The organism is Mycolicibacterium setense (genome assembly GCF_000805385.1).
Lineage (GTDB): Bacteria > Actinomycetota > Actinomycetes > Mycobacteriales > Mycobacteriaceae > Mycobacterium > Mycobacterium setense.
On the sequence record NZ_JTJW01000008.1, the window covers coordinates 170886 to 401571 of the forward strand.

Below are 230686 nucleotides of genomic sequence, written 5' to 3' on the forward strand. Positions count from 1 at the left end.
CCGATAACCTTAGGCGCCCAGCCCGCGAGGCTGGCAGGTCCGAGTGGCGGAATGGCAGACGCGCTAGCTTGAGGTGCTAGTGCCCTATTAACGGGCGTGGGGGTTCAAGTCCCCCCTCGGACACACAACTGAGGCGAGTGAAATGGACGCTCGCGTTCATTTCCGAGCCGATGGACACACATCGCATCTGCTCAGCCGGCCGTTGCCGCCGCGTAATGCGTGCTTTCAGTGCACAGCTCGGCTAGTTCTTCGAGGGTAGGACCGGCTGGAACCGTTGGGCGCCAGCCTCGTTGGTATACGGCCCGCGCATACGGCTCGGCGGCTGTCAGGCTGGCGGGAAGGCTATCCATCGCGGCGTACGGACCCACGATGTGCCGGATGCGGGGATCGGCATCGACGGCGGCAACGATGAGATCCGACGGCAACGGCCGGCTCAGATCGATATCGCCGCCGGACCACCGGCGTATCCGATCCGCGTCGCTGTGGCGATGATCATCGAACCAGGGCCGGAGGTGTTCGCCACACCACTGGTCGAAACCTATTGCGGCAGTGACGGGATCGTATCCGCATTCATCCAGGATGCGGATCAGCTCCCGGGCCTGTCGGAACGCCAGGGTGACACCCCGCCCGGCCAGTGGCGTGGTGGTGCACACCGCGTCTCCGACTGCGATCAGTCCCGCGAGCCGGGGCCTGCCCGTCTCGTCCAGTTGCCGACGGTAGCTGTTGTACAGCCGACCGCCTGGTAACACGGGCGTGATCGGTTCGGCGCGGGTTTCCGAGACCCAGTCAGACAGGACAGGAATCGCGCTCGACACCCGATCGAAGACTGCGGGGTATCGCAATCCACGCAGCGATCGGTCGGCTCCGGCGTGAATGAAGGTCACCGAGAATGTCTGATTGTCGTGGAGGAACACCACCGCCGAGTAGCCCTGCAGGGTCAATCCAAGCCCGCCCGGGTTGTTCACCGGTCCGTTCGTGGCGCCGGCCCGTACCCGGAACTGGCGCGTGACATATGTGGCACCACAATCGCCGCCCTCCGCGGGGCCGCGAAGGGCCTCGGTTACGCGACTGGACCGGCCCGAGGCATCGATGACGACGTCGGCGGGCAGTGTCGCACCGTCTACCCGCACACCGAAGACCCGGCCGCGGTCGTGCAGAACCGCCTCGACATGACCGGTGAGCAGGGAGAGATTGTGTTGCGCAACGGCGGTCGCACGAAGTACCCGCTCGAACATCATCCGTCGGCACAACAGCGCGAAGGGCCGGCCGTCCGGCGAATGAGCGATGACGGCACCGGCGGTGACGAGGTCGTGCACGACGTCGGGCATCTCGTCCTTCAGCGCCGCCACCGCCGGCCAACGGAAATGGTGGGCGTGGTGGAACTGCATCACCCCTTTGCGCGCCCAGGTCTGATGATCTGAGGGCCCGGGGTCACGATCGACCACGAACACTCTCCGGCCACGCCTGGCCAATGCGATCGCGGTGAACAGGCCGGCCGGGCCGGCACCGATAACGACCGTTTGCATGCACCCTCCAATTTGAGGTAACGTAAGGTGTAATGAATACACCGACGGTTACCTGAATGAAGAAGCCTGTCAAACGGGACTATCAGTCACAGCTGCGCGCCGATCAGGCGCGTGACACCCGTCGCTCGATTGTCGACGCAGCATCACAGCTGTTCATCGAAAACGGTTACGGCGCAACCACGATCGATGCGGTTGCACAGTTGGCGGGCGTGAGCCGAAAGACCGTGTTCACGGTCGGAGGCAAAGTGGAACTGCTCAAGACAGCCCTCGATTGGGCTATCGCCGGGGACGACCGACCGGTGGCGCTGGCCGACCGGCCCACCCTCCGGCAGTTGTTGGATCAAGACGATCCTCGAGTGCTGATCGCCGGATGGGCGCAAATCCAGGTCGACATCGATCAGCGAGCGGCCCGGCTGTTCCGCGCGTTGGAGGTGGCGGCGGAGACCGACGAGGAGGCTGGAAAACTCCTTGCGCAAGTGCATCACCAGCGATTGATGGGTGCGCAGGAGATCGTGCGCCGGCTGGACACGCTCAGTTCGTTGACCAAGGAGGTCAGCGAGGCGGACGCCGCCGACCTGGCCTGGCTCGCGACAGATCCCATGCTGTTCGACCGCTTGGTACTCGTCCGTGGCTGGACCCTCGACCGCTTCCACGCGTGGCTCGTCAACAACTTGCTCGGACCTCTGATCTCCGACTGAACCGAAATTCGCGCGATCTCGTATGTCAGGAGAACGCACATGGGGACAGGGCGTCCCCCGGGAAAGGGCCATACCGACATGACTTCGAATTCCCAATCGCCGGCGCCGTGGCTGACGGCGGTACAACGATGAAGATCAGCGGACCGATTCTGACCATTGCCGCCGTCGCCGCACTCGGCGTCGGCATTTTGTCTGTCAACATCTCCAAGGAGAACGAGCCGTCGGGTAGTCCGGCCGCGGAGTCCACCACCACGCTGTCTGGCACTGCGCCACCGCCAACACCGGCACCGAGCGCGGCGCCTTCCCGGGAATTCCCCGCCAGGGCCGACTACGTGGCCAAGATCCCGACCGCCAGGGGCACCATCACGCTGGGGCTCACCGTCGACGCCGAGCACGCCGTCGCCTACGCCTGCGACGGCAATACAGTCGAGACGTGGCTGCGCGGAAGCGCCACCAACGGTGTTGTCAGTCTCACCAGCAAGGACAAGACCAGCCGGATCGAGGGCCGTCTTGAGGGAACCGCGATCGTCGGTACGTTGTCGATCGGCAACGACGAGTGGCAGTTCAACGCTGCCGCGGCACAGCCACCGGCCGGGCTCTACGTCTACGAGAGTGCGGGTGTCCGGAACAGTTGGATCGTCGACCCAACCGGCACGGCAACGGGGGTTCAGCGCCGGGCGGACGGGCGTAGGTCTGCGGCACCGGGCCTCGCCGCCGACGGCGTCGCCATTGTCGACGGCGTCGAGGTCACCGCGATTCGCGTGCAGGGCAGCAGCGATGTCTGATTCCGGAGCACCAACGGTGGCATCGGCGCGTACCCAGGCAGGCGGTGTGGTGTGGACAATGATCGCGATCATCCTGGGGACACTGGTTGCCGTCGGTCTCGGTGTATTCGGCAAGGTGCACGAGCCACGGTTCTTCTCGGTCAGCGTCGCCGGATTCTCCAGCGGCACATCCGTAAAAGCGTGGCTGGCAACGCTTTCCATCACTCTTGGGCTCTTTCAGCTCGCATCCGCGTTCGCGATGTACCGCCTCATACCGTCAGACCGAGCACCTCGGTGGGTCGGCACCGCACATGTGTGGTCGGGACGGCTCGCCGTGCTGGCCAGCGTTCCCGTCGCGGTGCACTGTCTGTACGCCCTGGGCTATCAGTCCGGGGACAGCCGCGTCCTGTTCCACTCGCTGTTCGGGTGCTTCTTCTACGGCGCATTCGTCACCAAAATGGTGCTGCTCACGCGTAGGGGCATTCGGGAATGGGTCATCCCGGTCGCCGGCGGCCTCGTGTTCTTCACTCTCGTCTACGTCTGGCTGACATCAGCGTTGTGGTTCTTCCAAACCAATGGCGTGACCCTCTAACGGAAGCGGATCCGATGAACATCAACGATTTCGTCTTCAGCCGCCAGCAGGCGCTGCGGTACGCGGGCGTGGGCCTGGCGACCACCGCGGCCGGGTGTGCGACATACGGTAAGCCGCCCGAGCCGGCGAGCACCGGGCCCGCCGACGAGCCGGCAGCGGGCACCGCTGCGCCCGCGTCGAAAGTCCTTGCCAAGACGACCGACGTGCCGGTGGGTTCGGGTGCCATCATCGACGAGATCGTCGTCACCCAGCCAAGCCCGGGCGTGTTCAAGGCCTTCTCCGCTGTCTGCACGCATGCCGGGTGCAGAGTCGCCACGGTGGCCGACGGTGTGATCAACTGCCCGTGCCACGGCAGCAAATTCAACATCGACGGTTCGGTCGCGAACGGCCCAGCGCAGAAGCCCCTGACATCCACAGCCATCACAGTGCAGGACGGCTCGATCATGCTCGCATGATCAAGCCGGCAATTTCCCGGCAGTCGCGACAACCCAGGTCAGTTCTTCGTGGAAGATGTCGCTGTGTGCGCCCGAGGGGCCCTCATCCTTGGCGACCACGTCCGAAGAATTCAGATTCAGGATCTGCCCTGGCAGGAACGGGTAGACCGCGTCCGTGCCGCCCAGGCTCTGGGTCTGCGCCTGGTACGCCCCGTGTGAGCCCATGGCCCGCCAGCGGAACAACGGATCGTCGACCGCGGCCGCGTCTTCGCCCGCCGCGGCCGAGGCCAGCGGATAGAACGTCCCCAGTGCCCGGTCATGGCTGGAGAAGCAGACCGTCAGCGGCCCGTCGATGCGGGTGAGCAGGCCCGCCAGCTCACCCGCCCCTCGCCGGAACGGCAACCGCTCGGTGAAGCTGAACCGGGAGTACGCGCCCTGCAGCAAGGTCACCGCTTTAACGGGCGAGGGCTGGACATCGCTCATCCCCGCAAGCGCATAGGACACCACTCGGGCCCCGAAGCTGTGACCGACCAGGTGAATCCGCAGATCGGGGAAATCTGCGTGGAGCTGATCGATGGCGGGTCCCAGCCCGCGCCGGCCGACGACGCCGGCGCGGTTCTTCATCTTCCAATAGCTGAGCTGACGCAGAGCCTCCTTGGCACCGTGCCACACTCGGTCCACAAAATCGCCGAGCCCGGCAGCACCGCCCGCACCGTCCTCGAATTCGACACCTGCCGAAGCCAATTCATCGGCGAAGGTGGTGAACAGCTTCTCCGGGTCCTGGTCTGGCGCGAGCATCCCCGGCCCGGCGTCCGGGGCATCGCCCTCGCCGTCGTCGAACCCCGTCTGGGTGGCAGCGCTGAACGCTCGCAACGCATCGAGCAGATCGGGCACTCGTTCGGTGCTCGGCGGGGCGGCCAGCAGGCCCGCGATGGCATCCAGCTGATCCTTGCCGCCGGGAAACATGTCCTTCAGTTCGTCGAGCTGGGCCGGATCGATGGTCGCCGGCCCGGCGGGCACGGCCACCTCGTCGCCGAGTGCGGCCGCACCACCACCGCCGTGCGCCGCCGGGGCGCGGAAGTCGGGTATCGGCTCGTCCCGCCACAGCTGCGACGGCCACCGCAGCCCGACGAAGCCGACCGTGCGGGCCGGGTCGAGCTGCGGCGCCAACAGGTCGAACCACCGGTCGTACAACGACGTCGCGGCCGCCTCGTCGTTGTTCCAGCCATGAGAGAAGATGACCAAGTCGGTCAACCCCGCGGCGCCGATCCGGTTTTTGAGATCCGCCAGCACCGCCTGATCGGGATCGCCCTCGGCATCGAACACCAACCGCCAGATCCGTTCGGCCACATCGTTGGTCATGAGATTCCCTTCAGATCACACGGATTGCAACGCACGCATGAGATCGAGTAGGCCGGCGCCCTGGAATGCCGGGTCACGGTTCAGCGAGGTCGCCGATTCGACGAAGATGCGTTTGATCGCCTCCGGCTCGCTGACGAACTCGCGTTGCACCGACAGGAACGCGGCGATCGCGCCGGACACATGCGGTGCCGCCATGCTGGTACCGCTTTCCTCGACGTACACCGGCATGTCGTCGGCCAACTCGATCTGATTGGTGACCTTCTCCCGCCGGCTGCCGGCCGCTGCGGAGGTGATGCGTTCACCGGGCGCCACGAGGTCCGGTTTGCGTCGCCCGTCCCCGGTCGGGCCGCGGGACGAGAAGTACGAGACGCCGAAGGTGTGCGGTGAGCTGCGGTGTGTAGAACCGACGGTGATCGCGCTCTCGGTATTGCCCGGGTCGTTGATCGTCATGTCGGCGGTGAACTTCACCGAGTCCTTGCTGAATGCCGTGTTCAGTGACACGTAACCGGAGTTGCCTGCCGCCACGACCACCACCACACCCGAGCGCACGGTCTTGTCGACCTCGATGCACATCGGGCTCTGCCCGCAGGCATACCACTCGGCGTCGAATTCGTATCCGAGACTGAGGTTCACCCCGTGGATCCGGGGCACCCGCTCGCTGCCGGCGTTGAGCTTGCGGACGTAGGCCAGTGCCCGCATCACCCGGCTCACGCGGGACGCCTCGTCCCCGGGCCCCAGCACTTTGAGGCTCACCAGCTTGGCCTTCGGCGCCATGCCCGCCAGCCGCGACGGATCCGCGACCGTGCGCGGTGCGGTGATCGGATCACCGCCGTGCTCAGGATCGTTGAGCCGCTTCTCGACGACGACGACGTCCGTGGGGTTGCGGCCCACCAGCGCGCCGGCGATGATCCCGGCCACATGTGTGCCGTGTCCGTCTGTGTCGGTCAGCGGAGCGTCGCCTCCGGTGAAGTCGCAGTGCAGATCGGCCACCGACGGATCGTGCAGATTCTGGTATTCCGTGAAGTGCGCATGTTTCTCGTCGATACCGGAATCGACCACAGCCCAGACGATTCCCTCACCGAAGCTGTCGAACGACCGCTGCGCGGCGACGGCCTTGATGGTGGTGGAGGAGGCATCGATCTGCGGATGCACCTCGAAGTCCGGCCAGATCCGGTAGACCGCTCGTTCGGACCAGGTCTGTGGGACGGCATCCGCGGACACGAGTGACTTGATCTGATCCGAGGTGAGATCTCCGGCCATGAACTGATCGGCCAGCGGCATCGGCGTGCCGTCGCCGCCGACCAGTTTCCACAGGTCTTCGACCCGCGCCATCGCGGCGCCCACCGCCGGTTGGAAGGTGAGGTTCAGCTCGATCATGATCGGTATTCGGGTGTCATTGCCCGACTGCGCCATCGCCGTGCGCAGCGGTGGTGTGACGACACCAGCGAGAACCGGATCACGTTTGGGCGGTTCGGTAGTCCCGACCTCCAGGGCCGCCGCGCCCTCGTCCGCCGGAGCAACGGTCCGCACCGGAGCCCGGGCGGCTGCCTCGGCCCGTTCCCTGGCACCCGAGACAGCGTCGCTTCCCGCATCGGTCAACCGCACCGCGTCGCTCCTGGCCGCCTTCGGTGCGATCAGTTTGCGCCTGCGCAGTACCGCGACAGCATCGCGGACCCGGTTGTGCCAATACGGATTGTCGGTCTCGTACTGGCGGTCTCGCTCGGTGAACCGTGACGCGAAGTTGGCTGCGACGGCCTCGGTCAGCAATCGCATGTCCGCGGTCTTGCCGAAATGCTGCAACTCCCCCAGCGCGACCAGCACTCGATCTGGCCAGTTCTCTTCAGTTGAACTCACCGCGCTCCTCGGCATATCCACCCGTCCCAGGTTTTCCTGCGTCGATTGATGGTCGCTCAGCCGCGCCCCACGTACACGCGTATTCGACTACTCGAAACAGGACGGGCCGGCTGTCTCGGATCGAGTAGCCCACTACTCATGTCATTTCCGCCGCAGTGAACAACAATCGTGTACCGGTAGGCAGCTCATTCGGCCGGAGGGAACAAATGGTGACCACGGCGAGACAGGCTCCGGCGTTCATCGCCATGGCCGTGTCCCGGTGCCGATCATTGGCGGTCACACTCGCGGTCCGGATCGCTCAATACATCGATCAGTCGGTGGGCTGGGCCCGCCTTCCCAAAGTCCTCGGCCTGGCTGTGCTGATCGGACTTCGACATCAGCTGCGAACGTCGAATCTGTATGCCGCCGAACCTTCGCCGGCCCCGCTCACCGGCCCCGTCGATGCCGGCAACTATCTGGGTGCGCGCACCCGCGACGGTTCCTACAACGACCTCAGCGACCCTGGGATGGGTGCCGTCGGCTGCCGCTTCGGCCGTAACGTCCCACCCGAACACTCCTACCCGGAGTCCGCCCAGCGACTGCTCGATCCCAACCCGCGGCTGATCAGCCGCACCCTGCTGACCCGCGACAGTTTTCAACCCGCGACAACGCTGAATCTCCTGGCCGCCGCCTGGATTCAGTTCGAGGTGCACGACTGGTTCGCCCACGGCTCGGATCCCACGCAACCCTGGGTGGTGCCGCTGCGAGTCGACGATCCGTGGCCCCAGCGGTCTATGCTGGTCGAGCGCACCCCACCGGATCCGTATCCAGGCGACGGGCCGCCCACCTTCACCACACAGGAGTCGCACTGGTGGGATGCCTCCCAGATCTACGGGACGACACCGGCATTCGCCAGTGCGCTGCGTGCTCCGGAGCAGGGCAAACTACGCATCGACGACGTCGGCCTGCCCCCACCCGAGGTCGAGGCCGTGGTCGACCTGTCTGGCACCGCGGGGAACTTCTGGGTCGGTCTGGCCCTGCTGCACTCGTTGTTCATGCGCGAGCACAACGCCATCTGCGACCACCTGGCGCAGAAGTACCCACATTTGACCAGCCAGCAGCTCTACGACAAGGCACGCCTGGTCAACTCCGCGTTGATGGCCAAGATCCACACCGTGGACTGGACGCCGGCGATCATCGCGCACCCGACGACTGTGACGGCCATGCGCGTCAACTGGTTCGGGCTCCTGGGCGAGCGGCTGGGCACCCGGTTCCAGCGACGCTTCGGCCGGATCGGCACCAGTGCGCTGGTGCACGGCATCCCCGGCTCGCCTACTACACATCACGGCGTGCCGTATTCGTTGACCGAAGAGTTCGTCGCGGTGTACCGGATGCACCCGCTGATCCCCGACGAGTTCACCTTCCGCTCACTGGCCGACGACCACGTCACCGCACAGCACGAACTACCCGACCTCTCGGTGCTCAATGTGCGTGCGCGGCTGTCCGAAACTCCGATGGCCGACCTGCTCTACTCCTTCGGCCGTGCCCATCCCGGGGCGCTGTCGCTGCACAACTTCCCGCGCCACCTGCAGCACATGCACCGTGTCGACGGCACCCCGATGGATCTGGCCACGATCGACGTCATCCGCTCCAGAGAGCGGGGTGTGCCGCGCTACAACGAGTTCCGGAAGTTGTTCCGGCTCAAGCCCGTGAACTCCTTCGAGGAACTGACCGGCGAGACAGCGCTGGCGGCCGAGCTGCGTGAGGTCTACGACGACGACGTGAACCTGGTCGACCTGATGATCGGCCTCTACGCGGAACCGAAACCGCCCGGATTCGGCTTCAGCGATACGGCATTCCGGGTCTTCATCCTGATGGCCACCCGCCGGCTGGAGAGCGACCGCTTCTTCACCACCGACTTCCGCGACGAGACCTACACCGTTGCGGGCATGAACTGGGTGCGGGACAACGACATGCGCTCGGTGTTGTTGCGGCACTTCCCCGAACTGTCCCCGGCCCTGGCCGGCGTGGCCAACCCGTTCGCCCCCTGGAACCCCGTATCTGTCCGTCCGACCACCGCCCCCGCCCCGACCCGAAAGGCGTCCGCATGACCCCAGCCATGACCGCAGACGAGATGCGTCGCATCGTCGAGAGCCTCAACCCGGTTCCCTACCGCGACGATCTCGAGCAACCCAAGCCCGGCGAAGCCGAGGACATCGAGAAGATCATCAAGGCACTGCGCAAGAACAACGAACGGGCCTACAAGAAGTTCAAGCACGGATTGCGTGACGCACATGCCAAGAGCCACGCCATTCTTCGCGGCGAGCTCATCGTCAACCCGGACCTGCCCGAGGTGCTCGCCCAGGGAATGTTCGCCGAAGCCCGCAGCTACCCGGTGATCGCCCGTATCTCCACCACATCCGGGGCACTGCGCAGCGACAGGAACCGCGGCGTCCGAGGACTCGGCATCAAGGCCATCGGCGTGCACGGCGAGCGCGCGATGAAGGACCCGGAGGATGAAGCGAACGTGACACAGGACTTCGTGCTCGTCACCCACGAAGAATTCCTGTTCGCCGACGCACATGCGTACCGCACCCTGGGGATGCTGAGCGCCACCGTGCTGGCCCGGTTATCTGACGGAGCGTTGTGGGCCGGCAGCGAAGTACTCGGCGCGCTCAAGAAGATCGGTGTGCCCATACCGGAGAATCTCGCCGTGTTCGCCGCCCCCAACCGCCCCATCCTGGGCGAGACGTTCTTCTCGTCCGCCCCGATCCGCTATGGCAACTACGTGGCCCGCTTCAAATACGAGCCCACCTCACCCGAGGTCAAAGCGCTTGCCGACCAGACCCTTCCTAAGCACCCCGGCCAGGACGAGCACCGCGATCTGATCATGGCGTTCTTCGAAAAGCACTCCGCGGAGTACACATTCAGCGTGCAACTGTGTCTCGACACGAAGGAGATGCCGATCGAGGACGCCACGCACCCGTGGAAATCGCCGTACCTGCCGGTGGCCAAGGTCGTCTATCCCAAGCAGAACCCCTACAGCGCACTGCGCCGCGCGTACGGCGACGATGTGCTGTCCTTCAATTCGTGGCGCGGTCTGGAGGCGCACCGCCCACTGGGATCCATCAACCGGCTGAAGCTCAAGGTGTACGAAGCATCGAGCGACTTCCGGCACAAGATGAACCACATCGACCGGCACGAGCCGGCCGACATCTCCGAGCTTCCTGACTGACCCCAGCGAACGGGAAATACTTGCAATGGGAAGAACATTCGCCGCCATCGCCGACAAACACCGCCCCGTCGACCCCTTGTTCGGCAGCGATCCGGGCCCCTTACCCCTAGACTCGGGATTCATGCCTGGTCAGTGGCAGCTTCTGGACCGGCCCGCCGAGCACGATGCCATTCGGGCCGCCCTCAGCGGGACAGAAAGCTGCGGAGTCGTCCTCGTCGGGGCCGCCGGAGTGGGCAAGACCACGTTGGCGCGCACCGTAACCGCATCGTTGAGCCGCAAAGTGCACTGGACCGCATGCACCGAGTCGTCACGGAGCATCCCGCTCGGCGCCTTCGCCCATTGGGTGTCGTCGACGGGTTCTCGTGACCCGATCGCCCTGATCGGATCGGCGCGCGAATCGCTTGTGGCCGACGGTGACTCCATCGTCGGCATCGATGATGCCCACCTGCTCGATCAGCTGTCGGCGACGCTGCTGCACCAGATCGCCGTCGAGCGTTCCGGACACGTGGTCGCCACCGTACGCAGCGGTGAACCGGTTCCGGACGCGGTCACCTCACTGTGGAAGGACGGCTACCTCCAGCGCTTCGAACTGAGTCCCTTCACCAAGCAGCAGAGCATCGCGCTCATCGAAACCGTGCTGGGCGGAACGCTGGAGGGTCTCAGCGCCGACGTGATGTGGGAGACCTCCGGCGGCAACCCGCTGTTCCTTCGCAACATGGTCGAGGGTGCGGTCGATGCCGGCACCCTGGCGAACGTCAACGGGGTGTGGCAGTTCCGTGGCCCCACCGTCATCCCGTCCGGCCTGGTCGAACTGCTCGACGAACGGCTTGCGCACGCCGGCGAGGACGTCCTGCACGCGCTGAAACTGCTGGCGCTCTGCGAACCGCTCGACATCGACGCCCTGGCCGAACTGGCAGGCGAGGACGCGGTGGACGCGGCCGAGATGCGCGGCCTGATCCGGATCGTCGCCGACGACGGACAGATCAACGTCCGCTTCAGCCATCCCCTGTTCGGCGAGGCCGTGCGTCGCCGGGTCGGCACCGCATCGGCCCGCAAGCTGCGGGGCCGCATCGCCAAGATCCTGCACGAGCGCAACCTCGACTCGCCTGCCAGCCGAATCAAGTTGGCCGAGTTGGCGATCGAGAGCGACCACGGCACGGACATCGACCTGTTGATCGCCGCCGCCAAGGACGCGGTGTTCCTGTCCAACCTCCCGCTCGGCGAGAAGCTGGCCCGGGCTGCCTTCGCCCACGGCGGTGGGCTGAGCGCGGCCGCGCTCTTGTCGCGCGCGTTGTTGTGGCAAGGCCATCCGGTCCAGGCCGACAGCATCCTCGAGCAGTTCTCCCCTGGCGATCTCAACGAGATGGAGCTCGTGCAGTGGGGCATTCCCAGATTGTCGATCCTGTTCTGGTCCATGGGCGACGTGTCGCGGGCCGATCAGGTGCTCGCCCTTCTGCGCGAGCGGGTCACCCACCCCACGTTGAGACTCATCATCGACGCGACCGGCGCGGGTATGGCCGTGCACCGGAACAAGATCCACGAGGGGCTGGAAATCGCCGAGCAGGTGCTGGCAAACCCTGAGGCACCGCGGCAGGCCGTGGACTTCGCGGCCTTCGCCGCCGGCCTGTCGATGCCGTTGGCGGGCCGCGGCAACAGTTTTCTGCCGATCGCTTCCCGATGCCGTGCCGAGCGCAAGACCACCGACGGGATGGTCCGCATCATGGTGTTCTACGGCGAGGTGCTGGCGCTGGCCTACACCGGGCGCCTGGACCTCGCGCAGCAGCGAGCCACCGAGTACGCCGAATTCACTTCATCCGGCCAATTCGCCGGCTGGGCGATCGCCAAGATCATGGACGGTGTGGCCGCCACCCACAGTGGCCGGTTCCGTGATGCCATCCAGGCCATCGAACAAGCCCTGGCCGCGCTGAACGCCGAGAGTTCTCTGCCCTGGCAGCTTCCCGGTCGACTGCTGCTGGCCCGCGCCTACGCCGGCGTGGGGAACCCGGCCGACGCCGAACGCGTGCTCGAGGACGCCAAGGAGCACTCGGGCGAATTCATGGCACTGCACGAGCCGCTCCGGATGCTGGCCAAGGCCTGGCTGGCCGCGGCCAAGGGCGGGCACCGCTCGGCGATCGATCTGGCCCGGGCGGCCGCCGATGCGGCACATTCCTCCGGCCAGTACGCGGTCGAGGCGGAAGCTCTGCACAGCGCCGCACGTTTCGGAGACCGCAGCGTGACCCGTCGGCTGCAAGACCTGGTCGACCGTGCGGACGGTCCGCTGCCCGCCCTGTTCGCGCGCCATGCCGCAGCCGTGGCCGCCTCCGACCCCGTCGAACTGGACAAGGTGGCCGCCGCGTTCGAGGAGGCCGGCCTGCTGTTGTCGGCGGCCGACTCCGCCGCCCAGGCGGTGCCGCTGCACGACAAGGCGGGCCATCGTCGCAACAGCACCGAATCCGCCGCACACGCACTGCAATTGGCGTCCAAGTGCGGCGGCGCCGCCACCCCGGCCATTCGATCGGCCGCCCGTCCGTTACCGGTCACCGCGCGCGAACGAGAGGTGGCCGGACTGGTGGCCCAGGGCCTGTCGAACCGTGACATCGCCGAACGGCTGACCGTCTCGGTCCGCACCGTGGAGGGCCACATCTACCGGGCCTGTATCAAGCTCGACGTCGCCGACCGGGACGAGCTCGCCAAGATCGTCTGGAGTGACCTGGCTCAGTGAGCCGGATCGGTAGCCGGGGTCAGTACACGTCGCGCACATACCGCTTCTGGGCGACCAACTCCCGCTTGTAGTCCCGTGCGGCGTCCTCCGACATCCGGCCGTGGGTACGGAGGATCGCGGTCAGGGTGGCGTCCACGTCCTTGGCCATCCGGCCCGCATCACCACAGACGTAGAAGTGGGCGCCGTCATCGAGCCAACGCCATATCTCGGCGCCGCGGTCCAGCATCTTGTGCTGCACGTACACCCGGTCGGCCTGATCGCGGGAGAACGCCAGGTCCAGCCGGCTCAGGAAACCGTCATGCACCATGTCCTCAAACTGGTCGCGATAGTAGAAGTTCTCGCTGCGGTGCTGATCGCCGAAGAACAACCAGTTACGGCCTGTGTGTCCCAGCGCGCGACGCTCCTGTAGGAACCCCCGGAAGGGTGCCACCCCGGTGCCCGGACCGACCATGATCATCGGCGTGCCCGGCTCCTCCGGCGGGCGGAAATGCGGTGACCGCTGCAGGAACACCGGTGCGGCCGCAGCGCGGTCGGCCATGAACGTCGAACACACCCCGCCCCGTGGCGCGCCCCCGGCGCCGCGGTAGCGCACGACCGAAACCGTCAGCTGTACCTCGTGGGGGCTCACCAGCGGGCTCGACGAGATCGAGTAGCTGCGCGGAGTCAGCCGGACCAGTGCCTCTTGCCACTGTTCGGGTTCGGCACGGACCGCGAACTCGGCCACGACATCGAGGCCGTTCCGGTTGCGCAGCCAATTGCTGCGCCGCTCACCGGAACTGCGCAGGATCTTGGCCGCGGAACGGTCGGGGCACGAGTCCGCGACGAACCTCAGCAGGTCCGGCGTCACCCGGCAGATGTCGTACGACGAGATGAGCGCATCGCGCAACGCCTGCTCGACCCCGTCGACCTCGATCACCGAGTCCGGATCGAGTGCGGTGGCCGCCAGCCAGGAGTCCACCACGGCCGGATCGTTGCTGGCATAGACACCCAAGGAGTCACCGACCGCGTAGTTCACGTCATACTCGGAGATGTCGAAGCCGAACTGGCGCACCTCCTTTGCCGCAGTCGGCGCGGTCAACAGCTCATTGCGGGCCAGGGCGGCCAGAATCGGCTTGGCCCTGGTGAATTCGTCGGGCTCGGTGGGTATCACGGTGCGGATGCCGCCACCGATGACGGCAGGAACCGGCGCCGGACCGGTCAGCACTGTGGTGACCGTTTCGGCCCACTGTCGCAGCGGCTCGTCGTCGTAGGCCTCGCACTCGGCCCGCTCGAGCAGTTTGGTGGCACCCAGATCGGCCAGCCGCTGGTCCAATGATTTCGCGTGCCCGCAGAAATTGTCGTACGACTTGTCACCGATGCCGAGCACCGCGTACCGAAGCCCGTGCAACTGCGGGGCGTCGTGCGCCTGCAGCCGGCTCCAGAAGTCCGCCCCGTTGTCCGGAGGCCCACCGTCACCGAATGTGCTGGTGACAACCAGGATGTCACGCGCGGCCGCCAGGTCGGTCAATGCGAGTTCGTCCATGTTGACCAACGAGGCTCCGGCGATCCGGCCCGCCAGCCCGGCCGCGAACTCCTCGGCGGTGCCGGTCTGAGAGGCCCACAACACCAGTGGCCCGCCCGGCACCGGCCGCCCGCCCGCCACGATGTCGCCGGCCCGCGAATAGCGTCCGGCCAGCATTCCGTCCACCCACAGCCGCGCCCGGGCACTCAGCGGCGCTGCCGCCGGGAGCACCGGAACTCCGGCGGGATCATCTGGAAGGCCCGTGAAAAACCCGGCCAGATAGATCTTTTCGTCCTGACTGAGGCTCGGTTTGTGCGCGGCGCTCAGTCCCATCTCGACCGCGAGCGGATGCAGCGCCGGCGTGCCGTCCACCGATCGGACCGGGCGCAGGCTGACGGCACACACCTTGAACTCCGGCTGCAACGAGTCCGGATCGACGGCATCGTTGGTCACCGCGTTGACGGTCAGGTACTCGCCGTGTTCGTCGTTCCAGTGAAACGGCGCGAAGCAGTTGCCCGGCCGCACCCGGTCGGACAGCACCGCGGGGAGCACCGCGCGTCCACGCCGGGATGCCAACTCGACCGGCTGCCCCTCGACGATGTCGAGGTCCAGGGCGTCCAGCGGGTGGATTTCGACGAACGGCGCGGGGTTGAGCTTGTTGAGCTTGTCCACCTTGCCGGTCTTGGTCATGGTGTGCCATTGATGTTGCAGCCGGCCGGTGTTGAGCACCATCGGATAGTCGTCATCGGGGAGTTCCGCTGCATCCATATGCGGCCGGGCGTGAAAGACGGCCCGCCGCGATGGCGTCGGGAAGGCCAGCCGGGGCCGGTGACCGTGAGCGTCGACGAAAAGGTCCTGGCTCACACCGTCGTTGACGTAGCGGATAGGGTGCCGGTCGTCCTTCCCGCCGGGGCCGTCGACCGGTGGAACCGGCCACTGCAACGGGGTCCGGCGCAGCCGCTCATAGTCGGCGCCGCGCAGGTCATATCCGGTCTTGGGGTTGGCGAACCCGCGGATCTCGGCGAAGATTTCTTCGGCCGACTGGTAATCGAAGTGTTCGGCGAACCCCAGATGTGCTGCCACCTGGCAGATCAGCTGCCAGTCCGGGCGGGCCTGCCCGAGCGGGGCGACCGACGGGGTGAGCAGGGTCAGGTTGCGCTCCGAATTGACCATCACGCCTTCGGATTCCGCCCACAATGCCGCGGGCAGCAGGATGTCGGCGTAGTGATTGGTGGCCGTGGACCGGTAGGCATCCTGGACGACGACCAGCTCGGCGGCTTCCAAGCCGTTGATCACCGTCTTCCGGTTCGCCACGCTGGCAACGGGGTTGGTGCAGATGACCCAGCAGGCCTTGATCTCGCCCTGCTCCATCTGTTCGAACATGCCGATGGTGCCCGGGCCCACCTCGGAGCGGATCGTGCCGGGTTCGATGCCCCATCGGGTCTCGACGAAGGCCCGGTCATCGGCGGCGAGTACCGACCGCTGGCCGGGCAGACCCGGCCCCATGTAACCCATTTCGCGGCCGCCCATCGCGTTGGGCTGGCCGGTCAACGACATCGGGCCGCTACCCGGCCGGCAGATCGCGCCGGTGGCCAGGTGCAGGTTGCAGATCGCGTTGGTGTTCCACGTTCCGTGCGTGCTCTGGTTGAGCCCCATGGTCCAGCAGCTCATCCACTCCCCGGCCTCGGCGATCATCGCCGCGGCGGTACGGATGTCGGCCTCGGGGATTCCGGTGATCTCGGCGACCAGGGCCGGCGGATAATCGGCCAGGAACTCCGGCATCGCCTCCCAACCGGTGGTGTGTTCGGCGATGAACTCATGGTCGATCGCGCCGCTCGCAGCGTCTTCCAGGAGCAGGTGCAGCAGGCCGTTGAGCAGAGCCAGATCCGTGCCCGGCTTGATCTGCAGGAACAGGTCGGCACGTTCGGCGGTCTCAGTCCGGCGCGGGTCCACCACGATCAGCTTGGCGCCGGCCTTGAGCCGATCGGCCATGCGCAGGAACAGAATCGGATGACAGTCGGCCATGTTCGCACCGGTGACGAAGAACAGGTCGGCCCGATCGAAATCGGTGTAGGAACCCGGCGGCCCGTCGGCGCCGAGCGACTGTTTGAACCCGGTGCCCGCACTCGCCATGCACAACCGTGAATTCGATTCGATGTGCACGGTACGCAGGAAGCCCTTGGCGAGCTTGGTCGCCAGGTACTGCGCTTCCAGCGTCATCTGGCCCGACACATAGAGAGCGACGGCATCCGGACCGTGCTCGTCGACGATGGCCCGCAACCGGCGGCCGGCTTCGGCCACCGCGTCGTCCACGGGCGTCGGCACCAGTTCATCGGCACGGCTGGGCCGCAGCAAAGCGGACTTCAGCCGGTCGTCGTCGGCGGCCATCAGCTCGGCGTGCATGGCACCCTTGGTGCACAGCCGCCCGAAATTGGTGGGGTGCAGCTTGTCGCCGCTCACCCGCGCGATCACCTTGCGGCCGTCATCGTCCCTGGTGGTGACCTCGATACCGCAGCCGACACCGCAGTACGAACACGCCGTCCGCTGTGTCGAGTCCGGGACCGGACCCGGGGCCGCGCCATCCGCCATGTCCCCATCTTGCGGTGAGGGTGTTGTCGGATCTTTCCGGCGAGGTTATCGGGACGAAAACTGATCCTCACCGCGTGAAGACGCCCATTGTGAGGACAATAACCCCAGTTCAGAGTGCTTTAGTGGCTCTCAGGTTTGACCGCCAGCACCGGTTTCGGACACTCCAGCAGCAGTTGTTGCGACACGCTGCCCAGCAAAAGCTTGCCCACCGGGCTGCGGTGCCGGATTCCGATCACCAGCAACTCCGCCTCAGGCGCGTCCATCGCATCGAGCAATTCGGTGGCCGCATCGACCCCCACCGGCTGCCGCAACTCGAACGGCACGCCGCTCTCCCGCAACCGTTCCTCGACGTCGTGGACCTGACCGGAGCGGGCGAACCGGGAATCCACGTAGGCCTCACCCGACGTCGCGTTGATCACCAACAGGCTGGTGCCCCGCAGGGCCGCCTCTGCGATGCCGTGCTCGATGGCGGCAATACCGAAAGCGTCCGCGGTGTAGCCGATGACGATCATTGATTCTCCTCGCGCGAGCGCTCGTCGGTTGTCTTCTCCTCGCGCAAGCGCTCGTCGGTGATCATGCTTGGGCCGCCTTCTCCTGCTGATCCGCATCGTCCTCGACGATCAACAACGTTTCCTCGCTACGGTGCATCAGCTTGAGCACCAACGGCATCAACAGCAGGATGGCCATGAGGACATAGGTGACGATCGCCACCGGTTCGGTGAACAGGCTGGTCCAGTCACCGCCGCCGAGTTGCAGGCTCTGGCGCAGTTGCCGTTCGATGCGCGGGCCGAGGATCACCCCGATGATCAACGGCAGCACCGGTAGGCCGAACCGGCGCATCATCAACCCCAGCAGGCCGAACACGAGCAGCAGGGCCAGGTCCAGCGGTTGCACGTTGACGGCCAGGGCCCCCAGCGTGGCGAAGAACAAGATGCCCGCATACAGGTACGGCCGCGGGGTGCGCAGCAGCTTGGCCCACAGCGGCGCCAGCGGCAGGTTGAGTACCAATAGCAGGAGGTTGCCGATGAACAGGCTGGCGATCAGCGTCCAGATCAGCAGCGGTTCCTTTTCGAAAAGGGTTGGGCCGGGCTGTATCCCATAGGATACGAACGCGGTGAGCATCACCGCGGCCGTGGCGTTGGTGGGCAGGCCCAGCGACAGCATCGGCACGAGAGTTCCCGCCGCCGAGGCGTTGTTGGCCGCTTCCGGCCCGGCCACGCCTTCGATGGCTCCCTTGCCGAACTCCTCGGGGTGTTTGGAGAGGCGCTTCTCGGTGATATAGGACAGGAACGTCGGCAACTCGGCGCCACCGGCCGGCAGGGCGCCGAACGGGAATCCGTAGGCGGTGCCCCGCAGCCAAGGCTTCCACGACCTAGCGAAATCCTGGCGGCTCATCCACGGTCGCCCCACCGGGATCACATCGGCCGGCCGGCGGCGCAGGTGCGCCGCCACCCACAGCGCCTCGCCGAGCGCGAAGATCGCCACCGCGATCACCACGATGTCGATACCGTCGGACAGCTGCGGCAGGCCGAAGGTCGCACGCGGCTGGCCGGTCAGAAAGTCGATGCCGACCACCCCGATCGCCAGACCGAGGAACAGCGAGATCGCCCCGCGCAGCTTGGAGGAGCCGAGCACGGCGGTGACCGCAACCAGGGCGAACAGCATGATCGCCAGGTAGGACGGTGCGCCCAGGGTCACCGCGAACCGCGAGATCGGCGGCGCGAAGGCGGCCAGCAGCGCGGTGCCGATCGCGCCAGCCACGAACGATCCGATCGCGGCGGTGGCCAGAGCCTGCGCGGCCCGCCCGGCCTTGGCCATCTTGTTGCCCTCGATCGCGGTGATCACCGACGACGACTCCCCGGGCGTGTTCAGCAGGATCGAGGTGGTCGACCCGCCGTACATCCCGCCGTAGAAGATTCCGGCGAACATGATGAACGCCGCACTCGGGCTGACGTTGTAGGTCACGGGCAGCAGCAGGGCCACCGTCATGGCCGGGCCGATTCCCGGCAGCACGCCCACCGCGGTACCCAGCAGCACGCCGATCACCGCGTACAGCAGGTTCATGGGCGTCGCCGCCTCGGCGAACCCCTGCATGAGCCAGTCGAAGTTACCCATCTACAGAATCCCGTCCAGAATGCCTGCGGGCAGCGGGATTCCGAGCCCGGAATAGAACGCGTAGAAGCTCGCCACCGAAAGCACTGTGCCGATCGCAAGGTTGCGGATGTAGTGGCGATTGCCGAGAATCGTTGCCGCCCCGGCGAACAGCAGCGCCCCCATGATTGCCCAGCCCAACGGCTTGACCAGGATGGTCACCAACACGAACAGTCCGACCAGCAGCCCCACGGTGCGCCAGTCCCCCGGCATGTTCGGATCGACGTCCTCGCCGGCATCTGCCTCACCGACCGACCCTCGCGGGATCGCCAGCGCCAGGACGATCGCCAGCGCGATCAGGATGATGCCGATTCCCAGCGGAAAGGCGCGCGGCCCAACGGGATCCACCTTGGCGAACCCGCCGGTCAGGGTGAGCGCGTCATAGATCAGGAATCCGCCGACGGCCACCAGGACCGCGCAGACCAGATACTGGGCCTTGTCGACCTTCACAACAACCCCAATTCGCTCAGCGTCGTCGAGACGCGGTTGTCCTGATCACGCAGGAACTGTTCGAATTCCGCGCCGGTGCTGAACGCGTCGCTCCACCCGTTCTTGATCAGCGCATCACGCCACTGCTGGGTGCCGTGCAGATCCGTCAGGGCGCGCACCATCGCATCCCTGGCCTCACCGGAAATACCTGGCGGCGCGAGTATTCCGCGCCAATTGGTGAACGTGAGGTCGATGCCCGACTCGGACAGGGTCGGCGCGTCGACTCCCTCGACACGTTTGGCTCCCGACACCGCCAGCACTCGGACCTGCCCCGCCTCGATCTGGTCGACGAACTCACCGAGTCCGGTCGTGCCCGCGGCGATCTTCTTGCCCAGCAGGGCGGTCAGCAGATCACCGCCGCCGTCGTAGGTGATGTAGTTGACCTTGCGCGGGTCGAGTCCGACCGCGCGTGCGGTTTCCATCGGGAACAGATGATCCGGCCCGCCCGGCGAGGAGCCGCCGCCGATGGTGATCTTGGCCGGATCGGCCTTCCAGGCCGCGACCAGATCGCCGATGGTGCGGAACGGCGAATCCCCCGGCACCAGAATGCCTTCCTGTTCCTCCACCACCTTGGCCAGTGCGGTGGCGTCGGACGCCCGCGCCGACGAACCGTTGGTGTACACGGCTCCCACGACACCGAGGCCCATCATCATCATGAGGTCGTCGTTGCCTCGTTCGTTCATCAGCCGTGCCATCGCGACGGTGCCGCCGGCTCCGATGACGTTGAACACCTCGATGCGCCCGGTGATGTCAGCGTCTTCCATGACCTTCACCGCGGTGCGCGCGGTCAGGTCGTAGCCGCCGCCCGGGCTGTTGGGCACCATCATGCGCAGCCGGTGCAGGCCGCGGGATTCATCCCCCCGGGTGACCCCGCACGCTGTCACCAGCATCAGCGCGACCACGGCCACTGTCAGCGCGGCACCTAGACGTCGAAATCTCATGTTCAGCAATACTGGACCCCTGACGTGACGTAGGTCACCCATTCGGACGCAAAGGAAGTTTTGTTCGTTGAGTTCATCGGTCGCGCGTTCGCCGGTCGCGCGTTCACGGTTGTTGCGGGGCGGCAGCCTGGCGGGGCGCTTCCTGGTGTTCCAGTTACTGGTGGTCGCGGTGGTGCTGATTGCCGTGGCCGCGGTATCGGTCACGCAGTCCACCCGGGAGTTCCGGGATGTGCGCGGGCAGAGGATGATCGCGGTCGCCGAGAACATGGCCTCCACACCCATCGTCCGGGACCGGTACGACGACCCGTTCGCCGCGCAAATACTGGCACCCGAGGTCGACCGTGCGGCGGCTCTGTCGGGTGCTGAACTGGCCGAGATCGCCGATCCGGCGGGAATCGTGCGGGTATCGTCCGACCCGGCCCGCGTCGGGCGACGGCTCGACCTGAGCACCACCCGCGCCGATGAGGGCCGAGCCTGGTCCGGCGACACCGACGTCGACGGCACCCATCGACTGGTGGGCCAGGTTCCCATCCTGGCGGCCGATGGCGCGGTGCTGGCGATCGCCTCGGTCAGCGAGCGCTACCCGTCGATATGGGAGTTGTTGAGCGGGGCCGGCGAACGGCTGTTGATCTACCTCGGGCTGGGCGCGACACTCGGGATGCTCGCGTCGTGGCTGTTGTCGCGTCGCATCAATCGACACACCCGCGGTCTGGACATCGCCGAGATCGCCGGCCTGGCCGATCACCGGGAGGCGCTGCTGCACAGCATCCGTGAAGGCGTGGTGGCGGTGAACAACGAGGGCGTCATCACGGTGATCAACGACAGCGCATCCGATCTGCTGGGCATCGGAGCAGAGGCCGTGGGCCACCGCGCCGACGAGGTGGACTTGGAGCCGGCGATCGTGGAATTCCTGTTGTCCGGCACCGGAACTCAGGCCGACGAATCGGACGTGGTGATCACCACCCGAAGCCGGGTGCTGGCACTCAACCGCCGCGCAGCCCGCAGCCAAGGGCAGCGCATCGGTACCGTGACCACCATGCGCGACAGCACCGAGCTCGCCGCCCTACAGGCACAGTTGTCCTCACACCGCAGCGTGACCGACACGCTGCGGGCCCAGACCCATGAGTTCTCCAATCAGCTGCACACCATCTCCGGGCTGGTACAGCTCGGAGAATTCGATGCGGTGCGCGACGTGGTCGGCACCCTGACCCGACGCCGCGCAGAGATCAACGATGCTGTCAACCAACATGTTTCCGATCCGGCAGTGGCGGCGCTGCTGATCGCCAAGACATCACTGGCCGCCGAGAGCGGAGTCGCCCTCACCCTGGCCGGCGACAGCCACCTCAGCGCGCTCGCCCCGGCGTTGGCAACGGACGTGATCACGTTGCTGGGCAATCTGATCGACAACGCCGTCGATGCGTCCGTCGGGTCGGCGGCCGCACGGGTGGAGGTGCGTATCGATGACTCGGCCGGGCTGCTGCTGGCCGTATCGGATTCGGGACCCGGTGTGCCCGAACACCTTCGGGAGTCGATCTTCTCCCGAGGAGTCACCTCGAAAGCCGAGGTGCCCGGCGGCAGGGGCATCGGCTTGGCGTTGGTACGCCTGGTGACCGCCCAGCACGGCGGCGAGGTGGAAGTCACCGACGCGCCCGGAGGCGGCGCCCTGTTCGTGGTGAGTCTTCATGCGTGACGTACTGGTCGTCGACGACGACTTCATGGTGGCCGAGATACATCGTCGCTTCGTCGACCGCGTCGACGGCTACCGCACCGTGTCGGTGGCGCGCAACGGCACCGACGCCCTCGCTGCCGCCGCCGAACTTCGCCCCGACCTGATCCTGCTCGACGTCTACCTGCCGGACATGACGGGGTTGGACGTGCTGCGGCGGTTGCGTACCGACGGCGACCTGGTGGGCGTCATCATGGTCACCGCCGCCCGCGAACTCGACACGGTGCGTGGCGCGTTGGACGGCGGGGCCGCCGACTACCTGATCAAGCCGTTCGACTTCGATCAACTGCGGGCGAAACTGGTGGCCTTCGCCGCACGTGCCGATGCGCTGGCAGCCGAGGGCGGTGCGGATCAATCGACCATCGACGCCTTGTTCGGTGGCCCGGCCTCCGCCCCACCCAAGGGCCTCGGCGCCGAAACTGGTCGACTGGTCATGGATGCCGTTCGCGCCGCGGGCGAGGTGTCGGCTGCGGAATGCGCAGAGCTGGTAGGTATTTCGCGAGTCAGTGCGCGGCGCTACCTGGAGTACTACCTGAGCACCGGGGCGCTCGAGCTGCGGTTGCAGTATGGCGCCGGCCGACCCGCACGGCGCTACCGGGCCAGGTGAGCAGTCCCTGCCGTCGCGTCCGAGGCGGTTGAAGGTCCATAAAGTGGACCTGAAATGCCACGGCCGGCGGGAACCGAAATAATGGCGGTGTGACACCCACGGTCCTCTTCCTGCGCAACGACCACACGGCCACCGAGGCCATGCTGGCCGACGTCTTCACCGAATGCGGATTCGACATCGACACGTTCGACGTCGTGTCGCCCGATCGCGAAGACGCACCCGCCGGCGACGTGGCCTTCCCCGAGCCGACCGGCTATGACGTGATCGTTCCGCTGGGCGCCCGGTGGCCGGTGTACGACGAAGCCCTGGTCGACAGCTGGGTCGGAGCCGAGATGGACATGGTGCGCCGGGCCGTGGAATCGGGGGTCGGCGTGCTCGGAGTGTGCTTCGGCGGGCAGCTCATCGCGCAGGCCCTCGGCGGATCGGTCAGCAGGTCGCCCGCACCCGAGGTGGGCTGGTACAACGTGGCCACCGACGACGCCGGGCTGGTTCCGGGTGGCCGGTGGTTCCAGTGGCATTTCGACCGCTGGACAATCCCGCCCGGGGCCATCGAGATCGCCCGCACTCCCGCCGCGTCACAGGCATTCGTTCTGGGCACGGCCCTGGCCCTGCAATTTCACCCCGAACTGGATTCGGAGCTGTTGGAGGTCTGGTTGGCACACGACCGCGACGGCTCGGCCGCCGGAATCGGCACCTCCCACCACGAATTACGCTCAGAAACAAAGGAATTCACCGGAGATGCGGCGGCAAGGCTGCACATCCTGGTCCGCGGCTTCCTGAACCGGGTGGTCCGGCCGCAGCCGTCGACGTAGGCTGGCCTCAACCGGCGAAATTGTCGAGTGCCGGGACACCTCATGAACGCCTGGAGCCTACGAGCGAGCAGGGACCGGATCTACCAGGACCGTCACGAAGCGGGCCGGGTCCTGGCCGAACAGCTGGTGTCCTATCGAGATCGCCCCGACGTGCTCGTCCTGGGCCTGGCCAGGGGTGGAGTCCCGATCGCCTGGGAAGTCGCGTCCCACCTCCACGCACCGCTGGACGTCTTCGTGGTCCGCAAGCTGGGCGTACCCCAGTGGCCCGAGCTCGCGATGGGTGCCGTCGCCTCCGGTGGAGGTCTGGTGCTCAACGACGGCCTGGTGGGCCGCCTGGGCATCGACGAGGACACCATCGTCGAGACCATCCGGCGCGAGACCGCCGAGATCGAGCGCCGGGAACAGGCGTACCGCGGAGGACGTGGCACCCCCGAGCTTTCCGGCCGCACGGTGATCCTGGTCGATGACGGCATCGCCACCGGAGCCAGCATGCTGGCCGCGGTCCGTGCGGTACGGGCGGCCCGGCGGGTCGTGGTGGCGGTACCGGTCGGTCCGCCCAGCCTGAGCGGCGAATTGCCGGAGGAGGCCGACGAGGTGGTCTGCACCAGTACTCCGCCCCAGTTCGAAGCTGTGGGTCAGGCGTTCGTGGATTTCCACCAGGTCAGCGACGACGAGGTTCGTCGTCTGCTGGCCGCGCCCACAACGGGGCCGGGCAAGAGTTAGTTCTTGTACTTCTCGGTTGAATCGTCGGCCTCGACGTCTTCATCGGCGGCGTCGGACTCCACGGCGACATCAGATTCAGGCTCGGCGACCGACTCGTCGGGATAGTCCACAGCGTCGAAAGTCTCGGTCGTCTCAGTGGCGCCGCTGTCAGCATCGGCGTCGGCCGCCGAGGCGGTGTCGTCACCGTCGCCGGCCTTCGTACCGCGCGAGCGTTCCCGCAACGCGTCGACGATCAGCAGCAGTACACCGATCACGCTGGCACCGATACAGACCCAGGCGATCAACTCATTGCTGGTGACCACCGCGGTCACCAGCGCGGCCAGGCCGATGACGGCAAGCACGAGCGCAATGATCAACATCGTTCAACCCTAAGTGTGGTGGCCCGCGACCGGGCCGGTTCACGACAGCGCGAGGAAGTCCGTCTTACCGGTCAGTTGTTGCCGCGGTTGAACTGGCTGAACCCACCAGCCGAGTCGTTGTTGGCACTGGAATCCACCGGTGCGGCCGAACCGCGCTGGCCCAGCTCTTCCAGCTGGGATTCCAGATACGTCTTCAGGCGCGTCCGGTACTCCCGCTCGAACGTCCGCAGCTGCTCCAGGCGGCCCTCAAGGACCGTGCGCTGCTGGTTGATCGTGCCCATGATCTCCGAGTGCTTCCGCTCGGCGTCGGCCTGCAGGGCATCGGCCTTCTCCTGAGCCTGACGCAGCTGGGTCTCCGAGCGCGTCTGCGCGTCGGCCAGCATGGCGTCGGCACGGGTGCGGGCCTCCGAAACCGTGGTCTCGGCAGTCTTGCGGGCATCGCTGACCATGGCGTCGGCCTGCGCACGAGCGTCCGAGAGCAGCTTGTCCGACTCGGCCTTGGCCGTGGAGGTCAGACGGTCCGCGGTGTCCTGCGCCAAGCTGAGCACGCGGGCTGCGCGTACGGCAGTGTCCTCACTGGGCGGCGCGGCAGGGGCGGCCGGCGCCGGGGCCTCGTACACCGGCTGGGGCGCAGGAGTCGGCTCGGGCTCCTCGTAGCGCGGGATGGACTGGGTGGACGAAGTGCCACCGCCCGCCCGCGCCGAGGCCAGCTCCTGATCGAGTTCGGACACCCGCTGCCGGAGGTCGGCGTTTTCCTCGATGAGCCGAGTCAGCTCGTTCTCAACCAGATCGAGAAAGGCATCGACCTCGTCCTCGTTGTAGCCACGCTTGCCGATGGGCGGCTTGCTGAACGCGACGTTATGGACGTCCGCCGGAGTGAGCGGCATTGTCTGCCCCCTTGAAGTCTTGGACCGTCAATCGATCTCAAAGTGTAAAGCCTCGCTTGAACGCAACTGGAGTCCATCCTGTCACACCAGACCCGGCGGTTGCAGTGGAGGCCTATTTTTAAGAACGAATTTCAATCTTCTTACGCATTTGTGGACCATTCGGCAAACGCGGAGATCGGGCTCCGAACCCCGGCTTGCGCGCACCCGTCTACATGGCCGCGTTGAACGCCAGCTGCATCCCGATGAACGCCGCGAGCAGCAGCACCATGATCGACAGGTCGAAGCGTACGGCGCCTATCGTGAGCTGGGGAATGAGCCGCCGCAGCAGTTTCACGGGCGGGTCGGTCACGGTCATGATGACCTCCAGCACCACGACGGTCAGCCCCTTGGGGTGCCAGTCACGGCTGAAGGACCGGATGAACTCGACAACGACGCGCGCGATGAGCAGCAGCCAGAAGATGAACAGCGCGAAACCGAGTATTTCGAAGAACAGCGACAACTGAGCCGACCTCACTACGCACAGGTTGTGTGACATTGGATACAGGTCGCCGTAGGCCGTACACATCTCACACAGATGACGTGGTCAACCGATAGTGCGACGCCGCCAGCCTACCGGGCCCTATCTGGGCCTCAGGCACGCGAGGCGGCGGCGCCGTGCTGCGACTGTCGTCGCCGTACTACTGATAGGCGTAGAAGCCGGCTTCGGCGATGCGGCGCCGCTGCTCGGCGCTGACATCGACATCAGCGGGCGACAACAGGAAGACCTTGGTGGCCACCTTGTCGAAGGAGCCGCGCAGCGCGAACGCCAGACCGGCCGCGAAGTCGACCAGACGCTTGGCGTCGGCGTTGTCCATCGAGACCAGGTCCATGATCACCGGGGTGCCGTCACGGAAACGTTCGCCGATGGTGCGTGCCTCGCTGTAGTCCTTGGGCCGCAGGGTGGTGATCTTCGCCAGCGGGCTGCCGGCCTCGAACAACTCGGCCATCCGGCGGGGATCCATCGCCAGCGCCCCGCGGGTGGATCCGGCCAGTCCACCGAGACGCGGTGCGGGACGGTCGAATTCGCGAGGGCCGCGCAGCCGGGCATCGAACCGCTGCTCGTCGGCGAAACCACCCGGGTAGCCGCCTCGATAGGCCGGGCCCTCCTCGTACTCGGGGGCCTCATAGCCGTAGCCATCTTCCTCGAAGCGCTCGTCACGGGGACGGCGGGCGTAGCTGCGGGCAGTTCCGCGGTCGTCGTCCTCGTAGTACTCGTCGTCGTAGTCCTCCATCGGCGCCATGCCGAAGTAGGCCTTGACCTTGTGCAGTGTGCTCATCTCGGCGACCCTTCTGCGGACTGTGGGGGTGGTGTCTGTGATGTCTGTGATGAAGATGTGACTGGAGTGACTACTGCGGGTGACGTTAGCGGGCGTTGCCCCATCAACGCGGTACCGACACGCACACACGTCGATCCGTGTTTGACAGCGCTTTCGAGATCTCCTGACATGCCCGCCGAGAGTTCGAGCCGGTGCTGGTAGTCGCGCTGCACCCGCTCCCGCTCGGCGGCCAGCCGCGCGAACGCGTCATCGGGATCCCATTCCAGCGGCGGGATTCCCATCAGGCCGACGAACTCCAACGCCTCGGCGGCGTTCGCTGACCCACAGATTTCGTCGACGAGATCGGGGGCGTTCACGTCGACTCCCCCACGCTCGGTATCCCCGTCGAGACTGATCTGGATGTAGACGCGCAACGGCTGTGCGCGCGCACCTGCGGCCAGCGCCTCGCCCGCAGCCCGGTCCAGCGCCGTCAGCAGCCGCACGCTGTCGACCGAATGCGCGGTGTGCGCCCAGCCCGCGACAGCCCGCGCCTTCTTCCGCTGGATGCGCCCCACCATGTGCCAGCGAATGGGCACGTCCGGTAATTCGGCGCGCACAGAATCGACTTTATCGGCCGCCTCTTGTTCGCGGGATTCACCAAAAGCGAGGCACCCCAATTGGTTGAGAATAATGACATCGGTGGCCGGAAAGAATTTGGTAATCGGAAGTAATTCAATTTCATTGACATTTCGCCCGACCGATTCCGCGGCCCGTGCCAGACGGGCTCGCGCCGCACCGAGCGCAGCGGTCAACTCAGCCCTCCGATCGGCGTCACGCCCGCGCTGCACGGTGCTCATCTCAGACTCACTCCAGGCTCGTTCGGGCATCGGTCACCGCGGCTGCTCCATCCACACCACACTCGCCAGACGTCCGGTCGGAGCGTCCCGACGATGACTGAACAGCGCTCGGTCGGCGACCGTGCACCGCGGGTCGACGTCGATCGCGGTGACGCCCAAAGCCCTTAATTGCCCGGCGATCCCAGCGCGAAGATCCAAACCGGGCGTGCCGCGCGATGTTGTGGTGCGCGACCCGGGCAGGGCTTCCTCCACCTCGGCCGCCATCTGCTCGGGCACCTCGTAATTGGCGCCGCTGACCGCCGGGCCGAGCAGCACCGAGATATCCCCGGCGCGTGCACCAGCGGCCAGCATGGTCTCCAGGGTCCGCGCGACGATGCCGTTTTGAGCCCCGACCCTTCCGGCGTGGACGGCTGCGACGACCCCGGCGCGTGCGTCGCCCATTAATACCGGCACACAATCGGCGGTCACCACGACCAATGCCAAACGCGGGACCGTGGTCACCAATGCGTCGGCATTATCGACCGCGGTGTCGCGCGGGCCGTCCACGGTGACGACGCGATCGCTGTGTACCTGATTCATCCAGACCAGCGCGTCAGCTCCGACGGCGGCGGCCAGCCGCCGGCGATTCTGGGCCACAGCCCGCGGGTCGTCGCCCACGTGGTCGCCGAGGTTGAACGAATCGAAGGGCGGTACCGAGACGCCGCCGGCACGGGTCGTCGTCACCCGTCGAATACGCACACTCACGTTTCCAGTATCCGAACCCGCCGCCGGGCCCGGCTCAGTGCCGCATGAAGGGCGGCACGTCGACATCGTCGTCGGCGATCCCGCCGTCTCCGTCTCCACCGACACTCACCGTGGCGCCGTTCGTGTGCGCCGGCACGCTCACCGCGTCCGTCGGCTCGAACAGCGACGTGGTGACCTTGCCGGCGCGCGCCGAGGCGATCGGCTGGGTCTGGGCCGCGCTGGGACTGACCACCGGCTTTCGGCTGGGTCCGGCGCTGTCGAAGCCGGCCGCGATGACCGTGACCCGAACCTCGTCGCCGAGCGAATCGTCGATCACCGTGCCGAAGATGATGTTGGCCTCCGGATGCGCCGCGTCCTGCACCAGCGAGGCGGCCTCGTTGATCTCGAACAGGCCCAGGTCGCTACCGCCGGCCACCGACAGCAGCACGCCCTGCGCGCCCTCCATCGAAGCTTCCAGCAGCGGAGAGTTGATCGCGATCTCGGCCGCCTTGAGCGCGCGGCCGTCACCCCGCGCCGAGCCGATACCCATCAGCGCCGTGCCTGCGCCACTCATCACGCCCTTGACGTCGGCGAAGTCGACGTTGATCAGGCCGGGTGTGGTGATCAGGTCGGTGATGCCCTGAACGCCATTGAGCAACACCTCGTCGGCGCTGCGGAACGCGTCCATCAACGACACCGCGGCATCGCCCATCTGGAGCAGCCGGTCGTTGGGGATCACGATGAGGGTGTCGCAGCTCTCGCGCAGCGACTGAATCCCGTTCTCGGCCTGGTTGCTTCGCCGCTTGCCCTCGAACGAGAACGGCCGCGTCACGACACCGACGGTGAGCGCGCCGAGCTTACGTGCGATGGATGCGACGACGGGTGCGCCACCGGTTCCGGTGCCGCCGCCCTCGCCTGCGGTGACGAAAACCATGTCGGCGCCGCGTAGCAGCTCCTCGATGTCGTCCTTGGCGTCCTCGGCAGCCTTGCGGCCCACCTCGGGATCTGCGCCGGCGCCGAGTCCGCGGGTGGAATCGCGGCCGACGTCGAGCTTGACGTCGGCGTCACTCATCAGCAGTGCCTGTGCGTCAGTGTTGATCGCGATGAACTCGACGCCTTTGAGGCCCTGTTCGATCATCCGGTTGACGGCGTTGACACCGCCGCCGCCGATACCAACCACCTTGATTACCGCGAGGTAGTTATGCGGGGGGGTCATGGATCGTCTTCCTCCCAGGTCGGGTGTTCATAGTGTTCCTGGCGCCGAATCTTCCCCGGGGCAAACCCTCAACCTCAACCATAGGCTTAGAGTTATGTCAAGTAGTTCCGCGCAAACAGAACGGTAGGGCGCTGACGGCGGTGATCGCAGCAGGCGCGCCGACGCGCCGCCCGGCAATTTCTGCTGGATCTACTTGACCGTGGGCAGGTCGGGGCTCGACACGTCGTACGTATGGCCCGGCTGGGTCAGCAGGGCCGCCAGCTTCAGCGCCTTCTCATCGGTCCGATCGTTGGTGCCCCACACCACGACCCGGCCGTCGCTGAGGGTCAGCGCGATCGAGGCCACCGACGGCGCGGCGATCCGGCCGACCTGTGCCACCACATCCGGCGGCAGGGCCGACATCACCTCGAGCGCGGCCTTGGTCGCCGGATCGGTCGGTCCCGGATTGTCGGCGTCCAGATACGGCAGCGTCGGCGGTGGCGGCTCCGTGGCGAAATCCACACCGTCGCGGTCGAAAAGATGCGGACCGTCGGGATAGTCCTTGACCACCACCGGCACCCGCTCGACCACGGTGACCCTCAGGGTCGATGGGTACTCGCGCTGGACCCGGGCCGTCGCGATACGCCGGATCGTGGCCACCCGCTCGGCGACCGCGTCGGTGTCGACCTGCAACAGCGGCGTGCCCGGTGCCACCGCGGCGGCGGCCAGCACCTGCTCCTGCGGCACCGCGGCCGCACCGCTCACCGCGAGATTGCGCACCGACATCAACGGCGTGAAGTACAGAACCAGCCCCAACGCGACGGCGACCACACTCGCCAGCGCTGACCACAGCAAGACCTTGAGACCACGAATCGTGCTGCGGGCCACAGTGTTCGAAGCATCTACCGACTGCCCGGCCACCCGGCGCTTGGCCTCACGGCGGGCGTTCTCGATCGCCACCGCCCGGTCGCGTGCAGCCCGGCGTTCTTCACGTTCGCGGCGGGCGCGGCGGCGTGGGCCTTCATAGTCGGCTTCTGCCGCGGGCGGCAAGTCAGACCCAGCCGCGGGCGGCACATCCGAACCCGCCGCCGTCGGCTCGCCGGACTCGGCCTGACCCGACTCCTGCGCGGTCGGACCCGGCTCCTCAGCCGTCTCGCCGGGACGATCAGGACCCGGATCGGTCACGGCGAACCCGTCGACGGCCGGCCCGGCGCACTGCGATTCTCCTTGATACCGAGCTCGGTCAGAATCTCCTTGCCCAGCATGGTCACGTCACCGGCACCCATGGTGAGCACCACGTCGCCGTGGCGTACCGCGGCCGCCACCGCGGCGGCGACCGCCGAGAAATCCGGGACGTAGGTGACCGGCGCGGTGACATGCTCGGCGACGGTGGCGCCGCTGATGCCGGGAAGCGGCTGCTCACGCGCGGCGTAGACGTCGAGCACGAATACCTCGTCGGCAGCGCTCAGCGCGGCGCCGAACTCGGTCGCGAAAGTTGCTGTGCGCGAGTACAAATGCGGCTGGAAGGCGACGACCACCCGGCCACCGGTCTGGTCGACCACGGTCCGGGCCGCCTCTAGGGTGGCCCGCACCTCGGTCGGGTGATGCGCATAGTCGTCGAAGACCCGGACCCCGCTGAGTGAACCCACCAGCTCGAAACGCCTTCGTACACCCTCGAATCCGGCCAGCCCGTCGAGCACGGCCTCGGCGGACGCACCCACTTCGATGGCGGCCAGCAGCGCAGCCAGTGCATTGAGCGCCATGTGCCTGCCGGGCACCGCCAGCCGGATCGCACGCGGGTGCGGCTCACCGGCGAGCTGAATGTGGGCCACTGCCCCGGTCCCCTGCTGTTCCCAGCTCAGCAAGGTGCCGGCAAGATCGTCGCCGGGCGTGCTGCCGTACCGCAACACCCGAATACCCAGTGAGGCAGTGTGTTCGGCGAGTGTTGCGGCTCCGGGATCATCGGTGCAGACCACGAGGGCTCCGCCCGGCGCGATGCGGTCGACGAACGCCGAGAACACCGCGGTGTAGGCCTCCTCGCTGCCGAAGAAATCCAGGTGATCGGCCTCGATGTTGGTGACCACCGCGACATTCGGGGTGTATTCCAGCAGCGAACCGTCGCTTTCGTCAGCCTCGGCGACAAAGCAGTTTCCGCTGCCGTGATGAGCGTTGGTGCCGGCCTCGCCCAGTTCTCCGCCCACGGCGAACGACGGATCGAAACCGCTGTGCTGCAACGCCACGATGAGCATCGACGTGGTGGTGGTCTTGCCGTGGGTACCCGTCACCATCAACGTGGTGTAACCGGCCATGAGTTTGGCCAGCACCACCGGACGCAGGATCACCGGGATTCCGCGGCGCCGGGCCTCGACCAGTTCGGGGTTGGTCTTGGGGATCGCGGCGTGGGTGGTGACCACCGCCGTCGGACCACCGGGCAACAGATCCAGTGACGACGCGTCGTGACCGATCCTGATCTCAGCACCTCGGGCCCGCAGGGCCACCACGCCGCGCGACTCCTTGGCGTCCGATCCGGATACCTGCCCACCGCGATCCAGCAGGATCCGGGCCACACCGGACATCCCGGCGCCCCCGATGCCGACCATGTGCACCCGCTGCAGCTCGGCCGGAAGTGAATTACCGTTCACTGCAGCCTCTTTCGTTGAGCGTGGGCGATGTCGAGGGCGACCTGCGCCACCCGCCTCGCGGCATCGGGATGACCGGACAGCGAGGCAGCGGCCGTCATGGCCGCCAACCGCGCATCGTCGGTCATCAGGCTTGCGACCGTGTCGGCCACGAATCCACCGGTCAGCTGGGCGTCGTCGACGATGATGCCGCCGCCGGCCGACACCACCGGCAGCGCGTTGAGCCGCTGCTCACCGTTGCCGATCGGAAGCGGAACGTATACCGCGGGCAGCCCCACGGCGGTCACCTCGGCCACCGTCATCGCCCCGGAGCGGCAGATCGCCAGATCTGCCGCGGCATAGGCCAGGTCCATCCGGTCCAGGTACGGCACCGCGACATAGGGCGGGCGCCCCGCCGCTGCCTGCGGCAGATCGAGGGTGTTCTTCGGCCCGTGCGCATGCAGAACCGAAACACCAGCAGCGGCAAGGGCTTCGGCAGCCGAGGACACCGCACGGTTGATCGATTGCGCTCCCTGCGAACCGCCGAACACCAGCAGTACCTTGGCGTCGGGGGGGAAGCCGAAGAATGCCCGGGCTTCGGCCCGCAGCGCGGCACGGTCCAGCGAGGTGATCGCCGCGCGCACAGGCACTCCGACCACCTCGACCTTGCGCAGCCCCGGCTCGGGTACCGCCGAGAGCACCCGGCGCGCCGATACCGCACCGACCCGGTTGGCCAGTCCGGCGCTGGCATTGGCCTCGTGGACCACCACCGGGACGGCGCGCCGGCGACCGTGCAGACCGAAGCCGCCACGGGCCGCGAGATAGGCCGGCAGCGCCACGTAGCCGCCGAACCCGATCACCACGTCGGCCTCTACCCCGGCCAGGATCGAGCGAGTCTGACGGATCGCGGCGCGCACGCGCAGCGGTAACCGCACCAGATCACCCGACGGCTTGCGCGGAAGCGGCACCGGGGTGATCAGCTCGAGGTCGTAGCCGCGCTGTGGCACCAGCCGGGTTTCCAGCCCGCGGGCGGTTCCCAGGGCGGTGATCCGCACCTGCGGATCGATTTCACGGAGCGCGTCGGCCACCGCCATGGCCGGCTCGACGTGCCCAGCCGTGCCGCCACCGGCCAGAACGACGGATATCCCCCGGTCGCCAGGCTCCTGCCCCCGAAGACCAGCTGCGCCCCGGCCCGTTGTTCCCTGACTCACCCGTAACGCTGACCTTCCAAAGTTCGGGCCCGTTGGCCCTGTTTCCGCTGGCCTGCAGGATATCGGACCGAGGACCGGCCGCCTCCGGGCGGCTGCTGGCCGGTAGCGGCCCCGGATCGGCGCACGGGCCGGTCGGCGGCGTGCGGCGCGCGACGGGCCGCTCCCGCTTTCTTGGCTCCTTGTTTGGCCCTGGCCTGTTTGCCCGGCTGTTTGACGGCCGGCTTGGCTCCGGCCTTGCCGTTGGGTTTGGCCGCGCTGCGCGGGGGCGACTTCCGGCGATCGTGCAGCCGGTTGCGGGCGACCTCCAACCGGGTCGGGACGTACGGCTCGGGCAATGGCAGCCGCAACAGCCGGTTCACCCGGTCATCGCGGCCTGCCCGCAGCGCCGCCACCGCCTCCGGTTCGTGTCGGGCCGCGTTGGTGATCAGACCCATCATCAGAAGCGTTGTGGCCTGCGAGGATCCACCAGCCGAGATCAACGGCAGCTGCAGACCGGTGACCGGCAGCAGCCCCACCACGTAGCCGACGTTGATGAACATCTGACCGACGATCCACAGCGTGGTGGTGGCGGTCAGCAGGCGCAGGAACGGATCTGCCGAACGCCGGGCGATGCGCATACCCGTGTAGGCGAACAGCCCGAACAGCGCCAGCAGGCCGAGTGCTCCGACGAATCCCAGTTCCTCGCCGATGATGGCGAAGATGAAGTCGTTGTGCGCATTGGGCAGGTAGTTCCACTTCGCCGTGCCCTGGCCGAGCCCGTCACCGAAGATGCCGCCGTTGGCCAGGGCGAACCGGGCCTGCCGGGACTGGTAACCGATGCCCTGACCGTCGGCCCCCGGGTCCAGCCAGGACTGCACCCGGTCGGACCGGTAGCCCGCGGAGACCGCGAGCACCGCGGCTGCGAGCACCGCGGCGAGCAGGGAGGAAATGAACACCCGTAGCGGCAGGCCGGCGTACCAGAGCAGACCCAGCAGGATGATGCTCAGCGACACCGTCTGGCCGAGGTCTGGCTGGGCGACGATCAACGCCAGCGCGATCACCGCGGCGGGCACCAGTGGGATCAACATCTCGCGCAGCGACGCCCGCTCCATGCGGCGCGCCGCCAGCAGGTGCGCGCCCCAGATCGCGAAGGCGATCTTGGCCAGCTCCGAGGGCTGCATAGAGAATCCGGCGACGACGAACCAACCACGGGAACCGTTGGCCACCTTTCCGATTCCCGGAATGAGCACCAGCACCAGGAGCACGATCGTGAAGGCAAACCCTGGGAACGCGAGTCTGCGCAGGGTCCGAACCGATATCCGCAGGGCCAGATAGAAAGCGATGAGCCCGACGACGGTCCACATCACCTGGCGGCCGAACACCGCCCAGGGCGACCCGTCGAAGTCATAGGAATACACGCCCGAGGCCGAGAGGACCATGATCAGACCGAGCGTCGTGAGTAGCGCGGTGACCGCGATGATCAGATGGAACGACGTCATCGGCCGGCTCAGCCAGGCGCCGAACCGGGTACGCGGCGCGGCGGACGGCGACGCGGAACTCGCCTCGGCCGATCCGCCCTCGGCGGTGGTGGTGTCGCCGGTCGCGTCGGCACCACGGCGGCGCAACCGGGCCAGGATGTCGGCCACCTCGCCTACCCGATCGCAGCGCGGACGGCACCGGCGAACGCGTCGCCGCGCTGGCCGTAGCCGCTGAACTGATCGAAGGACGCGCCTGCCGGGGCCAGCAACACCGTGTCACCCGATGCAGCCAACCCGCGGGCGGCGTCCACGACCGCCGCCATGACCGCGTCGGAGACCGGGCGGTCCGCGACGGCGATCACACGAGTCACATGATCATCAATAGACTCATTCGTCTCAAGCACCCCAGAATCCTCCCCCGTCACAACCTCGACGACGGGTACATCCGGGGCGTGTCGCGATAACGCGTCGGCAACCATCTGCCGGTCCCGGCCGATCAGCACCACCCCGACCAGCCGATTCGCCACCTCACGGACCAGTTCGTCCACCGAGGCACCCTTCAGCAAGCCTCCGGCGACCCAGACCACCCGGTCGAACGCGGTGATCGAGGCCTGGGCGGCGTGCGGGTTGGTGGCCTTGGAGTCGTCGACGTAGCGGACCCCGTCGAGCTCGCCGACGAACTCTGCCCGGTGCCTGCCGACCTGGAACGACGCCAGCGCCGCCGCGATGGATTCCGGGGCAACGCCGACCGCACGGGCCAGCGCCGCGGCCGCCAGCGCGTCGAGCACACCTACCGGCCCGGCCACGCTGATCGTCGCGGCATCAGCCAATTCGACCCCGGCGCCGAAGGCACGGTCGACCAGCTTGCCGGCGCGGACACCGAGCTCACCGTCGGCGGGCTCGCCCAGCCGGAACCCCACCCTGACCGCGGCCCCGGCGGTCGGCAGCAGACCGGCCGCCACCGGATCGTCGAGGCCGACCACAGCCACCCGCCCGGCCAGCGCCCTGGCCTTGTCGGCGGCGTAGGCAGCCATCGAACCGTGCCAGTCCAGGTGGTCCTCGGCCACGTTGAGCACCGCACCGGCATCCGGACGCAGCGAGGGTGCCCAGTGCAACTGGAAGCTCGACAACTCGACCGCCAGCAACTCCGCCGGCTGATCCAGCACCGCCAGCACGGGATCACCGATGTTGCCGCACAACAGGCTTCGCCGCCCGTCGGCCAGCAGCATCTCGTGCAGCATCGAGGTGGTCGTGGTCTTGCCGTTGGTACCGGTGACCACCAGCCAGCGCCGTGGCGGACCGTAGCGGCCCGCGGCGTCCAGCCGCCAGGCCAGCTCCACATCGCCCCAGATCGGCACGCCGGCCTCGGCCGCGGCCGCCAGCACCGGCGCCGTGGGTGGGAATCCCGGGCTGGTCACGACGACTGCGTAGCCGGCGATGCCGGCGATGGCGCCGGCCGGGTCGACCACCGTGGTGCCCTGCTCGGCATAGGCCCGCAGGGCCTCGGCGCGGTCATCGCACAGCGTCGCAGCGACGCCGAGCGGCGCCAGCGCCGTCAGTACCGCACGTCCGGTGACTCCGGCACCGGTGACCAACACCGGCGCCCCGGGGGTCAGCAGCGAGAGAAGCCCCCGGTCGTCACCGTCGCGCTCGCCGGATGGGCCGGCCACGTCAGGCCCCGACAGCGGTGAGCCACTCGCTGTAGAACAGAGCCACACCCAGACCGCACGCGATTGCCGTCAGCAGCCAGAACCGGATGATGACCGTGGTCTCGGCCCAACCGACCAATTCGAAATGGTGATGGAACGGCGCCATCCGGAACACCCGGCGGCCCGTGGTGCGGAAGGTGAGGATCTGCACCACCACCGAGGTCACCTCGGCCACGAACAACGCACCCAGGACCACCGCGAGGATCTCGGTCCGGCTCGTCACCGAGAGCCCGGCGATGATGCCGCCAAGGGCCAGCGAGCCGGTATCGCCCATGAAGATCTTGGCCGGCGCGGCATTCCACCACAGGAAGCCGATGCACGCTCCCGCCGTCGCGGCCGCGATGATCGCCAGGTCCAGCGGATCGCGCACGTTGTAGCAGCCCAGGCCCGGCGCCGTCGCGCAGGCATTGCGGTACTGCCAGAACGTGATCAGCACGTAGGCCGCACTCACCATCGCCATCGCGCCCGCCGCCAGCCCGTCCAGGCCGTCGGTGAAGTTCACCGCATTCGACCAGGCACTGACGATGACCACGCAGAACAGCACGAACACCCATGACGCCAGCGTCACCGTGGCGATCTCGCGGACATAGGACAACTCGGGGCTGCCCGGGGTGAGCCCGTCCCCGTTGCGGAACTGCAGGACCAGCACGCCGAACAACACCGCGGCGGTCAGCTGCCCGACGGTCTTGGCTGTCTTGTTCAGGCCCAGGTTGCGTGAGCGTCGCAGCTTGATGAGGTCGTCGACGAATCCGACCAGGCCGAGCATGGTGGCCAGCCCCAGCACCAGAACGCCCGATGCCGACGGCCCGTCACCGCCGAGCGCCACGCCCACCAGGTGGGTGCCCAGATAGCCGGCCCAGATGCCGGCCACGATGGCCACACCACCCATCGACGGGGTGCCACGCTTCTTGGCGTGGCTGGCCGGCCCGTCCTCGCGGATCTCATGGCCCAGCCCACGCTTGGTGAACAGCCGGATCAACGCAGGGGTCAGCAGGATCGAGACCGTCAGTGCGATACCGACGGCAATGAGGATGAGCTTCATCGGTCGCCGCTCCGATCTGTTTCAGCGGTCGGAGACGGCGATCCAGGTTCTGGGGCGATCAGCGCATCGGCGAGAGCCCCCAACCCCACCGAGTTGGATGCCTTCACCAGCACCACGTCCCCCGGCTGCAGCTCAGCCTGCAACAGGGCCAGTGCGGAATCGGCGTCGTCGACCATCGTGGACTCAGATCCCCACGAACCCTCCATCACCGCGCCATGGTGCATGGCGTTCATAGCCCTCCCGGTTCCGACGACGATTAACCGAGACACATCTAAGCGCACCGCGAAGCGGCCGATGGCGTCGTGCTCGGTTATGGCGTCGTCGCCGAGTTCGGCCATCTCGCCCAGGACCGCCCAACTGCGACGCTTTTCGCCCGGCCCGACGGCCGGCTCAGGTGAGCTCCGACGGGCCATCCACGCCAGTGCCTTCAACCCCGCCCGCATCGAATCCGGGTTGGCGTTGTAGGCGTCGTTGATCACCGTCACGCCGTCGGCACGGGTGGCAACCTGCATCCGGCGCCGCGAGACCGGGCTGGCGCCGGCCAGCGCCATGGCGACCTGATCCAGGCCGGCACCGCACTGCAGTGCCACCGCCGCCGCACACAACGCGTTGCCGACCTGATGGTCGCCGTGCACCGAGAGTGCCACCTCGACCTGGTCGCCGCCGGCGTGCAAGGTGAAACGCGGCCGCGCCAGATCATCGAGCGCGACCGGGCCGGCCCACACGTCGACCTCGGAACCAGGCTCACGCGACACCCGCACCACGCGGGCCGCGGTCGCGCCGGCCATCGCCGCCACGGCCGTGTCGTCCACGTTGAGGATCACCACGCCCGAGGCCGGAACAGCTTGCGGCAACTCGGCTTTGGTTCTCGCAATGGCCTCGCGCGAGCCGAACTCCCCGAGGTGGGCGGTACCCACGTTGAGCACCACCGCGATCTGGGGCGGGGCGATCGCGGCCAGGGCGGCGATGTTGCCCGTATGCCGGGCAGACATCTCCAGGATCAGGTAATCGGTCTCGGGTGTCGCCCGCAGCACCGTCCAGGGGTGGCCCAGCTCGTTGTTGAAGGAGCCCGGCGGTGCAACGACCTGACCGAGCGGGTCCAGCACCGCGGCCAGCAGATCCTTGGTCGAGGTCTTGCCGGAGGATCCGGTGACCCCGATGATGGTCAACCCACCTGCGACGAGCTCGGCCGCCACCGCCGCCGCGAGCTTCGCCAGCGCGGCCAGCACCGCCGCACCGGAACCGTCGGTATCGAATTCCAAAGCGCCAGAAGCGGCGTCGGCTGCCCCCGGCGCGGGGCGAACCACAATCGCAGGCACCCCGACCGGGCGCGCGGCCAGCACTGCGACGGCCCCGGAGGCCACCGCGGCCGCCGCGAAGTCGTGCCCGTCGGTGCGTGCGCCCGGCAGTGCCAGGAACAGCCCGCCGGGGCCGACGGCGCGGGAGTCGAATTCCACCGTGCCCGTGACACGGGTCGCGGCAGCCTCCTCGGCAGTGATGTCGGCCAACTCGCCACCGACGATCTCGGCGATCCTGGCGATGGTCATCTCGATCACGTGCCCGGCTCCCCTGACTTGAGTACCTCCAACGCCGCCGCCAACTCGTCACGGTCATCGAACGGCCGGGTGCGCCCGCCACCGGTCTGTCCGCTCTCGTGGCCCTTGCCTGCGATCAGCACCACGTCGCCGGGCTTGGCCCAGGCCACCGCATGGTCGATCGCCGCGCGCCGGTCACCGACCTCCACGACCTCCGCCCCCGAGGCAGCCTCGGACGCTCCGGACATGATCGCCGCCCGGATCAATGCCGGGTCCTCGTCACGGGGATTGTCATCGGTGACGACGACGAGATCCGCCAGTTCGGCGGCGACGCGCCCCATCGGCGCGCGCTTGCCCGGATCCCGGTTGCCGCCGGCCCCGAACACCACCGCGATGCGCCCCGGATCCGATGCACCGGGAGCCTCTCCCGTCGCCAGGCTCGCCCGTAGGGTCTCCAGCACGGCCTGTAGCGCCCCTGGTTTGTGCGCGTAATCGACCAGTGCCAGAAAAGGCTGACCGCGGTCGATCGGCTGCAGCCGGCCCGGCACGGTCGCCGTGCGCAACCCGGCCGCCGCCCGATCGGGCGGCACCCCGGCGCGGTCCAGGAGCGCGACCGCCAGGGCCGCGTTCGCAACGTTGTACCCGCCGGTCAGTCCGATCCGCAGCTCGTGGGGCACCCCGGCCGGTTCGACGAGAGTGAACTGCTGGGCCCCCGCACCTACCGCCGTGATGTTCCGCGCCTGCCAGTCGGCTGGGGCGCCCGTGGCGCTGACGGTGGTCACCGTCTCGGCCCGGCCGGCCATCGTCGCACCCGCATCGTCGTCGACACAGATCACCGCCGCTGCGGCGTGGTTGCGCGACCGGGCATCGAACAGACGGGCCTTGGCCTCGAAGTAGTCCTGCATCGTGGGATGGAAATCCAGGTGATCACGGGACAGGTTCGTGAACCCGCCGAGCGCGAAATCGATCCCGTCGACGCGGCCCAACGTCAGGGCGTGGCTGGACACCTCCATCACCACGGTGTCCACACCGCTTTCGACCATCACGGCCAAGAGCGCCTGTAGATCCGGCGCCTCGGGAGTGGTCAGCGCGCTCGGCAGATCCCGCCCGTCGATGCGCACTCCCACCGTGCCGATCAGTCCGGCCACCCGGCCCGCGGCCCGCAGTCCGGCTTCGACCAGATACGTCGTGGTGGTCTTGCCGGAGGTTCCGGTGACCCCGATGACCGTCAGCCGCTGCGACGGACGGCCGTACACCTCGGCGGCCACCTCGCCGAGCACCGAACGCGGGTCGGGATGAACCAGCACCGGGACGTCGAGCCCGCCGCATTCAGCGGCACCGGCAGCATCGGTGAGCACCGCCACCGCACCGGCGGCGACCGCGTCGGCCGCATAGCGTGCGCCGTGCACCGCAGAACCCGGCAGCGCGGCGAACAGGTCCCCCGGACGGGCGTCCTGACCGCGCAGGGTCACTCCTGTCACCCGAAGTTCCGGCAGCGGATTTCCGGTGGCGGATACCGCTTGGACCTGTTCGGCGAGCGGCACTAGGTATTGGCCGGCGGGACGGCTGGGACGCAGCTTCATGGCCATGCCACAGTACCCATCTGCGGTCCGCGGACCGCACCACCCACGACTATCGCGGTCAGGTCGCCTGCAGGGTCAACCGCGGCCCCGGATCCGCCGACAATGGGACGTTGTGACGTTGCAACAGCCACGAAGCGATGTTGTGGAACAGCGGCGCCGCCGAGGATCCCGGTGACCCGTCGGCCGCGCGGTGCGGTGCGTCCATCATGATGCCGATGACGTAACGCGGATCGTCCGCAGGCGCCATTCCGGCGAAGGTGATCCAGTAGACGTCGTCGTAGTAGCACCCGCATGCCGGGTTGATCTGCTGCGCGGTGCCGGTCTTGCCCGCGATCTGATAGCCCTCGACCGCGGCCTGCGGACCGGTGCCCTGCTGCGTGCCCATCGGGTCGCGCTGCACGATGGCGCGGAACATGTCGCGCACGGTGCGCGCGGTCTCGGGTGTCACCACCCGAACCCCTTCCGGCTTCGGCTCGTCGGTGCGGCTGCCGTCCGGTGCGATGGTGGACTTGATGATGCGCGGCGGCATGCGCACCCCGTCGTTGGCGATGGTCTGGTACATCCCGGTCATCTGCAACAAGGTCATCGAAAGGCCTTGTCCGATCGGCAGGTTGGAGAACGAGCTGCCCGACCACTGATCGAGGGGCGGCACCAGACCCGAGCTCTCACCGGGCAGGCCGACACCGGTGCGCTGTCCGAGCCCGAACCGGCGGACCATGTCGTAGAACCGATCGGGACCGATCCGCTGGGCGAGCATCAGGGTGCCGACGTTCGACGACTTCCCGAACACCCCGGTCATCGTGTACGGCATGACTCCGTGGTTCCACGCGTCGCGGACCGTGACCCCGCCCATGTCGATCGAGCCGGGCACCTGCAGCACCTCGTCCGGATTGGCCAGCCCGTACTCGATGGCCGCCGAGGCCGTGATGATCTTGTTCACCGAACCGGGCTCGAACGGCGAGGACACCGGGAGGTTACCCATCTGCCGGCTCTCCTGCCGACCGAGGTCCTGACTCGGGTCGAACGTGTTGTCGTTCGACATCGCCAGTACCTCACCGGATTTCGCATCGAGCACCACCGCCGAGACGTTCTTGGCACCCGAGGCGTCCCTGGCCTGTTGCACCTGCTGCTGAACGTAGTACTGGATGTCGTCGTCAAGGGTCAGCTGCACCGTGGACCCGTTGACCGCGTCGTGCCGGTTGCGGTAGCTGCCGGGGATCACCACGCCGTCCGAACCGCGGTCATAGGTCACCGAACCGTCGGATCCCGCCAACACCGAGTCGAGCGAATCCTCCAAGCCCAGCAGGCCGTGCCCGTCCCAGTCGATGCCGCCGACGATGTTGGCGGCCAGCGAGCCGCCCGGGTACTGCCGCAGATCCTGGCGCTCGGCACCGACCTCCGGGAACTTGTCCATGATCGCGCTGGCGATCGCGGGGTCGACCGCGCGGGCCAGATAGACGAAAGTCTCGTTGCTCCTGAGCTTTTTGAGCACGGTCTTGGCATCGGGCCGGTTGTCCAGCCGGCTGGCGACCTCCTTGGCGATCTCGGTGAGCCGGCGATCCGGATCTGGCGCCTCACTGGATTTCGCCTTCGCTTCGGCAAGTTGCTTGCGAACCCGGACCGGCTGGAACGTCAGCGCTTTGGCCTCGATGGTGAACGCCAGCTTGTCATCGTTGCGGTCGACGATGCTGCCCCGCATCGCCGGGTTCACATCGGTGACCTTGAGCTGGCTGGCCGCCTCGGCGCGCAGTCCGGCCGCCCGGGGAACCTGAAGGGTGAACAACTGGGCAGCGGCGATCACCAGCACGGCGAGCATGACGAGGTTTCCGGCGCGGTGCCTGAACACGAAAGATGAGCTGCGCAAACCAGTTTCGGCAGCAGCCACCCGGGTACGGCGAACGCGGGCCTCGTGCCCCGGCCCGGGCGAGGCCTTCTTGGCCCGCTGCGGCTTCGGCGTCTTGCCCTGGCGTCCCGGGTGGCGGCTCATGCGGCGGGCACCGGGACGCTGGCGGCGGCAACCGGCGGATGTAGGGCCGGCGCCGACGGCGGGCTGAACTGTTCCAGCGGGACGGCGGGAAGCGGCGCGGCCAGTGCCACTGGGGGCTGCGCCGGCGCGACCGGTCCGGGCACGACCGGTCCCGGCGCGGTGGGTACACCGGGCGCGGGCAGATGCGTCGGATCGGTGACGGCTTGCGGTGCAGCCTGTGCCGGGTCGACGGCAGCGCTCGGCGCGGGGGCCGCGAGCACGTTGGGTGCGACTGACGGGTTGAGCGGCGCCGGTCCGGGCACCGGCGGTACTGCGCCCGGAAGGCCGTGGGCCGCGTCGGCCTGCGGCACCGGAATGCCGGGTACCCCAGGGGAACCGGCGCGCGGCGTCCGCACCGTCAGCTCCCGGGGATCGAGCACTCGCGGAGCCGGGGGTGCCGGCGGGGCGGGTGGCGCCTCTTCCGGTAGCGGCGTGTTCAGCGGGGGCGGAGGCACGCCTTCGGCGGGCTTGGGCGTGCCGACGACAGTCCAGTTACCGGCCGCATCCTGCACCAGGTGCGCGGTGTCGCGGGACGGGATCATCCCGAGGTTGCGGGCAGATTCGGCCAGCGCCGGAGCGGCCTGCGCCTCGAGCACATCGCGTTCCAGCGCCTCTTTCTGTTGCATCAGGCCCTCGTTGACCTGGCGGGCGTGGCCCAACTGGTAAGACCGCTCGGCAGATCCGGTGGACAGCCACAAGGTGACCGCGAGTCCCAGGCCGAGCGCCGCGATCACCAGCACGACAAACGGGACCCGGGAGATCAGGACCCGCGGATTGAGCTCGATCGAGGCCAGCCGGACCAGCAGGCGTTCCCTGAGCCGGACCCGCAGCGGCGGGCGGACGACCTTGGGAGCCTTGGCCTTACGCGCCTTTGCCCGCGCCTTGGCCTGGCTGGTGCTCTTGGGCCGGGCCGGGCGGGTACCCGGACGCTGAGTCGGTCCGGTAGCCGGTGCCGTGCGCGCGGGACGCTGCTCGGAACCCGGCCGACGCTTCCGCGGCGGAGCCTGTTCGCTGCGCCGGCCGCCGGCTCGCGCGGGTTGACGCACCGGACGCCTGCGGTCTGTCTCACGCAGCTGCTCGGGTCGCTTCACCTTCATGAGTTGCCCCCTTCCCCCACCTTTTCCAGTGCCCGCAGGCGCACCGGAGCGCTACGCGGATTGCGATCGATCTCACTTTGGCGGGCCTTCTCGGCACCGCGGGTCAACGTGACGAATTCTGGTTCGTGGCCGGGCAATTCGATTGGCAGGCCGGGCGGTGTCCTGGATGCGGTGGCCGCGGCGAACGCCTGCTTGACGATTCGGTCTTCGAGCGACTGGTAGGACATCACCACGATCCGTCCACCGTCGACCAGAGCGGCGAGGGCGGCAGGCAGCGCGGCCCGAAGCGAGTCCAGCTCGCCGTTGACCGCCACCCGCAGCGCCTGAAAGGTCCGCTTGCCGGGATGCCCGCCGGTGCGGCGCGCCGGAGCCGGGATCGCTTCGTAGAGCAGCTCCACCAACTCTCCCGTGGTGGAAAATGGTTGCTGTGCACGACGTTTGACGACTTTGTCGGCGATGCGGCCGGCGAAGCGCTCCTCGCCGAAATCGCGCAGGATCCGGGCGATCGACTTGGCGTCGTAGGTGTTGAGGATGTCGGCTGCGGTCAGCGGCGCGTCGGGGTCCATCCGCATGTCCAGCGGTGCGTCCGTGGAGTAGGAGAAGCCGCGTTCGGTCTGGTCCAGCTGCATCGACGACACCCCGAGGTCGAACAGCACACCGTCGATCTGGCGGTGACCGGATTCGGTGATCGCCCCGGTGATTCCGTCATAGCGGGTCCGTACCAGCCGCATCCGGTCGCCGAACTCGGCCAGCCGGGCCCCGGCGATGCCCAGCGCATTGGGGTCACGGTCCAGACCGATCACCTGCAGGCCGGGGAATTCGGTCAGAAATCGTTCGGAGTGGCCGCCCGCACCGAGGGTGGCGTCCACCAGGACAGCGCCGGTCCCATCGTCGTGGCGGCGGGTGAGCGCAGGGGCGAGCAGCTCCACGCAGCGGTCGAGCAGCACCGGGACGTGGCCATGCGTATCGGAATCCGCGTCGTGCGAGGCCCCGTCGTCCTGGAACTCTGAGTGATCTGGGGAATCTGGCACCGCTGAAACACCTCCGCTCTGAATAGCCCCTGCACCGGGGTCTCTGACCGAATTAACGGACCTGGCGTTGGGGAAGTACGCCAGGGCCAATTCGGGCAGAGGCCTCGTTGCACGGGCTAGGTCCAGGCCGGCCGTCGGATCGTGGGCCGCATCAGAGGATGTCGCGCAAAGCTTCATCGGTGGCCGCGGAGAAGTTTTCTTCGTGGGTTTGCTGGTAGGACTCCCAAGCTTCGGCGTCCCAGATCTCCAGGTAGTCGACCGACCCGATCACCACGCACTCCTTGGACAGGCTTGCGTAGCGACGGTGGTCCGCCGACAGGGTGATCCGGCCCTGCGCGTCGGGATGCTGCTCATCCGTGGCGGCCGCCAAATTACGCAGGAACGCCCGCGCGTCGGGGTTCCTCCGCGAAGCGTCAGCAGCGCGGCGGGCGACCTTTTCGAACTCGTCCCGCGGGTACACGGCAAGGCTGTGATCTTGGCCCTTGGTGACCATCAACCCTCCTGCCAGTGCGTCGCGGAATTTGGCGGGCAACGTGAGCCGCCCCTTGTCGTCGAGCTTGGGCGTGTAGGTACCCAGAAACATCTGGACACCTCCCGCCACCCGGTTCAGATCCCGTGTCGTTTGCGAGATCCAGGCCAGGCCTTCTTGCCCTCCGAACGGGGCTCCGATTTCCCCGTTGGCCGCCACTTTACCCCACGATCCCCCACTTTGCTCCATTTGATGCGTGCAGATTGAGGTTTCTCCCCACCGATCCCCCCGAGAAACCACCCACAGCGCACACCAAGCGCCGGCCACATGCCGCCGAAAAAGGAAATCCGCAGGTAGAGGTCTGCGGCGAGACGGTGGGGCGTTGTGGGGCAAGAATCCCTGAGAATCTGGCGTTCTCCCCCACACCGCCCCACGCCCGAACACGCGAGATCTACCCGGCGTGTCGCTGGGCCACCGCCGGCATCGTGTCCGGGCCGCGCCGGAGCGCACAAAACTCGAACGCAAAAAAAGGGGCAGCCCGTTACGGGCTACCCCTTGAAACCGTCGACGGGATCAGTCGTCGAACCGGCGACGGAACCGATCTTCCATCCGAGTGGTGAACGAGCCGCCGCCGCGCTGTCGGCGCTGACGCGGTCCATTGCCAGAGCCCTGGGCCGCGCGATCACGGCCACCGGCGACACGGGGACCGGTGACGGCGAACACCACACCGGCGAACATCGCCACGAAGCCGAACACGGACACAACGGGGAAACCACCGAGCCACAGTGACTTCACCGCGACACCGACAACCAACAGCGCCAAACCGAGCACGAACAACAACGCGCCCTGCAGCCTGCGTCGTGCCGATGGCGCACGCAAGGTCCCACCACGAACGCTCGAGGCGAACTTGGGATCCTCGGCATAGAGCGCGCTCTCGATCTGATCGAGCATGCGCTGCTCATGATCGGAGAGTGGCATTCGTCCCTCCTTGCCGACGCCGCCGTCGCGTTTCAAAATTTCACATGCCCGCAATCACGGGCACCTAAGCCTAATGATACGAGGTCGATCCGAGCCGTACCACCTTGTTCACTGTCGATTGTAGGTCGTTCCGAGATCCCCCGGGTCGACGGGACCGACCTCTTCGCAGCCGGATAATGCTGAACATAATGAGCTCGGCAGACACCGGGCGGGCGAAAGGCGAAAGCATTGGCGACGTATCTCATCGATCTGTCGCCTGACGATATGAAGCGCCGGCTCCCCGAGGCGCTGCGCGTGTACGTCGACGCCATGCGCTATCCACGCGGAACCGAGGACCAGCGCGCCGCGCTGTGGCTCGAACACACCCGGCGCGCGGGCTGGAAGTGCGTGGCCGCGGTCGAGGTCGCCGAGCCCGGCGCCGAGCCCGCCGGGGCCGTCCTGACCGACGCTCCGCTGCAGGGCATCGCCTACGGCTACAGCGGGGCACCCGATCAGTGGTGGCAACAACAGGTCATCTCCGGCCTGCAGCGGGTGGGCGCCAGCCCCTCACACATCGCAGACCTGATGGCCAGCTACTTCGAACTCACCGAGCTGCACATCGAGCCCCGCGCGCAGGGACGCGGTATCGGCGAGGCCCTGACCAGGAGACTGTTGGCCGGCCGCACCGAGTCGCACGTGCTGTTGTCGACCCCCGAGATCAACGAGGAGGCCAACCGCGCCTGGCGGCTGTACCGGCGGCTGGGCTTCACCGACGTGATCCGCGGTTACCACTTCGCCGGCGATCCCCGGCCGTTCGCGATCCTCGGCCGTCCCCTGCCGTTGTGAGATCTGGCACGATGACCAGCGTGCATGTCCGACCACCGAGCCGCCGCAGCCGGACCCGTCTGCTCACCTTGGTGATGTTGCTGCTGATCCTGCCCATGGCGGTGGGCTGTGTCCGGGTCCGCACCTCGATCACGGTCTCTCCCGACGACAGGGTGTCGGGGCAGATCATCGCCGCGGCAAAGCCGCGGGACGCCGAGGACAAGGGCCCCCAGCTGCTGAACAACCTCCCGTTCGCCACGAAGGTCGCGGTCTCGGAGTACAGCCGTGACGACTACGTCGGCTCCCAGGCGGTGTTCTCCGACCTGTCGTTCGCCGAACTGCCTCAGCTGGCCAGTATGAGTCGCGATGCCGCCGGCGTCGACATCGCGCTGCGCCGCGCCGGTGACCTCGTAATCCTGGAAGGCCGGGTCGATCTCACCTCGCTGTCCGACCCACAGGCCGACGTTCTGCTGACCGTGTCGTTCCCCGGCGAGGTGACCTCGACCAACGGCGATCAGGTCAGCTCGTCCATTGTGGAGTGGAAACTGCGGCCGGGGATCGTCAGCACCATGAACGCCCAGGCCCGCTACACCGACCCGAGTGCCCGGTCGTTCACCACCGCGATCCTCTGGCTCGTCGTCGGCGCATTTTTGGTCGCCGGCGTCATCGGCGCCCTGGCCTGGACGAGCCGCGACACCTCGCCCAAACCGGGCGACCCCGTCGCAGGCAGTGACTGAACGCGCGCACCTCCGGGGCCGGGCTCACGGCCAGGCCGCACTCCCTTGGTACAAAACGCGTGGCACGCTCTACGCTGAATGCACTTCACCGGACACCGTTGACGACAGAAAGGGGCGGGCGCTGAGCGTGCAAACATCGGCTCCGTCAACCGTCGAGCTGGCCGGAGCCGTCACCGACCAATTGCGCGACTACCTGCGTGAGCGCCGCCGGGACTGCGAATACATCGGATCCGACTACGCCGAGCTGACCGAGGCCCTCGAGGAGTTCGTGCTCCGCGGCGGTAAGCGGCTGCGCCCGGCCTTCGCCTATTGGGGCTGGCGCGCAGTCATCGATCCGGCCGACCGCCCAGCCGATCCCGGCGTGCTGAAACTGTTCGCGGCACTGGAATTGCTGCAGGCCTGTGCCCTGGTGCACGACGATGTCATCGACGATTCGGCGACCCGTCGTGGCCTGCCGACCGTGCACCGGCTGTTCGCCGATCGTCACCGCGACCGCAACTGGCACGGATCCTCACGGCAGTTCGGCCTTTCGGCGGCCATCCTGGCCGGCGATCTGGCATTGGCCTGGGCCGACGACATCGTCGCCTCGGCAGACATCCCGGCCGACGCGCAGCAGCGGGTCCAGCAGGTCTGGCGCCACATTCGCACCGAGGTGCTCGGCGGCCAATACCTCGACATCGTCGCAGAGGCCAGCCGTGCCGAAACGGTGGCCTCGGCGATGAACGTCAACACTTATAAGACCGCGTCCTACACGGTGGCCCGGCCACTGCAGCTGGGTGCGGCGGCCGCCGCCGACCGACCTGACATTCAGCAGATTTTCCACCAGGTCGGCAACGATCTCGGCGTCGCCTTCCAGCTTCGCGACGACGTTCTCGGCGTGTTCGGCGATCCGGCGGTGACGGGCAAGCCCTCCGGCGACGACCTGCGATCCGGCAAGCGCACCGTGCTGCTGGCGGAGGCACTCGAACTGGCCGACAAGTCCGATCCCGCGGCCGCCGATCTGCTGCGCACCTCGGTGGGCACCGAACTGTCCGATGAGCGAGTGGGCGATCTGTGCCAGGCCATCGAATCCGTCGGTGCTCTGGCCGCGGTCGAGGAACACATCGAAATGCTCACCCACCGCGCCCTCGACACGCTGGCGGCCGCACCGATCCACCCGCAGGCCAAGACCGGCCTGGGCGAGATCGCCCGGTTCGCCGCGAACCGGTCTGCGTAGGAGCACGGCCAGCACACAATGACGGACCTGCCGACCGAGACCCCGAGCACCGGGGTCGCGCAACATATCTCACGTCTGGCCGCATTCGCGGTATCCGCCGAAGCCCGGCCCGCTCGGCTCGGCTGCCTTGGCGCAGCACTACTGACCATCGGCGGGCTCGGCGCGGGCAGCACGCGACTGCACGATCCGCTACTGGAGTCACTACACCTGTCCTGGTTGCGATTCGGGCACGGCCTGGTGCTGTCCTCGATCCTGCTGTGGGCCGGCGTCGCGGTGATGCTGATCGCCTGGCTGTGGCTGGGCCGGCGCGTGATCGACCGCACCGCCACCGAATACACCATGGTGGCCACCACCGGCTTCTGGCTGGCGCCGCTGCTGCTGAGTGTGCCGCTGTTCAGCCGCGACACCTACTCCTACCTGGCCCAGGGAGCGTTGCTGCGCGACGGCTTCGACCCCTATGTGGTGGGTCCGGTGGAGAATCCGAATGTCTTGCTGGACAACGTGAGTCCGATCTGGACGACGACTACTGCGCCTTACGGTCCGGCCTTCATCCTGGTGGCGAAATTCGTCACGTTGCTGGTGGGCGACGACATCGTCGCGGGCACCATGCTGCTGCGGCTGTGCATGCTGCCCGGATTGGTGTTGCTGATCTGGGCAACGCGACGAATAGCCCGTCATGTCGGAGCCCGCGGCGCGGCTGCACTGTGGGTCTGCGTGCTCAACCCGCTGGTCATCATCCACCTGATGGGCGGCGTGCACAACGAGATGCTGATGGTCGGGCTGATGATGGCCGCGATCGCCCTGACCTTCGCGGAGCGGCCGGTGATCGGCGTCAGCGTCATCGCGATCGCCGTCGCGGTCAAAGCGACCGCGGGCCTTGCTCTTCCGTTCCTGGTCTGGGTATGGATGCGCCAACTGCGGGACAAGCGGGAGATGGCCGCCGTGCGCGCGTTCGCGATCGCCACCGCCGCCTCGGTGCTGATCTTCGGGGCGGTGTTCGCGGTGCTGTCCTGGCTCGCCGGCGTCGGCCTGGGCTGGCTGACCGCCCTGGCAGCAGGAAACGTGAAGATCATCAACTGGCTCACCGTGCCCACCGCCGCGGCGAACCTGATCAACGCGATCGGCGGCCTGATCTTCCCGGTCAACTTCTATGCCGTACTGGAAGTCACCCGCATCTTCGGCATCGGGATCATCGTTGTCTCACTGCCCTTGCTGTGGTGGCGGTTTCGGCACACCGACCGCGAAGCGTTGATCGGCATCGCGCTGGCGATGATGGTGGTCGTGTTGTTCGTTCCAGCCGCGTTGCCCTGGTACTACACCTGGCCACTGGCGGTGGCCGCCGCCCTGATCCAGACCCGGCCCGCGATCGCCGCGGTGGCCGGATTCTCCACCTGGATCATGGTGATGTGGAAACCCGATGGGGCACACGGCATGTACTCGTGGGCGCACGTCCTGCTCACCACGGCATGCGCTGTGGTGGCGTGGTACTCGCTCTACCGTGCGCCCGAGCCCGAGCCGGCCGCGCAGAATGAGCCGTCAGTAACCTAGCGCCTGCGCGCGACGCAGCACCTCGCGTGCCTGGTGAGAATGCAGCGCGTCGACCGGGCGGGCATTGGATACCGGCTCGGCGCGGCCGTCGGTGGTGATCGTCAGCGACTCGTCCGGCGTGAACAACCAGCGCACGATCTCGGTGTCGCGAAAGCCGCCGTCGCGCAGCACGACCAGCAGACCGGGCAGGTGCTTGACGACGTGACCGTCGTCGTCGAAGAAAATCTTCGGCACCACCAGGACCCGGTCGCGCCGCACGGCGATCAACTGACCGTCACGCAACTGTTGGTGCACCTTGGTGACCGGGATACCGAGCAAATCGGACACCGTGGGTAGGTCGTACACGTCCTCGTCGGGGGCCAGAACGTCATCGGCCGCTGGAATGCTGCTCACCGCGTCGATTCTAGGACCTCGGCCGGAACTCGTAACATGTGTCCGGTGGAGCAGCAATCGGATCCACTCGTCGGCACCATGCTGGACGGGCGCTATCGCGTGGACACGCCCATCGCCACCGGCGGCATGTCGACGGTGTACCGGGGGCTCGATGTCCGCCTGGACCGTCCCGTGGCCCTGAAGGTGATGGACTCGCGCTACAGCGGCGACAGCCACTTCCTGACCAGGTTCGGCCGCGAGGCCAAGGCCGTGGCCAGGTTGAAGGACCCCGGGCTGGTCGCGGTGTACGACCAGGGCGGCGGAGGAACCGGCGGCGCTTCGCCTTTTCTGGTGATGGAACTGATCGAGGGCGGCACGCTGCGCGAACTGCTGGCCGAGCGTGGCCCGATGCCCCCGCACGCGGTCGCCGCGGTGCTGGAGCCGGTGCTCGGCGGGCTCGCGGTGGCACACCGCGCCGGACTGGTCCACCGCGACATCAAACCCGAGAACGTGCTGATCTCCGACGACGGCGAGGTCAAGATCGCCGACTTCGGTCTGGTGCGTGCGGTGGCCGAGGCCAAGATCACCTCGACCAGCGTGATCCTGGGCACCGCGGCATACCTGTCCCCCGAGCAGGTGAGCACTGGTGACGCCGACCCGCGCAGCGATGTGTACGCGGTCGGCATTCTCACCTACGAATTGCTCACCGGCGTCACGCCGTTCACCGGAGACTCCGCACTGACCGTCGCCTACCAGCGCATGGACAACGACGTGCCCGCGCCGAGCGCGGTAATCACAGGTGTGCCACCACAATTCGACCGGTTCGTGCGCCGGGCCACCGCCCGCGACGCCGCACAGCGATTCGCCGACGCCGCCGACATGCGGGCCGAACTGCACCAGATCGTCGACGATCTCGGCCTGCCGCCGTTCCGGGTGCCGGCCCCGCAGCATTCGGCACAGCACCTGGCTGCCACCCGCGTGCACAACCTCGCCGAGTCCGATGAACGCCCCGCCGGCGCCACCACCGTCGTGACCGCGGCACCGCCGTCGCCGCCGCCGGCAAACCCTGTCACACCCGCGCCGCGTCAGCCGACCCGCGAGATCACCCGCGACCAGCACGACTGGACACCGATCCCGGCCGATCCCGATGCGGGCGAATATTCTTTCGGCGCAGGGCAATTCGCCGGTATCGAGTTGAGCGAATTCTACTGGGCCCGCCAGCGCGCCAAACGCGTGCTGGCGTTCTGGGTGATCGCGATCATCACCTTGACCGGCCTGGTCGCTGCCGCGGCCTGGACCGTCGGCAGCAACGTGGGCGCACTGCTCTGACCGAGCTCTAGCTGCGCAGCATCTCCGCGACGAGGAAGGCCAACTCCAGGCTCTGCTGGGTGTTGAGCCGCGGATCGCACGCGGTCTCGTAACGCCCGGCCAGATCCGAATCCGAGATGTCCTGTGCCCCACCGAGACATTCGGTCACGTTCTCACCGGTGATCTCGACGTGAATGCCGCCGGGGTGGGTGCCCAGCGCGTTGTGCACCTCGAAGAACCCCTGCACCTCATCGACGATGCGGTCGAAGTGCCGCGTCTTGTAGCCGGTCGACGATTCATGGGTGTTGCCATGCATCGGGTCGCACTGCCAGATCACCTTGTGGCCGGTGGCCTCGACCTTCTGGATGATCCCGGGCAGCAGATCGCGCACCTTGTTGTTGCCCATCCGCGTCACGAGGGTGAGCCGGCCCGGCTCGTTGTTCGGGTCCAACCGCTCGACATATTCGACGGCCTGCTCCGGGGTCGTGGTCGGCCCCAGCTTGATGCCGATCGGATTGGAGATCACCTCGGCCAGCGCCACGTGCGCACCGTCGAGTTGACGCGTGCGCTCGCCGATCCACAGATAGTGGGCCGACTGGTCGTACAGCTTGGCTGGTCCGTCCGGGTTCTCCGCCGGGTCGGACAGGCGCAGCATCGCGCGCTCGTAGTCGATCACCAGCGCTTCGTGGCTGGCGAAGATGTCGGCGGTCTGCAGATTGCGATCGGCCACCCCGCAGGCGGACATGAACTTCAGGCCCCGGTCGATCTCCCCGGCCAGCGCCTCATAACGGGCGCCTGCCGGTGAGGTGCGGACGAACTCGCGGTTCCAGTCGTGCACCAGGTGCAACGACGCCAACCCCGACGAGGTCAGGGCACGCACCAGGTTCATCGCGGCGCTGGCGTTGGCGTAGGCCCGCACCAGCCGAGACGGATCATGCTGGCGCACAGCGGCATCCGGGGCGAAGCCGTTGATCATGTCACCGCGGTAGGACTTCAGGCCCAGGGCATCCACATCGGCCGACCGCGGCTTGGCGTACTGGCCCGCGATACGTGCCACCTTCACCACCGGCATGCTGGCGCCGTAGGTCAGCACGACAGCCATCTGCAGCAGGGTGCGGATGTTGGCCCGGATGTGCGGCTCGGTGTTGTCGACGAACGTCTCGGCGCAGTCACCACCCTGGAGCAGGAACGCCTCACCCTTCGCCACATCGGCCAGCAGGCTCTTGAGCTTCTCGATCTCCGATGGCACGGTGACCGGCGGCACGCTCTCCAGCACGGTGCGCATGGCCTTCGCCTCGTCCGCGTCCCAGCTGGGCTGCTGCACGGCCGGCTTGGCCAGCGCGGCCTCGAGCCGCTGACGCAATTCGTCGGTCAGCGGAGGCAGCGGCGGCAGCTCGTCGATGGGAACGTCAACGGTCCAGTTCACCCGTTCATGGTAGCCGCCGGTGAACGGCGGTTTTCAGGGCTGTGTGATGCCGGATTCCCGCGCGGGTGCCAGCCCCAGCCCCGTCATCAACTGAAACCGGTGCAGGTTGTGCCGCGCATCGACCAACGCGTCGTGCGCCTCGGTCGGTCGCGCCGGCATCCGCGGTGACCCGCGGTCCTCCCAGAACTGGCGCAGCTCGCGGGTGAACCGCGGCATCGCAGGAGGCAGATCGGTCATCGGGCCCCACAGCTGGCACAGCACCACGTGGTCGTAGGCACCCACCCAGGCCCACAACTCGATCGGCTCGTCACCGTCGATGTCGAAGAAATCCTCCAGCTCCGACCGGATCTGCCGCCGCGATCGCCACAGCTTCGAGGACGGGGACGGCAGTTTCGGCAGCACATGCCTGCGCACCCACCGGCCCGCGCGGTCCGGATTGAACTCGGTCGAGATCGCGTAGTACTCGCGTCCGTCCTCGGCGACGACGCCGATCGAGATCAACTCGATGGTGCGACCGTCGTCGATGAACTCGGTGTCGTAGAAGTAGCGCATCACCCAATCCGTCCTGGCCGCGGGTCCGTCGTCGGCACCGGGGCCGGGGCCGCATGGATCTCCCGGTCGAGCTGTGCGTCGACGGCGGCGTCGTCCGGAAACTTCGGCATACCGGTGATCGCGTCCTGCAACCACAGTTTGGCCTGCACCACGGGCCGGCGCAGCCAACGCTCCCGCTCCAGCGCGCGGTGCATCTTGCGGGGACGGCTGGTGTAGCGCCACCGCGCCCAGGGCGCGTGCGGCCGCGACAGCCGAACCGCCCCGACGAACAACAACGGGGTTATGAACATGCCCACCAATCCAGTCCACACCTTGCCTTTGAGCAGGACCACCACCGCGAGCAGCAGGGTCAGCACCGCCATCACGACCACGATCGCGCGCACGGCCGGCGACTGGTCCTCGCGCCAGATACCGATATCAAAGAATGACAGCGGGTTGAAACCCAGGATCAACAACCCCGCCACCGCCACCGCGGCGAACACCGCATCCACCGATGTACGGCCGTCCTCGGCCCAGTACACATCCGACAGGTGCAGCATCAGCGCGAACTCGTCGAGCACCAGGGCCGCACCGATGCCGAAGACCACCGCAGCCGCCGTGAACTCCGGTACGCCGCCGTTGACCGCGAGCGTCACCATCGTCACGCCCGACACCATCACCAACACCACCCCGATGACCATGTGGTGGATGTGCATGGAGCCGTGTCCCATGTTGCGGGGCTGCCACCACCTGGGCGGGCGTTCGCTGTCGGCATTCCGGCGGATGTAACGCACCACGATCCGGGTCACGAAGAACGTGAGAATGAACGCCACCAGGCAGCACAGCAACGGCAGGCGATCGCGGGTGAGGAAATCGAGCTGGACGGTCGCATGCACGGACAGAGAACTTACGCCGACCTGCGCGCGTCGCGAGTGCGGATGCGCCGTCTCGGGGATCCCCCCGATAGTCTGTTGAAGACATGAGTAAGCGGCAGTCGCCCGGCGGAGCTGGTTGGGCACCGACGATCGGGTGGCGGCTTTTTCAGTTGCTCACAGTGGCCGGGCTGATTCTGGTCGGCTGGCGGCTACTGGGCCACGTGCCCTATCGAATCGACATCGACGTGTACCGGATGGGCGGTCGGGCCTGGTTGGACAACCAACCGCTCTACGCCGACGGCGCGATTTTCCACACCCAGGGCGGCCTGGATCTGCCGTTCACGTATCCGCCGCTCGCGGCGATCATGTTCGCGCCGTTCGCCTGGCTCTCGTTGCCCGCCGCCAGTGTGGCGATCACCGCCACGACTCTGCTCCTGCTGATCGTCTCGATGGTCATCGTGCTCACCCGGTTGAACGTCTGGCCGGACACCACCATCACCTCGGAGCCGGCCTGGCTGCGCCGCTGCTGGCTGGCAACCGCGCTGGTGGCGCCCGCGGTCATCTGGCTGGAACCGATCCGGTCGAACTTCGAGTTCGGCCAGATCAACGTGGTGCTGATGACGCTGGTGGTCGCCGATTGCGTGCCGCGCCGGACGCCCTGGCCGCGCGGCGTCCTGCTGGGCCTGGCGATCGCCCTCAAGCTCACTCCCGCCGTGTTCCTGCTGTATTTCCTGCTGCGCCGCGACATCCACACCCTGCTCCGGACCGGCCTGGCCGCAGTTGTGGCGACACTCGCCGGATTCGTGCTGGCCTGGACGGATTCGATCGAGTACTGGACCGAGACCGTGCGCAACACCGACCGGATCGGCACGGCCACGCTCAATACCAACCAGAACATCGCGGGCACGCTGGCCCGGCTCGGCCTGTCCGAGGGACCGCGATTCGCGCTGTGGGTCGTTGCCTGCTTCGCGGTGTTGGCACTGACCGTCTGGGCGGTCCGGCGTGTCCTGCGCTCCGGCACCGACGAGTCCTCCGTGCTCGCGCTGATCTGCGTGGCGATGTTCGGCCTGGTGGTGTCGCCGGTGTCGTGGTCGCATCACTGGGTGTGGTCGCTACCCACCCTGTTGGTGACGGGCGTGCTCGCCTACCGGATGCGCCACCGACGTCTGGCCTCGGTGTATCTGGGGTCGGTGACCGTGATCGGATTCGCCCTGATGGTGTGGACGCCCATTGCGCTGTTGACCCCGCACCACGAGACCGCGGCGTCTGTAGTTCGGCAGCTGGCCGCCGATTCCTACCTGTGGTGGGGACTCGCGGTCATCGTCGTGATCGGGGCGGTGTCCACAGTTGAGCCGCGCAAGGCTCCCGCGGTCGCCGCTGCACCGCTGGTCCAGTACAGCGGCGGCGAAGCCTCTTAACCCGCTGCCGCGTGCGGCAGCCGGGATGCCGGCTTGCCCGCGTCGACCTGCTGGCCGTTGGTCTGCTGGGTGCTCTCCTTGACCGCTGCGGCGTAGAGGTCGACGTACTCCTGACCGGACAGGTCCATCAGCTCGTACATCACCTCGTCGATCACGGCGCGTTCGATGAAACGGTTGCCCGCCAGGCCGTCGAACCGGCTGAAGTCCATCGGCTTACCGAACCGGACCTCGACCCGGCCGAACCGCAGGCCCTTCGAACCCGGCGGGTTGACGACGTCGGTGCCGACCATGGCCACGGGGATCACCGGCACCCCGGTTTCGAGGGCCAATCTGGCCAGCCCGGTCTTGCCCTTGTAGAGGCGGCCATCCGGTGAGCGCGTGCCCTCGGGATACATGCCGAGCAGCTTGCCCTCGCCCAGAATCCGCTTGGCTGTGGTCAGAGCGGCCTGCGCGGAATCCGCGTCGGTGCGGTCGATCGGGACCTGGCCGACGACGGTGTAGAACCAGGCCAGGAACCTGCCCTTGATCCCGGTGCCGGTGAAGTACTCCTGCTTGGCCAGGAACGTGATGCGGCGGCTCACCACCAGCGGCAGGTAGAAGCTGTCCATCACCGCCAGGTGATTACTGGCCAGGATGGCCGGACCGTCTGCCGGAACATGTTCCAGCCCAGTGATTTTGGGCCGGCCGAGAACGGCCAGCAACGGGCCCAACAGGATGTACTTGAACAGCCAATACCACATGGACCCTCCACCTTGTGCGCACTGCGCAATGCTCTGCGACAACTGTACCCAGGCCATGTTGTGGCTACCACAGCAAGCCCTCGATGCCTGCTGAGTCTCAGCAGGGAATCAGTCAGCTGGGCCCTCCACGGTGACCGGGATGTGCTGGTAGCGACCCGGGGGCGGCGGGGGCGGGTAATCGTCGGGCGGCGGTCCGTCCGGCCCATCGTCGGGCGGCGGGCTATCACCGTCGGCGCCGCTATCCGCGCCGCCGTGCCCGTCGGCTCCGTCATCGAGGACCGCGCGGATCACCGTCAGCAGGGCCACGCTGTGCTCGGCGACCACCGACAGCAGCGGATGCTGTTCGCCGTTGACCACCGCGGCCAGCGCGCACACCGGACACCAGACCTGCTGGCACTTGCCGGGGCCGCTGTCCGCCGACGCGGCGAAATTGGCGGCTGCCAACCGCATGGCCGGGTCCAGCCGGTCCAGGATGTCCTGTGCCAATTGCCGCAGTTCCGAACCCAACTCGGGATGAGACCCCGTCATGCCGGCCACACCTCCGGATTCGGACGAAAACGCACTGTCAGCTCGCCACCCCGCAATTGGGCGTCTGTCACGATGCAGCGACGCAGGACAGAGGCCAACCGTACCCGGCGCCGCATCCCTGCGACGCCGATGATCAGATCATCGTCGACGCGACCCAGCGTGAGGCCGGCCGAATCGATCTGCGGCAACTCTAGCCGCAACCGGTACACGGCTTCGAGTCCAGACCCCGACTCCCGGTCGACGATGGGCCGCAACGGGCCGGGCGGCGGAGATCCGTCGCGCCGTCGCGACGCCTCGATCAGCTCCGCCAGCGCCTTGGGGCCGATCGGCTCACCCGGCACGTGCGGTACGAGCACCAGCTGAACATCGCCGATCGCGGCGTCGAGGTCGGTGAGCACCGCCTGCTGCTCGGCGATCCGCTCGGTGTACCAGTCGAACGCCGGATGAGCGGGCAGGTTGTGGTACTCGAACGAATCATCTTGCACCAAAATCTGATTGACGATGATCTCGGTGACTTCGACGCCCATCAGAGCCAGCGATCCCAACGTCCGCGAGGCCTCGGCGGCCACCACCCGCTCCGGGGTGAGCACCAAGTGAGCACTCACCCGCGACCCGTCGGTGAGCAGGGCGCCCAGCCGGCGGATGCCGGAATCCACCCGCTCGATCAGCGCGACGATGGCTGCGCTGACCGCATCGGGTGTGCCTGACAGGCGGCGGTGCCGCGGCCAGGCCCGCTCCAGGTAGAGGCCGAACGTCTCAGGCAGCGTGAGCATCCGCAGGGCATCGGCGGTGGAGGCACAGTCCACCACCACGTGATCCCAGTTTCCGGAATCGGCGAGCTCCCCCACCTCGTGCAACCCCAGCACTTCCTGGATCCCCGGAAGCGCTGAAAGTTCTTCGGGCGCAACGTCTCCCAGATCCGATTCGGGGAAGCGCGCCGCCAGCGGGCCGGCCGTCTCGACCCAGCGGGCACCCAGCAGGGCCAGCGTGTCGAGCGCAAGGGCGTCCAGCGCGCCGCCCGCTGCGGTCAGTCCGGTCTCCAGATCGTTGAGTACCCGGGTAGGAGCACGTTGACCTGTTGGGGCGAGCGGGATCCCGAGGACATCGCCGGTGGAATGGGCCTGATCGGTGGACACGATCAGCACCCGCTGACCGCTCGCGGCGTCACGAACCGCGGTGGCTGTCGCCAGCGTCGACTTACCTACCCCGCCTTTGCCGACGAACAGGCTGATCCTCGCAGGGGAAGGTGCTCTCCCATCCGGCGAAGTCACTCAGCCTCTGCTCGTTTCTTGAGGTCTTTGAGCGCTGTGTCGGTGAGCCGGCGCTCGGCTTTGCGCTTGAGCAGACCGATCATCGGGATGACGAGATCGACCGACAGCTCGTAGGTGACCTCGGTACCGGATCCCTTGGGCGCCAAGCGGTATGCCCCGTGCAGGGATCGCAGCAGCGAACTCGACACCAGCGACCACGTCACCGAGGTGCGATCGGCGGGCCACTCGTAGGACAGCACCATGGTGTCCTTGAGCACCGCGGCATCGAGCACCAGCCGGGCGGTCTTCGGATTGCCGTGCGTGTCGGTGTCGAGCACCTCGGCTTCCTTGTATTCGGCGACCCATTGCGGGTACGAGCCGATATCGGCGATGACATCCATCACCGTCACCGGATCAGCGTCGATGTAGATGGTCTGTGTCGTCTTGTCGGCCACCGCCACACCCTTCTCCCCGCCCCGCGGGGGTGCCCATTCTCCCGCACCCGCGGGGGTGCCCATTCTCCCGCACCCGCGGGGGCTCCCCTGGGTCTCGCCGAGAAATCTACCCTCCCGTCGAGCAACCCGGTCAGGCCAGTCGGGACACTCCGACCGGGCGAGCCGACTCCAACCGCTGCTTGATCCCGAAGGACATCGCCTTGCCCGCCACCCGGCGTTGGTGGTTCATCTTTGCCAGGTCCATCTCGGCCAACTGCTTGGCCGTGGCGCCCGACGGTTCGGCGTGCAGGAAGTAATGCAGCACCACACCGTCCATCACCGCCTCGAGCCAGACCTCCATGGTGCCGGTCAACGCACCGGTCACAGTCCAGCGGTGGCCCTTCTCGGCGCGGTCCTCGACGACCTTGAGAACGAGGTCGGGCCACCACCGCCGCCAGTTGGCGGGATCGGCGACCGCGGCTCCCACGGCGACCGGATCGGCGCAGACGAATGTCTCGTCGGCGATCTGAATGCTGTTCATCGCGGACTAGCTTCACATATGCCTGATCGTCTGCCTACCGCGGCCGACTAGGCTGGCGCGCAAAGCCGGTATCACAAGCCTGGAGGCCAAGATCGTGCGTGAGTCAATGCGGGAGTACAGCGTCCCCGCGTCGTTTGCCGTCGGCGAGCACGACAACATCGTCAGTCCGGTATCCGCGCACGCGGCCGACACCCCCGACCACGTCATCTTCCGGCGCCTGGTCGACGGTGCCTGGACCGACGTGACCTGCGCCGAAGCCGCCGACCAGATCCGTTCGGTCGCCCGCGGCCTGATCGCCGAGGGCATCCAGCCCGGCGATCGGGTGGCGATCCTGTCGGCCACCCGCTACGAGTGGCCGATCATCGACTTCGCGATCCTGTCCGCCGGCGCGGTGACCGTGCCGATCTACGAGACCTCGTCGGCCGAACAGGTCCGGTTCGTCCTCGACAACTCCGCGGCCAAGATCGTCTTCGCCGAGACCGACGCGCACGCCGAGACCGTCGAACAGCTCCGTGGCCAGCTGCCCGAACTGCGCACGGTGTTGCGGATCGACGGCACCGGCACACCCGCGCTTGAGGCCATGGCCGAGGCCGGGAAAGCGGTCGACGCCGCCGAGCTCGACACCCGCCTGGCCGGGATCCGGTCGGCCGACCCGGCCACGCTGATCTACACCTCCGGCACCACCGGCCAGCCCAAAGGCTGCCAGCTGACGCACTCGAACCTGCTGTACGAGATCAACGGAGCCAAGGCCTGCTTCCCGTCCGAGTTGGCCCAGGGCGAACGAATGCTGGTGTTCCTGCCACTGGCGCATGTGCTGGCCCGCGCCATCACCATCGCGGCGTTCGCCAACAAGGTCACCCTCGGCTTCACCAGTGACATCAAGAATCTGGTCCCGATCTTCGGGGTGTTCAAACCGACACTGGTGGTTTCGGTTCCGCGCGTATTCGAGAAGGTCTACAACACCGCCGAGCAGAACGCCCGCAACGATGGCAAGGGCAAGATCTTCGCGATCGCCGCCGACACCGCGATCGAGTGGAGCAAGGCCCAGGACAACGGCGGAGCCTCCTTGCTCCTGCGCGCCAAACACGCACTGTTCGACAAGCTGGTCTACGGCAAGCTGCGGGCCGCGCTCGGCGGCGAATGCCATGCCGCCATCTCGGGCGGCGCGCCGCTCGGTGCGCGGCTGGGCCACTTCTACCGCGGTGTGGGGTTGACGATCTACGAGGGCTACGGGCTGACCGAGACCAGCGCCGCGATCACGGTGAACCGGGTCGACGACCTCAAGGTCGGCTCGGTCGGCAAGCTGGTGCCCGGCAACAGCATGCGCATCGCCGAGGACGGCGAGCTGCTGGTCAAGGGCGGCGTGGTGTTCAACGGCTACTGGGACAACGCGGTCGAGACCGATGCTGTGTTCACCGATGGCTGGTTCCACACTGGTGACCTCGGGGCGATCGACGACGACGGTTTCCTGACGATCGTCGGGCGCAAGAAGGAGATCATCGTCACCGCGGGCGGCAAGAACGTCGCACCCGCCCTGCTCGAGGACCGGTTGCGGGCCCACCCCTTGATCAGCCAGGCGATGGCCGTCGGCGATCAGCAGCCGTTCATCGCCGCGCTCATCACCATCGACCCCGAAGCCTTTCCGGGATGGAAGCAGCGCAACGGCAAGGACGCCGCCGCCTCCGTCGGTGACCTCGCCGACGACCCCGACCTGGTGGCCGAGATCGACCTGGCGGTCAAGGAGGCCAATCAGGCGGTGTCGCATGCCGAGTCGATCCGCAAGTTCCGGATCCTGCCCGTCGACTTCACCGAGGACACCGGTGAACTGACCCCGACACTGAAGGTCAAGCGCAAGGTGGTGGCCGAGAAGTTCGCCACCGACATCGCCGCGCTGTACGGCTGATCTGCGCCTGATCGTGGGGCTGATCTACGGATCAGCCCGACAGGATCGCGGTGAGCTTCATCCCCTGGGAGCGCCACTGCCAGTTGTCGACTGCCCAGTGCCGTCCAGCCGCCCCCATGGCGGCTGCGCGCGCGGGATCGGACAGCACGTCGCCCACGGCCGTCGCGACGGCCGCCACATCGGTGCCGTCCACCACGGTGCCGGTCTGGCCGTCGAGCACGGTTTCCGGCGCCCCGCCCGAGGTTCCGGCGATCACCGGCACGCCGCAGGCGGAGGCCTCCAGGTAGACGATGCCCAACCCCTCGACGTCCAACCCCGCCCCACGGGTGCGGCACGGCATGGCGAACACATCGGCCATCGCATGGTGTGCGGGCAGTTCAGCGGCCGGCACCGCACCGGTGAAGGTGACGTCGGCCGCCACATCATGTGTGTCCACGAGTTGTTGCAGGCGCTGCAGATACGGTCCCCCGCCGACGATGACCAACGCGGCGCCGGGGACGCGACGGCGGATCGCCGGCCAGGCGCGGATCAACATGTCCTGGCCCTTGCGCGGCACGAGGCGCGACAGGCACACCACCACCGGGCGCTGCCCCAGCCCGTAGCGGGCGCGCAACTCGGCCCGGGCCACCGAGTCGGGTACGAAACGGTCGGTGTCGACCCCGGGCGGCAGGTGCTCGAGCGCCGCGCGGGCACCGAACGCCGAGGCGAACCTGCCGCGGGTGTAACGGCTGATGAACGTCACGACGTCGGCGTCGTCCCCGATACGGCGCAGGGCCGAACGTGCCACGGGCAGCATCGACCAGCCGACCTCGTGGCCGTGGGTGCTGGCCACGATCCGTCTGGCTCCGGCGCGCCGGGCCAGCGGGCCCAGTAGCGCCAGCGGCGCCGCCGCCCCGAACCACACTGTCTCGATGTCGTTCTCGGCGATCAACCGCTGCATCCGGCGCGCCACGGTCGGCTCCGGCACCATCAGGGTGGTGGGGTGCCGCACCACGCGGTACCCGGCTGCCGCGGCCTGGTCATCGAAATCCGCGGCACCCTTCCATTTCGGTGCGTACACAGTCAGCTCATGGGAGCGGTCACGCACCAGCTCACCGACGAACGCCTCCAGGTACGACTGGATGCCGCCGCGACGCGGCGGAAAGTCGTTGGTGACCAACAAAACCCGCGTCATCGCTGTTGACTACCCATCTGTGGCTCGTCTGCTCCCCATCGGCGCAAGGCTATCCGGTCAGCCAGCGACGCCAACCGGCGACCACGGCGTCGAGGTCGGCGCCCAATGCCTCGCGGACCGCGGTGGGCACATCGGGATGACCGGATCCACATGCCCGCAGGTACAGCTCACGCAGCGTCGGTGCGCCGTACGCGTCGGCAACGTAGCGGCTGAACCACCACGCCCGGTCGTACGCCAGACTGCGGGCCGCCCCGGGAGTGTCAAGGTCGGAATCGGTGGGCAGCTGGGCCAGCGCCTCGGCCTGCGCCGCACCCGGCACCGCCGTGTGCGGGCGGCCCACATAGTCGGCCACGCCCTCGGTCAACCAGCGCGGCGCGTCGGCCGCCGTCGCCGACCGGGCCGCGTAATGGAACAGCTCGTGGCGCAACACGATTCGCAGCGCCGCAGGACTCATGCCGGCAGCGCCGGGAGCGAACATGATCCGCTGCGCGGTGGTGGTCGCCGCGATGTCGGCGGCCCCACCGGCCAGCACGCTGAACTGCTGATCGGAGCCCGCGACCGCGATCTCGATATCCGGCCGCCAATCGGGTCCCCAAAATGCGGTGACCGCGGCGGCCGCGGCAGGAAGTTCGGCGGCCAGCCGCTGCAGCAGGGCCGAGGACTGCGCACCGCCGAGGGCGATGAGCCGGGCGGTGCGTCCGTCCGGTAACACCAGCGAGGTGACGGGGTCAGGTCGCGGCGCCGTGGAGACGACGGGAGCGTTCGGGGGCGCGGCAGAGGGCGGCGGCGAGGGAAACCGGGACAGCAACATCGTCGCCACTGCCAGTTCGCCCAGCAGCACCGCCCACAGCAGCCGGCTGCGGGTGCTCAGGGTGAAACCGGCTCCGCTATGAGGACGCTCAGTACCGGCGAACGTTGTAGATCGGCGCATTGTTGACCGGCGCAACCCGAACCGGGGTGCCGTAGGTCGACGCGTGCACCATCATCCCGTCGCCGATGTAGATGCCCACATGGGAGGCATCGGAGTAATAGGTCACGACGTCGCCCGGTTGCATCGAGTCAGACGACACCGGCTGACCGCCGCGAGCCATGGCCTGGCTCGAATGTGGCAGAGAGATGCCGGCGTGCTGGAACGCCCACATCACCAAACCCGAACAGTCGAAGGAGCTCGGTCCTGCCGCGCCCCACGAGTAGGGCGAGCCGATGCGGCTCAGCGCCGCCTGGATGACGGTCCCGGAGTGACCGCTGCCCGCATCAGGGAGGGCTCCCTCAGGCGGGGCGACGTCGCCGGGCGGGATGCCGTTCGGCGGATCGGCCAACACGGCGGGATCCTGGGCCGGCGGCAATGCCTCGGGTGCGGGCACCGGCGGCGCAGGCGGCAGGGCCGTCATCGCTTCCCGCTGGGCCGGGCTCAGTGCCTGGTACTGCGACTTGACGATCGCGATCTGCACCTGCAGCTGACTTTGCTTGGATTGCAGTTCGGCGCGCACTGCGGCGGCCTGCTCGGCGGCGGTCTTGGCGTCGGCGGCCGATTGAGCCGATTCCTGCTCGGCCCGAGCGGCCTTCTCACCCACCGAGTGGAAGTTCTTCATCTGCGCCGACATCTCGGTGGCCATCACCCGCTGCACCGCGAGTTGCTCGATCAGCTGCTGCGGTGAGCCCGCGGTCAGGATCGCGTCCACACCCGAGGTGCGGCCACCCATGTACTGGGCTGCAGCTACCTTGTTGACGGACATCTGAAAGGTTGCCAGCTGCGACTTGGCCGCATCCACCGCTGCGGCGTCGTCAGCATGCTTCTTTTCCGCATTCTCCTGTGCCGCAAGCTTGTTGTTGAGGTCAAGCTGCGCGGAGTGCATCGCCTCCGTCGTCTGCTCAGCCTGCCGCGACAGCTCATTGAGCTTTGCCATGGCATCGTCGGCAGGGTCGGCGTGCGAACCAGCGGCCAGGATTCCGGATAACAAAGTCAAGCCCGCTATTGCACCTGCAATGGGTCGCTTGACACGACTTGTGGGCCGGTGCGCGCGCTCGTGCCTCAAGTTTTTGTCCTCACAACTGGCGATGGCGAGCCGCCTCGAACTGCTCTTAGGTCTCAGATAGGTTACGAAACGGCATCGGGCTTGTCCAACAGAAGGTGCAAATTTAACAGCCCGCGCGGAATATTTTCCTGTGCCCGCAGCGTCGCGTGTCGTCAGGCGACTCCGGATCTGCCGCTGCGGTGAATCGGGACGAGTCGTAGCCGCGGCGCAAGGCCCACGTCAGCGAGTACTTCCAAGGCCTGACGCTCGTCGTTCAGCAAAGTCTCGGGGACTCCGAGCAACACACTTACGACGCAGTCCTGACATCCGGGCCCGCGTACCGCGCAATCGTCGCAGTCGATGGTCACGCTGCCGGTGTCCGGCTCGTCAGGGCAAGGTTCGTCGGCCCAGGACCAGTTGTCCTGCCGCACTCCGCTCATCTTGACCGTCCTCTCGTTCGGTGTATTGCGCGCACCGTATCGCCGTGCACCGACAAGGAGCGGAGCGGATTGGAGCGAGAGGCCCGACAAGGAGCGGAGCGGATTGGAGCGAGAGGCCCGACAAGGAGCGGAGCGGATTGGAGCGAGAAGGCTCGACAAGCCCGGGCGTGGCGACCGCGAGCTTGTCGGGGTTTGTCGGGGGCAGTGCCTACCGTCATCGCCATGGGCCAGCGCACTATCGCCGAAGCCGAGCAGCTGGCCTTCAGCTTGGGCGCCGCCGTCGACGACGACGTCGCCCTGTCCCTGGCCGACACCACCTTCGTGGTGGTCGACCTGGAGACCACCGGTGGGCGGGCCACCCCGAAGGCACCGGGCGGCGCCTACGACGCCATCACGGAGATCGGCGCGGTGAAGATCCGCGGCGGCGAGGTGCTGGGCGAGTTGGCCACCCTCGTCGATCCCGGCCGCTCCATCCCGCCGCAGATCGTCGAGCTCACCGGGATCACCACGGCGATGGTCCGCGACGCACCGCGCATCGACTCGGTGCTGCCGGCATTCCTGGAATTCTCGCGGGGCGCGGTGCTCGTCGCGCACAACGCCGGGTTCGACATCGGGTTCCTGCGGGCCGCGGCCCGGCGGGCGGAGCTCGATTGGCCGCGGCCCCCGGTGCTGTGCACGGTCAAGCTGGCCCGCCGGGTATTGACCCGGGACGAGGCGCCCAGCGTGAAGCTCTCGGCGCTGGCTCGCTTGTTCGGTGCGTCCACCACCCCCACCCACCGTGCCCTCGACGACGCCCGCGCCACCGTCGATGTCCTGCACGGCCTCATCGAGCGGGTCGGCAACCAGGGCATCCACACGTTCGCCGATCTCAAGAACTATCTGCCCGACGTCACCCCGGCCCAGCGGCGCAACCGCTCACTGGCCGACCGGCTGCCCAACCGGCCCGGCGTGTACCTGTTCCGCGGCCCGTCGGACGAAGTGCTGTACGTGGGCACGGCGGTCGATCTCCGGCGGCGGGTCCGCCAGTACTTCACCGGTGCGGACCCGCGGACCCGGATGAAGGAGATGGCCTCGCTGGCGTGCGCCGTCGACCACGTCGAGTGCGCCCACGATCTTGAGGCCGGAGTCCGCGAGCTGCGTTTGCTCGCGGCGCACGCGCCGCCGTACAACCGGCGCTCCAAGTTCCCGCAGCGATGGTGGTGGGTGGCGCTCACCGACGAGGCCTTCCCGCGGTTGTCCGCCGTCCGAAATCCGGGGTGCCGCACCGCTTTCGGGCCGTTCTCGGCCCGATCGGACGCCGTGCAGTCGGCTGCCCTGCTGGCCCGGTTCACCGGGCTGCGCACGTGCACACCCCGTTTCGGCGCACGAGGCACCCACCACTGCCCCGAGGTCGAACTGTCGCCATGCCCGGCCGCACAGGACGTCACCGCCGCCCAATACTCGGCGGCGGTACAACGGGCCACCGCGCTGATCGACGGCGCCGATCACAGCGCGCTGGCGGCGGCGCTGGCCCATATCGGCGAGGTGGCGGCCGCCCGCCGGTACGAGACCGCCGCACGATTGCGCGATCACGCCTCGGTGGCCATCGAGGCGCTGTGGCGGGGGCAACGGTTGCGCGCCCTGGCCGAACTGCCCGAACTCGTGGCGGCACGCGGCGACGGTGCCGGCGGCTGGCATTTCGCGGTGATCCGCCACGGCCAACTGGCCGGCGCGGGCACCGCCCGCCGCGGTGTGCCGCCGATGCCGGTGGTCGACGCGATCTGCGCGGCAGCACAGGTGATCCTGCCCACCGCAACACCATTGGGTGGCGCACTGGTGGAGGAGACTGCGCTGATCGCCCGCTGGCTGGCCGCACCGGGCGTGCGCATCGTGCGGACCGATTGCGGCTATGCGACACCGATCGGGGCCGCGGGTCGATACGCCGAGTGGGCGGCCACCGCGCGCTCGGCCCGTTTGGCCGCGGCCCAGCAGCAGAACTCAGAACTGCAGGCTGAACCGCACCCAACGCGCGAGCAGTTGTTCGGCCGCGCCCGAGTCGATGGCCTCGGCGGCCCGGGCCAGCCCGGCCTCCCACGCAGGCACCCACTTGGCGTCGCTGGCTAGCCCGGCATGGGCCACCATCGCGCCCGCCGCGTTGAGCACCACCGCGTCGCGCACCGGCCCTTTGACCCCGCCCAGCACGGCGCGCGCCGATGCCGCGTTGGCCGTCGCATCGCCGCCGACCAACTCACTGATGTCGGCGCGCTTGAAGCCGAAGGCCGCGGGGTCGAACTTCAGCCGTTCTACCGTGCCTGCCTGCACGCGCCAGATGGTGCTGGTGGTCGTGGTGGTGAGCTCGTCGAGGCCGTCGTCGCCGTGCACGACCAACACACTGGACCCGCGGGCGGCGTACACGCCGGCCATCACCTCGGCCAGCTCGTCGAACGCACACCCGATCAAGCCGGCCCGGGGCGCGGCCGGATTGGTCAGTGGCCCAAGCAGGTTGAAGACCGTGGGAACCCCGATCTCCCGGCGCACCACCGAGGCGTGCCGATATGACGGGTGGAATTGGGGCGCGAAGGCGAACCCGATCCCGACCTCGGCGACACTGCGGGCCACCTCGTCGGGGCCCAGGTCAATCCGCACGCCGAGTGCCTCCAGCGTGTCGGCACCGCCCGACAGCGACGACGCCGCCCGGTTGCCGTGCTTGATCACCGGAACGCCGCAGGCCGCGACCACGATGGCCGCCATGGTCGACAGGTTCACCGTGTTGGCTCCGTCGCCGCCCGTACCGACGATGTCGACCGTCTCGTGACCGATCTGATCGGTGGGAACGCGGCGGGCGTGCGACAGCATGATGTCGGCCAACTCCCCGACCTCGGTCGAGGTCGGACGCTTCATCTTCATCGCCACGGCGAAGCCGGCGATCTGGGCCGGGGTCGCCGCGCCGGTCATGATCTGGTCCATGGCCCAACCCGCATAACCGTTGGGCAGGCTCTGCTCAGTGGTCAAGCGCCCCAGGATGAGCGGCCATGTCGGCGCCGCGACAGAGCCGGACGCAGATGGGGAACGCGGAGAAGATGCGGGAGCCACCGCCGAATGCTATCTCTGCGCGACTTCGCGCCCCGGGCCGCGCCACCCAAAGGCGACACGTTTGAGATCAATTGCTCGACCCGGGTGGAGTTCGACAACTACAAAGCGTCATACTTGCGGATGTGACGAGCGCTGTAGGTACCTCGGGAACGGCAATCACGTCGCGCGTTCATTCGCTGAACAGACCGAACATGGTCAGTGTTGGCACCATCGTGTGGCTTTCCAGTGAGCTGATGTTCTTTGCTGGACTCTTCGCGATGTATTTCACCGCGCGCGCGCAAGCCGGTGGCGACTGGCCGCCCGAGCCGACCGAACTCAATTTGGCCCTTGCTGTTCCGGTGACGCTGGTTCTCATCGCGTCATCCTTCACCTGCCAGATGGGCGTGTTCGCCGCCGAGCGCGGCGACGTGTTCGGGCTGCGCCGGTGGTATGTGATCACGTTCCTGATGGGCCTGTTCTTCGTATTGGGCCAGGGATACGAGTACATCCACCTGGTGGAGCACGGCACCACCATCCCGGGCAGTGCCTATGGATCGGTCTTCTATCTGGCGACCGGTTTCCACGGCCTGCACGTGATCGGCGGACTTGTCGCGTTCATCTTGCTGCTGGCCCGCACCAAGATGAGTAAGTTCACGCCCGCGCAGGCCACCGCGGCGATCGTCGTCTCGTACTACTGGCACTTCGTCGACATCGTCTGGATTGCGCTGTTCGCCACCATCTACTTCGTCCGATGATCGGCTCGCCGATGCGTCCGATGATTGGCCGGCCGATGATCGACTCGATGAGAAGGGGTTCGATGACCAGCAAGTCGCGCCGACGACTGCGCCGACGACTGTCAGCAGGTCTACTGCTGCTGGTCGGCCTGTCGGTCGCAGGTGGTGTTGCGGCCACGCTGACACCCACGCCACAGGTCGCAGTCGCCGACGAATCGCAGTCGGCGCTGCTGCGCACCGGTAAGCAACTGTTCGAGACGTCGTGCGTTTCGTGCCACGGCGCCAACCTGCAGGGTGTGCCCGACCGTGGGCCCAGCCTGATCGGCACCGGCGAGGCCGCGGTGTACTTCCAGGTGTCGACCGGTCGCATGCCCGCAATGCGTGGTGAGGCCCAGGCACCGGCCAAGCCGGAGCACTTCGACGAGAACCAGATCGACGCGCTCGGCGCGTTCGTTCAGGCCAACGGCGGCGGCCCGACGGTGATCCGCGACGAGCACGGCGGCGTGGCCCAGGAGTCGCTGATCGGATCCGATGTGGCCCGCGGCGCGGACCTGTTCCGGCTGAACTGCGCGTCCTGCCACAACTTCACCGGCAAGGGCGGCGCGTTGTCGTCCGGTAAGTACGCACCGGACCTCGGCGACACCGAGCCGGCCCAGATCTACACCGCGATGCAGACCGGGCCGCAGAACATGCCCAAGTTCTCCGACCGGCAGCTGTCGCCGGAAGAGAAGCGCGACATCGTCGCCTATGTCCGCGAGTCGGCTCAGACGCCCAGCTACGGCGGCTACGGACTCGGCGGCTTCGGGCCCGCGCCCGAGGGCATGGCGATGTGGATTATCGGAATGGTCGCCGCTATCGGCGTGGCAATGTGGATCGGGGCGCGCGCATGAGCCAGAACGGCCCAGACATGAAGGGCACCGACACTCCCGGACAGACCGGTGAACCCGGCCAGCCCAGCGATGCGCAGCTGGCCGAGATGTCGCGCGAGGAGCTCGTCGAGCTCGGCGGCAAGATCGACGGCGTCGAGACCATCTTCAAGGAGCCTCGCTGGCCGGTCCCCGGCACCAAGGCCGAGAAGCGGACCGAGCGGCTGGTCGCGTACTGGCTTCTGCTCGGCGGGCTCTCGGGCCTGGCGCTGCTGCTGGTCTTCCTGTTCTGGCCGTGGGAGTACCAGCCCTTCGGTTCTGAAGGTGAGTTCCTCTACTCGCTGGCGACCCCGCTCTACGGCCTGACCTTCGGCCTGTCGATCCTGGCGATCGGCATCGGCGCGGTGCTGTTCCAGAAGAAGTTCATCCCCGAGGAGATCTCGGTCCAGGACCGCCACGACGGGCGCTCCCCCGAGTTGCACCGCAAGACCATCGCGGCCAATCTGACCGATGCGCTGGAAGGCTCGACGGTCAAGCGCCGCAAGCTGATCGGCTTGTCGCTGGGCATCGGCCTCGGCGCGTTCGGTGCGGGCACCCTGGTCGCCTTCATCGGCGGGTTGATCAAGAACCCGTGGAAGCCCGTGGTTCCCACCGCCGAAGGCAAGAAGGCCGAATTGTGGACCTCGGGGTGGACGCCCCGGTTCCACGGCGAGACCATCTACCTGGCTCGTGCGACCGGTCGGCCCGGCTCGTCACCGTTCGTGAAGATGCGGCCCGAGGATCTCGACGCCGGTGGCATGGAGACGGTCTTCCCCTGGCGGGAGTCCGACGGCGACGGCACCACCGTCGAGTCCGAGCACCACCTGACCCAGATCGCCATGGGTGTCCGTAACCCGGTCATGTTGATCCGCATCAAGCCGGCCGACATGCCCCGTGTGGTCAAGCGGAAGGGCCAGGAGAGCTTCAACTTCGGTGAGCTGTTCGCCTACACCAAGGTCTGCTCGCACCTGGGCTGCCCCTCGTCGCTGTACGAGCAGCAGACCTACCGCATCCTTTGCCCGTGCCACCAGTCGCAGTTCGACGCGTTGCACTTCGCAAAGCCCGTATTCGGTCCGGCTGCGCGCGCGTTGGCGCAGCTGCCTATTACCATCGATAAAGACGGCTACCTGGTCGCCAACGGCGATTTCGTAGAGCCCGTCGGACCGGCATTCTGGGAGCGCAAATCATGAGCCCTGACCTTGCCAAGATCGCAGCCGCGCAAGGCGATGCGATCGATTCCCGCTACCACCCCTCGGCCGCGGTACGTCGCCAGCTGAACAAGGTGTTCCCCACCCACTGGTCCTTCCTGCTGGGTGAGATCGCGCTGTACAGCTTCATCGTGCTGCTGATCACCGGTGTCTGGCTGACGCTGTTCTTCGATCCGTCGATGGCACACGTCACCTACGACGGCGTATACCAGCCACTTCGCGGTGTGCAGATGTCGCGGGCCTACGAGTCCGCGCTCGACATCAGCTTCGAGGTCCGCGGCGGTTTGTTCGTCCGCCAGATTCACCACTGGGCGGCACTGATGTTCGCCGCGTCGATCATGGTGCACATGGCGCGCATCTTCTTCACCGGTGCGTTCCGCCGCCCGCGCGAGGCCAACTGGGTGATCGGCTCGCTGCTGCTCATCCTGGCGATGTTCGAGGGTTACTTCGGCTACTCGCTGCCCGACGACCTGCTGTCCGGTATCGGCCTGCGCGCCGCGCTGTCCTCGATCACCCTGGGCATGCCGATCATCGGCACGTGGCTGCACTGGGCGCTGTTCGGTGGGGACTTCCCCGGCGAGATCCTGATCCCGCGCCTGTACGCACTGCACATCTTGCTGCTCCCCGGCATCATCCTGGCCCTCATCGGCGCACACATGGCGCTGGTGTGGTTCCAGAAGCACACCCAGTTCCCCGGCCCCGGCCGCACCGAGCACAACGTGGTCGGCGTGCGCGTCATGCCGGTGTTCGCGGTCAAGTCGGGCGCGTTCTTCGCGATGATCACCGGTGTGCTCGGTCTGATGGGCGGTCTGCTGACCATCAACCCGATCTGGACTCTGGGTCCCTACAAGCCGTCGCAGATCTCGGCGGGCAGCCAGCCCGACTTCTACATGATGTGGACCGAAGGCCTGGCGCGTATCTGGCCGGCCTGGGAGTTCTACCCCTTCGGCCACACCATCCCCGCGGTGGTCTGGGTGGCGTTGATCATGGGCGGCGTCTTCGGCCTGCTGATCGCCTACCCGTTCATCGAGAAGAAGGTGACCGGCGACGACGCCCACCACAACCTGCTGCAGCGTCCGCGTGACGCACCGGTGCGTACCGCGATCGGTGCCATGGCGATCGCGTTCTACATGGTGTTGACGCTTGCCGCGATGAACGACATCATCGCGCTCAAGTTCCACATCTCGCTGAACGCGACCACGTGGATCGGCCGTATCGGCATGGTGGTGCTGCCCGGCATCGTGTACTTCATCGCGTACCGGTGGGCAATCTCGTTGCAGCGCAGCGACCGTGCGGTTCTGGAGCACGGCATCGAGACGGGCATCATCAAGCGCCTGCCGCACGGTGCCTACGTCGAGCTGCACCAGCCGTTGGGACCGGTCGACGACCATGGTCACCCGATCCCGCTGGAGTACCAGGGTGCCGCACTGCCCAAGCGCATGAACAAGCTCGGTTCGGGCGGCGCACCGGGCACCGGCAGCTTCCTGTTCGCCGATCCGGCGGTCGAGCACGATGCGCTCACCGAGGCCGCACACGCCTCCGAGCACAAGGCGCTGACCGCGCTCAAGGAACAGCAGGATCGAAATGGCAACGGGGAGACCAACGGTCACCACTGACCACTCCCCTGCCCTACCTGACGGCCCCGCCGTCGCGCTCAGACAATGGCCGCAACCTCACCGCGAGGTTGCGGCCATTGTCTTTGTGTGGCAGGTACGGAACTTCGACCAGTGTTGGCTTGTGTTCGAGATGAGCGCGGAATCTCGAACACAAGCCAACATTCGTCAGTCGGGAGCGCAGACTGAATCAATCAGTGTGCACAGTTCGGGTGAGCCACTCGCTGTCCCCGCACCGCCATCTGAACTGCACGACGACGTCTGGGCGAAGAAGACCAGCAAGCGCGACTACCCGTATAGCCGTAGGACGGGACGCTCGCGGACCAGAAGAGTCAGGCGGACAAGGAGTCCAGCCGGCGCAATGCGACGATCAGCAGCGCGACGAGGGCGGCAACGATGGCGCCGGTCAGGCCGTAGAGGCACCAGGCCGCCACATTGCTTCCAGTGGCCATGAGATAGGTGGCCAGCCCGGTTACGGCGGTCCCCGCGCCGACGGCGCAGACGACCGCCAGGGTGAACCGGAGCCACACGGCCTCCACTGCTGCGGTGCTGGTACCGCTGCCCGCGGTGTAACGGCTCATCGCGACCGGAGCGGCACGGTAGCTGCCGGAAATCGGGCGCGGTGAGCGGGCCGGCGGCTGAGGCCGGCGTCCGGGCTGCTGACGGTTGTCGGCCTGCGCCCGGGCCCGCAGCAGCAGCGGCACGGCCCCGGCGATGACCACCACGGACAGGCCGATCACGGTGTAGAGCACCCACGGAGTGTCAGCGCTCTCGCCGCCCTGTGGATGGCTGCGGCCAAGGTCCACCAGGGCGACGACGGCGGCCACCCCGGCCCCGAGCGCAGCCAGCCACACGGCGGCGCAGGCTCCCAGCAGTACCCGGTCGGTGGTGTCGAGTTCGCCGATCGGTCCGGACATCAGCAGGCAGTCTGTGCGGAGTTGTTGGCGTTCGAGGACAGCACGGTCCCGTCGCTGGCCGTGATCGAGCAGTTCAGCCTGCTGACCAGGAACAAGCTGGACGCCTCGACCGAGCCCACGTCCGAGTTGGAGATGGGCGTCATCGTGAAGGTCCACGGGATGTACACATTGCGCAGGGTGCGGCGGTTTCCGTTCCCGTCGACGTAGGTGATGGTGATGATGTCACCCGGCGCCTTGGTGCCCGTCACCGAATAGGTGACTTGCCGGGGACCGGCATGCGTCGTTGTGGTCGTCGGCGGCGCCGTCGTGCCGCTCGGCGGGGGCGGGGGCGCCTCGCTGGCCGGCGGGGGCGGTGGCGGCTCGGTGACGGTGACGGTCTCCGGGGGCGGTGGAGGCGGCAACTCCTCCGACGTGGGCGGAGGCGGAGGCGGCGGTGCCGGCGGAGTCGTCGTGGTGATCTCGTCCTGCACGGGCGGTGCCGATGTGGTGGTGCTCGGCTGCGGGGTCGCCAGGTTGGCCGTGTCGTCGTCCCGGGTGACCAGGACGGCCACCGAAGCCACCAGGGCGACCGCCGCGATGATGGCCGTGACGCCGACCACCCACGGCCAGCGCGGTGGCGGGGCGGCGTCGACGAGTTCGGTCGCCGGGTCGTAGTCGTCGTAGTCGTAGAGCGCCACGTCGGCAGGCACGTACGGCCCGCTGGTGAACTGCTCCGACTCCGGCGCGGAGTACGCCTGTGAGTAGAAGTCTGTGTCGCCGCCATCCGCATCGGCGCCGGCTACCTGCGTCGGCTCCTCAGGTGCGGAGTGTTTTCCGGGTTGATCCGGCAAATCAGAACCGGAGGCACCCGGTTCCGGGGGATTCGGCCCGCTCATCTACGCCTATCCTTCTCGACAACTTCACTGCCACGCGGAGCGAACGAGACCTTCGCTGATGACAGTGCCCCGGCAACATTACCGAACGAGGTGATCGCGGCGAGTCCGGCGTTGCCGGTGGCTGATGAAGTGACGCTCCGATTGTGACCTTGTGCGAGGTCACAATCGGGACGTCAGGACGGGTCAGTGCTTCTCAGGACCCCAGTAGTACTCGAAGACCAGGCCGCTGACGGCCATCAGCACGAAGCAGACGCCGGCCACGATCAGCCAGGGAAGCCACAGGGCGGCACCCACGGCAGCGACAGAGAAGGACAGCGCGATCAGGATCGGCCACCAGCTGTGCGGCGAGTAGAAGCCGAGTTCCCCTGCGCCGTCGCTGATCTCGGCGTCTTCGTAGTCCTCGGGGCGGGTGTCGAGACGACGCGCCACGAACCGGAAGAACGTACCGGTGATCAGGGTCAGGCCGGTGGTGAGCACGAGCGCGGTGGTACCGGCCCACTCGACGCCACCGGTGGCGAACATGGCCGTCAAGACGCCGTACACCACCGCCGACAAGGCGAAGAACGCCGTGAGGATCTCGAACAGTCGAGCTTCAATATGCATTGTGTGTAGCCCCTACTTGCTCGCCTGCGGTGCCTGCTCACCGCGCCGGGTGTCGAACGGGTGCGTGGTGATGGCCAGCGGCTCCTGGTTGATGGCCGCCAACGCCTGGGCGTTGGTCTTGCCGGCGTTGCGCTGGTCGATGTAGGCCTTGAAGTCATTGGGTTCGACGACCCGGACCTCGAAGTTCATCATCGAGTGGTAGGTGCCGCACATCTCGGTGCAGCGGCCGACGAACGCGCCGGTCTGCTCGATCTTGCTGACCTGGAAAATGTGGTCCGAGTGGTTGGCCACCGGATCCGGCATCACGTCGCGCTTGAAGAGGAACTCGGGCACCCAGAATCCGTGGATCACGTCCGCGGAGTTCAGCTGGAACTCGATGCGCTTGCCTGCCGGGAGCACCAGCACCGGGATCTCGGTGGAGCTGCCCAGGGTCTCGATCTTGTCGAAGTTCAGGTAGGTGCGGTCCTCGGGGTTGATGCCGTGCACCGCGCCGACGCGCTCCTTGCCGTGCGCGTCCTTGCCCTCGGGCTTCGACGTCATCGCGGACTTGCGCGCTTCGTCGGCACCGTCGTAATCGAATGAGCCGTCGGCATAGTCGATCTTCTGGTAGCCGAACTTCCAGTTCCACTGGAAGGCGGTCACGTCGATGACGACCTCAGGGTTGGGGTCCTTGTGCAGCATCCGCTCCTGGACCACCACGGTGAAGTAGAACAGCACCGAGATGATGAGGAACGGGACGACCGTCAGCACCAGCTCCAGCGGCATGTTGTAGCCGAACTGGCGCGGCAGCTCCGTGTCGCCCTTCTTCTTCCGGTGGAAGGCGCTCGACCAGAAGATCAGGGCCCACACGATGGCGCCGACCACGAAGGAGGCGATCACCGAGCCGATCCACAGCTCTCGGTTGAGTTTGCCCTCCGGGGTGATGCCGGTCGGCCAGCCGAGCGCGAGTGCGTCCTGCCAGCTGCAGCCGCTCAGCAAGAATGCTGAGCCTCCCAGGACAATGGTCAACAACGCCGCTCGGGCCACCGTCTTAAGCCCGCGAGGTGTCACGTTGGCGCCTCCTAGATCGGTATTTCGCGACCGCGACCGGTCGTTGTTTTGCGAATACTACGCAGCGTAGACCACGCCGGTCCACGGGAGCGAAGCGACTCGGGAATGGGGTCCCGACGGCGACCCGGTGACCGGCGCGACGTCTCGGGTGGTGGTCTCGGGACCCGCCGGATCAGACATACTGACGCGGTGTGCGGACTGCTCGCGTTGGTAACTGCCCCTACCGAGACCAACCCCGAAACCACCCGGGGTGACCTCTCCCCCGAAGCCGAATCGCGGCTGGTCGACGCGGTGGCGAACGCTTCCCACCTGATGCGTCACCGGGGCCCCGATGAGCCCGGCACCTGGGCTGACGGGGACGGGCACGACGGCACCGTGGTCCTCGGCTTCAACCGGCTGTCGATCATCGACATCGCGCACAGCCATCAGCCGCTGCGATGGGGACCGGCCGAAGCACCGGACCGATACGTGCTCGTGTTCAACGGCGAGATCTACAACTATCTGGAACTGCGGGACGCGCTGCGGTCCGAACATGGTGCGGTATTTCACACCGACGGCGACGGCGAGGCCATCGTCGCGGCCTACCACTACTGGGGCACCGAGGCGCTGAATCGCCTCCGCGGCATGTTCGCTTTCGCGTTGTGGGACACGGTCGAGCGCGAGATGTTCTGCGCCAGGGATCCTTTCGGCATCAAGCCGCTGTTCATGGCGACCGGACCGGGCGGCACAGCAGTGGGCAGCGAGAAGAAGTGCCTGCTCGGCCTGGCCGAGGACGCCGATCTGGCGCTGGGTTTCGACCTCACCATCGACGAGCGTGCCGTGCAGCACTACACGGTGCTGCAGTACGTGCCCGAGCCAGAGACGCTGCACCGGGGCATCCGCCGGCTGGAGTCGGGCAGCTACGCGCGGTTCAAACCCGGCGGCCGCCCCGAGGTGACGCGCTACTTCGTCCCGAAGTTCAACGCGGTGCCGTTCGCCAAGGGTGCCGAGCAGTCCCGCTACGACGAGATCACCGCCGCGCTCGAAGATTCGGTGGCCAAGCACATGCGCGCCGATGTGACGGTCGGCGCGTTCCTGTCCGGGGGTATCGACTCGACGGCCATCGCGGCGCTGGCGATGCGTCACAATCCGCGGTTGATCACGTTCACCACCGGCTTCGAACGGGAAGGATTCTCCGAGGTCGACGTGGCCGTCGCCTCGGCCGAGGCCATCGGCGCCCGGCACGTCGCCAAGGTGGTGAGTGCGGCCGAGTTCGTCGAGGCGCTGCCCGAGATCGTCTGGTACCTGGACGAGCCGGTGGCCGACCCGGCTCTGGTGCCGTTGTTCTTCATCGCCCGTGAGGCACGCAAACACGTCAAGGTGGTGCTGTCCGGCGAGGGCGCCGACGAGCTGTTCGGCGGCTACACGATCTACCGGGAACCGTTGTCGCTGCGGCCGTTCGACTATCTGCCGCGGCCGGTGCGTAAGTCGCTGGGAAAGGCGTCGAAGCCGTTGCCGGAGGGCATGCGGGGCAAGAGCCTGCTGCATCGCGGCTCGCTGACTCTCGAGGAGCGCTACTACGGCAATGCCCGCAGCTTCTCCGACGACCAGTTGCGCGCGGTGCTACCCGGCTTCCGCCCGGGCTGGACGCACACCGACGTCACCGCCCCGGTGTACGCGGCATCTCAGGGCTGGGATCCGGTGGCGCGCATGCAACACATCGACCTGTTCACCTGGCTGCGCGGCGACATCCTGGTCAAGGCCGACAAGATGACGATGGCCAACTCACTGGAATTGCGGGTGCCATTCCTGGACCCGGAGGTTTTCGCGGTGGCCTCACGGCTGCCGGTCGATCAGAAGATCACCCGGTCCACCACGAAGTACGCGTTGCGCCGGGCGCTGGAGCCCGTCGTCCCCGCCCACGTGCTTAACCGGCCGAAGCTGGGCTTCCCGGTGCCGATCCGGCATTGGCTGCGGGCCGGTGAGCTGATGGACTGGGCCTACGCCATGACGGCGACGTCGCAGGCGGGCGCGTATGTCGATCTGGCAGCGGTTCGCACCATGCTCGACGAGCACCGCAACGGCGTCAGCGATCACAGCCGCCGGCTGTGGACGGTCCTGATCTTCATGCTGTGGCATGCGATCTTCGTGGAGCACAGCGTGACGCCGCAGATCTCCGAACCGCACTACCCGGTGCAGCTCTAGGCCCGAGCAGACGCGAAATCCCCCTATTTCCGTGGAAATAGGGGGATTTCGCGTCTGCTCGCCGGGCTAGCCGGCCAGGGCCTTGCCGATCTCGGCACCCGCCTCGGCGCCGTAGGCGTCGGACAGGCGCTGCACGGCCTCGGCCGCGTCCCAGGTCCATTCCTGTGGACCCGTCGCCTCCAGGACGAGCACCGCGACCAGTGAGGCCAGTTGAGCCGAGCGCTCCAGGTTCAATCCGGCGCTGCGTCCGGTGAGGAAGCCGGCCCGGAATGCGTCGCCGATGCCGGTGGGGTCGGCCTGATGCTTCTCGGGCACGACGTCGACGTGGACGAAGGTGCCGTCCGAGCTGACCAGGTCGACACCCTTGGCGCCCAGGGTGGTGACGCGCATGTCGATCTGGCTCATCACCTGGGCCTCGCTCCAGCCCGACTTCTGCAGCAGCAGATCCCACTCGTAGTCGTTGGTGAACAGGTAGGCGGCACCGTTGATGAGCTTGCGGATCTCCTCACCAGAGAGCCGGGCCAGCTGCTGGGAGGGGTCGGCGGCGAAGGCCAGGCCGAGCTCCCGGCATTCCTCGGTGTGCAGGAACATCGCCTCGGGGTCGTTGGCGCCGATGATCACCAGCTCCGGCTTGCCCACCCGGGCCACGAGGTCGGCCAGGGAAATGTTGCGTGCCTCCGACATGGCACCGGGATAGAACGAGGCGATCTGGGCCATGTCCTCGTCGGTGGTGCAGACGAAGCGTGCGGTGTAGGCGCTCTCGGAGATCAGCACGTTGCCGCAGTCGACGTTGGCGCCCTCCAACCAGGAGCGGTACTCGGCGAAATCCTGACCCGCGGCGCCCACCAGCGCGACGTCACCACCGAGGGTGCCGATCGCGAAAGCCATGTTGCCCGCCACGCCCCCGCGGTGGATCACCAGATCGTCGACCAGGAAGCTCAGCGACACCTTCTGGAGGTGGTCGGCCAGCAGTTGCTCGGAGAATTTGCCCGGGAACCGCATCAGGTGGTCGGTCGCGATGGATCCGGTAACTGCGATGGTCACGTGGTGTCACCCCTCATTTCGTTAAGTCGGCTACATAACAGTACCCGCGCGGACTGTCAGCGGTCTGCGCGCACAGTCGCACATCGCGGGTTGCGCTAACCTGCGTATAACCGTATTCCCGGTCACCGTAGACGGCTGACCGACCTCCAGATCACGCGGGGAGCGCCAATTAATGACTGGTTCTTACCAGTACCCCGAGCAGACTCCGCCTCAGCAATATCCCGAGCAGGTGTCGCACACGCCGTCCGCGTATCCCGGGACGCTTCCGCCCCCGGTGCCGTACCCGACACGGCGGCGCTGGCCGAAGATCCTGGCGGGCGTGCTGGTGGTGGCGGCGCTCGCGGGTGTGTTGACCGCGGTGCTGGTCACCGGGCGCCGCGGTCCGTCCGCGCCAGTGGTGGTCTCCGACGCCCGCGCCCAGGCCGCGATCCAGGAATACCTCGACGCGCTGCTGGACGGGGACGGCGAAACCGTCGCACGGCACACACTGTGCGGGTTGTACGACGGGGTGAAGGACCGCCAGGCCGATCTCGCGGTGGCGGGCCTGGCCAGCGACGCGTTCCGAAAGCAGTTCAGCAAGGTCGAGGTGACGGGCATCGACGCGAATGTGCCGTGGTCCACCACGCAGGCTCAGTTGCTGTTCACCATGCGGGTCGCACCTGCCGGCGGGTCCGCACGCGGACAGCGCACCGTCGATGAGGAACAACAGGGCGTCGCACAGCTTCTGGTGAAGAGAGACGGGAAGAGCGAGCAGATTCTGGTGTGCTCGTACGTGCTGCGCACCGGCGGTCAGTACTGACCGCCGACGGTCAGCTCACGTCAGTTGAAGGAGTCGCCGCAGGCGCAGGAGCCGGTGGCGTTCGGATTGTCGATCGTGAAGCCCTGCTTCTCGATGGAGTCCACGAAGTCGATGGTGGCGCCCTGCACATACGGCGCGCTCATCCGGTCCACGACCAGCTTCACGCCGCCGAACTCGGCGGTGAGGTCGCCGTCGAGGGCACGGTCGTCGAAGAACAGGTTGTAGCGCAGGCCGGCGCAGCCACCGGGCTGAACCGCGATGCGCAGCGCGAGGTCGTCGCGACCTTCCTGGTCCAGCAGCGCCTTCGCCTTCGTCGCCGCAGCGTCGGACAGGGTCACACCGTGGGTTTCGGTGGTGGTGGCGTCCTGAACAGTCATAGCTCTCCCTAAAGCATCCCTGGGCATCACTGATGCCGGTACAGCTGAAGTACATAGGAAACGCGTGGACGTGCCCGCGCGTCTACTACCTCAACGGTACCTTGTTCGGCCGCTATTCCCGACTTATCCACAGGCCGGGGCATGTGGCCAGGCCATCTGCGGCGGGCAGTAACCTGGCTGGCGTGAAGCTGCTGGGCCGTAAGAAGGACAACGAAGGCGAACCCGCCGTGACCGACCAGGTCACGAATGCCGACGGGGGCGCCGGGTCAAGTTCTGCCGAATCGACGCCGGCAGGCGGTACGCCCTCGGCCACCGCGCCCAAGGGCAGGCCGACCCCCAAACGCAGCGAGGCCGCCAAGCGGCGCGGACCCGTCGCCCCCGCGCCGCTGACCGCCGCCGAGGCCCGGCAACGCCGCAAGGAGCTGCGCGGGCCCAAGCTGTCCAAGGAAGAGCGCAAGATCGAGCGGCTCAGCCGTCGCGCCGACATGGCCGACCGCCGCGAGAAGATGATGGCCGGCGACGAGTCCTATCTGCTGCCGCGTGACAAGGGGCCGGTGCGCCGCTATGTCCGCGACGTCGTCGACTCCCGCCGCAACGTGCTGGGCCTGTTCATGCCCGCGGCGCTGGCGATGATCTTCTTCATGCTCGCGCTGCCGTCGCTGAAGTTCCAGCAGATCCTGTCCTACGCGATGCTGATCCTGGTGGTCATCATGATGATCGACGGGTTGATCGTCGGCCGCAAGGTGAACCGCATGGTTGACGAGAAGTTCCCCGGAAACACCGAAAGCGGTTGGAAACTCGGGCTTTACGCGGCCAGCCGGGCGTCGCAGCTGCGCCGTATGCGCGCTCCGCGGCCGATGGTCAACCGCGGCGACAAGCTCTCTTGATGCCATTTCAGGCGGTCTGACGGGTGCGCACACTGGTGCTCGGCGGGATCCGCTCCGGCAAGTCCCGGTGGGCCGAGGAGGCCGTGACACGCGGTGCCGGGGACCGCGCGCCGGTGCGTTATCTGGCCACCGGCCCCGCCACCGACGGTGATCCGGCGTGGGCCGCTCGGGTCGGCGCCCACCAGGCCCGTCGCCCGGCGCACTGGCGCACTGTGGAGACGGCCGACCTGGCCACCGACCTGGGCGCTGACCCGGCCACCGCAACGCTCGTCGACGACATCGGTGGCTGGCTGACCGCGACCATGGACAGGCTCGACGCCTGGACCGGTGCCTCGGTGAGCCCTGCAGTCGACGCACTCGTGCGGGCGGTGGACGCGTTCACCGCTCCCCTGGTCCTGGTGAGCCCCGAGGTGGGGCTGACCGTGGTGCCCGCCACCGAGGCAGGACGCCGGTTCGCCGACAAGCTGGGCACGGTCAACCAGCGCCTGGCCGCGGTGTGCGATCACGTGGTGCTGGTGGTGGCGGGCCAACCGCTCACGGTGAAGGAGCCGTCATGACCGAATTCGATGCGGCCTTCCCGCCCGTCATCGCACCGGACGCGGACGTCGCGGCAGAGGCGCGGGCCCGTCAGTCCCGGCTCACCAAGCCGCCGGGCTCGCTGGGCCGGCTCGAGGAGCTCTCGATCTGGGCGGCCTCCTGCCAGGGCGTATGCCCGCCGCGGCCCCTCACCCGGGCCCGCGTGGTGGTCTTCGCCGCGGACCACGGGGTGACAGCCGCGGGGGTGTCGGCGTTCCCGTCCGCGGTGACCGGCCAGATGGTGGCCAATTTCGATGCCGGTGGCGCCGCGATCAACGTGCTGGCCGAGGTGGCCGGGGCCACCGTGCGGGTCGCCGATGTCGCCGTCGACTGCGACGAGCCGGCCTCCCCCTCGATCGGCGCCCACAAGGTGCGCCGCGGTTCGGGCAACATCGCGATCGAGGACGCCCTCAGTGCCGAGGAGGCGATGACCGCCGTCGCGGCGGGGCGCCAGATCGCCGACGACGAGGTCGACGCCGGTGCCGATCTGCTCATCGCCGGCGACATGGGGATCGGAAACACCACGGCGGCAACGACTTTGGTGGCAGCTCTGACCGGTGCCGAACCTGTCGCCGTGGTGGGCCGTGGCACCGGCATCGACGACCAGGGCTGGATGCGCAAGGCCGGCGCGGTGCGTGACGCGCTGTACCGGGCGCGCTCGGTGACCCGTCAGCCGCTGGGCCTGTTGCGCGTGTGCGGCGGCGCCGATCTGGCCGCCATGGCCGGATTCCTGGCGCAGGCAGCCGTGCGACGTACGCCGGTGCTGCTGGACGGCTTGGTCGTGACCGCCGCGGCCCTGGTGGCCGAGGAGTTCGCCCCTGGTGCGCGGGCCTGGTGGCAGGCCGGCCATCGTTCGACCGAGCCGGCCCACAGCCTGGCACTGTCGCATCTGGGACTGGAGCCGATCATCGATCTCGGCATGCGTCTGGGTGAGGGCACCGGTGCCGCGGTGGCATTGCCGATCGTGCGTGCCGCCATCGCCACCCTGGCCTCGATGGCCACCTTCGCTGAAGCCGCAGTGGCCGGACCGCCCGAATCGACATGACCTTCCCACGCGGTGGAATGTCCGCACTCGGCGGAGCCTTCGCGTTCGGCACGGTGCTGCCGATCCGTTGCTCGGCCCGGGTCGGCCGCGGCGCGCTGACGGCGCTGCCGGTGGTCGGCCTGGCGCTCGGCGCGCTAGCGGCCGCGGTGGTGGCCGGTGGCCAATGGGCGTTCGGCCCGGGCAGTGCACTACCCGGTCTGCTGGCGGTCGCCGCTCTCCTGCTGGCCACCCGCGGGCTGCACATCGACGGGTTCTGCGACACCGTCGACGGTCTGGGTTGTTACGGCCCTCCGGAGCGGGCACTGGCGGTGATGCGCGACGGCTCGGCCGGACCCTTCGGCGTCGCCGCTGTGATCGTCGTGATCGGTTGTCAGACAATCACATTCGCTCACCTCAACGCTGTGTCCATCGTCGTCGCGGTCGCCGTGGGCCGGGTCGCGGCGGTGGCGGCCTGCCGACGTTCGGTGCCTGCGGCGACGGGCAGCTCACTGGGTGGCGCCGTGGCGGGCACGCAGCCGGTCACCGTGGTGGTGGCCTGGGTGATCGCTGTCGCCGCACTGGCCGCATGGGCCAACCCCAGGATGTGGCAGGGACCCGTCGTCGTGCTGGTCGCGGTGGGCTGTTCGGTGCTGCTCGTGGCGCATTGCGTGCGCCGGTTCGGCGGCATCACCGGCGACGTGCTCGGTGCGGCTGTCGAGGTGACGACGACGTTGGCGGCGCTGGGTCTGGCAGTCGGCTAGTTCAGCCGGGCCATCCAGCCGTGCGTGTCGGCGAAGGTGCCCCGCTGGATCCCGGTCAGGGTGTCGCGCAGGGCCATGGTGATCTCGCCCGGTTGCCCGTCGGCGATGGTGAACTCGCCGTCTGCGTACTTCACATGTGACACCGGGGTGATCACCGCGGCCGTACCGCAGGCGAACACCTCGGTGATCTCGCCCGCAGCGGCTTTCTTCTGCCATTCCGCGACGTCGATCTTGCGCTCTTCGACCGCGAAGCCGGCGTCGGTGGCCAACTGCAGCAAGGAATCTCGCGTGATACCGGGCAATAGCGAGCCGGACAGCTCTGGGGTGACGAGCCGGGCCGAGCCGCCGCTGCCGAAGACGAAGAACAGGTTCATCCCGCCCATCTCTTCGACGTAGCGACGCTCGAGCGCGTCGAGCCAGACCACCTGATCGCAGCCGTTGTCGGCGGCCTGCGCCTGCGCGAGCAACGAGGCCGCGTAGTTGCCACCGAACTTGGCCGCACCGGTGCCCCCGGGCGAGGCCCGCACGTATTCGTGCGACAGCCACACGCTGACCGGCTTGATGCCGCCCCTGAAGTACGCGCCGGCCGGCGAACCGATCACCAGGTACCGGTACTCGTTGGCCGGGCGCACGCCGAGGCCCGGCTCGGTGGCGATCACGAACGGCCGCAGGTACAGCGACTCCTCACCGCCTGCCGCGGGGACCCACTTCTCATCGACCGCGATGAGCTGACGCAGCGACTCGATGAACGTGTCCTCGGGAAGTTCCGGGATGGCCAGCCGCCGCGACGAGGCCCGCAGCCGCGCCGCGTTGGCCTCCGGCCGGAACGACACGATCGAGCCGTCCGCCCAGCGGTAGGCCTTGAGCCCTTCGAACACTTCCTGCGCGTAGTGCAGGACGATGGCCGAGGGGTCGAGTTCGATGGGCCCGTACGGGATCACCTGCGGATCGTGCCAGCCCTGTCCGGCGGTGTAGTCGATGGCCACCATGTGGTCGGTGTGGTACTTGCCGAATCCCGGGTTGGCCAGGATGGATTCACGTACCGCATCGGTCGCCGGATTCGCGTTGGCTGAAACCGTGAACTCGATATGGCCGCTAGTCATGCAGCGATTGTATCGCCCGAGACCAACGTGTTTTCGGGGCCACGAACGGCTGCCTAGCGCGTCCTCGCGCGAACAAAGGGCGGAAGCACCACTTCACATTCGACGGCGCGGCCGCGCACGTCCACGCTCACCCGCTGCCCGTCGGCGATCTCGTGGGCGGTGTCGAGCAGTGCCAGCGCGATCCCCACTTTCAGTGACGGCGAGAAGGTTCCCGACGTCGTGGTACCGATGCGGGTGTCCCCGTCGAGCACCGCAAGATCGGCGCGCAGTACCCCACGACCGACGGCCTTGAGGCCGCGCAGCACCCGTGCCGGGCCGGCCTCTTTCTCGGCCAGCAGTGCCTCGCGTCCCCAGAAGGCGTCCTTCTTCCAACCGATCGCCCAGGCACAGCGCGCCTGCAGCGGCGAGATGTCGAGCGACAGTTCGTGGCCGTGCAGCGGATAGCCCATCTCGGTGCGCAGGGTGTCGCGGGCGCCGAGCCCCGCGGGTTCGCCGCCTGCCGCACGCACTGCCGCAACCAGAGCGTCGAACACCACGGCGGCGCGGTCCCAGGCCGGCAGCAGCTCATAGCCGTGCTCGCCGGTGTAGCCGGTGCGGCACACCCGCACGAACACACCGTCGTACTCGGCGTCCGCGTAACCCATGTAGTCCATGTCGGTGGGCAGCCCGAGCGCGTCGAGCACCTCGGCGGATTTCGGCCCCTGCACCGCCAGCACCGCATAGGAGCGGTGCTCGTCGGTGATGGTCAGCCCGTCGGGGGCGTGCTTCTGCAATTCGGCTACGACAGCCGCGGTATTCGCGGCGTTGGGCACCAGGAAGATCTCGTCGTCGGAGACGTAGTAGGCGATCAGATCGTCCACAACACCGCCTGACTCGGTGCAGCACAGGGTGTATTGCGCCTTGCCCGGCCCGATCCGGTTCAGGTCGTTGGTCAGTGCGGAGTTGACGTAGGCCGCCGCCCCAGGGCCTTTGACCAGCGCCTTTCCGAGGTGGCTCACGTCGAAGAGGCCCACGGTCTCACGCGTGGCGTTGTGTTCGGAGACGGTTCCGGCGTAGGACACCGGCATCAGCCATCCACCGAATTCGGCGAAACTGGCTCCCAGTTCGCGATGGCGGTCTTCCAGCGGTCCGTGCAGCAGGTCGTCAGTCACGGTTTCACCCTAATCTGCACTCCAGAACGGACCACCGGACCGCACACTGGTCTGGTGGTCGATTTCGATGCACTGGCCGCCGCCGGGATTCCCGATGCGCGGCGCCGCGCGCCGCTCATCGAATACCTCGACGGGCTGGGTTTCACCGCCGAGCAGATGGTCGAGGCGGAGTCCCGCGGTCGGTTGTTCGGGCTGGCCGGGGATGTCCTGCAGTGGTCGGGACCGCCGGAATACTGCCTGGCGGATGTGGCCGCCGAGATCGACCTACCACTGGAAGACGTTCAGCGGGCGTGGGCCGCGCTGGGGCTGACGGTGGCCGGTTGCGACGTGAAGACCCTCAGCCGGGCCGATGTGGAGACCTTGCGCACGTGGGCGGAGTTGCGGGTGCTGGTCGGCGATGCCGAGGCGACCGGTCTGCTGCGCGTGATCGGTTCGGGTATGGCTCGGTTGGCCGAAGCGTTGTTCACGATGAGCCGCGCCAGCACGCCCGACCTCCGTCTCGACCTCACCCATGACGAGCTCGCCACCGCCAAGGCATACCGGGCGGCCGCGGGGTTCATCCCGCGGATCGGATCGATGGTCGATGCCGTGCACCGTCACCACGTGATGAGTGCGCGCCGTTACTTCGAGCACGTGCTCCCAGAGGGTTCGTCGGATACGGTGTGCGGCATCGGTTTTGCCGATCTGTCGGGGTTCACCGCGCTCACCCAGGCGTTGACCACCACCGCGCTGTCAGCACTGCTCAACGAGTTCAGCGCCACCACCACCGAGATCGTGCACGCCGCAGGCTGTCGGGTGGTCAAGTTCATCGGGGACGCCATCATGTGGGTCGGCTCCGAACCTGCCGAGCTGGTACAGGTCGCCGTCGACCTGGTGACCCACCCCCGGGCGGCCGAGACCCACCTGCAGGTGCGGGCCGGACTCGACTTCGGCGAGCTGCTGGCCATCGGCGGCGACTACTTCGGCAATCCGGTGAACCGGGCGGCCCGCCTGGTCGCCGCCGCCGAACCCAGCCAGATCCTGGTTTCCGGGCCGCTGCGTGATCTCCTCGACGGACAGGCGTTCGCGGCGCCCCGTGCCCTGACGCTGAAAGGTTTCGCCGCACCGGTCACGGCCTATCCCCTGCGTCTGCAGCGGTGAGCGCACGACGGCCTGACTAGGGTGGGCGGGGTGAGCTCCGCAAATCCCGGTTACCAGGTTCCCAACGTCACCGTCAGTGCGTCGCTGCCCAAAAGCAAGAGCGACGCCGTCCTGATCGTCCCTGTGGTCAGCGGGCAGGATGACGACGCAACGGCCACCGTCGCCGGCAACCCGTTCCTCGATGCCGAGGCGGTCGGCGAGATCGAGGTCGCGCTCGCCGCACTCGGCGCGAAGGGCGGCACCGACCAGGTCACCAGGGTGCCCACGCCCTCACTACCGGTCGCCAGCGTGCTGGCCGTCGGCCTCGGCAAGCCGCGCGATGAGTGGCCGGCCGACGTGATCCGCCGGGCTGCCGGCACCGCAGCCCGGTCGCTGAACGGCACCGCGACGGTCATCACTTCACTTTCTGGGTTGTCCGAATCCGCTCTGGAAGCCGCCGTCGAGGGCCTGATCCTGGGCGCCTACCGTTTCAGCGACTTCCGCAGTGCGAAGACCGCGCCCAAAGATGCCGGCCTGACCGCGATCACCGCGTTGGCGGCCGACCCCAAGACCTCGGAAGCACAGGCACAGCGCGCGGTGGACATCGCCTCGGCGGTCGCGATCGCTCGAGACTTTGTCAACACCCCGCCCAGCCACCTGTTTCCCGACGAATTCGCCAAGCGCGCAAAGGCTTTGGGCGAGGCCGCCGGTCTTGAGGTCGAGGTGCTCGACGACAAGGCGCTGGCCAAGGCGGGTTACGGCGGCATCGTGGGGGTCGGCAAGGGGTCCTCGCGCCCGCCGCGTCTGGTGCGCCTGACCCACCGGGGCGGGAAGAAGGCCAAGCGCGTCGCGCTGGTCGGCAAGGGCATCACGTTCGACACGGGTGGCATCTCGATCAAACCGGCCGCCAACATGCACCACATGACCTCGGACATGGGTGGCGCCGCGGCGGTCATCGCGACCGTGGTGCTGGCCGCGAGGCAGAATCTGCCGATCGAGGTCGTCGCGACCGTACCGATGGCCGAGAACATGCCGTCGGCCACAGCGCAGCGCCCGGGCGACGTGCTCACCCAATACGGCGGTATCACCGTGGAGGTGCTCAACACCGACGCCGAGGGCCGGCTGATCCTGGCCGACGCGATCGTGCGGGCGTGCGAGGACGAGCCGGACTATCTGATCGAGACCTCTACGTTGACCGGTGCGCAGACCGTCGCACTCGGTGCGCGCACTCCGGGCGTGATGGGCAGCGACGAGTTCCGCGACCGGGTCGCCACGCTGTCGCAGGCGGTGGGCGAAAACGGTTGGGCCATGCCGCTTCCCGAAGAATTGAAAGACGACCTCAAGTCAACTGTCGCCGACCTCGCGAACGTCAGCGGGTCGCGGTTGGCCGGGATGCTCGTGGCCGGGACATACCTGCGCGAGTTCGTCGCCGACGGGGTCCAGTGGACGCACATCGACATCGCCGCACCGGCCTACAACACCGGCAGCCCATGGGGTTACACACCCAAGGGCGGCACGGGAGTGCCGGTGCGGACGATGTTCGCGGTGCTTGAGGATATAGCCGTGAACGGCTGATTGAGACTGAGCGTGAACGGCTAGAAGAATGATCCCGGCCAACGTGAACGAGATGGCGAGATTTCTGCGCGATCTCGCAATCTTGTTCACGTTGGGCGCGGTCCTCGCCGGCTGTTCGGGATCACCGAACCCGCCCGCTCCGGCTCCCGCGAGCACGACCTCGGCGACGCAGCCGAGTGCCGCCACCCCCGCGAACCCCGCCACCCCGGCCGGCGTACAGCCGCGCCTGGCCCCGGACCCGGGCCGGCTCGCGGCGGATCTGGTGGCCGACGAGCGGGCCCTGCGCAATCCGTCGACACCGGACGTTGCGCTCACCCAGGCCGCCCGCCGCCAGCAGGTGGCCTACCGCGCCATCGGCCGTCACCCCGAATGGGACGCGATCATCCGGCCCCGGATCCCGGCCGACCTGCTGGCGTTCTACGACCACAACGTCGACGCGCGGCGGCAGCTCGCCACGCTGGCCGAAGCGCGGGACACGCTGCCCGCGTGGCGCATCGAACCGCCGCCGCCTGCGGACCTGCTGCTCGATTCCTACCGCGAGACGGAGGCTGCCTCCGGCGTGGGCTGGAATTACCTGGCCGCGATCAACCTGATCGAAACCCGTTTCGGCAGTGTCCGCGGGACCAGCCTGGCCGGGGCGCAGGGCCCGATGCAGTTCATGCCGTCCACGTTCGCGGCCTACGGTGCGGGCGGTGACATCAACGCGCCCCGCGACAGCATCCTGGCGGCCGGTCGCTACCTGGCCGCCAACGGTTTTGCCGATGATCCCGACCATGCGCTGTTCCGGTACAACAACGCCGACGAGTACGTGCGTGCGGTCCACGCCTACGCCGCGGCGCTCGCAGCCGATCCGGCGGCGTTCGGCGCGTTCTACCGCTGGGACGTCTACTACGTGTCCACCGCAGGCGACGTCCTGCTGCCGATCGGATATGCGGCGGAATCACCCGTGCCGGTAGGCGAATACCTCGCCACCCACCCGCAGTAGCGGCTAGAGCGACCCGGACCGTGCGGCCCGCCGCAACGCGGACGGCATCAGCCGCGAAATCCCGTATGCCGCATAGGCCTCGGGAGTCACCGGGCGGACGGTCTTGTCCTTGCGGACGGCGGTGACGATGGCCTTGGCGACCTTTTCGGGTCCGTACCGTCGCGCGGTGAAGGCCCTCTTGGTCTTCGCCCGCATCTGCTCGACCTGGGCCTGCTTGTCGGCGGGCAGATCGAAGCGGGTGGTGTCGATGATGTTGGTGTCGATGACGCCTGGACAGATCGTGGTCAAACCGACTCCCGCCGACTTCAATTCGGCGCGCAGGCAGTCGGAGAACATGAACACCGCGGCCTTGCTGGTGGAGTAGGCGTTCATCGATGCCGACGGTGAATAGGCAGCCATCGAGGCCACGTTGACGATGTGGCCGCCGGTTCCCCGTTCGACCAGGCGTTGCGCAAATGACCTGCAGCAGTTCACGACTCCGCCGAAGTTGACGTCGAGCACCCGGTCGTACTGGTCGGCTGGAGTGTCGAGGAACTTGCCGCCGTGGCCGATTCCGGCGTTGTTGACCACAACGTCGGGCACCCCGTGGGTGTTGCAAACCTGCTCGACGAAACTCTCCACCGCCTCAGCATCCGAAACGTCCAGACCGTAGGCGTGTGCCACGCCGCCGCGTGCGGCGATCTCGTTGGCGGTCGATTTGGCCGCGCCCTCGTCGATGTCGCTCACCACGACCTCGGCACCCCGAGCAGCGAAGGCCATTGCGGTGGCGCGGCCGATGCCGCTGCCCGCGCCGGTCACCGAAACCAGTGTGTCGCTGAAGGATTCGCGTGACCTGCCGACTTGCGCGCGTCGCAGCGCGCGAGACGCCGGGGCCCCCTCGATGTGATCGACCAACTCCGCCGTCGCGTTGGCGATGGCCCGCCAGTGAGAGAACGGCGCCCAGTGCCCGGCCTTGAGATCACGGCGCCACAACAGCGGTACCCAGGTGGACTCGTCGTCGTAGCCGTGCCCGCGCACCACGGGATCATGGTCGTTGCAGATCAGCTGCACCGGAACCGTCACGTAGTGATCGCTGCGCAGCGTCGTGAACGAGCGAAACGCGTTGGCGCGGTAAATCTTCAGCGAGTTCGCCGCGTCGGCGTCGAGCGTCTCGGACTGGAACTTGGGACCCGGGGTGTCGATGGCCTGCAGTCGGCGTGCGAGCCCACGACGCATCAGCGCCGGTGCGACCACCGGGATCGAGAACGGGATCCAGTAGCTGAACCGCGACGCCAGGTTGACCGCCTTGGCGAAGCGGATGGGCCGGTACGGGCGAGCCAGCCGGCTGCGTACGAACGTCCCGTAGTGGTCGGTGCTGGGCCCCGACACCGAGGTGAAGGATGCGATGCGGTCGGCGGCTTCCGGGCGGGTCAGGTACTCCCACACCCCGACCGAGCCCCAGTCGTGAGCCAGCACGTGTACAGGTTGGCCGGGGCTGACGGCGTCGATCACCGCGGACAGGTCGTCGGCGAAGCGGTCCATCCGGTAGGCCCTGACGGGTTTGGGAACGTCTGAGGCGCCGGCACCGCGGTTGTCATACCGCACGATGTGGAACCGGTCGCCCAACTCGCCCGTCACGCCGTTCCACAGCACGTGCGAGTCCGGCCATCCGTGCACCATCACCACGGTGGGGCGCTGCCGATCCCCTTGTTCGTAAACCGCGATGCGGGTTCCATCCGAGCTGACGACGAAGCGCTGCATAGTCCACCCCTCCACGAGGTACCTGTGACGACCAGTATCCAATACCGGAGGTATCGGTTGTCCTGACTCTAACGGTCGTCGAGCTCGCGGCGCACGGCGCGCTCCCGTTCGATGCGCCGCCGCGCGTCGTAGTCGCGCATGCGTTGCGGATAGCCGACCTTCTGTACGTCGTACACCGGGATCTGCAACCGGTCGCTGAGCCGGCGCGCCCCCGCCTCTCCACCGGCGCGACGCCGCGTCCATTCCCCATCGGCGGCAACCAGCACCACGGTCACGTCCGTGACCGTGGTGCGTGGTTCCACGAAAGCCTCGACGCCGGCGTGCTCGGCCACCCAGCGCTGCAAATACCGCAGATCCTCGGCCGCGTCGCCGCCGGATCCGCGTGCCGGGCGACCCCGGCGAAACGAATCGAACAACCCCAACGGAAGGTCTCCTCAGCTCTGGGGAAGTTCAGCGAACTGCCCTGCAACCCCTCACTCGATAGTGCCAGAGCGCGGGGCAACCCTGAGTTCGTGCGAATGGTGCTGCAGTGACAGGATGGTTCCGACAATCCATCTAGGTGCCGCACCCGGTGCACCTAGCTGTGGTAAGCCAGAGTTCGAGTCGTCACAAGTGACCGTCCGAGGAGTCAATACACATGGCCATCTCCGTCCAGATGCCCGCGCTAGGTGAGAGTGTCACCGAGGGGACCGTCACCCGCTGGCTTAAACAGGAGGGCGACACCGTCGAACTCGACGAGCCGCTGCTGGAGGTGTCCACGGACAAGGTCGACACCGAGATCCCGTCGCCCGCCGCGGGCGTGCTGACGAAGATCGTCGCCCAGGAGGACGACACCGTCGAGATCGGCGGCGAGCTCGCTGTCATCGGCGACGCCTCCGAGGCATCCTCTGCGCCGTCCGCCCCGGAGCCGGAACCCGAACCCGAACCCGAGGCCACCACACCGTCGGCCGCTCCGGCGGAGACCGCGGCACCAGAGCCGGAAGCCCCGGCACAGCCGGCGCCGAGCCCGGCCCCCGCCGCGTCCGGTTCGGCCACCACCGTCGTGATGCCCGAGTTGGGCGAGTCGGTCACCGAGGGCACCGTGACCCGTTGGCTCAAGAAGGTCGGTGACTCCGTCGGCGTCGACGAGCCGCTGGTGGAGGTCTCCACCGACAAGGTCGACACCGAAATCCCGTCCCCGGTGGCCGGCACCTTGCTGGAGATCACCGCGGAGGAGGACGACACCGTCGCCGTCGGTGGTGAGCTCGCCAAGATCGGCGACGCCTCCGCCGCACCTGCGGCTCCTCCCGCCGCGCCGGCACCCGAGCCGACGCCGGAACCCAAGCCGGAGCCGAAGGCCGAGCCGAAGCCTGAACCCAAGTCCGAGCCCAAGCCCGAGCCGGCACCCGCCGCGGCGCCGGAACCGGCCGCCGCATCCCCCGCACCCGCACCCGCACCCGCACCCGCGGCCGGAGACGGCTCCCCCTACGTCACGCCACTGGTGCGAAAGCTGGCGTCGGAGAACGGTGTCGACCTCGCATCGGTGAAGGGCACCGGCGTCGGCGGTCGTATCCGCAAGCAGGACGTCCTCGCCGCCGCCGAGGCCAAGAAGGCCCCACCGGCACCGGCTCCCGCAGCACCGGCAGCCCCCGCGGCCGCCCCTGCTGCCTCGGCCGCACCGGCCCCGGCGCTGGCCCACCTGCGCGGAACCACGCAGAAGGCCAACCGAATTCGCCAGATCACCGCGAAGAAGACGCGGGAATCGTTGCAGGCGACCGCGCAGCTGACCCAGACCCACGAAGTCGACATGACCAAGATCGTGGCGTTGCGGGCCAGGGCCAAGGCCGACTTCGCCGAGCGCGAGGGCGTCAACCTCACCTATCTGCCGTTCATCGCGCGCGCCGTCATCGATGCGCTGAAGATCCACCCCAACATCAACGCCAGCTACAACGAGGACACCAAGGAGATCACCTACTACGACGCCGAACACCTCGGCTTCGCGGTCGACACCGATCAGGGTCTGCTCTCTCCCGTGATCCACAACGCCGGCGACCTGTCGCTGGGCGGATTGGCACGTGCCATCTCCGACATCGCGGCACGTGCCCGGTCGGGCAACCTCAAGCCCGACGAGTTGTCCGGCGGAACGTTCACCATCACCAACATCGGCAGCCAGGGCGCGCTGTTCGACACGCCGATCCTGGTGCCGCCGCAGGCGGCAATGCTGGGCACCGGGGCCATCGTCAAGCGGCCGCGGGTGATCTCCGACGCCTACGGCAACGAGTCGATCGGTGTGCGCTCGGTGTGCTACCTGCCGCTGACCTACGATCACCGCCTCATCGACGGCGCCGACGCCGGCCGATTCGTGACCACCATCAAGCGCAGGCTCGAAGAAGGTGCGTTCGAGGCCGACCTCGGGCTCTAAGGCCGTAAGGAGGGGCTCCCCACTGTGGCGGATGCCGTCATCGCGATAGCGGGATCATCCGGTCTGATCGGTTCGGCGTTGGTGTCAACGCTGCGCGCCGCCGATCGCCGGGTGCTCCGGATCGTACGCAGGGCACCATCGAACCGCGATGAGCTGTTCTGGAACCCCGACACCGGGGAGTTCGACGCGGGCGCGTTGCAGGGCGTGGACGCGGTGGTGAACCTGTGCGGAGTCGGCGTCGCCGAGAAGCGTTGGTCCGGCGCGTTCAAACAGAGTTTGCGCGACAGTCGGATCGGGCCCACGGAGGTGCTCGCCGGTGCGGTGGGCGACGCCGGGGTGCCCGTGCTGATCAATGCGAGCGCGGTCGGCTACTACGGCGACACCCGGGACCGCGTGACCGACGAGTCCGCACCCGAGGGGCGGGGTTTTCTGGCCACGCTGTGCGCCGATTGGGAGGCGGCCACCGCGCCGGCCGTAGCGGCCGGGTCACGGGTGGTGCTGCTGCGCACCGGGCTGGTGATGGCCCCGTCCGGCGGCATGGTGAACCGGCTCAAGCCGTTGTTCTCGCTCGGCCTGGGCGCCCGGTTGGGCAACGGCAGGCAGTACATCCCGTGGATCAGCCTTGAGGACGAGGTCCGCGCGGTGCTGTTCGCGATGTCGAATGAAAGCCTTTCTGGCCCAGTCAATCTCACCGGGCCCGCCCCGGTGACCAACGCCGAGTTCACCGCGGCGCTGGGCCGCGCCCTGAACCGGCCCACCCCAGTGATGGTTCCGGGTTTCGCGCTGCGCACGCTGCTCGGCGAGATCGCCGACGAAGGGCTGCTCGTGGGCCAGCGCGCCATTCCCGCCGCGCTGGAACGCGCCGGCTTCACCTTCCACCACCAGACCGTCGGCGAGGCGCTGGCCTACGCCACCGCACCCAAAGACCTGTGACCGGGCGCATGCGCGGCCGGGTGGGGTCCCCGCGCAAGCTGGGTGGGGTCCCCGCGCAAGCTGGGTGGGGTCCCCGCGCAAGCTGGGTGGGGTCCCCGCGCAAGCTGGGGCGTACCGTCGACGCTGTGACATCCATCCGCGCAGCCACCGCGCCCGTGGAGGTGCGACACCTCGGCATCATCGATTACGAAGCCGCCTGGGAGCTGCAACGCGAGATCGCCGAAGCCAGGGTGGCCGGCGGGCCCGACACCTTGCTGCTGCTTCAGCACCCCGCGGTCTACACCGCGGGCAAGCGCACCGAGGCACACGAACGCCCGGCCGACGGCACCCCGGTAGTCGACACGGACCGCGGCGGCAAGATCACCTGGCACGGCCCCGGACAGCTGGTGGGCTACCCCATCATCGGGCTGGCCGAGCCGCTGGACGTGGTGAATTTCGTTCGGCGCCTGGAACAAGCACTCATCAGCGTCTGCGCGGAGGTGGGGCTGCCGACCGATCGGGTCGAAGGCCGCTCGGGCGTGTGGGTGCCGGGCGCGGCGAGCCGCGAATCCGGTACCGATGGGCTGCGACCGGCCCGCAAGGTCGGCGCGATCGGCATCCGGGTGTCGCGGGCGACCACGCTGCACGGGTTCTCGCTGAACTGCGACTGCGACCTGTCGGCGTTCTCATCGATCGTGCCGTGCGGGATCTCCGATGCCGGGGTGACCTCGCTGACCGCCGAACTCGGCCACCGGGTCACAGTCGAGGACGTCACCGACCGGGTCGCCGCCGCGATGTCCGACGCGCTGGACGGACGGCTGGAAGTAGCTCTGAACGTAGGATGAATCTGTGACTGTCGTGCCGGAAGGACGCAAGCTTCTTCGCCTGGAGGTCCGCAACGCGCAGACCCCGATCGAACGCAAGCCGCCGTGGATCAAGACCCGGGCCAAGATGGGTCCGGAGTACACCGAGCTCAAGGGCCTGGTGCGCCGCGAAGGCCTGCACACGGTGTGCGAGGAGGCCGGTTGCCCCAACATCTTCGAATGCTGGGAAGACCGGGAAGCCACCTTCCTGATCGGCGGCGAGCAGTGCACCCGGCGGTGTGACTTCTGCCAGATCGACACCGGCAAGCCGGCCGAGCTGGACCGTGACGAACCGCGCCGGGTCGCCGAGAGCGTTCAGGCGATGGGCCTGCGCTACTCGACGGTGACCGGGGTGGCCCGCGATGACCTGCCCGACGGCGGGGCGTGGCTGTATGCCGAGACCGTCCGTTACATCAAGCGGCTCAACCCGAACACCGGCGTGGAGCTGTTGGCCCCGGACTTCAACGGCAACCCGGACCAGTTGGCCGAGGTGTTCGAATCACGCCCAGAAGTGTTCGCGCACAACGTCGAAACGGTGCCACGCATCTTCAAGCGGATTCGTCCGGCGTTCCGCTACGACCGCAGCCTCGCGGTGATCACCGCCGCCCGCGACTTCGGTCTGGTCACCAAGTCGAACCTGATCCTCGGCATGGGCGAGACCATCGACGAGGTACACACCACACTGCGCGACCTGCATGACGCGGGCTGCGACATCGTCACCATCACCCAGTACCTGCGGCCGTCGCCGCGCCACCACCCGGTGGAACGCTGGGTGCACCCCGACGAGTTCGTCGAGCTGTCGAGCTATGCCGAGGGGCTGGGATTCGCCGGCGTGCTGGCCGGACCTCTGGTGCGCTCGTCCTACCGCGCGGGCAGGCTCTATGCGCAGGCCGCGCGGGCTCGGTTCGACAGCAGTCCCGTCGGCGGCTCGGCCGACTGAAGCCCGACCGGCGGCTCAGCCGCTTACCAGCCGCCCGTATCCTGAAGCAATGGCGAAAACCCGCGATGCCGCGCAGTCGAAGGCGGCAAAGGCCGAGGCGAAGGCTGCCCGCAAGGCGGCCTCCAAGCAGCGGCGTAGTCAGTTGTGGCAGGCATTCCAGATCCAGCGCAAAGAGGACAAGCGCCTGCTGCCGTACATGATCGGCGCGTTCGTGCTGATCGTGGCGGCCGCTGTGGTCGGTGGTCTGCTCATCGGCGGGTTCACCATGTACACGCTCATTCCGCTCGGCGTGGTGTTGGGCGCGCTGGTCGCCTTCATCATCTTCGGCCGGCGGGCCCAGAAGTCGGTCTACAAGAAGGCCGAAGGGCAGACCGGTGCTGCGGCTTGGGCGCTGGACAACCTTCGTGGCAAGTGGCGCGTCACACCCGGGGTCGCGGCGACCGGTCATTTCGACGCGGTGCACCGGGTGATCGGCCGGCCCGGCGTGATCTTCGTCGGTGAGGGCGCGGCCAACCGGGTGAAGCCACTGCTGGCGCAGGAGAAGAAGCGCACGGCACGTCTGGTCGGAGATGTCCCGATCTACGACATCGTGGTCGGTACCGGCGAGGGTGAAGTGCCGTTGTCCAAGCTGGAGCGGCACCTGAACAAGCTGCCGGCGAACATCACTGTCAAGCAGATGGATTCGATCGAGTCCAAGCTGGTCGCGCTGGGCACCAAGGCCGGCCCGGCCGCGATGCCCAAGGGCCCGATGCCCGCCGGCGCCAAGATGCGCGGCGTGCAGCGCACCGTTCGCCGCAAGTGAGCCGTCGCGCGTAACGCGCGCGGGTTCTTACCGACGCACGACGGCGGTGAACGTCAGCCGGTCGTGCAGGCCGCGCAGATCGGTGTCGGAAACCAGCGGCGGGATCACCAGTGCGATCAGCACCACCCGCAGAAACGCCCGCACGATGCCGATCCGGTCGCGCCCGTCGGCCGGCACCACGACCAGCCCCACCGCGAGTTGCCCGGGTGTGAACGAGAACAGCCGCACGGCGACGGTGCCCAGCACCATCCAGATCACCAGCACGGCCGTCGACAGCAACGGCAGTGTTACCAGCCCCAGGGCCATCGCCAGCCCGGCCAGCCCGTAGGCCACCAGCCAATCGATACACAGCGCACCGAGTCGCCGGCCCATCCGGGCCAGTGAGCCGGGCCCGGATTCGGGGAGGCCGAGGCGCTCACCGGGGTATTTCCCCTGGCCGTCCTGCCCATCTTCGCCATCACCGGCGTCGAAAGGTCCGGGTCCGGACAGCCAAGTTCCCATCGTGCGCGCCATAGGGCCAGAATAGGCGGGGCCGGTGAAGTGACGGCCGGTAGCTCACGTCACAAAGAACGGTCATCGCGTAACTTGCACGCAACATATGGTTGACGACTGCGCAACATCGTGTCCTTAGCGTCAACCCGCGGGTTACCAGTAAAGGAGAACACTCAGTGGCAGAAAAGACGTCCGACGACATCTTCAAGCTGATCAAGGACGAGAACGTCGAGTACGTCGACATTCGCTTCTGCGATCTGCCCGGCGTCGTCCAGCACTTCTCGATCCCGGCGTCGGCGTTCGACCAGAGCGTCTTCGAGGACGGCCTCGCGTTCGACGGCTCGTCGGTGCGCGGCTTCCAGTCGATCCACGAATCCGACATGATGCTGCTGCCGGACCCCGACACCGCGCGCATCGACCCGTTCCGCGCCGCCAAGACGCTGAACTTGAACTTCTTCGTGCACGACCCGTTCACTCGTGAGGCCTACTCCCGCGACCCGCGCAACGTGGCCCGCAAGGCGGAGAACTACCTGACCAGCACCGGTATCGCCGATACCTGTTTCTTCGGTGCCGAGGCCGAGTTCTACATCTTCGACTCGGTGACCTTCGACTCGCGGATCAACGGCACGTCCTACGAGGTCGACTCCGAGTCGGGCTGGTGGAACACCGGCGAGCCGTTCGAGGCCGACGGCAGCCCGAACCTGGGATACAAGGTCCGCCCCAAGGGTGGCTACTTCCCCGTCGCGCCGTACGACCACTACGTCGACCTGCGCGACGAGATGGCCACCAACCTGCAGAACGCCGGCTTCACCCTTGAGCGCGGCCACCACGAGGTCGGCACCGCCGGCCAGGCCGAGATCAACTACAAGTTCAACACCCTGCTGTCGGCCGCCGATGATGTGCTGCTGTTCAAATACATCATCAAGAACACTGCCTGGCAGAACGGCAAGACCGTCACCTTCATGCCCAAGCCGCTGTTCGGTGACAACGGGTCGGGCATGCACGCCCACCAGTCGCTGTGGAAGGACGGCAAGCCGCTGTTCCACGACGAGTCCGGTTACGCCGGCCTGTCCGACCTCGCGCGCCACTACATCGGCGGCATCCTGCACCACGCCCCGTCGCTGCTGGCGTTCACCAACCCGACGGTGAACTCCTACAAGCGTCTGGTGCCGGGCTACGAGGCCCCGATCAACCTGGTGTACAGCCAGCGCAACCGCTCGGCCTGTGTCCGTATCCCGATCACCGGCAACAACCCGAAGGCCAAGCGCCTCGAGTTCCGCTGCCCGGACAGCTCGGGCAACCCGTACCTGGCGTTCGCGGCCATGCTGATGGCCGGCATCGACGGCATCAAGAAGAAGATCGAGCCGCTGGCCCCGGTCGACAAGGACCTCTACGAGCTGCCGCCGGACGAGGCCGCCAACATCCCCCAGGCGCCCACCTCGCTGGCCGCGGTGATCGACCGCCTCGAAGAGGACCACGAGTACCTCACCGAGGGTGGCGTGTTCACCGAGGATCTGATCGAGACCTGGATCTCCTACAAGCGGGAGAACGAGATCATGCCGATCCAGATCCGGCCTCACCCGTACGAGTTCTCGCTCTACTACGACGTTTAGTCGGCACCGCCGACGCGACGTTTAGTCGGCACCGCCGACGCGACGTTTACGTCGGCACGGATTGTGGCCCCCGGCTCTTGCCGGGGGCCACTTTCTTAGTGTTAACCTAACTCACGCGGGCGCAACCGCTCGCGGTGCTGACAACCTCACAGGTCAACGGAGAGATTCGTTGGCCTTTTCGTTTCTCTCCAATCGGATTCGCAAATGAGAGAACGAGGTTCAAATGTTCACGGTTTTCATGTTGGTCAAGACCAATCCGGAATGGCTCGGATTCCCGGTGGCCAAACGCTTCGACGAGTTGGCCAGGCATCTGCAGCCGATACTTGATCGCCACCCCGCAGTGGATTTCCGTTGGTACGACACGGAGTTCTACACCGCCAGGGTCACTGACCTCCTGTTGTGGGAGACCGCCGACCCGCACGAATATGAGCTTGCGGTCGAGGAACTGCGCGAAACACCACTATGGGACCGGTATTTCACCATCGTCGAGATCCTCCCGGGAGTGGCGAACGCCTACGCGGACAACTACGGCAGATCCGCCCTCCGGTAGTCACCCGACCGGCCGCCCGCGCGGCACCGGTCGCACAATGGACCGATGCGTGTTCTGGTGCAGCGGGTGACATCTGCGCGGGTGACGGTCGGCGGCGAAGTCGTCGGCGCGATCGAGCCCAATCCCCAGGGGCTGCTCGCCTTGGTCGGGGTGACCCACGACGACGACGCCGACAAGGCCCGGCGGATGGCTGAAAAGCTCTGGCAGTTGAGGATTCTCGACGGCGAGAAATCCGCGTCCGATACTGCCGCCCCCATCCTGGTGATCAGTCAGTTCACGTTGTATGCCAATACCGACAAGGGCAGGCGGCCGTCGTGGAATGCGGCCGCCCCCGGTCCGGTCGCCGAACCGCTGGTGGCCGAATTCGCCGACGCACTGAAAGAGTTGGGCGCGGTCGTGCAAACGGGAGTTTTCGGTGCGCATATGCACGTGGAACTAGTCAATGACGGACCGGTAACGGTGCTGCTCGAGCTGTGAGATTGCTGGGAAATTCGGCGTATCGTCGGCCCATGACGACCAACTTCGACACTCGGCTGGCGAGCTACTCCTCGCCTGTGTTGAGCATTTTTCGCATCATTTTCGGCGTGTTGTTTGCGCTGCACGGCAGCATGAAACTGTTCGGCTGGCCACTGGGCGCATCAATCCCGGTGGGTACCTGGCCCGGCTGGTGGGCAGGCTTGATCGAATTCGTCACCGGTGTGCTCATCGCGCTCGGATTGTTCACGCGCATCGCGGCATTCATCGCCTCGGGTCATATGGCCGTGGCATATTTCTGGATGCACTGGCCACCGCTGGAGGGTCCATCGGGGAGCTTCTGGCCCTTCGACCAGCAGATGGGCGGCAACGGCGGCGAGCTGGCCATCCTGTACTGCTTCGCGTTCCTGCTCCTGGCCACCACCGGCGCGGGAACGCTGTCGGTGGACGGCCGCCGTCGCGCCGGAATCACCCGGACGACCGCGGTCAGGACGAGTGGACCGGCCGACCGCGGCGGCCTGCTCAGCCGTTGGCGCCGCCGTTAGCCGTCCAGCGCGAGGTCTTCGCGGAACCGCTTCAGTCCGTCGATCTTCTGCGCCAGGGTGGCCTCGGGGCCGCTGTAGAACATCCAGGGCATCGTGATGATGCCCTGGATGCCGCCTGCCTCGGCACGCGCGTAGTGCTCGGGGGTGAAGGCGTCGGCGAGCGGTGTGATGACGGTGAAATCATCCATCGTCAAACCTTTTTCGGCGCGCAGCTCGCGTAACCTGCCGACCCGCTGCAGGGCGGCCTCGGTGGAGATCAGATCCCCGATCCAGCCGTCGTGCCGCGCCGCGCGGCGCAGCGCGACGTCGGAAAGTCCCCCGACGTAGATCGGGATCGGTGGCGGCGTTGGCTCCATCTCGAGGCGCGGGGTGGAGTAGAACTCCCCGTCGAACTCGGTCCAGCCGGGTTCCCACAGCTTCTTCATCAATTCCAGCATTTCGTCGGTACGCTTGCCGCGTCGCGCGAACTGCTGTCCCAGCAACTCGAACTCGTCCTCGCACCAACCCACCCCGACGCCGAGTTCGAGCCGTCCTTCAGCCAGATAAGCCGCGGTGCCAATGGCTTTCGCGGCCGAGTACGGGTCGCGCATCGCGGGCAGGTACACCGTGGTGACGAACTTCAGCCGGGTGGTGACCAGCGCGAGCGCCCCGATCATCACCCACGGGTCCGGCCAGTCGGTGAACGCCTCCCACCGCCGCTTGCCGTCCTTGGTGTACGGATACGGCGTGCGCAGTGTCTCAAGGTTCACCACATGATCCGGGATGCCCATGCCGTCATAGCCGAGATCGTCTGCGGCCCTGGCCACTTCGACGGCCTCCCGGGTATCCATGAAGGCCATGCTCACGTAGAACTTCATCCGGCATCCCGAGCCCATGCCGGCGTGATGAAGATGCCCTCGGCTTCGACGGTGATCCCGTCGGCGTCGCTGATATGGCCCCGCGCAAAGGTTTTCACACCTTCGGTCCGGTCGATGTAGGCCTCGGCGCGCAACGGCCCCAGCGGCGTGCCGCGGCGATAACGGCAGGTGATGGTCCCGGTGTAGCGCGGCTCGTTCAGTCCGCCACTGGCCACTTCACCGAGAATATGGTCGAGCACCAACGCGCAGATTCCGCCGTGCACCCAGCCCAGCGGGCCTTCATAGGCCGCGCCCAAGACGAATTCACTCCAGCAGCCACCGTCGTCGGAGTGTTCGATCACCAGCGGCGGAGCCAGTGCGTTGCGCAGTCCGACGACCGGGTTGGCCCACACCACCGGGCGGTTGGTCTCGGCGTGCAGCATGGCCTGGGGCCCGTCGCGCTGCTCGCGGCGCAGCGAGGCGGTGATGGCCTCGACCGCTGCGGTGGCCTCGGAGATGGTCTGTGGGTCCACCTCGGTGCGCACGCCGGCGTCCACGAGTTCGCGCATCGCCCGCGCGAACGGCTCGTAGAGGGCTTCGAGCCGATCGTGCTCGGCCGCGCTGATGACGTCGAACGTGTGCTGCATCCGGACTCCCAGTGAATTGGTTATACGCCCTTATTAACACCACCTACTGCGACGTCCCGCACGCGGGGGCCACTATTCACCGCGCAATCCGCCTGGCTACTCCCCGCTCCAGCACCTGCGGCGGCTCAGCCGCCGAAAATCTTCCGGACCACGCCCTTGGCCCGCCGGGTCACCCTCAGGTAGTTGTCGAGAAACTCCCCGCCGTCGTCGCTGCCCCAGCCGGCCGCCAGAGCGACCGCATTGAGCTGACGGCCCGGGCCTGGCAACTGATCGGTCGGCTTGCCGCGCACCAGCACCAGGGCGTTGCGTGCCCGTGTGGCCGTCAACCAGGCATCGCGCAACAGCTCGACGTCGCTCTCCGGCACCAGCTCTGCCGCGCCGATCGCATCGAGGGTCTGCAATGTCGAGGTGTTGTGCAGCGCAGGCACATCGTGTGCGTAGCGCAGTTGCAGCAGCTGCACGGTCCACTCGATGTCGGCGAGCCCGCCGCGACCCAGTTTGGTGTGCGTGTTGGGATCCGCGCCGCGCGGTAGACGTTCGGCGTCCACCCGGGCCTTGATGCGGCGGATCTCCTGGACGGCCTCCGCCGATACCCCGCCGGAGGGGTAACGGGTCTTGTCGGCCATGAGCAGAAAGCGTTCGCCGAGTTCCCGATCGCCGGCCACCCGGTGGGCCCGCAGCAGCGCCTGGATCTCCCACGGCTGGGCCCATTGTTCGTAGTAGGCCCCGTACGAGGCCAGGGTGCGCACCAGCGGGCCGTTGCGCCCTTCCGGCCGCAGTCCGGTGTCGACCTCCAGCGGCGGATCCGCGCTCGGTGTACCCAGCAGCGCCCGGACCTGCTCGGCGACGCTCACCGACCAGCGCACCGCCACCGATTCCTCCACCCCGGCGGCCGGTTCGCACACGAACATCACGTCGGCGTCAGAGCCGTAGCCCAGCTCGCCGCCACCGAGACGGCCCATGCCGATGACCGCGATGCGGGCGGGCACACCGGATTCGGGGGTGTTGGCCCGGATCACCGCATTCAGCGCGGCCTGCAGCACCGCGGCCCACACCGAGGTCAGTGCCTTGCAAACGTCGATCACATCGAGCAGCCCCAGCACGTCGGCCGACGCGATGCGGGCCAGTTCCCGACGGCGCAGCGTGCGTGCGGCGGCGATTCCGCGCACCGGGTCCGGGTGCCGGCCGGCGGAGGCCACCAGGGACCGCGCCACACTGTCTGGATCGCCGTCGAGCAGTTTCGGCCCGCTGGGGCCGTCGGCATACAGCTGGATCACCTCGGGGGCCCGCATCAGCAGTTCCGGGATGTAGGCGGAGGTGCCGAGCACGCGCATCAGTCGCTTGGCCACCGCCCCCTCGTCACGCAGGGTCGACAGATACCAACGCTGCTCGGCGAGCTCCTCGCTGATCCGCCGGTAGGCCAGCAGGCCGGTGTCCGGGTCGGGCGTGTCCGACAGCCAGTCCAGCAGGGTCGGCAACAGCACCTGTTGCACCCTCGCGCGGCGTCCGCCCTGGCCGGTCAGTGCGGCCAGGTGGGTCAGTGCGCTCTGCGGGCCCTCGTAACCCAGTGCGGCAAGCTGACGTTCAGCGGCCTCGGTGCTCATCCCGGCGCCGATACCCACGGCCGGCTGGCCCACCGATTCCAGCAGCGGCTGGTAGAAGAGCTTGGCGTGCAATCGTGACACCCGCATGCTCTGCCGTTTGAGTTCCTCACGCAGCACACCCTGGGCGTCGTTGCGGCCGTCGGGGCGGACGTGCGCGGCCCGCGCCAACCAACGGTAGGCCTCGTCGTCGCTGTCGTCGGGCAGCATGTGGGTCCGCTTGAGCCGCTGCAGCTGCAGCCGGTGCTCGAGCAGCCGTAGGAACTCGTAGGAGGCGGTCATGTTGGCGGTGTCGTCACGCCCGATGTATCCGCCCTCACCGAGCGCCGTCAACGCGTCGACCGTCGATGCCACGTGCAGCAGGTCGTCATTGCGTCCGTGCACCAATTGCAAGAGCTGGACCGCGAATTCGACGTCGCGCAAGCCTCCGGTGCCCAGTTTGAGTTCGCGGGCCCGCACTCCGGCCGGGACGAGTTCCTCGACGCGCCGACGCATGGCCTGTACTTCGGATACGAAATCCTCGCGCTCGCAGGCTGTCCAGACCATGGGCATCAGGGCGTCGATGTAAGCCTTACCGAGTTCAGGATCGCCCGCGGCGGGGCGCGCCTTGAGCAGCGCTTGGAACTCCCAGGTTTTCGCCCACCGCTGGTAATAGGCGATGTGCGATTCGAGTGTCCGGACCAGTTGGCCGCGTTTGCCTTCCGGCCGCAGCGCGGCGTCGACCTCGAAGAAGGCCTCGCCGGCGAACTGCATCATCTCGCCCGCGACTCGGGTGGCGGTGGCCAGGTTGTCGTCACCGTCGCCGTCGAGGACGGGCTCCCCGACGAAGATGACGTCGACGTCGCTGACGTAATTGAGCTCGCGCGCACCGCATTTGCCCATGGCGATGACCGCAAGCCGAGGTTCGATGCCGTCCTCGCACACGACGCGGGTGGCGACTGTCAGTGCTGCACCCAACGCGGCGTCGGCCAGGTCGGACAGGTGCGCGGCCACCTCGACGAAAGGCAGAACCGGCTCGTTCTCGACGGTGGAGGCCACATCGAGTGCGCCGAGGACCAACAGCCGGTCCCGGTAGAGGTCCCGCAGCGCGGGCACGGCACTGCTTGTGCCCCTGTCGATCTCGGCGTCGCGGGCGGCAGCGGTGAAGACACTGTGCAGCTCCCCGACATCCGGGAGTACGACGCTGCCGGCGAGCAACCGCCACGACTGCGGGTGGGCGATGAGGTGGTCGCCGAGGGCCAGGGAGGATCCGAGGATGCCGAACAGCCGGCCACGCAGGGCCCGGTCGGTCAGCAGTTGGCGGTTGAGCTCGTCCGCATCCGGCCCGAGGGCGTCGGCCAGCCGCACCATGGCCAGCAGCGCGATGTCGGCGTCGGGTGCCCGCGACAGCGACCACAGCAGTTCGACATGCGCGTCGGTGTTCCAGCCGAGCTGTTCCAAATGGGCCGGCGCCTGGGGATGCACCAGACCGAGCCGACCGACGCTGGGCAGTTTCGGGCGATCGGTTACAGGCTTTGGCACGTTCACGACGGTAGCGCACAACCAGCCGGCACCGGCGCCGACTCTAGAGCGACAGGTAGGTCTTCAGCTCATAGGGGGTGACGTGGCTGCGGTAGTTCTCCCACTCCGCGCGCTTGTTGCGCAGGAAGTAGTCGAATACGTGCTCCCCCAACGCTTCAGCGACGAGTTCGGAGTTCTCCATGGACTCCAGCGCATTGCCCAGGCTGGTGGGCAGTTCGCGGTATCCCATGGCACGCCGCTCCTCGGTCGTCAGGCTCCAGACGTTGTCCTCGGCCTGCGGCCCCAGCACGTAGCCCTTCTCGACGCCGCGAAGTCCGGCGGCCAGCAGCACCGCGAAGGTCAGGTACGGGTTGCATGCCGAGTCAGGGCTGCGGACCTCGACGCGCCGCGACGATGCCTTGCGCGGCGTGTACATCGGAACCCGCACCAGCGCCGAGCGGTTGGCCGCGCCCCAGGAGGCCGCTGTGGGCGCCTCGCCGCCGTGCACCAGCCGCTTGTAGGAGTTCACCCACTGGTTGGTGACAGCGCTGATCTCGCTGGCGTGTTCGAGGATGCCTGCGATGAAGGACTTGGCCACATCGGACAGCTGCAGCGGGTCGTCGGGGCTGTGGAAGGCGTTGGTGTCGCCTTCGAACAGGCTCATGTGGGTGTGCATCGCCGAGCCGGGATGTTCGGCGAACGGCTTGGGCATGAACGACGCGCGCACGCCGTCGGCCAGCGCGACTTCCTTGACCAGGTAGCGGAAGGTCATCACGTTGTCGGCCATCGAGAGTGCGTCGGCGTAGCGCAGGTCGATCTCCTGCTGGCCGGGTGCGCCCTCGTGATGGCTGAACTCGACCGAGATGCCCATCTGCTCGAGGGCCTCGATGGCGTGGCGGCGGAAGTTGGGCGCCGAATCGTGCACTGCCTGGTCGAAGTAGCCGCTGTTGTCCGCGGGCACGGGCACCGATCCGTCGTCGGGGCCGGGCTGCAGCAGGAAGAACTCGATCTCCGGGTGCACGTAGCAGGTGAAGCCGAGGTCGCTGGCCTTGGCCAGCTGGCGACGCAGCACATGGCGCGAGTCGGCCCACGACGGCGAGCCGTCGGGCATGGTGATGTCGCAGAACATGCGCGCCGAGTAGTGCTTGCCTGCACTGGTGGTCCAGGGCAGCACCTGGAACGTGGACGGGTCGGGCCGGGCCACGGTGTCGGATTCCGAGACGCGGGCGAATCCTTCGATCGAGGATCCGTCGAATCCGATGCCCTCCTCGAAGGCGCCTTCGAGTTCGGCGGGCGCGATCGCTACCGATTTGAGGTAGCCGAGGACGTCGGTGAACCACAACCGAACGAATCGGATATCGCGTTCCTCCAGGGTGCGCAGCACGAATTCCTTCTGGCGGTCCATGAGCGCAGCGTATGCACCGGCTGTTAAATCTGTGTTACGAGCCTGGAAGAGTTAGCACGAGAGGTTGCCCGGCGAGGTCTGGTCGACGAAGAAGCGCAGCACCGCGGTGTCCACGCAGGCGTCGCCGTTGAAGACCACGGTGTGTTGGCTGCCGGTGAAGGAGATCAGCGCCGCGTCCATCTGACGGGCCAGGTCCACCCCGGCCTGGTACGGCGTAGCGGGGTCTCCGGTGGTGGACACGACCACGACCTTGCCCGGCCCGGGACCGGTGATGGCATGAGGCGACGACGTCGCAGGGACCGGCCACAGCGCGCAGATGTCGCGGGGCGCGTATCCGGTGAACTCGCCGTAGGACATGAACGGTGCCGCGGCACGGAGCCGCTGATCGGCGTCGGCCCATACCGCGGGGTCGGTGGGGAACGGCGTGTCGACGCAGCGGATCGCGGTGAACGCGTCCTGCAGGTTCTTGTAGCTCCCTGAGGCATCGCGGTGCCAGTAGTCGTCGGCGAGCAACAGCAGGTCACCGGCGTCGCTGCCGCGTGTCAGCCCGAGCAGCCCACTGGTCAGATAGGGCCAGTACCGGGCTGAGTAGAGGGCGTTGCCGGTCCCGGTGATCGCGTCGGCGTAGCCGAGGCCGCGTGGGTCCGAGGTGGCGGCCGGTGTGGTCACCAACGGGTCGATCAGTCGGTGGAAGCGGCTGACGAACTGCGTGGGATCGGTACCGAGGGGGCAGTCGGCCGATTTCGCGCAGTCCGCGGCGTAGGTGTCGAATGCCTTTTGAAAGCTGGCGAGTTGGCGGATGTTCTTGGTGATCGGATCCTGGCTGGGGTCGACGGCCCCGTCGAGCACCATGGTGCGCACCCGGTCGCCGAACTTCTCGGCGTACGCGCCGCCGAGCTCGGTGCCGTACGAGAAGCCCAGATAATTGATCTGCTCCTCCCCCAGCGCGGCCCGCACGGCATCCATGTCCCGTACCGCGGAGGCGGTGCCGACGTTGGCCAGGAACGGTGCGCCCATGCGATCGAGGCACTGCTGGGCGAACCGGCGGTAGAGGTCTTCGATGTGGGCGACTCCGGCCGGGCTGTAATCGGCCATCGGTTCGCGGCGGTAGGCGTCGATCTCGGCGTCGGTGCGGCAACGCAATTCCGGAGTGGAATGCCCGACGCCCCGCGGATCGAACCCGACCAGATCGAAATGTTCGGTGAGCGGGGAGCCGGCCAGCGCGGCGCCCATGCCGGCGACGGTGTCCACTGCCGAGGCTCCGGGGCCGCCGGGATTGATGAACAACGCGCCGATCCGGTCACCGCCGGCCGGGATCCTGATGACCGCCAATTGTGCTTGTGCGCCTTGAGGATCCGGCGAATCCCATTGGAGGGGTACCCCGACCGTGCCGCATTGCGCGGTCGGGATCGCGGCCGGATCTTGCACCCACGGGGCGCAACTTCCCCATTCCGGCCCCGATTCCGGCGCGGCTCGTGCGGCAGGCGTGGAAATCGGGCACACCACTGCGGTCGCGCCGAGCAGCGCCGCCGCCAAAACGCGTATCGCCCCGCCCGCCCACCACACGGCAGTCATGGTCGCACGGCGCACGGCACCGGGTCTGTGCCTGAAGCCGACCAGAGATCGGCCGGAGACCATCCGGTGACCTTGCCGGCCCGATCGGTCAGCAGCGGGTGCCGGGCGGCGGCACGGTCACGTCGACGAGGTAGGTGGCAGCGATGTCGTCGACGCACTTGTTGCCCTGGAACACCACGGTGTGCTGGGTGCCCTCGAAGGTCACCAGCGTGCCGCCGAGCTGGCGGGCCAGGTCGACACCGGCCTGGTACGGGGTGGCCGGGTCGTTGGTGGTGGAGACGATCAGCGTCGGGGGCAGTCCCTTCACCGAGATCTCGTGCGGCTCGCTGGTCGGCGGCACCGGCCAGAACGCGCAGGTGCCCAGGGGCGCGTGCCCGGTGAATTCGCCGTAGCTCATGAACGGCGCCACCTCGCGGGCGCGGCGGTCCTCCTCGACGACGGTGGCCCGGTCGGTGATGGCGGGCTTGTCGACACAGTTGACGGCGACGCGCACATCGGTCGAATTGTTGTAGTGGCCCTTGGCATCTCGCCCCATATAGAGGTCCGCGAGTGCCAGCATCACGTCGCCGTTGCCTTCTTTCAGACCCTTCAGGCCGTCTGTCAGGTGGCGCCACAGGTTCGGCGAGTACAGCGGCAGGATGGTGCCCACGGTCGCGTCGCTGTAGCTCAGCCCGCGCGCATCCCGCGTCTTGGCCGGGTGCTCCACCAGCGGGTCGACCAGGCTCTTGTACACCTCGACGGACTTGGCCGGGTCGGTCCCCAGCGGGCAGTCGGGATTCTTGGCGCAGTCGGCGGCATAGTCGTCGAACGCCTTCTGGAACGCCGCGGCCTGACGGATGTCTTCTTCCACCGGATCCGCATTGGGGTCGACGGCACCGTCGAGGATCATCGCGCGGACCTTGTCGGGGAACTGCTCGGCGTAGGTCGCGCCGATCCGGGTGCCGTAGGAGTAGCCGAGGTAGGTCAGCTTGTCGTCGCCGAGTGCGGTCCGGATCGCGTCCAGATCCTTGGCGACGTTCTCGGTGCCGACGTTCTCCAGGAATTCGGTGCCCATCTTGTCGACGCAGCGCTGGACGAAGTCCTTGGTTTCCTTCTCCAGGTGCTCAACACCTTCGGGCGTGTATTCGACCGTCGGATCGGCGCGTAGCCGGTCGTTGTCGTCGTCGGAGTTGCACCACACCGCAGGCGTCGAGGATCCGACACCGCGCGGATCGAACCCGACGATGTCGAAGCGGTCTTTGACCGATTGCGGCAGGCCGGACAACAGGGAGACAGCCGATTCGACGCCGGATTCACCGGGGCCGCCGGGGTTGATCACCAGCGAGCCGATCTTCTGGCCCGCTGCCGGGAAGCGGATCATCGCCAGGCGGGCGACTTCGCCGTCCGGCTTGGAGTAGTCGACCGGCACCGACAGCATCCCGCATTCGGCGTTGTCGGGGATCTGCACCTGATCACCCGAACCGGCGTTGCACGGCAGCCATTGCACCGGCGTGCCGGGCCGCGGGACCGCAATCTTGGCTTGCCCGTCGACCACCTGGGTGCAGCCCGCTGCGGCTATCGCCGTCACCGCCAGCAGCGCGCCGACCCTCATCCTGAACTTCATGGCTGACCATGCTGCCATGACGCCACATCGCCGCAGGCCGCGCCCGGTCGCGACGCGCAGGGAAACTATCGGGTAGCGGCGAGAAGTTCGTCGAGCGCGACGTGGAAATCGTCGGCCATGTCCCACAGGTCGGGCAGCAGTTCCGGGCAGGACATGATGCCGACGTCGAGCATGCCGGTCAGCGACATCACGGTGATGTTGAGGCCTGATCCGTGGAAGATCGGGCCCAGCGGATACATGGCCTTGACCTCGCAGCCCAGCATGTAGAGCGGCTCCTGGGGCCCGGGCACGTTGGAGATGACCAGATTGTGGACGGGTTTGGCCCCGGACAGCCGGCTGGCCGCGTACACCCGCATCGCGGCACCGAACACCGCTGGCGCGGCGAACTGCGTCCAGTCCTGCAGCAGGGTCGCACCGATCGCGGAACTGTGTTGCTTGGCAACCGAATTCGATGCGGCGATGGCCAGTAGCCGCTGGCCAGGATCGTCGATATTGGTTTCGAGCGTGGAGAACATCCCCGACACCTGATTGCGCCCGGGCCGGTCGGAGCGATCGTGCACCGACACCGGCACCATCGCGATCAGGGAACTTTCGGGCAGTTCACCGCGGTCGTTGAGAAATGTGCGCAGTACGCCGGACACCAGCGCCATCACCACATCGTTGACCTTGACGCCGAAGTGGTTCTTGACGGTTTTGATGTCCTCGAGATCCAGCTGGGCGAATGCGACGCTGCGGTGGCCGGTGATGTTGGTGTTGAACGCGGTTTTCGGCGCGTTGAACGGGGCCGCCATGGCCTGTCCGCTCACGGCCCGACGCACGGTGTCGATGACCGTGCTCGCGGTGGTGGGCAGCACATTGGCCAGCTTGAGTGGCCGGGCGGCGAACCTCAGTGCGCCGCTGATGGCGATCTCGGCGGCAGTGGCCCCGCCGACGCCGTCGACCGCATCGGGTGGCGGTGCGTCGGCCTCGGTGGTGCACAACTGCGACATGAGGTTGGCCCCGGTGACCCCGTCGACCCCGCAGTGGTGAATCTTCGTCATCAGCGCCAGCCGGCCACCGTCGTGCGCATCGGTACCCGCCACGTTCTCGATGACCCACATCTCCCACAGCGGCCGGGTCCGGTCCAGCGGCAGTGAGGCGATGTGGCCGCAGATCTCGGACAGCTCGGCCCGCCCGCCTGGACCGGGCAGGCCGATCCGGTGCAGGTGCCGGTTGACGTCAAAGTCCTTGTCTTCCACCCACACCGGATGGTCGAGATTGAACCGGCTGTCGGCCAGTTTCTCCCGGAATTGCGGCATCGCCTTGATCGTCAACGAGAGTGCGTCACGCATCCGGTCGAAGGTGTATCCGCCGGGCATGGTCGAGGTGTCCAGCTCGAGCACCGAGCACACGTGCATGGGCTGCGCGGCGGTTTCGAGGTAGAGGAAGCTGGCGTCGAGTCCGCTGAGCCTTTGCATGCCGCTGATGGTAGGGCGCCGACCTGAAACTGTGAGGAAATCCACTCAAACCTTGCTTTTGCCCGCGTCGCCCGCAGTGGCACACTGGCCAGTGTCAGCCGAACCCGGGGACCGCGAGGCGGCCTCGAGGATCGAACCGACCATCACAAAGGACGATGATGTCTGAACAGTCTGTTTATGGTGCTTCCGATTCGGCCGGTGATTCCGTGGCGTCCAAGCCGCGCACCAAGGTCCGGACGCTCACGCTGCAGAAATGGAAGTCCGAAGGTCACAAGTGGGCGATGCTCACCTGTTATGACTACTCCAGTGCGCGGGTTTTCGACGACGCCGGTATTCCGGTGCTGCTCGTCGGCGATTCGGCGGCAAACGTGGTCTACGGGTATGACACGACCGTGCCGATCACCATCGATGAGCTGATTCCGTTGGCTCGCGCGGTGGTCAAGGGTGCGCAGCACGCGCTCGTCGTCGCCGATCTGCCGTTCGGCAGCTACGAATCCAGCCCGGCCCAGGCACTCGCCACCGCCACCCGCTTCATGAAGGAGACGGGTGCCCAGGCGGTCAAGCTCGAAGGCGGTGAGCGGGTGGCGGAGCAGATCGCGACGCTGTCGGCCGCCGGCATCCCGGTGGTCGCGCACATCGGATTCACCCCGCAGAGTGTCAACGGGCTGGGTGGTTTCCGTGTGCAGGGCCGCGGTGACGCCGCCGAGCAGACCATCCACGATGCGATCGCCGTGCAAGAGGCCGGAGCGATCGCGGTGGTGCTGGAGATGGTGCCCGCCGAGTTGGCCACCCAGATCACCGGCAAGCTGACCATCCCGACGGTCGGCATCGGTGCCGGGCCCAACTGCGACGCGCAGGTGCTGGTCTGGCAGGACATGGCCGGGCTCACCAGCGGCAAGACGGCCAAGTTCGTCAAGCGTTTCGGTGACGTGGGCGGCGAACTGCACCGCGCGGCAGCGCAGTACGCCAACGACGTGGCGGCCGGGGTGTTCCCGGCCGAGGAGCACAGCTACTGATCGGCGCTACTGGCCGGCGCTAGGCGAATTCAGCTCGGCGCTTGGCCAGGAACGCGTCGACACCCTCGCGGCCGTCGGCGGAGTTGGCCCGCTGTGCGATGAAGCGGGCTTCGGCCGCCATCTGCTCTTCCAGGCTGTTCTTGAACGACGACACCAGCAGCGATTTGACCGCGCCGTTGGATCCGCCGGAACCGGCGGCCACCTGCTCGGCCAGTTTGGTGGCCCGTGCCTGCAATTCATCGCCGGCGACGACCTCGGTGACCAGTCCCCAATCTTGCGCCTCGGCCGCCGAGAGCGTGCGGTTGGTCAGGATGAGTTCTTGTGCGCGGCGCAGCCCGACCAGCCGCGGCAGGTGGTAGGACGCGCTGCCGTCCGGGCTCAGGCCGACCTTGGTGTAGGCCATGGTGAAGCTGGCCGATTCGGCGGCCAGCACCAGGTCGCCGGTGACCGCCAGGCTGAATCCGGCACCGGCCGCGGTGCCGTTGACCGCGGTGATCACCACGGCGTCCATTCGGGCGAACGATGAGATGGCCTGGTGCAGGTCATCGGCGACGCCTTTGATGAAGCGGCCGCGGTCGGGCGCGGTGGCGAAGGACTTCAGATCGCCGCCTGCGCAGAAAAACCGGCCCGCACCGGTCAGCACCACAGCCTTGATGCCTGGCGTGTCGCAGCGCCTGGCGGCGTCGGCGAGTTCGTGAGTCATGGTGTCGTTCATGCCGTTCGCGGCGTCCGGTCGGTTCAGCGTGATCTGCGCGACGGCGCCGGACTGCTCGAACGTGAGGGCTTCATAGGTGGGCTCGGTCACGGCCCGAACTCTAGCGGGCCGGGGTTTGTGGCGGCCGCACGCCCAGCGAGGCAGCGGTCGCACTCACCAGCGGTCCGAAGTCGCCGTCGAATCCGAGGATCCTCAGCGCACCCTCTGCGATCACCCACGGTTGTGCCGGCGTGTGTTCGATGTCGTCGGAGCGGCTGTTGACCACCGATTCGACCAACCGGAACGGGAGGTCCGCGGCGTCCGTCGGGCCGGCGCATTCGGCGATCACCGCCTCCGAGAGCCGCCGGTAGACCTCGCGCAGCTCGGCGCGACGGCGCCGGAACGGTTCGAACCGGTCGGTGCGCAACTCGGGTAGCAGGTACAGGGCCCCCAGATTCCACCGGCCCGTGCACAGCTGGTGGGCATCGGCGACCGCGAGGGTGTGCAGGTGCTGCGCGGCCGGACCCGGGCTGTCGAGCAACTCGGCGCCCAGTCGCAGGGCATCGTCGACGGTGCCGGCCAGCAACGCGTCGAGAATGTCGTCCTTGGTGGCGAAATGGTGATACAGCGAGGCCTGCCGCACCCCGACCTCGTCCGCGATGCGCCGCGTCGAGGTGCTGGCGTAACCGTGGGTGGTGAACAGCTCGGCGGCGGCATCGAGGATCTGTTCACGGGCGGTCGTGCCCGGGCGGCGTGGCCGCTCCAGCCGTGGGCGTCCGCGTCCCGTAGCGGAGTTCACCGCATTTGTCTCAGCGCCCATGTCAGCAACACTAGGAGACGGCTCGCGCGGCGATGAGCAGCGCGCCGAGTCTTGACGCTGCTGTGACCGCGGCACGGGTCGTGACGTCCTCCCGGATGTGGCACGCTGGTGCCATCCGATCTCTGGTGCACAGCGAAGGTGACTATGGCCCCCGGCAAGCCCAAAACCGCGAGGTACACCGAAATCGAGCGGAAGTTCGCGGTCACCGAGGACACCGTCTCACCGTCGTTCGAGGGACTGTCGGCCGTTGCCGAGGTGGAACGCACGGAGACCCAACACCTGGACGCCGTGTATTTCGACACCCCTGATCGTGACCTCGCGGCGCACCGCATCACGTTGCGGCGCCGGACCGGCGGCCCCGATGCGGGCTGGCATCTGAAGCTGCCTGCCGGTGTCGACACGCGCACCGAGGTCCGCATGCCACTGGGCACAGCTACCGACACCGTGCCCGAGGATCTTCGCGACGTCGTGCTCGCCATCGTGCGGGACCGTCCGCTGTCCCCGGTCGCCCGGATCAGCACACAGCGCGACGTGGCGGTGCTGCACGGAGCCGACGGCGTCGCCCTCGCCGAGTTCTGCGACGACCGGGTGACCGCTGCGGCCACCGGACAGGGCGCGGAGCAACAGAGTTGGCGGGAGTGGGAGCTGGAACTGCTCACCGCCGATGTGCCCGACGACCTGATGGACCGGCTGTCGAACCGGCTGGCCGACGCCGGGGCTTCACCGGCCGGGCACGGCTCGAAGCTGGCCAAGGTGCTCGGCACGGATCAAGCCCCGGCTCCTGCTCCCCTGGCCGATCCGGTGCACCGCGCGATCGCCGAGCAGGTCGATGCGCTGCTGGTGTGGGACCGGGCGGTACGCGCGGACGCCTATGACTCGGTGCATCAGATGCGGGTGACCACCCGCAAGCTCCGCAGCCTGCTGCAGGAGTCGAAGGAATCCCTCGGGCTCGACGACGACGGCTGGGTGCTCGACGAGCTGCGTGCGCTGGCCGCCGTACTGGGTGTGGCACGAGACGCCGAGGTACTGGCCGAGCGTTATCAGCGCGCACTCGACGAGATGCCTGCCGAGCTGGTCCGCGGACCGGTGCGCCAGCGGTTGGTCGAGGGCGCCAACCGTCGCTACACGGCGGGTTGGCGACGCGCCTTGTTGGCGATGCGCTCGCAGCGCTATTTTCGGCTGCTCGACGCGCTCGAGGAGTTGGTCAACGCCGAACAGCCCGAATCCGCGGACGCTTCAACGTCTTCGGTGAACATCGACGCCGCATACAAGCGGGTTCGCAAGGCCGCCAAGAACGCCGCGGCCGTCGCGGCCGATGAGGTCAGCGCCGAGGAGAAGGACGAGGCGCTGCATCGAATCCGCAAGGGCGCCAAGCGCCTTCGGTATACCGCTGCGGCCACCGGAGCCGACAAGGTGTCCGAGCGGGCAAAGACGATTCAGAGCTTGCTCGGCGATCACCAGGACAGTGTGGTGAGCAAGGCTCACCTGAGCAACCAGGCCGATGCCGCGCATGCCGCCGGTGAGGACACCTTCACCTACGGGCTGCTGTTCCAACAGGAGGACGACCTGGCCCAGCGCAGCCGAGCGTCGTTGCAGGATGCGCTCAAGAAGCTGGACAAGGCGGTTCGCAAAGCCCACTAGAGGCCACCAACGGTGAGCGGGGCTGGGGCGAACGAGTTGGCCTGTAAGCCGGATTCTGTCCCTCACCCCGGAGGGGCAAGGCGGCGACCATCCATCTGGACACACCGTCGCCGGGTGCCTCAAGCGGCCTACCCGCAGGCTCGGGCGAGCAACCCTCGGACGCCTGCGCGGCCGCAACCAGGTTGCGGCCTTCTTGGCCTTGCTTCGGGTGGGGTTTGCCTAGCCACCCCGGTCACCCGGGGTGCTGGTGCGCTCTTACCGCACCGTTTCACCCTTACCCCTGCGTCCCAAGGACTCAGGTGGCGGTCTGTTTTCTGTGGCACTTTCCCGCGAGTCACCTCGGATTGCCGTTAGCAATCACCCTGCTCTGTGAAGTCCGGACTTTCCTCGACCCCGGTTTCACCGGTGCCGCGGCCGCCCGGCCAACTCGTTCGCGCTGATCACCGTACCCTCAATCGCATGAGTCAGGTGCCACCGGCACGATATTTGCTCCGCGCGAAGGACCTCGCGGACGCCCGCTACGCGGACCCGATCACCGTCGACGACCTCGCGGTGGCAGCCGGGTTGTCCCGCGCGCATTTCAGCCGGATGTTCACCCGCACCTTCGGTGAGTCCCCACGGGCCTATCTCCAGAGCCGGCGCCTGGAGCGTGCTGCGGCGCTGCTGCGCAACACGGACCGTTCGGTCGCCGACATCTGTGTGATGGTCGGCCTGCAGAGCGTCGGCTCCTTCACCACGAGTTTCGCTCGCGCCTACGGCAAGCCGCCGGCGGCCTACCGTGCGGGTCTGCCGCCGGCCATGCTCCGCGCCCCGGTGCCCAGCTGCATCTTGGCGCGGGACACCCGGCGTCCCCATCCCGGCCGAGCCAAGACAGCACAAACGGAGAAGACGGCCGGGCCGGAGCGAACGTAGCGTCGGACCATGATGAAAATCGCATACACGCACCTGTGGGTTCACGATCAGGATGTCGCGCTGAAATTCTGGACCGAGAAGGTGGGAATGGAAGTGCGCGAAGATGTTTCATTCCCCGAGGAGATGGGCGCCTTCCGGTGGGTCACGGTCGGCCCGCCCGGACAGGACGATGTCGGCATCGTGCTGATGGCCGTGCCCGGCGAGCCGGTGATGGACGAGCAGACGCGCAAGCAGGTCCACGATCTGACCGCTAAAGGCTTCGCGGGCACGGTGTTTCTGACCACGGATGACTGCCAGAAGTGCTACGAGGAGCTGACCGCGCGCGGTGTCGAGTTCACCGAGCCGCCCAACCAAATGCCCTACGGCATCGACTCGGGTTTCCGCGACCCGTCGGGCAACAGCATCCGGTTGACCCAGCGCACGGACTGAGCCGCGACTAAGCCGCGGGCGCGCATCGCGCGAACTCGATCGCAACCCGTAGCTCGGTCACACTCTCGTAAATGTCAGCGCTCCCGGGTGGCGGCGGGGCGGTCGAGCGGTAGACCGCCCCGGTCGGGGTGACGAATTCGGCTGCGTGGACACCGTTCTCATCACTCGTCGTCACCACCCACCCGGGTGACTCTTTGGCGTAATTGCAGCGTTCGCACTCCCCGAGGCCGTTCAGCGCACTGGTCGGACCGCCGCCGGCGTGCGGTTGCGCGTGGTCGTGGTGCCGGATCGGCGCATCGCAGTACGGGGTTCTGCAGGTCTGGTCCCGCAATCCGATGAACTTGGCCAGCGCCTTGGGGAACAGCCACGATCGCGACTCCATCGCCGCCAGGGCCCCGGATACGGGATGCCGGTAGAGGCGCCGCAGTGTCGCCCTCGAACGCTCGTCGGCCATGGCATCGCTCACCAGGGTGCGGGCCACCGCCGCCGGCACCGGTCCGTAGCCTTCGACAATGGCCGGACTCTCGTCGTCCGCCAACAGCGTCTGGTCGGAAAGCAGCAAGTTGACCGCCACGGGTTCGGGTACGTCCGCGGGGCGGCCGGTCACCCGCTCCGCCACCGTGTCGGCCATCACCTGGCCGCGGGTCCGGCCGTCGAACGTCGTATCAGCGGTCCGCCTTAGCGCCGCATAGACCCCGACGCCCTTCTGCATCGGCAACAACACCGTCAGCCGCGCCATGCAGTCGGGCGCCGGCCGGATCCATACATTTCGATCCTCTGGCGCCTTGGCCGCCCGATCGACGATGGCCTGCGGGTCCAGCCGGTAGGCAATCTTCTTGGCCTCCGCCTCAATCCGCTTGTCCCCCAGACCGTCAAGCTTCGTGACATCGCCGCACATCTCGGCATCCAGCGCCCGGCGATCCTCGACCGTCAGGCACGCCGACTCTCGCACGATCAACGTCGCGCGCCATTCCGACAAGACACCGGACTCCAGCGCGACCAACGTGTGCGGCATCTCGTACACCAACGCCTTGGCGAAGCCGAGATGCCGACTGCCGCACGTCGGTGAATCGTGACGGGCTAGCGCGATCTCCGAGGCCAACCCACGACCTCGTTTGGCCTTGGGCATCCGTGCCGCCGCCTCGTCGGCCCGTCGCTTCTCGTCCAACAACGCCGCACACCGGGCCTGACCGGCAGCCGCGGCCGACTTGGCCCGCTCGAGTTCCTCGATGCGCCGATGCAACTCGGCCTCGTCAGCATGCGGATCGACCTGCGCCAATACCGCCATATCGAACATGCTTTCGACTATGCCACAGGGGTACGACAAGCTGATTCAGCCCAGGCGGCGCAGCACCATCACGTTGTCGATCAGGGTGCCGGGCTGCCCGTCGGGTCCCGTCGCTTCCCGCTCGTCGGTCCCCACCCGTACCCGTTCCCATTGCGCGTCATCGAGGTTCAGCGAGTCGACGACGTCGTCGGCGGTCGGAAATTCGAACTTCCGGACGTGCTCGGGGGCCCACGGCGGCGCGGCCCCGTGGTCGACGATGACCAGCAGGCCTCCCTCGGCCACCGCGCCGGCGGCGCGACGCAGCAAGCCGGCACGATCCATGGCGATCGGTGACTGCAGGAACTGGGCCGAGACCAGGTCGAAGCGGCCGTCCGGGAGGCTCTCGGACAGGTCGTGGCGTTCGAACGCGATGTGGTCCGCCACACCGCGCTGTTGCGCTTCGGCAGCAGCCCGGGCGAGCGCGGTGTCCGAAACGTCCACCGCTGTCACCTGCCATCCCTGTTCGGCCAGCCAGACGGCGTCGCCGCCCTCACCGCAGCCGAGATCCAGCGCGGATCCGACGGGCAGGTCCGCGGCGATCTTGGCCAGCTGGGCGTTGACCCGTCCACTCCAGATACGCCCCCGCTGCCCGTAATGGCGTTCCCAGTACTGGGCGGTGACGGCGGTCTGGGCGGGCCACGGCGGCACCGGCAGACCCACGTCCTCGCCGAGCAGGTACTGAACGACGGCGGCGCCGGACTGGCTGCCCGACGCGACGGCCGTCGCCACCTGCGGCATCTGCGCACTCAGATCGCCTGCGGCGAACAGGCCCGGCACCGAGGTGCGGGCGAATGCGTCGACGACGAGGGCATCGGCAGCGATCGGTCCCGGCGCCGAGACGGCGCCGAGTTGCGCTGCCAGCGGTGAGCGTTGGTGCAGCGTGCTGGCGACGAGCGCGCCCCGCCTGGCCAGCCGGGTGCCGTCGGCGAACTCCACCGCCACCAGTTCACCGTCGCGCGAGACGAATTGGGCGATCGAGCGTTCGTCCACACCGATTCCTGCGACGTCCAGCTGCTTGACTTGTGCCTCGTCCAGACCGCTGTCCCCGTTGGTGAGGACCACCAGGTCCTCGGTCCACCCACGCATCATCAAGGCCGAGTGCACGGCGCGGTCACCCTGCGCGATCACGGCGACGGGCGCATCGCGCATCTCCCAGCCATGACAGAACGGGCAATGGAAAACCGAACTGCCCCAAAGCTCTTCAATACCGGCGATTTTCGGCGCCCGATACTCCATGCCGGTGGCCAGCAGCACTGTCCTGGCGCGCTCGCGGGTGCCGTCGGCCAGCTCGAGGACGAATCCCGGCTCACCCCGGACCACCTCGCCGGTGCGCACCTCCACCGTCGGATAGGCAGCCAACTCGGCGCGGCCGGCCGCATAGAGGTCAGCGGGCGCACGGCCGTCGCTGCCCAGCAGGCCACCGATCCCATGTGCGGCCAGGTTGCTCTGATTCCCCGCGTCGACCAGCAGCACCTGCCGACGGGCCCGGCCCAGTACCAGCGCCGCGCTCAGTCCGGCTGCCCCGCCGCCGACGATGACGCAATCCCAAACTTTTTCCATGTCTCCGAGCTTGCCCAATCACATGGCAAAGTGCCAAGCTGTTTTGCCATGGAGGCAAAAGCTGCCGAGTCCGTGGACATCGACGCCCTGGTGCGAAGCCGGCTGCGGGAGTTGCGCGCCGAACGCGGACTCACGCTCGAAGACGTGGCGCGCCGCGCACAGATCGATGTCTCGACACTGAGCCGACTCGAATCGGGCAAGCGCCGGCTCGCCCTCGATCACCTGCCCCGGTTGGCCAGCGCGCTGTCGGTGACCACCGACGAGTTGCTGCGTGCGCCGCAGGCCGAAGACCCCCGGGTGACCGGCAGCTCACATACCCACCACGACATCACGTATTGGCCGCTGACTCGGCAGGGCCCGGCGGCGGGCTTGCACGCCTTCAAGATCCGGATCAGCGCCAAGCGCCGGAAGCCTCCCTCCGAATTCCCCGTGCACGAGGGACGCGACTGGATGTACGTACTGTCCGGACAACTGCGCCTGATCCTCGGCGACCAGGACTTTGTCGTCAATCCCGGTGAGGCCGTGGAGTTCTCGACCTGGACACCGCATTGGTTCGGGGTCGTCGACAAACCGGTCGAGGCGATCACCATCCTCGGCCCGCACGGCGAACAGTTACACCTGCACGCGTGACCTACAGGTAGGCCGTTTGGTTCACCAACCGCACCGAAGATCCTCCGTCGCCGTAGAACTCGGCGATCGACAGCGATGCCAGGTCCAGATGCAGCCGGTACAGGATGCCCTCGCCGGCATCGAGCGCCAGTCGCAGGATGGTCTTGATCGGGGTCACGTGTGAGACCACGAGAACCGTTGCCGCACCGTGGTCGGCGATGATCCGGTTGCGCGCCCGACGGACCCGGTGGGCCACCGCGTCGAAGCTCTCGCCACCTGGTGGTTCGACACTGGTGTCGCGCAGCCAGCGCCGGTGCAGTTCCGGATCACGTTGCGCGGCTTCGGCGAACGTCAACCCTTCCCATTCACCGAAGTCCGTCTCGATCAGATCATCGTCGACGCGGACGTCGATGCCGAGCGCCTTGGCCGCCGCCGTCGCCGTCTCGTACGCCCGCTCCAGAGGCGAGGTGACCACCGCAGCGACGCCCCCGCGTGTCCCCAGGTACCGCGCGGCGGCGTCGGCCTGCCTGCGTCCCTCCTCGGTCAGCGCGGGGTTGCCGCGGCCCGAATAGCGTCGGGCGACGGACAATTCGGTCTGCCCGTGGCGCAGCAGCAGCAAGCGGGTGAGCTCTCCGGTGGCGCCGGTCCACCCGGGTGCGGACAGTGTGGGCTTCTCGGCCGCGATGGGCTCCTCCGCGGGCTCAGCCACAGGCGTCGCACTGACGATGCCCGCAGCGGCGTCCATGGCCTCGTTGGCCAGCCGGTCGGCATGGCTGTTGCGGGCCCGCGGAATCCACGCGTAGCTGACCCGCTCGAACCCTTCCGCCAATTCGGCGGCCCGGCGCTGCAGTGCGATCAGATCAGGATGTTTCACCCGCCACCGCCCTGACATCTGTTCGATGACGAGCTTGGAGTCCATCGACACCGCCACCTCGGTGGCGCCCGCCTCGGCGGCTGCCTCCAAACCGGCGATCAGACCGCGGTATTCGGCGACGTTGTTGGTGGCCCGGCCGATCGCTTCCTTGCGCTCTGCCAGCTCGACGGCGTGCTCGGCATCGAACACGACGGCGCCGTAACCCGCCGGTCCCGGGTTGCCCCGGGACCCGCCGTCGGCCTCGACGAGAACCTTCACTGCTTGATCCGCAACAGGATCGCCCCGCACTCGGGGCAGCGCAACACGTCATCCTCGGCGGCCGCGGCAATCCGCGCGCTCTCGCCGCGGTCGATCTCGATCCGGCACGCACCGCAGCGCCGGCCTTGCAGCAATCCGGCGCCCGCGCCACCACGGGCTCGCTGTTTTTCGTAGAGGTCGACGAGTTCGGGCGCGATGACACTCACCAGCCCTTCACGACGGGTTGTCGCCTGATGCCGGGCCTGGTCGATCTCCACGAGCGCGGCGTCGCGGGCCTGCTGGGCCGCTGACAGCGCGGCCTGCAGATCGTCGATGCGCTGCAACGCCTCGGCTTGTCGGCCCGACAGTTCCTCGCGGCGTTCCATGAGCTCCAGCAGGGAGTCCTCCAGGCTGGCCTGCCTGCGCTGCAGCGTCTCCAGCTCGTGCTGGATCTCGGCGACCTGCTTGGCGCCCACCGTGCCGCCGTCGATCAGCGCCCGGTCCCGGTCCTCACGCTGACGTACCGAGTCGATCTCGCTCTCGAGCTTGGTCACCTGGGCGTCCAGGTCCTCCAGCGCGATACCGAGGACACCCACGCCGTCGCTGGCGGCGGCATGCTCGGCCTGCGCCTCGTCCATCTTCTTCTGCTCTGCCAGGTTCTTGGCACGGTGCGCGAGGCGCCCGAGTTCGGCATCGACCTCGGTCAGCGCGAGAAGCGAACGTTGTTGTCTTACTTCGGCTTTCATGCCCTGACTTTCATGTTGTTGGTAGCGATCAGCACTCGACATTCCACGGGTCGGTACGCACCGATGACACCCGCACCGGGAGCGCGTCACCGAATTGCCTGCGCAACACCTCGGCAGCCTGGGCGCACCATGGGAATTCGGTGGCCCAGTGCGCCGCGTCGACAAGCGCGACCGGTGAGACCCGGCGGTGCTCGTCGGCCGGATGGTGGCGTAGATCTGACGTGACGTACGCCTGCACATCGGCGCGGGTCACGGTGCCCAGCAATGAATCGCCGGCTCCCCCGCAGACGGCGACCCGCGACACCATGGCATCCGGATCCCCCGAGGTCCGCACCCCCCATGAGGTGGCCGGTAACGCGGCCCTCACACGAGATGCAAACTCGGACAAAGGAATCGGTCGGTCCAGCGCGCCGATCCGGCCGATTCCCACATCACCGGGGATCGGTGCCAGGGCGAAGATGTCGAAGGCCGGCTCCTCGTAGGGATGCGCGGCGCGCAGCGCGGACAAGATGGTGGCGCGCAGCCGCGAAGGCGCGATCACCTCCACGCGATCCTCTGCCACCTGCTCGACGGTGCCCACCTCGCCGACAGCCGGGACGGCGCCGTCGTGCGGCAGGAACTGTCCGGTCCCGGCCACGCTCCAGCTGCAGTGCGAATAGTCGCCGATCCGTCCGGCCCCGGCGTCGAACAGTGCCTCGCGCACCGCGGCAGCATCCGCGGTCGGGACGAACACCACCCATTTGTCCAGATCGGGCCCCGAAGCCGCAGGCGACAGCACCCCGTCGACGGTGAGGCCCAGCGCCTGGGCCAGCGCGTCGGATACCCCGGGTGAGGCCGCATCGGCGTTGGTGTGCGCGGTGAACAGGGCGCGCCAGGTGCGGATCAGCCGGTGGATCAGGGCGCCCTTGGCGGTGTCGGCCGCGACGGTGTCGACGCCCCGCAGCAGCAGCGGGTGATGGGCCAGCAGCATGCCCCGTTCGGGCACCTCGTCGATGACGGCCTCGGTCGCGTCGACGGCGATGGTCACCGATTCGACCGGTTCGCCCGGGTCACCGCATACCAACCCCACCGAGTCCCAATCGTGGGCCAGGTGCGGCGGATACGCCGCGTCCAGTGCGGCGATCACATCGGCCAGTCTGACGCCGGCCCCCGGCACCGCCGCCGGTCGCGCGCTCATTGCAGTACCTCCGTCATGGCGTCGATCAGTGCGGGCCATTCCGGCCGCACTGCGGCGCGCAGGTAATTATCCGGCAGGCCCACGAAAGTATCGCAACGGCGTACCGCAATGCCCTTGCTTTCCAGATGTTTTCGCATCAGCTCCGCGTCGGGCACCGTGAACAGCACAAATGGCGCGTCACCGGCCACCACGTCCAGTCCGAGGCGCTCAAGCTCGGCGGCCATCGAGGTCCGCAGTTCGGCGAGTCGCCCGGCACCGGCGTGGGCCTCGGCCACCGCTTCGGGACTGCTGGCCGCGGCGATGGCCTCCAATTGCAGCGTGCCCAGCGGCCAGTGCGGTCGCGGCGCGGTGAGCCGGCTCAACACGTCGGGCGCGCCGAGGGCGTAACCGACCCGCAGCCCGGCCAGCGCCCATGTCTTGGTCAGGCTGCGCAGTATCAGCACGTCGGGCAGCGATTGGCCGGCCAGGGTCTCGGCCTCTCCGGGGATACCGTCGGCGAACGCCTCGTCCACCACGAGCAGCCGGCCCGGGCGGCGCAACGCCAGGATGTCCGCACGGCGGTGCAGTACGCCGGTGGGGTTGGTCGGGTTGCCGATGACGACGAGGTCCGCGTCGTCGGGCACTGCCGCACCGGCCAGGGTGAAGGGGGACGGCAGCACCACGTGGTGAATCGGTATACCGGCCGCGGCCAGCACCGCTTCGGGTTCGGTGAACGACGGGGCCACCAGGGCGGCCGAGGTGGGCCGCAATCCGGCCAGCAGGGCGAACCCTTCGGCTCCCCCGGCCAGCAGGGCCACCTCGTCAGCGCTGCGGCCATGACGTGCGGCGACCGCGTCGACCGCCCGGCGCTGATCGGCCCGGCTGGGGTAGCTGCCGAGGTCGGGCAGCCGGGACGCCAGGCGGTCGGTCAACCAGACCGGCGGACCGCCGGGGCGCACGTTGACCGCGAAGTCCAGCATGCCCGGCGTTGCGGCCTGGTCGCCGTGGTAGCGGGCGCCGGCACGGGCCCGGTCGCGGGTCCCGCCGTTGGGTGGGCAGAGCACCCCACGACACTAGTGGTCGGGGCGCTCAACTGGGCATCGGGAGGACCGCGCGCGGCATACGGGAGAATGGGCACGTGACTGACACGCTGGAACTCACCCGACCGCAGCTGGTGCTGTTCGACCTCGACGGCACCCTGACCGATTCGGCGGCCGGGATCGTATCGAGTTTCCGCCATGCGCTGGCCCAGGTGGGTGCCGCCGTACCGGACGGTGATCTGGCCGGACGCATCGTCGGCCCACCCATGCACGAGACATTGCAGGCGTTGAGTCTGGGCGAGACCAGCTTCGACGCAGACGCCGCGATCGCGGCCTACCGCGCCGATTACACGAGCCGCGGCTGGGCGATGAACAGCCTGTTCGACGGCGTCGAGGCCGTGCTGGCCGATCTGCGAGCCGCCGGGGTACGGCTGGCCGTCGCGACGTCGAAGGCCGAGCCCACTGCACGACGCATCCTGGAGCATTTCGGTTTGGACGGCTATTTCGAGGTCATCGCCGGGGCCAGCCCCGACGGCGTCCGGGCTGCCAAGGCCGACGTGGTGGCCTACGCGCTGGCCCAACTGGAACCCCTGCCGCAGCGCGTCCTGATGGTCGGCGACCGCATGCACGATGTCGAGGGCGCGGCCGAGCACGGCATCAACACCGTGGTGGTCGGCTGGGGCTACGGCGCCACGGATTTCAGCGGGCCCGGCGCGGTGGCCGCCCACGCCCACGTCGACACCGTCGCCGCGCTGCGGGAGGTGCTCGGTGTCTGACATCACCCCTGAGCCGGTCCTGCACGTGACCTTCGTCTGCTCCGGCAACATCTGCCGCTCGCCGATGGCCGAGAAGATGTTCGCCCATCAGATCAGCGAGCGCGGATTGGCCGACGTGGTCCGGGTGAGCAGCGGCGGCACCGGCGGCTGGCATGCCGGTGACGGCGCCGACACTCGTGCCTGCCTGGTGTTGCGTGAGCGCGGCTATCCCAGCGACCATGTCGCCGCCCAGGTGTGCGAGGACCACCTCGGCGCCGACATGGTGGTCGCGCTGGGCCGCAATCACCTGCGCATCCTGACCGATCTGGGTGTGACGGACGACCGGCTGCGGATGCTGCGCTCGTTCGACCCCCGCTCGGGCGCGCACGCCCTTGATGTCGAGGACCCCTACTACGGCGGCAAGTCCGATTTCGAGGACGTGTTCACCGTGATCGAGGCGTCCCTGCCGGGGCTGCACGCCTGGGTCGACACCGCGCTGGCCGACCGGAAAATCCTCGAGGAATCCTGATCCGATGCGGCGATTGACCTTTCTGCTGCGGCCCCAGTGGGTGGCGTTGTTCATCGTGGTCGCCGCATTCGCGTACCTGTGTTTCACGGTGCTTGCGCCGTGGCAGTTGGGCAAGAACACCAAGACCTCGCGGGAGAACAACCAGATCAGCCATTCCCTGCAGGCCGACCCCGTTCCGGTCACCAGCGTTCTGCCGCAACAGGACTCAGCCGCGCCCGACTCCCAGTGGCAACGCGTCACCGCGACGGGTCATTACCTACCGAAGTCGGAGGTGCTGGTCCGCCTGCGGGTTGTCGACGGCGAACCGGCGTTCGAGGTGCTCACCCCGTTCGCCGTCGATGGCGGACCGGTGGTGCTCGTCGATCGCGGCTACATCCGGCCCGTCGACGGAAACAAGGTGCCCGAGTTCGCCGCCGCCCCGACCACCCCGGTGACCATCACCGCGCGTCTGCGTGACGCGGAGGCGCTGATCCCGGACAAGCAGCCGTTCCGCGGCGACGACGGTGCGCAGCAGGTGTATTCGATCAACCCCGGCCAGATCGCCTCGCTCACCGGCGTTTCGCTGACCGGGTCGTATCTGCAGTTGGTGGCCGGTCAACCCGGCGGTCTCGGGGAGATCCCCCTCCCGCACCTGGACGCCGGGCCCTTCCTGTCCTACGGCATCCAGTGGATCGCGTTCGGGATCGTCGCCCCGCTCGGGCTGGGTTACTTCATCTACGCCGAGTTGCAGCAGCGCAGGCGGGAACGCGCCGCCGCCCAAGCCAAGTCGGACGAGCCGCCCCGCGAGCTCACCACCGAGGAGAAGATCGCCGACCGCTACGGCAAGCGCCGCTGACCGCCAGCAGTACCGCCACCACCGCTGCCGTGGCCTGCACCGCGCGCGAGAGCCGCACCGCCCTGGCCACATCGGGCACTTCGGGGATGCGCCCGTCGCCCAGCGTCGGCCGGATCTCAAGTTGATGCGCGTACTGTGTCGGACCGCCCAGACGCACGCCCAGCGCTCCGGCGAAGGACGCCTCGGCGACTCCCGCATTCGGACTGGGATGGCGTGCGGCGTCGGATCGCCAGGCGCGCAACGCCGCGCGCGGTGAACCGCCCACCACCGGGGCACACAGCACTGCCAACACGCCGGTCAGCCGGGCCGGCAGGTAGTTCAGCACATCATCTAATCTGGCTGCGGCCCAACCGAAGTGGTTGTACCGCGGGGATCGGTGCCCGATCATGGCATCCAGCGTGTTGGCACCCCGGTAGACCAGCACGCCGGGTACCCCACCGATCGCCGCCCAGAACAGCGGCGCCACCTGGGCGTCAGAGGTGTTCTCGGCCAGCGATTCCACCGTGGCCCGGGTCAGCCCGGAGGGGTCCAGCGCGGCTGGATCCCGCCCGCACAGCGACGGCAACAGTAGCCGGGCTCCGGCGACGTCGCCGTCGGTGAGCAGCGTCGCCATCCGGTGCCCCACCCGGTTGAGGGACGTGCCGCCGAGCGCGACGTAGGTGGCCGCCGCCGTCACCCAGACGCGATCGCCGCGTCCCGTGGCCCAGCCCAGCCCGGCCAGCCCGCCCAGCAGCAGCCCGGTGTGCAGCACGCCCGCGCCGCGATCGTCGGCATAAGTGAGCTTTTCCAACCGTGCTGCGCCCGTGCCGAACCCGGCCACCGGGTGCCCGCGGCGCGGATCACCCAGCAGCAGGTCGGCCAGGTAGCCGACGGCGATACCGGCGGCCCGACGGTGCCAGATGGGCGGGCGGGCCCGCGGACTTCTGCGCGCAAACACCTCGGCAGCGTCTCATGAGGTGATCTACTCGCAGTCATGAGGCTGCGTGCACCACGGCGCCCGCGTCGGGTCACCGATCTGCTCAACCCGGCGGCGGTACTGCTGCCCGCGGCCAACGTGATCATGCAGCTGTCCGTCCCCGGGGTCGGTTATGGCGTCCTGGAGAGTCCCGTGGACAGCGGCAATGTCTACAAGCATCCGTTCAAGCGGGCCCGCACCACCGGCACCTATCTGGCCGCGGCCACCATGGGCACCGATGCCGACCGCGCGCTTCTGCGCACCCAGATCGACAAGGTGCATGCGCTGGTCCGCTCACGCGAATCAAGCCCGGTGTCCTACAACGCGTTCGACCCCCGGCTGCAGCTGTGGGTGGCGGCCTGCCTGTACCGCTATTACGTCGACATGCACGAGTTCCTCTACGGCCCGCTCGACGACGAATCCGCCGACGCGGTCTATGCCGACGCGCGCAGGCTGGGCACCACACTGCAGGTTCGCGACGAGATGTGGCCCGCGGACCGCGCCGCCTTCGACGCGTACTGGAAGCAGTCACTGCAGGAGCTGCGGATCGACCCTCCGGTGCGTGAGCACCTGCACGGGGTGGCCGCGTTGGTGTTTCTGCCCGCCCCGCTGCGCCTGGTGGCCGGGCCGTTCAATCTGTTCGCCACCACGGGTTTTCTGCCCGCGGAGTTCCGCAGACGTATGCAGATGAGCTGGACGGCCGATCAGCAGCGGCGGTTCGAGTGGCTGTTGAGCGGTCTGCGGTTCGCCGATCGGGTGGTCCCGCACGAGGTGTGGTTGCTGGGTTACCAGCTCTACCTGTGGGACATGCGGATGCGTGACCACTTCGGCAAACGAGTGGTCTGATCAGGAGGCGAAGATGACATTCCCAGCACTGGCTCATGTGGCGGTCACGGTCCGGGATCTGGCGGTCAGCGGGCCGTGGTACCGCACGTTGTTCGGCGCCGATCCGGTGCTGGACGAGGATACCGACGCCGGCTTCCATCACCTGGTATGGCTGTTGGACAACGGCACCCTCTTCGGTATCCATCAGCACCGGAATCCGGCACCCGACGAACGTTTCAGCGAGTTCCGGGTGGGGCTGGACCACGTCGGTTTCGGCTGCGCGTCGCGTGCGGAGTTGCAGACCTGGGTGGACCGGCTCGACGGCCTGGGCATCGCTCACGGCGGCATCGTCGACGCCCCGTACGGTTCAGGGCTCAGTTTTCGCGATCCGGACGGTATCGCACTGGAGTTCTTCGCCGGGAACTGAATTCGGGTGGCGCGGCCGACACCCCCGACTCCGTGGATATGATCCGACGCGGAGGTCCCGCTTTGAAAGACGCCATTGTCCTGGTTGCCGTTTCGCTGGCGATCGGATTCGCCCTCGGCGGTCTTCAGGCATCCGGCCCGCCTGCTGCGGCCCCGCAGCTACCGGCTCCGCCGCCGCCCCGCCCGGGCGTCTATACCGTCACCGAAACCTCGGGCCACCCAGCACCGAAGCCCTACGACTGGATGCTGTCGAATTGCGGCCCCCAGTGCTTGCGGGTGCAGTCGCCGGCCCCTGAGGGCTCCTGGCAACTGGACCTGTCGTGGGATTCCGGCGCCGATCGGCACAAGGGCGCCTGGGTCGGTGAGCGCGTCAACCCCGGTATGAAGTGCCGGGCCGGCGGAATGTCGGAGAAAACCGGCCCCGTCCCGTTCAAATACGTGATCCGGCGCGATCTCACGGGATTCGTGAACATGAAGTTCTCCGAGGAGAGCCCGTCGTGCTGGGGCGAGACCGTCATGCGGGGCCAGGAACTCGAGCTGAAACGCGCGAAGCCGGTGTGGTCTTAGACCAGGGATTTTGATGGTGGGCGCGGACGGTATCGAACCGCCGACCGCTGGTGTGTAAAACCAGAGCTCTACCACTGAGCTACGCGCCCCGTCGCAGGCACGGTACACGCCGAGACGGCGTGACCGGAAATTCAAGCCTGCAATGCCGCCAATGCCTCCCGCCAAACCGCCTGATCCCGTGGCTGACCCGGGTCCATCATCTCGGCGAAGCGGATGGCGCCGGCCCGGTCGACCACGAACGTGCCACGGTTGGGGTAGCCGGCGTCGGCGTTGAACACGCCGTAGGCCTGGGTGACCGCGCCGTGCGGCCAGAAATCTGACAGCACCGGGAACGTGAATCCGCTTTCGATGGACCAGATCTTGTGTGTCGGGGGCGGGCCGACAGAGATGGCCAGGGTTGCCGTGTCGTCGTTCTCGTACTGCGGCAGTTTGTCGCGGATCTCCCCCAGTTCACCCTCACACACGCCGGTGAACGCGAGCGGAAAGAAGACCAACAGCACGTCTTTCACACCGCGGTAGGTGCTCAGTGTGACCGGCCTGCCGTTCTGGTCCCGGAGCGTGAAATCGGGCGCCGGGGCTCCCACAGCCAGCATTATTGCCGCTTGCCTGCAGCCTTCGATTTCGGCTGCACCAGCCGGCTCGCCGTCCAGTCCCCCAATTTCGCCGACGAGGTCTGCATCAGACCGGCCGTCGGTGCCGATTCGGCGATCTCGGCGGGCTGCACATGCCCGGCCTTGCCGGTCTTGGGAGTCACCACCCAGATCACGCCGTCCTCGGCGAGTGGAGTGATGGCGTCCATGAGCCGGTCGACGAGGTCCCCGTCGTCGTCCCTCCACCAGAGCAATACGACGTCGACGACTTCGTCCGAATCCTCATCGAGCAGCTCGGAGCCGCACGCTTCCTCGATGTCGGCCCGGATGTCGTCGTCGCTATCCTCGTCCCACCCCAGTTCCTGGACTACCTGATCCTTCTGGATGCCCAGTATTTGGGCGTAGTTCGGGCCTGAGTCCGTACCCGCCGCCGCGACCACCGTCGGTCCTCCTTACCTTTCTTCGAGCCTCTCTCAAGACTTGTCGGTTGCTCATTCATCTGCGCGTGATGCGTGTTGCGACCTATCGTCGCACGGCGGCGCACCACTGCGGGTGCCCGGCGGGCCACTTTTGTCCCCCGCCGGTCAGTAAGCCTTGTCGCATCGCGTCAACGCGTTCTCTCGGGCGGTGTTCGATCGGTTGGACGCCGCGTTGAACTGATCCGGGCCGACGTGGTCGGAAATCGCGGTGACGAGGGCCCTCGCCGAGTCGATCCACTCGGTCAGCGCGTCGCGCAGATCCGGTGACAACGCGTCGGACAGACCCGAACTGACCAGATCGGCGCTGCGGTTCAACCCGTCGATCGCAGGACCGGCCTTGGCCGCGGTGTCACCGCCGTTGTTCACCGCTTCGACGTAGGCATTGACCGCGTTGACGGCGTCGACAGCCGAGGTGCTGAGGTCCTCGCACACGGTGTGCACCGCGCGCGTGGTCAAGGAAGCCTGGCGTTCGGATTCGCGGGTCACCGAGCTCGCCGAGGATTCCTCGATCGATGCCTTCACCGACGCCCGATACTCGGGAGCCACCGCGGAATCAACCTGTGCGTTACCGCCGGTAACGGAGGTACAACCCACCACGACCATCGCGATCACCGCAGCGCTACCGCATGCACGCGCGGCGATCCGCGCCTTTGCCCCAAACTGCCCATCAACCGGCACGATCTGCAGACGTTACCGGTTCGGAAAGCAACCGATGGGTAACTTGCGCAGCGCCACCCCCAGCGGCACACAGGCGGCAAGATAGGTGGACGATAGAAGGTGCCACAAGCACTGTCAGTAGTAACCGCCTAACAAGGAGCGGAAGTTGACCACCGAGTTCGTGCGCCAGGATCTGGCCCAAAACTCCTCTACCGCAGCCGAACCCGACCGGGTTCGGGTGATTCGCGAGGGAGTTGCCTCCTACCTTCCCGATATCGACACCGACGAGACCGCGGAATGGCTGGAGTCGTTCGACGAGTTGCTGGAGCGATCCGGTCCGGCACGGGCCCGCTACCTGATGTTGCGACTGCTGGAGCGCTCACGCGAGAAGCGGGTCGCCATCCCGGCACTGACGTCGACCGATTACGTCAACACGATTCCCACCGAACTGGAGCCCTGGTTCCCCGGCGACGAGGATGTCGAGCGACGTTTCCGCGCCTGGATCCGGTGGAACGCGGCCATCATGGTGCACCGCGCGCAGCGTCCGGGAGTCGGTGTGGGCGGCCATATTTCGACGTACGCATCGTCGGCGTCGCTGTATGAGGTCGGGTTCAACCACTTCTTCCGCGGCAAATCCCACCCGGGCGGCGGTGACCAGGTTTTCATCCAGGGCCACGCCTCCCCCGGCATCTATGCGCGCGCGTTCCTCGAGGGCCGGCTGACGACCGACCAACTGGATGGTTTTCGGCAGGAGCACAGCCACAAGGGTGGCGGTCTGCCGTCCTACCCGCACCCGCGGCTGATGCCCGACTTCTGGGAATTCCCCACGGTGTCGATGGGCCTGGGTCCGATGAACGCGATCTACCAGGCCCGGTTCAACCACTACCTGCACGACCGTGGCATCAAGGACACCTCCGATCAGCACGTGTGGGCGTTCCTCGGTGACGGCGAGATGGACGAGCCGGAGAGTCGCGGCCTGATCCAGGTGGCCGCCAACGAGGCGCTCGACAACCTGACCTTCGTCGTCAACTGCAACCTGCAGCGCCTGGACGGGCCGGTGCGCGGCAACGGCAAGATCATCCAGGAGCTGGAATCGTTCTTCCGCGGCGCCGGCTGGAACGTCATCAAGGTGGTCTGGGGCCGCGAGTGGGATGCCCTGCTGCACGCCGATCGCGACGGCGCGCTGGTCAACCTGATGAACACCACGCCCGACGGTGATTACCAGACGTACAAGGCCAACGACGGCGCCTACGTGCGCGATCACTTCTTCGGCCGGGACCCGCGCACCAAGGCTCTGGTCGAGCCGATGACCGACCAGGAGATCTGGAACCTCAAGCGCGGTGGTCACGATTACCGCAAGGTCTATGCCGCCTACCGCGCCGCGATGGAGCACAAGGGCCAGCCGACGATCATCCTGGCCAAGACCATCAAGGGCTACACACTGGGCAGCCACTTCGAGGGCCGCAACGCCACGCACCAGATGAAAAAGCTTGCGCTGCAAGACCTCAAGGATTTCCGCGACGTCACCCGGGTGCCGATCAGCGATGAGCAGCTGGAGCAGGATCCCTACCTGCCGCCGTACTACCACCCCGGGCCCGAGGCGCCCGAGATCCGGTACCTGCTGGACCGTCGCCGCGCTCTGGGCGGATTCGTCCCGGCGCGTCGCAACAAGTCCACGCCCCTGGCTCTGCCCGCATCCGATGCGTACACCGCGTTGAAGAAGGGCTCGGGCAACCAGGCCGTGGCCACCACCATGGCGACGGTGCGTACCTTCAAGGAACTGTTGCGGGACAAGAACATCGGCCCGCGCCTGGTGCCCATCATCCCTGACGAGGCCCGTACCTTCGGTATGGACTCGTGGTTCCCGAGCCTGAAGATCTACAACCGCAACGGGCAGCTGTACACCTCGGTCGACTCGGCATTGATGCTGGCGTACAAGGAGTCCGAGGTCGGCCAGATCCTGCACGAGGGCATCAACGAGGCCGGGTCGACGTCGTCGTTCACCGCGGTGGGCACCTCCTACTCGACCCACAACGAGCCGATGATCCCGATCTACATCTTCTATTCGATGTTCGGGTTCCAGCGCACCGGCGACGGGCTGTGGGCGGCGGCCGATCAGATGGCCAAGGGCTTCGTGCTCGGGGCCACCGCCGGACGCACCACACTCACGGGCGAAGGTCTACAGCACGCCGACGGCCATTCGCTGCTGCTGGCGTCGACCAACCCGGCGGCGGTGACCTACGACCCGGCATTCGCCTACGAGATCGCCCACATCATCGAGAGCGGTCTGCAGCGGATGTACGGCGAGCATGCCGAGAACGTGTTCTTCTACATCACCATCTACAACGAGCCCTACGTTCAGCCCGCCGAGCCGTCCGATCTGGACACCGAAGCCCTGCTGCGCGGTATGTACCGCTACCGGCGGGCCACCGAGAAGCGCACGAATACCGCGCAGATCCTGGCGTCGGGAGTGTCGATGCCCGAGGCGCTGCGCGCGGCCGACATGCTGGCCGAGCACTGGGACGTGGCGGCCGACGTGTGGTCGGTGACCAGTTGGGGCGAGCTCAACCGCGAGGGCGTCGAGATCGAGCGGCACCGGCTGCGGCATCCCGATCAGCCGGCCCGCACGCCTCATGTGACCAGCGCGCTGGCCGACGCGGCCGGCCCGATGGTGGCGGTGTCGGACTGGATGCGAGCCGTGCCCGAGCAGATCCGGCCGTGGGTTCCCGGTACCTACATCACGCTGGGCACAGACGGCTTCGGGTTCTCCGACACCCGGCCCGCCGCGCGGCGCTACTTCAACACCGACGCCGAGTCGGTCGTGGTCGCAGCACTGGAGGGGCTGGCCCGCGACGGCGAGATCGATCCATCGGTGGCCGTGGCGGCGGCCAAGCAGTACAAGATCGACGACGTGTTCGCCGCCGCGGTGTCCTACGTCGACACCGGCAGCGCCTAGACGAGTTCTCGGGCGGCGGTCGTTCCATAAGAGAACGACCGCCCGCCCGAGAAGGGCGGTTGGAGGAATCCACCAGAATATTGGCGTAGCTTTTAGGGGTGGCTGACAACAACCGGTTCGTTCCGCCCAAGTCGACCGTCGAGGTCCTCGCGAGCGTGCCCGACTCGGTGTTGCGCAGGCTGAAGCAGTACTCGGGCCGGCTGGCCACCGAAGCCGTGCACGCGATGGCCGAGCGTCTGGACTTCTTCTCCGATCTCGACGCGTCGCAGCGGGCCAGCGTGCAGCTGGTGGTGCAGACCGCCGTGGTCAACTTCGTCGAGTGGATGCGCGACCCGGCCAGCGACGTCAGCTACACAGCTCAGGCCTTCGAGGTGGTGCCCCAGGATCTGCGTCGCCGTATCGCCCTGCGCCAGTCGGTCGAGATGGTGCGCACCTCGATGGAGTTCTTCGAGGAAGTGGTGCCGCTGCTGGCCCGGTCCGAGGAGCAGCTCAACGCGCTGACCGCGGGCATCCTGCGGTACAGCCGCGACCTGGCGTTCGCGGCGGCCAGCGCGTACGCCGATCAGGCTGAGGCCCGCGGGGCCTGGGATCTGAGGATGGAGGCCAACGTCGTCGACGCGGTGGTGCGCGGCGACACCGGACCTGAGCTGCAGTCGCAGGCGGCTGCACTGAACTGGGACGCGACCGCGCCGGCCACGGTGATCGTCGGCCTGCCCCGCAAGGACCGGTTGGACCTGGCCCGCGATGACATTCACGATGTCGTGAAACGCAACGACCGGGCAGCGCTGTCGGATGTGCACGGAACCTGGCTGGTCGCGATCGTGTCGGGCCCCCTGTCACCAACCGACCGCTTCCTGGCCGACCTGCTGTCGGTCTTCGCCGACGGCCCTGTGGTGATCGGGCCGACCTCCCCGACGCTGACGGCTGCGCACCGCAGCGCCACCGAGGCGATCTCCGGGATGAATGCGGTGGCGGGGTGGACCGGCGCACCCCGGCCGGTGTCCGCGCGTGACCTGTTGCCCGAGCGGGCCCTGCTGGGCGATGCGACGGCGATCGCGGCTTTGGAGACCGAGGTGATGCGCCCGTTGGGCGACGCAGGCCCCGCCCTCACCGAGACTCTCGACGCATTCCTCGACTCGGGTGGCGCCATCGAAGCTTGCGCCCGCAAATTGTTCGTTCATCCAAACACGGTGCGCTACCGGCTCAAACGGATCGGCGACTTCACCGGCCGCGACCCGGCCGTACCCAGGGACGCCTACGTGTTGCGCGTCGCCTCGACAGTCGGCAGGCTGAGCAAACAGGCATACCAGCCGAGCACGCCAAATGGCGGAACCGCTGTGATACCGGCGATTCGCCCGGCTCATTCCGCCAGGCAACCGGTCTGAACTGGCCTCACCGGGCGGTCGAGCGGCTGTGACATATTTCGCTGCGGTGAAGGGAACGTCGCATCACATGCACTTTTGTGGAGAACCTACAAAAACATAAGACAAGGTTCATAATCTCTTACACCCCACAAAACCATCTTCACAGTGTTCTCTTAATGACGTGCCCCAACCCGTGCTCGCATTGCTTGCTCCCGGACAGGGATCGCAGACGCCCGGAATGCTCTCCCCTTGGCTGGAGCTGCCCGGTGCCGCCGATCGCCTCGCCACGTGGTCGCAGATCAGCGGTCTGGATCTGGCGCGTCTGGGAACCACCGCCACCGCCGAGGAGATCACCGACACCGCGGTGACTCAGCCGCTGGTGGTGGCCGCCACGCTGCTGGCCTATGAGGAATTGGCCAAGCGCGGGCTGCCCGATACCGCCGAGTCCATCGTGGCGGGTCATTCCGTCGGCGAGATCGCCGCTTATGCGATCGCCGGGGTCATCTCCGCCGATGACGCCGTCAAGCTGGCCGCCACCCGCGGCGCCGAGATGGCCAAGGCCTGCGCGGTCGAGCCGACCGGCATGGCGGCGGTCCTGGGCGGCGACGAGGCCGAGGTGTTAGCCCGCCTCGAGTCACTCGACCTGATCCCGGCCAACCGCAACGCGGCGGGCCAGATCGTGGCCGCAGGCGCGGTCGCGGCACTGGAGAAGCTCGCCGAGGATCCGCCGGCCAAGGCCCGGGTCCGTAAGCTGGCGACTGCGGGCGCGTTCCACACCCATTACATGGCTTCCGCGCTGGACGGTTACGCCGCCGCGGCCGAGTCTGTAACAACGTCTGAGCCGACGGCGACACTTCTGTCGAATGCGGACGGGCAGCCGGTCACGTCAGCCGCCGATGCGATGGAGAAGCTGGTGTCCCAGCTGACCAAGCCAGTGCGGTGGGACCTGTGCACCGCCACCATGCGAGACCGGTTCCAGAACGCCGAGCGCGCCGGGATCGTCGAGTTCCCGCCGGCGGGAACCCTGGCCGGCATCGCCAAACGTGAACTGAAGGGCACCCCGGTCCGGCCGGTGAAAGCCCCAGCAGACCTGGACGGCTTGGACGACCTCTGAGTCCAGCGACAACTGAATATCGAAAAAGCGAACGTCCCGGAATGTCCTCCGTACCCGGAGGGCGCTGTCAACAACAAGAAGGAGCCATTGTGGCCGCCAGTCAAGAAGAAATCATCGCCGGTCTCGCCGAGATCATCGAAGAGGTCACCGGCATCGAGCCGTCTGAGGTGACCCCGGAGAAGTCGTTCGTGGACGACCTGGACATCGACTCGCTGTCGATGGTGGAGATCGCCGTGCAGACCGAGGACAAGTACGGCGTGAAGATCCCCGACGAGGATCTGGCCGGCCTGCGCACCGTCGGTGATGTCGTCTCCTACATCCAGAAGCTCGAGGAAGAGAACCCCGAGGCCGCCGCCGCCCTGCGCGAGAAGTTTGGCTCGGAATGACCAAACCTTCCACTGCTAACGGAGGCTTCCCGAACGTCGTGGTGACCGCCGTGGAGGCCACCACGGCGCTCGCTGCTGACATCGAGAGCACGTGGAAGGGCCTCCTGGCCGGAGAAAGCGGCATCCGTGAGTTGACCGACGACTTCGTCACCAAGTGGGACCTTCCGGTGCGTATCGGTGGTCACCTTGTCGACGACATCGACAGTCATCTGACCCGCATCGAGCTGCGCCGCAATTCCTACGTGCAGCGCATGTCACTGGTGCTGGCCCGACGGCTGTGGCAGACCGCCGGTGCGCCCGAGGTCGATCCCGATCGGTTCTCCGTCGTGATCGGCACGGGCCTCGGCGGTGGCGAGAAGATCGTCGAGACCTACGACGCGATGAACGAGGGCGGCATCCGCAAGGTCAGCCCGCTCGCCGTTCAGATGATCATGCCCAACGGTGCGGCCGCGGTCGCCGGTCTTGAACTCGGCGCCCGCGCCGGGGTCATCACGCCGGTGTCGGCGTGTTCGTCGGGATCTGAGGCCATCGCCCACGGTTGGCGACAGATCGTGATGGGTGATGCGGACTTCGCCGTCGTCGGCGGCGTGGAAGGCGGTATCGAGGCACTGCCGATCGCGGCGTTCTCGATGATGCGCGCCATGTCGACGCGCAACGACGATCCCGCAGGGGCGTCCCGGCCGTTCGACAAGGACCGTGACGGATTCGTGTTCGGCGAGGCCGGCGCGATGATGATCATCGAGACCGAGGAGCACGCCCTGGCCCGTGGCGCCAAGCCGCTGGCCCGGGTGCTGGGTGCAGGCATCACCTCGGACGCCTTCCATATGGTCGCTCCGGCGGACAACGGTCAGCGTGCCGGTGCCGCGATGAAGCGGGCGATGGAAACCGCGGGCCTGGACGCCAAGGACATCGACCACATCAACGCTCACGGCACGGCCACCCCGATCGGTGATACCGCCGAGGCCAATGCCATCCGTGTTGCCGGATGCCAGAACGCCGCGGTCTACGCGCCCAAGTCGGCGCTGGGTCACTCGATCGGCGCGGTCGGTGCGCTGGAGTCGGTGCTGACGGTGCTCGCGTTGCGGGACGGGGTGATCCCCCCGACGCTGAACTACGAGACACCGGATCCCGAGATCGATCTCGATGTGGTTGCAGGCGAGCCTCGTTATGGCGACTACAAGTACGCCATCAACAACTCGTTCGGATTCGGTGGCCACAATGTGGCTCTGGCCTTCGGGCGGTACTGAGGCCGGGCCCACAACAACCTGGTCAGCGGCCCCCGGAAAGGTAGCCCTGGTAGGTAAACAACCGAGGGAAAGCACGGAAGGAAGAACTCCGTAAATATGGCGGGATTGTCCACTGGGAATGGTCTTCCCAATGTGGTTGTCACCGGCGTAGCCATGTCAACGGCGCTGGCAACCGATGCTGAAAGCACCTGGAAGAAGCTGCTCGACGGTCAGAGCGGCATCCGCAAGCTCACTGATTCGTTCGTCGACGAGTACGACCTGCCGGTACGCATCGGCGGCCATCTCCTCGAGGAGTTCGATTCCGAGCTGACCCGCGTCGAACTACGCCGGTTGTCATATTTGCAGAAGATGTCGACGGTCATCGGCCGTCGGGTGTGGGCCAACGCCGGCTCCCCCGAGGTCGATGCCCGCCGTCTCATGGTGTCCATCGGCACCGGTCTGGGTTCTACCGAAGAACTTGTGTTCGCCTACGACGGCATGCGGACCAAGGGGCTGCGTGCGGTGTCGCCGCTGGTGGTGCAGATGTACATGCCCAACGGCGCGGCAGCCGCGATCGGACTCGAGCGCAAGGCCAAGGCCGGGGTGTGTACCTCGATCTCGGCCTGCGCGTCGGGTTCGGAAGCGATCGCCAACGCGTGGCGGCAGATCGTCCTCGGTGAGGCCGACATGGCGATCTGCGGTGGTGTGGAAACCAAGATCGAGGCCGTGCCGATCGCCGGCTTCGCGCAGATGCGCATCGTGCTGTCGAACTCCAACGACGATCCTGAAGGCGCGTGCAAGCCCTTCGACAAGGATCGCAACGGTTTCGTCTTCGGCGAGGCCGGGGCCCTGATGGTGATCGAGACCGAGGAGCACGCCAAGGCCCGCGGCGCCGATATCCTGGGCCGCATCATGGGCGCGAGTGTGACCTCGGACGGCTATCACATCGTGGCGCCCGATCCCAACGGTGAGCAGGCCGGTCATGCCATGACCCGGGCCATCCAGTTGGCGGGTCTGCAGCCCCACGACATCGATCACGTCAACGCGCATGCCACCGGCACCAATGTCGGCGACGTGGCCGAGAGCAAGGCGATCAACAACGCGATGATGGGCCACAAGCCCGCGGTCTACGCACCCAAGGCTGCGCTGGGCCATTCCGTCGGCGCGGTCGGCGCGGTGGAGTCCATCCTGACCGTGCTGGCGTTGCGCGACGGCGTCATCCCTGCAACGCGCAACCTGCACAACCTTGATCCGGAGATCGATCTGGATGTGGTGGCCGGTGAGCCGCGGCAGGGCGATTACAAGTACGCAATCAACAATTCGTTCGGATTCGGTGGGCACAACGTCGCGCTCGCCTTCGGAAAGTACTGAGCTTCCGAATTACGGCGACCCAGCGCTTTCCATTAAAGGAGAACCATATGACGATCATGGCCCCCGAGGCAGCCGCCGAATCACTCGACCCGCGCGATCCGCTGCTGCGTCTGCAGACGTTCTTCGACGACGGCAGCGTCGAACTGCTCCATGAGCGGGACCGCTCGGGCGTGCTGGCCGCTGCCGGTACCGTCAACGGCGTTCGGACGGTTGCGTTCTGCACCGACGGCACCGTCATGGGCGGGGCCATGGGTATCGAGGGCTGTGCCCACATCGTCAATGCGTACGACACCGCGATCGAGGAGCAGAGCCCGATCGTGGGCATCTGGCACTCGGGCGGCGCGCGCCTGGCCGAGGGCGTCAAGGCGCTGCACGCGGTCGGTCTGGTCTTCGAGGCGATGATCCGGGCATCGGGCTACATCCCGCAGATTTCGGTGGTCGTCGGATTCGCCGCCGGTGGTGCGGCTTACGGACCCGCCCTGACCGACGTCATCATCATGGCTCCGGACAGCAAGGTGTTCGTCACCGGTCCGGACGTGGTGCGCAGCGTCACCGGTGAGGATGTCGACATGGTGTCGCTCGGCGGCCCCGACGCTCACCACAAGAAGTCCGGTGTGTGCCACATCGTCGCCGACGATGAGATCGACGCCTACGAGCGTGGCCGTCGCCTGGTCGGATTGTTCAGCCAGCAGGGCCATTTCGATCGCAGCAAGGCCGAGGCCGGTGACACCGACCTGGCGGCGCTGATGCCCGAGTCCGCCCGCCGCGCCTACGACGTGCACCCGATCATCGAGGCGCTGCTCGACGAAGGCGTGCCGTTCGAGGAGTTCCAGGCCAAGTGGGCCCCCTCGATCGTCGTCGGTCTCGGTCGGCTGGCCGGCCGTTCGGTGGGCGTGATCGCGAACAACCCGCTGCGGCTCGGTGGCTGCCTGAACTCCGAAAGCGCTGAGAAGTCAGCACGTTTCGTGCGGTTGTGCGACGCGTTCGGCATTCCGCTGGTGGTCGTCGTCGACGTCCCGGGTTACCTGCCCGGTGTGGACCAGGAGTGGGGCGGTGTGGTGCGCCGCGGCGCCAAGCTGCTGCACGCCTTCGGTGAGTCCTCGGTCCCCCGCGTGACCCTGGTGACCCGCAAGATCTACGGCGGCGCCTACATCGCGATGAACTCGCGCTCGCTCAACGCCACCAAGGTGTTCGCCTGGCCGGACGCCGAGGTCGCGGTGATGGGCGCGAAGGCCGCCGTGGGCATCCTGCACAAGCGCAAGCTGGCGGCTGTGGAAGATGCTGCAGAACGCGACGCGCTGCATGAGGAACTCGCGCTGGAGCACGAGAGGATTGCCGGCGGTGTCGATTCCGCGATCGAGATCGGCGTGGTCGACGAGAAGATCGACCCGGCCCACACCCGCAGCAAGCTGACGCAGGCGCTGGCCGAGGCCCCGCACCGGCGCGGCCGCCACAAGAACATCCCGCTGTAACGCTCCTTTCTCTGCGCGAGCAGACACTAAAACCCCCAATTTCAGCTGCAATTGGGGGTTTTAGTGTCTGCTCGGCAGGATCTAACGCGTGGTGTAGCCGCCGTTGGCGAAGATGGTCTGCCCGTTGATCCAGTGCCCCTCGCCGGCCAGGAACACCACCAGCGGGGCGATGTCGGTGATCTCGGTCAGCCGGTTCCCCATCGCCTGCGACTTGTGGAACTCGACGCGCTCCGGGGTCTCCTGCGGATAGAAGAACGGCGTGTCCATCGGGCCGGGGGCCACGTTGTTGACGTTGATGCCGCGGACGCCGAACTCCTTGGATGCGGCCCGGGTGAAGTGCTCGACGGGACTCTTGGACCCTGCATAGGTCGAGTAGCCGTCGGTGTAGGCCGCCAGCAGAGCGGTCACGATGGTGACCACCGAGCCGTTGTCGTTCAGCCGCTTGCCCGCCTGCTGAAGGAAGAAGTAGGCGGCCTTGGCGTTGATGTCGAACATCGAATCGTATTCGGCTTCAGTGGTGTCCACGAACGGCTTTCGTAACACCTTGCCGACGGTGTTGATCGCGATGTCGACGCTGCCGAAGGCGTCGATGGCCGTGTCGAAGAGCTTTTCGACGTTGGCGGGCACGGTGAGATCGCCGTGCACTTTGACGGCCTTGACGCCCGCGGCCTGGACGGCGGCCACGGTCTTGTCGGCATCGGCCTCAGAGGAGGCGCTGTTGTAGTGAACCGCGACGTTGACACCCCGCGAAGCCAACGTCGCGCTGATCAGACCACCGAGATTCTTGGCCCCGGCAGCAACAACGGCTGATTTTCCTTCCAGTTTGCTCATACCTGGCACTGTAGTTTCGCGATCCACATATGAATAACGCAAAATCCCGAGGTTTCCACAAGCTGTCCTTGTGCATAGGGTTGACCCGTGACCTCGAACATCCCCGATCTACGCCGTCTGCGCCAATTCATCGCGATCGGAGAGGCAGGCAGCGTGACGGCGGCGGCGACCGAGCTGCACGTTAGCCAGCAGGCCCTCAGCAGCTCCATGCAGCAACTCGAGAAGGAGCTCAACGCCTCGCTGTTCCGCCGCCAAGGGCGTCGCCTGACACTCACCTCGGCCGGCGAGCTGCTTCTGGCCGAGGGGCGAACGCTGCTGGCAGCGGCACATACGGTCGCCGAACGGGTGGAACACACCGCCAGGGGCGCCGCTGAGGTCTTTGTCGTCGGGCATACTCCGGCCCTCAGCGGCAGCGAAGCCTATGCCCGTATCGAACCGGCCATCGCCGCATTTCCCGATACGTCCTTCACCTTCCGTCAGCTCTATCCCGATCAGCTCATCAGCGCGGTGCTCGACGGCTCGGTGCACCTCGGCCTACGCCGCGGGATAGTCCCCACCAACGAATTGGCAACGGCCATCGTGGGTTACGACCGGGTGCGGCTGGCGGTGCCACGCGAACACCGACTGGCGGGCCGTCCCACTGTCGACATTCACGAGCTCACCGGGGAGCGCATCGCGCTGTGGGCTCCTCCGGGCGCGTCCTACTACAGCGACTTTCTCATGGGTGCGTGCCGACGTGCCGGTTTCGAACCCGATTACGTGGTCAGCCGTGTCCAGGGTGCCGCTACGGTCGCCGCCCCGCTCACCACCGATGCCGTCGCATTCGTCACCAGTGCGCCCGGGCCGGCCATGGGTGGCCGCGTGATGGTCACCGACCTGGAACCACCACTGCTGGTGGGCGCTCAGGCGATGTGGCAACGCCACACCAATTCGCCCGTGCGGGACCAGGTTCTGGCGCACGTCTAACCGACCCGGGTCAGATCCTCGGCCAGTTTGACCGGCACGATCCTGCGCTCGGGATCGTTGTCGGGTACCGGCGCCTTCCACCAGCCACGTGAGCGCTGCTGCCGGTCGACGGTCGAGGCGATGTACTCGTTGCCGCCTCTCCCACCCTCGCGCGAGTGCGGCGGCAGGAAGCGGTAGATGCCCTTGCGCGATTTCTCCGGCTGCTGAGCGGGATTGGGGTTGATGCGGGTGTATTCATCGACAATGTCCTCGACTGTTGTCGCATCACCGGGGAACACGCCGGGCTGGAACGCTGTGTCGACGAACGCCAGGCCCGCGCCGCGGGCCTTCTCCAGCATCCAGCACAGCGCGATGTCGCTGAGTCCATGGTTCCCGTTGCCGCCGCCCACATCAGAGTGCGCTCCGGCGAACCACACCTGTTCGAGACGCTGTGTGGCCGGAGCCATGTTCGACTGGGACCAGATGGTCGGGACGAACGGACCGCGCCGCTCGTCGATCGCGAGTGCCTGGTAAGCCTCCCCGACCCTGGAACTCAGAGTGGTGTCGTGAAACTCGTACCGCTTGTTGAACCGACGGGCCAGCCACCCCCCGACTGACGGAATCCCGAGGGCACCAACGGTATCCCAGACGCCGATGAACCGAATCTCGGGTTCACAGGAGTACATCTTCCGGAACAGCGCCGCCGCCACGCTGCGCGGATTGGTGTCCATGTTTCTGGCTCGGTACAGGGCGTACGCCTGCTGGATCTGATCAGAATTGTCGCGATGCAGCACTCCCGAGTTGCGGATGAGGCCCGCGGTGCTGCGGGCGGTGTACGCCCCGCGGCTGAATCCGAAGAAGAACAACTCGTCGCCGGGCTGGTAATTCTGGACGACGAATCGATAGGTCTCGCACACATCGCGGAACAGACCGGCACCGAAGGCCCCTCCGAGCAGACGGTCCGATCTGGTGGTGCCCACACCCCGGTGGTAGAACAGGCGCTGCTCTCGCCCTTCATCGTCGTGAGAAGCCAGCGCCATCGCCACTTTCGCCACGTTGGTCGGCGCGGGCTTACCGTTTGCTGTCTGATCAGGTGTGTTCCACGTGCCGTCGCAGCACACCACCAGTCGCTTCGCCATGATCGAGCTCCCTCGCCGCACACGATTGCGCCTCAAGGGTCAAGTGTGCTCGCGGCGACGGGCGACGCCATGCGTAGTGGACTACTCGACTTCCCCGAATTCGGCGAGCATCTCGGCGGCCGCCGCACTCGCGAGATCCCGGTCGCCACTCACGAGCCCGATGCGGGTACGCCGATCGAGGATGTCCTCTGCGGACAGGGCGCCTTCGTGAGTGACCGCGTACTCGAACTCGGCGCGGATGACGTCGACGCCCTCGGCCACCGGGTCGGTGGGGCGCGCACACCGGGACCGGGCAATCACATTCGGCGCCTCGGCCCCGTACCGCGCCACCAGCGAGGAAGGCAGGGCATGCTCAGATCGCAACGTGGACACCGGGTTCGCCGGGGCGCCGACGAGAGGCAGGTTGGCGGTGCGGCAGCTCGTAGCGGACAGCCCGCGCAGGGCCAGCGCCCGGTCCAGCACGTCCTGGGCCATGTACCGGTATTCGGTGAGCTTTCCACCGATGACGCTGATCGCTCCGCTCGCAGACTCGACCACCGCGTGCTCGCGGGAGATATCTGCCGTGCTGCCCTCCCCTGTGTCGATCAGGGGCCGCAACCCGGCGTATGCCCCCTGTACGTCCGCAGTGGTCAGGTCGGTGGCGAGCGCGGTGTTGACGGTGTCGAGCAGGAACGCGGTCTCACCCGGAGTCGGTTGCGGCACATCGGGAATCGGCCCCGGGGCGTCCTCGTCGGTCAGCCCGAGGTAGACCCGGCCGAGCTGCTCGGGCATCGCGAAGACAAATCGGTTCAGTTCCCCCGGTATCGGAATGGTCAGCGCCGCTGTGGGATTGCCGAACGCCGCGGCGTCGAACACCAGATGCGTGCCGCGGCTGGGCCGCAGCGTGATCCCCGGGTCCAGATCTCCGGCCCACACGCCGGCGGCGTTGATGACGACGCGCGCCCTCGCGTCGAAGGAGTGCCCGGTCAGTTCGTCGGTCAGCCGCACCGAGGTGGCGCCGGCGGCGCCGGCGGAGACCCGGGTCAGGATGCGGGCCCCGTGCTGCGCGGCGGTGCGGGCGACCGCGGTCACCAGCCGGGCGTCATCGATGAGCTGGCCGTCGTAGGCCAGGTAGGCCCCGTCGAGGCCCTCGGTGCATACGGTCGGGGCCAGTTCGACGGCACGACGCGCATCCACCCGGCTCGAGCGCGGCAGGGTCGACGCGCTGGTGCCCGCGAGCCGGCGCAGGCCGTCGCCGGCGACGAATCCGGTGCGCACCAACGCTCGCGACGCGCGGCCCATCGATGGCAGCAGCGGTACCAGCTGCGGCATGGCCTTGACGAGATGGGGTGCGTTGCGGGTCATGAGGATTCCGCGTTCGATCGCACTGCGGCGGGCGATCCCGACGTTGCCGGTGGCCAGGTAGCGCAGACCACCGTGTACCAGTTTCGAACTCCACCGGCTGGTCCCGAAAGCCAGATCGTGTTTCTCCACCAGCGCCACTTGCAGGCCCCGGGCGGCGGCGTCCAGCGCGATGCCCGCACCGGTGATCCCGCCGCCGATGACGATCACGTCGATCTGTTCCCCGTCGGCCAGAGCGGCCAGTTCGGTTGCGCGTCTTCGGCGGTTGAGCGCTGTCGGGCCGGTCACGCGTCGAGGTATCCGTTCAGTGCGTGCGACAGTTCCGTGGCCAGCGCGTCAGCGTCGAGGATGGGCTCGACCATCTGTGCGGATTGGATCGCCGACTGCGTGATCAGCAGGCACATGGTGGCGAGCTGGCGCGGGTCTCCGGGGCGGACGCGGTCGTTCTTCTTGCCCACCTCCTGGGCGAGCTTGAGCTCGCCGGCCAATGCGTCGATCAGGATCTGCTGGCTGGTGCCCAGCCGCTCGGCGATGTAGACCATCGCCAGTTCGGGGGCGGAATGCAGCACCGCCATGATCACCTCGTCGCGGCGAAGCCGTCCGGCCACGGTCACCATGCGGGCGACCAGTGCCGCACGCCCCTGCCCATGGCCGCCGGTCTCGTCCAGCACACCCACGACCCGTGCGGTGAGCAGCGCAGCCAGGATCGACTGGGTGTCGGGGAAACGGCGGTACACGGTCGGTCGGCTGACCCCGGCCCGCCGGGCGATCTCGGCCAGGGTCACCCGGTCCACACCGAACGCCAGCACGCAGCTGGCGGCGGCGTCCAAGATCTGGTCGCTCAGCGATCGCTCGTTACTGACTGACATCATGTGTAATACTGTAACGCATGACTCAGCCGGCTGAACAGTTTCTGCCTCCGATGAAGTGGAATGCGTGGGGTGATCCGCAGGCCGCCAAGCCACTGTCCGACGGAATCCGCACCCTGCTGCAGCAGGCCCTCGGCGTCGAGGCCGCGACAGCCGAAGAGGTGACGCCCGAACAGGTGCAGTTGCGCCCCTCGGCACTGTCCGAGAACGATCGGAACGCCCTCGCCGCGATCATCGGCGCACAGTATTGCGGTACCGACACCATGTCACGGCTGTTGCATGCCGGCGGGAAGTCCACACCGGACCTGCTGCGCCGCAACGCTTCAGGGGTTCAGGACGCACCCGACGCGGTGCTGCTTCCGCACACCGAAGAGGAGGTGGCGGCAATCCTGGCCCACTGCGGCGAGCACCGAATCGCCGTCGTTCCGTTCGGCGGCGGGACGAGTGTCGTGGGTGGCCTGGATCCGCTGCGCGGGGACTTCGCTGCCGTCGTCGCGCTGGATCTGCGCCGGTTCGATGAACTGCACAGCCTCGACGAGGCAGCCGGTGAGGCCGAGCTCGGCGCGGGCGTGACCGGACCACAGGCCGAGGCATTGCTCGGCGCACATGGCTTCTCGCTGGGGCACTTTCCGCAGAGCTTCCAGTTCGCCACCATCGGCGGGTTCGCCGCGACCCGGTCCTCAGGACAGGATTCTGCCGGATATGGTCGCTTCGACGACATGGTCCGCGGCCTGCGGGCCGTCACTCCGGCCGGCCCGCTGGACCTCGGGCGGGCGCCGGCCTCGGCGGCCGGCCCGGATCTGCGTCAGCTGCTCCTCGGCTCGGAAGGGGTGTTCGGCATCATCACCCGGGTTCGGGTACGCGTGCATCCGGTACCCGAGACCACACGCTACGAGGCCTGGTCCTTCCCGGACTTCGCCACCGGCGCCGAGGCCCTGCGGGCCGTCACTCAGACCGGAACCGGTCCGACGGTGCTCCGCCTGTCCGACGAAGCCGAGACCGGAGTGAATCTGGCCACCACGGAAAGCATTGGCGGGCAGAGCATCACCGGCGGCTGCCTGGCCATCACCCTCTTCGAGGGCACCGCGGCGCACACTGAGAGCCGCCACGCCGAAACCCGGGCCGTCCTCGAAGCTCACGGCGGCACCACGTTGGGCGATGCGCCCGCGCTGGCCTGGGAACACGGCCGGTTCAATGCCCCGTACCTCCGCGATTCGCTGTTGGCCGCCGGTGCCCTGTGCGAAACACTGGAGACCGCCACCACATGGTCCAACCTGGCCGCGCTCAAGGCAGCCGTCACCGAGGCGCTGACCACCGCGCTGGCCGAATCCGGCACGCCGGCCCTGGTGATGTGCCACATTTCGCATGTGTACCCCACCGGCGCCTCGTTGTACTTCACGGTCGTGGCGGCCCAGCGCGGCAATCCGATCGAGCAGTGGCAGGCTGCCAAGAAGGCCGCTTCCGCGGCGATGGTGCGCGGCGGCGGCACCATCACCCACCACCATGCGGTCGGCGCCGATCACCGCCCGTGGATGCGTGACGAGGTCGGTGACCTCGGTGTCGCGGTACTGCGGGCCGTCAAGGCCACGCTGGACCCGGCCGGAATCCTCAACCCGGGCAAGCTGATTCCGTGAACCAGGTCACGGTCCTGACCAATCCCATGTCGGGGCATGGCAACGCACCGCATGCGGCCGAGCGGGCTGTCGTTCAGCTCCAGCGACGCGGTATCGACGTCTGCGCGATCGTCGGGACCGATGCCGCGCATGCCCGCCGCCTGGTCGACGATGCACTCGACCGCGGCACCGACGCACTCGTGGTGGTCGGCGGCGACGGCGTCATCTCGCTGGCCCTGCAGGCCCTGGCCACGGGCGACGTACCGTTGGGCATCGTGCCCGCCGGGACGGGCAACGACCATGCCCGCGAATACCGGCTTCCCACAGGTGATCCCGAGGCCGCCGCGGACATTGTCGCCGATGGCCACACCGAGACGGTCGACCTCGGCCGCATCCTGGACACCTCCGGCGCGGTCAAGTGGTTCGGCACCGTGATGGCCGCCGGATTCGATTCGCTGGTCAGCGATCGGACCAACCGGATGCGGTGGCCACACGGCCGGATGCGCTACAACGTCGCGATGCTCGCCGAGATCTCGAAGCTACGGCTGCTGCCGTTCCGGCTCACGTTCGACGACGGTCCGGAGATCCGCACCGACCTCACCCTGGCGGCATTCGGCAACACCCGCAGCTACGGCGGCGGCATGCTGATCTGCCCCGGCGCCGACCATTCGGACGGCCTGCTCGACGTCACGATGATCACGTCGGCATCTCGGACCAGGCTGATTCGCCTGTTCCCCACCGTTTTCAAGGGCACCCACGTCGATCTCGACGAGGTGACCACCAAACGCGCCAGGACAGTGCACGTCGAATGTCCGGGCATCAATGCCTACGCCGACGGGGACTTCGCGCTCCCGCTGCCGGTGACAGTGTCCGCGGTGCCAGAGGCACTGCGGTTGCTCGTGCCCAGGCAGCCCTGAGCGAATTCGACAATGCAGTCCTGGGCCTCACGGCTCTCCGGGAGGAAGGGCAGGAAGGCCGGAAACGCGTGGAGCTGGCCGGGCCAGACCTTGAGTGTGCATGACCGGCCCGCATCGGTCAGCACCTCGTGCATGCGTTCGGCATCGCAGCACAGCGCCTCGGATTCCGCCGCGATGATCAGGCTCGGCGGAAAATCGGTGAGTACTCCGTTGACCGGTGACAAGGCGTGGGGGTCCGAGTTCTTGGGGCCGACACACTCGACGATCATCGGCAGGGCAAGTCCGATTCCCATCCGGTCTGCGGCGAAGTTGCGATGTCCGGCCCGGCGATCGCCGTCGAGTTCGAGCAGCGGACTGATGCCGATGACGCCGGCAGGCGCCTCGACTCCTTGCGCCTGAGCGGCGAGAACGGTTGCGAAGGCGAGGAACCCACCCGCAGAGTCGCCCGCCACGACTGTGTTGGCCGCGTCCGCACCCTGATCCAGCAGCCATCGGTAGGCGCGGAGGCAGTCCGCGACGGACTCGTCGACCGTCACGTCGGGATGCTGTCGGTACTCGACGTGCACCACGGGAAGTTTGGTCCGGCGGGCAAGCGCGACCACGACGTGCGAGTGGGTGTCGAAGCCACCGAGGATGAATCCCCCACCGTGCAGGTAGAGGATGGCACCGTCGGCCAGCGGGCGGTGAGCCGATTCGGCGGTGCGGATGGTCTCGAGGGTGACCCGGCCGAGCGTGACCCGGCTGACCTGCAGGCCCCGCCGCGGGCGCAGGCGCTGGAGTCGCGCGAGCGCGTTGATGCGGCGGCCGATCGCGGTGAGGCGGTCCTCGGCTGATCGATCTCCTTGGTAGGCAACCGATCTGCGCACCTGGGCGAGGATGGTTCGGTGGGCGATGGCGTAGCACGCACGGGACCTGCGGCTGGGGCGTCGTGTCGACAGTGCGGTGGGCGGTGATGCCATCACTACTCCTTCGGTTGCTCGGGCATCTGTTCAGGTATCGCCGGCGGTTTCAGCCGACGGGTCGCTCGGTCTCGCCAAGTGCGGCAAGCAGTTTCACGAGGTGCCCGAAGGCGTCGGTGAACGGTCGCGCAGGCACCGAGGGGTCGATGGCCCGCTGGATGCCGAGGCCGATCCCGGCACTGAGCAGCAGGTTACCGAGGTCTTCCAAGCTCGCTGTCACTTCCTTGTCCGCCAATTGCGCTTCGGTGAGGCCGAGTTCGGCCGACATCGACTGCAGCACGTCGAGGACCATCTGCGCGGCCTCGTTGCGCAATGCGGTGATCATCTGGGCGAGCTCGGGATTGTTCCGTGACAGCACCGCGAATTCCAGTTCGAGCATGGTCCAGCCGACGTCGCCCGCTGTACGCTCGAGCCACGCACTCAATGCCGCCACCCGGCTTTCCAGTTCCGCATCGGAGATCGCGAGCGCGGCCATCTCGGCGAACTTCTCGCGATGGATCAGCTCGAGGACGTCGCGGCACAGATTGGGCTTACTGCCGAAGTTGGAGTACACGGCGCCCTTTGAAAAGCCGGCGTCGTCGGCGATGTCTTCGAGGCTGGTAGCCGCGTACCCGTGGCGCAGAAACCGCTGTTTGGCGGCCTCCAGGAGTTCGGCCCGCGTCTGTTCCTGGCGTTGAGCCCTGGTCAGCCGCGGCATCCGCTGATGATAGATCGCAGTGGAACCCGGGTATTGAATTAACTCAAAGTATTCAGATACCGTCAGTATTCGAAGCGTGGGGCCACGACTTCAGGGAGGCATGACGTGCGGTTTTCAAGGTCGCAAGGATCGGTCGACGGGGCGGTGGTGGTCATCACCGGCGGTGCGCGGGGCATCGGCGCCAAGACCGCTGACCTCTTTTCCGCCCGTGGTGCCACGGTACGGATCGGCGACATCGACGCCGACGTAGCTGCCACGACGGCAGCGGCTATCCCGCGCTGCAGGGCGGCATACCTCGATGTCACGCAGCGGACGTCGTGGGACCGCTTCGTCGCGGACGCCATCGCTGAATCAGGCCGCATCGACATCCTGGTCAACAACGCCGGCGTCATGCCTCTCGGTGCGTTCGACGCCGAGCCGGAGGCCACCACTGACCTGACCCTCGACGTCAACGTGCGCGGGGTCCTGAACGGTATGCGCGCCGTTGTCCCGTCGATGCTGGCCCGCGGACGCGGTCACATCGTCAATGTGGCGTCGATGGCGGGGATGATCCCGATCCCGGGCATGGTGACCTACAACGCCAGCAAGTACGCCGCCCTGGGCGCCTCGCTCGCGGCGCGTCGTGAGTACGCGGCAACAGGGGTCACGGTGTCGGCCGTGTTGCCATCGGCGGTCCGCACCGAGCTCACCTCCGGTGTGCCGCTCGGAAACGGCCTTCCCACCGTCGATCCCGATGACGTCGCGCGGGCAATCCTCAAGACCGTCCGCACCCGCGCTGCCCGCACGTCCGTCCCGGGTTGGGTCGCTCCCGGGTGGGCACTCGTCGACGCCCTCGTCCCCGAAGCGCTGCAACGCGCCGTCCGAGACAGGATCGACGACCGCCGCGCGCTGAGCGCCCTCGACGAGCAGGCCCGGTCGGCATACCTGCAGCGCCTCGACCGCCAGTCGAACGATCGTGCCGCACAGCCCGATTCCGGCCAGGCCCGGTAATGCGCGAGGTCCGTATCGTCGTCATCGGTGCCGGGATGGCCGGCATCGCCACCGCCTATACGCTCAAACAAGCCGGATTCACCAATTTCACGATGCTGGAAAAGGGTTCAGACGTCGGCGGCGTCTGGCACTGGAATCGCTATCCCGGGCTCACCTGCGACGTTCCGTCACAGATCTACCAGTTCTCGTTCGCACCCAAACCTGACTGGAGCCACATCTGGGCCGGCGGGGACGACATCCAGCGCTACCATCGCGACGTCGTCGAACGGTTCGGTCTCGACGCGCATCTGCGGTGCAACACCGAGGTGACCGAGGCTCGTTACGACAGCGCCACGACATCGTGGACGCTGACCACCGGCGACGGCGACACGCTGACGGCCGATTTCGTCATCTGTGCCACCGGTGTGCTGCATCACCCGTCGATACCCGAGATCCCCGGCATGGACAACTTCGCAGGGCAGATCGTGCACACCGCGCGGTGGGATCCGGAATTGGTGACCGACGGCAGGCGCATCGCCGTGATCGGTACGGGATCCACTGGTGTCCAGGTGGTCTCGGCCCTCCAACCGAAAGCCCGCACGCTCGTGCACTTCGCGCGTTCACCCCAGTGGATCCTGTGGGCACCGATGTTCCTGCGCCAGTCCTCGCTCCTCGCCAAGGCACTGAGCCGGCGGCCGCAGTGGCATGACGTCCTCTACCGGCGCCTGCAGTGGGCGTCCCAGATCCTCGCCGATGTCGTGACGACGCCGTCGTGGCGGCGCCGGCTGGTGCAGTCCTATGCCAGGTTCAGCCTTGCCGCCCAGGTTCGCGACCCCGCACTCCGCGCGAAACTCACCCCGGACTACGAGCCGCTGTGCAAACGGCAGGTGATCTCGGGCTCGTATTACCGTGCCATCAAACGGCCCAACGCCAGCCTGGTCGACGCTCCCATCCGGGAGTTCACCGCCACGGGAATCCGCACTGCCGACGGTAACCACCACGATGCCGATGTGGTGGTACTGGCCACCGGATTTCAGGCGCACAACTACATGCGCCCCATGACGGTGGTGGGCCGCGACGGCATCACAATCGACCAAGCGTGGATCAACGGGCCACGCGCGTACCGCATGACGGCGATCCCCGGGTTCCCGAACCTGTTCACCGTGCTGGGACCGAACTCGCCCACGGGGTCGATCCCGCTGCAGTATTCGGCCGAACTCACCGCCCGCTATATCGTGAACTGGCTCAAGCACTTCGAGAACGGAGAGCTCTCCGAGGTCGAGGTGACCGAGCAGGCCACCGACGAGTTCAACGCCGCGGTCGCCGACGGCCTCGGCCCGACGGTGTGGAACACCGGCTGCAATTCCTGGTACTTCACCGACGCCGGCACCATCGATCTGTGGCCCTTCGACAGGGGCACCCTCACCCGGATGCTGGCCGAACCCGAACCGGCCCACTACCGGACCAGGTGAGGCGAGACAGCGCGATTCACGCCCGCACCTCTGCGAATCGGCGTGTTTGCCCGACGCCGCGAACGGCACACGGTACGTTGCGCTTGGGCCGGGGTTTTTGAGTGAGTGGACTGGTACGGAGCTTCATGGAATCGACCAAATACATCGGCCGCGTCGGCGCACTGGCCGTTGCTCTCGGCATCGGAACGGCATTGACCTCGGGGACCGGAATCGCGTGGGCCGAAGGCGGATCCGGCGATTCCGGCAAACCCAGTGCCGGCACCTCCGAGGGCGCCACCTCGAGCTCGGGCCCGAAGAAGAAGCCTGGCAAACCTTCGGACGTCAAGAAGCCCACCGACACTGCGCCGTCGGGCGCCTTGTCGAAGATCGGCGAGCGGGTACGGCAGGAGGTCTCCGCCAGCCTGGACGACGTCGGCGATGCGATCAAGCGCGCGCAGGGCCGGCTGGACTCCACGCGCACGTCGTCGAGCAAGCCGACGACCAAGGCACGGAGCAAGTCTCAGCGCACGATCACCGGTGTGCTCGGCACCGGCGAAAAATCGGACACCGCAGACAATGCCGATACCACCAAGATCATCCCGGAGTCCGCGACCACTGCGCCCGCTCTGAAGGGCGCACAACAGCCCCGCGCGGTGGTGGTACGGCTGCGAGAGGTCGCCGAGAAAGTGACCGAGCGCAGCCTCGACGTCGCCTCGACACCGCGGCGTGGTACCACCTCATCCGACGCCCCGGCCGCCTCGCGGGGGACGACGACGGCGCCTGCGGTGCCGGCGTCCATTCCTGAGCCCGCCGCGCCCAAGATCGCCGCACCGCCGGTGGTTTCGGCACTGCTGAGCGTCGCCGGTCTGGCACCGTTCGGCGCCGGCACCAGCCCGGTGGCGCCCGCCCAGTCCCCCGCACTCTGGGCCATGATGGCCTGGACGCGAAAGGAATTCGAGCGGTCGATCAGTCCACTGAGTTCCCGCATCACCTCGGCCAAGGATGCCGCCTCGGTGGTCGCCGAGGGCGAGATCCAGCCGATGGCCGCCGTCAGCCCCACTGCGGCTGTGCAGACCGATGATCTGACGCCCAAGCCTCAAGTCCCGGCGTCGCTGGCCAACTACACGGAGAAGCTGGGGTGGGTCACCGGGCCTGGCTTCACCGACCACTGGTACGTGGCGGGCACCGACCTGGGCATCATGTGGAACAGCGGCTACACCGATCCCGAGACCGGCAAGCCGATCATCTACACGCTGTTCGGCGATACCTACAGTGAGCCGGGCATGGCAGGTGACTGGCGCAACAACGTGTTGTTCCGCACCGTCGATTCCGACCTGAGCGACGGTCTCCAGTTCAGCGATGCGCTGATCCACGCTGGCGCCAAACCGGGCGTGCCCGGCACTCCGACCTGGTACGGCACCGGTGGCGATCCGGCGGGTGCGGCACAGATCATCTACGATCCGGGCGGCCTCAACGGACTGTTCGGCACCACATACACGATGATTCCGACCTCGGCGATCGCGATCGAAAACCCCGATATCGACGGCGGTTACACGCAGTACGCCACCGTGATGTCGATCCGTACGTGGGATAACCCCGGTAGCTGGACCACCAACTACTCCGGTATCGCCTACTCCGACGACGGCGGGAAGACCTGGACCGTCGACCCCGAGACGGTGCGTTCATCGGGCTGGTTCCGCTCGAGTAAGCCCTACGTACCGGGCGACGAGCACTTCCAGCAGAACGCTCTGGTGATGTCGGATGATCCGACCGATCCCTACGTCTACGTGTACGGAACCCCGTCGGGCAGGCAGGGTTCGGCGTACGTGGCCCGGGTGGAGAAGGACCAGATCATGAATCTGGAGGCCTACGAGTACTGGGCCGGTGAAGATTCGAGCGGTGCGGGGCAGTGGGTGAGCGGTGACCCATCGGCGGCGGTTCCGGTGTTCGGTTCCAGCAGAACCGATTTCCTGCCGACGGTGTACCGAGTCGCGGACTTCTTCACATTCGGCTTGTTCACCAAGATCGCCAATGGCATCTGGGTCGGCGGCCTGCCCACCGGAGGCAATGTCAGCGAAATGTCGGTGCAGTACAACGAGTATCTGGGCAAGTACGTCGTGCTCTACACCGATGGCGGTAACAACGTGGTGATGCGGGTGTCGGATTCACCGCAGGGTGAATGGTCGGACACCACGACCCTGGTGAACAACAACCTGACCACCAACACCGGCATGTATGCGCCCATGGTCCACCCGATGTCGGGCACCGACTACTTCAACACCGTCGATGCCAACGGCAACGTCGTGCAGGATAATTCGCACTATCTGTACTACAACCTGTCCTACTGGGGTGACTACAACGTCCGGTTGATGCAGACCGACCTGGCCACGATGAAGACGGTCTCGGTATAGACGATGTGCCGATCACTTGCGTTGGGTGCGGCGGCCATCGCGGTCGCACTCAGCACAAGTGCCTGCGCGCACGCCGATCCTGAACCGGTGCCGCCCGGGCCTCCGGAAACGTCGGCACCACAACCGGATGCCGCGTGCGCCAAAAGCCTTGCCGGAACGTTTACCTCCGCCGATCCAGGCCAACTCGGCAACAATCGGCGCCTATTGATGTGCGACGGCGCCATCTGGCAGGCATTCGGTGGCCCCTATCCCTCGTCGGACCGCTGGCTGACCACCGGGCCCACACTGATCCTGCACGGACAGGGCCGACGGAACCCGGAAGCCAGGGCCGGTACCTGGTTGGGGGTCCCACAGACCGCCGAAGCGCGGTGCACTGTCGAGGTTGTCGACGTCTTGGGCGCCGGCGAGACGTCGGAGCCCGAGACGTTCAGCGCCGAACCGGGCCAGTCGCTGACCTTTGAGATCAGCGACCACATGTTCACGACGAAGCTCAGCGGCTACTGCCTCTGGGCGCGTAGCTGACGAGTTATCCCACGCCCCGGTTCAGCCACGACACCTCGGCGCCGTCACCGCCGTTGCGGTATGGCTCGAGAGACTCGTCCCATGCGGTCCCCAGCACGGTGTCGAGTTCAGCTGCCAGCATGTCGGCGCCGCCGGCCATCAGAGAGCGCAGTCGCATCTCGCCGACCATCACATCGCCGTTGGCACTCATCGCACCACTCCACAGACCAAGCTGAGGGGTGTGGCACCAGCGGTGTCCGTCCACACCCGCGCTCGGGTCCTCGGTCACCTCGAAGCGCAGCACTGACCAGGAGCGCAGGGCATTGGCCAACTGCGCCCCGGTGCCGACGGGCCCAACCCAGTTGGTCACCGCGCGCAACTGGCCGGGCATGGCCGGTTGCGGTGTCCACTTCAGGTTCGCCCGCGCCGACAGGGTCGACGACAACGCCCACTCAACATGCGGGCATACCGCCGCGGGTGAGGCATGGACATACACCACGCCCGTCGCCGCGTCGGCGAACTGGTTCGACGCACGCATTTGCTTCTCCTTCGGATCACGAGGGACGTCTTCCCCAACGGCCTGGTGATTCCGATCGAGCATGCAGTTGTGTGTGCCGCGCGTGTCTATTGTGCCTTGTGAGGCGTGTGTTGCGCTAGTGTGTCCCGTTTTCTCTCAGGACTCCGTCAGATACCGCGGGCCACAGCGGGTACGTCCAGTCCCCGAAGTCGCGGTCGGTGAGCACCACCAACGCCAGGTCAGCGACCGGATCGACCCACACGAATGTCCCCGACTGGCCGAAATGACCGAACGTCCGCGGCGAGTTTGCCGAGCCGGTCCAGTGCGGAGTTTTGCCGTCGCGGATCTCGAACCCCAGCCCCCAGTCATTGGGCCGTTGCACACCGAACCCCGGCAGCACCCCGTCCAGCCCGGGAAACTGCACCGCGACCGCGTCGTCGTGCAGTTGCTGTGACACCAGCGCCGGTCGCAACAACTCCCTGGCGAAGAAGCCCAGGTCGGCAACGGTGGCCACACCGCCGTACCCGGCAGCCTCCGCTCCGCCCAACAACGTCGACGCGGACATCTGCAGCGGCTCGAACACCGCCTCGGTCAGGTAGGCGCCGAACTCGATGCCGGCCGCGTCCTCGATCGCGCGGGCCAGCAGTTCGAACCCGTAATTCGAATAGATGCGACGCTGCCCAGGACGGGCCAGCACCTCGGCCGACCGCATGGATACACCCGACGCGTGCGCCAGCAGATGGCGGATCGTCGAACCGGGCGGTCCGGCCGGCGCGTCCAGCTCGACGGCGCCCTCCTCGATCGCGATCTGCGCGGCCCGCGCCACGAGCGGTTTGGTCACCGATGCCAGGGTGAACGGTTTGCTCGTATCGCCATGGCTGGCCAACACCCCGGAGGGGCCGACGACGGCAGCAGCGACCGAGTCGACCGGCCAGGTGTCGAGAACGTCGAGAACCATCAGGACCGTCTGTTCTTCGCGCTGTTCTTCGCGCCAGCTCTGATCACCCGCAAAATCTATCCGGTCCGCCCCACACCCCGGGAAAGCAATTCCTCGACCATGCCCGCAGCCACGGCATCCACATCGGAGACCAGGCGGCGCAAACCGACCACCCGGCGGACCAAATCCTGAGGATCGGCGGCATTGACCACTGACAACCGATGCACGTCGCAGAGAGCGCGGTACGCCGACTGCGTCGATTCCGGTTCGGTAGCGTCACACCACCGTTGCATCGATTCCGTCCACGACTCGACACGGTTGTCGGCGTGCTGTCGATGCGCCAGGCTCAACGCCCGTCGGTACACGTCAGCCGCCCATTCCATCGGCACCGGCTCGCCGAGCACCGGCAACAGCACCTGATCGAGGGCCTGGTAGCCGGCGGCCTCGCCCGCGCCAGCATCGGCCATGCCGGTGAGCGCCCGCGCCAGTGTGGCCAGGGCAGGATCATCCAGGTTCTTCGCGATGGCGACCAATTGTGTTGTCGCGGCGCTGAATTGATCGCGTTCGCCGGCGTCGGCCGCCGTCACCGCGATCAGGTAGGCCAAATAGCCGTGTGCGGCGGTCTCCGGCACGCCGTCGAGCAGTATCCGCGCTCGCTGTGCCCAGCTGCGCGCCAGCGCCAGATGCCCTCGGGCCAGCCAGGCCAAGCCGAGTTCGGCAGCCTTCATCGCCGCCTGCACCGGGTCCGTGCGCAGCAGGCGGGTGTGCACGCGTTCGTTGATCCGTACGGATTCGCGGCCGTGCCCCTGACGCCAGGCCGCCGAGGCGAATACGGCGAGATCATCGGTGTCGAGGGTCTGCAGTCCATCGACCCGGCTGAAGGATTCGTAGCTGGTGTGCCAGTCGTTTCGCCGGTACGCCGTACGGGCTACCACCAGCAGTTCAGTTCGATCATCGGCCACAACCCACGGTAACGCGACAGTGCGCAGCCGGGCCGGATTCTCGGACGACCAGATGGCGCCACTAATTGGACACCTGTCCGGTTTGCATTAAGTTATAGGCATGCCTCAGACAGTGCGTGGTGTGATCTCCCGGAGTAAGAAGCAGCCCGTCGAGTTGGTCGACATCGTCATTCCCGATCCGGGTCCCGGTGAGGTGGTGGTCGACATCATCGCCTGCGGGGTGTGCCACACCGACCTGACCTACCGCGAAGGCGGCATCAACGACGAATACCCGTTCCTGCTGGGCCACGAGGCCGCGGGCACCGTGGAGGCCGTCGGCAACGGCGTCACCAACGTCGAGCCCGGCGACTTCGTCATCTTGAACTGGCGCGCGGTGTGCGGACAGTGCCGCGCCTGCAAGCGTGGGCGCCCGCATCTGTGCTTCGACACCCACAACGCGGCCCAGAAGATGACCCTGACCGACGGCACCGAGTTGACCCCGGCCCTGGGCATCGGCGCCTTCGCCGACAAGACCCTGGTCCACGAAGGTCAGTGCACCAAGGTCGATTCCGCGGCCGACCCGGCGGTGGCCGGGCTGCTGGGCTGCGGGGTGATGGCCGGCATCGGGGCGGCGATCAACACCGGTGCGGTCACCCGCGACGACACCGTTGCGGTGATCGGCTGCGGCGGCGTCGGGGATGCCGCGATCGCCGGTGCCGCGCTGGTCGGTGCCAAGAAGATCATCGCCGTCGACACCGACAACACGAAGCTGAACTGGGCCCGCGACTTCGGCGCGACCCACACCATCAACGCCCGCGAACTCGACCCCGTCGAGACCATCCAGGACCTGACCGACGGCTTCGGCGCCGACGTGGTGATCGACGCGGTCGGACGCCCCGAGACCTGGAAACAGGCGTTCTATGCGCGCGATCTGGCCGGCACCGTGGTGCTCGTCGGTGTGCCCACGCCTGACATGACCCTGGAGATGCCGCTGGTCGACTTCTTCTCCCGCGGTGGGTCTTTGAAGTCCTCCTGGTACGGCGACTGCCTGCCCGAGCGTGACTTCCCCACCCTGATCTCCCTGTACCTGCAGGGCCGGCTGCCGCTGGAGAAGTTCGTCTCCGAGCGCATCGGCCTGGACGCGATCGAGGACGCGTTCCACAAGATGCATGCCGGTGAGGTGCTGCGATCCGTGGTGGTGTTGAAGAAATGAGCGGACAGCGCGGCATCACCCGTGTAGTTACCAGCGGCACCTTCGAACTCGACGGCGGCAGCTGGGACGTGGACAACAACATCTGGATCGTCGGGGATGACCCGAAAAGTGGGGACGTCGTGGTGTTCGACGCCGCCCACACCGCTGCCCCGATCATCGAGGCGGTGGGCGGGCGCAACGTGGTCGCGGTGGTCTGCACCCACGGCCACAACGACCACATCACCGTCGCCCCCGAACTCGCCAAGGCCCTGGACGCACCGGTGCTGCTGCACCCGGCCGACGAGATGCTGTGGCGGGTGGTCCACCCGGACAACGACTTCCACACCGTCGAAGACGGCCAGGTGCTGCGGGCCGGTGGCATCGAGTTGCACGCGCTGCACACCCCCGGCCACTCCCCCGGATCGGTCTGCTGGTCCGTCCCCGAACTCAACGCCGTCATCTCCGGCGACACCCTGTTCCAGGGCGGCCCCGGAGCCACCGGCCGGTCATTCTCGGACTTCCCGACGATCCTGGACTCGATCTCCAAGCGGCTGGGCCTGCTACCCGGTGAGACGGTGGTCTATACCGGCCACGGTGACACCACCACCATCGGTGACGAGATTGTGCATTACGACGAGTGGGTGGCGCGCGGGCACTGACGATGAGCCGCGAGGAAAGAGCGGCGAAACGGAAGTGCCCAAGGACTGCCTTGATGTATCCACCTGCCATGGGTGAGCGTTATGGTGATCACTGGCCGCCAGGCCCGTAGACGGCCACGATGATCATGCGGTCGAGACTGTTTTCTGACCACACGCCGATCTGGGTGTTGGCGCAGTTGGTCATGATGGCGAGGTAGGCCGGGTTCGATTGCCATTGACTGATGATGTCGATGCCGTTGGCTGCCAAGGCTGAATTTGCCATGGAGGCAGGGTTGATGGACACCGTCTCGGCGACCTCCCCCTGGTACCCAGCCGCCACCGTACGGTCTTGTGGGGTGCTGCCGTCTGAGCCGGCGTCGCCGTGGAGGGCCGGGTTGTTCAGTAGGTCGAGGGTGTGCCATTGTGCGGCCTGGCGCAACTGTGGGTTGACCCGCAACTCTGTCGGACAACCCGAAAGTTGCTGCAGTGCATAGATATGGGCCACCACACCGTTGTTCATGCGGAAGTTGTCGGCGTACGCGACCGGAGCGATCGCCGCCGCCGGCATCGTCAAGGTCATCACGGCCATCAGACGGATGACAAGTGCAGGTGGATACGAGCCCCATCCTGCCCAACCGGTGCCGGTGCGACCCGAGCTCAGCGGTGCGTTGGTGATCTCCATGTCGAGGTCCCCCTTCCTCCGCGGTGGTGCAGTTCATCGCCGCGCCGGTTCGTCGGGTTAGTGATGATCATCGGCACTGCTGGACGTGATTGAGTCATGGATAGGTCAGTGGTGATGCGTTGATTCGCGACATGATCGATGTCATGAGAGCGCACTCTTCGCCTTGGTCGCGCGCCATCGCTAGCGCTGCTTGCCGGACGAACCGTGTCGTCGTGTGATTGAACGCGTACATCGCCATGTCGATGCCGCCCTGGTGGTGGCGGAACATCAACTGAAGGAACAGGATCTCGTTGTCTGGCCCCTTCAAACGCTGCAATCGAACGAGGTCGGCCTGCGAGGCCATCCCGGGCATGAGCATCACGTCGGACTGCATGCCCGGCATCGCCATCGTCTGCGCGTGCCCGCCGTGGCGGGAGGCACTGTCGCTGTCTCCGCCTGACGCGCTCATCCAGGCCATCGAATGGGCGGCGACTGGCGGGGCGTCGGCGGCCTGCAACCAACCGGCCAACTGGCCGATTTCGTAGATCTGTTTGGTCCGGATCTGATCGGCGAGCGCTCGTACGTCGTGATCGACGGCGGGGTCGAGCATGTCGGCCAGCGTCACCGCTTGTTGGTGATGCACGGACATGTCTTGGGCGAAGCCGATATCGACTGGCGAGAGCATGGGTTTGGTTGCGGGAGCGCTGTTGTGGTGCATCACGACGATTGCGACGACGGTGGGGATGACCAGCAGCACACCGATCCTGGTGACGAGCCAGCGGGTGCGGCTCATGTGGGCGGATAGATCGACGGGTCCAGGCGTAGCACCTGAAATCCGTTGTCGGAGCAGGTGACGTAGAGCAGGTTGCCGCGGAATTCCGGTGGTGACATGCACCAGTCTGCGGTCAGGTCGGCTCCGCCGCGGAACCGTCGACCGTCAATCTGGGCGTCGGGACCCTGGATGTCCCCATCGAGGATCGCTCGCGCGACGGGAAAGAGTGCCGAGAGGATGGGCTGGGCCCCTGCCAGGCGGGTGAATGCGATGTGGGTGGAGTTGGTGAGATCGGCCTCGCGCCCTACTGCGGCGGGTGGGTTGTAGTACGCAATCTCGGGAATATCGTCGGGGTTGCGCACGTCGAAGACCCGGACGCCGGACTGTTGCCAACCACAGGCCAGGGCCTGCGGGTCATCGCGCCTGTCGACCGAGCAGTAGTGCGGATCGTAGGAAAAGAATCCGTTGTTGGAGGCGCTGGTGAATGCGCGATCCTGATGCGTGGGCAGGTCAATTTCCAGTTTGATGTTGTTGCGCAACGTCAAGTTGGACAAGTCGGAAGCGTCGAAGAGTCGCACCCCACCCGATCCCGCCTCCTGCACGTTGAACAGGTGCGGCACACCGTGGTAGGTGACATAGATGCTGTGCTGGTTGGCCAGCCCGTCAGCCCAGTGCACGTCACTGCGCATGGGGAGCAGCTGGTGCATCGTTCCCGCAGCCGCCCGATCCTGCACAGCGGTGGAGTCGAGCACGTTGATGCCGTTGATGGTCGACATGAACAACGTGTCGCCGTCCGGGGTGAAATCCACGCCATGGGCTGCAAACCCGGCCGGCGCGCTCCACACCACATTGGGACTACTTGGGTCACTCACATCGACGGCGCTGGCCCACAATTGCCCGGTGGCCCAGTACGTGTTGCCGTCGGGGGAGAAATTGCCCTCGTGGGTGAGCATCGGAATCCGCATCCCGGGGAGTGATCCCCGTTCGGTGTTGAGCAACCGGGGATGGGCGCAATCACCGGCGATGTCATAGAGCGCGATGTAGCCGACACCGAGGCCGAAACCGGCGCCGGTTCCCGCGAGCAAGCCCCGCCCAGCGTGAACCTTCAACGACTCCCAGGTGCCGTCGAACATCGCTGCATCGTTGAGGATCGCCGTCAGCTTCGGATGGGCCGGGTCGGAGACGTCAATGACCCGCACCCCAAGTCCGTTGTTCCTCGTAGAGGCGATGTAGGCACAGTTCTTGTAGGAGGCGCTGACGAAACTTGCGCCCTGGCCCTGTAATTGGCCCACCAGGTCGATGTTGCAGTTGTAGCCCTGTGTGCTGCGCCCGGATCGCCGATCCTCCGTGGTGACCTCGCCCTGCAGCCCGGTTTCGATCCGATCGTTCGGGCGGCATGTCGCCGGAGCCACGGCCGTCGGCCACACATCGGTGGCCATGTTGAAACCGGGGGGCACGTCGGCCGACGCCGGCCCAGCACCGGACAGCAACATCACCGTCACCATCACCCACACGAACAGCCGGTAGTCCCGCGGATCCAGGCAGCCGGATGTCGGTGCCGTTCTGCTCCCATGCGCGCGGCCGGCGACTGTGTCGCGGTTACCCCACCGCCGACCGACTCTGGCAAACACGAAAGCGGACTTTACTACGTAAGTAGTAGATTCACTACGAAAATAGAAAAGGTTGGTGCGCGACGCGTTCGTCGACCGAGGAGTTGTATACACTCCATCCCATCGTTGCCCGACGTCAATATGATCCCGTCCGGCGCCGTCGCGAATTGTGTGACGCCGCCATCGAACTCATCGCCGGCGGCGGGATTCGCGCACTGACACACCGCGCCGTCGACAAGCAGATTGGCCTCGCCGAGGGCACCACGTCGGGATATTTTCGTACCCGTGATGCCTTACTGCGTGCGGTCTTCGACCGCGTCGCAGATCGCTACCTGTGCGACATGATCGCCTGGACCGAGGGCACTGGATCGGGGTCCGGGCGCCCGGGCACGCTGGGACTGGCTCACCTGGTGATGCTCTACGCCGAGGGCTCAGGTGCACTCCTGAACAAGGCACGAGTCGAGTTGACATTCCATGCCGTCAGAGACCCCGACTTGGACGAGCGGGTCAAGGCGATTGGCTGGGAGTTCTACACCCGAGCCAAAGCGGTCATCGCTGCCGATCCCGCCGCCGCGTCGGACCCGGTGGCGCTTGAACACCAAACGTTCGTCACCCTGACGTTCCTCGACGGTGTCTTCAACGGCTTCGCCCGCAACCTGCCCATGTTCGCCGACGCCACCGAACTCAACAGCCGCATCCAAGGCATCCTGCGCGGCTTCGGAAAGTCCTAGATGCTCATGAGAGCGCCCGCCGACCGTGCACGATACTTTGTCGCAGCAATGACGACCTCCTCGCAGGTCACGCCGAGCAACCCCAACAACAACCGACCGCTGCCGCTGCGGTCATCCTGGCTGCATGGCATTCCGAAGCGTTTGCATCGACAGGCGATGTGGTCCCGGAGCCGACGCGCGTGTCACCAACCTCATGGAACACCACACCTAGGGCTTTGCGGGACTTTGCGATCACGTTGAGCCAGTCCCTGTCGCGGGTGGCGTAGTGGGCCGATAGTCACTGCCATGACGACTTGGAGTGGACGCACCGCGGCGGTCATCGGCGCCGGTCAGACAGGTGTGACCGCGGCTCTCGGGCTGCTGGACAACGGGTTTGACGTCACGGTCTACAGCGATCGGGATCAGCGCAGCCTGCGTGACGACGTTCCGGCCACCGGCACCGCCCTGATCTTCGGCGCGGCGCAGCGGGCCGAGGAGTCCCTTGGGCTCAATACGTACCTGGCCACTGCCCCGACCTCGACCGGCGAGAGCGTACGGGTACTCGACGGCTCCGGCCCGGACCGCACCGAGGCGATCGCATTCGACGCCGACTTCGACGGGTTTGTCGGGGTTGCCGTCGACACCCGCCTCAAGGCCGACGACCGGCTGACCCTGTTCCGTCAGCGAGGTGGGCGGTTCGTGGTCGAGGCTGTCGATCCGGCAGGGCTGGATGCCATTGCCGCCGGGGTCGATCTGACGCTGGTGGCCACCGGCCGTGGCGGCTTGTCCTCACTGTTCCCGGTCGATGCCGAACGCTCGGCCTACGATCGTCCCCAACGCAGCCTGCTGACTGTGACGGTGTCCGGGTTGCCGTACGGTCCAGACATTTTCGCCCACCGCAGCGCCGCAGGCGGGCGCCATAACGCGCTCACCGTCGTCACCGATCAGGGCGAGTCGTGGCTGGGTGGCTACCTGCACAAGGACGCCGGCCCAACATGGACGTTTCTGGGCTGGGCCCGGCCCGGCAGTGAGTGGGAACGCCGCTTCGCCGCTGCCGACAGCGCGCAGTCCGCACTCGACATCGTCACCGCGCTGTACCGCGACTACATCGATTGGGACCTACCCGAGGTGAGCGCGCTGCGGCCCCTCGACGACGACCCGCACTCATGGTTGAAAGGCGGAGTCACCCAAGTGGTTCGGTCGGGTGTGGGCCGTACGGCGAGCGGTCATCCGGTGGCCGCCCTGGGCGATACCGCGGTGTCGTACGACCCGATCGCAGGCCAGGGCGCGCAGGGCGGGTTGATCCATGCCGCCACCCTGGTCCGTAAGGCGGCCACTCATGAAGGCCGCTTCGACGAGGCTTGGCTACGTGGCACATTCGACGACTTCTACGCGGACCGTGCACGGTCCGCGCAACTGGTCACCCGGCTGTTCCTGTCCGATCCCGAGTTGGCCGAATACGGCGACCTGTTTTTCGCCGCTGCCCAGGGCAGCTCCAGGTTCGCCTCGAAACTGTATGGTTTGCTCGATGATCCACGGCCGGTGGAATCACTCATCTCGCCGGCCGCTGCCAAAGCGCTGATCACCGACTTCGCGGGCGAGCCTGCCGACGCGCTACTGGAACGGTTCGTTCCGGTCGGATCGTTTCGACGATCGGAATTGGCAACGCAGGCGGCGTAGTGGTCGCCCTCAGCTGTCCAGGATCCGGCGCTTCTCCGCCTCGAACTCCGCCTCGGTGAGAGCACCGCTGTCACGCAGGGCAGCAATCGTTTTGATTTGTTCGATGCGGATCGCCTGGTCGGTGGGCAGATAGCTGGTGGACAGGTTGCCGATGGGCTGGTCTCCGATGGGCACCGCATGCACTGACGGCCACGACGTGGGGCCCGTTACCGCGACGGGCCTGGCCCGCTTGCCCTCCCGCGCCGACCACACCATTCCCGCCGTCAGCGCCAGCCCGCCGAGTGCGACCAGTCCGCCGAACAACCAGTACAGCCAGCCATATTCACTGCCGTGCCCGAAGGCCAGCCTCGGGTTGATGTAGCCCTGGACCTGTCCGTCGACACTTATCTCGTAGGAACCGGGACTGGATACCTGCATGATCCATACCCGCACCCGGGCGTCGTTGTTCACCGTCGTTGTCCCGCCGATGCTTTCGGTCAGCACCGGGTCGGCGGCCCCTTCGGGGCTCGACACGTGCAGGCGCAGCGGTGGCACCGGCAGGCCGCCGCTGGATCCGGTGACCAAGGTGTGGAGGCTGACGGTCACCTCGCCCGCCGGCAACTCCAACCCCGCGCTGCCAGGGATGGGAATCTCACCGTAGGCGTCGTACTCGTCGAAGACGAACGCGTTGAGAAACAACGTCACGAACAGGCCGACAGCGCCGATGACGAGTGCGCAGATCGATGTGACGATCACGATGCGCGGAGCAGACCGACGGCTGTTCATGGCCGAAGTTTGTCACGGCCGGCCGGTCACGGGCTACCGTCGGAGTATGCCTCGCGACGAGACCGACACCGCCGTGTCCACCGGCCCGGTCCGGCGGTTCGCGCTGCGCTACTGGGTGGCTCTGATCCTGGTCGCCCTGGCCGCGATCTTCGTCGCGCAGAACCGGGACCGAGTGGGTGTGCACGTGCTGTGGGTGACCGTCGAGTCGCCGATGTGGTTCATCTTGGTCATCATCTTCCTCATGGGTCTTCTCATCGGACTGCTGCTGCGCCGGCGGCGGCGCGGCTAGTCATGCCCGGGCAGCGCCTGACCACACCCCGCCCGCACGACGCCGGAATGAGTTCGGCGATCAAGCTTCTCGAACTCGCTGCGCGGACTGTGCCAATCCCCGACCCGCCTCTGCCCATCGTCGTCGCCGATTACGGGGCGGGTACCGCACAGAATTCGATGCAGCCCATCAATGCCGCGATTGCGGCCCTCCGTGCGCGCACCCGGCCCGAACATTCGATTCTGGTGACACACACCGACACCGCCGACAACGACTTCTCCACGATGTTCCGGATCTTGGAGGAGGACCCTCAGTCCTATCGTCACAAGGACTCCGCCACGTTCAGTTCGGCGATCGGGCGGTCGTTCTACGGCCAGATATTGCCGTCGAACAGCGTGCACCTGGGCTGGTCGGCCTGGTCGACCGTGCGGTTGGGCCGGGTGCCTATGCCGGTCACCGACCACGTCGTCGCTGCCTACAGCCACGACGATCGGGTGCGTGGTGCCTATGCCCGGCAGGCGGCCCACGATTGGCACGAGTTCATCGCTTTCCGTGGTCGCGAGCTGTATCCGGGCGGTCGCCTGGTGGTGTTGACCACCGCACTCGACGACGACGGCGACTTCGGTTATCGACCGCTGTTCCGGTCGGTGGTCGGCACGCTCGCCGAACTGGTCACCGACGGCGTTGTCGGCGCCGACGAAGTGGCCCGGATGTCGCTGCCGATCGCTGGGCGGAATGCCGCGGACTTCGCCGCACCGTTCGCCCCGTCGGGGCGGTTCGAGCGGCTGGAGATCCAGCACGTGGAGCTGTTCGACGCTGAGGACCGCATCTTCAACGCCTACCGCAGTGACCGCAACTCAACAGCTTTCGGCACCCGCTGGGCCGACTTCTGCCGGTTCACCGTGTTCGCCGATCTGGGTGCGGCGCTGGGCGGCGCCCCTGATCGGCTGGCGGTGTTCTATGACCGCCTGCACGCGGGCATCGCGGCGCGTCTGTCTGCGGACCCGGAACAGATGCGCATTCCGATCGCCGCGGTGGTCCTGGAGAAGCGTCGCCCGAGCCGCTGATCGACCACCGTGGTCATCCCGGTGACCAGGTGGGCAGCGCGGCGTCGATCAGGTGGGGGCCCGGCTCGGCCAGCGCCGCGCGGAATTGGTCGGCGAGCTCCTGTGCCGTGCCGGCCCTGGTGGCCGGCACGCCGAATCCTTCTGCGATCGAGGCGAAGTCGATGTCGGGCCGGCTCAGGTCGAGCAGGGAGCGCGACCGCTCACCATCGGCCTGGGTGCCCACGCGCAGCAATTCGAGCTGCAGGATCGCGTAGGCATGATTGTTGAGGATCACCACAGTGACGTCGAGGTGTTCGCGCGCCATGGTCCACAGTGCCGAAATGGTGTATGCGGCACTGCCGTCGGACTGCAGGGCGATCACCGGGCGGTCCGGTGCGGCGATGGCGGCCCCCACGGCCACCGGCAGACCCTGTCCGATCGCACCACCGGTGAGGGTGAGCACATCGTGACGCGGAGACGACGCGGTGGCCGCCGGCAGGAACACCCCGCTGGTGTTGGCCTCGTCGGAGATGATGGCGTTCTCCGGCAGCAGCGCGGCGATCACCTGCGCCAGATTCTGCGGGTTGAGTGTGCCCGTCGGCAGCTCAACAGGATCGGGTTGGGGCGTGTTGGGCAATTGCCCACCCAATTCGCCTGCGAGACGGGCCAACTCGTCGATGGCCAGGTTGCGGACCTCGGTGCCGTCAGGCACCAGCACGCTCGGCTTGCCCGGGTAGGCGAAGAACGACACCGGCGATCTGGCGCCGACCAGCACCAGATGCGTTGACCCGGCAAGTTGCTGAGTCGCCTGTTCGGCCAGGTAGCCGAGGCGTTCGATGGCGGGCACACCTTGACCGCGGGCCAGCCTTGCCGGGAACGTTTCGACGAGAACGCGGGCACCGGTGGCCGCGCGGATCCGGGCGGCCGCCTGCAGACCGCCGACACCGGTGGCCGCCCCGCCGAGCAACAACACTGCACGCTCGCCCTGCGCGCGGAGCAGTTCGGCGGCACCAGCGAGATCCAAGGTGTCGGTGTGGTCAGGCGAGCTTCCCTGTTGCCCAACCAGATTGTCCCGCACGGGTTTTTGCGGTTCACTGCCCCAGGAATAGTCGGCGGGCAGGATCAGGGTGGCGACGCGCCCCGGCGTGCTCGTCGCGCTCTGAACCGCAGCGTGGACGGCGGCGTCCAGATCGGCGGCAGATTCCGGCCGGTGAACCGAACCGTGCGCCCAGCGCGCGAGCGCATCGATGTCAGATTCCAGCGGGGCGTCGAGAGCTTGGTGGTAGGTCGCGTGATCGCCGACGACATTGACAACGGGACTGAACGCACGGCGGGCGTTGTGCAAATTGGCCAGGCCGTTGGCCATTCCGGGACCCAGGTGCAGCAGCGTCGCAGCGGGCCTACCGGCGATGCGCGCGTACCCGTCAGCGGCTCCGGTGGCGACGCCTTCGAACAGGCACAGCACCGGGCGCATCGCCGGAGCGGCATCCAGCGCCGCGACGAAGTGCATTTCCGAGGTACCCGGGTTGGCGAAGCACACGTCGACGCCTTCGGCGAGCAGACGGTTCACCACCACTTCGGCACCGGTGCTCATGAACGCCCCGCTATCGCGAGCCTGGTGATTTCGAAGCTGTGGTCACGTTTCTGCCGGCCGTTGTGCACCTGTCCATATTGATCGGCGGCGACCCGCGATGCCAGTGTCGACCGGCCGACCTCAGCCTCCGGTGTGCCCGCCACCGGGTGCCGGGACCCACGGCAGGCCGGGGATCGTCGGGTACGGCGCAGTGGGGCTCCACGGCGCCTGGGTGGTCGTTGGCGCTTGGGTCGTCGTCGGCGGCGCTTGGGTCGTCGTCGGGGGCGGGGTCTCACTCGTCGGTGTCGGCGTCTCGGCGGGCGGCGGGTTCTCCGTCACCGGCGGCGCCTCCGGGGCAGGTTGCTCGACGGTCTGCGTCACGGTTTGCGGGGCTGGAGCCTCGCGTGTGACGGTCTGCGGTGCGTCGACGGGCTCCGGTTCGTTCACCGGCGCGGCAGGCGCGGGCTCCTCGGAGGTGGCAGTCGTCGACGGGACCGCCTTGGAGGTGGACGCCGGACGGGTCGGCTCGTCACCGCCGGTGATGGTGATCAACACCGCGACCACGGCGACCAGCACCGCCGCGGCACCGGCACCGAGCATCACCGGCGGCCGGCGGTACCAGGGCAGCGCGGCGACCTCGTCGCGTTCGGTCAGCTCACGCTCGCCGAACTCGATTCGCGGCCGCGCCGCCGTGCCTCCGCCCGCGGGCTCCAAGCCGGTGTCGAAGTCGGCCCCGTAATCGTCGCCGTAACGCTCCGCCTGGTAGTCCGCCACCGGCGCGACGTCGGGAACGTCGTCGGCATCGGACCAGGCAAGTGCCTGGGCCGCGGCCGGCGGTTCGGGGGCGACCAAGGCGGCAGCGGCAGTCGGCGGGTCCCCCGAGAAGGCGCCGTCGGAGGCCGGGGCCATCGCCGTCATTCCCTCTTCGGCAATGCCTCGCACGGCGATCAGACCGCCGCCGATGGCCGCGGTCAGTTCCGGCTGGGGCGCGGTGATCACCGGCACGCGCAGGTGCTCGGACAGCGTTGTCGTGATCGCCGGGATCCTGGCGCCGCCGCCCGTGGAGGCAACCGCCACGAGATCGCCGGGGCGTAGGCCCGCACGTTCTACCGCGCCGTGCAGGACCGCCACGAACTCCCGCAGCGGTTCGGCGAGGACCTCATCGAGTTCGTTGCGGTTCAACCGCACATCGCTGCGATGCCCGGGCAGTTCGGCGACCAACGCGGTGACCGATTCGGTGGACAGGCGCTCCTTGGCGCGGCGGCACTCACCGCGCAGGCGACCGAGTGAGCCGATGGCCGAGGTGCTGGCCAGATCGATCGTTCCGGCGGCCGACAAGTCGTTCACCACATGGGTCAACAGCCCCTGGTCGATCAGGTCACCCGAGAGGTCGGGATGCCGAATCGTCGGCGCGATGGGCTGATAGCCGCTGTCGGCGTCGGTGAGCGTGATGCTGGTGCCGCTCCCCCCGAAGTCGCACACGGCGATCACACCGCGGGCCGGCACACCCGGGTTGTCCTGCAGGGCGACCGACGCAGCGACCGCATCGGACACCAGCACGGGATCGTCGAAATCTCCGACGGCGGCCAGCGCGGAGCGCAGCGCCTCGACCTGGTTGGTCCGCCAGTGCGCGGGATACGTGATGGCGATGGGGTCAACCGGCGGGCGGCCCCGGGTCAGCGTGCGCAGCAGCGCGCCCAGCGCCTCGGCGAGCAGGGTTTCGCCTCGGTGGGTCGACCCGTCGGGGGCCAGTATTCCGACCGGGTCACCCGCCCGTTCGACGAAGTCGGTGAGGATCAGCCCGCGTTCGTTCAGGTTGGGGTTTTCGCTGGGTACACCCACTTCCGCGGCCCGATGCGGGTAGAGCGTCAACACCGGCGAACGCGTCACCGCGGCGCGGCCCACCACCACTGCTGCGAGGTTGGTCGAACCAATCGACAACCCGATCCCGTCAGACATGTCACCCCGTTTCGAGAAGGAACCCTATCCGGTAGTCCATCTCTTTTGACGGGGCAGGCGTTACCTAGCGAATGGTTCCCAGCCCTGGAATCAGTGGTAGATCCAGGGGCGTTACCCATCCTGGCGAATGTTCGTTGACCGCGGGCACCGCGTTGAGCGCGCGCAATCCGGTGGCCAGGCACCCCGCGGCGGCGGCATCGCGGCCGGAGCCGTCGGTGAATCGGAACGCGGTCTCCTGAGAAATGCTCGGGGTGCCCTCGATGTCGACGCGGTACACGTCGTTGTCATTTCCGGAGGGCCAGTCAGGCGCGGCGTCCAGGCCGATGCGGTTGACGTGCTCAAGCTGGATGCGGGTCTCGCCGCGGTAGACACCGTTGATGGTGAAGCGCACCGCCGCGACGTTGCCGGCTCCGATGATGCCCTTGGCCGACTTGCGTTCGTCCGGGGTGATCCACTTGTCCCATGTCGTGGTGATCTCGTCGAGCTCGATGCCAGCCGCGTGCGCGATCATCGGAACCGTTGCGCCCCAAGCGAAGATGAGAATGTCCGGGGTTTCCAGCAGAGCCCGGTGCTCGGGCGGTTTACCGATGCCCATCTCGAACTCGTAGTCGCCGGTGTAGTTGGTGTAGTCCAGCAGTTCCGAGGCCCGTACGCGGCGCACCTCGGAACACAGGCCCATCAGGGTCATCGGGAACAGGTCGTTGGCGAAGCCCGGGTCGATCCCGGTGGTGAAACACGACGACCCGCCGGCCTCGCAGGCCTCGGTGATCGGCTCGATCCAGGCCGGCGGGTTGAGATGCATCTGAGGCCAGACCCACGGGGTCATCGCAGTGGAGCAGACATCGATACCGGCCCGCAGGAAGCGGCTGATCACGTCGATGTTGACGTCGGCATGGGCGGCTGTCGGCCCGTAGTGCACCAGCGCGTCCGGCCTCAGCGCGATGAGCGCCTCGATGTCATCGGTGGCCCGGACACCGATGACATCCCCCAGGCCGCAGATCTCGCCGACGTCGCGGCCCACCTTGTCCGGATTGCTGACACCGACGCCGACAAGTTCGAACAACGGGTGTTTGAGGATCTCGGCGATGACCATCTGTCCGACGAACCCGGTACCCCAGACCACTACGCGTTTCCTCACGCCCACACCATAGGTGATACCGGTCACATCGGGAATCATCATGCCGCGATCAGCTTTGACCCCAACATCATTCGCAATCGTCGAACAACCCGCGGAGGGCCGACACCATGACCACGCCAACTTTGACCGGACGCCGCGCACTGGTGACGGGAGGATCCCGCGGAATCGGCGCGGGCATCGTGCGACGGCTGGCGGCCGACGGAGCCGCGGTCGCGTTCACCTACGGCGCGTCTGCGGTCGAGGCCGACAAGCTCGTGGCCGAGCTGACCGCCGACGGGGCGAAGGTCGTGGCGATCCAGGCCGACAGCGCCGAGCCTGCTCAGGTCGCCGCAGCTGTCGAGCAGACGGTTGCTGATCTCGGCGGTCTGGACGTTCTGGTGAACAACGCCGGAACCGCCTTCATGGCACCGATCGAGGAGTTTCCGCAGGAGCAGTACGACCGGCTGGTCGCGATCAACATCGGTGGTGTCTACTCGGCGATCCGCAGTGCGGTAGCGCATCTCGGTGAAGGATCGCGAATCATCAACATCGGCAGCATCAATGCCGATCGGGTGCCCACCGGCGGGACTGCGGTGTACGCGATGACCAAGGGTGCGGTGTCGTCCCTGACACGGGCGCTGGCCCGCGATCTCGGGCCCCGCGGCATCACCGTGAACAATGTGCAACCGGGTCCGATCGCCACCGATCTGAACCCTGACGAAGGTGAATTCGCCGATCTCGTAAGGCAAACCACCGCGCTGGGCCGCTACGGTCACACCAGCGACATCGCCGCCGTGGTCAGCTTCCTGGCCGGCCCGGAGTCCGGATTCGTCACCGGGGCGAACTGGAACGTCGACGGCGGTTTCACCGCCTGACCGTCACAGGTTCACGGGGTCGGGCTGATGCGGTGTCTTGCTGGTGTCCTTCAGCCCGGCCTTGAATTGCATTGCCCGGTAAGGCCATCCGGTGTCGGTGCGCCATTGCGAAACCACCAGCCCGACACCGCCGGTGATGCCGAAGCGTGAGCCCGGCAGCAGATAGCCGCCGTACAGCTGGGCGACCTTGCTGCCGTCGTGATCCTCGGCCTGCCACGACGATCCGAGGATCGGTGTCTGGACCGGCGTGGTGTACATGTTGGCAACCGGGGAGGCCACGACCCGGTAGCCCAACGCGTATGACGATGCCAGGAATCCGCCGAGGACCCACCTGCCGGGGCCGGTGCGGCGGAAGGTCAGCTCACCCCAATGCTCGTCCGGCGGGGTGATCGGCGTGGCCCGCCGCCCCCACTGCCAGCGCCCGCTGGTGAACCCCCAGCTCGAGTACTGCGACCGTCGGCCGATCTGATCGGGTCGCACCCGCATCAGGATGATGCCCTTGTCGCGCTGAAATCCCGTGGCCACCACGTACACCCAGCCGTCGTGGGGATCGAAGTCCCATGACCAGCATTGCGCGTGACCGTCGTGCAGGTCGGCCGGGAACTTGGCCTCCTCACCCAGATGGGTCCAGGACACCCCGCTGTCGTCGGAGCGCCAGATCTCGGTCCAGATGACCGTGCCGAAGCCGTGATTGACGATCGCGTGCAGGTACAGCGAGTCACCGACCCGCAGCAGATCCGACGGGATCACGGTGCTGATACCGCCGCGCCGCCACCCGGATGCCTCGTCGTCGTGGATGTAGTGCCACAGTTGCCGCGCATAGTCGGGGTCGGCTCCCCCTGCGGATTCGTAGACGATCTCGTGGTTGGCGTCGCCGGTGCCGATCAGCACCACGGGTGAGCGCCAGTCGCCCTGCCCGACCCGGCTCCCCGAGAAGGTGTCACCGAAGACCGACACCAGCTTGCCGTTGGGCGCGATGATCGACGCGCCGAGATCGGTGGCGGTGACCCCGAACCGGTCGGTGCGGCCCGGTCCGGTGATGTCGACGACCTTGCCGTCGATCAGCGGTAGCACTGCGCCTACTCCGTCGGGCCTAGGTGCACCACCGCAGACCACCGGGCTCGCAATCCAGCGGATAGGGCTCGACGTGCGTCTTCAGCGGCTCCCTGTAGGCCAGCGTGAACGGGAAGGTGTGGATCGCGGGAGCCAGTGTGCCGCCGCACGCCTCGTTGTTGGCCACGTTGCGCGTACCTCTCAGCGCGATGTCATCGAACTTGTAGGTCTCGGTGATCGGCGCCCAACTGCCGTCGGCGCACTCGATCCCCTCCTTGATCGACGTCGAATACGTCCACTGCCCGCCGACCAGCCTGGCGTCACCACCCACGCTGACGCGTTGGGTCTCCACATGCAGCCGGCAGGCCACCGCCAGCTCCAGCGGCTCACGCAGATCGCCGACGGTCGGCACACACGACGGCCAGACACTCCAGGTGTCGGTCTTGCCGCCCTCCTGGGAATAGGTGTAGACGCCGAGCATGAGGGGCTCGGCCTGAGCGGGGGCGGCAACCCCCAGGCTGAGTCCGATTCCGACCGACGAGAACAGGGCGGCTGCAGTGGCCGTGCGCTTGAACGTCACAATGGGTGAGTATCGCAGTCTTCATCAGCGTCGTCACCGGTATGGGTCGGGTATACCTCTGACCGGCTCCCGTGACGGCCCCAGCGGGTGAGCGTACGGCGGATCGCCCGCGGTGATCCTGGAGTAATCGTGACCACACGACCGGCGATGAAAGCGTTGGCGGCAGTCCTGGTATTCGTGCTGGCTGCCTGTTCGGCGGCTTGTTCGACGGGCAGCCGGGTAGACCTCGGCGACGAAGCGGCGGGCAATCTCATCGCAGCAATCGCGGGGGAACCCGATCAACTCGATCCGCACCGGACGAGTGCCTACTTCTCGTTCGAGGTGTTGGAGAACGTGTTCGACACCCTGGTCGAGCCCGACGAGAACCTGCAGATGCGCCCCGCGCTGGCGCGGTCCTGGGAGGTCAGCGACGACCAACTCACCTGGACGTTTCACCTGCGCGACGGCGTGCGCTGGCATGACGGCAGCCCGCTGACCGCCGATGACGTGGTCTATTCGTACCGGCGCATCATCGACGAGCAGCTGACCAACGTCGACAAGTTCAGTGCCGTCAGCAGCGTCACCGCACCGAATCCGGCGACGGTGCGGATCACGGTCCGCCAACCCACGCCGAACCTGCTGACCAACCTCGGCGGGTTCAAGGGCATGGCGATCGTGCAGCGCGCCAACGTCGAGAGCGGGCAGATCGCCACCCATCCGATCGGCACCGGCCCGTTCTCGTTCGCCGGACGCCGCAGCGGCGACTCGATCACCCTCAAGGCCAACACCCGGTATTGGGGCGGCGCTCCCCCCATTTCCGGGGTGACGTTCCGATTCATCTCGGAGCCCTCGACGGCGTTGTCGGCACTGCAGGCCGGCGAGATCGACTGGACGGATTCGGTGCCGCCGCAGCGGGTGGCCCAGTTGCGCGACGACGACTCGCTGACGCTGGCGCTCATCCCCGGCAACGATTACTGGTATCTCGCGCTCAACGAGGCCCGGCCGCCGTGGAACGACCCACGGGTGCGGGAGGCCATTGCCTATGGGATCGACCGTGATGCGATCGCGGCGGCCACCAGTTATCGCACCGCGCAGGTCAATCAGCTGGCGATCCCACGCGGCAGCCCGTGGTTCACCGATTACCAGCGCTACCACTACTCGGTGGACACAGCGCGAGGCCTCCTCCAGGAGGCAGCCGCGGCACCACGCGATCTCGACATGCTGGTCACCAGCGAGTACCCCGAGACGGTGACGGCAGCCCAGATCATCGCCGACAACCTTGCGCCACTTGGCATCACGGTGAACATCCGCACCGTGGACTTCGCCACCTGGCTCGACGAACAGAACAACGGCCACTTCGACATGCTGATGATGGGCTGGCTGGGCAACATCGACCCGGACGACTTCTACTACGCCCAGCACCACACGAACGGCACGAGCAACGCGCAGAAGTTCTCCGACCCCGAGGTCGACCGGCTGCTGGACGCCGGCCGTACCGAAACCGATGTGGATAAGCGAAAAGACATCTATGCCAAGGCCGCAACGCGCATCGCGGATCAGGCCAGCTATATCTACCTGTACAACCCGTCGGTGATCCAGGCCTGGACCAACACCCTGTCGGGCTATCAGGTGCGCCGCGACGGTGCTGTCCGGTTCCGCACCGCCGACCTTGACGGAGGTGAAACCCCTTGACCCAAAACGCTTTGCGCGCGATGCGAGTGAATCATCCCGTCGTGGAGTTCCTGGCCCGACGCCTGCTGTATTCAGCCGTGGTGCTCATCGGGGTCCTGATCGTGGTGTTCGCCCTGGTGCACCTGGTGCCCGGCGATCCGGTTCGCATCGCACTCGGCACGCGCTACACCCCGCAGGCCTACGACGCGCTGCGGGCAGCCAGTGGCATGGACCGGCCCATCGTCGAGCAGTTCTTCTCCTATCTGGGTTCGGCATTGACCGGCGATCTCGGCGTCAGCTTCCGCAACGGCGACCCGGTCACGGTGACGTTGCTCGACAGATTGCCTGCCACCTTGTCCCTCGGGGTGGTCGGCATCCTCATCGCGCTGGCGATTGCGCTGCCCGCCGGGATCTTCGCCGCACTGCGGGAGGGCCGGGCCGCCGACGCGGTCGTGCGCGTCGCCAGTCAGTTCGGGGTGTCGGTACCGGATTTCTGGTTGGGCATCCTGCTGATCGGCGTGTTCGCCTCGACGCTGGGCTGGCTGCCCACGTCCGGATACCGCCCGCTGCTGAGCGATCCGGGCGGCTGGCTGCGCCACATCATCCTTCCCGGGCTCACCGTCGGCCTGGTGGCCGGCGCCATCATGACGCGCTATGTGCGCTCGGCGGTGCTGGAGGTCGCCGCCATGGGTTACGTCCGCACCGCGCGGTCGAAGGGTTTGGCACCGCCGGTGGTGACCTTCCGCCACATCGTGCGTAACGCGCTGCTGCCGGTGTTGACCATCACCGGGATCCAGCTGGCCACGATCCTGGGCGGGGTCATCGTGGTGGAGGTCGTGTTCGCCTGGCCGGGGTTGGGCCGGCTGGTGTTCAATTCCGTTGCCGCCCGCGACTATCCGGTGATCCAGGGCGCGGTGTTGTTGATCGCGGTGCTGTTCCTGCTGATCAACCTGCTGGTGGATGTCCTGTATGCGGTCGTCGACCCGAGGATCCGGCTGTCATGACCACCACGCCAGATACCCGCGTCGCATCGTGGCGGCTGCTGATGTCGAATCCTGTCACCGCGATCAGCGCGGCCGTGCTGATCGCGGTGCTCGTCGTCGCGCTGGCCGCATCCTGGATCGCCCCGTACGGGATCAACGACATCGATGTGCCCAGCGCCCTGCAGGGCCCGGGAACCGCGCACTGGTTCGGCACCGATGAGCTTGGCCGCGACGTGTTCTCACGCGTGCTGGTGGCGATCGCGGCCTCGCTGCGCGTCGCGCTGATCTCCGTCGCGCTGGCCGCCGGAATCGGCGTGCTGGTGGGGGTGCTCGCCGGTTACCGGGGCGGCTGGGTCGACACCGTGGTGATGCGCGTCGTCGATGTCATGTTCGCCTTCCCGGTACTGCTGCTCGCGCTGGCGATCGTGGCGGTCCTCGGCCCGGGTATCACCACCACCATGCTGGCGATCGGGATCGTCTACATCCCGATCTTCGCGCGGGTCGCCCGGGCGTCCGCGTTGGGCGTGCGGGTGGAACCGTTCGTCGCGGTGTCCCGCAGTATGGGCACCGGAGACGGCTACATCCTGGTCCGGCACATCCTGCCGAATATCGCCGGGCCGTTGATCGTTCAGCTGTCGGTGTCGTTGGCCTTCGCGATCCTGGCCGAAGCGGCGCTGTCATTTCTGGGGCTGGGTATCCAACCCCCGCAGCCGTCGCTGGGCCGGATGATCTTCGACGCGCAGGGCTTCGTCACGCTGGCCTGGTGGATGGCGGTGTTCCCGGGAGCGGCGATCTTCGTGATGGTGTTGGCGTTCAACCTGTTCGGCGACGGGCTGCGCGATGTGCTCGATCCGAAACAACGCACGTCGATCGAGGCGAGAAGGGCGGGACGCGAATGAGCCATCCGGTACTCAGTGTCAGCGATCTACGGGTGGCGATCGGTCGCCGCGAGATCGTGCGCGGTGTGTCGTTCGACGTGGCCCGGGAGCAGACTGTCGGCATCGTCGGTGAATCCGGGTCGGGCAAGTCGATGACGGTGCTGGCCGCCACCGGCCTGTTGGACGCACCGGGGGCGGTGGTCACCGGCACCAGCACCTTGGCCGGCAGCGCCCAGTTGATCGGCGCGTCGGCGCGCGCGCTGCGGGCGGTGCACGGCAGCCGGATCGGTTTCGTCTTCCAGGATCCCGGGACGTCGCTCAACCCGCTGCTGACCCTGGCCCGCCAGATCACGGAAACCCTTGAGACACATCGCAACATGACCCGCCGACAGGCGCGCGTCCGGGCCGGCGAGCTACTGGATGCGGTGGGACTGTCCCCTGATCGGCTCGACTCGTACCCGCATCAACTGTCCGGCGGGCAGCGCCAGCGCGTGATGATCGCCATCGCTCTGGCCTGCGATCCGGAACTGCTCATCGCCGATGAGCCGACGACCGCACTCGATGTCACCACGCAGGCCCAGATCATCGAGTTGGTGGCCGACCTGCAACGGGATTTCGGCACCGCGGTGGTGTGGATCAGCCACGACCTCGGGGTGATCGGCCAGGTGGCCGATGAGGTGACCGTGCTGCGCGGCGGCGAGGCGGTCGAACAGGCGCCGATCCTTGAGGTGTTCGACCACCCGCAGCACGCCTATACCCGCGAGTTGCTGGCAGCACGCCCGCTGCTCGACGGGGCCGGACCCGCCCCGGCCGCAGCTGACGCACCGGTCTTGTTGCAGGCCAACGGGCTTGATGTGCGGTACGGCTCGGTGCACGCCGTCAAGGACGTCTCCTTCGAGCTACGACGCGGGACAACACTGGGGATCGTCGGCGAATCGGGCTCGGGCAAGTCGACGGTGGCCGCAGCGCTGACGGGGCTCGCCGAACCGTCTGCGGGGACCGCCACTTTGGATGGCGCAGACGTCTATTCCGGCGGGCGGGCGCTGCGCCGGCGGATCAGCCTGGTGTTCCAGGATCCGTTCGCCTCACTCGACCCGAGAGCCCGCGTCGGCGCCGCGATCGGGGAGCCGCTTCGGGTGCACCGCTTGACCTCGGGACGCCGCGCCCGTGTTGCGCGAGTTGCTCAGCTGCTCGAACTCGTCGGTCTGCCAACAGACTTCGCGTCGCGCTATCCGCACGAGCTGTCCGGTGGTCAGCGACAGCGGGTGAGCATCGCCCGCGCACTGGCCACCGAACCCGATGTGCTCATTCTCGATGAGTCGACGGCGTCCCTGGACGTGTCGGTGCAGTCGAGGGTGCTGGACCTACTGTCCGAGTTGCAACGCGAGCTGGGGTTGACCTATCTGTTCATCGCCCACGACCTGGCGGTGGTGCACCGGATGTGTCACGACGTGTTGGTGATGCGGGCCGGAGAGGTGGTCGAGTACGGCCCCGCCAGAGAGTTGTTCGACTCTCCGCAGCACTCCTACACCCGCACACTGCTGGCCGCGGTTCCACCGGCCAGGCCGCGTGAGAAGGTGTGAGCCATGACTGCTCTGGACGGAAAGGTCGCGTTGGTCACCGGTGCCTCATCGGGTCTCGGCGCGGCGGTTGCCCAATTGTTCGCCGCGCGCGGCGCGTCGGTGTTCGGCGTCGCCCGCGACACCGAACGCATGGCGACGGTGTTCGAGGATGTCCCGGGCGGTGCCTACGCCTCGGTGGACATCTCCTCCTCGCAAGCCTGCCGGGATGCGGTGACGCAGTGCGTCGAGAAGTTCGGCCGTCTCGACGCACTGATCAACGTCGCGGGATTTCACCAGATGCGCCACACCGTGTCGGTGACCGACGAGGACTGGGACAAGGATCTCGCGGTCAACCTCAACGGTCCGTTCTTCCTGTGCCGGGCCGCGCTGCCCCACCTGCTTGAGGCCGGCGGGAACATCGTCAACGTCGCCTCCATCGCAGGCATCGAGGGTGAGGTCTATTCGGCGGGATACTGTGCGGCCAAGCACGGCCTCGTCGGGCTCACCCGCGCCCTGGCCATCGAGTTCACCTCGGAGCGCCTGCGCGTCAACGCGGTGTGCCCGGGCGGCATGCTCACCCCGCAGACCACCGAGTTCGCCGCACCGGAGAACGCCGACTGGAATCTGATCATGAGGATCGCCGCGCCCCGCGGAATGATGGACGTGGCCGATGTCGCCAAGACCATCGCATTTCTGGCCAGTGACGACGCGGCAGCCGTGCACGGCGCGGTCTACACGGTCGACGTGGGAAAGACGGCGGGATGAGCGCCACAACGCTGTCCCGCGCGACGCACCGCAGCGCGGCGGTCGCCGGGTCGGCCGCCACTGCGGTCAGCGCCGCGGTGGCGGGATCGGCCGCGACGGTCACCAGCGCCGGTGTGGCGGGCTCCGCTGCCACCGCCTCCAGTGCCGGCATCGCCGGGTCGGCGGCCACGGCGGGCAGCGCGGCGGTGGCCGGAAGTGCGCTCACCGTACTGTCTTTCGCGATGTTGGGCTGCCTGGCCTGCATCGGATGCTTCGCGTGTCTGCGGTGCGTGGGGTGCGTCGGTTGCGCCCAGTGCCGAGACTGCGTCGGCTGCGTTGGCTGTTACAACTGCTCGGGCCTGCGCAACGCGCGCGGGCTGCGCAATGTTCACGTGTGAATCTTTCTCCTCACCCGGTTCCTTCCACGGCCCGACGCGCGCACCATAGAGGTGTCCGACGGGTACGTCGAAGGGAGCGGACGATGAAAGCCCACGTCGGCGATTTCCTGGTCGTCAAAGGCGCCACCACCGACCAGCACGAGCAGCACGCCGAGATCCTCGAGGTGCGCACCGAGGACGGATCGCCACCGTTTGTGGTGCGGTGGCTGGTCACCGGCCACGAGGCGACGGTCTATCCCGGCCCCGACGCGGTCGTGGTCACGGCCGCCGAGCACTCTCGTGCGGCCGAACGCGCCGCAGAACGTCAGGGCCGCCGCGGCTAACCGCCCGGAACCACCAGGACCGGCCGGTAGGTGCGCTGCAGCGTCGCGGAAGCCACGCTGCCCAGCAGCACCTTCTTGAGCGCCGAGCGCCCGCGTGAGCCCACCACGACTACCCCGGCCCGCCGTTCCTCGGCGAAAGCCACCAGCGCGTCGGCAGTGGCGCCGGCACCGGAGCCACGGAAGCGGGGCACGCGCTGGGCCGCCTCCACCTCGCCGTCCTCGACCGCGTTTCCGTCCTCGACAGCGACCGAGACCACCTCGCGCGTCGGGAACAGTGCGCGGGCCGCGGCCGACGCCCGCTGCGAACCGGCGGAGCCGTCGACACCGACCACGACGGGACCATCGGCCACGGCGTCGTATTCGGCCGAGATCATGTTCTGGGACACCACGAGCACCGGACGGGGTGCGTGATGCACCACGAGATCCGACACACTGCCCAGTTTCGAGTCGCTCGCGCCGATGCCGCGGGCGCCGACGATCAACACGTCGGGTTCGAGCTGTTCGGCCACCTGCGCCACCCCCAGGCCCTCACCCGCCCAGGTGCGCTTGACCAACGGCTCGGCATTCCAACCGGCCGCCCGCGCCAGGGTGACCCCGGTGTCGACCAACCGGGCGGCCTCACCGTCGCTTTCGCGGTCGACGAGATCGATCAGCTCGTCGACGTTTCGCGCCGAGTGGCGCAACCGGGCACGCAACCCCTTGCTGCCGAACGGCGGTGTGCACAAATAGACGACCACGGCGTCGGCGGCCGGGAACAGTGCGGCGCCACTCCTGATCGCCGCATTGGCCGCGAGCGACCCGTCATAACCGAGCACTACCCTCATGTGCGTCCCCTTATTCCGTTCGTGCATCCGATTCCAGACTAAAGGGCCGCCGGCAGTACCCACCGGCTTCGCGCGCCGAAGCCGAAACAGGTAGCGAAGTACCCTATCGAGCTCCGACACCATGCGCCCACGCTTTATCCATGGACGCCACCGTCAACGGCTTGGCACACCTCGGGACACCGATCGTGGTCGCGCCCCATGTCGGTAGCGCCGAGATGGGGATCGAACTTCGCGATCAGACGTTCAAGCGGTGGGTGTGGGGTGCGGCCGTGGTCGGTGCCGGGGGCGGCGGGATCGTCGGCGCTTTCCTGGCCCTTGCCGCGCCCATCGTGTTGAGCCCGGCGGACACGCAACGCCTGCTGATGCGCGGCGGCACCGTGCTCATCGTGTTCCTGGCAGTAGCGATTCCGGTGATGCTGCGGGTCCGCCGGCACCGGTTCGCCGCCAGCACGACCTGGCTCACCGAGGGCCGTCAGCCCACCGTCCAGGAACAGCGGATGACGCTGGGCGCCTCTGGTGAGGCGGTGCGGTTGTCTGCCGCAGTGTGGGGTGTCGGCGCGGTGGTCTTCGGATCGCTGGCCCTCACTCAGCAGGTGTCCACGGCGGTGTACATCTTCAGTGTGGTTGCGCTGGGCGGTATTTCGACGAGTGCGGTCTGGTATCTGATCGTCGAACGGGTGATGCGGCCGATATCGGCGCGGGCACTCGACGGTACGACCCCGCACCGGCGGATCGGGCCGACGATCGGGCGCAGGCTGGTGATGGCGTGGCTGCTGGCGACGGGCGTTCCGCTGCTCGGCATCACGGTGCTCGCGGTCGGCTACCTGGCCGATATCGGCTTCCGGGCCCAGCGCACCTTCGCGGCCATCCTGATCCTGGTGGCCCTGGCGATCGTGGTGGGCCTGTTCGCGATCCTGATCGCCATCCGGTCGGTCACCGAACGCATCACCGCGCTGCACCGGGCCCTGGCCCAGGTCCAGGCGGGTGACTTCGGTGCACGGGTGGAGGTCGACGACGCCAGCGAGATCGGCCGGTTGCAAGCCGGATTCAACACGATGACGGCCGGCCTGGCCGAACGGGAACGCATCCGTCACACCTTCGGAACCTACGTGGATCGCGATGTGGCCGAACACATCCTGTGCGCCGCCGGATCGCTGGAAGCCCAGGAGCTCGATGTCACGTTGATGTTCGTCGACGTCCGTGGATTCACCACGCTCGCCGAGCGGCTACGGCCCACCGAGGTGGTCGCGACGCTGAACCGGCTGTTCGAGCGGATCGTCCCCATCGTGCACGACCACGGTGGCCACGTCGACAAATACGCGGGCGACGGACTGATGGCGGTTTTCGGGGCGCCCCGGCGTCAGGACCGCCATGCCGATGACGCCTTCGGCGCTGCGCTGCAGATCGCCGACGCGGTGCACGAAGAGTTCAGCGGCAGCCTGACAGTGGGCGTCGGCCTGAATTCCGGACCTGTGGTGGCCGGAAATGTCGGTGGCGCAGGCCGTTTGGAGTTCTCGGTGATCGGCGACGCGGTGAACATCGCAGCCCGTGTCGAGACAGCGACCCGCCAGACCGGCGACACGGTGCTGCTCACCGCCGCGACGTTGGATCAGCTCAGCGGGGACCGGGGCGATTTCGAATCCCGGCCGGGCGTGGCGCTCAAGGGCAAGACCAATCCCGTCGCGGTGTACGCACCGGTTCCCGCACGAGCTCACGCGGCCAGGAGGGCCTCCTGATTCTGCGGCCTCGGCGTTCAGCGTTCGCCGTACTCCAGCGGCGGCTCGGATGAGTCGACCTTGCCGTAGCTGCTGATGGTCAGGCCGTCGGGCCCGACTTCATAGCGCGCGCCGTCGGCGGGGTTGACGGCCACAAAGCCGTTGCCCGACCGCTCGGCGGTGGGGATCTGGAGGTTGGCACCGTCGCTGAGCCGCTCGCCGCGATAGGAGAAGCTGTCGGCGCCGGTCTGACAGATCACCGCCAGTGAGGACGCGGTCCGGATCACCGCGGCCGGGGTGCTGCCTGCCGGGCACCGCGCGGTGTGGTCGATGAAGCCCTGCTCGTCGGTGCCGCTCACATTGGCCGTCGCCGACCCGGACGTGGTGGTGGTCGTCGTCGGTGCTTCCGACGTTGCGCTGGGCGGCGTCGGGGCGGTGAGCGTCTCGCGAGTGGCGGTGCCGTCGCCGCCGCCGGCCAGAACCGCGGCGAGCACGGCGGCGATCCCGAACAGCCCCACCGTGACCAGGATCAGGGTGAGCTGAGTCCGGGTGAACCGCGGCTTGCGCCTCGGGGCGGCCTGCTGTGGCGGAGGCGGAGGTGCCGGTGGATATGGCGTGAAGCCGGTGTGGTCCGGGTTGGGGTAGATCGACGAGAACTCGCGGGTGCTCGGTGGCGGCGGTGTCGGTTGCGACTGCTGCGGCTGCGGAGCAGGTGGTGCCGCGGGCGCGGGCGTCGGGGTGGGCGGCACCGAAGGCGGGGCCGGCGCGGGAGCCGTGGCGGTGCCTGCCGCGGCGCGGGCGGCCTTGGCCAGCTCGCCGGCGCTGGGATAGCGGTCGACGGCATCCTTGGCCATGCCCTTGGCCACGACGTCATCGAACGCACGCGGTATGCCGCGGCGCATGATGCTCGGCCGCGGCGCCGGGGAGAACATGTGGGCGCTCATCAGCTGGCGCAGATCACCCGTCTCATAAGGCGGCCGGCCGATCAGCATCTCGTAGAGCAGGCAGGTCAGCGCGTACACGTCGGCGGCCGGTCCGACCGGGCCGCCGGAAAACCGCTCCGGTGCCATGTACGCGCTGGAACCGATCAGCACGCCCGTCATGGTGACGCTGGCCTCGCCGCCGACATGCGCGATACCGAAGTCCACGAGGTAGGCGAAGTCATCCGGGGTGAGCAGCACGTTCTCCGGCTTGATGTCGCGGTGTACCAGGCCGTCGGCGTGCGCGGCGTCCAACGCCGCGGCCACCTGGGCGACGATCGCGGTGGCCCGCGCCGGGGCGAGCGGTCCGTTGGTCCGCAGCAGCTCCTTGACGCTGGCGCCCTCGACCAGCCTCATGTCGATGTACAGCACGCCGTCGATCTCGCCGAAATCGTGCACCGGGATCACGTGCGGCTCCTGCAGCCGGGCCGCCACCCTGGACTCGCGCCGGAACCGCTCCTGAAAGCTCGTGTCGGCCGCGATCTCGGTGCGCAGCAGCTTGACCGCAACCATGCGTTCCTTGACTGTGTCGTAGGCCCGGTACACCTCCCCCATGCCGCCCACACCGATCAGCGATTTCAGCTCGTACGGTCCGAACCGGGTGCCTAGCCGCGAAGCACCGGGAGGCGGCGTCATTGCACGATCCTTTCAGCCCTCCCCGACTGTCAACGGTCCGCCGACCGTGCCGGCACCGGCTCGGCGCATCGGGGTCCGGTGACGAGGATATACGTGCGCGCTCAGTCGAACGACGAGTGCGGCGCTCCGATACCCGGGTCGATCTTCGTCGGCCCTGTGACCGAAGGCGCGATCGGAAAATCGAAGATCGCCGTCGGAATGTACACTGTCGCACAGGCATTCGGAATATCGACGACGCCCGACAGGCGGCCCTCGATGGGTGCGGCGCCCAGCAACAGGTAGGCCTGCTCGGGGCTGTATCCGAATTTCGTCAGATAGTCGATCGCGTGCAGGCAGGCCCGCTGGTAGGACAGGTGCGAGTCCAGATACCGCTGCTCACCGTCGAGTGTGACCGAGGTTCCGGAGAAGGCCAGCCACTCGGAATACTGCGGATCGGTGTTGCCGGGCATGAATATCGCGTTCTCGCTCACACCGTAGGTATCCATGCCGCCGGGGATGACGTCGACGCGCAGGTCGATGAACCCGCCCATCTCGATGGCGCCGCAGAAGGTGATCTCGCCGTCGCCCTGGGAGAAGTGCAAGTCACCGACCGAGAGGTTGGCCCCGTCGACGAACACCGGATAGAACACCCGGCTGCCCTTGGTGAGGTTCTTGATGTCCTGGTTGCCGCCGTTCTCGCGGGGCGGAGCGGTGCGGGCCGCCTCCGCGGCCGCCTTCGTGAAGGCATCCCCGGTCAGCCCGCCGAGGATGGCGTCGCGCGGCTCGGGCGGCAGGGCCAGCGGCGGCACCCGGTCGGGATCGGTGGCGATCAGCGCGGCTTCGCGGGTGTTCCACTTCGCCAGCAGCCCGGTCGAGGGCGCGGTGCCCATCAGCCCGGGGTGCACGATGCCGGTGAACTCCACGTGCGGCACGTGGCGTGAGGTGGCCTTCTGACCCGAGAAGTCCCAGATCGCCTTGTAGGCGTCGGGGAACTGGTCGGTGAGGAAGCCGCCACCGTTGAGCTTCGGGAAGATGCCCGTGTACCCCCAGCCCTGGCCTGCCAGTGGGCCGGAATCCTCTTGTGGGATCGGGCCGACGTCGAGGATGTCGACGATCAGCAGATCGCCCGGCTTGGCGCCCTCGACGGCGATCGGACCGGAAAGCACGTGCACCGTGGTCAACGGGGCGTTGAGGATGTCGTCAGCGGAGTCGTCGTTGACGATGGCGCCGTCGAACCACTCGCGACAGTGCACCCGGAACGAGTCTCCCTGCTTGACCGTCACCGCGGCCGGGATGTCGGGGTGCCACCGGTTGTGGCCCAGCTTCTCCTGATCGGTGAACTTCTTGGTCGAGTCGAGCGGGAACACAACCTCGGGCATTGCTTCTCCTTCAGGACATCAGGGACGGGGCAACTTCTGATGAAGCGGGTTCGTGCTGACTTTCTGTCGCCTGGTCGTCGGCAGCGGGCCGGTGGTGACCGCTGGACGGTCAGCTGTAGAGCGGGTCGCGTCGTGAAGGGCCAAGGCGGACTTGTCCGCACGGCCCAGGTTTGGCGAGGCGATCATTCGGCGGGCGGGCCCGCCACAGTCCGGGCAGTCGATCGCATCGGGACGGGCATTCATCGAAAAGCGCCGTTCGACGGGAGAACAGCCGGACGCACAGCGAAACACATAGAGCACCAACAGATTTCCTAACGACCCGAGGGCGGACCTATGCGAGATTACCTATATATCGAACTCAGTGCCGAGGATTGCAGTCACTATTGAGCAGCAATCCGCCGCATCGTGCAGTGAGTGTTGCGCAGAGCCCGGGACCCCCGACTGCGGTAGCTTCACGCAGACGCGCGACAGACCAGGAGTCGATTCCCGTGAACGAAGTGAAACCGTTCTCGCCCTCGATCGACTGGAGCAACGAGCTTCTGCATTCCCTGTGGTGGCTGGCGCAGGCCTGGACCATCACAGCGATCTGCACCCTGGCGGTGCTGACCCTGATCGCCCGGTTCACCACGTGGGGCCGTCAGTTCTGGGCCGTCACCGGCGCGTACTTCACCGGTCGGCACAGCGTGAAGCCCTGGTTGATCCTGGCCGCGATGTTGCTGTCGGTGATCATCGGGGTGCGGCTGTCGGTGTTGTTCAGCTACCAGGGCAACGACCTGTTCACCTCGGCACAGGTCGCCGTCGAGGGCTTGGCCACCGGCAACGACGAGGTGAGAACTTCAGGGATCAAAGGTTTCTGGATCGCGCTGCTGACGTTCATGGTGCTGGCCGCCATCCTGGTCGGCCGCGTGCTGGTCGACCTGTTCATGACGCAGCGGTTCATGCTGGCCTGGCGCGCCTGGCTGACCGATCGGCTCACCGGCGACTGGCTCGACGGCCGCGCCTACTACCGGTCCCGGTTCATCGACCAGACCATCGACAATCCGGATCAGCGCATCCAGTCCGACATCGACGTGTTCACCGCACTGTCGGGCCCGCAGCCCAACACCCCGCACCAGACCAGCAACGGCACCCTGCCTTTCGGCGCCATCTCGTCGATCGTCTCGGTCATCTCGTTCACCTCGATCCTGTGGAACCTCTCGGGTGACCTCAGCATCTTCGGGCTCCAGATACCGCGGGCCATGTTCTGGTCGGTGTTCGTCTACGTCGCATTCGCCACGGTGATCGCCTTCGCACTCGGCCGCCCGCTGATCCGGCTGTCGTTCAACAACGAAAAGTTCAACGCCGCATTCCGTTACGCGTTGGTGCGGCTGCGCGACGCCGCCGAGTCGGTCGCGCTGTACCGGGGTGAGAACGTCGAGCGGTCACAGCTGCGGGACCGCTTCGCCGCCGTCGTCACCAACTACAAACACTTCGTCAACCGGACGTTGGCCTTCACCGGCTGGAACCTGTCGATGAACCACATCATCATTCCGCTGCCCTGGATGTTGCAGGCGCCGCGCCTGTTCACCGGTCAGATCCAGCTGGGCACCGTCAATCAGTCGGTGGCGGCCTTCGGCGCCATCCAGGATGCGCTGTCGTTCTTCCGCAACTCCTATGACACGTTCGCGGGCTATCGGGCCTCGATCATCCGTCTACACGGGCTGGTGGTCGCCGACGAGCAGAGCCGCGCACTGCCCGAGTTGGACGTCGCAGAACTCGCACCGGGCACGGCCAGCCTCGTCGAGCTCGGTGACGTCGAGGTACGCAACCCGGCCGGTGAGCAGTTGATCGATGACCTCAGCCTGACCCTGGCCGCCGGCGAGGCGATGATCATCACCGGCAAATCGGGCACCGGCAAGACCACGCTGCTGCGCAGCATCGCCCAGCTGTGGCCGTATGCCTCAGGCACGGTGCGGTGCCCGCAAGGGCAGAACGAGACGCTGTACCTGTCGCAGGTGCCCTACGTTCCGCTGGGCGATCTCCGGACGGTGGTCTGCTATCCGCACCAACCCGGCGACCTGCCCGACAAGGCGCTCCAGGACGCGCTGCTCGCGGTCGCGCTGCCGCGCTACGTCGACCGGCTCGACGAGGACGGCGACTGGGCAAAGGTGCTCTCCCCCGGCGAACAGCAGCGCGTGGCATTCGCCCGGGTGCTGCTCACCAAACCCAAGGTGGTGTTCCTCGACGAGGCGACCTCGGCGCTGGACGAGCCGCTGGAATTCATGATCTACAGCTTGATCCGTCGCGAATTGCCCGACACCGTGTTGGTGAGCGTCACCCACCGCACCACGGTCCACCGCCACCACAACACTCACCTGGAACTGCTGGGCGACGGACAGTGGCGGCTGGGCCGCGTCGACGACATCGAACCGGTCGGCGTGTAATGCCTGTTGGAGACCGCAGACGAGCCCCCACTCTCACGCGTCTGGTAAGACAGGGGGCGGCGACACCGCGTAGTAAGGTAAGCCTTCGCACAATGCCCAACCACCGCATCGTGCTCACCCCGCCGACCACCAAGGGTTCCTGATGGCCGATTCCAGAGCCCCCCACACGGGGGTTGCTCGATGGATCCGTCGCTTCGCCATTCTGGTGATAGTCGGCTGGATCGGACTGCTCGCGTTTCTTAGTGTCACCGTCCCGCCGCTCGAGGTGGTCGGTCAGATGCGCTCGGTGTCGATGAGCCCGGACGACGCACCGTCGGTGGTCGCGATGAAGCGAGTCGGCAAGGTCTTCGACGAGTTCCACTCCGACAGCTCGGCGATGATCGTGCTGGAGGCCCAAGGGGACGGCGCCAAACTCGGCGACGACGCGCACCGGTTCTACAACGACATGGTCGACAGGCTCGAGGCCGACAAGAAACACGTCGAGCATGTCCAGGATTTCTGGGGCGACCCGCTGACCGAGGCCGGGGCCCAGAGCAATGACGGTAAAGCCGCCTATGTGCAGGTGTATCTGGCCGGCAACATGGGTGAGCTGTTGGCCAACGAATCGGTGGAAGCCGTCCAGAAGCTGATCGCCGAGCTGTCCCCGCCGCCGGGGCTCAAGGTGTACGTCACCGGGCCCACCGCCCTTGCCGCCGATCAGCAGATCTCCGGCGACCGCAGCGTCAAGATCATCGAAGGCGTCACGTTCCTCGTCATCATCACGATGCTGCTGCTGGTGTACCGATCGATCATCACGGTGGTCCTGGTGCTGGCGATGGTGGTGATCGAGCTGTCGGTGGCCCGCGGCTTCGTCGCGTTCCTCGGCTATCACAATCTGATCGGCCTCTCGACCTTCGCGACACAGCTTCTGGTCACGCTGGCGATCGCCGCGGCCACCGACTACGCGATCTTCCTGATCGGCCGATATCAGGAAGCCCGCAGTATCGGCGAGGACCGAGAACAGGCGTATTACACGATGTTCCACGGCACCGCGCACGTGGTGCTCGGTTCCGGTATGACGATCGCCGGCGCCACGTTGTGTCTGCATTTCACCCGGCTGCCGTATTTCCAGACCCTCGGTATTCCGATGGCCGTCGGCATGACCGTCACGGTGCTCGCGGCACTGACGCTGGGGCCCGCGGTGATCACGGTGGCCAGCCGATTCGGCAAGGTGCTCGAGCCCAAACGCGCCATGCGCATCCGCTTCTGGCGGAGACTGGGCGCCTTTGTGGTCCGCTGGCCGGGTCCGGTGCTGCTCGGCACCATCCTGCTGTCGCTGGTCGGCCTGCTCACCTTGCCCGGCTACCGCACCAACTACAACGACCGCAACTACCTGCCCACCGATCTGCCGGCCCAGGAGGGCTACGCCGCTGCCGACCGACACTTCTCGGCGGCCAAGATGAACCCCGAGTTGGTGCTCATCGAAACCGATCACGACATCCGCAACTCCGCGGATTTCCTGGTGATCGACAGGATCGCCAAGCGGATGTTCGAGGTGCCCGGAGTCGGCAGCGTGCAGGCCATCACCCGCCCGCAGGGCGAGCCAATGGAGTTCAGCACCATTCCGGCCCAGATGAGCATGGGCGGGGTCATGCAGACCATGAACCGCAAGTACCTCACCGACCGCGCCGACGACATGCTGCTGCAGGCCGATGAGATGCAGAAGACCATCAACACGATGGATCAGATGATCGTGCTGATGCAGGAGATGAGCGGCATCACCCACAGCATGGTGGGCAAGATGGACCAGATGGTGGTCGACATCGCCGAATTGCGGGACCACATCTCAGATTTCGACGATTTCCTGCGGCCACTGCGCAACTACCTGTACTGGGAACCGCACTGCTACAACATCCCGATGTGCTCTTCGATGCGCTCGGTGTTCGACGGCCTCGACGGTGTCGACACGATGACCGAGAGCATCCAGCAACTGATGCCCGACATGCACCGCCTCGATGCACTGATGCCGCAGATGGCGACCATGATGCAGCCGCAGATCGAGACCATGCGGAACATGAAGACGATGATGCTGACCATGTATCAGACCCAGAAGGGTCTGCAGGATCAGATGGCGGAGATGCAGGACAACCAGACCGCCATGGGTACGGCGTTCAACGACTCCAAGAACGACGACACGTTCTATCTGCCGCCGGAGATCTTCAACAACGCCGACTTCAAGCGGGGTATGGACAGCTTCATCTCCCCCGACGGAAAAGCGGTGCGCTTCATCATCTCTCACCAGGGTGACCCGCTGACGCCGGAAGGCATCGGGCTCATCGACAACATCAAGCTGGCCGCCAAGGAAGCCATGAAGAACACCCCGTGGGAGGGGTCCAAGATCTACATGGGCGGCACCGCGTCGGCGTTCAAGGACATGCAGGAAGGCAACAACTACGACCTGATCATCGCCGGAATCTCGGCCCTGTGCCTGATCTTCATCATCATGCTGATCATCACGCGCAGTCTGGTGGCGGCCGCGGTGATCGTCGGCACCGTGCTGGTCTCGCTGGGCACATCGTTCGGCCTGTCGGTCCTCGTCTGGCAGCACCTGCTGGGCATCGAACTGCACTTCATGGTGATGGCGATGGCGGTGATCGTGCTGCTGGCCGTCGGTGCGGACTACAACCTGCTGCTGGTGGCGCGCCTCAAAGAGGAACTGCCCGCCGGTATCAACACCGGCATCATCCGGGCCATGGGCGGCAGCGGGTCGGTGGTGACGGCGGCCGGTCTCGTGTTCGCGTTCACGATGATGTCGATGGTGGTCAGCGAGATGATCGTGGTGGCCCAGGTCGGTTCGACGATCGGGCTGGGCCTGCTGTTCGACACCCTGGTGATCCGGTCGTTCATGACTCCGTCGATCGCGGCGTTGATGGGCCGGTGGTTCTGGTGGCCGCAGCTGGTGCGCCAGCGTCCGGCGCGTGGCGTGGTGGCGCGGGCGATGGAGCGCACCGGCAACTGATCGCAGCGGCGGCCCGCCCGCCGCGTAGTGTCAAGGCATCGGGACCACTCAGGCCCTCACAATCAAGGGGCCCAGCGATGTCTGACACATCTCCTCGAAAAACCGAGGCGCACGCCACCGTAGTGCCACTACACGCCCAGAAGCGCTGAGGTGGAACAGCTTTCGTTGGGAGTTCTGGCCCACTCCAGGAAACCTAACGAACGTAGGCTGCCCATTCACCCGGCGCACTTCAGCAGGATCGATCCCCCGATGCGCCAACGCGTCTTCCTAGAGCGCGGCTATGGCGAAGAGTTCGGCGCCACCGACGACGCACTGGCCGAGCTGGTCGGCGGCATCAGGACCCGCGACGAGATCATCGCGGACTGTGACGTCGTCCTGCTGCCCAAGGTGCAGGCGGAGGATCTGGCCGAGCTGAGGGTCGGCCAGGTCGTCTGGGGATGGCCGCACTGCGTGCAGGATGCCGCTCTCACGCAGATCGCGATCGACCGCCGGCTGACCCTGATCGCCTTCGAGGCGATGAACCACTGGCAGGCCGACGGTGGATTCGGCCTGCACGTCTTCCACAAGAACAACGAACTCGCGGGTTACTGCTCGGTGCTGCACGCGATGCAGCTGTCCGGAATCACCGGCAGCTACGGTCGTCGGCTCCGCGCCGCCGTCATCGGATTCGGTGCGACGGCCCGCGGCGCGGTCACCGCCCTCAACGCCCACGGTGTCGATGATGTCCGCGTCCTGACCAACCGTGAGGTGGCAGCCGTCGGGTCGCCGATCCCCTCGACGCAGATCGTCCAAATGGGACGCGACAAGGACACTCCCGAGCTGACCTGGGCCGATACGCCGGAGGACGGTGTGGTGCCGGTGGCGCGTCTCCTCGCCGAGAACGACATCGTCGTCAACTGCGTGCTGCAAGACCCCAACGCTCCACTGATCTTCGTCACGGAAGACGATCTGGCCATGTTCACCCCGGGCAGCCTCCTCGTCGACGTCTCCTGCGATGCCGGCATGGGCTTCAGCTGGGCGCGCCCGAGTTCCTTCACCGAGCCGGTCTGCATGGTGGGCGACGGCGTCTACTACTACGCCGTGGACCACAGCCCGTCCTACCTGTGGAACTCGGCGACGTGGGAGATCAGCGAGGCGCTGATGCCGCACATCGAGACGGTGCTGGCCGGCCCGGCAGCCTGGGATGCGGACAACACGGTCTCGCGGGCCATCGAAGTTCGTGACGGCATCGTCGTGAACCCCGAGATCCTGAAGTTTCAGCACCGTCAGGATCTCTACCCGCATCCCGTCGACGGCTAGCTCGTCAGTCGACGGGTGCGCCGACCACCGCTGCGATCAAGAGCTCGGCGGCCGCGTCGACCCGCGCGCGGTCCGCGGTGACCAACCTGTCCTGACACAATCCTCGCAAGCCGGAAACCACCAAAGTCGCACGCGCACACGCATTGTCGGTGGAGTAGCCGATTGCCGACAACGCCTGGGCGATCGGGGCGATCATGACCTCGACCGCGCTCCTGGCCGCCTCGCCATACGTCTCGGGATCGGTGACCGCCAGGCTGAGGACCTGCAACAGCAGGCGCACGTTGCGACGCTCACCGCCCCGGGTGAGTTCCCGCCACAAGGTCCGTGCCGCGTCCACGAATTCGTCAGCACTGGTGACGGCGCTGAAGATCTCCCCCAGCTGCGGACGGCTCGCTTCGAGGGCCTGGGCCAGCAGTTCGGCCCGATCCCCGAAGTAGTACAGCAACATTCGCTTGCTCGTTCCGAGAGCCTGGGCCATGGGCGCCAGCGACATCTCGCCGATGCCGTGCTGCTCGAGGTAACCGACGACACCCTTCAACAGCTCTTCGCGCTTGACGGGATCCGCTGTCCTGGCCACACCTTGACTGTACCGATCGGTACATTTATAGTCAATGACGTATCGATCGGTACATTTATCGTGGACAAAGGAGGACCTCATGACCGGGCTTCGAGTTGCCGTCGTGGGTGCCGGCATCGGCGGGTTGACTGCCGCGATCGCCATGCGTGCCAACGGGATCGACGCGACCGTGTACGAACAGGCGCACGAACTCAAGGCGCTCGGCGCGGGTGTCTCGATAGCGACGAACGGATCGCGCATCCTGTCTGGCCTCGGATTGGGCGATGCGGTGGCCGCGATCGCCGGGCCGGTCACGCACTACCAGTTCCGCACCTGGCAGGCCGATCCGATCGCCGGTGAGCCGTCGAGCCTCGGCTTCGGAGATCCGGCCCGGACCTGGTGCCTGCACCGTGGCGAATTCCAGAAGGTCCTTGCCGACGCGCTACCCGCCGACGCCCTGCACCTGGGCCGCTCCTGCGTGGGAGCCACCGAGCACGCCGACGGGGTACAGGTCGAATTCGCCGACGGCTCAACGGTCGAAGCGGACCTACTGGTCGGTGCCGACGGAATCCACTCCCGCCTGCAGGGCCTCGTGACGCGCGCGGCCGGACCCGTCAGCGAGGGGATCATGGCCTACCGCGGGCTGATTCCCGCCGAGCGGTTGCGTGGCGCAGTCGACATGAACGCCAGCTCCATGTGGCTGGGGCCGCAGCAGAGTTTCCTGGCCTACCCCGTGTCGGCCGGCGACCTGCTCAACATCGTCGCGTTCGTCCCCACCAATCTCCCGGTCACCGAATCGTGGACCGCCCCCGGAGATGTCGCCGAACTCGCTGCCGCCTACCAGGACTGGGACCCGAGGGTCTCTGCCATCATCGCGGCGATGGACTCCACCTTCCGCTGGGGCATCTACGATCGTGAGCCGCTGGACCGGTGGTCGACCGACCGGATCACCCTGCTCGGCGACAGCGCCCACGCGGTCACGCCGCATCTCGGACAGGGCGCCAATCAGGCCATCGAAGACGCGATCACATTGGCCGTCGTGTTGCGTGGAGCCGGTTCTGACGAACTCGGGCCGCGACTGCGTCGGTACGAAGAGCTGCGCATGGACCGTACCCGCCACGTGCGCCGGCAGGCACGTGCCGCCGGGCGCATCTACCGCTCGACCGACCTCAGCCCACATGCACAGGCCGCGCAGTTGCACGCGATCCTCGACAGCGTCGCCATCAACACCTATGACGCCGAGCAGGTTGCCGAGAACACCGGCCGGGCCGCCTGAGTCACCGGCTGAGCAGAGCCGCTTCCTGCGGGGTGACCAAGCGCTCCTGCTTGGCGGGATACCGTCGGCTCTTGATGGGACGGCGGATCAGCGAGAGCGCGATCCGCGCGGTGCGGGTGTCAACTGTTCGACTGATGTACACGGCGGTTCACTCCGTTCTGCTGATCGATCGTCCCCGATCTGACGTGAAGTGCGCTTGTTGCACTTGAGTCACTTGGGAAACACTGGTACGCAACAGTCACATTTGGGGCACGCCGCCATCACAAATCGCACCCTATGGCGTGGCTTGGCCGTTGCCCGCAATCCGCTGTGTAAGCTGCCGCACCCGCCCGGGTCACAGGGCCTCGCGGTTGCGACAAGCCGAGTAATCGGTCCTTGCAGGAGGAACTACCTGGCCTTTTGCCGCGTCGATCTTGCCCAACCACCTTTGCCAGCCTTGGTACGGTGCGGCAAGACGAACGGGGAGGCCGATGATCAACCGCACCGCGACCTGCTTTATCGGGACTCTGGCGATCGGCCTGGCCGCCACGGCGTGTAGCCCGGTGACCGAGAAAGCCGAGGCCACGACCACCACCGCGGCCCCAACCGGTGAGGCACTGACATCGCTGTTGCCGACGCCGGCGGACGTGCAGCAGACCAAAGGGCCCGATGACATCGCCGACGGCGGGATCCACCTGCACTACCAGGCGAACGGGTCACCGACTGACGTGATGACCGCGTACAAGAACGCGCTGCAGGGCAAGGGGTGGGCGCTCACCACGATCATCTCCTCCAGCGGGGGCGGAGGCGGCGGGGCGACCTACACCGGCACCCACGGTGACGCCTACGGCGTATTCGACGGCGGTGGATATGCCAACACCACCTACATCGACATCTGCACGTGGCCGGCCAAGCCGGCCGATCCCAACTGCAGTCGCGGCGATCGTTAGCGACGCGCTTTCGCGCCAGTTGCGCAGCAGATCGCCACGACACCGACAGCGCCGGACCCCATTCACCGGTAGGCCGCCAGAGTGGATCTTCCAGCGTTCTGAAATCACAACGTAGCCAACGTGTTGCGTGCGATCTACCCATAGACGGCCGTTGACGGCCTTACGCTAGAGGGCATGTCCGGCCCGCCCGCGGGTTCGCGGTCTACGGTTGCCAAGTTGGCCATGCACTGTGTGCTGGCCGGATTGCTCGTGGCGGTGTTGATGTTTCCCGTCGTCGGCGGTATCGGCATCATCACGGCGCGGTTGTCCGACACGGTCGCACAGGATTCGGCACAAGTCCTCGAAGGTGACGCGCCGATCGTCACCACCATGGTCGACGCCTCCGGTCAACCGATCGCCTGGCTGTACGAGCAGCGACGGTGGGCGGTGCCCAGCGATCGCATCGCCGACACCATCAAGCTGGCGATCGTCTCGGTGGAAGACAAGCGCTTCGTCGAACACAACGGGGTGGACGTCCAGGGAACGCTGAACGGACTGTTCGGTTACATGCGCGGCATCGAGGACGTACGCGGCGGGTCGACCATCGAGCAGCAATACGTGAAGAACTACAACCTGCTGGTCAAGGCGAAAACCGATGCCGAGCGCCGGGCCGCCGTCGAGATCAGCCCCGCGCGCAAACTGCGCGAGATCCGGATCGCGCTGGCGATGGACAAGACCCTTCCCAAAAGCGAGATCTTGGCCCGATATCTGAACCTTGTGTCGTTCGGCAACGGCGCCTTCGGAGTTCAGGACGCGGCGCGCACGTACTTCGGCGTCGACGCCGCCGACCTCACCTGGCCGCAGGCGGCCCTGTTGGCCGGCGTGGTGCGGTCCACCACCGCGCTGGACCCGTACACCAATCCGGACGGTGCCCTGGCACGGCGCAACCTGGTGCTCGACACGTTGATCGACTATCTGCCGGACCGGGCCGAGGAATTACGCGCCGCGAAGGCCGCACCGCTGGGGGTTCTCCCTCACGCCGAGCCGCTGCCGCAGGGCTGCATCGCGGCAGGCGACCGCGCCTTCTTCTGTGAGTACGTCCTGCAGTATCTGGCGCGGGCCGGCTTGACCATGGAAGACATCGCACGCAACGGGTATCTGATCCGGACCACGCTGGATCCCAAGGTTCAGGACAGTGTCAAGGCAGCGCTACAGAAGTACGCCGACCCGGACGCCAACGGGGTGGCGAGCGTGATGAACGTGATCACACCGGGCAAGGACACCCACCGCGTGATCGCGATGGCCGACAGCCGTACCTACGGGCTCGACCTGGATGCCAACCAAACCGTGCAGCCGCAGCCCTTTTCGTTGGTCGGTGACGGCGCCGGGTCGATCTTCAAGGTCTTCACCACCGCCGCCGCCCTTGAGATGGGCATGGGCATCAAAACTCAATTGGATGTCCCCGGAACCTTCATGGGCAAGGGACTGGGCAGCAGTGACACACCGGGCTGTCCGAGGGAAACCTGGTGTGTGCGCAACGCCAGGGCGTTCCCCGGCTCGCTGAATGTCACCGACGCCCTGGCACAGTCGCCCAATACCGCGTTCGCCAAACTCATCTCGCAGATCGGTGTACCGCGCGCGGTGGACATGGCGGTCCGGTTGGGGTTGCGGTCCTACGCCGAACCCGGCAGTGCCCGTGATTACAATCCCGATTCCGACGAGAGCATCGCCGACTACGTCAAGCGGCAGAACATCGGATCGTTCACGCTCGGCCCGCTTGAGCTGAACGCACTCGAATTGGCCAATGTCGGGGCGACCCTGGCCTCGGGCGGCACCTGGTGCCCACCGAACCCGATCGACAAGATCTTCGACCGGCACGGCCGTGAGGTGGGTGTGCAGACCGTTCCCTGCGACCAGGCGGTACCCGAGGGCCTTGCCAACACCTTGGCCAACGCTTTGGGTAAGGATCACTCGAACGGAACCGCCACCGGCGCAGCGAGTTCAGTCGGCTGGAAGCTGCCGATGTCCGGCAAGACCGGCACCACAGAGGCCCACCGGTCATCGGGCTTCCTCGGCTTCACCAACCGGTACGCGGCCGCCAACTACATCTTCGATGACTCCTCGTCACCGTCGGGGCTGTGCTCATACCCGTTGCGCAAGTGCGGCAACGGCACGCTCTTCGGCGGTACCGAGCCGGCGTTGACGTGGTATGCCGCAATGAGTCCCATCGCGGACTCGTTCGGTCCGGTGGCCCTGCCGCCCACCGATCCCCGATACGTCGACGGCGGCCCCGGCGGCGAGGTTCCCACCGTGTCCGGGATGAAGGTCGACGAGGCGCGTAAACGGCTGTTGGACTCGGGCTTCCGAGTGGCCGACAAACCCACGCCCGTCAACAGCAACGCGACCAAAGGCTCGGTGGTCGGAACCACCCCGAGCGGCAGGACCATTCCCGGCTCCATCATCACCATCAACACCAGCACGGGCTATGTGCCACCGCCGCCGCCGGTCTATATCCCGGCCCCCCAGATTCCGCCGCCGCCAACGCTCAACGAGCTGGGACCACCCCCGCCGCCCAACGTCATCGAGATTCCCGGGCTGCCGCCGATAACCCTGCCGCCCCCGGCTCCACCGCCACCACCTCCTGCGCCGCCGCCCGCATAACCGCAGTTCAGCGTTGACAAATCCGGTGTCGACGCACCGGCAGGTTTGAAAATCGACGGATCGGGCAATTCTCCTCGCCGACAACACTTCAGTTGCACCCGAGAGGATCGAACCGACCATGATTGTGCTTGGCATCATTCTTCTGCTGATCGGCTACTTCGCCGGCATCTCGATCCTCTACACGATCGGCGGCATCTTGCTGGTGATCGGGATCATCCTGTGGATCCTCGGTGCCGTCGGTCGCCCCGTCGGCGGCCGAAAAGTGTGGTTCTAGCGGCCGATCTGCCGCGCAGTTCCCGACGCGAGTTCGGGAGCACGGCAAACCTGCTGGGACCCAATTGATTTCCCTGCCCGCTACAACGTGTGGGCGCCTGTGGCGAGTGTGCGTGCACACTCGCCACAGCCATCCGGTCATCCCAGCGCGTGAGCGGCGGACCGGCCCTACGAACCGATGGGCGGCGCGTCGATCCGTGCGGAGATCTGCTTGACGATCTTGACCGCCGAATCCGCCGGGTTGGCGCTGCAGGTGTTGACGTCGACGACGATGTTGTTGTTGGCGGTCAGGGCGCGGCCACACGCCCACCCGCCGGCCTGGGCGTTGGTCTGCGTCGCGATCGTGCTCAGCACGCCGTCCTTGTCCGAGATCGGCCCCACTTCCCACAGCGTCCCGGTTTGCGTGTGGCTGTAGCGCTTGCACGCCGGCCACTGTCGAGCCGAGGAGTCATAGAAGGCCTTGGCTTGTTCGGCGTCTACGAATCGAACCACGGCCTGCTTGGCGTAGTGAGCGAAGACGTCGGGCTCCCGTAGCGACACCTCTTGCTCGTCGGTGTATCCGCTGTCGGCGTATACGGGCGCTTGCACGGCACCATCCACCGCCAGGCACTCACGGGGCTCCATCGTCGCGCTGTCGTCGGACATTTGAGCGCCGGCAGCCGTGACGGCCATTTGCCCCGCCCCCATCGCCGCATTGATCTGTTCAGGCGAGAGGAGTAATCGGGGCAGGGTTGTCTGTCTCAGGGGTGTCGGCGGAAACGACGTGATCATCGGTGTGGTCGATGTTTTTTCGGCCGACTGTTCTGTTGATTGACCACAGCCCGCGGCAAGTGCACAAACAGCGGCGATGGTGATCACGGTTGTCGCAAAGCGCATTCGTCGTCCCCCATTCCTGCGCCGGCGCCCTTTGGTCACGGTGGTGTTCGAACCATGGCTGACAAATCAAGGAAAACAGCGTAGGCGTAGCGGACGCAGGACATTGCCGATTACGTTCGAAGACTTTTCTGAACCGTTACCGAAACATCATCAACGTCGCCCCAGCGGGCGGTTGTATCGATTTTCACCTCAGACACTTGCATCATAAGTATGCATTTCGTACTGTTGGGGAATACGATTTGCATACCCAAGGACCAGTGATGGCGCTGACGCGAAGTACTCCCATTCCGGTGGACCTCACCCAGGCACCGCTGAGAACAATTCGCCCCAGCGACGCGGCGAGCATTTATGCCCATCCTCGTGCCCAGCTGGTTCGGCTTGCCGAACGTGGCCTACTCCACCGACTCGCCGATGGCTACTACGTCGTCGTCCCCCAGGACATGGTGGGTCGCAAGTGGATACCCGGGCTTGAATCAGCCGCTGCCGGAATCGGATCGGCGATCTACGCAATAGAGGACGTCGTCGTGATGGGTGTGAGTGCCGCACGGCTGCACGGGGTGATTCCGCGTGCTCTGGCAACTGCTGTCGTGGCGGTGCCGCGACAGCATCGAGCGATCGTGTTGTCGGACCGCCCCGCGACAGTCCGGTTCGTCAAACGCGACACCACCAGCCTCGACGCCGAGCGCGTTCGTACAGAGTTGGGGCCGACGTTGACAACAACGCCCGAGCAGACAGTGCTCGATCTGGCCCATCGTCCCGCCCTCGGCGACGCTCAAGCAGACGTCCCATCGGCTGTCGCTGACCTCTTCGCGCGCAGCGACAAGGACCGTCTCCGGGAGCTGGCGACCGAGCAGCGCAGATTGGCCTCGCTCCGCCGGGCCGAAAACTGGGTACGCGAGTTGTCATGAATCGAGACGAACGCGACTCGGTGGCAACACAGTTCGGCGTCTCCACAGAACAGGTCGAACGGGACCACCTCATCTCACATCTTCTGGCATTCCTCAGCCGTAAGTTCGGTGACCGGATCCATTTCATCGGCGGCACCGCGCTTGCCCGCACGCATCTTCCGGAGGGCCGGCTCAGCGAGGACATCGATCTGATTGCTGTCGGCAGCCGTAAGGAAGTGGCGCGCGACCTTGACGTTGCACTGCCGCGCGCGGTCGCACGTACGCACGGCAGGATCACAATCGAGCCTGCGTTGAGTAGTACGGCGGATACTCTCCCGGTTGTGCTGCGCCCGCTGGACGGAAATCCTGTGCGGCTGCAGCTGTTGTCGCCCCGAGACCGAGTCGTATGGCCGACCGAACGCCGAGACCTCGTTCAGCGCTATGCCGACGCTCCGCCCGCCACTCTCAACGTGCCAACCCTGCCAGCGTTCGCAGCGTCCAAGACAGCGACATGGGCCGATCGACATGCGGCGCGCGACCTTTGGGACCTATGGGCCCTCAGTGAGCTCGGCGCTATCGACAACACTGCGGCAGTGCTCTTTCGGCGGTACGGCCCCACCAACAAGGCCCCCGGCAGTTACCTGTTTCAACGTGCGCCATCGCCAGCGGAATGGCACACACAGTTGGCCGGCCAAACGAAACTCAGCATCTCCGCAATCGAAGCACTTGACGCCGTCCGCGAGGCCTGGCAGCAAGCCATTTCTACCGACAAGCAGTAGTTCGCGGCCGCTGCCGTGCGAGTGTTGAGTGGGGCGGGCGGGGCTCGAACCCGCGACCTAGGGATTATGAGTCCCCAGCTCTGACCAACTGAGCTACCGCCCCCGGGCGCATCTGCGCGGCAATATGGTCGCACACGCCGCGTGCACAGATGCCAATGAGGGGCCGCAGGCAGGCATGCCGTGGTTACGCTCACCGCATGATCCGCTTTCTGCTGCGCATAGCGATCTTCCTCGGTTCCTCGGCCATCGGCTTGTTGGTCGCCGCCTGGCTGGTGCCCGGCGTCTCGGTGTCGGCGTGGGGCTTCATCACCGCAGTGGTGATCTTCTCCGTCGCTCAAGCGATCCTGTCGCCGTTCTTCCTCAAGATGGCCAGCCGCTACGCCTCGGCATTTCTGGGCGGCATCGGGCTGGTCTCCACCTTGGTCGCGCTGGTCCTGGCCTCGGTACTCACCCACGGCCTCAGCATCCGTGGCGTCGGCTCCTGGATCGCCGCGACCGTGGTGGTCTGGGTGGTCACGGCCGTGGCCACGGTGGTGTTGCCGGCGCTGTTGCTCAAGAAGAAGGTGGCCTCGACGTAGCGCTCGTCGGTGGGATCATGGCCCACGTGCCTTCTCACGCGTTCGCCTCTGACAATGCCGCGCCCGCACACCCGAAGGTGATCGACGCGATCGTCGCCGCCAACTCCGGCGCCGTCGCGTCCTACGGGAACGATCCCGCCACCCGGCGCGCGGCCGAAGCCGTCAAGACCGCCTTCGACTCCCCCGACGCCGACGTGCTGTTCGCGCTGACCGGCACGGCGGCCAACGTCATCGCGCTGGCGTCGGCCGTGCGACCGTGGCAGGAGATCCTGTGCAGCGACATCGCGCACTCACTGGTCGACGAGGCCGGCGGGCCGGTCCGGTTGTCGGGCGCTCCGGTGACAAAGCTGCCCAGTGACAACGGTCTGGTCGACCCGGCCGTGCTCGACACGGCGGTGGCCCGTCGCGGCCCGGTGCACCATTCGCAGCCACGGGTCGTCACCATCACCCAGTCCACCGAAAATGGCCGCGTCTGGAGTCCAAGAGCCATCAAGGATTTCATCGACCACGCCCACGACCTCGACCTGCTCGTCCACGTAGACGGTTCCCGCATCGCCAATGCGATTGCCGCCCTGGACATCACTGCATCGGAGGCCATCGCCGACGCGGACATCGTCACCGTGGGCGGCACCAAGAACGGCATGCTGATGGGCGACGCGATCCTGGTGCGTCGCCCCGAGTTGTTCGACGGAATTCGCTTCGTGCAGAAGCAGATCGGTCAGCTTGCCAGCAAACAGCGTTTCATCGCGGCCCAGTTCGAGGCGATACTGCGCGATGGACTGTGGCTGCAGACGGCCGCCCACGCCAACCTGATGGCCGGCCGGCTCAGCGCAGGCTTGGAGGCACTCGGCCTGAAGCTGGCCGTACCCACGGAGGCCAATGAGATCTTCGTCGACCTCGGGCCTGCCGCCTATGCCGCGGTGTCGGCAGGCTATTCGGTCCACCGTCCCGACCCGCTGCGGCCGACGGTGCGGTTCGTCTGTTCGTGGGCGACCACCGAGGTCGAAATCGATGACGTTCTACGGCTCGTATCATCGATTTCTACCTGAGGGCGGTGGTTTCGGCCGGCGTGCGTACTGCCCCCATGTAGAAAGCGGCGCAACAGAAAGCCTCAGCTGTAGATGGGCTGGCCGTCGGCACCCAGCCGGTATTCCTCGGTGCCCTCGTCGACACGGGCGGCGTCGGCGCCGAGCGCGACCGCCACCTTGTTGCACGCGTTGCGCATCACGTCGAGGGTCAGCTCGACCGCCTCGTCCAGCGAAAAGTGTTGGCGGAGTTCGTCACCGGGCACCGCAGCGGGTGTCCAGATCAGCGCGTCGACGTAGCGCAAAGCGGCTTTGTGCCGATCGGGCAGGTTCGAGTTCTCGAAGTCGTCGATGCCGTCGTAGTCCGACTCGGTGGCACCGGCCTCCAGCGCCGTGGCCTCCCGCAGCGACTTGCACAGCCGGCAGTTGTGCTGGCGGGCCCCACGTAGCCGCACGATCTCGGAGGTCACCGGGTCCAACGCACGCATCCGCCCGACGCCGGGCACGAAGGTGTCCAGCACATAGTCCCCCGGGTTGGTCTCGTGGTCCCACGCGACCGGTTCGGCAGGCCAGTCCACGCCGAGGGCCAAGAGTCCCGCGCGCATCCGCGGCACGAAGTCGGCCACGTAGATCAACGTCGCCACCGTGAATACGTCAGGTCCGAGAAGGTCGGAGAACGCGGCCCGCTGTGCGGTGTTGATACCGGTCACATCGATGCTGAACTGCTCGGCGAACTCGGTCACCATCGGGTCGACGGCACCGCCGCTGGTCTCGGCGGGCAGGGGCGGCAACCCCAGCGTCGAAGCACATACTTCACGCACATCGGCATTGATGTCGGCCAGCCGCGGTGGCGACAGCGCGACCAGGCCCGTCAACTGATTGAGCACATCGGCAGACACATCGGCAGTATCCACCAACGCACCCGATACCGTGTGGTTACCCGGGCTCCGATTCCAATACTTCGAGACCGGAGGCGTAGCTCTCCTTGACCACGTCCAGATGGACCCAGCTCTCGATCACACCGACTCCGGGCAGCGCACGCACGGCGTCGAGGATCTCGACCAACTGCGCGGCCGAGAAGGCCCGCACTGTGGCCAACAGATCGAACCGGCCCAGCGTGCGAGCCACGAAGATCACCGACCGCATCCGGACCAGGGCCGACACCACTTCGTCTCCGGCTCCGGTCAGCCGGATGCCGAGTCCGAGCGCACTCTGCCGGTCCTGCCCGGAATGCCGGACCACCGCACCGATGCGCACCACTTGCGATTCCACCAACCGCACCGCCCGCCGCCGGGCTCCCGCGGGTGAAAGCCCCACTCTCTCGGCGAGATCCACATAGGAGGCACGTCCGTCGTCCTGCAGCGCGCGCAGTAGCGCCAGGTCGAGATCGTCGACCTCGACGCTGACATCGCCGACCGGACCGACGACGTCGCGCAGCACCTCGACGTAGGTGAGCGTGTCGACACCCACGACGCCTTCCATCGCACGCAACTCGGCGATCACGCCGTCGATGTCGCGGATCGACGCGACCCGCACCTCGGCGATCAATCCGTACGCACCGCTCGTCAACGAGAGGAATGCGACGTCGACGCGCTCGGCCAGGCTCGTCGCGATCCGGGCAACCGGTCCGGCGACCACCACGCTCACATGGGCAAGGGCGCCACGGCCGAGCACCGCGGGATGCACGACACCGCGGATCACGACCTGCCCGCCGTCGATGAGGCGCTGTGTCCGGGCTGCCGCCGCTGAGCGTGACAAGCCCACGCGCTGGGCGATGTCGCGATGCGTCAGCCGCCCATCGCCTTCGAGCAGGCTGATGATCGCCTCGTCTACCTCGTCCATCGCGGCACCGCCTGAAATTCGGTCAAAGAATTTTCCTCACGAATCTACCGGCAGAAAGATCGCCTCAGCCAGCAGATACCGCGCTTTATGATCTGAATAACACGAACTGCAGGCATATCAAAACATCTGACGCCTAGGTCACTATCGAATCGATTGCATGCGCTGAACTGTGGGTTTACCGTAACGCACATCACATTCACGTCGAACCACACCAGACCTGAATGCAGCTCACCGCAGAGGAAGTGACCGCATGACCGCCCCGATCGGCCCCGTCGACGCATCGAAGATCCCGCGTTTCGCCGGCCCGGCCACGTTTGCCCGCCTGCCCCGTCTTGACCAGGTGACCAAAGCAGACGTGGTCGTGGCCGGGGTCCCCTTCGACTCCGGTGTCTCCTACCGGCCCGGCGCCCGGTTCGGCCCGACCCACGTGCGTGAGTCCTCGCGGCTGCTGCGCCCGTACAACCCGGCGATGGACGTGTCGCCGTTCGAGCTCATCCAGGTCGCCGACGCCGGTGATATCGCGGTGAACCCCTTCAACATTCACGAGGCCATCGAGACCATCGAGGGCGCGGCCCGCGACCTCACCTCCGACGGCACCAAGCTCGTGACCATCGGCGGTGACCACACCATCGCGCTGCCCTTGCTGCGCGCGGCCGCCGCCAAGCACGGCCCCGTCGCGCTGGTTCACTTCGACGCCCACCTGGACACCTGGGACACCTACTTCGGCGCCGAGTACACCCACGGCACACCGTTCCGCCGTGCCGTCGAAGAGGGCATCCTCGACACCGAGGCGCTCTCGCACGTCGGCACCCGCGGGCCGCTGTACGGCAAGAAGGATCTTGAGGACGACCGCCGCTTCGGGTTCGGCATCGTCACCTCGTCCGACGTGTACTACCAGGGCGTGCGCGAAGTTGTCGACAAACTCCGGCAGCGGCTCGGGAACCGGCCCGTCTACGTGTCGATCGACATCGACGTGCTCGACCCAGCCCATGCCCCGGGCACCGGCACTCCCGAGGCCGGCGGCATGACCAGCCGCGAGCTGTTGGAGATCCTGCGCGGGTTCCGCGGGCTGAACCTGGTGGGCGCCGACGTCGTGGAGGTCGCCCCGGCCTACGACCATGCCGAGATGACCGGTGTCGCCGCCTCGCACGTCGCCTACGATCTGGTGTCTCTGCTGGCGTTGGGCCCTGATGCGTAACGGCGGCGACCTCGTCGTCGAAACCCTTGCCGCGCTGGGTGTCTCACATGTGTTCGGCATCCCCGGCCAGAACGCGCTTGGCTTGTTCGATGCGATCCGGCGCAGCGACCTGACATTCGTCAGCTCCCGGGTGGAGAACAACTCCGCGTTCGGCGCCGACGGCTACAGCCGCGTGACCGGCGAGGTCGGCGTGCTGTTCCTCTCCACCGGTCCCGGCGCGCTGACCGCACTGGGCGCGCTGCAGGAGGCCTACGCCACCGGGGTGCCGGTGCTGGTGATCGCCAGCCAGGTGCCGCGATCCGGCATGGGCTTGCGCCGCGGGATGCTGCACCAGCTCGACGATCAGAAGGCCAGCGCTGTCAACGTCACCAAAAGCGTTGCCACCGTGCGTCAGGCCGCCGAGATTCCCAGCCTGATCGCCGACGCCTATGCGCTGGCGCGCTCGGCTCCGGCCGGGCCGACGTGGGTGGAGGTCCCGCAGGACGTCCTGCTGGAGCCGACGACGGTACCGCCGGTGGCCGCCCTTGACGTGACGCCGACGCAACGCGCCCCGCGGTCGGAGTTGGTGCGGGAGGCCGCGAAGCTGCTGAATTCCGCGCAGCGACCGGTCATCCTGGCCGGCGGCGGCGTGCGCAGGTCGGCCGGAGGATCTCAAGCGTTGGTGGCACTGGCCGAAAAAGTGGGTGCCCCCGTGGTTTCCACCGTCGGAGGCAAGGGCGCCATCGGCTTCGATCATCCCCTGTCGGCCGCCTCCTGGATCGAGGACCGCTACACCACCGAGATGCTGGAGAACGCCGACGTACTGGTGGCCGTCGGCACCGCGATGGGCGAGGTCACCAGCAACTACTTCACCTTCGTCCCGCAAGGCCGGCTCATCCACATCGACGCCGAGGCGCGCGTACTGGAGGCCAACCACCCCGCTCTGGCCATCCATGCCGACGCCGCGCCGGCCCTGCGGGCGCTGACCGAGCTGGTCGAGTCACGCGACAACACCGCGGGCGCCTCCCAAGCCTCGGATCTGCGGAAAGCTGTGCAGGACAGGCTTGCCGGCCAGGACGTGGCCACCGAGCTGCGACTGATGGCCGACCTGCGGGCCTCGGTGCCATCGGGCGCCCACACCTTCTGGGACATGACGATTGCCGGGTACTGGGCCTGGTCGGTGTGGGACCCGCAAACCGGTGGGTTCCATTCCGCCCAGGGCGCAGGTGGTTTGGGGTTCGCCTTTCCGGCCGCGCTGGCCGCCGCGATCTCGACGGGCGAACGCACCTTCGCGGTGTCCGGCGACGGGGGTGCCATGTACTCGATCGCCGAACTGGCCACCGCCCGCCAGCACGACGCCAACATCACCTGGTTGATCGTGGACGACGGGGGCTACGGCATCCTGCGCGAGTACATGACCGCCGAGTTCGGCACCGCCACCGCCACCGACCTGGCCCGGCCCGACTTCGCCCAACTCGCAGCCAGTTTCGGAATTCCCGCGCATACTGCCACCCCCGACAACGTCGGAGAGATCGTGGCCGCCACCTTCGACACCGGGGGACCCGCTGTTGTCGTGCTGCCTGCGCTACTCAAGATGTTCGCTCCCACTCACCTCTGACCGAAGGAATCATCGTGGGCAAACCAGTCGATATCGCGATCGTCGTCATCTATCTCGTCGCGATGCTCGCCTTCGGGTTCTGGGGTAAGACTCGGACCAAGGACTCCGCAGACTTCCTGGTCGCGGGCCGGCGTCTCGGGCCCACGTTGTACACCGGCACCATGGCGGCCGTCGTGCTCGGCGGTGCCTCCACCGTCGGCGGCGTAGGCCTTGGCTACAAATGGGGAATTTCGGGCATGTGGCTGGTGGTGGCGATCGCCGTCGGCCTGCTGGCGCTGAGCCTGCTGTTCGCCGGACCCATTCAGCGCCTTCGGGTCTACACCGTCGCGCAGATGCTGAGCCTGCGCTACGGGGTCGACGCGACCTCGGCCTCCGGTGTTGTGATGGCGGCCTACACGCTGATGCTGTCCGTCACGTCGACCATCGCCTACGCGACCGTATTCAACGTGTTGTTCGGCACGGGCCGAACGCTTTCGGTGATCATCGGCGGCGTGGTCGTCATGCTGTACTCGTCCATCGGCGGCATGTGGTCCATCACTCTCACCGACATGGTGCAGTTCGTCCTCAAGACCATCGGCGTGTTCTTCCTGTTGCTGCCATTCACCTGGCACCGGGCAGGTGGATTCGACGGCATTCGCGACCGCGCCGGTGACGCGGTCTTCGACCTCACCGCAATCGGAACCGACACCATCATCACGTTCTTTGTGGTCTACAGCTTCGGAATGCTGATCGGTCAGGACATCTGGCAGCGGGTCTTCACCGCACGCTCACCGCAGGTGGCGCGATGGGGTGGGACGACCGCCGCCGTCTACTGCGTGTTCTACGGAATCGCGGGGGCACTGATCGGCCTGGCCGCATCGACCTTCATGCCTGACATCGAGGCCAAGGACGACGTGTACGCCCAGATCGCCGAAGCGATTCTGCCCGTGGGCATCAGCGGTATCGTGCTCGCCGCGGCCGTCGCCGCGATGATGTCGACCGCGTCGGGCGCGCTGATCGCGACCGCCACGGTGGCACGGACCGACATCAAGCCCATGCTGCTGCGCTTGCTCGGCCGCAGGCCCGAGCAAGCCGAAAACCCTGAAGTCGACGTGCATTCCGACCGCCGCTATGTGGCTGTGCTGGGCGTCATGGTGATCATCATCGCCGCGTTGCTCAACGATGTGGTCGGCGCCCTGACCATCGCCTACGACATCCTCGTCGGCGGCCTGCTGGTGCCGATCATCGGTGGGTTCCTGTGGAAGCGCGCCACCGGCGCCGGCGCGTTGGCGGCAATGGCAGTCGGCACCGTCGTCACGCTGGGAACCATGGCGGTCGTCGGCGACGTTCTGGCCAACGAACCCATCTACTACGGCCTGGTGTCCAGCCTGATCACCTACATCGTGGTGAGCCTGCTGACTCCGCGTACCTCCGCACAGGTATTGCAGGTGTGGGACGACCGGCTCAGCGGCCGCGATACCGCCGAGATTCCCATGGCCACGTCATGAGCGCCCACACGCCTGCCACCAAGGCACTGGCCACCAGTACGTAAACCGGCCACGGGCCCATCAGATCGAGCAACGACGCGGAGGCCGGTTTGGCGTTGAGGAAGCCGTAGTTGGTGCCCGCCATACTGTTGAACGCCATGGTGACCACGGCCCACACCGCGGTCACCAGCACCACCAATCGATAACTGCCCCAGTCGGGACGCATCCCGCGCCCCCAGGTCAAATAGATTGCCGCCCAGACCACCAGCAGGTGGATCGACCAGAACGCCAGAAACTCGTAGTGCGGGAAATCGGGGCTCTTGAGCACCGGTGAGATCAAGGCCTGGGTGCTCAACACCAGACCCCAGTAGTACGTGAGCACAAATGCCCACCGCCGCTGCGACCAGAGCGCGTAAGCCCCGACGACGGAGGCCAGGTCGGTCAACCGCAACGGCACAGACCGTTCGATGGACGGCGGGATGAGCGTGTAGACGAACATCGCGACGTAGATCACGGCCGTCAGTGCGCCGAGGATGCGGCCGAATGTCCTTGATTGACGGTCGCTTTGCCGCCGGCCGAGCCAAACCACCAGCAGCGCGCCGGAGACAAACACGGCGATGGCGGCCCAGTGCGACGGACCGTATACCGCGAATTGCCGTTCGGACAACACCTTTACCTCATTGCGCCTGGCTCACCGACGACATGTGGAAGTCCGGGATCCGCAGGGTCGGCATGGATGCACGGGTGGCCCAGTCACCCCACTCGCGCGGCAGCGTGACCTCGGTGAGGCCGGCCTCGGTGGCGCGCCGCAACAGATCCAGCGGGCTCTCGTTGAACCGGAAGTTGTTGACGGCGGCGGTCACCTCGCCGTCCTCGATCAGGTAGACGCCGTCACGGGTCAGCCCGGTGAGCAGCAGCACCGTCGGGTCGACCTCGCGGATGTACCACAGCGTGGTCAGCAGCAGGCCGCGTTCGGTACCCGCGATCATATCGGCCAATTCGCTTGTGCCACCGGTCATCAGCAGATTGTCGGCGGGCACCGCGACGGGCGTGCCATATTCGGCCGCAACGGCCCGTGGGTAGGCGAGCGCATTGATCACCCCGTCACGGATCCAGTCCACCCGGCCGATGTCCATGCCGTTGTCGAAGATCGACACCCGCTCCGATGAACTCGGTACCGCGACGAACGGCTGGCAGGCCAGCGCCCCCGCGAACGGATCCGAATACAGCGTCAGTCCCAGATCGGTGAGCCTCTCCCCGACCCGGGTCCCACCGGGAGCCGACAGCGCCGTGCGCCCCTCCTGCGCTCCGCGTCCGTCCATCGCCCAGGTCAGATAGATCATCATGTCGGCCACCGTCGACGGCGGCATGAGCGTCTCGTAGCGGCCGGCAGGCAGTTCCACCGTCCGCTCCGCCCAACCGAGCTTCAATGACAGCTCGTCGAGCAGTGACTCCACCTGCACGTCAACGAAATCCGGGGTGCTCACCCCGGCCCAGGCGCTGGCTCCGTTCCGCTTCGCGTTGATCTCCACCGATCCCGTCGGCTGGGTGTAACGCCGGCGCAGCCCCGTCGAGGTCGCCACGAACGTCGTCTCCAAGACGTGGCGCGCATAGCCGTAGAGCTGGTCGGAACCGGCGAACCCTTTGGCCAGATCCCCGGCGATGCCGGTGAAAACCTGCGCTCCGGTGCTCGCGACCGGCTCATCCCAATCGGCCGGCATCCCGGCGCCCGGCAGTGGTGGTGCGGCGTCGCGCGCTTCGGGAGACGCCACCGCGGCACGCTGGGCGGCGGCCACCAGTTCCGGGATCACCGCCGGGTCCACTTCGGTGGAGCGCACCGATCCGACATGCGCCTTGTCGCCGCGGCGCACGATCGAGATCACCGTGATGGTGCGACTGACCGTCTCGCCGTTGGTGGTCATCGAGTTTCCGGCCCACCGCAGCGACGCATCGGTACGGTCGGTTACCAGAACAGTGGTTTCTGTGCCCGGATCTGCTGCGGTCAAGGCGATCTCGACGACCTGCTGTGCGCCGATCATCGGCCGCCCTCCGTCCGGGTGTTCAGTACGTTGATGCCACGGAAGAGTGCGCTGGGGCAGCCATGGCTGACTGGCGCCACCTGCCCGGGCTGAGCCTTACCGCAGTTGAACGCCCCGCCGAGACGCCAAGTGGACGGCCCGCCGACGGCTTCCATCGCGCCCCAGAAGTCGGTGGTGGTGGCCTGGTAGGCGACATCGCGCAGCTGACCGTCCAGCCGTCCGTCGCGGATCCGGTAGAACCGCTGTCCGGTGAACTGGAAGTTGTACCGCTGCATGTCAATCGACCAGGATTTGTCGCCAACCACGTAGATGCCGTCGGACACCCGCGAGATCAGGTCCTGCGTGCTGAGATCCTGCGGACCGGGCTGCAGTGAAACATTTGCCATCCGCTGAATCGGAACGTGGTGGGGCGAATCGGCATATGAGCAGCCGTTGGACCGGGCGTGTCCGAGTCGCGGCGCGAACACCCGATCCAGCTGGTAGCCGACGAAGACGCCGTCGCGCACCAGATCCCAACTCTGCGCCCGCACTCCCTCGTCGTCGAAACCAACTGTGGCCAAGCCATATTCCACGGTGCGGTCAGCCGTCACGTTCATCACGGGCGAGCCGTAGCGCATGGTGCCGAGCTTGTCCGGGGTGGCGAACGATGTTCCGGCGTAGGCAGCCTCGTACCCGATAGCCCGGTCGTACTCGGTGGCATGGCCGATCGATTCGTGAATCGTCAGCCACAAGTTGGACGGGTCGATCACCAGGTCGGTGGGGCCGGCGACGACCGAGGGCGCCTTGGTCTTCTCGGCGAGCAATGTCGGCAGTTCGGCCAGTTCAGAGGTCCAGTCCCACACCTCGTCACCGGCGAGTGCCTCCCAGCCCCGCGCGGTCGGCGGCGCGAGCGTACGCATGGTCTCGAAGGACCCGGCCGCAGAATCGACGGCCACGGCCTCCAGCGTCGGCATCACCCGCACCCGCTGCTGGGTGATCGAGGATCCGAAGGTATCGGCGTAGAACGTCTGTTCCTTGACCGCATGCGCCCCGGCCGACACATGGTCGACGCCGTCGGCCGCCAGCAACCGGCCCGAGTATTCACCGAGCAGGGCGATCTTGTCCGAGGCGGGCACACCGAACGGATCCACGCCGTAGTCGGACACCCAGGTCACATCGGTGTACACCGGTTCGCCGGCCAGTTCGATGCGCTCGGCGTTCAACGACCCGAGCGTCGTGGCCACCTGCACCGCGCGGCGCGCCGTCTCGGCGGCCACCTCTGGCGCCAGTTCGGCATGGGAGGCGAATCCCCACGCGCCGTCGACGATCACCCGCACCGCCAGGCCCACCTCGCGATTGACCACAGACATCTCCAACTCGCCGTCGCGCAATTGGATGATCTCGGTGGTGATGCGGTGAATCCGCAGATCGGCATAGCTGGCGCCGGCCGCGGCAGCCGCGGACAGTGCCGCGTCAGCCAACTCGAACCGGGGCAGCTCCAGGAAGTCGGCGTCCACGCGTCGTTGAGCTGTCACGCCCCCACGGTAGCGGCGCCGCGGGCCGGCTTGGTTCAGGTGGGACCGACGCGGCCCAACCAGGCCTCGACGTCACGGTGGCGCGCGAATCGGACGATGTGCAGGTGAGGCAAATGCGGTGCCAGCGCGGGGATGGCGTCGCGAAGCTTGTTCCGGGTGCGAAAACCCCAGCGCAAGATGTGATCCGGGTCAGTGAAGATTGTGCGCAGCGGCGGTTCGATATTGCCGTTCCACAACTCGACGCGGGCGAAGCGCCGGCGAAGGGTGCGATGCGTCAACTGACGCATGGACACCGGGGTCGGCAGGTCGAGCCACAGCAGCGTGTCCGCCCGGGCCAGGATCTGGCCACGCACGTCGCGGTACTGCCATTCGATCACCCAGGAATCTCCCGCGATGAATTGTTCGACGTCGCTGACGAACGTCGGCCGCGGTTCCCACCCCGGTCCGTGATACAGACTGTCGATCTCGACGTATGGAAGGTCGAACTCGTGCGACAGCCGCGTCGCAAGCGTTGTCTTGCCCGACCCCGTCGTCCCGGCGACGGCGATGCGCCGCGGCTTCCAGGTCACCGGATCTTGAGCCGTCAACACCACACCGATCGTAGCGAGGCCTAACCTGGCTGAATGGCAGAGCTCAGCAGGCGGACAGTCCTGGGTGGTGCGGCAGTCGCCGCCGGCGCGGCCGCAGTCGGATTCGGCGGCTATGAATTGCTGGGCGGACGCCGCCCGGACGTGGCCGGCCAGCCCAACATTCTCGTCGTGATCGTGGACCAGATGCGGGCGCCGAAATGGTTCCCCGATTCACAGCAACTCGGCGCGCTGCTGCCGAACCTCGACCGGCTGCGCGCCCGGAGCACCTCGTTCGGCTCGCACTACAGCGCGTCGAACATGTGCACACCGTCGCGCGGGGTGCTGACCACCGGGCTGTACTCCCACCAGACCGGTTGCCTGTTCACCGGCGAAGGTCCCACGGAGTCGACGCTGGCGGCCCGGTTCCCGACGTGGGGGACGATGCTGCGCGACGCCGGTTACCGCACCTGGTGGTGGGGCAAGTGGCACCTGGGCAGCGCGGCCGACAACACCCCCGACGGCCTGGACGTCCACGGCTTCTCCGGCGGCACCTACCCGTCACCCAACGGCGCGCCGAACCAGGGCCTGCAGCAGGACCCTTCGATCGTCGATCAGTTCGCCGGGTGGTTCGACGCACATGCGAACGAGGGCCCATGGTGCACCACGGTGTCGCTGGTCAACCCGCATGACATCTGCTGGTGGCCGAAAAACCCTCTGCCGGAGGATGTTCCGCGCCGGTTCAGCGCGAAGCCGGTGAACTTCGAGACCGCCGACGATCTGCGTCGCCGCGGCAAACCACAGTTGCAGATCGACTACATGAACTTCATGTCGCCACTGATGACCGGCGCGATGGACTACACCGGGCCAGAGTCATCTGCGCAATGGGCCCGGTGCCTGGACATGTACCTGTGGCTGCATCAGCAGGTGGACACCCAGATCGGCCGGGTGCTCGACACGCTGGCCACCCGTCCGGACATCGACGACAACACCGTCGTCGTGTTCACCTCCGACCACGGCGAATACGCCGGGTCGCACGGCCTGCGCGGCAAGGGCGCCGCCGTCTATGAGGAGAGCATCCGGGTGCCGCTCTACATCCGCGACCCGTCGGGCCACCTGACACCTCAGCCCGGCGACGCCCGCACCCAGCTGACGTCGAGTGCCGACCTGGCGCCGCTGTTGATGACCATCGCCCACGGCGGCCCGAACTGGCGATCGGACTCCCGCTATTCCTATCTGTCCAGCCGTGCCGACATCGCCGGAATCGCCGCCGACGCAGCGGCATCGGGCCGGCCGTGGATCGCCCACGCCACCGACGACATGTCCGTGGAGGAGATGGCGGCCTTGATGAAATCCCCGCTGGCGAAGAAGTTCTTCGGCACTTCCGGCCCGCCCACCGAGATCCCGACCTCAGCGCCCAGCCACATCGTCGCGGTGCGCACCCCGCAGGCCAAGCTCGGCATGTACACATACTGGAAGCCCGGCTCCATGGAGATCGATACCGCGCGTCCCGTCCATCACGAGTTGTACGACTACACAACCGATGCCGGCGTTCAAGAGCTCGACAACCAGGCCGGCCGCAGCGCCAAGCAGGCCGACCTGCAGGCGCTGCTCGACCACGAGGTGCTGCCCGAATTGCGGGCCCCACTGCCGGAGTTCCTCGATGAGGCTCAGGAGCAGGGGTTGGCGAATATGAGGGAGCTCGCGACTTTGCGCGGAGGCTGAGCCGACAAATCCAGAACGGAGGCTGAGCCGACAAATCCAAACCGCTTCCCGGCGACGCCCGACGGACTAGCTTGGCGGTCATGCGCGTGTTGGTCACCGGCGGTACCGGTTTTGTGGGTGGTTGGAGCGCGAAAGCGATTGCCGACGCCGGTCATTCCGTCCGATTCCTGGTGCGCAATCCGGACCGGCTGCAGACCAGCGTCGCCAAGCTCGGGGTCGACGTGTCCGATCTTGCCGTCGGCGACATCACCGACCGCGATTCGGTCATGCACGCGCTCGAGGGCTGCGACGCCGTCCTGCACAGTGCGGCGCTGGTCGCCACCGATCCGAGTCAGACCGCGCAGATGATGAGCACCAATATGGACGGTGCGCGCAATGTTCTCGGCGGCGCCGCGGAACTCGGCCTGGACCCGATCATCCATGTCTCGAGCATCACCGCGCTGTTCAATCCGGACGTGGACACGCTGGAAGCGGACCTGCCGGTGTTCGGCGGGACCGACGGCTACGGGCGGTCCAAGGCGCAGGTCGAGATCTATGCCCGCGGCATGCAGGACGCCGGCGCGCCGGTGAACATCACCTATCCCGGCATGGTCATGGGACCGCCGGTCGGCAACCAGTTCGGCGAGGCCGGCGAGGGTGTCGCCGCCGCACTGCAACTCGGCGCGATTCCGGGTCGCAGCGCAGCCTGGACGATCGTCGACGGGCGTGACCTGGCCGCCCTGCACGTCGCGCTTCTGGAACCCGGCCGCGGGCCCCGCCGCTACATGGCGGGCGGACACCGCATTCCGGTGGACCAGCTGGCCAAGCTGCTCACCGAGGTGGGCGACAAGACCATGTTCGCCGTCCCGGTTCCCGACACCGTGTTGCGCGTCGCGGGACAGGTGCTCGACCGGATGGGTCCCTTCCTGCCGTTTCAGACACCGTTCACCGAAGCCGGGATGCAGTACTACACACAGATGCCGGCGTCCGACGACTCACCGAGCGAGCGAGACCTCGGCATCACCTACCGCGATCCGCGAATCACCCTGGCCGACACGGTCGCCGGGTTTCGGGACCTCAACGGCTGACGGCCGAAAGCGGTCCCTTTCAGGATCCACTTCCGGCCGTCGGCCTGTGTTCAGTCGGCGTCAGTTCTGGCTGACCTCGCCCGCGGTCTGCACCACCGGCGCCGAGGGTGCCGCACCACCGAGTTGGCGGGCCGCGAAATCAGCTGCCTGGATTGCCATCCCGTTGTCCTTGTAGGAACTGTGGGCGGCGCGGCTGAGTCCGCCGGGAGAGCAGATGGGGTCGCCGGGCGCACACAGTTGGATCGTCTTGGCCACGTAGGGCTGGCCGATGGCGATGGGCGGCGCACTGCGGTCGGCCAAGCCCAGAACCCACTCGTCGGGAGTTCCGAACAGTGCCACCGCCGCGACATGCGAGGCGATCGATGCGGGCATGGGTCCGCTGATACCTGCGGGCAGGACGTATCCGGCCGGGACGGCGCTCGAGGTCGTGTATCCGGCCACCGCGGCGCCCTGCGAGTAACCGCCGAGCACGATCTTGGTCGCCGGGCAGTTCGCCGCGATCGACTGGATCCGGTTACTCGCGTCGGCGATACCGTCGGCCGCCTGGCCGAAGTTCAGCGAGGCCGGATAGTTCACCCCGTACACGTCGATCGTTTTGCCGGGCAGGTCGGCGGTGAGTGCGTCGACGAATGCCTGCCCGGTGGCGCCGACACCGGGTGCCTCGTTGGTGCCGCGGGCGAACACGACTTCGACGTCGGCACATCCGTCGGCGGCATTGGCCGAGGCGAGCGGGCCGGCCAGCGAGCCGAGGACCATGGCGGCCAGGGCGAGAACGGTGAACAGCACGGACTGCGTCACCTTGGTGATCGAAGCGCCCCTCGGCGCTCGCTGCGGTTGCCTCATGGCATTCCCCCCTGTTAGCGGTGATTACCTGCTACAAGTGCGAGGCCGCGAATTCGATTCCGGAGCCGTCAAGTGATGTACGTCATCTGAGCAAATTGCCCGGGCCGGGATTGAACGACGACCTTTCGGCGTTGAGGGTGGCCCGTGCGGTGCCGACGTGGCGTATGGAGGTGATGAACCGCTTTAATGGCTCGATGGCCACCTCGCGTGTCCGCACCACCGCGCTGGGGTACGCACTTGTCGCCCCCAGCCTGTTCGGCGTCGCTACGTTCCTGTTGTTGCCCATGCTGGTGGTGATCTGGCTGAGCCTGCAGCGGTGGGATCTCCTCGGCCCGATCGAGTATGTGGGACTGGACAATTGGGCGTCGGTTCTGACCGATTCCTCGTTCGCCATGTCGCTTGCGGTGACACTGCTGTTCGTCGTGCTGGTGGTGCCCACCCAAACCCTCCTCGGGCTGATCGCGGCTTCACTGCTGGCCCGCGGGCTGCCCGGCACCGCGTTCTTCCGCACCGTGTACGTGTTGCCGTGGGTCTGCGCCCCACTGGCCATCGCGGTGTTGTGGAAATGGATCCTGGCTCCGACAGACGGGGCGGTGAGCACTGTGCTGGGCCGGCAGGTGGACTGGCTCACCGATCCGGGCCTGGCGCTGCCGGTGGTGTCGGCCGTGGTGGTGTGGACCAACGTCGGCTACGTGACGCTGTTCTTCCTGGCCGGCATCCTCAACATCCCGGCCGATGTCCACAACGCGGCCCGCACCGACGGAGCCACCGATTGGCAGCGATTCCGCCACATCACCCTGCCCATGCTGCGGCCGACCATGTTCTTCGTCCTGGTCACCGGAATTGTCAGCGCCGCACAGGTATTCGACACCGTGTACGCGCTGACTGCGGGTGGGCCGCAAGGTCGCACGGATCTGGTGGCCCACCGCATCTATGCAGAGGCGTTCGGCGCGGCCGCGGTGGGCCGGGCCTCCGTGATGGCCATCGTGCTGTTCGTCATCCTCGTCGGCATCACGCTGCTGCAGCACCTGTACTTCCGTCGCAGGATCAGCTATGACCTCACGTAACGCCCTCATCTATGTGGGGCTCCTGCTCGGCGCGCTGATCACGCTGCTGCCCTTCGGTCTCGGCTTGCTGACGTCGTTCACCTCCGCCGAGCAATTCGCCACCGATCCCCCGCTGTCGCTGCCCACGCCACCGACCCTGGAGAACTACGCCGGGCTGTCCGACGCCGGATTCGGTCGCGCTTTCGTGGTCACAGCACTGATGACCGCCGTCATCCTGCTCGGGCAACTCGTGTTCTCGGTGCTCGCCGCGTACGCGTTTGCCCGGCTGCACTTTCCCGGCCGCGATGCGTTGTTCTGGGTCTATATCGCGACGCTGATGGTGCCCGCGACGGTGACCATCGTGCCGCTGTATCTGATGATGGCCGAGGCCGGATTGCGCAACACATTCTGGGCGCTGGTGCTGCCGTTCATGTTCGGCTCGCCCTACGCGATCTTCCTGCTGCGCGAGTACTTTCGGTCCATTCCCGGCGACCTGATCAATGCGGCCCGCCTCGACGGCGCCCACACCCTGGACGTGATCACCCATGTGGTGGTGCCCGCCAGCCGGCCGATCCTGGTGACCCTGGCGTTGATCACCGTGGTGAGCCAGTGGAACAACTTCCTGTGGCCGTTGGTGATCACGAGCGGCAGCAGGTGGCAGGTGCTCACCGTCGCGACGGCCGGGCTGCAGACGCAGTACAACGCGCAGTGGACGCTGGTGATGGCGGCGACCACCGTGGCGATCGTCCCGCTGATCGTGTTGTTCATCGCCTTCTCGCGCAACATCGTGCGCTCGATCGTGGTGACGGGCATCAAATGATCACCGAAATCAACGCCAGGGTTGTGGAAACTCCTCAGCCACAACCATATTGTCGATCTCGCGCGGGGCGGGTATGAGGCCCCGGCGCTCCACTCTGCTGGCTGCAGGTCTGGCGCTGACCATGGCGGTCCTGCTCGTCGCCGCCGCGCTGCTCGGCCGGACGACCGAACACGAGGGGCGCACGGTCGTCACCGTGCGCCTGTGGGATCCGCAGGTCGCGGCCGCCTACCGGGAATCTTTCGCGGAGTTCGGTAAGGAACATCCCGACATCGAGGTGCGGGTCAACACCGTCGCCTACTCCGCGTACTTCGACAGCCTGCGCACCGATGTGGCCGGCGGCAGTGCCGATGACATCTTCTGGCTGTCCAACGCCTACCTGGCGGGATATGCCGACAACGGCCGCCTGCTCGACATCGGACAGACCTTGGGCGCCAACGCTGCCAGAGCGTGGGAGCCCGCGGTGGTCGATCAGTTCACCCGCAACGACGCGCTGTGGGCCGTGCCCCAACTGACCGACGCCGGCATCGCGGTGTACTTCAACGCCGACCTGCTCGACGCCGCGGGAGTGGACCTGGCCGAGCTGACCACGCTGCGGTGGTCGAACGGCGCCGACGACACACTGCGGTCGCTGGCGGCCAGGCTCACCGTCGACGAGCAGGGCCGCGCGGCAGACACCGACGGTTTCGACGCCGGCCGGATCCGGCAATGGGGCTACAACGCCGCCAACGATCTCCAGGGCATCTACCTCAACTACATCGGCTCGGCGGGCGGCATCTTCAACATCGGTGACCGCTTTGCCTTCGACAACCCGCAGGCCGTCGAGGCGTTCACCTATCTGGTTCGGCTGATCAACGACGATCACGTCGCCCCACCGGCATCTGCCACCAACAACAACGGCGACTTCTCGCGCAACACCTTCCTGCAGGGTCGCATGGCCCTGTTCCAGTCCGGCACCTACAACTTGGCCGCCATCGCGAACCAGGCCCGCTTCCGCTGGGGTGTGGCGATGCTGCCGGCCGGCCCCAAAGGCCGGGTCAGTGTCACCAATGGCATTGCGGCAGCGGCCAACTCCTCGACCCGTCACCCCGATGCGGTGCGCGAGGTGCTGTCCTGGATGGGCAGCAAGCGGGGCAACGAATACCTCGGGGCCAAAGGCGCCGCCATCCCCGCTGTCCTGGCCGCCCAGCCCGTCTACCACGGCTACTGGAAGGCGCGCGGCGTCGATGTGGCGCCGTTCTTCCGGGTGCTGCGCGGGCCGCGCATCGCTGCGCCCGGCGCCGCGGGCTTTCCGGCCGGATATCAGGCCCTCAAGCCGTATTTCGATGAGATGTTCCTGGGCCGCCGCGATGTCGAGAAGTCTCTGGCCGACGCGCAGTGGGCCGCCAATTCCGCGGCTGCCCGCTAGCGGGCGAACACAGATCAGCCCCTGACCTCACAGCACATCGCCTACATTGGGCTGATGCCCCAGCACCGCAGTGCATCCCGTCGCCGTCGTCTGGCGCCGGCCCTGTTCGCCGCAGTCATACTGGCCGCCGCCCCGGCCTGCGCGGCCGGGCCCTCCCCCAACTCCTCCGCCCCGGAGGCACCACAGAGCGATGCCGGATTCGCCCCGGCGGCCCCGGCACCTGAAAGTGGCCCGGGCATGAAGAACTCGCCGGTACCGACGGAGGTCAAGCGCGACATCGTCAAGACCGCGTCGATGTCGATCACGACAGGCACTCCCGTGGCGGTGGCCGACAAGGCGGTAGCGCTGGCCGCCGATGCGGGCGGCCGGGTCGACAGCCGCTCCGAGGACGCCGGATCCAGCTCCGGCCGCGCACACATCTCACTGGCGCTACGGGTCCCGGCCGCCAAACTCGAAGGCACCCTTGACGAGTTCAAGAAACTCGGCACGGTCCAGACCGTCGAGGTCCGCGCCGAAGACGTGACGTCACAGCGCGTCGATCTCGACGCCCGCATCGCCGCATTGCAGACCTCGGTGGACCGGCTGCTCGGGATCATGCGCGAGGCCAAGGATCCCGAGGCGCTGATCCAAGCCGAGAACGCGTTGTCGCAGCGCCAGGCCGACCTCGACAGCCTGCGGGCTCAGCGCACCCAGCTCGGTGATCAAATCAGTTACAGCACGGTCAATCTCGACATCACCGCCGAACAGATCGGCGGCCCTGCCCCGCAGTATCAGGGGTTCTGGGGACAGGTCGAGCGCGGGTGGCACGGCTTGGTGTCGGCGGCGTCGGGGGCCGTGATGTTGTTCGGCCTGCTCCTACCGTGGGTGGCGGCCGTCGTCATCGCGGCGGTGATCATCGTGGCCGTCGTCCGGTTGACCACGTCGTCGCGGCGGGGGCAGCGATCACCGACGGGGCAGGCTGGTCGGCAGGACGGTCAGCTCCAGGGCCAGCGCACTGCCGCAGACCAGAACGAGGACGCCGAAGGCGATCCAATCCCGCCGCCGGGGACCTGACGGCGCCGCCGAAATCTGGCCCGCCCCGCCCCGGGCGGTGATGGCATCGCCCATCTCGTCTCCCCGGCGCAACGCCACAGTGACCGCGGCCGCCAGCAGATCGACCAGATTGGCGACCCGCTGCCTGCGCCGGGCGCGGAACGTCTCGGCGGGCTCGACGGGGCGCAGCCGGTGCGCCGCATACAACGTGCGGAACTCGTCGATCAGCATCGGGAAGGCTCGCAGTGCCAATGCAATTGTCACCGCCCAGTCGTGCACCGGGATCCGGACCAGCCGCAGCGGGCGGCCCAGCGTCGCCACCGCCGGGGCGACGTCGGCGACGTTCGTGGTCCAGGACACCAGCGCACCCAGGCCCAACAGCACGATCGACAATGCGGTGATCCGCAAGAAGTTCAGCAAGCCGCCCAGACCCACCTGGACCGATCCGATGTCGATGAACGGTGACCCACCGGCCAGGGCTGCCAGCGCCCCGCCGATCATCAGCAGGATCCAGATGAAGAACGGGATCGACGGCAGCACGCCACGGGGAATGTGCGCCAGCCGCGCGGTCACCAGGACCAGCACCGCCACGGCCGCGATCGGCACCCAGCCGGGATAGAACGTCAGCAGCACACCGATGCCCGCGACGGCGAGCAGCTTCGTGCCGGCCCACAACCGGTGGATGACGGTGTCGCCGGGCACGGGGCGCAACAGCACGACGGGCTTACGCTGCCCTCCTGTCGGCGCGGTCATCGAGCACCTCCGGCAGCGGTCGGGGCAAGGGCGAGCTCACCCTGCTGCAGGTGCAGCGTGCGCGGGCACAGACCTTCCAGGCCGGTGAAATCGTGCGAGATGACGACGACCGTCAGCCCGCTGTTGTGCCGCAGGTCTTCCAGTAACCGCAGCAGCCCCCGCTGGCTCGCGGCGTCCAGTCCCGCCAGCGGCTCGTCGAGGATCAGCGCACGCGGCGAGCGGGCCAGCAATCCGGCCAGTACGACGCGGCGCATCTGACCGCCCGAGAGTTGGTCGATGCGGCGCTGGGCCAATGCCGCATCCAGGCCGACCATCTCCAGTGCGCGTGCGACGTGGTCATGATCATGCGCGGAGAAGCCTGCCGCCGAGGCGATTTCACGTCCGACGGTGCTGCGCATCAATTGCAGCCGGGCGGCCTGGAACGAGATGGCCACCGAGCCCACCTGCTGTGCCACCGGAGCCCCGTCGAGCAGACAGGCGCCGTAGGTGGGAACGGTCAGCCCGGCCATGATCCAGGCCAAGGTCGATTTACCGGAACCGTTCAGGCCGTGTACCAGGACGCCGTCGCCTTCATTGACGGTGAACGTGATGTCACGCAAAGCCGTTTTCGCCCAAGGGGTTCCGCTGGCGTATTCGTGCCCGACGCCGGTCAACTCGAGCACCGGCGCGGCGCCGTGGGCGGCGGGCGCAACGGCCACCGGCACCGCAGAGGTCTGCACCATGTCGGTGTTGTCCGCCGTGCCGCCGTTGCCACTGAGCTTCACCGTGCGGTCGGCCGAATCGGCCTCGTCGTTGTAATGGGTGATGTGCACCAACGACATCTGGTGGTGATCGGTGAGCCCGGACAGGACGTTCATCAAGGTGTCGCGGCCCTGTTGATCGACCATGCTGGTGACCTCGTCCGCGATGAGCAGCGAAGGTTCGCGGGCCAGCGCCGCGGCAACGGCCAGGCGTTGCAGTTCGCCGCCCGACAATCCCCCGGTGTCACGTTCGGCCAGCCCGTCAAGGCCCACTTCGGCCAGGAGCCGCTCGACATCGGCGGTCGTGCCGGCCGGCAGTCCCCACACCACGTCGTCGGCCACCCGGGTCCCGAGCACCTGACTCTCCGGATGCTGCATCACCACCGCGGTGCCTCCGATGCGGCCGAGCCCGACGGCACCGGCGCGCTCGATGCTGCCGGAACTGGGTTGGCGCCCGGCCAGCATGAGCATGAGAGTGGTCTTGCCCGAGCCGTTCGGTCCGGTCACCGCGACGTGTTCGCCTGGCTGCAGTTCCAGCGACATGGGGCCAAGCGCGTCGGATTCGACGCCGGGGTAACGGAACCGCACGTCGGTCAGCCGGGCCGGCACCGGGGCGATCGTCGCCCCTTCGTCCTCGACTTCGGCGTCGAGCTTGTGGACGTCCGGCACCCCGAGCAGCCGCGCCAGGATGCGTGACAGTGCCCACCAGCCGATCATGCTGACCGAGGTGATGCTGGTGATACCGAGGAACAGCATCAGCAGTGGCCAGTACTCCAGCATCGTGGCGAAGACGGATCGGAGCGGTTCGGCCGCCGCGTCGAGGACCGGGAGGCGGTCGAGCACCTTGGCGATACCTTCGATGCCCGCGCTCAACGAGTCGAAGATCAAGCTGCGCAACCGCGTCAACACCGTCAGCGCCACGACGATCGCCGATCCGAACAACGCTCCGGCCACCACGGAGGCAGCCAGCGCTGTGGCGGTGCCGCGGCCGCGGCGCTTGACCACCCCGGTCAGCCCGCCGATGTAGGCGCAGTCGATGACGGTCATCATTCCGCCCATGCCGGCGATCAGGAACGCGATCGTGCCGGCGGCGACGGTGGCCGCGAGCAGTACGCGCAGCCGGTAGCGGTAGGCCAGCAGGCCCATCGGCACCGTTCCCAACACCGAAAGCCCGGCGGCGAATGGCACCACCACGGCGATGATCGCAGTGGCCGCACAAAGAGCCGCCATCACCGCCGCTTGCGCAAGCTCGCCGGGAGTGAGGCCGCGCCGAGGCGTGGTCGCCGGGGGTTTCGCGGTCATCGTTCGATTCTGCCAGCCGCGAGCGTGGCCGTCGGTTGCCCGTCCGGCGCTGGTTTCATCCAGTGTGAGCGAGACCACGCCCGCCGGGTAGACTACATAGTAAATCTATGTAACATAGGGGCATGTCGACACCGACCGAGGATGCCACGGTATCCGACAACACCGAACTCGGCGCTGACCTGTTGTCAGTCGTCGCCCGGTTGAATCGGCTCGCCACCCAGCGCGCCCGGCTACCCCTGCCCTGGGCTCAGGCCCGGCTGCTGTCCACCATCGAAGACCAAGGCGAGGCACGGATTTCCGACCTCGCCTACCTCGATCACTGCTCGCAGCCCACCATGACCACCCAGGTTCGCCGCCTGGAAGACGCCGGCCTGGTGTCCCGCACCACCGATCCCGGCGACGCCCGCGCGGTGCTGATCCGCATCACCGAGCAGGGCAGGCAGACCCTGGAGCAAGCCAGAGCGGATCGTGCCGCCGCCATCAACCCCAGGCTCGAACGCCTCACCGCCGAGGAGCGCAAGACGCTGACAGCCTCCGTCGACATCATTCGGCGGTTGCTCACCGACGTCGATCAGCACCCGCTCGCGCACGAGAACTAGTTAGGAGTCACCGCCCTGATGTGGCGTCAACCCAAGGCCGTTTGGGCCGTCGCTTTTGCCTCAGTCGTCGCCTTCATGGGCATCGGACTGGTCGATCCCATCCTCAAGCCGATCGCGGACAACCTCAACGCCTCGCCTTCGCAGGTGTCGCTGCTGTTCACCAGCTACATGGCGGTGATGGGCGTGGCGATGCTGATCACCGGTGTGGTGTCCAGCCGTATCGGCCCCAAGCGCACGCTGCTGCTGGGTCTGGTGATCATCATCGCCGGGGCCGGCCTGGCCGGGATGAGCGACACCGTGACGCAGATCGTGGGCTGGCGCGCCCTGTGGGGCCTTGGCAACGCGCTGTTCATCGCCACGGCGCTGGCCACCATCGTCAACTCCGCGAAAGGGTCTGTGGCACAAGCCATCATCCTGTACGAGGCAGCGCTGGGCCTCGGCATCGCGATCGGCCCACTCGTCGGCGGCGTGCTGGGCTCGATCTCCTGGCGCGGCCCGTTCTTCGGCGTCTCTGCGCTGATGGCCTTCGCCCTGGTGATCACGACATTCCTGCTGCCGGCCACCCCGCGCGCCGAACGCGCCACCACACTGGCAGATCCGTTCCGGGCGCTGCGTCACCGCGGACTACTGGGTGTCGCGATCACCGCACTGCTGTACAACTTCGGCTTCTTCACCCTGCTCGCCTTCACCCCCTTCCCCCTGAACATGACCGCCCATCAGATCGGGCTGATCTTCTTCGGCTGGGGCCTGGCCTTGGCGTTCACCTCCGTGGTGGTGGCCCCGCGCCTGCAACACCGCTTCGGCACGGTTCGGGTGCTCATCCTCAACCTGCTCGCCTTCACCGCAGTCCTGGCCGTGATGGCGGTGTGGACCGATTCCAAGACCGTGCTGGCATCGGGTGTCGTGGTCGCCGGCCTGTTCATCGGCATCAACAACACGCTGATCACCGAAACCGTGATGAAGGCGGCCCCGGTCGAGCGCGGCGTGGCCTCGGCGGCCTACAGCTTCCTGCGCTTCGGCGGCGCCGCCGTCGCGCCGTGGCTGGCCGGCGTGCTCGGCGAGCAGGTCAACGTGCACCTGCCGTACTGGGTCGGCGCGGCCGCGGTGCTGGCCGGTGCCGGCGTGCTGACGCTGACCCGTCCGCACCTCGCGCGCATTGATGAGGAAGACCCAGCGGAAGATGATCTCGATGAGCTGACCGACGAGGCGACCGCCGTCACCGTCGGCAGCGACACCTGACGCGGCCGGTGAATTCCGCCCGAGCGTGAGCAACGCTGCTCACAATGGATGAATGTCGCAATCGTTCGACAGCGAGGCCCGACTGTCATGGATTCTGGCAGGCCTGGCAGGCGTACTGGGCGCGGCGGCGTTCACCCACTCCGCGGGGTACTTCGTCACCTTCATGACCGGCAATACCGAGCGGGCTTTCCTCGGGCTCTTCCAGGGTGAGGAGTGGCTGGCGATCGGGGCCGCACTGCTGATAGCAGCGTTTGTCGCCGGAGTGGTCATCGCATCGTTGTGCCGCCGCCACCTCTGGGTCAATCATCCCCACGGAGCGACGGTGCTGACGACGCTTGCGCTGGTGGTGTCCACCGTGGTCGACATCATCGAGCGCGGCTGGACTGCCCGCGATGTTCCCTACGTCCCAATCCTGTTCGTGGCCTTCGGCATCGGGGCATTGAACACGTCGTTCGTCAAGGACGGCGAGGTGTCGATCCCGCTGAGTTATGTGACCGGCACGCTCGTGAAGATGGGCCAAGGCATCGAACGCCACATCAGCGGAGGCCAGCTGAGCGATTGGCTGGGGTATTTCCTGCTGTGGGCCGGATTCGCCGGCGGCGCCGTCATCGGTGGCTTCGTCAGCGTGGTGGTCAGCGGATCTCAGATGCTGCTGGTGGCCACGATCGTCTGCGCGATCACCGCGGGCTACACGTACTTCTACTTCGATCGCCACGCGTTGTTGAAATAGCGGGTTCGTGCGTCGGGCCGCTCGCCCAGATTGACGTTTACGTTCGTAACGTGGTGGAGGAGAAACTCGCTCGCGACCGCCGCCTGGCTACGAACGCAAGTCCCGCGCGAAACCCACGCGCGGTCAGATGTGACGATGTGCCCAACGGACCGGGTGCCCCAGAGCGGCGCCCACCAACTCCAACTGCTCGTCGGTCATGTTGTACACAGGGTTTCGCACCCTGACCGACCAAGATGCGAACCCTTGAGGCCAGTCATAAACCAGATCGTTCAGTGACGTCTGCGCGCCACAACACGGCGTCGTCACATCCAGCGGCCAGAACCCCGCGCTCTCGGTCCACACACGGTCAAGCTGCGCGACCCACCACTCCATGTTGTCAGGGTTCTCGCCGACCAGATCTCCGCACGCCGGGCAGTTGATCGTCTGAATGCCTGCGCCGGCATCCTCCAACGCCACCCGCCCGGGCCGGTCCACCTCGACCTCGTCGCTATCGCCCATGAGCACCTCGAACACGGCACGCGCCGAGTCCTCGCGTTCAGCATTGGGAATCCATCGCGGGTCGGTCGGAAACACGACATACCATTCGTCGCTCACGAAACAATCATCGAGCACACCCGAGGCACCCCAGAGCACGAATTCTCACAGCGCGAACAACAGGAACTGCGTGACCTGGGTGGGCGAGAAATTGTCGTCACTGACGGCGATCACGGACTGCCGACCGTCAGCGAGCTTGGGCCCCAATGTGATTCCCTCGACGTTGTCCAGCGGCGCCAGACCGGGCGTGCTGGTCAGATCCGCCAGCAGTGTCTTGGTCATCTCGGTGGAACCCTCGGCGACGGAAGCCCGGTAGATCCGCACAGCCACGTGGGTGCCGAAACCGCGCTCGACCACCAGAAAGCTGTTGTCGTCGAGGGCCACCAGATCTGACAACCCGTTGTCGCCGCCGGGCCCGGCCGCGACCTGGTCCAAGGGGTAGGTGTACTGACCCTCGATCGCTCCGGTTTCGGCGTCGAAGCGCACGACACGCGTCACCGCGCCGTGCTGCTCGTCAGGTGGCGGACCGTCGCCATAGCCGGGACCCTCCATCGCCACCCACAGGTACCTGCCGTCCGGCGTCAGCGTCAGCCCTTCCAGCGCAGTGTTGCGGCGCGGACCCTGTTCACCGGCCGACATCCGCAACGCGTGGGGCAACTCGAACTCTCCGAGAAAGCTGCCGTCGAGGCCGGCGGTCCGCACCCACGGATCGAGCAGAACCGGCGGAGCCGGCCCGTCGACCCGCCGCTCCCCCTCGCTGGTCCAGTACAGCCGCTGCCTGCGGGTATCGAAGGCGATGGCCTCGGGGTCGGGCGGCACCGCGGGTGGCTGCACATCAATGTTCAACGGGCCGAACGGCCGCGCGTCGCGGTCCAGCCACGGATGGGTGCCGACGAACTCGACCTCACCGATACCGTTGTCCGACAGCATGATCCGTGCGGTGTAGAAACGTGCCGGATTCTTGGCCGACCGGTCGTCGCTGACGATGTAGTACAGGTCCGCGGCCGGGTCGTAGCTGATTCCCGACAACCCGCCGATCACCGTGCCGTCCAGGGTCGCGCCGGGCGCAACCTGGCGCTGACCGAGATAATCGAGGCGGGGTGCGGCATGCGCCGGCCCACACGCCGACAGCACCAGGGCGCCCGCCAACAGGATTCGTCGCAGCATCAGGTGATGGCGGCGCCGACCAGGATGCCGACGGCATAGGTGGCCGCAATCGCGACGGCCCCGAACAGCAACTGCCGCAGCCCGGCGATCGCCACGGGTTTACGGGTGAACTTCGCCGCCACCCCACCGACGATCAGCAGGCCGATCCCGCCGCAGGCCAGACCGGCCCACAGCGACTGGAGGCCGAGCAGGTACGGAATGAGCGGGATGATCGCGCCGATGGCGAACATCGCGAACGACGAGCCACCGGCGACCCACGGCGACGGCTTCTCCCGGGGATCCACCCCCAACTCCTGCACCAGATGGAAGTTCACCGCCCGATTCTCGTCCCGGTGGATTTCCTCCCCGGCCTTGGCCGCCGTCTCGGGCGTCATCCCCATTTCCTGGAGCATGGCCACGAGTTCGGCCTGCTCGGCCGTCGGGTTCTTGCGAAACGACCGGCGCTCGACGTTGACCTCGGAATCGACCTGCTCGTTGGCCGTCGTCACCGAGGTGTACTCCCCCAGCGCCATCGAGAAGGCGCCGGCCAACAGACCGGCGACACCGCTGAGCACGACCGTCTGGGCCGAGGCGCTGGCACCGACGCCTGCGATCAGCGCGGTGTTGCTGACCAGACCATCCATCGCGCCGAAGGTCGCCGCACGCAGCCAGCCTCCGGTGACGTCGGCGTGCCGGTGGTAACCCACATGCGGCAAGCCGGTGGGAGACAGCGATTTACCGACCGAGTCCGGCATGCCGCCAGTCTTTCGCGGCGAGGGCGGGGTTGTCCAGGAAGGCTCGCCTTCCCAAGAGATACAGGGTCAACCGTCGTATAACAACCGCCGCACGCGTTACCGTCGGATATGACCTCCACTGCCGAGCATTTGCGAAACACGCTGGACGGCCGTTGGCGCGACGTCAAGAACGCCATGCGGACCACGTTGTCGGACGAGATCTTCCGGCCGCACTACACCCCCAACACCGCAATCGCCCGGGCGAAGGTGACCGAGCAGCTCAAGATCATGGCGGCTGCCGGGGCAGCCGACGACGGCTTCCGCAAAGAGCACGGCGGCAACGGCAACGTCGGCGCGGCGATCACCCAGATCGAGATGCTGGCGATGAGCGATCTGTCGCTGATGGTCAAGGCCGGGGTGCAATGGGGCCTGTTCGGCGGCGCCATCGAGAACCTGGGCACCGAGCGCCATCACAAGGCCTATGTGCGCCGGCTGATCGACCTTGACCTGCTGGGCTGTT

212 protein-coding genes, 3 tRNA genes, 1 other RNA gene and 1 pseudogene (1 of these 217 running past the window's edge) are annotated in these 230686 nt (G+C 67.2%); 106 read left to right on the plus strand and 111 right to left on the minus strand.

The genetic code is table 11. From position 1 onward, the window contains the following. Positions 1–37: 37 nt before the first annotated feature. Positions 38–123: transfer RNA gene (locus tag QQ25_RS19200), tRNA-Leu, on the plus strand. A gap of 68 nt (positions 124–191) precedes the next feature. On the opposite strand, the gene QQ25_RS19205 is transcribed toward QQ25_RS19200, so the two are convergent. Next, the gene (locus tag QQ25_RS19205; protein WP_039380465.1) at positions 192–1526 is read right to left on the minus strand and encodes an FAD-dependent oxidoreductase; all 1335 of its coding nucleotides are present in this window, start codon (positions 1524–1526) and stop codon (positions 192–194) included. A gap of 56 nt (positions 1527–1582) precedes the next feature. Here QQ25_RS19205 and QQ25_RS19210 point away from each other — a divergent pair, with 56 nt between their 5' ends. From QQ25_RS19210 to QQ25_RS19225, 4 genes are all read left to right on the plus strand, one after another. Next, positions 1583–2224, plus strand: a complete 642-nt coding sequence (locus tag QQ25_RS19210) for a TetR/AcrR family transcriptional regulator (RefSeq protein WP_039380467.1) — start codon at positions 1583–1585, stop codon at positions 2222–2224. Between the two features lie 128 nt (positions 2225–2352). Then, the gene (locus QQ25_RS19215) at positions 2353–3009 is read left to right on the plus strand and encodes a hypothetical protein (RefSeq protein WP_039380469.1); all 657 of its coding nucleotides are present in this window, start codon (positions 2353–2355) and stop codon (positions 3007–3009) included. Positions 3010–3067: 58 nt separating this feature from the next. Next, positions 3068–3580, plus strand: a complete 513-nt coding sequence (locus QQ25_RS19220; RefSeq protein ID WP_101906055.1) for a DUF6529 family protein — start codon at positions 3068–3070, stop codon at positions 3578–3580. 14 nt (positions 3581–3594) lie between these two features. Continuing rightward, complete coding sequence (locus QQ25_RS19225; RefSeq protein ID WP_039380473.1) at positions 3595–4035, plus strand: Rieske (2Fe-2S) protein; 441 nt, start codon at positions 3595–3597, stop codon at positions 4033–4035. Here QQ25_RS19225 and QQ25_RS19230 read toward each other — a convergent pair whose 3' ends face one another. Both QQ25_RS19230 and QQ25_RS19235 read right to left on the minus strand, forming a co-directional pair. Then, complete coding sequence (locus tag QQ25_RS19230; protein WP_039380474.1) at positions 4036–5376, minus strand: alpha/beta fold hydrolase; 1341 nt, start codon at positions 5374–5376, stop codon at positions 4036–4038. Positions 5377–5391: 15 nt separating this feature from the next. Then, the gene (locus tag QQ25_RS19235) at positions 5392–7230 is read right to left on the minus strand and encodes a S8 family peptidase (RefSeq protein ID WP_039381084.1); all 1839 of its coding nucleotides are present in this window, start codon (positions 7228–7230) and stop codon (positions 5392–5394) included. 206 nt (positions 7231–7436) lie between these two features. Between QQ25_RS19235 and QQ25_RS19240 the strand changes: the two genes are divergently transcribed. The 3 genes from QQ25_RS19240 to QQ25_RS19250 all read left to right on the plus strand — a co-directional run bounded on the left by QQ25_RS19240 (position 7437) and on the right by QQ25_RS19250 (position 13166). Next, on the plus strand, positions 7437–9320 hold the full coding sequence (locus tag QQ25_RS19240) for a peroxidase family protein (protein ID WP_039380477.1): 1884 nt from the start codon (positions 7437–7439) through the stop codon (positions 9318–9320). A gap of 8 nt (positions 9321–9328) precedes the next feature. Further along, positions 9329–10444, plus strand: coding sequence for a catalase family protein (locus tag QQ25_RS19245; protein WP_052235981.1), 1116 nt, complete (start codon positions 9329–9331; stop codon positions 10442–10444). Between the two features lie 121 nt (positions 10445–10565). After that, on the plus strand, positions 10566–13166 hold the full coding sequence (locus QQ25_RS19250) for a LuxR C-terminal-related transcriptional regulator (RefSeq protein ID WP_039321642.1): 2601 nt from the start codon (positions 10566–10568) through the stop codon (positions 13164–13166). A gap of 19 nt (positions 13167–13185) precedes the next feature. Here the strand turns inward: QQ25_RS19250 and QQ25_RS19255 are convergent, their stop codons facing one another. The 5 genes from QQ25_RS19255 to QQ25_RS19275 all read right to left on the minus strand — a co-directional run bounded on the left by QQ25_RS19255 (position 13186) and on the right by QQ25_RS19275 (position 20837). Next, positions 13186–17256 carry a bifunctional nitrate reductase/sulfite reductase flavoprotein subunit alpha gene (locus QQ25_RS19255; protein ID WP_039380479.1) on the minus strand — a complete coding sequence of 1357 codons (4071 nt, stop codon included), beginning with the start codon at positions 17254–17256 and terminating at the stop codon, positions 13186–13188. Between the two features lie 119 nt (positions 17257–17375). Then, positions 17376–17768: a universal stress protein gene (locus QQ25_RS19260; RefSeq protein ID WP_039321503.1), complete on the minus strand. Its 393-nt coding sequence runs from the start codon at positions 17766–17768 to the stop codon at positions 17376–17378. A gap of 61 nt (positions 17769–17829) precedes the next feature. Continuing rightward, positions 17830–19371 (minus strand): tripartite tricarboxylate transporter permease, encoded by a 1542-nt coding sequence (locus QQ25_RS19265; RefSeq protein ID WP_039321505.1) that lies wholly within the window; start codon positions 19369–19371, stop codon positions 17830–17832. Continuing rightward, positions 19372–19857: a tripartite tricarboxylate transporter TctB family protein gene (locus tag QQ25_RS19270; protein ID WP_198530824.1), complete on the minus strand. Its 486-nt coding sequence runs from the start codon at positions 19855–19857 to the stop codon at positions 19372–19374. After that, a complete protein-coding gene (locus QQ25_RS19275; protein ID WP_039380481.1) occupies positions 19854–20837 on the minus strand; it encodes a Bug family tripartite tricarboxylate transporter substrate binding protein in 984 nt (327 codons plus the stop codon). The genes QQ25_RS19270 and QQ25_RS19275 overlap by 4 nt, the downstream gene beginning before the upstream one ends. Before the next feature lie 67 nt (positions 20838–20904). Here QQ25_RS19275 and QQ25_RS19280 point away from each other — a divergent pair, with 67 nt between their 5' ends. From QQ25_RS19280 to QQ25_RS19295, 4 genes are all read left to right on the plus strand, one after another. Continuing rightward, the gene (locus QQ25_RS19280) at positions 20905–22527 is read left to right on the plus strand and encodes a sensor histidine kinase (RefSeq protein WP_052235921.1); all 1623 of its coding nucleotides are present in this window, start codon (positions 20905–20907) and stop codon (positions 22525–22527) included. Then, a complete protein-coding gene (locus QQ25_RS19285; RefSeq protein WP_039321511.1) occupies positions 22520–23170 on the plus strand; it encodes a response regulator in 651 nt (216 codons plus the stop codon). The genes QQ25_RS19280 and QQ25_RS19285 overlap by 8 nt, the downstream gene beginning before the upstream one ends. An 89-nt stretch (positions 23171–23259) precedes the next feature. Next, a complete protein-coding gene (locus QQ25_RS19290) occupies positions 23260–23982 on the plus strand; it encodes a type 1 glutamine amidotransferase (RefSeq protein ID WP_039380483.1) in 723 nt (240 codons plus the stop codon). A 42-nt stretch (positions 23983–24024) separates the two neighbouring features. After that, the gene (locus QQ25_RS19295) at positions 24025–24705 is read left to right on the plus strand and encodes a phosphoribosyltransferase (protein WP_039380485.1); all 681 of its coding nucleotides are present in this window, start codon (positions 24025–24027) and stop codon (positions 24703–24705) included. Here QQ25_RS19295 and QQ25_RS19300 read toward each other — a convergent pair. From QQ25_RS19300 to QQ25_RS19395, 20 genes are all read right to left on the minus strand, one after another. Next, on the minus strand, positions 24702–25064 hold the full coding sequence (locus tag QQ25_RS19300) for a hypothetical protein (protein ID WP_039380487.1): 363 nt from the start codon (positions 25062–25064) through the stop codon (positions 24702–24704). The two genes, QQ25_RS19295 and QQ25_RS19300, sit on opposite strands and share 4 nt — an antisense overlap. 71 nt (positions 25065–25135) lie before the next feature. Beyond that, on the minus strand, positions 25136–25951 hold the full coding sequence (gene wag31, locus QQ25_RS19305; protein WP_029108798.1) for a DivIVA-like cell division protein Wag31: 816 nt from the start codon (positions 25949–25951) through the stop codon (positions 25136–25138). A 208-nt stretch (positions 25952–26159) separates the two neighbouring features. After that, positions 26160–26450, minus strand: coding sequence for a YggT family protein (locus QQ25_RS19310; protein ID WP_029108797.1), 291 nt, complete (start codon positions 26448–26450; stop codon positions 26160–26162). 178 nt (positions 26451–26628) lie between these two features. Further along, positions 26629–27267, minus strand: coding sequence for a cell division protein SepF (locus QQ25_RS19315; protein WP_029108796.1), 639 nt, complete (start codon positions 27265–27267; stop codon positions 26629–26631). Further along, the gene (locus tag QQ25_RS19320) at positions 27264–28103 is read right to left on the minus strand and encodes a YggS family pyridoxal phosphate-dependent enzyme (protein ID WP_039321521.1); all 840 of its coding nucleotides are present in this window, start codon (positions 28101–28103) and stop codon (positions 27264–27266) included. The genes QQ25_RS19315 and QQ25_RS19320 overlap by 4 nt, the downstream gene beginning before the upstream one ends. 33 nt (positions 28104–28136) lie before the next feature. After that, positions 28137–28847 (minus strand): peptidoglycan editing factor PgeF, encoded by a 711-nt coding sequence (gene pgeF / locus QQ25_RS19325; RefSeq protein WP_082017608.1) that lies wholly within the window; start codon positions 28845–28847, stop codon positions 28137–28139. A gap of 34 nt (positions 28848–28881) precedes the next feature. Continuing rightward, entirely contained in the window at positions 28882–30042 is a 1161-nt protein-coding gene (gene ftsZ, locus QQ25_RS19330) for a cell division protein FtsZ (RefSeq protein ID WP_039321525.1), read from the minus strand. A 189-nt stretch (positions 30043–30231) separates the two neighbouring features. After that, positions 30232–31095: a cell division protein FtsQ/DivIB gene (locus QQ25_RS19335; RefSeq protein WP_052235982.1), complete on the minus strand. Its 864-nt coding sequence runs from the start codon at positions 31093–31095 to the stop codon at positions 30232–30234. 107 nt (positions 31096–31202) lie between these two features. Next, entirely contained in the window at positions 31203–32663 is a 1461-nt protein-coding gene (gene murC, locus QQ25_RS19340) for a UDP-N-acetylmuramate--L-alanine ligase (protein ID WP_039321527.1), read from the minus strand. Continuing rightward, positions 32660–33850 (minus strand): undecaprenyldiphospho-muramoylpentapeptide beta-N-acetylglucosaminyltransferase, encoded by a 1191-nt coding sequence (murG, locus tag QQ25_RS19345; protein ID WP_052235922.1) that lies wholly within the window; start codon positions 33848–33850, stop codon positions 32660–32662. Before murG ends, murC begins: the two co-directional genes overlap by 4 nt. Beyond that, a complete protein-coding gene (ftsW, locus tag QQ25_RS19350; protein ID WP_039321531.1) occupies positions 33847–35475 on the minus strand; it encodes a putative lipid II flippase FtsW in 1629 nt (542 codons plus the stop codon). Before ftsW ends, murG begins: the two co-directional genes overlap by 4 nt. Before the next feature lie 5 nt (positions 35476–35480). Next, positions 35481–36977, minus strand: a complete 1497-nt coding sequence (gene murD, locus QQ25_RS19355) for a UDP-N-acetylmuramoyl-L-alanine--D-glutamate ligase (protein WP_110797685.1) — start codon at positions 36975–36977, stop codon at positions 35481–35483. A 1-nt stretch (position 36978) separates the two neighbouring features. Then, a complete protein-coding gene (gene mraY, locus QQ25_RS19360; RefSeq protein WP_039321532.1) occupies positions 36979–38058 on the minus strand; it encodes a phospho-N-acetylmuramoyl-pentapeptide-transferase in 1080 nt (359 codons plus the stop codon). Continuing rightward, a complete protein-coding gene (locus QQ25_RS19365) occupies positions 38055–39614 on the minus strand; it encodes a UDP-N-acetylmuramoyl-tripeptide--D-alanyl-D-alanine ligase (RefSeq protein WP_039380493.1) in 1560 nt (519 codons plus the stop codon). The genes mraY and QQ25_RS19365 overlap by 4 nt, the downstream gene beginning before the upstream one ends. Next, a complete protein-coding gene (locus tag QQ25_RS19370) occupies positions 39611–41182 on the minus strand; it encodes a UDP-N-acetylmuramoyl-L-alanyl-D-glutamate--2,6-diaminopimelate ligase (protein ID WP_039380495.1) in 1572 nt (523 codons plus the stop codon). The genes QQ25_RS19365 and QQ25_RS19370 overlap by 4 nt, the downstream gene beginning before the upstream one ends. Positions 41183–41234: 52 nt before the next feature. Continuing rightward, complete coding sequence (locus QQ25_RS19375) at positions 41235–43163, minus strand: peptidoglycan D,D-transpeptidase FtsI family protein (protein WP_039321538.1); 1929 nt, start codon at positions 43161–43163, stop codon at positions 41235–41237. Continuing rightward, on the minus strand, positions 43160–44299 hold the full coding sequence (locus tag QQ25_RS19380) for a cell division protein FtsL (RefSeq protein ID WP_039321540.1): 1140 nt from the start codon (positions 44297–44299) through the stop codon (positions 43160–43162). The genes QQ25_RS19375 and QQ25_RS19380 overlap by 4 nt, the downstream gene beginning before the upstream one ends. Beyond that, positions 44296–45507: a 16S rRNA (cytosine(1402)-N(4))-methyltransferase RsmH gene (rsmH, locus tag QQ25_RS19385; protein ID WP_234706138.1), complete on the minus strand. Its 1212-nt coding sequence runs from the start codon at positions 45505–45507 to the stop codon at positions 44296–44298. The genes QQ25_RS19380 and rsmH overlap by 4 nt, the downstream gene beginning before the upstream one ends. Continuing rightward, positions 45482–45913 carry a division/cell wall cluster transcriptional repressor MraZ gene (gene mraZ, locus QQ25_RS19390; protein WP_039321542.1) on the minus strand — a complete coding sequence of 144 codons (432 nt, stop codon included), beginning with the start codon at positions 45911–45913 and terminating at the stop codon, positions 45482–45484. The genes rsmH and mraZ overlap by 26 nt, the downstream gene beginning before the upstream one ends. Positions 45914–46372: 459 nt before the next feature. Continuing rightward, a complete protein-coding gene (locus QQ25_RS19395; RefSeq protein ID WP_039321544.1) occupies positions 46373–46777 on the minus strand; it encodes an SCO2097 family morphological protein in 405 nt (134 codons plus the stop codon). Positions 46778–47005: 228 nt separating this feature from the next. Here QQ25_RS19395 and QQ25_RS19400 point away from each other — a divergent pair, with 228 nt between their 5' ends. The 4 genes from QQ25_RS19400 (at position 47006) to QQ25_RS19415 (ending at position 51082) form a co-directional block, all read left to right on the plus strand. Further along, a complete protein-coding gene (locus QQ25_RS19400) occupies positions 47006–47602 on the plus strand; it encodes a GNAT family N-acetyltransferase (RefSeq protein ID WP_039321545.1) in 597 nt (198 codons plus the stop codon). Between the two features lie 11 nt (positions 47603–47613). Next, the gene (locus QQ25_RS19405; protein ID WP_039380497.1) at positions 47614–48318 is read left to right on the plus strand and encodes an LppM family (lipo)protein; all 705 of its coding nucleotides are present in this window, start codon (positions 47614–47616) and stop codon (positions 48316–48318) included. A 127-nt stretch (positions 48319–48445) separates the two neighbouring features. After that, on the plus strand, positions 48446–49534 hold the full coding sequence (idsA2, locus tag QQ25_RS19410) for a bifunctional (2E,6E)-farnesyl/geranyl diphosphate synthase (protein WP_039321549.1): 1089 nt from the start codon (positions 48446–48448) through the stop codon (positions 49532–49534). A gap of 18 nt (positions 49535–49552) precedes the next feature. Then, the gene (locus tag QQ25_RS19415; protein WP_039380499.1) at positions 49553–51082 is read left to right on the plus strand and encodes an alpha-(1->6)-mannopyranosyltransferase A; all 1530 of its coding nucleotides are present in this window, start codon (positions 49553–49555) and stop codon (positions 51080–51082) included. On the opposite strand, the gene QQ25_RS19420 is transcribed toward QQ25_RS19415, so the two are convergent. Then, entirely contained in the window at positions 51071–51475 is a 405-nt protein-coding gene (locus tag QQ25_RS19420) for an Rv2175c family DNA-binding protein (RefSeq protein WP_039321553.1), read from the minus strand. The two genes, QQ25_RS19415 and QQ25_RS19420, sit on opposite strands and share 12 nt — an antisense overlap. A 36-nt stretch (positions 51476–51511) precedes the next feature. On the opposite strand from QQ25_RS19420, the gene QQ25_RS19425 reads away from it, so the two are divergent. Further along, positions 51512–52783, plus strand: a complete 1272-nt coding sequence (locus tag QQ25_RS19425) for a protein kinase domain-containing protein (RefSeq protein WP_039380501.1) — start codon at positions 51512–51514, stop codon at positions 52781–52783. 7 nt (positions 52784–52790) lie between these two features. Here QQ25_RS19425 and QQ25_RS19430 read toward each other — a convergent pair whose 3' ends face one another. The 3 genes from QQ25_RS19430 to QQ25_RS19440 are packed head-to-tail and all read right to left on the minus strand — an operon-like array spanning position 52791 to position 55615. Continuing rightward, complete coding sequence (locus QQ25_RS19430) at positions 52791–54188, minus strand: class II 3-deoxy-7-phosphoheptulonate synthase (RefSeq protein WP_039321557.1); 1398 nt, start codon at positions 54186–54188, stop codon at positions 52791–52793. 33 nt (positions 54189–54221) lie between these two features. After that, positions 54222–54740 (minus strand): polyadenylate-specific 3'-exoribonuclease AS, encoded by a 519-nt coding sequence (locus QQ25_RS19435; protein ID WP_039321559.1) that lies wholly within the window; start codon positions 54738–54740, stop codon positions 54222–54224. Then, positions 54740–55615, minus strand: a complete 876-nt coding sequence (locus QQ25_RS19440) for a hypothetical protein (protein WP_052235924.1) — start codon at positions 55613–55615, stop codon at positions 54740–54742. The genes QQ25_RS19435 and QQ25_RS19440 overlap by 1 nt, the downstream gene beginning before the upstream one ends. Positions 55616–55698: 83 nt before the next feature. Here QQ25_RS19440 and QQ25_RS19445 point away from each other — a divergent pair, with 83 nt between their 5' ends. Further along, positions 55699–57012 carry a glycosyltransferase family 87 protein gene (locus QQ25_RS19445; protein WP_039380503.1) on the plus strand — a complete coding sequence of 438 codons (1314 nt, stop codon included), beginning with the start codon at positions 55699–55701 and terminating at the stop codon, positions 57010–57012. Here the strand turns inward: QQ25_RS19445 and QQ25_RS19450 are convergent. The 5 genes from QQ25_RS19450 to QQ25_RS19470 form a co-directional block, all read right to left on the minus strand. Then, on the minus strand, positions 57009–57752 hold the full coding sequence (locus QQ25_RS19450; protein WP_039321563.1) for a lysophospholipid acyltransferase family protein: 744 nt from the start codon (positions 57750–57752) through the stop codon (positions 57009–57011). The genes QQ25_RS19445 and QQ25_RS19450 overlap by 4 nt on opposite strands. 108 nt (positions 57753–57860) lie before the next feature. Further along, entirely contained in the window at positions 57861–58280 is a 420-nt protein-coding gene (locus QQ25_RS19455; protein WP_039381089.1) for a hypothetical protein, read from the minus strand. Then, entirely contained in the window at positions 58277–59551 is a 1275-nt protein-coding gene (locus QQ25_RS19460) for an ArsA family ATPase (RefSeq protein WP_101906059.1), read from the minus strand. The genes QQ25_RS19455 and QQ25_RS19460 overlap by 4 nt, the downstream gene beginning before the upstream one ends. After that, on the minus strand, positions 59548–59985 hold the full coding sequence (locus QQ25_RS19465; protein ID WP_039381090.1) for an SRPBCC family protein: 438 nt from the start codon (positions 59983–59985) through the stop codon (positions 59548–59550). Before QQ25_RS19465 ends, QQ25_RS19460 begins: the two co-directional genes overlap by 4 nt. A 130-nt stretch (positions 59986–60115) precedes the next feature. Next, complete coding sequence (locus tag QQ25_RS19470; protein WP_029108766.1) at positions 60116–60505, minus strand: hypothetical protein; 390 nt, start codon at positions 60503–60505, stop codon at positions 60116–60118. Between the two features lie 106 nt (positions 60506–60611). Between QQ25_RS19470 and QQ25_RS19475 the strand changes: the two genes are divergently transcribed. Then, a complete protein-coding gene (locus QQ25_RS19475) occupies positions 60612–62408 on the plus strand; it encodes an AMP-dependent synthetase/ligase (protein ID WP_039380505.1) in 1797 nt (598 codons plus the stop codon). 31 nt (positions 62409–62439) lie between these two features. On the opposite strand, the gene pimB is transcribed toward QQ25_RS19475, so the two are convergent. From pimB to QQ25_RS30230, 4 genes are all read right to left on the minus strand, one after another. Further along, positions 62440–63582: a GDP-mannose-dependent alpha-(1-6)-phosphatidylinositol monomannoside mannosyltransferase gene (gene pimB, locus QQ25_RS19480; protein ID WP_039380507.1), complete on the minus strand. Its 1143-nt coding sequence runs from the start codon at positions 63580–63582 to the stop codon at positions 62440–62442. Between the two features lie 49 nt (positions 63583–63631). Then, the gene (locus tag QQ25_RS19485; RefSeq protein WP_039380509.1) at positions 63632–64513 is read right to left on the minus strand and encodes a peptidase; all 882 of its coding nucleotides are present in this window, start codon (positions 64511–64513) and stop codon (positions 63632–63634) included. Further along, a complete protein-coding gene (gene ripC, locus QQ25_RS19490; protein ID WP_039380511.1) occupies positions 64482–65618 on the minus strand; it encodes a peptidoglycan hydrolase RipC in 1137 nt (378 codons plus the stop codon). The genes QQ25_RS19485 and ripC overlap by 32 nt, the downstream gene beginning before the upstream one ends. Positions 65619–65770: 152 nt before the next feature. Next, positions 65771–66037 (minus strand): hypothetical protein, encoded by a 267-nt coding sequence (locus QQ25_RS30230; RefSeq protein ID WP_082017609.1) that lies wholly within the window; start codon positions 66035–66037, stop codon positions 65771–65773. A gap of 222 nt (positions 66038–66259) precedes the next feature. On the opposite strand from QQ25_RS30230, the pseudogene QQ25_RS19495 reads away from it, so the two are divergent. Continuing rightward, positions 66260–68077, plus strand: a pseudogene (locus tag QQ25_RS19495) (DEDD exonuclease domain-containing protein); the annotation flags it as partial. Here QQ25_RS19495 and trpD read toward each other — a convergent pair. Next, positions 68015–69109, minus strand: a complete 1095-nt coding sequence (trpD, locus tag QQ25_RS30235; protein WP_082017610.1) for an anthranilate phosphoribosyltransferase — start codon at positions 69107–69109, stop codon at positions 68015–68017. The pseudogene QQ25_RS19495 and the gene trpD overlap by 63 nt on opposite strands. A 122-nt stretch (positions 69110–69231) precedes the next feature. Between trpD and ctaE the strand changes: the two genes are divergently transcribed. The 4 genes from ctaE (at position 69232) to qcrB (ending at position 73551) form a co-directional block, all read left to right on the plus strand. Next, positions 69232–69843 carry an aa3-type cytochrome oxidase subunit III gene (gene ctaE / locus QQ25_RS19510; protein ID WP_003885537.1) on the plus strand — a complete coding sequence of 204 codons (612 nt, stop codon included), beginning with the start codon at positions 69232–69234 and terminating at the stop codon, positions 69841–69843. Positions 69844–69905: 62 nt separating this feature from the next. Beyond that, positions 69906–70712 carry a cytochrome bc1 complex diheme cytochrome c subunit gene (qcrC, locus tag QQ25_RS19515; protein ID WP_039321664.1) on the plus strand — a complete coding sequence of 269 codons (807 nt, stop codon included), beginning with the start codon at positions 69906–69908 and terminating at the stop codon, positions 70710–70712. Continuing rightward, the gene (gene qcrA, locus QQ25_RS19520; protein WP_039321666.1) at positions 70709–71917 is read left to right on the plus strand and encodes a cytochrome bc1 complex Rieske iron-sulfur subunit; all 1209 of its coding nucleotides are present in this window, start codon (positions 70709–70711) and stop codon (positions 71915–71917) included. Before qcrC ends, qcrA begins: the two co-directional genes overlap by 4 nt. Further along, positions 71914–73551, plus strand: a complete 1638-nt coding sequence (gene qcrB, locus QQ25_RS19525; RefSeq protein ID WP_039321576.1) for a cytochrome bc1 complex cytochrome b subunit — start codon at positions 71914–71916, stop codon at positions 73549–73551. Before qcrA ends, qcrB begins: the two co-directional genes overlap by 4 nt. 329 nt (positions 73552–73880) lie before the next feature. On the opposite strand, the gene QQ25_RS19530 is transcribed toward qcrB, so the two are convergent. From QQ25_RS19530 to ctaC, 4 genes are all read right to left on the minus strand, one after another. Further along, positions 73881–74465, minus strand: coding sequence for a DUF2561 family protein (locus QQ25_RS19530; protein WP_039321578.1), 585 nt, complete (start codon positions 74463–74465; stop codon positions 73881–73883). Further along, positions 74465–75340, minus strand: coding sequence for an MmpS family transport accessory protein (locus QQ25_RS19535; RefSeq protein ID WP_039321580.1), 876 nt, complete (start codon positions 75338–75340; stop codon positions 74465–74467). The genes QQ25_RS19530 and QQ25_RS19535 overlap by 1 nt, the downstream gene beginning before the upstream one ends. Before the next feature lie 183 nt (positions 75341–75523). Beyond that, complete coding sequence (locus QQ25_RS19540; RefSeq protein WP_036449434.1) at positions 75524–75943, minus strand: cytochrome c oxidase subunit 4; 420 nt, start codon at positions 75941–75943, stop codon at positions 75524–75526. A 12-nt stretch (positions 75944–75955) separates the two neighbouring features. Further along, a complete protein-coding gene (gene ctaC / locus QQ25_RS19545) occupies positions 75956–76993 on the minus strand; it encodes an aa3-type cytochrome oxidase subunit II (protein ID WP_039321583.1) in 1038 nt (345 codons plus the stop codon). A 189-nt stretch (positions 76994–77182) separates the two neighbouring features. Here ctaC and asnB point away from each other — a divergent pair, with 189 nt between their 5' ends. After that, complete coding sequence (asnB, locus tag QQ25_RS19550; protein WP_039321585.1) at positions 77183–79177, plus strand: asparagine synthase (glutamine-hydrolyzing); 1995 nt, start codon at positions 77183–77185, stop codon at positions 79175–79177. 66 nt (positions 79178–79243) lie between these two features. Here asnB and QQ25_RS19555 read toward each other — a convergent pair whose 3' ends face one another. Then, the gene (locus QQ25_RS19555; RefSeq protein WP_039380512.1) at positions 79244–80221 is read right to left on the minus strand and encodes a carbohydrate kinase family protein; all 978 of its coding nucleotides are present in this window, start codon (positions 80219–80221) and stop codon (positions 79244–79246) included. A gap of 172 nt (positions 80222–80393) precedes the next feature. On the opposite strand from QQ25_RS19555, the gene QQ25_RS19560 reads away from it, so the two are divergent. Beyond that, complete coding sequence (locus QQ25_RS19560) at positions 80394–81020, plus strand: Rv0361 family membrane protein (RefSeq protein ID WP_039380514.1); 627 nt, start codon at positions 80394–80396, stop codon at positions 81018–81020. Positions 81021–81040: 20 nt separating this feature from the next. Here the strand turns inward: QQ25_RS19560 and QQ25_RS19565 are convergent, their stop codons facing one another. Continuing rightward, positions 81041–81397, minus strand: a complete 357-nt coding sequence (locus QQ25_RS19565; protein WP_029108748.1) for a HesB/IscA family protein — start codon at positions 81395–81397, stop codon at positions 81041–81043. A gap of 182 nt (positions 81398–81579) precedes the next feature. On the opposite strand from QQ25_RS19565, the gene QQ25_RS19570 reads away from it, so the two are divergent. Genes QQ25_RS19570 through QQ25_RS19585 form a run of 4 tightly spaced genes read left to right on the plus strand, consistent with a single transcriptional unit; the run spans position 81580 to position 84645 of the window. Further along, a complete protein-coding gene (locus tag QQ25_RS19570; protein WP_039380516.1) occupies positions 81580–82284 on the plus strand; it encodes a DUF3043 domain-containing protein in 705 nt (234 codons plus the stop codon). A gap of 23 nt (positions 82285–82307) precedes the next feature. After that, complete coding sequence (locus tag QQ25_RS19575) at positions 82308–82841, plus strand: bifunctional adenosylcobinamide kinase/adenosylcobinamide-phosphate guanylyltransferase (protein WP_039380517.1); 534 nt, start codon at positions 82308–82310, stop codon at positions 82839–82841. Continuing rightward, positions 82838–83905 (plus strand): nicotinate-nucleotide--dimethylbenzimidazole phosphoribosyltransferase, encoded by a 1068-nt coding sequence (gene cobT, locus QQ25_RS19580; protein ID WP_039380519.1) that lies wholly within the window; start codon positions 82838–82840, stop codon positions 83903–83905. The genes QQ25_RS19575 and cobT overlap by 4 nt, the downstream gene beginning before the upstream one ends. Before the next feature lie 17 nt (positions 83906–83922). Next, positions 83923–84645 carry an adenosylcobinamide-GDP ribazoletransferase gene (locus tag QQ25_RS19585; RefSeq protein ID WP_039380521.1) on the plus strand — a complete coding sequence of 241 codons (723 nt, stop codon included), beginning with the start codon at positions 83923–83925 and terminating at the stop codon, positions 84643–84645. On the opposite strand, the gene QQ25_RS19590 is transcribed toward QQ25_RS19585, so the two are convergent. Then, positions 84642–85748, minus strand: a complete 1107-nt coding sequence (locus QQ25_RS19590; protein ID WP_039380522.1) for a branched-chain amino acid aminotransferase — start codon at positions 85746–85748, stop codon at positions 84642–84644. The genes QQ25_RS19585 and QQ25_RS19590 overlap by 4 nt on opposite strands. Before the next feature lie 53 nt (positions 85749–85801). Next, complete coding sequence (gcvT, locus tag QQ25_RS19595) at positions 85802–86899, minus strand: glycine cleavage system aminomethyltransferase GcvT (protein ID WP_039380524.1); 1098 nt, start codon at positions 86897–86899, stop codon at positions 85802–85804. Between the two features lie 54 nt (positions 86900–86953). Here gcvT and QQ25_RS19600 point away from each other — a divergent pair, with 54 nt between their 5' ends. Genes QQ25_RS19600 through QQ25_RS19610 form a run of 3 tightly spaced genes read left to right on the plus strand, consistent with a single transcriptional unit; the run spans position 86954 to position 90578 of the window. Beyond that, a complete protein-coding gene (locus tag QQ25_RS19600; protein WP_039381092.1) occupies positions 86954–88039 on the plus strand; it encodes an adenylate/guanylate cyclase domain-containing protein in 1086 nt (361 codons plus the stop codon). Positions 88040–88069: 30 nt separating this feature from the next. Then, positions 88070–89593 carry a leucyl aminopeptidase gene (locus QQ25_RS19605; RefSeq protein ID WP_039380526.1) on the plus strand — a complete coding sequence of 508 codons (1524 nt, stop codon included), beginning with the start codon at positions 88070–88072 and terminating at the stop codon, positions 89591–89593. Positions 89594–89645: 52 nt separating this feature from the next. Further along, complete coding sequence (locus QQ25_RS19610; RefSeq protein ID WP_039381093.1) at positions 89646–90578, plus strand: lytic transglycosylase domain-containing protein; 933 nt, start codon at positions 89646–89648, stop codon at positions 90576–90578. Between the two features lie 3 nt (positions 90579–90581). Here the strand turns inward: QQ25_RS19610 and QQ25_RS19615 are convergent, their stop codons facing one another. Further along, positions 90582–92318: an SDR family oxidoreductase gene (locus QQ25_RS19615; protein WP_039380527.1), complete on the minus strand. Its 1737-nt coding sequence runs from the start codon at positions 92316–92318 to the stop codon at positions 90582–90584. Between the two features lie 68 nt (positions 92319–92386). Beyond that, positions 92387–92740 carry a hypothetical protein gene (locus QQ25_RS19620; protein WP_039380529.1) on the minus strand — a complete coding sequence of 118 codons (354 nt, stop codon included), beginning with the start codon at positions 92738–92740 and terminating at the stop codon, positions 92387–92389. Positions 92741–92955: 215 nt separating this feature from the next. Between QQ25_RS19620 and sucB the strand changes: the two genes are divergently transcribed. The 5 genes from sucB (at position 92956) to QQ25_RS19645 (ending at position 98236) form a co-directional block, all read left to right on the plus strand. Next, positions 92956–94719, plus strand: coding sequence for a 2-oxoglutarate dehydrogenase, E2 component, dihydrolipoamide succinyltransferase (gene sucB / locus QQ25_RS19625; protein WP_039380531.1), 1764 nt, complete (start codon positions 92956–92958; stop codon positions 94717–94719). Positions 94720–94743: 24 nt separating this feature from the next. After that, positions 94744–95652, plus strand: coding sequence for a TIGR01777 family oxidoreductase (locus QQ25_RS19630; RefSeq protein WP_039380532.1), 909 nt, complete (start codon positions 94744–94746; stop codon positions 95650–95652). Between the two features lie 125 nt (positions 95653–95777). Beyond that, positions 95778–96476 (plus strand): lipoyl(octanoyl) transferase LipB, encoded by a 699-nt coding sequence (gene lipB, locus QQ25_RS19635; protein WP_039380534.1) that lies wholly within the window; start codon positions 95778–95780, stop codon positions 96474–96476. A gap of 4 nt (positions 96477–96480) precedes the next feature. Continuing rightward, a complete protein-coding gene (gene lipA, locus QQ25_RS19640) occupies positions 96481–97434 on the plus strand; it encodes a lipoyl synthase (RefSeq protein WP_039380535.1) in 954 nt (317 codons plus the stop codon). A gap of 49 nt (positions 97435–97483) precedes the next feature. Beyond that, positions 97484–98236, plus strand: coding sequence for a DUF4191 domain-containing protein (locus QQ25_RS19645; protein WP_039321723.1), 753 nt, complete (start codon positions 97484–97486; stop codon positions 98234–98236). 27 nt (positions 98237–98263) lie between these two features. On the opposite strand, the gene QQ25_RS19650 is transcribed toward QQ25_RS19645, so the two are convergent. Beyond that, positions 98264–98749: an RDD family protein gene (locus tag QQ25_RS19650; RefSeq protein WP_201774250.1), complete on the minus strand. Its 486-nt coding sequence runs from the start codon at positions 98747–98749 to the stop codon at positions 98264–98266. A 155-nt stretch (positions 98750–98904) separates the two neighbouring features. On the opposite strand from QQ25_RS19650, the gene glnA (QQ25_RS19655) reads away from it, so the two are divergent. From glnA (QQ25_RS19655) to QQ25_RS19670, 4 genes are all read left to right on the plus strand, one after another. Further along, positions 98905–100341: a type I glutamate--ammonia ligase gene (gene glnA, locus QQ25_RS19655; RefSeq protein WP_039321726.1), complete on the plus strand. Its 1437-nt coding sequence runs from the start codon at positions 98905–98907 to the stop codon at positions 100339–100341. A 223-nt stretch (positions 100342–100564) separates the two neighbouring features. Continuing rightward, positions 100565–100891 carry a darcynin family protein gene (locus tag QQ25_RS19660; RefSeq protein WP_039321729.1) on the plus strand — a complete coding sequence of 109 codons (327 nt, stop codon included), beginning with the start codon at positions 100565–100567 and terminating at the stop codon, positions 100889–100891. Between the two features lie 45 nt (positions 100892–100936). After that, the gene (dtd, locus tag QQ25_RS19665; RefSeq protein ID WP_039321731.1) at positions 100937–101368 is read left to right on the plus strand and encodes a D-aminoacyl-tRNA deacylase; all 432 of its coding nucleotides are present in this window, start codon (positions 100937–100939) and stop codon (positions 101366–101368) included. Positions 101369–101400: 32 nt separating this feature from the next. Continuing rightward, positions 101401–101910, plus strand: a complete 510-nt coding sequence (locus QQ25_RS19670) for a DoxX family protein (protein ID WP_039321732.1) — start codon at positions 101401–101403, stop codon at positions 101908–101910. Here QQ25_RS19670 and QQ25_RS19675 read toward each other — a convergent pair. From QQ25_RS19675 to QQ25_RS19705, 7 genes are all read right to left on the minus strand, one after another. Beyond that, positions 101907–102767, minus strand: coding sequence for a TIGR03619 family F420-dependent LLM class oxidoreductase (locus QQ25_RS19675; protein WP_039380537.1), 861 nt, complete (start codon positions 102765–102767; stop codon positions 101907–101909). The two genes, QQ25_RS19670 and QQ25_RS19675, sit on opposite strands and share 4 nt — an antisense overlap. Beyond that, the gene (locus tag QQ25_RS19680; RefSeq protein ID WP_039380538.1) at positions 102764–103393 is read right to left on the minus strand and encodes a PaaI family thioesterase; all 630 of its coding nucleotides are present in this window, start codon (positions 103391–103393) and stop codon (positions 102764–102766) included. Before QQ25_RS19680 ends, QQ25_RS19675 begins: the two co-directional genes overlap by 4 nt. Positions 103394–103518: 125 nt before the next feature. Then, on the minus strand, positions 103519–106521 hold the full coding sequence (locus tag QQ25_RS19685) for a bifunctional [glutamine synthetase] adenylyltransferase/[glutamine synthetase]-adenylyl-L-tyrosine phosphorylase (protein WP_101906064.1): 3003 nt from the start codon (positions 106519–106521) through the stop codon (positions 103519–103521). A gap of 37 nt (positions 106522–106558) precedes the next feature. Then, a complete protein-coding gene (gene glnA, locus QQ25_RS19690) occupies positions 106559–107899 on the minus strand; it encodes a type I glutamate--ammonia ligase (RefSeq protein ID WP_039321737.1) in 1341 nt (446 codons plus the stop codon). Between the two features lie 51 nt (positions 107900–107950). Beyond that, on the minus strand, positions 107951–109474 hold the full coding sequence (locus QQ25_RS19695) for an alpha/beta hydrolase (RefSeq protein ID WP_039381098.1): 1524 nt from the start codon (positions 109472–109474) through the stop codon (positions 107951–107953). 88 nt (positions 109475–109562) lie between these two features. Next, the gene (locus QQ25_RS19700; RefSeq protein WP_198530837.1) at positions 109563–111077 is read right to left on the minus strand and encodes an alpha/beta hydrolase; all 1515 of its coding nucleotides are present in this window, start codon (positions 111075–111077) and stop codon (positions 109563–109565) included. 65 nt (positions 111078–111142) lie between these two features. After that, positions 111143–112534 carry a WS/DGAT/MGAT family O-acyltransferase gene (locus tag QQ25_RS19705; RefSeq protein WP_039380540.1) on the minus strand — a complete coding sequence of 464 codons (1392 nt, stop codon included), beginning with the start codon at positions 112532–112534 and terminating at the stop codon, positions 111143–111145. Between the two features lie 158 nt (positions 112535–112692). On the opposite strand from QQ25_RS19705, the gene panB reads away from it, so the two are divergent. After that, entirely contained in the window at positions 112693–113550 is an 858-nt protein-coding gene (gene panB, locus QQ25_RS19710; RefSeq protein WP_039323014.1) for a 3-methyl-2-oxobutanoate hydroxymethyltransferase, read from the plus strand. Between the two features lie 19 nt (positions 113551–113569). On the opposite strand, the gene QQ25_RS19715 is transcribed toward panB, so the two are convergent. Then, positions 113570–114355, minus strand: a complete 786-nt coding sequence (locus tag QQ25_RS19715; RefSeq protein WP_039380542.1) for an enoyl-CoA hydratase/isomerase family protein — start codon at positions 114353–114355, stop codon at positions 113570–113572. Between the two features lie 10 nt (positions 114356–114365). Beyond that, entirely contained in the window at positions 114366–115064 is a 699-nt protein-coding gene (locus tag QQ25_RS19720; RefSeq protein WP_276015005.1) for a TetR/AcrR family transcriptional regulator, read from the minus strand. A gap of 144 nt (positions 115065–115208) precedes the next feature. Between QQ25_RS19720 and QQ25_RS19725 the strand changes: the two genes are divergently transcribed. Beyond that, positions 115209–116705 (plus strand): CYTH and CHAD domain-containing protein, encoded by a 1497-nt coding sequence (locus QQ25_RS19725; protein ID WP_039380544.1) that lies wholly within the window; start codon positions 115209–115211, stop codon positions 116703–116705. Between the two features lie 28 nt (positions 116706–116733). Here the strand turns inward: QQ25_RS19725 and rnpB are convergent. Beyond that, an RNA gene (gene rnpB / locus QQ25_RS29805) (RNase P RNA component class A) lies at positions 116734–117135 on the minus strand. Positions 117136–117164: 29 nt separating this feature from the next. On the opposite strand from rnpB, the gene QQ25_RS19730 reads away from it, so the two are divergent. Together QQ25_RS19730 and QQ25_RS19735 are read left to right on the plus strand one after the other, a co-directional pair. After that, positions 117165–117617 carry a helix-turn-helix transcriptional regulator gene (locus QQ25_RS19730; protein ID WP_039380545.1) on the plus strand — a complete coding sequence of 151 codons (453 nt, stop codon included), beginning with the start codon at positions 117165–117167 and terminating at the stop codon, positions 117615–117617. A 9-nt stretch (positions 117618–117626) separates the two neighbouring features. Continuing rightward, positions 117627–118046: a VOC family protein gene (locus tag QQ25_RS19735; protein ID WP_039380547.1), complete on the plus strand. Its 420-nt coding sequence runs from the start codon at positions 117627–117629 to the stop codon at positions 118044–118046. 7 nt (positions 118047–118053) lie between these two features. Here the strand turns inward: QQ25_RS19735 and QQ25_RS19740 are convergent, their stop codons facing one another. Then, positions 118054–119343 carry a DUF222 domain-containing protein gene (locus QQ25_RS19740; protein WP_039380548.1) on the minus strand — a complete coding sequence of 430 codons (1290 nt, stop codon included), beginning with the start codon at positions 119341–119343 and terminating at the stop codon, positions 118054–118056. A 36-nt stretch (positions 119344–119379) separates the two neighbouring features. Continuing rightward, complete coding sequence (locus QQ25_RS31580) at positions 119380–120933, minus strand: SAM-dependent methyltransferase (protein ID WP_039380550.1); 1554 nt, start codon at positions 120931–120933, stop codon at positions 119380–119382. 48 nt (positions 120934–120981) lie between these two features. Between QQ25_RS31580 and QQ25_RS19750 the strand changes: the two genes are divergently transcribed. Next, on the plus strand, positions 120982–121563 hold the full coding sequence (locus tag QQ25_RS19750; RefSeq protein ID WP_039321760.1) for a type II toxin-antitoxin system RelB family anti-toxin: 582 nt from the start codon (positions 120982–120984) through the stop codon (positions 121561–121563). Position 121564: 1 nt separating this feature from the next. Here the strand turns inward: QQ25_RS19750 and QQ25_RS19755 are convergent, their stop codons facing one another. From QQ25_RS19755 to cobC, 4 genes are read right to left on the minus strand one after another with little or no spacing between them, the layout of a single operon-like run. Then, positions 121565–122674: a bifunctional RNase H/acid phosphatase gene (locus QQ25_RS19755; RefSeq protein ID WP_039380552.1), complete on the minus strand. Its 1110-nt coding sequence runs from the start codon at positions 122672–122674 to the stop codon at positions 121565–121567. Beyond that, positions 122671–123399 (minus strand): zinc ribbon domain-containing protein, encoded by a 729-nt coding sequence (locus QQ25_RS19760; protein ID WP_039321764.1) that lies wholly within the window; start codon positions 123397–123399, stop codon positions 122671–122673. The genes QQ25_RS19755 and QQ25_RS19760 overlap by 4 nt, the downstream gene beginning before the upstream one ends. A gap of 28 nt (positions 123400–123427) precedes the next feature. Continuing rightward, positions 123428–124576 carry a Nif3-like dinuclear metal center hexameric protein gene (locus tag QQ25_RS19765; protein ID WP_039380554.1) on the minus strand — a complete coding sequence of 383 codons (1149 nt, stop codon included), beginning with the start codon at positions 124574–124576 and terminating at the stop codon, positions 123428–123430. Continuing rightward, positions 124573–125535: an Rv2231c family histidinol phosphate aminotransferase CobC gene (cobC, locus tag QQ25_RS19770; RefSeq protein ID WP_052235983.1), complete on the minus strand. Its 963-nt coding sequence runs from the start codon at positions 125533–125535 to the stop codon at positions 124573–124575. Before cobC ends, QQ25_RS19765 begins: the two co-directional genes overlap by 4 nt. A gap of 158 nt (positions 125536–125693) precedes the next feature. Here cobC and QQ25_RS19775 point away from each other — a divergent pair, with 158 nt between their 5' ends. From QQ25_RS19775 to QQ25_RS19785, 3 genes are read left to right on the plus strand one after another with little or no spacing between them, the layout of a single operon-like run. Further along, positions 125694–126371: an HAD-IA family hydrolase gene (locus QQ25_RS19775; RefSeq protein WP_039380558.1), complete on the plus strand. Its 678-nt coding sequence runs from the start codon at positions 125694–125696 to the stop codon at positions 126369–126371. Next, complete coding sequence (locus QQ25_RS19780) at positions 126364–126879, plus strand: low molecular weight protein-tyrosine-phosphatase (RefSeq protein WP_082017611.1); 516 nt, start codon at positions 126364–126366, stop codon at positions 126877–126879. Before QQ25_RS19775 ends, QQ25_RS19780 begins: the two co-directional genes overlap by 8 nt. A gap of 4 nt (positions 126880–126883) precedes the next feature. Next, a complete protein-coding gene (locus QQ25_RS19785) occupies positions 126884–127714 on the plus strand; it encodes an SURF1 family cytochrome oxidase biogenesis protein (protein ID WP_039380560.1) in 831 nt (276 codons plus the stop codon). Here QQ25_RS19785 and QQ25_RS19790 read toward each other — a convergent pair. Next, entirely contained in the window at positions 127668–128651 is a 984-nt protein-coding gene (locus QQ25_RS19790) for a cobalamin biosynthesis protein (RefSeq protein WP_234711941.1), read from the minus strand. The two genes, QQ25_RS19785 and QQ25_RS19790, sit on opposite strands and share 47 nt — an antisense overlap. 36 nt (positions 128652–128687) lie before the next feature. Between QQ25_RS19790 and QQ25_RS19795 the strand changes: the two genes are divergently transcribed. The 3 genes from QQ25_RS19795 (at position 128688) to QQ25_RS19805 (ending at position 130487) form a co-directional block, all read left to right on the plus strand. Further along, positions 128688–129515: an oxygenase MpaB family protein gene (locus QQ25_RS19795; protein WP_039380566.1), complete on the plus strand. Its 828-nt coding sequence runs from the start codon at positions 128688–128690 to the stop codon at positions 129513–129515. A gap of 13 nt (positions 129516–129528) precedes the next feature. Continuing rightward, complete coding sequence (locus QQ25_RS19800) at positions 129529–129921, plus strand: VOC family protein (RefSeq protein WP_039380567.1); 393 nt, start codon at positions 129529–129531, stop codon at positions 129919–129921. A 62-nt stretch (positions 129922–129983) separates the two neighbouring features. Continuing rightward, positions 129984–130487: a hypothetical protein gene (locus QQ25_RS19805; RefSeq protein ID WP_039380572.1), complete on the plus strand. Its 504-nt coding sequence runs from the start codon at positions 129984–129986 to the stop codon at positions 130485–130487. A gap of 14 nt (positions 130488–130501) precedes the next feature. Here the strand turns inward: QQ25_RS19805 and QQ25_RS19810 are convergent. The 4 genes from QQ25_RS19810 to QQ25_RS19825 form a co-directional block, all read right to left on the minus strand. Continuing rightward, positions 130502–130576: transfer RNA gene (locus QQ25_RS19810), tRNA-Val, on the minus strand. Positions 130577–130618: 42 nt separating this feature from the next. Beyond that, positions 130619–131080 (minus strand): peroxiredoxin, encoded by a 462-nt coding sequence (locus QQ25_RS19815; protein ID WP_039380577.1) that lies wholly within the window; start codon positions 131078–131080, stop codon positions 130619–130621. After that, positions 131080–131517: a DUF3052 domain-containing protein gene (locus tag QQ25_RS19820; protein ID WP_039321800.1), complete on the minus strand. Its 438-nt coding sequence runs from the start codon at positions 131515–131517 to the stop codon at positions 131080–131082. The genes QQ25_RS19815 and QQ25_RS19820 overlap by 1 nt, the downstream gene beginning before the upstream one ends. 144 nt (positions 131518–131661) lie before the next feature. After that, positions 131662–132234 (minus strand): Rv2240c family protein, encoded by a 573-nt coding sequence (locus QQ25_RS19825; RefSeq protein ID WP_234711942.1) that lies wholly within the window; start codon positions 132232–132234, stop codon positions 131662–131664. Positions 132235–132379: 145 nt separating this feature from the next. Here QQ25_RS19825 and aceE point away from each other — a divergent pair, with 145 nt between their 5' ends. The 7 genes from aceE to QQ25_RS19860 all read left to right on the plus strand — a co-directional run bounded on the left by aceE (position 132380) and on the right by QQ25_RS19860 (position 142102). Beyond that, entirely contained in the window at positions 132380–135169 is a 2790-nt protein-coding gene (gene aceE, locus QQ25_RS19830; RefSeq protein WP_039380579.1) for a pyruvate dehydrogenase (acetyl-transferring), homodimeric type, read from the plus strand. Positions 135170–135267: 98 nt separating this feature from the next. Next, the gene (locus QQ25_RS19835; RefSeq protein ID WP_039380581.1) at positions 135268–136554 is read left to right on the plus strand and encodes a PucR family transcriptional regulator; all 1287 of its coding nucleotides are present in this window, start codon (positions 135268–135270) and stop codon (positions 136552–136554) included. 172 nt (positions 136555–136726) lie between these two features. Continuing rightward, positions 136727–137647, plus strand: coding sequence for an ACP S-malonyltransferase (locus QQ25_RS19840; protein WP_101906066.1), 921 nt, complete (start codon positions 136727–136729; stop codon positions 137645–137647). Between the two features lie 89 nt (positions 137648–137736). Then, positions 137737–138033, plus strand: a complete 297-nt coding sequence (gene acpM / locus QQ25_RS19845; protein ID WP_003884427.1) for a meromycolate extension acyl carrier protein AcpM — start codon at positions 137737–137739, stop codon at positions 138031–138033. Then, entirely contained in the window at positions 138030–139280 is a 1251-nt protein-coding gene (kasA, locus tag QQ25_RS19850) for a 3-oxoacyl-ACP synthase KasA (protein WP_039321816.1), read from the plus strand. The genes acpM and kasA overlap by 4 nt, the downstream gene beginning before the upstream one ends. A gap of 96 nt (positions 139281–139376) precedes the next feature. After that, positions 139377–140630 carry a 3-oxoacyl-ACP synthase KasB gene (gene kasB, locus QQ25_RS19855; protein WP_039380585.1) on the plus strand — a complete coding sequence of 418 codons (1254 nt, stop codon included), beginning with the start codon at positions 139377–139379 and terminating at the stop codon, positions 140628–140630. 47 nt (positions 140631–140677) lie between these two features. Then, positions 140678–142102, plus strand: a complete 1425-nt coding sequence (locus QQ25_RS19860; RefSeq protein WP_039380587.1) for an acyl-CoA carboxylase subunit beta — start codon at positions 140678–140680, stop codon at positions 142100–142102. Positions 142103–142183: 81 nt separating this feature from the next. Here the strand turns inward: QQ25_RS19860 and QQ25_RS19865 are convergent, their stop codons facing one another. Further along, positions 142184–142933, minus strand: coding sequence for an SDR family oxidoreductase (locus QQ25_RS19865; RefSeq protein WP_039380589.1), 750 nt, complete (start codon positions 142931–142933; stop codon positions 142184–142186). An 87-nt stretch (positions 142934–143020) separates the two neighbouring features. Here QQ25_RS19865 and QQ25_RS19870 point away from each other — a divergent pair, with 87 nt between their 5' ends. After that, positions 143021–143899: a LysR family transcriptional regulator gene (locus QQ25_RS19870; RefSeq protein WP_234706143.1), complete on the plus strand. Its 879-nt coding sequence runs from the start codon at positions 143021–143023 to the stop codon at positions 143897–143899. On the opposite strand, the gene QQ25_RS19875 is transcribed toward QQ25_RS19870, so the two are convergent. From QQ25_RS19875 to QQ25_RS19885, 3 genes are all read right to left on the minus strand, one after another. Next, positions 143896–145017, minus strand: a complete 1122-nt coding sequence (locus tag QQ25_RS19875) for a T6SS phospholipase effector Tle1-like catalytic domain-containing protein (protein ID WP_052235926.1) — start codon at positions 145015–145017, stop codon at positions 143896–143898. The two genes, QQ25_RS19870 and QQ25_RS19875, sit on opposite strands and share 4 nt — an antisense overlap. An 81-nt stretch (positions 145018–145098) precedes the next feature. Beyond that, positions 145099–146646, minus strand: a complete 1548-nt coding sequence (locus QQ25_RS19880; RefSeq protein WP_052235927.1) for a glycerol-3-phosphate dehydrogenase/oxidase — start codon at positions 146644–146646, stop codon at positions 145099–145101. Further along, the gene (locus QQ25_RS19885) at positions 146643–147230 is read right to left on the minus strand and encodes a TetR/AcrR family transcriptional regulator (protein ID WP_039380593.1); all 588 of its coding nucleotides are present in this window, start codon (positions 147228–147230) and stop codon (positions 146643–146645) included. Before QQ25_RS19885 ends, QQ25_RS19880 begins: the two co-directional genes overlap by 4 nt. 50 nt (positions 147231–147280) lie before the next feature. Between QQ25_RS19885 and QQ25_RS19890 the strand changes: the two genes are divergently transcribed. Then, a complete protein-coding gene (locus tag QQ25_RS19890) occupies positions 147281–148861 on the plus strand; it encodes an FAD-binding oxidoreductase (RefSeq protein WP_082017639.1) in 1581 nt (526 codons plus the stop codon). Continuing rightward, entirely contained in the window at positions 148858–149757 is a 900-nt protein-coding gene (locus QQ25_RS19895) for a diacylglycerol kinase (RefSeq protein ID WP_039380596.1), read from the plus strand. The genes QQ25_RS19890 and QQ25_RS19895 overlap by 4 nt, the downstream gene beginning before the upstream one ends. On the opposite strand, the gene QQ25_RS19900 is transcribed toward QQ25_RS19895, so the two are convergent. Further along, positions 149667–150716 carry an alpha/beta hydrolase gene (locus QQ25_RS19900; protein ID WP_052235928.1) on the minus strand — a complete coding sequence of 350 codons (1050 nt, stop codon included), beginning with the start codon at positions 150714–150716 and terminating at the stop codon, positions 149667–149669. The two genes, QQ25_RS19895 and QQ25_RS19900, sit on opposite strands and share 91 nt — an antisense overlap. Before the next feature lie 49 nt (positions 150717–150765). Next, entirely contained in the window at positions 150766–151413 is a 648-nt protein-coding gene (locus QQ25_RS19905) for a TetR/AcrR family transcriptional regulator (RefSeq protein ID WP_039321834.1), read from the minus strand. A gap of 105 nt (positions 151414–151518) precedes the next feature. Between QQ25_RS19905 and QQ25_RS19910 the strand changes: the two genes are divergently transcribed. The 4 genes from QQ25_RS19910 (at position 151519) to QQ25_RS19925 (ending at position 156766) form a co-directional block, all read left to right on the plus strand. Beyond that, a complete protein-coding gene (locus tag QQ25_RS19910) occupies positions 151519–152403 on the plus strand; it encodes an SDR family oxidoreductase (protein ID WP_052235929.1) in 885 nt (294 codons plus the stop codon). Next, complete coding sequence (locus tag QQ25_RS19915; protein ID WP_039380600.1) at positions 152403–153854, plus strand: flavin-containing monooxygenase; 1452 nt, start codon at positions 152403–152405, stop codon at positions 153852–153854. Before QQ25_RS19910 ends, QQ25_RS19915 begins: the two co-directional genes overlap by 1 nt. A 125-nt stretch (positions 153855–153979) precedes the next feature. Next, positions 153980–156244: a glycoside hydrolase family 183 protein gene (locus tag QQ25_RS19920; RefSeq protein ID WP_039380602.1), complete on the plus strand. Its 2265-nt coding sequence runs from the start codon at positions 153980–153982 to the stop codon at positions 156242–156244. 3 nt (positions 156245–156247) lie between these two features. Then, positions 156248–156766, plus strand: coding sequence for a hypothetical protein (locus tag QQ25_RS19925; RefSeq protein WP_039380604.1), 519 nt, complete (start codon positions 156248–156250; stop codon positions 156764–156766). A 4-nt stretch (positions 156767–156770) separates the two neighbouring features. On the opposite strand, the gene QQ25_RS19930 is transcribed toward QQ25_RS19925, so the two are convergent. The 3 genes from QQ25_RS19930 to QQ25_RS19940 all read right to left on the minus strand — a co-directional run bounded on the left by QQ25_RS19930 (position 156771) and on the right by QQ25_RS19940 (position 159161). Further along, the gene (locus QQ25_RS19930; protein WP_029108676.1) at positions 156771–157283 is read right to left on the minus strand and encodes a DUF3145 domain-containing protein; all 513 of its coding nucleotides are present in this window, start codon (positions 157281–157283) and stop codon (positions 156771–156773) included. Between the two features lie 115 nt (positions 157284–157398). Next, the gene (locus tag QQ25_RS19935) at positions 157399–158223 is read right to left on the minus strand and encodes a serine hydrolase domain-containing protein (protein ID WP_162627796.1); all 825 of its coding nucleotides are present in this window, start codon (positions 158221–158223) and stop codon (positions 157399–157401) included. A 53-nt stretch (positions 158224–158276) separates the two neighbouring features. Beyond that, positions 158277–159161, minus strand: coding sequence for a chemotaxis protein CheY (locus tag QQ25_RS19940; protein ID WP_234711943.1), 885 nt, complete (start codon positions 159159–159161; stop codon positions 158277–158279). Positions 159162–159261: 100 nt separating this feature from the next. Between QQ25_RS19940 and QQ25_RS19945 the strand changes: the two genes are divergently transcribed. Next, on the plus strand, positions 159262–160353 hold the full coding sequence (locus QQ25_RS19945) for an S-(hydroxymethyl)mycothiol dehydrogenase (RefSeq protein ID WP_039380610.1): 1092 nt from the start codon (positions 159262–159264) through the stop codon (positions 160351–160353). Further along, a complete protein-coding gene (locus QQ25_RS19950) occupies positions 160350–160991 on the plus strand; it encodes an MBL fold metallo-hydrolase (RefSeq protein WP_039380611.1) in 642 nt (213 codons plus the stop codon). The genes QQ25_RS19945 and QQ25_RS19950 overlap by 4 nt, the downstream gene beginning before the upstream one ends. A gap of 88 nt (positions 160992–161079) precedes the next feature. Here the strand turns inward: QQ25_RS19950 and QQ25_RS19955 are convergent, their stop codons facing one another. The 3 genes from QQ25_RS19955 to QQ25_RS19965 all read right to left on the minus strand — a co-directional run bounded on the left by QQ25_RS19955 (position 161080) and on the right by QQ25_RS19965 (position 164034). After that, positions 161080–161652 (minus strand): CAP domain-containing protein, encoded by a 573-nt coding sequence (locus tag QQ25_RS19955; RefSeq protein ID WP_411431677.1) that lies wholly within the window; start codon positions 161650–161652, stop codon positions 161080–161082. 94 nt (positions 161653–161746) lie between these two features. Continuing rightward, the gene (locus QQ25_RS19960) at positions 161747–162388 is read right to left on the minus strand and encodes a DUF305 domain-containing protein (protein ID WP_157847836.1); all 642 of its coding nucleotides are present in this window, start codon (positions 162386–162388) and stop codon (positions 161747–161749) included. A gap of 32 nt (positions 162389–162420) precedes the next feature. After that, the gene (locus QQ25_RS19965) at positions 162421–164034 is read right to left on the minus strand and encodes an LVIVD repeat-containing protein (RefSeq protein WP_234711944.1); all 1614 of its coding nucleotides are present in this window, start codon (positions 164032–164034) and stop codon (positions 162421–162423) included. A gap of 146 nt (positions 164035–164180) precedes the next feature. On the opposite strand from QQ25_RS19965, the gene QQ25_RS19970 reads away from it, so the two are divergent. Together QQ25_RS19970 and QQ25_RS19975 are read left to right on the plus strand one after the other, a co-directional pair. Continuing rightward, complete coding sequence (locus tag QQ25_RS19970; RefSeq protein ID WP_052235931.1) at positions 164181–164744, plus strand: TetR/AcrR family transcriptional regulator; 564 nt, start codon at positions 164181–164183, stop codon at positions 164742–164744. A 285-nt stretch (positions 164745–165029) separates the two neighbouring features. After that, on the plus strand, positions 165030–166403 hold the full coding sequence (locus QQ25_RS19975; RefSeq protein WP_039380613.1) for a styrene monooxygenase/indole monooxygenase family protein: 1374 nt from the start codon (positions 165030–165032) through the stop codon (positions 166401–166403). 9 nt (positions 166404–166412) lie between these two features. On the opposite strand, the gene QQ25_RS19980 is transcribed toward QQ25_RS19975, so the two are convergent. Continuing rightward, positions 166413–167168: an SHOCT domain-containing protein gene (locus QQ25_RS19980; protein WP_039380615.1), complete on the minus strand. Its 756-nt coding sequence runs from the start codon at positions 167166–167168 to the stop codon at positions 166413–166415. A gap of 46 nt (positions 167169–167214) precedes the next feature. Here QQ25_RS19980 and QQ25_RS19985 point away from each other — a divergent pair, with 46 nt between their 5' ends. Together QQ25_RS19985 and QQ25_RS19990 are read left to right on the plus strand one after the other, a co-directional pair. After that, positions 167215–167457 (plus strand): LPXTG cell wall anchor domain-containing protein, encoded by a 243-nt coding sequence (locus tag QQ25_RS19985; RefSeq protein WP_039321859.1) that lies wholly within the window; start codon positions 167215–167217, stop codon positions 167455–167457. Between the two features lie 2 nt (positions 167458–167459). Further along, complete coding sequence (locus QQ25_RS19990) at positions 167460–168503, plus strand: class I SAM-dependent methyltransferase (protein WP_052235932.1); 1044 nt, start codon at positions 167460–167462, stop codon at positions 168501–168503. A gap of 13 nt (positions 168504–168516) precedes the next feature. On the opposite strand, the gene QQ25_RS19995 is transcribed toward QQ25_RS19990, so the two are convergent. The 3 genes from QQ25_RS19995 to QQ25_RS20005 form a co-directional block, all read right to left on the minus strand. Then, positions 168517–170076 (minus strand): acetolactate synthase large subunit, encoded by a 1560-nt coding sequence (locus tag QQ25_RS19995; RefSeq protein WP_039321862.1) that lies wholly within the window; start codon positions 170074–170076, stop codon positions 168517–168519. Between the two features lie 120 nt (positions 170077–170196). Continuing rightward, entirely contained in the window at positions 170197–172014 is a 1818-nt protein-coding gene (locus QQ25_RS20000) for an Hsp70 family protein (protein ID WP_039380617.1), read from the minus strand. A 64-nt stretch (positions 172015–172078) separates the two neighbouring features. Continuing rightward, the gene (locus QQ25_RS20005; protein WP_052235987.1) at positions 172079–173191 is read right to left on the minus strand and encodes an NAD(P)H-dependent amine dehydrogenase family protein; all 1113 of its coding nucleotides are present in this window, start codon (positions 173189–173191) and stop codon (positions 172079–172081) included. Positions 173192–173259: 68 nt separating this feature from the next. On the opposite strand from QQ25_RS20005, the gene QQ25_RS20010 reads away from it, so the two are divergent. Continuing rightward, on the plus strand, positions 173260–174006 hold the full coding sequence (locus QQ25_RS20010) for a 3-oxoacyl-ACP reductase family protein (RefSeq protein WP_039321873.1): 747 nt from the start codon (positions 173260–173262) through the stop codon (positions 174004–174006). Between the two features lie 3 nt (positions 174007–174009). Here QQ25_RS20010 and QQ25_RS20015 read toward each other — a convergent pair whose 3' ends face one another. Further along, positions 174010–175080, minus strand: a complete 1071-nt coding sequence (locus QQ25_RS20015; RefSeq protein WP_039380619.1) for a glycoside hydrolase family 183 protein — start codon at positions 175078–175080, stop codon at positions 174010–174012. 19 nt (positions 175081–175099) lie between these two features. Continuing rightward, on the minus strand, positions 175100–175639 hold the full coding sequence (locus tag QQ25_RS20020; RefSeq protein ID WP_039380620.1) for a hypothetical protein: 540 nt from the start codon (positions 175637–175639) through the stop codon (positions 175100–175102). A 147-nt stretch (positions 175640–175786) separates the two neighbouring features. On the opposite strand from QQ25_RS20020, the gene QQ25_RS20025 reads away from it, so the two are divergent. The 7 genes from QQ25_RS20025 (at position 175787) to QQ25_RS20055 (ending at position 182177) form a co-directional block, all read left to right on the plus strand. Beyond that, a complete protein-coding gene (locus QQ25_RS20025) occupies positions 175787–177310 on the plus strand; it encodes an ABC transporter substrate-binding protein (protein WP_052235933.1) in 1524 nt (507 codons plus the stop codon). A gap of 20 nt (positions 177311–177330) precedes the next feature. Further along, positions 177331–178293 carry an ABC transporter permease gene (locus tag QQ25_RS20030; RefSeq protein WP_039380622.1) on the plus strand — a complete coding sequence of 321 codons (963 nt, stop codon included), beginning with the start codon at positions 177331–177333 and terminating at the stop codon, positions 178291–178293. Then, positions 178290–179171, plus strand: a complete 882-nt coding sequence (locus QQ25_RS20035; RefSeq protein ID WP_039380623.1) for an ABC transporter permease — start codon at positions 178290–178292, stop codon at positions 179169–179171. The genes QQ25_RS20030 and QQ25_RS20035 overlap by 4 nt, the downstream gene beginning before the upstream one ends. Beyond that, positions 179168–180733 carry a dipeptide ABC transporter ATP-binding protein gene (locus tag QQ25_RS20040; RefSeq protein WP_039380625.1) on the plus strand — a complete coding sequence of 522 codons (1566 nt, stop codon included), beginning with the start codon at positions 179168–179170 and terminating at the stop codon, positions 180731–180733. Before QQ25_RS20035 ends, QQ25_RS20040 begins: the two co-directional genes overlap by 4 nt. Positions 180734–180736: 3 nt before the next feature. Then, a complete protein-coding gene (locus tag QQ25_RS20045; protein ID WP_039321889.1) occupies positions 180737–181477 on the plus strand; it encodes an SDR family NAD(P)-dependent oxidoreductase in 741 nt (246 codons plus the stop codon). Next, positions 181474–181854, plus strand: a complete 381-nt coding sequence (locus tag QQ25_RS20050; RefSeq protein ID WP_039321891.1) for a hypothetical protein — start codon at positions 181474–181476, stop codon at positions 181852–181854. Before QQ25_RS20045 ends, QQ25_RS20050 begins: the two co-directional genes overlap by 4 nt. Positions 181855–181937: 83 nt before the next feature. Next, entirely contained in the window at positions 181938–182177 is a 240-nt protein-coding gene (locus tag QQ25_RS20055) for a DUF1918 domain-containing protein (protein WP_039321894.1), read from the plus strand. Here the strand turns inward: QQ25_RS20055 and QQ25_RS20060 are convergent. Beyond that, a complete protein-coding gene (locus tag QQ25_RS20060; protein WP_039321897.1) occupies positions 182174–183001 on the minus strand; it encodes a universal stress protein in 828 nt (275 codons plus the stop codon). The two genes, QQ25_RS20055 and QQ25_RS20060, sit on opposite strands and share 4 nt — an antisense overlap. Before the next feature lie 140 nt (positions 183002–183141). Here QQ25_RS20060 and QQ25_RS20065 point away from each other — a divergent pair, with 140 nt between their 5' ends. After that, positions 183142–184737, plus strand: coding sequence for an adenylate/guanylate cyclase domain-containing protein (locus tag QQ25_RS20065; protein WP_234711945.1), 1596 nt, complete (start codon positions 183142–183144; stop codon positions 184735–184737). Between the two features lie 17 nt (positions 184738–184754). Here QQ25_RS20065 and QQ25_RS20070 read toward each other — a convergent pair whose 3' ends face one another. Beyond that, positions 184755–186332 (minus strand): serine/threonine-protein kinase, encoded by a 1578-nt coding sequence (locus tag QQ25_RS20070; protein ID WP_039380627.1) that lies wholly within the window; start codon positions 186330–186332, stop codon positions 184755–184757. A gap of 101 nt (positions 186333–186433) precedes the next feature. After that, the gene (gene fmdA / locus QQ25_RS20075; RefSeq protein ID WP_039380629.1) at positions 186434–187690 is read right to left on the minus strand and encodes a formamidase; all 1257 of its coding nucleotides are present in this window, start codon (positions 187688–187690) and stop codon (positions 186434–186436) included. 488 nt (positions 187691–188178) lie between these two features. Here fmdA and QQ25_RS20080 point away from each other — a divergent pair, with 488 nt between their 5' ends. From QQ25_RS20080 to QQ25_RS20090, 3 genes are all read left to right on the plus strand, one after another. Continuing rightward, entirely contained in the window at positions 188179–190113 is a 1935-nt protein-coding gene (locus tag QQ25_RS20080) for an ABC transporter ATP-binding protein/permease (RefSeq protein WP_039321905.1), read from the plus strand. Positions 190114–190255: 142 nt separating this feature from the next. Next, positions 190256–193111 (plus strand): MMPL/RND family transporter, encoded by a 2856-nt coding sequence (locus QQ25_RS20085; RefSeq protein ID WP_039380631.1) that lies wholly within the window; start codon positions 190256–190258, stop codon positions 193109–193111. Between the two features lie 150 nt (positions 193112–193261). Further along, positions 193262–194410, plus strand: coding sequence for a N(5)-(carboxyethyl)ornithine synthase (locus QQ25_RS20090; RefSeq protein WP_039321911.1), 1149 nt, complete (start codon positions 193262–193264; stop codon positions 194408–194410). Between the two features lie 4 nt (positions 194411–194414). On the opposite strand, the gene QQ25_RS20095 is transcribed toward QQ25_RS20090, so the two are convergent. Beyond that, positions 194415–194987, minus strand: coding sequence for a TetR/AcrR family transcriptional regulator (locus QQ25_RS20095; RefSeq protein ID WP_039380633.1), 573 nt, complete (start codon positions 194985–194987; stop codon positions 194415–194417). 79 nt (positions 194988–195066) lie between these two features. Here QQ25_RS20095 and QQ25_RS20100 point away from each other — a divergent pair, with 79 nt between their 5' ends. Then, positions 195067–196242 carry an FAD-dependent monooxygenase gene (locus tag QQ25_RS20100; protein WP_039380635.1) on the plus strand — a complete coding sequence of 392 codons (1176 nt, stop codon included), beginning with the start codon at positions 195067–195069 and terminating at the stop codon, positions 196240–196242. A 1-nt stretch (position 196243) separates the two neighbouring features. On the opposite strand, the gene QQ25_RS31120 is transcribed toward QQ25_RS20100, so the two are convergent. Beyond that, a complete protein-coding gene (locus QQ25_RS31120) occupies positions 196244–196384 on the minus strand; it encodes a hypothetical protein (RefSeq protein ID WP_162627786.1) in 141 nt (46 codons plus the stop codon). A gap of 328 nt (positions 196385–196712) precedes the next feature. Here QQ25_RS31120 and QQ25_RS20105 point away from each other — a divergent pair, with 328 nt between their 5' ends. From QQ25_RS20105 to QQ25_RS30640, 3 genes are all read left to right on the plus strand, one after another. After that, entirely contained in the window at positions 196713–197171 is a 459-nt protein-coding gene (locus QQ25_RS20105) for a hypothetical protein (protein WP_039321918.1), read from the plus strand. A 174-nt stretch (positions 197172–197345) separates the two neighbouring features. Continuing rightward, positions 197346–199811, plus strand: coding sequence for a transglycosylase/D,D-transpeptidase PonA2 (gene ponA2, locus QQ25_RS20110; protein ID WP_039380636.1), 2466 nt, complete (start codon positions 197346–197348; stop codon positions 199809–199811). A 118-nt stretch (positions 199812–199929) separates the two neighbouring features. Next, positions 199930–200085 (plus strand): hypothetical protein, encoded by a 156-nt coding sequence (locus QQ25_RS30640; RefSeq protein WP_090431476.1) that lies wholly within the window; start codon positions 199930–199932, stop codon positions 200083–200085. A 167-nt stretch (positions 200086–200252) separates the two neighbouring features. Here QQ25_RS30640 and QQ25_RS20115 read toward each other — a convergent pair whose 3' ends face one another. After that, positions 200253–200960 carry a sensor domain-containing protein gene (locus tag QQ25_RS20115; protein WP_039380639.1) on the minus strand — a complete coding sequence of 236 codons (708 nt, stop codon included), beginning with the start codon at positions 200958–200960 and terminating at the stop codon, positions 200253–200255. Between the two features lie 260 nt (positions 200961–201220). Here QQ25_RS20115 and QQ25_RS20120 point away from each other — a divergent pair, with 260 nt between their 5' ends. Both QQ25_RS20120 and QQ25_RS20125 read left to right on the plus strand, forming a co-directional pair. Beyond that, positions 201221–201868, plus strand: a complete 648-nt coding sequence (locus QQ25_RS20120; protein ID WP_039321924.1) for a type IV toxin-antitoxin system AbiEi family antitoxin domain-containing protein — start codon at positions 201221–201223, stop codon at positions 201866–201868. After that, positions 201865–202626 carry a nucleotidyl transferase AbiEii/AbiGii toxin family protein gene (locus QQ25_RS20125; RefSeq protein WP_039380641.1) on the plus strand — a complete coding sequence of 254 codons (762 nt, stop codon included), beginning with the start codon at positions 201865–201867 and terminating at the stop codon, positions 202624–202626. Before QQ25_RS20120 ends, QQ25_RS20125 begins: the two co-directional genes overlap by 4 nt. A gap of 29 nt (positions 202627–202655) precedes the next feature. Here the strand turns inward: QQ25_RS20125 and QQ25_RS20130 are convergent. Further along, positions 202656–202729, minus strand: a tRNA-Ile gene (locus QQ25_RS20130). A gap of 94 nt (positions 202730–202823) precedes the next feature. On the opposite strand from QQ25_RS20130, the gene QQ25_RS20135 reads away from it, so the two are divergent. Both QQ25_RS20135 and QQ25_RS20140 read left to right on the plus strand, forming a co-directional pair. Beyond that, on the plus strand, positions 202824–203204 hold the full coding sequence (locus QQ25_RS20135) for a phage holin family protein (RefSeq protein WP_039380642.1): 381 nt from the start codon (positions 202824–202826) through the stop codon (positions 203202–203204). A 17-nt stretch (positions 203205–203221) separates the two neighbouring features. Next, a complete protein-coding gene (locus tag QQ25_RS20140) occupies positions 203222–204253 on the plus strand; it encodes a threonine aldolase family protein (protein WP_101906071.1) in 1032 nt (343 codons plus the stop codon). 62 nt (positions 204254–204315) lie between these two features. Here the strand turns inward: QQ25_RS20140 and QQ25_RS20145 are convergent, their stop codons facing one another. Next, positions 204316–205143, minus strand: a complete 828-nt coding sequence (locus QQ25_RS20145; protein ID WP_234711946.1) for a carboxymuconolactone decarboxylase family protein — start codon at positions 205141–205143, stop codon at positions 204316–204318. 22 nt (positions 205144–205165) lie between these two features. Then, positions 205166–206071: an Lrp/AsnC family transcriptional regulator gene (locus QQ25_RS20150; RefSeq protein ID WP_039380644.1), complete on the minus strand. Its 906-nt coding sequence runs from the start codon at positions 206069–206071 to the stop codon at positions 205166–205168. Between the two features lie 250 nt (positions 206072–206321). Here QQ25_RS20150 and speB point away from each other — a divergent pair, with 250 nt between their 5' ends. The 3 genes from speB to QQ25_RS20165 are packed head-to-tail and all read left to right on the plus strand — an operon-like array spanning position 206322 to position 210353. Then, positions 206322–207269, plus strand: coding sequence for an agmatinase (speB, locus tag QQ25_RS20155; protein WP_039380645.1), 948 nt, complete (start codon positions 206322–206324; stop codon positions 207267–207269). Then, on the plus strand, positions 207262–208866 hold the full coding sequence (locus tag QQ25_RS20160; protein ID WP_039380647.1) for a thiamine pyrophosphate-binding protein: 1605 nt from the start codon (positions 207262–207264) through the stop codon (positions 208864–208866). Before speB ends, QQ25_RS20160 begins: the two co-directional genes overlap by 8 nt. A 14-nt stretch (positions 208867–208880) precedes the next feature. After that, positions 208881–210353, plus strand: a complete 1473-nt coding sequence (locus tag QQ25_RS20165; RefSeq protein WP_039321938.1) for a sodium:solute symporter family protein — start codon at positions 208881–208883, stop codon at positions 210351–210353. Here the strand turns inward: QQ25_RS20165 and QQ25_RS20170 are convergent. Genes QQ25_RS20170 through QQ25_RS20185 form a run of 4 tightly spaced genes read right to left on the minus strand, consistent with a single transcriptional unit; the run spans position 210310 to position 214475 of the window. Then, the gene (locus tag QQ25_RS20170; protein WP_039380648.1) at positions 210310–211002 is read right to left on the minus strand and encodes a YwaF family protein; all 693 of its coding nucleotides are present in this window, start codon (positions 211000–211002) and stop codon (positions 210310–210312) included. The two genes, QQ25_RS20165 and QQ25_RS20170, sit on opposite strands and share 44 nt — an antisense overlap. 7 nt (positions 211003–211009) lie before the next feature. Beyond that, entirely contained in the window at positions 211010–212371 is a 1362-nt protein-coding gene (locus QQ25_RS20175) for a metallopeptidase TldD-related protein (RefSeq protein ID WP_039380651.1), read from the minus strand. Beyond that, complete coding sequence (locus QQ25_RS20180; RefSeq protein WP_039380652.1) at positions 212368–213885, minus strand: TldD/PmbA family protein; 1518 nt, start codon at positions 213883–213885, stop codon at positions 212368–212370. The genes QQ25_RS20175 and QQ25_RS20180 overlap by 4 nt, the downstream gene beginning before the upstream one ends. Before the next feature lie 35 nt (positions 213886–213920). Continuing rightward, the gene (locus QQ25_RS20185; RefSeq protein WP_039381118.1) at positions 213921–214475 is read right to left on the minus strand and encodes a P-loop NTPase family protein; all 555 of its coding nucleotides are present in this window, start codon (positions 214473–214475) and stop codon (positions 213921–213923) included. A gap of 33 nt (positions 214476–214508) precedes the next feature. Between QQ25_RS20185 and QQ25_RS20190 the strand changes: the two genes are divergently transcribed. Beyond that, complete coding sequence (locus QQ25_RS20190) at positions 214509–216176, plus strand: sulfatase-like hydrolase/transferase (RefSeq protein WP_039380654.1); 1668 nt, start codon at positions 214509–214511, stop codon at positions 216174–216176. An 80-nt stretch (positions 216177–216256) separates the two neighbouring features. After that, on the plus strand, positions 216257–217243 hold the full coding sequence (locus QQ25_RS20195) for an NAD-dependent epimerase/dehydratase family protein (protein ID WP_039380656.1): 987 nt from the start codon (positions 216257–216259) through the stop codon (positions 217241–217243). Positions 217244–217303: 60 nt separating this feature from the next. On the opposite strand, the gene QQ25_RS20200 is transcribed toward QQ25_RS20195, so the two are convergent. Then, a complete protein-coding gene (locus QQ25_RS20200; RefSeq protein WP_407661818.1) occupies positions 217304–217999 on the minus strand; it encodes a cutinase family protein in 696 nt (231 codons plus the stop codon). Between the two features lie 281 nt (positions 218000–218280). On the opposite strand from QQ25_RS20200, the gene QQ25_RS20205 reads away from it, so the two are divergent. The 4 genes from QQ25_RS20205 to QQ25_RS20220 all read left to right on the plus strand — a co-directional run bounded on the left by QQ25_RS20205 (position 218281) and on the right by QQ25_RS20220 (position 222410). Continuing rightward, on the plus strand, positions 218281–219153 hold the full coding sequence (locus QQ25_RS20205; protein WP_039323058.1) for a carbohydrate ABC transporter permease: 873 nt from the start codon (positions 218281–218283) through the stop codon (positions 219151–219153). Further along, the gene (locus QQ25_RS20210) at positions 219140–219952 is read left to right on the plus strand and encodes a carbohydrate ABC transporter permease (RefSeq protein ID WP_039321958.1); all 813 of its coding nucleotides are present in this window, start codon (positions 219140–219142) and stop codon (positions 219950–219952) included. Before QQ25_RS20205 ends, QQ25_RS20210 begins: the two co-directional genes overlap by 14 nt. Positions 219953–220025: 73 nt before the next feature. Further along, positions 220026–221357, plus strand: a complete 1332-nt coding sequence (locus QQ25_RS20215; RefSeq protein WP_039380657.1) for an ABC transporter substrate-binding protein — start codon at positions 220026–220028, stop codon at positions 221355–221357. 54 nt (positions 221358–221411) lie between these two features. Continuing rightward, positions 221412–222410, plus strand: coding sequence for a DUF4349 domain-containing protein (locus QQ25_RS20220; protein ID WP_039380659.1), 999 nt, complete (start codon positions 221412–221414; stop codon positions 222408–222410). Here the strand turns inward: QQ25_RS20220 and QQ25_RS20225 are convergent. Beyond that, positions 222300–223142 (minus strand): energy-coupling factor transporter transmembrane component T family protein, encoded by an 843-nt coding sequence (locus QQ25_RS20225; RefSeq protein ID WP_039321966.1) that lies wholly within the window; start codon positions 223140–223142, stop codon positions 222300–222302. The genes QQ25_RS20220 and QQ25_RS20225 overlap by 111 nt on opposite strands. Then, complete coding sequence (locus tag QQ25_RS20230; protein WP_039323060.1) at positions 223139–225184, minus strand: ATP-binding cassette domain-containing protein; 2046 nt, start codon at positions 225182–225184, stop codon at positions 223139–223141. Before QQ25_RS20230 ends, QQ25_RS20225 begins: the two co-directional genes overlap by 4 nt. A gap of 122 nt (positions 225185–225306) precedes the next feature. Here QQ25_RS20230 and QQ25_RS20235 point away from each other — a divergent pair, with 122 nt between their 5' ends. The 3 genes from QQ25_RS20235 to QQ25_RS20245 are packed head-to-tail and all read left to right on the plus strand — an operon-like array spanning position 225307 to position 227752. Further along, entirely contained in the window at positions 225307–225783 is a 477-nt protein-coding gene (locus tag QQ25_RS20235; RefSeq protein WP_039321969.1) for a MarR family winged helix-turn-helix transcriptional regulator, read from the plus strand. Positions 225784–225801: 18 nt separating this feature from the next. Next, positions 225802–227022 (plus strand): MFS transporter, encoded by a 1221-nt coding sequence (locus QQ25_RS20240; RefSeq protein WP_039321972.1) that lies wholly within the window; start codon positions 225802–225804, stop codon positions 227020–227022. Between the two features lie 52 nt (positions 227023–227074). Next, positions 227075–227752, plus strand: a complete 678-nt coding sequence (locus tag QQ25_RS20245) for a YoaK family protein (protein WP_039321975.1) — start codon at positions 227075–227077, stop codon at positions 227750–227752. 123 nt (positions 227753–227875) lie between these two features. Here the strand turns inward: QQ25_RS20245 and QQ25_RS29795 are convergent, their stop codons facing one another. The 3 genes from QQ25_RS29795 to QQ25_RS20260 are packed head-to-tail and all read right to left on the minus strand — an operon-like array spanning position 227876 to position 230187. Continuing rightward, positions 227876–228346 carry a hypothetical protein gene (locus tag QQ25_RS29795; RefSeq protein WP_131546194.1) on the minus strand — a complete coding sequence of 157 codons (471 nt, stop codon included), beginning with the start codon at positions 228344–228346 and terminating at the stop codon, positions 227876–227878. Between the two features lie 45 nt (positions 228347–228391). Beyond that, entirely contained in the window at positions 228392–229453 is a 1062-nt protein-coding gene (locus QQ25_RS20255) for an esterase-like activity of phytase family protein (protein ID WP_039380661.1), read from the minus strand. Beyond that, the gene (locus QQ25_RS20260; protein WP_039321980.1) at positions 229453–230187 is read right to left on the minus strand and encodes a VIT1/CCC1 transporter family protein; all 735 of its coding nucleotides are present in this window, start codon (positions 230185–230187) and stop codon (positions 229453–229455) included. The genes QQ25_RS20255 and QQ25_RS20260 overlap by 1 nt, the downstream gene beginning before the upstream one ends. 108 nt (positions 230188–230295) lie before the next feature. Here QQ25_RS20260 and QQ25_RS20265 point away from each other — a divergent pair, with 108 nt between their 5' ends. Then, a protein-coding gene (locus tag QQ25_RS20265; protein ID WP_039380663.1) for an acyl-CoA dehydrogenase family protein crosses the window boundary here: on the plus strand, positions 230296–230686 show its start. Its footprint extends 1532 nt past the window's final position; 391 of the gene's 1923 nt are visible here — the first part of the coding sequence; its start codon is at positions 230296–230298; its stop codon lies off the right edge, out of view.

Bases quoted from the DNA above. Each gene is read 5' to 3' on its own strand.
- wag31 (WP_029108798.1), bottom strand. From the start codon at position 25,951: ATGCCGCTCACTCCGGCGGACGTCCATAACGTCGCGTTCAGCAAGCCG.
- QQ25_RS19250 (WP_039321642.1), top strand. From the start codon at position 10,566: ATGCCTGGTCAGTGGCAGCTTCTGGACCGGCCCGCCGAGCACGATGCC.
- QQ25_RS19395 (WP_039321544.1), bottom strand. From the start codon at position 46,777: ATGCCACTCTCCGATCATGAGCAGCGCATGCTCGATCAGATCGAGAGC.
- QQ25_RS19915 (WP_039380600.1), top strand. From the start codon at position 152,403: ATGCGCGAGGTCCGTATCGTCGTCATCGGTGCCGGGATGGCCGGCATC.
- QQ25_RS19275 (WP_039380481.1), bottom strand. From the start codon at position 20,837: ATGAGATTTCGACGTCTAGGTGCCGCGCTGACAGTGGCCGTGGTCGCG.
- QQ25_RS19750 (WP_039321760.1), top strand. From the start codon at position 120,982: ATGGAGGCAAAAGCTGCCGAGTCCGTGGACATCGACGCCCTGGTGCGA.
- QQ25_RS19285 (WP_039321511.1), top strand. From the start codon at position 22,520: ATGCGTGACGTACTGGTCGTCGACGACGACTTCATGGTGGCCGAGATA.
- QQ25_RS19435 (WP_039321559.1), bottom strand. From the start codon at position 54,740: ATGCGCTACTTCTACGACACCGAGTTCATCGACGACGGTCGCACCATC.
- QQ25_RS19785 (WP_039380560.1), top strand. From the start codon at position 126,884: ATGCGGCGATTGACCTTTCTGCTGCGGCCCCAGTGGGTGGCGTTGTTC.
- QQ25_RS19720 (WP_276015005.1), bottom strand. From the start codon at position 115,064: ATGGGCGCTGAGACAAATGCGGTGAACTCCGCTACGGGACGCGGACGC.
- QQ25_RS20005 (WP_052235987.1), bottom strand. From the start codon at position 173,191: ATGATTCCCGATGTGACCGGTATCACCTATGGTGTGGGCGTGAGGAAA.
- ftsZ (WP_039321525.1), bottom strand. From the start codon at position 30,042: ATGACCCCCCCGCATAACTACCTCGCGGTAATCAAGGTGGTTGGTATC.
- QQ25_RS19585 (WP_039380521.1), top strand. From the start codon at position 83,923: ATGTCCGCACTCGGCGGAGCCTTCGCGTTCGGCACGGTGCTGCCGATC.
- QQ25_RS19220 (WP_101906055.1), top strand. From the start codon at position 3,068: ATGATCGCGATCATCCTGGGGACACTGGTTGCCGTCGGTCTCGGTGTA.
- QQ25_RS20025 (WP_052235933.1), top strand. From the start codon at position 175,787: ATGAAAGCGTTGGCGGCAGTCCTGGTATTCGTGCTGGCTGCCTGTTCG.
- QQ25_RS20065 (WP_234711945.1), top strand. From the start codon at position 183,142: ATGGACGCCACCGTCAACGGCTTGGCACACCTCGGGACACCGATCGTG.
- QQ25_RS20245 (WP_039321975.1), top strand. From the start codon at position 227,075: ATGTCGCAATCGTTCGACAGCGAGGCCCGACTGTCATGGATTCTGGCA.
- QQ25_RS19405 (WP_039380497.1), top strand. From the start codon at position 47,614: ATGACCAGCGTGCATGTCCGACCACCGAGCCGCCGCAGCCGGACCCGT.
- QQ25_RS19760 (WP_039321764.1), bottom strand. From the start codon at position 123,399: ATGAAAGCCGAAGTAAGACAACAACGTTCGCTTCTCGCGCTGACCGAG.
- QQ25_RS19425 (WP_039380501.1), top strand. From the start codon at position 51,512: ATGTGTCCGGTGGAGCAGCAATCGGATCCACTCGTCGGCACCATGCTG.
- QQ25_RS20240 (WP_039321972.1), top strand. From the start codon at position 225,802: ATGTGGCGTCAACCCAAGGCCGTTTGGGCCGTCGCTTTTGCCTCAGTC.
- QQ25_RS19245 (WP_052235981.1), top strand. From the start codon at position 9,329: ATGACCGCAGACGAGATGCGTCGCATCGTCGAGAGCCTCAACCCGGTT.
- panB (WP_039323014.1), top strand. From the start codon at position 112,693: ATGTCTGAACAGTCTGTTTATGGTGCTTCCGATTCGGCCGGTGATTCC.
- QQ25_RS20235 (WP_039321969.1), top strand. From the start codon at position 225,307: ATGTCGACACCGACCGAGGATGCCACGGTATCCGACAACACCGAACTC.
- mraY (WP_039321532.1), bottom strand. From the start codon at position 38,058: ATGAAGCTCATCCTCATTGCCGTCGGTATCGCACTGACGGTCTCGATC.
- QQ25_RS19265 (WP_039321505.1), bottom strand. From the start codon at position 19,371: ATGGGTAACTTCGACTGGCTCATGCAGGGGTTCGCCGAGGCGGCGACG.
- QQ25_RS19540 (WP_036449434.1), bottom strand. From the start codon at position 75,943: ATGCATATTGAAGCTCGACTGTTCGAGATCCTCACGGCGTTCTTCGCC.
- QQ25_RS20055 (WP_039321894.1), top strand. From the start codon at position 181,938: ATGAAAGCCCACGTCGGCGATTTCCTGGTCGTCAAAGGCGCCACCACC.
- QQ25_RS20255 (WP_039380661.1), bottom strand. From the start codon at position 229,453: ATGCTGCGACGAATCCTGTTGGCGGGCGCCCTGGTGCTGTCGGCGTGT.
- QQ25_RS19900 (WP_052235928.1), bottom strand. From the start codon at position 150,716: ATGGCATCACCGCCCACCGCACTGTCGACACGACGCCCCAGCCGCAGG.
- QQ25_RS20000 (WP_039380617.1), bottom strand. From the start codon at position 172,014: ATGTCTGACGGGATCGGGTTGTCGATTGGTTCGACCAACCTCGCAGCA.
- QQ25_RS19860 (WP_039380587.1), top strand. From the start codon at position 140,678: ATGACGATCATGGCCCCCGAGGCAGCCGCCGAATCACTCGACCCGCGC.
- QQ25_RS30640 (WP_090431476.1), top strand. From the start codon at position 199,930: ATGATTGTGCTTGGCATCATTCTTCTGCTGATCGGCTACTTCGCCGGC.
- cobC (WP_052235983.1), bottom strand. From the start codon at position 125,535: ATGCTGGACTTCGCGGTCAACGTGCGCCCCGGCGGTCCGCCGGTCTGG.
- QQ25_RS20205 (WP_039323058.1), top strand. From the start codon at position 218,281: ATGGCCACCTCGCGTGTCCGCACCACCGCGCTGGGGTACGCACTTGTC.
- QQ25_RS20010 (WP_039321873.1), top strand. From the start codon at position 173,260: ATGACCACGCCAACTTTGACCGGACGCCGCGCACTGGTGACGGGAGGA.
- QQ25_RS19560 (WP_039380514.1), top strand. From the start codon at position 80,394: ATGACTGGTTCTTACCAGTACCCCGAGCAGACTCCGCCTCAGCAATAT.
- QQ25_RS19945 (WP_039380610.1), top strand. From the start codon at position 159,262: ATGCCTCAGACAGTGCGTGGTGTGATCTCCCGGAGTAAGAAGCAGCCC.
- QQ25_RS19535 (WP_039321580.1), bottom strand. From the start codon at position 75,340: ATGAGCGGGCCGAATCCCCCGGAACCGGGTGCCTCCGGTTCTGATTTG.
- QQ25_RS20220 (WP_039380659.1), top strand. From the start codon at position 221,412: ATGCCCCAGCACCGCAGTGCATCCCGTCGCCGTCGTCTGGCGCCGGCC.
- QQ25_RS19735 (WP_039380547.1), top strand. From the start codon at position 117,627: ATGATGAAAATCGCATACACGCACCTGTGGGTTCACGATCAGGATGTC.
- QQ25_RS20150 (WP_039380644.1), bottom strand. From the start codon at position 206,071: ATGGACGAGGTAGACGAGGCGATCATCAGCCTGCTCGAAGGCGATGGG.
- QQ25_RS20135 (WP_039380642.1), top strand. From the start codon at position 202,824: ATGATCCGCTTTCTGCTGCGCATAGCGATCTTCCTCGGTTCCTCGGCC.
- speB (WP_039380645.1), top strand. From the start codon at position 206,322: ATGACCGCCCCGATCGGCCCCGTCGACGCATCGAAGATCCCGCGTTTC.
- QQ25_RS31580 (WP_039380550.1), bottom strand. From the start codon at position 120,933: ATGGAAAAAGTTTGGGATTGCGTCATCGTCGGCGGCGGGGCAGCCGGA.
- QQ25_RS19610 (WP_039381093.1), top strand. From the start codon at position 89,646: ATGGCGAGATTTCTGCGCGATCTCGCAATCTTGTTCACGTTGGGCGCG.
- QQ25_RS19295 (WP_039380485.1), top strand. From the start codon at position 24,025: ATGAACGCCTGGAGCCTACGAGCGAGCAGGGACCGGATCTACCAGGAC.
- QQ25_RS20175 (WP_039380651.1), bottom strand. From the start codon at position 212,371: ATGATCGGCGCACAGCAGGTCGTCGAGATCGCCTTGACCGCAGCAGAT.
- QQ25_RS19485 (WP_039380509.1), bottom strand. From the start codon at position 64,513: ATGCGCCGATCTACAACGTTCGCCGGTACTGAGCGTCCTCATAGCGGA.
- QQ25_RS20125 (WP_039380641.1), top strand. From the start codon at position 201,865: ATGAATCGAGACGAACGCGACTCGGTGGCAACACAGTTCGGCGTCTCC.
- QQ25_RS19615 (WP_039380527.1), bottom strand. From the start codon at position 92,318: ATGCAGCGCTTCGTCGTCAGCTCGGATGGAACCCGCATCGCGGTTTAC.
- QQ25_RS19260 (WP_039321503.1), bottom strand. From the start codon at position 17,768: ATGATCGTCATCGGCTACACCGCGGACGCTTTCGGTATTGCCGCCATC.
- QQ25_RS19320 (WP_039321521.1), bottom strand. From the start codon at position 28,103: ATGAGCACCGTGCAGCGCGGGCGTGACGCCGATCGGAGGGCTGAGTTG.
- QQ25_RS20225 (WP_039321966.1), bottom strand. From the start codon at position 223,142: ATGACCGCGCCGACAGGAGGGCAGCGTAAGCCCGTCGTGCTGTTGCGC.
- QQ25_RS19740 (WP_039380548.1), bottom strand. From the start codon at position 119,343: ATGTTCGATATGGCGGTATTGGCGCAGGTCGATCCGCATGCTGACGAG.
- dtd (WP_039321731.1), top strand. From the start codon at position 100,937: ATGCGTGTTCTGGTGCAGCGGGTGACATCTGCGCGGGTGACGGTCGGC.
- QQ25_RS19650 (WP_201774250.1), bottom strand. From the start codon at position 98,749: ATGGCGCGCACGATGGGAACTTGGCTGTCCGGACCCGGACCTTTCGAC.
- QQ25_RS20195 (WP_039380656.1), top strand. From the start codon at position 216,257: ATGCGCGTGTTGGTCACCGGCGGTACCGGTTTTGTGGGTGGTTGGAGC.
- QQ25_RS20140 (WP_101906071.1), top strand. From the start codon at position 203,222: ATGGCCCACGTGCCTTCTCACGCGTTCGCCTCTGACAATGCCGCGCCC.
- QQ25_RS19450 (WP_039321563.1), bottom strand. From the start codon at position 57,752: ATGTGGTATTGGCTGTTCAAGTACATCCTGTTGGGCCCGTTGCTGGCC.
- QQ25_RS20060 (WP_039321897.1), bottom strand. From the start codon at position 183,001: ATGAGGGTAGTGCTCGGTTATGACGGGTCGCTCGCGGCCAATGCGGCG.
- QQ25_RS19210 (WP_039380467.1), top strand. From the start codon at position 1,583: ATGAAGAAGCCTGTCAAACGGGACTATCAGTCACAGCTGCGCGCCGAT.
- QQ25_RS19905 (WP_039321834.1), bottom strand. From the start codon at position 151,413: ATGCCGCGGCTGACCAGGGCTCAACGCCAGGAACAGACGCGGGCCGAA.
- QQ25_RS19255 (WP_039380479.1), bottom strand. From the start codon at position 17,256: ATGGCGGATGGCGCGGCCCCGGGTCCGGTCCCGGACTCGACACAGCGG.
- QQ25_RS19315 (WP_029108796.1), bottom strand. From the start codon at position 27,267: ATGAGCACACTGCACAAGGTCAAGGCCTACTTCGGCATGGCGCCGATG.
- QQ25_RS19885 (WP_039380593.1), bottom strand. From the start codon at position 147,230: ATGATGTCAGTCAGTAACGAGCGATCGCTGAGCGACCAGATCTTGGAC.
- QQ25_RS19645 (WP_039321723.1), top strand. From the start codon at position 97,484: ATGGCGAAAACCCGCGATGCCGCGCAGTCGAAGGCGGCAAAGGCCGAG.
- qcrC (WP_039321664.1), top strand. From the start codon at position 69,906: ATGACCAGCAAGTCGCGCCGACGACTGCGCCGACGACTGTCAGCAGGT.
- QQ25_RS19975 (WP_039380613.1), top strand. From the start codon at position 165,030: ATGACGACTTGGAGTGGACGCACCGCGGCGGTCATCGGCGCCGGTCAG.
- QQ25_RS19470 (WP_029108766.1), bottom strand. From the start codon at position 60,505: ATGAACAGCATTCAGATCGCCGACGAGACATTCGTCTGCGCCGATCCG.
- QQ25_RS19230 (WP_039380474.1), bottom strand. From the start codon at position 5,376: ATGACCAACGATGTGGCCGAACGGATCTGGCGGTTGGTGTTCGATGCC.
- QQ25_RS19225 (WP_039380473.1), top strand. From the start codon at position 3,595: ATGAACATCAACGATTTCGTCTTCAGCCGCCAGCAGGCGCTGCGGTAC.
- fmdA (WP_039380629.1), bottom strand. From the start codon at position 187,690: ATGCCCGAGGTTGTGTTCCCGCTCGACTCGACCAAGAAGTTCACCGAT.
- QQ25_RS19795 (WP_039380566.1), top strand. From the start codon at position 128,688: ATGAGGCTGCGTGCACCACGGCGCCCGCGTCGGGTCACCGATCTGCTC.
- pimB (WP_039380507.1), bottom strand. From the start codon at position 63,582: ATGACGCGGGTTTTGTTGGTCACCAACGACTTTCCGCCGCGTCGCGGC.
- QQ25_RS19455 (WP_039381089.1), bottom strand. From the start codon at position 58,280: ATGACGGGGTCTCATCCCGAGTTGGGTTCGGAACTGCGGCAATTGGCA.
- QQ25_RS20035 (WP_039380623.1), top strand. From the start codon at position 178,290: ATGACCACCACGCCAGATACCCGCGTCGCATCGTGGCGGCTGCTGATG.
- QQ25_RS20260 (WP_039321980.1), bottom strand. From the start codon at position 230,187: ATGCCGGACTCGGTCGGTAAATCGCTGTCTCCCACCGGCTTGCCGCAT.
- QQ25_RS19800 (WP_039380567.1), top strand. From the start codon at position 129,529: ATGACATTCCCAGCACTGGCTCATGTGGCGGTCACGGTCCGGGATCTG.
- QQ25_RS20200 (WP_407661818.1), bottom strand. From the start codon at position 217,999: ATGGTCCTCGGCTCGCTGGCCGGCCCGCTCGCCTCGGCCAATGCCGCC.
- QQ25_RS19985 (WP_039321859.1), top strand. From the start codon at position 167,215: ATGCCTCGCGACGAGACCGACACCGCCGTGTCCACCGGCCCGGTCCGG.
- QQ25_RS20100 (WP_039380635.1), top strand. From the start codon at position 195,067: ATGACCGGGCTTCGAGTTGCCGTCGTGGGTGCCGGCATCGGCGGGTTG.
- QQ25_RS19240 (WP_039380477.1), top strand. From the start codon at position 7,437: ATGGTGACCACGGCGAGACAGGCTCCGGCGTTCATCGCCATGGCCGTG.
- QQ25_RS19660 (WP_039321729.1), top strand. From the start codon at position 100,565: ATGTTCACGGTTTTCATGTTGGTCAAGACCAATCCGGAATGGCTCGGA.
- QQ25_RS19980 (WP_039380615.1), bottom strand. From the start codon at position 167,168: ATGAACAGCCGTCGGTCTGCTCCGCGCATCGTGATCGTCACATCGATC.
- QQ25_RS20215 (WP_039380657.1), top strand. From the start codon at position 220,026: ATGAGGCCCCGGCGCTCCACTCTGCTGGCTGCAGGTCTGGCGCTGACC.
- QQ25_RS19475 (WP_039380505.1), top strand. From the start codon at position 60,612: ATGCGGGAGTACAGCGTCCCCGCGTCGTTTGCCGTCGGCGAGCACGAC.
- QQ25_RS19380 (WP_039321540.1), bottom strand. From the start codon at position 44,299: ATGAAGGTGAAGCGACCCGAGCAGCTGCGTGAGACAGACCGCAGGCGT.
- QQ25_RS19530 (WP_039321578.1), bottom strand. From the start codon at position 74,465: ATGTCCGGACCGATCGGCGAACTCGACACCACCGACCGGGTACTGCTG.
- QQ25_RS19445 (WP_039380503.1), top strand. From the start codon at position 55,699: ATGAGTAAGCGGCAGTCGCCCGGCGGAGCTGGTTGGGCACCGACGATC.
- QQ25_RS19765 (WP_039380554.1), bottom strand. From the start codon at position 124,576: ATGAGCGCGCGACCGGCGGCGGTGCCGGGGGCCGGCGTCAGACTGGCC.
- QQ25_RS19990 (WP_052235932.1), top strand. From the start codon at position 167,460: ATGCCCGGGCAGCGCCTGACCACACCCCGCCCGCACGACGCCGGAATG.
- QQ25_RS19725 (WP_039380544.1), top strand. From the start codon at position 115,209: ATGGCCCCCGGCAAGCCCAAAACCGCGAGGTACACCGAAATCGAGCGG.
- QQ25_RS19415 (WP_039380499.1), top strand. From the start codon at position 49,553: ATGACGGACCTGCCGACCGAGACCCCGAGCACCGGGGTCGCGCAACAT.
- kasA (WP_039321816.1), top strand. From the start codon at position 138,030: ATGACCAAACCTTCCACTGCTAACGGAGGCTTCCCGAACGTCGTGGTG.
- QQ25_RS19930 (WP_029108676.1), bottom strand. From the start codon at position 157,283: ATGCGTGCGTCGAACCAGTTCGCCGACGCGGCGACGGGCGTGGTGTAT.
- QQ25_RS20050 (WP_039321891.1), top strand. From the start codon at position 181,474: ATGAGCGCCACAACGCTGTCCCGCGCGACGCACCGCAGCGCGGCGGTC.
- qcrA (WP_039321666.1), top strand. From the start codon at position 70,709: ATGAGCCAGAACGGCCCAGACATGAAGGGCACCGACACTCCCGGACAG.
- QQ25_RS20085 (WP_039380631.1), top strand. From the start codon at position 190,256: ATGGCCGATTCCAGAGCCCCCCACACGGGGGTTGCTCGATGGATCCGT.
- QQ25_RS19375 (WP_039321538.1), bottom strand. From the start codon at position 43,163: ATGAGCCGCCACCCGGGACGCCAGGGCAAGACGCCGAAGCCGCAGCGG.
- QQ25_RS19590 (WP_039380522.1), bottom strand. From the start codon at position 85,748: ATGACTAGCGGCCATATCGAGTTCACGGTTTCAGCCAACGCGAATCCG.
- QQ25_RS20210 (WP_039321958.1), top strand. From the start codon at position 219,140: ATGACCTCACGTAACGCCCTCATCTATGTGGGGCTCCTGCTCGGCGCG.
- sucB (WP_039380531.1), top strand. From the start codon at position 92,956: ATGGCCATCTCCGTCCAGATGCCCGCGCTAGGTGAGAGTGTCACCGAG.
- QQ25_RS20040 (WP_039380625.1), top strand. From the start codon at position 179,168: ATGAGCCATCCGGTACTCAGTGTCAGCGATCTACGGGTGGCGATCGGT.
- QQ25_RS19675 (WP_039380537.1), bottom strand. From the start codon at position 102,767: ATGAAGTTCTACGTGAGCATGGCCTTCATGGATACCCGGGAGGCCGTC.
- QQ25_RS19680 (WP_039380538.1), bottom strand. From the start codon at position 103,393: ATGCAGCACACGTTCGACGTCATCAGCGCGGCCGAGCACGATCGGCTC.
- mraZ (WP_039321542.1), bottom strand. From the start codon at position 45,913: ATGTTTCTGGGTACCTACACGCCCAAGCTCGACGACAAGGGGCGGCTC.
- QQ25_RS20045 (WP_039321889.1), top strand. From the start codon at position 180,737: ATGACTGCTCTGGACGGAAAGGTCGCGTTGGTCACCGGTGCCTCATCG.
- QQ25_RS20115 (WP_039380639.1), bottom strand. From the start codon at position 200,960: ATGCGCTTTGCGACAACCGTGATCACCATCGCCGCTGTTTGTGCACTT.
- QQ25_RS19995 (WP_039321862.1), bottom strand. From the start codon at position 170,076: ATGAGCACCGGTGCCGAAGTGGTGGTGAACCGTCTGCTCGCCGAAGGC.
- QQ25_RS19565 (WP_029108748.1), bottom strand. From the start codon at position 81,397: ATGACTGTTCAGGACGCCACCACCACCGAAACCCACGGTGTGACCCTG.
- QQ25_RS19700 (WP_198530837.1), bottom strand. From the start codon at position 111,077: ATGAAGTTCAGGATGAGGGTCGGCGCGCTGCTGGCGGTGACGGCGATA.
- QQ25_RS19955 (WP_411431677.1), bottom strand. From the start codon at position 161,652: ATGGAGATCACCAACGCACCGCTGAGCTCGGGTCGCACCGGCACCGGT.
- QQ25_RS19370 (WP_039380495.1), bottom strand. From the start codon at position 41,182: ATGGCCATGAAGCTGCGTCCCAGCCGTCCCGCCGGCCAATACCTAGTG.
- QQ25_RS19300 (WP_039380487.1), bottom strand. From the start codon at position 25,064: ATGTTGATCATTGCGCTCGTGCTTGCCGTCATCGGCCTGGCCGCGCTG.
- ponA2 (WP_039380636.1), top strand. From the start codon at position 197,346: ATGTCCGGCCCGCCCGCGGGTTCGCGGTCTACGGTTGCCAAGTTGGCC.
- QQ25_RS20190 (WP_039380654.1), top strand. From the start codon at position 214,509: ATGGCAGAGCTCAGCAGGCGGACAGTCCTGGGTGGTGCGGCAGTCGCC.
- cobT (WP_039380519.1), top strand. From the start codon at position 82,838: ATGACCGAATTCGATGCGGCCTTCCCGCCCGTCATCGCACCGGACGCG.
- qcrB (WP_039321576.1), top strand. From the start codon at position 71,914: ATGAGCCCTGACCTTGCCAAGATCGCAGCCGCGCAAGGCGATGCGATC.
- QQ25_RS19890 (WP_082017639.1), top strand. From the start codon at position 147,281: ATGAAGTGGAATGCGTGGGGTGATCCGCAGGCCGCCAAGCCACTGTCC.
- QQ25_RS19705 (WP_039380540.1), bottom strand. From the start codon at position 112,534: ATGCAAAGGCTCAGCGGACTCGACGCCAGCTTCCTCTACCTCGAAACC.
- rsmH (WP_234706138.1), bottom strand. From the start codon at position 45,507: ATGAAGCTTTGCGCGACATCCTCTGATGCGGCCCACGATCCGACGGCC.
- QQ25_RS19205 (WP_039380465.1), bottom strand. From the start codon at position 1,526: ATGCAAACGGTCGTTATCGGTGCCGGCCCGGCCGGCCTGTTCACCGCG.
- QQ25_RS30230 (WP_082017609.1), bottom strand. From the start codon at position 66,037: ATGAGCGGAGTGCGGCAGGACAACTGGTCCTGGGCCGACGAACCTTGC.
- QQ25_RS19865 (WP_039380589.1), bottom strand. From the start codon at position 142,933: ATGAGCAAACTGGAAGGAAAATCAGCCGTTGTTGCTGCCGGGGCCAAG.
- QQ25_RS20120 (WP_039321924.1), top strand. From the start codon at position 201,221: ATGGCGCTGACGCGAAGTACTCCCATTCCGGTGGACCTCACCCAGGCA.
- glnA (WP_039321737.1), bottom strand. From the start codon at position 107,899: ATGGACCGCCAGAAGGAATTCGTGCTGCGCACCCTGGAGGAACGCGAT.
- QQ25_RS20230 (WP_039323060.1), bottom strand. From the start codon at position 225,184: ATGACCGCGAAACCCCCGGCGACCACGCCTCGGCGCGGCCTCACTCCC.
- QQ25_RS19815 (WP_039380577.1), bottom strand. From the start codon at position 131,080: ATGCTGGCTGTGGGAGCCCCGGCGCCCGATTTCACGCTCCGGGACCAG.
- QQ25_RS19670 (WP_039321732.1), top strand. From the start codon at position 101,401: ATGACGACCAACTTCGACACTCGGCTGGCGAGCTACTCCTCGCCTGTG.
- QQ25_RS19875 (WP_052235926.1), bottom strand. From the start codon at position 145,017: ATGGCGAAGCGACTGGTGGTGTGCTGCGACGGCACGTGGAACACACCT.
- QQ25_RS20070 (WP_039380627.1), bottom strand. From the start codon at position 186,332: ATGACGCCGCCTCCCGGTGCTTCGCGGCTAGGCACCCGGTTCGGACCG.
- QQ25_RS19730 (WP_039380545.1), top strand. From the start codon at position 117,165: ATGAGTCAGGTGCCACCGGCACGATATTTGCTCCGCGCGAAGGACCTC.
- QQ25_RS20030 (WP_039380622.1), top strand. From the start codon at position 177,331: ATGCGAGTGAATCATCCCGTCGTGGAGTTCCTGGCCCGACGCCTGCTG.
- kasB (WP_039380585.1), top strand. From the start codon at position 139,377: ATGGCGGGATTGTCCACTGGGAATGGTCTTCCCAATGTGGTTGTCACC.
- QQ25_RS19950 (WP_039380611.1), top strand. From the start codon at position 160,350: ATGAGCGGACAGCGCGGCATCACCCGTGTAGTTACCAGCGGCACCTTC.
- QQ25_RS19920 (WP_039380602.1), top strand. From the start codon at position 153,980: ATGGAATCGACCAAATACATCGGCCGCGTCGGCGCACTGGCCGTTGCT.
- QQ25_RS19215 (WP_039380469.1), top strand. From the start codon at position 2,353: ATGAAGATCAGCGGACCGATTCTGACCATTGCCGCCGTCGCCGCACTC.
- QQ25_RS19925 (WP_039380604.1), top strand. From the start codon at position 156,248: ATGTGCCGATCACTTGCGTTGGGTGCGGCGGCCATCGCGGTCGCACTC.
- QQ25_RS20105 (WP_039321918.1), top strand. From the start codon at position 196,713: ATGATCAACCGCACCGCGACCTGCTTTATCGGGACTCTGGCGATCGGC.
- QQ25_RS20160 (WP_039380647.1), top strand. From the start codon at position 207,262: ATGCGTAACGGCGGCGACCTCGTCGTCGAAACCCTTGCCGCGCTGGGT.
- QQ25_RS19695 (WP_039381098.1), bottom strand. From the start codon at position 109,474: ATGACTGCCGTGTGGTGGGCGGGCGGGGCGATACGCGTTTTGGCGGCG.